This window comes from Labrenzia sp. R5_0 (assembly GCF_017743835.1).
Classification (GTDB): Bacteria; Pseudomonadota; Alphaproteobacteria; order Rhizobiales; family Stappiaceae; genus Roseibium; species Roseibium algicola.
In genome coordinates, this window is the sequence record NZ_JAGHRK010000007.1 from 1 (window position 1) to 230,686 (window position 230,686).

At 57.4% G+C, this 230,686-nt stretch carries 200 protein-coding genes and 5 tRNA genes; 146 read left to right on the top strand and 59 right to left on the bottom strand.

Annotated elements, in window-relative coordinates:
- Positions 1-150: 150 nt before the first annotated feature.
- Positions 151-1,950 (bottom strand): FlgO family outer membrane protein, encoded by a 1,800-nt coding sequence (locus J7447_RS26670; RefSeq protein WP_209171460.1) that lies wholly within the window; start codon positions 1,948-1,950, stop codon positions 151-153.
- Between the two features lie 774 nt (positions 1,951-2,724).
- Between J7447_RS26670 and J7447_RS26675 the strand changes: the two genes are divergently transcribed.
- From J7447_RS26675 to J7447_RS26685, 3 genes are read left to right on the top strand one after another with little or no spacing between them, the layout of a single operon-like run.
- Entirely contained in the window at positions 2,725-4,173 is a 1,449-nt protein-coding gene (locus J7447_RS26675; RefSeq protein WP_209171461.1) for a tyrosinase family protein, read from the top strand.
- Position 4,174: 1 nt separating this feature from the next.
- Entirely contained in the window at positions 4,175-4,999 is an 825-nt protein-coding gene (locus J7447_RS26680) for a DUF2182 domain-containing protein (RefSeq protein ID WP_209171462.1), read from the top strand.
- Positions 5,000-5,017: 18 nt separating this feature from the next.
- Complete coding sequence (locus J7447_RS26685) at positions 5,018-6,544, top strand: hypothetical protein (protein ID WP_209171463.1); 1,527 nt, start codon at positions 5,018-5,020, stop codon at positions 6,542-6,544.
- Here the strand turns inward: J7447_RS26685 and J7447_RS26690 are convergent, their stop codons facing one another.
- The 3 genes from J7447_RS26690 to J7447_RS26700 form a co-directional block, all read right to left on the bottom strand.
- Positions 6,545-7,030: a hypothetical protein gene (locus J7447_RS26690; protein ID WP_139314078.1), complete on the bottom strand. Its 486-nt coding sequence runs from the start codon at positions 7,028-7,030 to the stop codon at positions 6,545-6,547.
- Positions 7,031-7,441: 411 nt separating this feature from the next.
- Positions 7,442-8,023, bottom strand: coding sequence for a dienelactone hydrolase family protein (locus J7447_RS26695; protein ID WP_209171464.1), 582 nt, complete (start codon positions 8,021-8,023; stop codon positions 7,442-7,444).
- 323 nt (positions 8,024-8,346) lie between these two features.
- On the bottom strand, positions 8,347-9,882 hold the full coding sequence (locus J7447_RS26700) for an arylsulfatase (RefSeq protein WP_209171465.1): 1,536 nt from the start codon (positions 9,880-9,882) through the stop codon (positions 8,347-8,349).
- Between the two features lie 495 nt (positions 9,883-10,377).
- Between J7447_RS26700 and J7447_RS26705 the strand changes: the two genes are divergently transcribed.
- Complete coding sequence (locus J7447_RS26705; RefSeq protein ID WP_353653822.1) at positions 10,378-11,361, top strand: transporter; 984 nt, start codon at positions 10,378-10,380, stop codon at positions 11,359-11,361.
- A gap of 249 nt (positions 11,362-11,610) precedes the next feature.
- Here the strand turns inward: J7447_RS26705 and J7447_RS26710 are convergent, their stop codons facing one another.
- Entirely contained in the window at positions 11,611-15,294 is a 3,684-nt protein-coding gene (locus J7447_RS26710) for a vitamin B12-dependent ribonucleotide reductase (RefSeq protein ID WP_209171466.1), read from the bottom strand.
- 641 nt (positions 15,295-15,935) lie between these two features.
- Here J7447_RS26710 and J7447_RS26715 point away from each other — a divergent pair.
- The 3 genes from J7447_RS26715 (at position 15,936) to J7447_RS26725 (ending at position 18,539) form a co-directional block, all read left to right on the top strand.
- A complete protein-coding gene (locus tag J7447_RS26715) occupies positions 15,936-16,646 on the top strand; it encodes a response regulator (RefSeq protein ID WP_075282094.1) in 711 nt (236 codons plus the stop codon).
- A gap of 205 nt (positions 16,647-16,851) precedes the next feature.
- Positions 16,852-17,238 carry an NADH:ubiquinone oxidoreductase subunit NDUFA12 gene (locus J7447_RS26720; protein ID WP_168686741.1) on the top strand — a complete coding sequence of 129 codons (387 nt, stop codon included), beginning with the start codon at positions 16,852-16,854 and terminating at the stop codon, positions 17,236-17,238.
- 293 nt (positions 17,239-17,531) lie between these two features.
- Positions 17,532-18,539: a hypothetical protein gene (locus J7447_RS26725; RefSeq protein ID WP_209171467.1), complete on the top strand. Its 1,008-nt coding sequence runs from the start codon at positions 17,532-17,534 to the stop codon at positions 18,537-18,539.
- Between the two features lie 174 nt (positions 18,540-18,713).
- Here J7447_RS26725 and aat read toward each other — a convergent pair whose 3' ends face one another.
- The 5 genes from aat to J7447_RS26750 form a co-directional block, all read right to left on the bottom strand.
- The gene (gene aat / locus J7447_RS26730; RefSeq protein WP_022998396.1) at positions 18,714-19,394 is read right to left on the bottom strand and encodes a leucyl/phenylalanyl-tRNA--protein transferase; all 681 of its coding nucleotides are present in this window, start codon (positions 19,392-19,394) and stop codon (positions 18,714-18,716) included.
- Between the two features lie 141 nt (positions 19,395-19,535).
- Complete coding sequence (accC, locus tag J7447_RS26735) at positions 19,536-20,882, bottom strand: acetyl-CoA carboxylase biotin carboxylase subunit (RefSeq protein ID WP_022998397.1); 1,347 nt, start codon at positions 20,880-20,882, stop codon at positions 19,536-19,538.
- 15 nt (positions 20,883-20,897) lie between these two features.
- Positions 20,898-21,368 carry an acetyl-CoA carboxylase biotin carboxyl carrier protein gene (accB, locus tag J7447_RS26740; RefSeq protein WP_031268390.1) on the bottom strand — a complete coding sequence of 157 codons (471 nt, stop codon included), beginning with the start codon at positions 21,366-21,368 and terminating at the stop codon, positions 20,898-20,900.
- Positions 21,369-21,689: 321 nt separating this feature from the next.
- The gene (locus tag J7447_RS26745) at positions 21,690-22,493 is read right to left on the bottom strand and encodes a DsbA family protein (RefSeq protein WP_286189644.1); all 804 of its coding nucleotides are present in this window, start codon (positions 22,491-22,493) and stop codon (positions 21,690-21,692) included.
- Between the two features lie 58 nt (positions 22,494-22,551).
- Entirely contained in the window at positions 22,552-23,970 is a 1,419-nt protein-coding gene (locus tag J7447_RS26750; RefSeq protein WP_200863737.1) for a M48 family metalloprotease, read from the bottom strand.
- 257 nt (positions 23,971-24,227) lie between these two features.
- Between J7447_RS26750 and J7447_RS26755 the strand changes: the two genes are divergently transcribed.
- Positions 24,228-25,397: a pyridoxal phosphate-dependent aminotransferase gene (locus tag J7447_RS26755; RefSeq protein ID WP_209171468.1), complete on the top strand. Its 1,170-nt coding sequence runs from the start codon at positions 24,228-24,230 to the stop codon at positions 25,395-25,397.
- A 78-nt stretch (positions 25,398-25,475) separates the two neighbouring features.
- Here the strand turns inward: J7447_RS26755 and J7447_RS26760 are convergent, their stop codons facing one another.
- Positions 25,476-28,298 (bottom strand): ribonuclease E/G, encoded by a 2,823-nt coding sequence (locus tag J7447_RS26760; protein WP_209171469.1) that lies wholly within the window; start codon positions 28,296-28,298, stop codon positions 25,476-25,478.
- Between the two features lie 688 nt (positions 28,299-28,986).
- Between J7447_RS26760 and J7447_RS26765 the strand changes: the two genes are divergently transcribed.
- From J7447_RS26765 to prfB, 3 genes are all read left to right on the top strand, one after another.
- Complete coding sequence (locus J7447_RS26765) at positions 28,987-30,264, top strand: N-acetylmuramoyl-L-alanine amidase (protein ID WP_055656584.1); 1,278 nt, start codon at positions 28,987-28,989, stop codon at positions 30,262-30,264.
- Positions 30,265-30,452: 188 nt separating this feature from the next.
- Positions 30,453-32,924, top strand: a complete 2,472-nt coding sequence (locus J7447_RS26770; protein ID WP_035909305.1) for a penicillin-binding protein 1A — start codon at positions 30,453-30,455, stop codon at positions 32,922-32,924.
- A 160-nt stretch (positions 32,925-33,084) separates the two neighbouring features.
- Positions 33,085-34,216, top strand: a protein-coding gene (gene prfB, locus J7447_RS26775; protein ID WP_139314079.1) for a peptide chain release factor 2 whose coding sequence is annotated in 2 segments (ribosomal slippage) — positions 33,085-33,150 and positions 33,152-34,216 — 1,131 coding nt in all. Because the reading frame shifts where the segments join, the coding sequence is not laid out codon by codon here.
- A gap of 72 nt (positions 34,217-34,288) precedes the next feature.
- Here the strand turns inward: prfB and J7447_RS26780 are convergent.
- From J7447_RS26780 to bcp, 3 genes are all read right to left on the bottom strand, one after another.
- Positions 34,289-35,641, bottom strand: coding sequence for a M23 family metallopeptidase (locus J7447_RS26780; RefSeq protein ID WP_209171470.1), 1,353 nt, complete (start codon positions 35,639-35,641; stop codon positions 34,289-34,291).
- Positions 35,642-35,731: 90 nt separating this feature from the next.
- Positions 35,732-36,544 (bottom strand): ferritin-like domain-containing protein, encoded by an 813-nt coding sequence (locus tag J7447_RS26785; RefSeq protein ID WP_209010431.1) that lies wholly within the window; start codon positions 36,542-36,544, stop codon positions 35,732-35,734.
- Between the two features lie 56 nt (positions 36,545-36,600).
- Positions 36,601-37,068 carry a thioredoxin-dependent thiol peroxidase gene (bcp, locus tag J7447_RS26790; RefSeq protein WP_209171535.1) on the bottom strand — a complete coding sequence of 156 codons (468 nt, stop codon included), beginning with the start codon at positions 37,066-37,068 and terminating at the stop codon, positions 36,601-36,603.
- 245 nt (positions 37,069-37,313) lie between these two features.
- On the opposite strand from bcp, the gene J7447_RS26795 reads away from it, so the two are divergent.
- On the top strand, positions 37,314-40,559 hold the full coding sequence (locus tag J7447_RS26795) for an AsmA-like C-terminal domain-containing protein (RefSeq protein ID WP_209171471.1): 3,246 nt from the start codon (positions 37,314-37,316) through the stop codon (positions 40,557-40,559).
- 127 nt (positions 40,560-40,686) lie between these two features.
- Here J7447_RS26795 and tyrS read toward each other — a convergent pair whose 3' ends face one another.
- Both tyrS and J7447_RS26805 read right to left on the bottom strand, forming a co-directional pair.
- Positions 40,687-41,940, bottom strand: coding sequence for a tyrosine--tRNA ligase (gene tyrS / locus J7447_RS26800; protein ID WP_022998410.1), 1,254 nt, complete (start codon positions 41,938-41,940; stop codon positions 40,687-40,689).
- A 123-nt stretch (positions 41,941-42,063) separates the two neighbouring features.
- Positions 42,064-42,282, bottom strand: a complete 219-nt coding sequence (locus J7447_RS26805; protein ID WP_022998411.1) for a hypothetical protein — start codon at positions 42,280-42,282, stop codon at positions 42,064-42,066.
- A gap of 181 nt (positions 42,283-42,463) precedes the next feature.
- On the opposite strand from J7447_RS26805, the gene J7447_RS26810 reads away from it, so the two are divergent.
- Positions 42,464-42,736: a hypothetical protein gene (locus J7447_RS26810; RefSeq protein WP_031268405.1), complete on the top strand. Its 273-nt coding sequence runs from the start codon at positions 42,464-42,466 to the stop codon at positions 42,734-42,736.
- A 110-nt stretch (positions 42,737-42,846) separates the two neighbouring features.
- Positions 42,847-43,893 (top strand): P1 family peptidase, encoded by a 1,047-nt coding sequence (locus tag J7447_RS26815; RefSeq protein ID WP_209171472.1) that lies wholly within the window; start codon positions 42,847-42,849, stop codon positions 43,891-43,893.
- 167 nt (positions 43,894-44,060) lie between these two features.
- On the opposite strand, the gene glnA is transcribed toward J7447_RS26815, so the two are convergent.
- Together glnA and J7447_RS26825 are read right to left on the bottom strand one after the other, a co-directional pair.
- On the bottom strand, positions 44,061-45,470 hold the full coding sequence (glnA, locus tag J7447_RS26820) for a type I glutamate--ammonia ligase (protein ID WP_055656579.1): 1,410 nt from the start codon (positions 45,468-45,470) through the stop codon (positions 44,061-44,063).
- 127 nt (positions 45,471-45,597) lie between these two features.
- Entirely contained in the window at positions 45,598-45,936 is a 339-nt protein-coding gene (locus J7447_RS26825) for a P-II family nitrogen regulator (RefSeq protein ID WP_006934743.1), read from the bottom strand.
- Positions 45,937-46,402: 466 nt separating this feature from the next.
- Here J7447_RS26825 and J7447_RS26830 point away from each other — a divergent pair, with 466 nt between their 5' ends.
- The 11 genes from J7447_RS26830 (at position 46,403) to J7447_RS26880 (ending at position 59,675) form a co-directional block, all read left to right on the top strand.
- A complete protein-coding gene (locus J7447_RS26830; protein WP_031268407.1) occupies positions 46,403-46,564 on the top strand; it encodes a DUF1328 family protein in 162 nt (53 codons plus the stop codon).
- 69 nt (positions 46,565-46,633) lie between these two features.
- Entirely contained in the window at positions 46,634-47,680 is a 1,047-nt protein-coding gene (locus tag J7447_RS26835; protein ID WP_209171473.1) for a sensor histidine kinase, read from the top strand.
- Positions 47,681-47,914: 234 nt separating this feature from the next.
- Positions 47,915-49,534, top strand: coding sequence for a CHASE domain-containing protein (locus J7447_RS26840; protein WP_055654539.1), 1,620 nt, complete (start codon positions 47,915-47,917; stop codon positions 49,532-49,534).
- 75 nt (positions 49,535-49,609) lie between these two features.
- Positions 49,610-51,145 carry an NAD(P)H-hydrate dehydratase gene (locus J7447_RS26845; protein ID WP_209171474.1) on the top strand — a complete coding sequence of 512 codons (1,536 nt, stop codon included), beginning with the start codon at positions 49,610-49,612 and terminating at the stop codon, positions 51,143-51,145.
- Between the two features lie 91 nt (positions 51,146-51,236).
- A tRNA-Leu gene (locus tag J7447_RS26850) sits at positions 51,237-51,321 on the top strand.
- A 570-nt stretch (positions 51,322-51,891) separates the two neighbouring features.
- Entirely contained in the window at positions 51,892-53,241 is a 1,350-nt protein-coding gene (tig, locus tag J7447_RS26855; protein ID WP_209171475.1) for a trigger factor, read from the top strand.
- Between the two features lie 252 nt (positions 53,242-53,493).
- Positions 53,494-54,129 (top strand): ATP-dependent Clp protease proteolytic subunit, encoded by a 636-nt coding sequence (locus tag J7447_RS26860; protein WP_022998420.1) that lies wholly within the window; start codon positions 53,494-53,496, stop codon positions 54,127-54,129.
- A gap of 236 nt (positions 54,130-54,365) precedes the next feature.
- The gene (clpX, locus tag J7447_RS26865; protein ID WP_022998421.1) at positions 54,366-55,631 is read left to right on the top strand and encodes an ATP-dependent Clp protease ATP-binding subunit ClpX; all 1,266 of its coding nucleotides are present in this window, start codon (positions 54,366-54,368) and stop codon (positions 55,629-55,631) included.
- Between the two features lie 332 nt (positions 55,632-55,963).
- Positions 55,964-58,393, top strand: a complete 2,430-nt coding sequence (lon, locus tag J7447_RS26870) for an endopeptidase La (protein ID WP_031268409.1) — start codon at positions 55,964-55,966, stop codon at positions 58,391-58,393.
- A 187-nt stretch (positions 58,394-58,580) separates the two neighbouring features.
- Entirely contained in the window at positions 58,581-58,856 is a 276-nt protein-coding gene (locus J7447_RS26875; RefSeq protein ID WP_031268410.1) for an HU family DNA-binding protein, read from the top strand.
- 162 nt (positions 58,857-59,018) lie between these two features.
- Positions 59,019-59,675, top strand: coding sequence for a hypothetical protein (locus tag J7447_RS26880; protein ID WP_075282106.1), 657 nt, complete (start codon positions 59,019-59,021; stop codon positions 59,673-59,675).
- A gap of 2 nt (positions 59,676-59,677) precedes the next feature.
- On the opposite strand, the gene J7447_RS26885 is transcribed toward J7447_RS26880, so the two are convergent.
- Positions 59,678-61,042 carry an FAD-dependent oxidoreductase gene (locus J7447_RS26885; RefSeq protein ID WP_209171476.1) on the bottom strand — a complete coding sequence of 455 codons (1,365 nt, stop codon included), beginning with the start codon at positions 61,040-61,042 and terminating at the stop codon, positions 59,678-59,680.
- A gap of 146 nt (positions 61,043-61,188) precedes the next feature.
- On the opposite strand from J7447_RS26885, the gene J7447_RS26890 reads away from it, so the two are divergent.
- The 28 genes from J7447_RS26890 (at position 61,189) to dnaE (ending at position 91,548) form a co-directional block, all read left to right on the top strand.
- Positions 61,189-61,264, top strand: a tRNA-Val gene (locus J7447_RS26890).
- A gap of 268 nt (positions 61,265-61,532) precedes the next feature.
- Positions 61,533-63,191, top strand: coding sequence for a Na/Pi cotransporter family protein (locus J7447_RS26895; protein ID WP_209171477.1), 1,659 nt, complete (start codon positions 61,533-61,535; stop codon positions 63,189-63,191).
- A gap of 285 nt (positions 63,192-63,476) precedes the next feature.
- Positions 63,477-63,553 (top strand) — tRNA-Asp (locus tag J7447_RS26900).
- Positions 63,554-63,608: 55 nt separating this feature from the next.
- Positions 63,609-63,685: transfer RNA gene (locus J7447_RS26905), tRNA-Asp, on the top strand.
- Between the two features lie 510 nt (positions 63,686-64,195).
- Positions 64,196-64,561: an NADH-quinone oxidoreductase subunit A gene (locus J7447_RS26910; RefSeq protein WP_006934719.1), complete on the top strand. Its 366-nt coding sequence runs from the start codon at positions 64,196-64,198 to the stop codon at positions 64,559-64,561.
- Positions 64,552-65,130, top strand: a complete 579-nt coding sequence (locus J7447_RS26915) for an NADH-quinone oxidoreductase subunit B (RefSeq protein WP_006934718.1) — start codon at positions 64,552-64,554, stop codon at positions 65,128-65,130. The genes J7447_RS26910 and J7447_RS26915 overlap by 10 nt, the downstream gene beginning before the upstream one ends.
- Positions 65,131-65,311: 181 nt before the next feature.
- Positions 65,312-65,917, top strand: a complete 606-nt coding sequence (locus J7447_RS26920) for an NADH-quinone oxidoreductase subunit C (protein WP_022998427.1) — start codon at positions 65,312-65,314, stop codon at positions 65,915-65,917.
- Between the two features lie 14 nt (positions 65,918-65,931).
- Positions 65,932-66,375: a GFA family protein gene (locus J7447_RS26925; protein WP_209171478.1), complete on the top strand. Its 444-nt coding sequence runs from the start codon at positions 65,932-65,934 to the stop codon at positions 66,373-66,375.
- Complete coding sequence (locus tag J7447_RS26930) at positions 66,368-67,552, top strand: NADH-quinone oxidoreductase subunit D (protein ID WP_022998429.1); 1,185 nt, start codon at positions 66,368-66,370, stop codon at positions 67,550-67,552. The genes J7447_RS26925 and J7447_RS26930 overlap by 8 nt, the downstream gene beginning before the upstream one ends.
- An 81-nt stretch (positions 67,553-67,633) precedes the next feature.
- Complete coding sequence (locus J7447_RS26935) at positions 67,634-68,908, top strand: NADH-quinone oxidoreductase subunit E (protein WP_022998430.1); 1,275 nt, start codon at positions 67,634-67,636, stop codon at positions 68,906-68,908.
- 9 nt (positions 68,909-68,917) lie between these two features.
- Positions 68,918-70,219 (top strand): NADH-quinone oxidoreductase subunit NuoF, encoded by a 1,302-nt coding sequence (nuoF, locus tag J7447_RS26940; protein WP_022998431.1) that lies wholly within the window; start codon positions 68,918-68,920, stop codon positions 70,217-70,219.
- A 26-nt stretch (positions 70,220-70,245) separates the two neighbouring features.
- A complete protein-coding gene (gene nuoG, locus J7447_RS26945) occupies positions 70,246-72,309 on the top strand; it encodes an NADH-quinone oxidoreductase subunit NuoG (protein ID WP_209171479.1) in 2,064 nt (687 codons plus the stop codon).
- Positions 72,310-72,325: 16 nt separating this feature from the next.
- Positions 72,326-73,384 carry an NADH-quinone oxidoreductase subunit NuoH gene (gene nuoH, locus J7447_RS26950; RefSeq protein WP_031268412.1) on the top strand — a complete coding sequence of 353 codons (1,059 nt, stop codon included), beginning with the start codon at positions 72,326-72,328 and terminating at the stop codon, positions 73,382-73,384.
- Positions 73,381-73,617 carry a hypothetical protein gene (locus tag J7447_RS26955; protein WP_055654520.1) on the top strand — a complete coding sequence of 79 codons (237 nt, stop codon included), beginning with the start codon at positions 73,381-73,383 and terminating at the stop codon, positions 73,615-73,617. Before nuoH ends, J7447_RS26955 begins: the two co-directional genes overlap by 4 nt.
- Positions 73,618-73,637: 20 nt before the next feature.
- Positions 73,638-74,126 (top strand): NADH-quinone oxidoreductase subunit NuoI, encoded by a 489-nt coding sequence (gene nuoI / locus J7447_RS26960; protein ID WP_006934709.1) that lies wholly within the window; start codon positions 73,638-73,640, stop codon positions 74,124-74,126.
- 89 nt (positions 74,127-74,215) lie between these two features.
- Positions 74,216-74,830 (top strand): NADH-quinone oxidoreductase subunit J, encoded by a 615-nt coding sequence (locus J7447_RS26965; RefSeq protein WP_031268414.1) that lies wholly within the window; start codon positions 74,216-74,218, stop codon positions 74,828-74,830.
- A gap of 97 nt (positions 74,831-74,927) precedes the next feature.
- Positions 74,928-75,236, top strand: coding sequence for an NADH-quinone oxidoreductase subunit NuoK (gene nuoK / locus J7447_RS26970; protein ID WP_006934707.1), 309 nt, complete (start codon positions 74,928-74,930; stop codon positions 75,234-75,236).
- A gap of 6 nt (positions 75,237-75,242) precedes the next feature.
- Complete coding sequence (nuoL, locus tag J7447_RS26975) at positions 75,243-77,246, top strand: NADH-quinone oxidoreductase subunit L (RefSeq protein WP_209171480.1); 2,004 nt, start codon at positions 75,243-75,245, stop codon at positions 77,244-77,246.
- Entirely contained in the window at positions 77,246-78,772 is a 1,527-nt protein-coding gene (locus J7447_RS26980; protein ID WP_022998436.1) for an NADH-quinone oxidoreductase subunit M, read from the top strand. The genes nuoL and J7447_RS26980 overlap by 1 nt, the downstream gene beginning before the upstream one ends.
- Positions 78,773-78,794: 22 nt before the next feature.
- Entirely contained in the window at positions 78,795-80,234 is a 1,440-nt protein-coding gene (gene nuoN / locus J7447_RS26985; protein ID WP_022998437.1) for an NADH-quinone oxidoreductase subunit NuoN, read from the top strand.
- Between the two features lie 8 nt (positions 80,235-80,242).
- The gene (locus J7447_RS26990) at positions 80,243-81,016 is read left to right on the top strand and encodes a biotin--[acetyl-CoA-carboxylase] ligase (protein ID WP_209171481.1); all 774 of its coding nucleotides are present in this window, start codon (positions 80,243-80,245) and stop codon (positions 81,014-81,016) included.
- A 42-nt stretch (positions 81,017-81,058) separates the two neighbouring features.
- Complete coding sequence (locus tag J7447_RS26995) at positions 81,059-82,744, top strand: ribonuclease J (RefSeq protein ID WP_055654514.1); 1,686 nt, start codon at positions 81,059-81,061, stop codon at positions 82,742-82,744.
- Between the two features lie 44 nt (positions 82,745-82,788).
- Positions 82,789-83,193 carry a methylmalonyl-CoA epimerase gene (gene mce / locus J7447_RS27000; protein WP_006934701.1) on the top strand — a complete coding sequence of 135 codons (405 nt, stop codon included), beginning with the start codon at positions 82,789-82,791 and terminating at the stop codon, positions 83,191-83,193.
- Between the two features lie 3 nt (positions 83,194-83,196).
- Positions 83,197-83,487 carry a DUF1467 family protein gene (locus J7447_RS27005; RefSeq protein WP_022998440.1) on the top strand — a complete coding sequence of 97 codons (291 nt, stop codon included), beginning with the start codon at positions 83,197-83,199 and terminating at the stop codon, positions 83,485-83,487.
- 562 nt (positions 83,488-84,049) lie between these two features.
- Positions 84,050-85,378 (top strand): proline--tRNA ligase, encoded by a 1,329-nt coding sequence (gene proS, locus J7447_RS27010; protein ID WP_031268416.1) that lies wholly within the window; start codon positions 84,050-84,052, stop codon positions 85,376-85,378.
- Positions 85,379-85,502: 124 nt separating this feature from the next.
- Positions 85,503-86,807 carry a lipoprotein-releasing ABC transporter permease subunit gene (locus tag J7447_RS27015; protein ID WP_022998442.1) on the top strand — a complete coding sequence of 435 codons (1,305 nt, stop codon included), beginning with the start codon at positions 85,503-85,505 and terminating at the stop codon, positions 86,805-86,807.
- Positions 86,808-86,818: 11 nt separating this feature from the next.
- Entirely contained in the window at positions 86,819-87,535 is a 717-nt protein-coding gene (locus J7447_RS27020) for an ABC transporter ATP-binding protein (protein ID WP_022998443.1), read from the top strand.
- A 536-nt stretch (positions 87,536-88,071) separates the two neighbouring features.
- Positions 88,072-91,548 (top strand): DNA polymerase III subunit alpha, encoded by a 3,477-nt coding sequence (dnaE, locus tag J7447_RS27025; RefSeq protein WP_209171536.1) that lies wholly within the window; start codon positions 88,072-88,074, stop codon positions 91,546-91,548.
- Positions 91,549-91,631: 83 nt separating this feature from the next.
- On the opposite strand, the gene J7447_RS27030 is transcribed toward dnaE, so the two are convergent.
- A complete protein-coding gene (locus tag J7447_RS27030) occupies positions 91,632-92,546 on the bottom strand; it encodes a LysR family transcriptional regulator (protein WP_022998446.1) in 915 nt (304 codons plus the stop codon).
- Positions 92,547-92,669: 123 nt separating this feature from the next.
- Here J7447_RS27030 and J7447_RS27035 point away from each other — a divergent pair, with 123 nt between their 5' ends.
- The 5 genes from J7447_RS27035 to atzF are packed head-to-tail and all read left to right on the top strand — an operon-like array spanning position 92,670 to position 99,693.
- Positions 92,670-94,274 carry an ABC transporter substrate-binding protein gene (locus J7447_RS27035; RefSeq protein WP_168686760.1) on the top strand — a complete coding sequence of 535 codons (1,605 nt, stop codon included), beginning with the start codon at positions 92,670-92,672 and terminating at the stop codon, positions 94,272-94,274.
- Between the two features lie 3 nt (positions 94,275-94,277).
- Positions 94,278-95,303, top strand: a complete 1,026-nt coding sequence (locus J7447_RS27040) for an ABC transporter permease (RefSeq protein WP_209171482.1) — start codon at positions 94,278-94,280, stop codon at positions 95,301-95,303.
- Entirely contained in the window at positions 95,300-96,190 is an 891-nt protein-coding gene (locus J7447_RS27045) for an ABC transporter permease (protein ID WP_022998449.1), read from the top strand. Before J7447_RS27040 ends, J7447_RS27045 begins: the two co-directional genes overlap by 4 nt.
- Positions 96,191-96,201: 11 nt before the next feature.
- Positions 96,202-97,833 (top strand): ABC transporter ATP-binding protein, encoded by a 1,632-nt coding sequence (locus J7447_RS27050; protein WP_286189648.1) that lies wholly within the window; start codon positions 96,202-96,204, stop codon positions 97,831-97,833.
- Between the two features lie 21 nt (positions 97,834-97,854).
- Complete coding sequence (atzF, locus tag J7447_RS27055) at positions 97,855-99,693, top strand: allophanate hydrolase (protein ID WP_209171483.1); 1,839 nt, start codon at positions 97,855-97,857, stop codon at positions 99,691-99,693.
- Between the two features lie 19 nt (positions 99,694-99,712).
- Here the strand turns inward: atzF and J7447_RS27060 are convergent, their stop codons facing one another.
- The gene (locus J7447_RS27060) at positions 99,713-101,182 is read right to left on the bottom strand and encodes a PLP-dependent aminotransferase family protein (protein ID WP_209171484.1); all 1,470 of its coding nucleotides are present in this window, start codon (positions 101,180-101,182) and stop codon (positions 99,713-99,715) included.
- A gap of 105 nt (positions 101,183-101,287) precedes the next feature.
- Between J7447_RS27060 and J7447_RS27065 the strand changes: the two genes are divergently transcribed.
- Positions 101,288-101,650 (top strand): cupin domain-containing protein, encoded by a 363-nt coding sequence (locus tag J7447_RS27065; RefSeq protein WP_286189673.1) that lies wholly within the window; start codon positions 101,288-101,290, stop codon positions 101,648-101,650.
- Positions 101,651-101,717: 67 nt separating this feature from the next.
- Here the strand turns inward: J7447_RS27065 and J7447_RS27070 are convergent, their stop codons facing one another.
- Positions 101,718-102,119 (bottom strand): VOC family protein, encoded by a 402-nt coding sequence (locus J7447_RS27070; RefSeq protein WP_209171486.1) that lies wholly within the window; start codon positions 102,117-102,119, stop codon positions 101,718-101,720.
- Positions 102,120-102,440: 321 nt separating this feature from the next.
- Between J7447_RS27070 and rpsB the strand changes: the two genes are divergently transcribed.
- The 14 genes from rpsB (at position 102,441) to lpxB (ending at position 116,969) form a co-directional block, all read left to right on the top strand.
- A complete protein-coding gene (gene rpsB, locus J7447_RS27075) occupies positions 102,441-103,241 on the top strand; it encodes a 30S ribosomal protein S2 (RefSeq protein WP_031268422.1) in 801 nt (266 codons plus the stop codon).
- Between the two features lie 144 nt (positions 103,242-103,385).
- Complete coding sequence (gene tsf / locus J7447_RS27080) at positions 103,386-104,303, top strand: translation elongation factor Ts (RefSeq protein ID WP_209171487.1); 918 nt, start codon at positions 103,386-103,388, stop codon at positions 104,301-104,303.
- Between the two features lie 69 nt (positions 104,304-104,372).
- Positions 104,373-105,092, top strand: a complete 720-nt coding sequence (gene pyrH / locus J7447_RS27085; protein ID WP_022998459.1) for a UMP kinase — start codon at positions 104,373-104,375, stop codon at positions 105,090-105,092.
- Between the two features lie 111 nt (positions 105,093-105,203).
- The gene (gene frr / locus J7447_RS27090; RefSeq protein WP_022998460.1) at positions 105,204-105,767 is read left to right on the top strand and encodes a ribosome recycling factor; all 564 of its coding nucleotides are present in this window, start codon (positions 105,204-105,206) and stop codon (positions 105,765-105,767) included.
- Positions 105,768-105,798: 31 nt separating this feature from the next.
- Positions 105,799-106,566 (top strand): isoprenyl transferase, encoded by a 768-nt coding sequence (locus J7447_RS27095; protein WP_209171488.1) that lies wholly within the window; start codon positions 105,799-105,801, stop codon positions 106,564-106,566.
- 15 nt (positions 106,567-106,581) lie between these two features.
- A complete protein-coding gene (locus J7447_RS27100; protein WP_055654495.1) occupies positions 106,582-107,424 on the top strand; it encodes a phosphatidate cytidylyltransferase in 843 nt (280 codons plus the stop codon).
- A gap of 16 nt (positions 107,425-107,440) precedes the next feature.
- Complete coding sequence (locus J7447_RS27105) at positions 107,441-108,640, top strand: 1-deoxy-D-xylulose-5-phosphate reductoisomerase (RefSeq protein ID WP_209171489.1); 1,200 nt, start codon at positions 107,441-107,443, stop codon at positions 108,638-108,640.
- 112 nt (positions 108,641-108,752) lie between these two features.
- A complete protein-coding gene (rseP, locus tag J7447_RS27110) occupies positions 108,753-109,895 on the top strand; it encodes an RIP metalloprotease RseP (RefSeq protein ID WP_055654491.1) in 1,143 nt (380 codons plus the stop codon).
- 164 nt (positions 109,896-110,059) lie between these two features.
- Positions 110,060-112,441, top strand: a complete 2,382-nt coding sequence (gene bamA, locus J7447_RS27115; protein WP_031268423.1) for an outer membrane protein assembly factor BamA — start codon at positions 110,060-110,062, stop codon at positions 112,439-112,441.
- A gap of 79 nt (positions 112,442-112,520) precedes the next feature.
- Positions 112,521-113,558: a UDP-3-O-(3-hydroxymyristoyl)glucosamine N-acyltransferase gene (gene lpxD / locus J7447_RS27120; RefSeq protein ID WP_209171490.1), complete on the top strand. Its 1,038-nt coding sequence runs from the start codon at positions 112,521-112,523 to the stop codon at positions 113,556-113,558.
- A gap of 49 nt (positions 113,559-113,607) precedes the next feature.
- Positions 113,608-114,072, top strand: a complete 465-nt coding sequence (gene fabZ, locus J7447_RS27125; RefSeq protein WP_022998467.1) for a 3-hydroxyacyl-ACP dehydratase FabZ — start codon at positions 113,608-113,610, stop codon at positions 114,070-114,072.
- Positions 114,073-114,078: 6 nt separating this feature from the next.
- The gene (lpxA, locus tag J7447_RS27130; protein WP_031268426.1) at positions 114,079-114,876 is read left to right on the top strand and encodes an acyl-ACP--UDP-N-acetylglucosamine O-acyltransferase; all 798 of its coding nucleotides are present in this window, start codon (positions 114,079-114,081) and stop codon (positions 114,874-114,876) included.
- Positions 114,877-114,879: 3 nt separating this feature from the next.
- Positions 114,880-115,785, top strand: a complete 906-nt coding sequence (lpxI, locus tag J7447_RS27135; RefSeq protein ID WP_209171491.1) for a UDP-2,3-diacylglucosamine diphosphatase LpxI — start codon at positions 114,880-114,882, stop codon at positions 115,783-115,785.
- 11 nt (positions 115,786-115,796) lie between these two features.
- Positions 115,797-116,969, top strand: coding sequence for a lipid-A-disaccharide synthase (lpxB, locus tag J7447_RS27140; protein ID WP_286185405.1), 1,173 nt, complete (start codon positions 115,797-115,799; stop codon positions 116,967-116,969).
- Here lpxB and J7447_RS27145 read toward each other — a convergent pair.
- The 7 genes from J7447_RS27145 to gltX all read right to left on the bottom strand — a co-directional run bounded on the left by J7447_RS27145 (position 116,950) and on the right by gltX (position 125,256).
- On the bottom strand, positions 116,950-117,999 hold the full coding sequence (locus J7447_RS27145) for an aminotransferase class I/II-fold pyridoxal phosphate-dependent enzyme (protein ID WP_209171492.1): 1,050 nt from the start codon (positions 117,997-117,999) through the stop codon (positions 116,950-116,952). The genes lpxB and J7447_RS27145 overlap by 20 nt on opposite strands.
- Positions 117,974-118,306: a hypothetical protein gene (locus J7447_RS27150; protein WP_152506469.1), complete on the bottom strand. Its 333-nt coding sequence runs from the start codon at positions 118,304-118,306 to the stop codon at positions 117,974-117,976. The genes J7447_RS27145 and J7447_RS27150 overlap by 26 nt, the downstream gene beginning before the upstream one ends.
- Before the next feature lie 86 nt (positions 118,307-118,392).
- Complete coding sequence (locus J7447_RS27155; protein WP_156912487.1) at positions 118,393-118,554, bottom strand: hypothetical protein; 162 nt, start codon at positions 118,552-118,554, stop codon at positions 118,393-118,395.
- A 68-nt stretch (positions 118,555-118,622) separates the two neighbouring features.
- Complete coding sequence (locus tag J7447_RS27160; RefSeq protein ID WP_152506470.1) at positions 118,623-119,039, bottom strand: hypothetical protein; 417 nt, start codon at positions 119,037-119,039, stop codon at positions 118,623-118,625.
- A gap of 400 nt (positions 119,040-119,439) precedes the next feature.
- On the bottom strand, positions 119,440-121,866 hold the full coding sequence (locus tag J7447_RS27165) for a methyl-accepting chemotaxis protein (protein WP_209171493.1): 2,427 nt from the start codon (positions 121,864-121,866) through the stop codon (positions 119,440-119,442).
- A 436-nt stretch (positions 121,867-122,302) separates the two neighbouring features.
- Positions 122,303-123,595, bottom strand: a complete 1,293-nt coding sequence (gene gltA / locus J7447_RS27170) for a citrate synthase (protein WP_022998477.1) — start codon at positions 123,593-123,595, stop codon at positions 122,303-122,305.
- 236 nt (positions 123,596-123,831) lie between these two features.
- The gene (gene gltX / locus J7447_RS27175; RefSeq protein WP_209171494.1) at positions 123,832-125,256 is read right to left on the bottom strand and encodes a glutamate--tRNA ligase; all 1,425 of its coding nucleotides are present in this window, start codon (positions 125,254-125,256) and stop codon (positions 123,832-123,834) included.
- Positions 125,257-125,492: 236 nt separating this feature from the next.
- Between gltX and J7447_RS27180 the strand changes: the two genes are divergently transcribed.
- The gene (locus tag J7447_RS27180; RefSeq protein WP_353653824.1) at positions 125,493-127,796 is read left to right on the top strand and encodes a ComEC/Rec2 family competence protein; all 2,304 of its coding nucleotides are present in this window, start codon (positions 125,493-125,495) and stop codon (positions 127,794-127,796) included.
- A gap of 4 nt (positions 127,797-127,800) precedes the next feature.
- Here the strand turns inward: J7447_RS27180 and lexA are convergent, their stop codons facing one another.
- The 3 genes from lexA to J7447_RS27195 all read right to left on the bottom strand — a co-directional run bounded on the left by lexA (position 127,801) and on the right by J7447_RS27195 (position 131,109).
- Positions 127,801-128,511 carry a transcriptional repressor LexA gene (gene lexA, locus J7447_RS27185; protein ID WP_022998485.1) on the bottom strand — a complete coding sequence of 237 codons (711 nt, stop codon included), beginning with the start codon at positions 128,509-128,511 and terminating at the stop codon, positions 127,801-127,803.
- 121 nt (positions 128,512-128,632) lie between these two features.
- The gene (locus J7447_RS27190) at positions 128,633-129,436 is read right to left on the bottom strand and encodes a hypothetical protein (protein WP_209171496.1); all 804 of its coding nucleotides are present in this window, start codon (positions 129,434-129,436) and stop codon (positions 128,633-128,635) included.
- Positions 129,437-129,528: 92 nt separating this feature from the next.
- Positions 129,529-131,109, bottom strand: a complete 1,581-nt coding sequence (locus J7447_RS27195; protein WP_209171497.1) for an acyl-CoA synthetase — start codon at positions 131,107-131,109, stop codon at positions 129,529-129,531.
- 153 nt (positions 131,110-131,262) lie between these two features.
- Here J7447_RS27195 and J7447_RS27200 point away from each other — a divergent pair, with 153 nt between their 5' ends.
- Together J7447_RS27200 and fumC are read left to right on the top strand one after the other, a co-directional pair.
- Entirely contained in the window at positions 131,263-132,072 is an 810-nt protein-coding gene (locus tag J7447_RS27200; protein WP_286189655.1) for an alpha/beta hydrolase, read from the top strand.
- A gap of 21 nt (positions 132,073-132,093) precedes the next feature.
- Positions 132,094-133,479 carry a class II fumarate hydratase gene (gene fumC / locus J7447_RS27205; RefSeq protein WP_152506475.1) on the top strand — a complete coding sequence of 462 codons (1,386 nt, stop codon included), beginning with the start codon at positions 132,094-132,096 and terminating at the stop codon, positions 133,477-133,479.
- A gap of 59 nt (positions 133,480-133,538) precedes the next feature.
- Here the strand turns inward: fumC and J7447_RS27210 are convergent, their stop codons facing one another.
- The 4 genes from J7447_RS27210 to J7447_RS27225 all read right to left on the bottom strand — a co-directional run bounded on the left by J7447_RS27210 (position 133,539) and on the right by J7447_RS27225 (position 136,812).
- On the bottom strand, positions 133,539-134,690 hold the full coding sequence (locus J7447_RS27210; protein WP_209171498.1) for a fumarylacetoacetate hydrolase family protein: 1,152 nt from the start codon (positions 134,688-134,690) through the stop codon (positions 133,539-133,541).
- 196 nt (positions 134,691-134,886) lie between these two features.
- Positions 134,887-135,645, bottom strand: coding sequence for an FCD domain-containing protein (locus J7447_RS27215; RefSeq protein WP_022998491.1), 759 nt, complete (start codon positions 135,643-135,645; stop codon positions 134,887-134,889).
- Positions 135,646-135,888: 243 nt separating this feature from the next.
- Positions 135,889-136,257 (bottom strand): PilZ domain-containing protein, encoded by a 369-nt coding sequence (locus J7447_RS27220; protein ID WP_022998492.1) that lies wholly within the window; start codon positions 136,255-136,257, stop codon positions 135,889-135,891.
- 9 nt (positions 136,258-136,266) lie between these two features.
- The gene (locus J7447_RS27225; protein ID WP_209171499.1) at positions 136,267-136,812 is read right to left on the bottom strand and encodes a hypothetical protein; all 546 of its coding nucleotides are present in this window, start codon (positions 136,810-136,812) and stop codon (positions 136,267-136,269) included.
- Positions 136,813-137,005: 193 nt separating this feature from the next.
- Between J7447_RS27225 and flgB the strand changes: the two genes are divergently transcribed.
- The 31 genes from flgB (at position 137,006) to J7447_RS27380 (ending at position 162,600) form a co-directional block, all read left to right on the top strand.
- Entirely contained in the window at positions 137,006-137,386 is a 381-nt protein-coding gene (flgB, locus tag J7447_RS27230) for a flagellar basal body rod protein FlgB (protein ID WP_022998493.1), read from the top strand.
- A gap of 12 nt (positions 137,387-137,398) precedes the next feature.
- Positions 137,399-137,815, top strand: coding sequence for a flagellar basal body rod protein FlgC (gene flgC, locus J7447_RS27235; protein WP_022998494.1), 417 nt, complete (start codon positions 137,399-137,401; stop codon positions 137,813-137,815).
- Between the two features lie 2 nt (positions 137,816-137,817).
- Positions 137,818-138,150, top strand: coding sequence for a flagellar hook-basal body complex protein FliE (locus J7447_RS27240; protein ID WP_022998495.1), 333 nt, complete (start codon positions 137,818-137,820; stop codon positions 138,148-138,150).
- 48 nt (positions 138,151-138,198) lie between these two features.
- Positions 138,199-138,987, top strand: coding sequence for a flagellar basal-body rod protein FlgG (flgG, locus tag J7447_RS27245; RefSeq protein WP_022998496.1), 789 nt, complete (start codon positions 138,199-138,201; stop codon positions 138,985-138,987).
- A 13-nt stretch (positions 138,988-139,000) separates the two neighbouring features.
- On the top strand, positions 139,001-139,456 hold the full coding sequence (gene flgA, locus J7447_RS27250) for a flagellar basal body P-ring formation chaperone FlgA (RefSeq protein ID WP_055654468.1): 456 nt from the start codon (positions 139,001-139,003) through the stop codon (positions 139,454-139,456).
- 4 nt (positions 139,457-139,460) lie between these two features.
- The gene (flgI, locus tag J7447_RS27255) at positions 139,461-140,567 is read left to right on the top strand and encodes a flagellar basal body P-ring protein FlgI (protein ID WP_209171500.1); all 1,107 of its coding nucleotides are present in this window, start codon (positions 139,461-139,463) and stop codon (positions 140,565-140,567) included.
- Between the two features lie 194 nt (positions 140,568-140,761).
- Positions 140,762-141,304 (top strand): MotE family protein, encoded by a 543-nt coding sequence (locus J7447_RS27260; protein WP_055654463.1) that lies wholly within the window; start codon positions 140,762-140,764, stop codon positions 141,302-141,304.
- Positions 141,304-142,008, top strand: coding sequence for a flagellar basal body L-ring protein FlgH (flgH, locus tag J7447_RS27265; RefSeq protein ID WP_022998500.1), 705 nt, complete (start codon positions 141,304-141,306; stop codon positions 142,006-142,008). Before J7447_RS27260 ends, flgH begins: the two co-directional genes overlap by 1 nt.
- A gap of 30 nt (positions 142,009-142,038) precedes the next feature.
- On the top strand, positions 142,039-142,539 hold the full coding sequence (locus J7447_RS27270) for a flagellar basal body-associated FliL family protein (protein ID WP_022998501.1): 501 nt from the start codon (positions 142,039-142,041) through the stop codon (positions 142,537-142,539).
- Positions 142,536-143,279 carry a flagellar type III secretion system pore protein FliP gene (gene fliP, locus J7447_RS27275; protein WP_022998502.1) on the top strand — a complete coding sequence of 248 codons (744 nt, stop codon included), beginning with the start codon at positions 142,536-142,538 and terminating at the stop codon, positions 143,277-143,279. Before J7447_RS27270 ends, fliP begins: the two co-directional genes overlap by 4 nt.
- 310 nt (positions 143,280-143,589) lie before the next feature.
- Positions 143,590-144,492 carry a flagellin gene (locus J7447_RS27280; RefSeq protein WP_031268437.1) on the top strand — a complete coding sequence of 301 codons (903 nt, stop codon included), beginning with the start codon at positions 143,590-143,592 and terminating at the stop codon, positions 144,490-144,492.
- Positions 144,493-144,659: 167 nt separating this feature from the next.
- Positions 144,660-146,306, top strand: coding sequence for a flagellar basal-body MS-ring/collar protein FliF (gene fliF / locus J7447_RS27285; RefSeq protein WP_209171501.1), 1,647 nt, complete (start codon positions 144,660-144,662; stop codon positions 146,304-146,306).
- Positions 146,306-146,944, top strand: a complete 639-nt coding sequence (locus tag J7447_RS27290) for a hypothetical protein (RefSeq protein ID WP_209171502.1) — start codon at positions 146,306-146,308, stop codon at positions 146,942-146,944. The genes fliF and J7447_RS27290 overlap by 1 nt, the downstream gene beginning before the upstream one ends.
- Positions 146,944-148,440, top strand: a complete 1,497-nt coding sequence (locus J7447_RS27295; RefSeq protein ID WP_209171503.1) for a MotB family protein — start codon at positions 146,944-146,946, stop codon at positions 148,438-148,440. Before J7447_RS27290 ends, J7447_RS27295 begins: the two co-directional genes overlap by 1 nt.
- Positions 148,440-149,675 (top strand): chemotaxis protein, encoded by a 1,236-nt coding sequence (locus tag J7447_RS27300; RefSeq protein ID WP_209171504.1) that lies wholly within the window; start codon positions 148,440-148,442, stop codon positions 149,673-149,675. Before J7447_RS27295 ends, J7447_RS27300 begins: the two co-directional genes overlap by 1 nt.
- Positions 149,665-150,948, top strand: coding sequence for a flagellar hook-length control protein FliK (locus J7447_RS27305; protein ID WP_209171505.1), 1,284 nt, complete (start codon positions 149,665-149,667; stop codon positions 150,946-150,948). The genes J7447_RS27300 and J7447_RS27305 overlap by 11 nt, the downstream gene beginning before the upstream one ends.
- Positions 150,902-151,477, top strand: a complete 576-nt coding sequence (locus tag J7447_RS27310; protein WP_062488687.1) for a transglycosylase SLT domain-containing protein — start codon at positions 150,902-150,904, stop codon at positions 151,475-151,477. Before J7447_RS27305 ends, J7447_RS27310 begins: the two co-directional genes overlap by 47 nt.
- Positions 151,478-151,646: 169 nt before the next feature.
- On the top strand, positions 151,647-152,921 hold the full coding sequence (locus J7447_RS27315) for a flagellar hook protein FlgE (protein ID WP_168686783.1): 1,275 nt from the start codon (positions 151,647-151,649) through the stop codon (positions 152,919-152,921).
- 33 nt (positions 152,922-152,954) lie between these two features.
- Positions 152,955-154,445 carry a flagellar hook-associated protein FlgK gene (flgK, locus tag J7447_RS27320; protein ID WP_152506482.1) on the top strand — a complete coding sequence of 497 codons (1,491 nt, stop codon included), beginning with the start codon at positions 152,955-152,957 and terminating at the stop codon, positions 154,443-154,445.
- A gap of 5 nt (positions 154,446-154,450) precedes the next feature.
- Positions 154,451-155,497, top strand: coding sequence for a flagellar hook-associated family protein (locus tag J7447_RS27325; protein ID WP_022998512.1), 1,047 nt, complete (start codon positions 154,451-154,453; stop codon positions 155,495-155,497).
- A gap of 51 nt (positions 155,498-155,548) precedes the next feature.
- The gene (flaF, locus tag J7447_RS27330) at positions 155,549-155,899 is read left to right on the top strand and encodes a flagellar biosynthesis regulator FlaF (protein WP_022998513.1); all 351 of its coding nucleotides are present in this window, start codon (positions 155,549-155,551) and stop codon (positions 155,897-155,899) included.
- A gap of 4 nt (positions 155,900-155,903) precedes the next feature.
- Positions 155,904-156,377 (top strand): flagellar biosynthesis repressor FlbT, encoded by a 474-nt coding sequence (flbT, locus tag J7447_RS27335; protein WP_022998514.1) that lies wholly within the window; start codon positions 155,904-155,906, stop codon positions 156,375-156,377.
- A gap of 11 nt (positions 156,378-156,388) precedes the next feature.
- On the top strand, positions 156,389-156,784 hold the full coding sequence (gene flgD, locus J7447_RS27340) for a flagellar hook assembly protein FlgD (RefSeq protein ID WP_022998515.1): 396 nt from the start codon (positions 156,389-156,391) through the stop codon (positions 156,782-156,784).
- A gap of 14 nt (positions 156,785-156,798) precedes the next feature.
- Positions 156,799-157,065, top strand: a complete 267-nt coding sequence (fliQ, locus tag J7447_RS27345) for a flagellar biosynthesis protein FliQ (protein WP_022998516.1) — start codon at positions 156,799-156,801, stop codon at positions 157,063-157,065.
- Between the two features lie 385 nt (positions 157,066-157,450).
- Complete coding sequence (gene flhA / locus J7447_RS27350; RefSeq protein ID WP_055654445.1) at positions 157,451-159,541, top strand: flagellar biosynthesis protein FlhA; 2,091 nt, start codon at positions 157,451-157,453, stop codon at positions 159,539-159,541.
- Positions 159,538-160,314: a flagellar biosynthesis protein FliR gene (fliR, locus tag J7447_RS27355; RefSeq protein ID WP_022998518.1), complete on the top strand. Its 777-nt coding sequence runs from the start codon at positions 159,538-159,540 to the stop codon at positions 160,312-160,314. Before flhA ends, fliR begins: the two co-directional genes overlap by 4 nt.
- Before the next feature lie 30 nt (positions 160,315-160,344).
- Positions 160,345-160,725, top strand: a complete 381-nt coding sequence (locus J7447_RS27360; protein WP_209171506.1) for a hypothetical protein — start codon at positions 160,345-160,347, stop codon at positions 160,723-160,725.
- Between the two features lie 179 nt (positions 160,726-160,904).
- Positions 160,905-161,327 carry a rod-binding protein gene (locus J7447_RS27365; RefSeq protein ID WP_209171507.1) on the top strand — a complete coding sequence of 141 codons (423 nt, stop codon included), beginning with the start codon at positions 160,905-160,907 and terminating at the stop codon, positions 161,325-161,327.
- Positions 161,327-161,755, top strand: a complete 429-nt coding sequence (locus J7447_RS27370) for a hypothetical protein (protein WP_022998521.1) — start codon at positions 161,327-161,329, stop codon at positions 161,753-161,755. The genes J7447_RS27365 and J7447_RS27370 overlap by 1 nt, the downstream gene beginning before the upstream one ends.
- Positions 161,752-162,207, top strand: coding sequence for a hypothetical protein (locus J7447_RS27375; protein ID WP_055654441.1), 456 nt, complete (start codon positions 161,752-161,754; stop codon positions 162,205-162,207). The genes J7447_RS27370 and J7447_RS27375 overlap by 4 nt, the downstream gene beginning before the upstream one ends.
- Before the next feature lie 198 nt (positions 162,208-162,405).
- Positions 162,406-162,600: a hypothetical protein gene (locus J7447_RS27380; RefSeq protein ID WP_209171508.1), complete on the top strand. Its 195-nt coding sequence runs from the start codon at positions 162,406-162,408 to the stop codon at positions 162,598-162,600.
- Between the two features lie 67 nt (positions 162,601-162,667).
- Here the strand turns inward: J7447_RS27380 and J7447_RS27385 are convergent, their stop codons facing one another.
- The 8 genes from J7447_RS27385 to motA all read right to left on the bottom strand — a co-directional run bounded on the left by J7447_RS27385 (position 162,668) and on the right by motA (position 168,688).
- Positions 162,668-162,925, bottom strand: coding sequence for a hypothetical protein (locus J7447_RS27385; RefSeq protein ID WP_077292797.1), 258 nt, complete (start codon positions 162,923-162,925; stop codon positions 162,668-162,670).
- 229 nt (positions 162,926-163,154) lie between these two features.
- A complete protein-coding gene (locus J7447_RS27390; RefSeq protein ID WP_022998525.1) occupies positions 163,155-163,601 on the bottom strand; it encodes a hypothetical protein in 447 nt (148 codons plus the stop codon).
- Between the two features lie 25 nt (positions 163,602-163,626).
- The gene (flhB, locus tag J7447_RS27395; RefSeq protein WP_168686788.1) at positions 163,627-164,700 is read right to left on the bottom strand and encodes a flagellar biosynthesis protein FlhB; all 1,074 of its coding nucleotides are present in this window, start codon (positions 164,698-164,700) and stop codon (positions 163,627-163,629) included.
- A gap of 52 nt (positions 164,701-164,752) precedes the next feature.
- Complete coding sequence (locus J7447_RS27400; protein WP_022998527.1) at positions 164,753-165,817, bottom strand: flagellar motor switch protein FliG; 1,065 nt, start codon at positions 165,815-165,817, stop codon at positions 164,753-164,755.
- 69 nt (positions 165,818-165,886) lie between these two features.
- The gene (gene fliN, locus J7447_RS27405) at positions 165,887-166,279 is read right to left on the bottom strand and encodes a flagellar motor switch protein FliN (protein ID WP_022998528.1); all 393 of its coding nucleotides are present in this window, start codon (positions 166,277-166,279) and stop codon (positions 165,887-165,889) included.
- Positions 166,279-166,848 (bottom strand): hypothetical protein, encoded by a 570-nt coding sequence (locus J7447_RS27410; protein WP_075283157.1) that lies wholly within the window; start codon positions 166,846-166,848, stop codon positions 166,279-166,281. The genes fliN and J7447_RS27410 overlap by 1 nt, the downstream gene beginning before the upstream one ends.
- A complete protein-coding gene (locus J7447_RS27415) occupies positions 166,829-167,788 on the bottom strand; it encodes a FliM/FliN family flagellar motor switch protein (RefSeq protein ID WP_022998530.1) in 960 nt (319 codons plus the stop codon). Before J7447_RS27415 ends, J7447_RS27410 begins: the two co-directional genes overlap by 20 nt.
- 3 nt (positions 167,789-167,791) lie before the next feature.
- Positions 167,792-168,688: a flagellar motor stator protein MotA gene (gene motA, locus J7447_RS27420; protein ID WP_022998531.1), complete on the bottom strand. Its 897-nt coding sequence runs from the start codon at positions 168,686-168,688 to the stop codon at positions 167,792-167,794.
- A 185-nt stretch (positions 168,689-168,873) separates the two neighbouring features.
- Between motA and J7447_RS27425 the strand changes: the two genes are divergently transcribed.
- The 11 genes from J7447_RS27425 (at position 168,874) to J7447_RS27475 (ending at position 183,054) form a co-directional block, all read left to right on the top strand.
- Positions 168,874-169,662: a DUF1217 domain-containing protein gene (locus J7447_RS27425; RefSeq protein ID WP_022998532.1), complete on the top strand. Its 789-nt coding sequence runs from the start codon at positions 168,874-168,876 to the stop codon at positions 169,660-169,662.
- Between the two features lie 3 nt (positions 169,663-169,665).
- The gene (gene flgF, locus J7447_RS27430; RefSeq protein WP_209171509.1) at positions 169,666-170,397 is read left to right on the top strand and encodes a flagellar basal-body rod protein FlgF; all 732 of its coding nucleotides are present in this window, start codon (positions 169,666-169,668) and stop codon (positions 170,395-170,397) included.
- Positions 170,394-171,185 carry a hypothetical protein gene (locus tag J7447_RS27435; protein WP_209171510.1) on the top strand — a complete coding sequence of 264 codons (792 nt, stop codon included), beginning with the start codon at positions 170,394-170,396 and terminating at the stop codon, positions 171,183-171,185. Before flgF ends, J7447_RS27435 begins: the two co-directional genes overlap by 4 nt.
- Positions 171,154-172,500 carry a FliI/YscN family ATPase gene (locus J7447_RS27440; RefSeq protein WP_022998535.1) on the top strand — a complete coding sequence of 449 codons (1,347 nt, stop codon included), beginning with the start codon at positions 171,154-171,156 and terminating at the stop codon, positions 172,498-172,500. Before J7447_RS27435 ends, J7447_RS27440 begins: the two co-directional genes overlap by 32 nt.
- A gap of 328 nt (positions 172,501-172,828) precedes the next feature.
- Positions 172,829-173,605 (top strand): winged helix-turn-helix domain-containing protein, encoded by a 777-nt coding sequence (locus J7447_RS27445; protein ID WP_306354511.1) that lies wholly within the window; start codon positions 172,829-172,831, stop codon positions 173,603-173,605.
- Between the two features lie 442 nt (positions 173,606-174,047).
- Positions 174,048-175,649: a HAMP domain-containing sensor histidine kinase gene (locus J7447_RS27450; protein ID WP_208984173.1), complete on the top strand. Its 1,602-nt coding sequence runs from the start codon at positions 174,048-174,050 to the stop codon at positions 175,647-175,649.
- 7 nt (positions 175,650-175,656) lie between these two features.
- Positions 175,657-177,894, top strand: a complete 2,238-nt coding sequence (locus J7447_RS27455) for an EAL domain-containing protein (RefSeq protein WP_208993799.1) — start codon at positions 175,657-175,659, stop codon at positions 177,892-177,894.
- 280 nt (positions 177,895-178,174) lie between these two features.
- Positions 178,175-178,885, top strand: a complete 711-nt coding sequence (locus J7447_RS27460; protein WP_022998539.1) for a carbon monoxide dehydrogenase subunit G — start codon at positions 178,175-178,177, stop codon at positions 178,883-178,885.
- Between the two features lie 231 nt (positions 178,886-179,116).
- Complete coding sequence (locus tag J7447_RS27465) at positions 179,117-179,608, top strand: (2Fe-2S)-binding protein (protein ID WP_209171511.1); 492 nt, start codon at positions 179,117-179,119, stop codon at positions 179,606-179,608.
- A 216-nt stretch (positions 179,609-179,824) separates the two neighbouring features.
- Positions 179,825-182,185: a xanthine dehydrogenase family protein molybdopterin-binding subunit gene (locus J7447_RS27470; protein WP_022998541.1), complete on the top strand. Its 2,361-nt coding sequence runs from the start codon at positions 179,825-179,827 to the stop codon at positions 182,183-182,185.
- A 71-nt stretch (positions 182,186-182,256) separates the two neighbouring features.
- The gene (locus J7447_RS27475; RefSeq protein WP_022998542.1) at positions 182,257-183,054 is read left to right on the top strand and encodes a xanthine dehydrogenase family protein subunit M; all 798 of its coding nucleotides are present in this window, start codon (positions 182,257-182,259) and stop codon (positions 183,052-183,054) included.
- 133 nt (positions 183,055-183,187) lie between these two features.
- Here the strand turns inward: J7447_RS27475 and glp are convergent, their stop codons facing one another.
- Genes glp through J7447_RS27500 form a run of 5 tightly spaced genes read right to left on the bottom strand, consistent with a single transcriptional unit; the run spans position 183,188 to position 188,658 of the window.
- A complete protein-coding gene (glp, locus tag J7447_RS27480) occupies positions 183,188-184,393 on the bottom strand; it encodes a gephyrin-like molybdotransferase Glp (protein ID WP_209171512.1) in 1,206 nt (401 codons plus the stop codon).
- Positions 184,393-184,905 carry a cyclic pyranopterin monophosphate synthase MoaC gene (gene moaC, locus J7447_RS27485; RefSeq protein ID WP_055654413.1) on the bottom strand — a complete coding sequence of 171 codons (513 nt, stop codon included), beginning with the start codon at positions 184,903-184,905 and terminating at the stop codon, positions 184,393-184,395. Before moaC ends, glp begins: the two co-directional genes overlap by 1 nt.
- Before the next feature lie 6 nt (positions 184,906-184,911).
- Positions 184,912-185,724: an indole-3-glycerol phosphate synthase TrpC gene (gene trpC / locus J7447_RS27490; protein ID WP_209171513.1), complete on the bottom strand. Its 813-nt coding sequence runs from the start codon at positions 185,722-185,724 to the stop codon at positions 184,912-184,914.
- 3 nt (positions 185,725-185,727) lie between these two features.
- Entirely contained in the window at positions 185,728-186,741 is a 1,014-nt protein-coding gene (trpD, locus tag J7447_RS27495) for an anthranilate phosphoribosyltransferase (RefSeq protein ID WP_209171514.1), read from the bottom strand.
- Between the two features lie 24 nt (positions 186,742-186,765).
- Entirely contained in the window at positions 186,766-188,658 is a 1,893-nt protein-coding gene (locus tag J7447_RS27500) for a peptidylprolyl isomerase (protein ID WP_209171515.1), read from the bottom strand.
- 231 nt (positions 188,659-188,889) lie between these two features.
- On the opposite strand from J7447_RS27500, the gene tpiA reads away from it, so the two are divergent.
- The 6 genes from tpiA (at position 188,890) to J7447_RS27530 (ending at position 197,387) form a co-directional block, all read left to right on the top strand.
- Entirely contained in the window at positions 188,890-189,648 is a 759-nt protein-coding gene (gene tpiA / locus J7447_RS27505; protein WP_075283189.1) for a triose-phosphate isomerase, read from the top strand.
- A 125-nt stretch (positions 189,649-189,773) separates the two neighbouring features.
- Complete coding sequence (gene secG, locus J7447_RS27510; protein ID WP_022998549.1) at positions 189,774-190,157, top strand: preprotein translocase subunit SecG; 384 nt, start codon at positions 189,774-189,776, stop codon at positions 190,155-190,157.
- 133 nt (positions 190,158-190,290) lie between these two features.
- The gene (locus J7447_RS27515) at positions 190,291-191,919 is read left to right on the top strand and encodes a CTP synthase (RefSeq protein WP_152510718.1); all 1,629 of its coding nucleotides are present in this window, start codon (positions 190,291-190,293) and stop codon (positions 191,917-191,919) included.
- A 28-nt stretch (positions 191,920-191,947) separates the two neighbouring features.
- A complete protein-coding gene (locus J7447_RS27520) occupies positions 191,948-192,775 on the top strand; it encodes a VOC family protein (RefSeq protein WP_209171516.1) in 828 nt (275 codons plus the stop codon).
- 295 nt (positions 192,776-193,070) lie between these two features.
- Positions 193,071-194,231 (top strand): efflux RND transporter periplasmic adaptor subunit, encoded by a 1,161-nt coding sequence (locus J7447_RS27525; RefSeq protein WP_208984171.1) that lies wholly within the window; start codon positions 193,071-193,073, stop codon positions 194,229-194,231.
- The gene (locus J7447_RS27530) at positions 194,232-197,387 is read left to right on the top strand and encodes a multidrug efflux RND transporter permease subunit (protein WP_077292810.1); all 3,156 of its coding nucleotides are present in this window, start codon (positions 194,232-194,234) and stop codon (positions 197,385-197,387) included.
- Between the two features lie 238 nt (positions 197,388-197,625).
- Here J7447_RS27530 and J7447_RS27535 read toward each other — a convergent pair.
- A tRNA-Lys gene (locus J7447_RS27535) sits at positions 197,626-197,701 on the bottom strand.
- Positions 197,702-198,072: 371 nt separating this feature from the next.
- Between J7447_RS27535 and J7447_RS27540 the strand changes: the two genes are divergently transcribed.
- From J7447_RS27540 to J7447_RS27550, 3 genes are all read left to right on the top strand, one after another.
- Entirely contained in the window at positions 198,073-198,366 is a 294-nt protein-coding gene (locus J7447_RS27540) for a hypothetical protein (protein WP_031268452.1), read from the top strand.
- A 395-nt stretch (positions 198,367-198,761) separates the two neighbouring features.
- Positions 198,762-199,778 carry a TAXI family TRAP transporter solute-binding subunit gene (locus J7447_RS27545; protein ID WP_286189675.1) on the top strand — a complete coding sequence of 339 codons (1,017 nt, stop codon included), beginning with the start codon at positions 198,762-198,764 and terminating at the stop codon, positions 199,776-199,778.
- A gap of 126 nt (positions 199,779-199,904) precedes the next feature.
- Positions 199,905-200,645, top strand: a complete 741-nt coding sequence (locus J7447_RS27550; RefSeq protein WP_022998556.1) for a cytochrome c biogenesis protein CcdA — start codon at positions 199,905-199,907, stop codon at positions 200,643-200,645.
- A 70-nt stretch (positions 200,646-200,715) separates the two neighbouring features.
- Here the strand turns inward: J7447_RS27550 and J7447_RS27555 are convergent, their stop codons facing one another.
- Positions 200,716-201,879 carry a hypothetical protein gene (locus J7447_RS27555; protein ID WP_209171518.1) on the bottom strand — a complete coding sequence of 388 codons (1,164 nt, stop codon included), beginning with the start codon at positions 201,877-201,879 and terminating at the stop codon, positions 200,716-200,718.
- Between the two features lie 284 nt (positions 201,880-202,163).
- Here J7447_RS27555 and glmU point away from each other — a divergent pair, with 284 nt between their 5' ends.
- From glmU to J7447_RS27570, 3 genes are all read left to right on the top strand, one after another.
- On the top strand, positions 202,164-203,519 hold the full coding sequence (glmU, locus tag J7447_RS27560; protein WP_209171519.1) for a bifunctional UDP-N-acetylglucosamine diphosphorylase/glucosamine-1-phosphate N-acetyltransferase GlmU: 1,356 nt from the start codon (positions 202,164-202,166) through the stop codon (positions 203,517-203,519).
- A gap of 117 nt (positions 203,520-203,636) precedes the next feature.
- Positions 203,637-205,463 (top strand): glutamine--fructose-6-phosphate transaminase (isomerizing), encoded by a 1,827-nt coding sequence (gene glmS / locus J7447_RS27565; RefSeq protein WP_062488706.1) that lies wholly within the window; start codon positions 203,637-203,639, stop codon positions 205,461-205,463.
- A 3-nt stretch (positions 205,464-205,466) separates the two neighbouring features.
- Positions 205,467-205,907 (top strand): GNAT family acetyltransferase, encoded by a 441-nt coding sequence (locus tag J7447_RS27570; RefSeq protein WP_168686800.1) that lies wholly within the window; start codon positions 205,467-205,469, stop codon positions 205,905-205,907.
- A gap of 9 nt (positions 205,908-205,916) precedes the next feature.
- On the opposite strand, the gene J7447_RS27575 is transcribed toward J7447_RS27570, so the two are convergent.
- On the bottom strand, positions 205,917-206,336 hold the full coding sequence (locus J7447_RS27575; protein WP_062488708.1) for a YbaN family protein: 420 nt from the start codon (positions 206,334-206,336) through the stop codon (positions 205,917-205,919).
- Between the two features lie 122 nt (positions 206,337-206,458).
- Here J7447_RS27575 and J7447_RS27580 point away from each other — a divergent pair, with 122 nt between their 5' ends.
- Positions 206,459-207,196 (top strand): DUF502 domain-containing protein, encoded by a 738-nt coding sequence (locus J7447_RS27580; RefSeq protein WP_055654395.1) that lies wholly within the window; start codon positions 206,459-206,461, stop codon positions 207,194-207,196.
- 143 nt (positions 207,197-207,339) lie between these two features.
- Here the strand turns inward: J7447_RS27580 and recG are convergent, their stop codons facing one another.
- Positions 207,340-209,442 carry an ATP-dependent DNA helicase RecG gene (recG, locus tag J7447_RS27585; RefSeq protein ID WP_209171539.1) on the bottom strand — a complete coding sequence of 701 codons (2,103 nt, stop codon included), beginning with the start codon at positions 209,440-209,442 and terminating at the stop codon, positions 207,340-207,342.
- A 231-nt stretch (positions 209,443-209,673) separates the two neighbouring features.
- Between recG and J7447_RS27590 the strand changes: the two genes are divergently transcribed.
- A complete protein-coding gene (locus tag J7447_RS27590) occupies positions 209,674-209,991 on the top strand; it encodes a succinate dehydrogenase assembly factor 2 (RefSeq protein WP_077292816.1) in 318 nt (105 codons plus the stop codon).
- A 17-nt stretch (positions 209,992-210,008) separates the two neighbouring features.
- The gene (gene mfd, locus J7447_RS27595; protein WP_353653823.1) at positions 210,009-213,494 is read left to right on the top strand and encodes a transcription-repair coupling factor; all 3,486 of its coding nucleotides are present in this window, start codon (positions 210,009-210,011) and stop codon (positions 213,492-213,494) included.
- A 238-nt stretch (positions 213,495-213,732) separates the two neighbouring features.
- On the opposite strand, the gene J7447_RS27600 is transcribed toward mfd, so the two are convergent.
- The gene (locus J7447_RS27600) at positions 213,733-214,389 is read right to left on the bottom strand and encodes a protein-L-isoaspartate(D-aspartate) O-methyltransferase (RefSeq protein WP_209171520.1); all 657 of its coding nucleotides are present in this window, start codon (positions 214,387-214,389) and stop codon (positions 213,733-213,735) included.
- Positions 214,390-214,560: 171 nt separating this feature from the next.
- On the opposite strand from J7447_RS27600, the gene J7447_RS27605 reads away from it, so the two are divergent.
- The 10 genes from J7447_RS27605 (at position 214,561) to J7447_RS27650 (ending at position 223,030) form a co-directional block, all read left to right on the top strand.
- Positions 214,561-214,854, top strand: coding sequence for a septum formation initiator family protein (locus J7447_RS27605; protein ID WP_022998567.1), 294 nt, complete (start codon positions 214,561-214,563; stop codon positions 214,852-214,854).
- Between the two features lie 175 nt (positions 214,855-215,029).
- Entirely contained in the window at positions 215,030-216,079 is a 1,050-nt protein-coding gene (gene pdhA / locus J7447_RS27610) for a pyruvate dehydrogenase (acetyl-transferring) E1 component subunit alpha (RefSeq protein WP_022998568.1), read from the top strand.
- Between the two features lie 14 nt (positions 216,080-216,093).
- Positions 216,094-217,491 (top strand): pyruvate dehydrogenase complex E1 component subunit beta, encoded by a 1,398-nt coding sequence (locus tag J7447_RS27615; protein WP_022998569.1) that lies wholly within the window; start codon positions 216,094-216,096, stop codon positions 217,489-217,491.
- Positions 217,492-217,507: 16 nt separating this feature from the next.
- Positions 217,508-218,857 (top strand): pyruvate dehydrogenase complex dihydrolipoamide acetyltransferase, encoded by a 1,350-nt coding sequence (locus J7447_RS27620; protein ID WP_152506508.1) that lies wholly within the window; start codon positions 217,508-217,510, stop codon positions 218,855-218,857.
- A 72-nt stretch (positions 218,858-218,929) separates the two neighbouring features.
- Positions 218,930-220,378, top strand: a complete 1,449-nt coding sequence (gene lpdA / locus J7447_RS27625) for a dihydrolipoyl dehydrogenase (protein ID WP_062488712.1) — start codon at positions 218,930-218,932, stop codon at positions 220,376-220,378.
- A 181-nt stretch (positions 220,379-220,559) separates the two neighbouring features.
- A complete protein-coding gene (locus J7447_RS27630; RefSeq protein ID WP_022998572.1) occupies positions 220,560-220,808 on the top strand; it encodes a GlsB/YeaQ/YmgE family stress response membrane protein in 249 nt (82 codons plus the stop codon).
- A gap of 32 nt (positions 220,809-220,840) precedes the next feature.
- Complete coding sequence (locus J7447_RS27635; protein WP_022998573.1) at positions 220,841-221,080, top strand: GlsB/YeaQ/YmgE family stress response membrane protein; 240 nt, start codon at positions 220,841-220,843, stop codon at positions 221,078-221,080.
- A complete protein-coding gene (locus J7447_RS27640) occupies positions 221,077-221,517 on the top strand; it encodes a thioesterase family protein (protein ID WP_022998574.1) in 441 nt (146 codons plus the stop codon). The genes J7447_RS27635 and J7447_RS27640 overlap by 4 nt, the downstream gene beginning before the upstream one ends.
- Before the next feature lie 56 nt (positions 221,518-221,573).
- On the top strand, positions 221,574-222,548 hold the full coding sequence (gene lipA / locus J7447_RS27645; RefSeq protein WP_209171521.1) for a lipoyl synthase: 975 nt from the start codon (positions 221,574-221,576) through the stop codon (positions 222,546-222,548).
- A 29-nt stretch (positions 222,549-222,577) separates the two neighbouring features.
- Positions 222,578-223,030 carry a type II toxin-antitoxin system RatA family toxin gene (locus tag J7447_RS27650; RefSeq protein ID WP_023014591.1) on the top strand — a complete coding sequence of 151 codons (453 nt, stop codon included), beginning with the start codon at positions 222,578-222,580 and terminating at the stop codon, positions 223,028-223,030.
- Between the two features lie 18 nt (positions 223,031-223,048).
- On the opposite strand, the gene J7447_RS27655 is transcribed toward J7447_RS27650, so the two are convergent.
- The 5 genes from J7447_RS27655 to J7447_RS27675 form a co-directional block, all read right to left on the bottom strand.
- Entirely contained in the window at positions 223,049-223,483 is a 435-nt protein-coding gene (locus J7447_RS27655; RefSeq protein ID WP_022998577.1) for a hypothetical protein, read from the bottom strand.
- Between the two features lie 98 nt (positions 223,484-223,581).
- Positions 223,582-224,058, bottom strand: a complete 477-nt coding sequence (locus J7447_RS27660; RefSeq protein ID WP_022998578.1) for a hypothetical protein — start codon at positions 224,056-224,058, stop codon at positions 223,582-223,584.
- A 171-nt stretch (positions 224,059-224,229) separates the two neighbouring features.
- Positions 224,230-224,697, bottom strand: a complete 468-nt coding sequence (locus J7447_RS27665) for a hypothetical protein (protein WP_022998579.1) — start codon at positions 224,695-224,697, stop codon at positions 224,230-224,232.
- 104 nt (positions 224,698-224,801) lie between these two features.
- Positions 224,802-225,311 carry a CinA family protein gene (locus tag J7447_RS27670; protein ID WP_075283178.1) on the bottom strand — a complete coding sequence of 170 codons (510 nt, stop codon included), beginning with the start codon at positions 225,309-225,311 and terminating at the stop codon, positions 224,802-224,804.
- Positions 225,312-225,317: 6 nt separating this feature from the next.
- A complete protein-coding gene (locus tag J7447_RS27675; RefSeq protein ID WP_209171522.1) occupies positions 225,318-226,571 on the bottom strand; it encodes a bifunctional 2-C-methyl-D-erythritol 4-phosphate cytidylyltransferase/2-C-methyl-D-erythritol 2,4-cyclodiphosphate synthase in 1,254 nt (417 codons plus the stop codon).
- 170 nt (positions 226,572-226,741) lie between these two features.
- Between J7447_RS27675 and dusB the strand changes: the two genes are divergently transcribed.
- From dusB to ntrC, 3 genes are read left to right on the top strand one after another with little or no spacing between them, the layout of a single operon-like run.
- Positions 226,742-227,746 (top strand): tRNA dihydrouridine synthase DusB, encoded by a 1,005-nt coding sequence (gene dusB / locus J7447_RS27680; RefSeq protein ID WP_209171523.1) that lies wholly within the window; start codon positions 226,742-226,744, stop codon positions 227,744-227,746.
- A gap of 8 nt (positions 227,747-227,754) precedes the next feature.
- The gene (locus tag J7447_RS27685) at positions 227,755-228,894 is read left to right on the top strand and encodes a nitrogen regulation protein NR(II) (protein ID WP_035909465.1); all 1,140 of its coding nucleotides are present in this window, start codon (positions 227,755-227,757) and stop codon (positions 228,892-228,894) included.
- A gap of 2 nt (positions 228,895-228,896) precedes the next feature.
- Positions 228,897-230,336 (top strand): nitrogen regulation protein NR(I), encoded by a 1,440-nt coding sequence (ntrC, locus tag J7447_RS27690; RefSeq protein ID WP_022998584.1) that lies wholly within the window; start codon positions 228,897-228,899, stop codon positions 230,334-230,336.
- Positions 230,337-230,686: the final 350 nt, after the last annotated feature.

A 230,686-nucleotide genomic window follows, 5' to 3' on the forward strand; every position in this document is an offset into this window, starting at 1 on the left:
CCCAAACCCTCCGAACCCGCCAAATCCCCCGAAGCCGCCGAAGCCCCCAAATCCTCCAAAGCCCCCGAAGCCGCCTGCCGGATATGCTGTTTCCCTTGGTGTCATGACTAACTCTCCCTACCTTTTCGATTGGCCGGTTCCGCTCCATTCTCAGGGCGGCAGTCCGGCTTGCCTTAGGGTTTCGGCGAAGTCCTTCCCAACCTGAAACTGCGCACTTGGCGAATTCTTCAGCCAGCGGCTTACGGTCAGATCCGGCTGACGCTCGCGCAGTTCGCTGATGGTCTGAGCTGCCAGTTCGGTGTGTCCAAGACGCATTTCCGCGACAGCCTTGGCACGCAGCGTCGAGGTGTGCGCACGGTTGGAGCGAAGCGACTGGTTGGCGAACTCGAGAGCACGGTCATATTTTTCGGCCGTAACGCAGGCGGATGCCGCAAGCGACAGAAAAAAGTACCTGTAGGGATCGATGGGAGACAGGCGGAGGGCCAGTTCCGTGTCCTTGACAGCCTCCTCGCCAGCTCCCTTGAACGCGAAGAGAGTGCCGCGCAGCAGGCGGCCCATGGCGTAATTCGGATTGTACTCGAGGGCCATGTTGTAACGCTGTTCAGCTTCTTCGAGCTTGTGCGCGAGATTTGTGAGGGCAAATCCTTCGGACACAAGGGCCGTGACATTTGTCGGGTCGTGGTCGAGCGCGGTTTGCGTGCAGCTCAAGGCTAGGGATTTTTCGCGCTCTGGCGAATCCGTCCAACCCTGTTGAACCGCCAGAACGTGCCATTTTGCCTTCCATGCCAGGGCCATTGCGGGTTGGCGCGACGAACGGTGAATCAGTTCGTCAAGAAGTTCGGCGGCGTATTCGAAATGATGGCGCGAGAGCCTGTAGATCAGTCCGATCGCACTCATGAGAAGCGAATAGGCATCGAGTGTCTGCATCGGGCAGGACAGTGCCTGTTGCACCTCGCTCCGGAAGATTGCCGCGTGGCAATCCTTGGCGAACTGATACATGACGGATGAATCGCTAAGGAGGGTAGGAACCTCCTCGCTCAGGCGATCCGACCAGATCACGCGCCCGGTTTTTGCGTCGGCGAGTTCCGCGTCCAGAATTACGTGGTTCGCATCACCGCTATAGGTCCCCGACAGGACAAAATCCGCCTGAAGCGTCTCCGAGATCTTGGCAAGGGAGATGTTCCGCATGCGAAAACCTGTCGTCGACAGGCGGGAAATGACATTGAGTTCCGAGGACCGGGACAGTGCGACGATCAATTCCTCTGCGAGCACTTCACCGAGCACGTAATTGTCTCTTGATCTGCTGCGTGGCGTGAAGGGAATAACCGCGACGGTGGGGAACAGGTCTTCGAATTGCTGTAACGGAAAAATGCTCGGGTGGGTTCCCACGGGATGAACCCTGAAGGCCCGCACCGTCTCGGCGACATTCTTGAGGTGGCAATCACCAAGATCCTCGAATTCCGCGTCGAGTTCGCTTGCCAAGGCATCCCTGACCTCGGCGGAGGCAACAATCTCTCCGGGGCGGGCAAGTGACATGAGACGGGCGGCAATGTTGACGTGGCTGCCATAAATGTCGTCATCGCCGGTGGTGAGCACGTCGCCGGTGTCGATACCGATGCGAACCTGCAACCGGTTCACGGCAGGGAGTTGCTCGTTGATCTTTGCCAGTTCCGTAGTGAGACGCATTGCAAACCGGACTGCACTCGTTGCGTGCTCGATTTCAGCCAGAATGCCGTCGCCCAATGACTTCACGAGCCTGCCATCGTGTTCCGGCAGAAGGTCATCTTTCAGGTAGGCGACAAAGGAGAGCCAAGCTCCTATGGATGCATTGTCGGCGGTCGTAAACAGCCGCGCAGATCCAACTACGTCGGCAAAAAGTATTACTTTCTGCCGATTCTCCCATTTTTCGAATAGCCGTACGGGCTTTCGGTATTCAGCGGCTGCCTGCATGAATTCCCTCGTAGCGACAAAATCGCTCCACCTGAAAACAGTCTTAAATCAAATATTAGGCACCAATTTTTCGTAGAAATAATGAGGTAATTAACAATGATTGTTTCACATAGATAGATTTTCACACGCGTTTTCAAGCCGAGCTGCGCCATGGTCAGGCGAAATCGCTCCGTGTCCACTTGCGTTTCCGATAATAATTTTCTTTTTTCCGCTTCTAGATTGCCTTCAATCTAGTCATGTGTAAAGCAATACATTTATTACGCTAGGGAAGTTTTCCTTAAATATTTAGATTTGATTTTTTAGATGCGCACTTGCACGCGATCCTCAGGAAATAGGAGGGGGCGATGCGCTCTCGGTGCAATTGGCACTCGTGAAGCCTTCCGGCTGTCCTTTTCGGCTGTTTTCCTGATCCTGACAGGCTTGGTCCTTGCCTTTGTCGCCGCGCTCTCTTTCGTGGAGTGGCCGAAACCGGCACCTGCCGGTACCGGCGGAGGTCATTGATCCGTGTGGCCGGCTATCTTGCCAGTCGAAGTGATTTCGTCTTTGAACGCCGGGAAGAGGGGGATCTTGGAATATTGCAACTTTCAATACACGTAATGGTATTGCTGTCGCATTCCGTCAACCTAGGGCGTTACATCTTCGTTATTTCATGCTAACGTAGCTGCCTGTTTGAAAAACAGATTGATGCGCTTTTGATTTGCAGGCGCCGCAAGTAAATTTTCGCTTTTCAAAATTCAGATGACTGTTCTCTCGAGTTTTCAATGGGAGGAAATAATGGCAGGCATAAGAAAAGACATTGCCAAGCTCGGCGGGCCATGGTCCGACACGATGCTTTGGTATGCGCGAGCCGTTGGTGAACTGCGGTCGCGCCAGTTGCGTGATCGGACAAGCTGGCTCTACCTGGCAGCGATCCACGGCATCAATCCTCAAGGCTGGATTGACCAGAACATCATTTCACCGACCACGCCGGCACCAAACGCCGACGAGCAACGATTGATGTTCAACCAGTGTCAGCATGCGGGTTGGTTTTTCCTGCCCTGGCACAGGGGCTATCTGCATGCGTTCGAGGCAATCCTGGCAGACTGGATTGTCAGCCAGGGAGGTCCGACTACATGGGCATTGCCCTACTGGAATTATCTCAACGGGTCTGATCCAGCGTCGCGAGACTATCCGCAGGAGTTTCTGGACAGCACCATTCCGGGTGACAACACGCCGAACCCGTTGGCCAACGCGTTTCGTGGCCCTGCCGTGAAACTTGGTCCGCAGGCCTGGATCAATGTCGACATTTCGCTCGACGCGCAAACCACGCAGACCGTTTATACATCAATCCCCGGCACGCTTGGATATGGCGGTCCTATCAGCGGCTTCGACCAGCAGGGCAATGCCTATGGTGCGGTCGAAAGTGACCCGCACAATTTCGTGCATGTCATGGTGGGCGGCAACGTACCGCCCAGTCCGACCGGCTGGATGTACGATCCGGATTTTGCCGGTCTCGATCCGATCTTCTGGGTTCACCATTGCAACATCGACCGCTTGTGGGCGGCCTGGATGACCGGGGGAGGCAACTCCCAGGAAACCAGCCGACCCTGGCTCAACGGGCCGTTCCCGCGCCAGTTTGCGATGCCGGACGCACAGCAAAATATTTCCATTTTCACGCCGGAAGACACGCTGCCGGGCGCGGCTCTTGCGCCGGTCTATGATAATCTGATCGATGGAACGGGCATTACGCCCACCGTGGGGATTGCAATGGCCACCACACCGACAGGTCGGGGCACTTCGACACTCGTCGGGGCAAACGACGAGGTGCTGCAGGTTACCGCAAGTCCGGTAACGGCACGCGTGAAACTGGCAGCAGCGCCAGTTGCGGCCCTTGCTGCTGCAGCCCCGGCCGCAGCGGAGCGACTTTATCTCAACGTTGAAGGTGTCCGGGGAAATTCTCCGAGCGGTGTTCTTTCCGTTCGTGTTGTTGCGCCAGGCATACCGGATGCGGAAATCAACGAAACTCTGGTGTTCTTCGGCCTTGGAAAGGCCAGTTCAACCGACGGTTCGCACGCAGGCAACGGCCTGTCATCAACCGTGGAAATCACCGATAAGGTTGCGGCCATGCAGGCGCGTGCAGGTGCTGCAATCCAGGAGCTCGAAGTTAGCCTCGTTCAGCCAGAGGGAGCCTCGTCGGAAATTACCGTCGACCGGATCAGCATCTATCGTCTCAGGGTTAGATGACATGTCCCGGCTGGCAGCCTTTGCCGTGCAGACCAGTCGGGGCGCAATGCCCTGGCTGATTGCCTTGAGCGCGGGCAGCTACCTCCTGCTCGGTTTCGCACAACCTGCTTCGAACGTCGCGGCTCTTTGCGGGCGTCTGAATGTTGCGCAATCCTTTTTCCTGCCCGCACCGAACCTTCAATTCTCGCAGATCTTGCAAGCGGTAGCTGCGGACTGGATCCTGATGGTCGTGGCCATGATGACGCCGCTGGTTGCTGCCAATCTGTCTTATGTCGGCCGAGTGGTGCATGCGTCCCAAAGGGTGGCTGCAAGTATTGCCTTTCTGCTCGGTTATCTCTGCGTCTGGATCTTGTCGGGCCTGTTGGTTGTGCCACTGGCGTTTGTCCTGGCGCTTGCCGGCGCCTGGATCGACTTGTCGTTGGCGTTCGGTGTCGCTGTCGTTTGGAGCATGTCCCCGCTCGCCCAATGGGCCAGAAACAGGTGCCACGGTACCAGCCGGATGGCAGCTTTCGGACAGGAGGCACAGGCTGATGGTTGCTGGTTCGGTCTTCGAACCGGGGCGGCTTGTGTGTTTGCTTGCTGGCCCTGGATGCTTGTGCCTTTGCAGGTGGAGACCGGCCATATTGCCGTGATGGTGCTGACAGGTCTCTATCTTTTCGCCGACCGGATTGCACCGCCTGCCGCACCAGTCTGGCGCCTGCCTCCGGCACTGGAAACTGTTCTGGGGGTGTCGCTCCTGCCAGGAGGACGCGGACCAAACAGGCACAGTCTGCGCCACACCAAGCCGCTTGCTGCAACAAGCCAGCCCGTCCGGACACGCCATTGACGGTCATAGGAGGAAATCATGCCGATCAATTTCATTCCGAACGACCCGAGAGCCGGACACCCGCCTGCAGCCGTCATCGAGGCGCATGCTGAGCGGCCAGATGAACTGGCCCGGTATGTCTATCTGGGCTCCGTCCTGGAAGACACATATCCAACTGACAGCGACGGCTTTCTGTTCTGGCAATGCCGCGAGGCCGCTCTCAGAGCCATCGACCTTTGGGAGTTGATCGACGGGAGCACGCTGACCACGTGGCAAAACGGGAAAACCTTGCGGTTGAAACACAAGACACCGGGGCAGCCCCAACTCAATGCCTTTTACGACAGGCTTTCGCTCTCCTTTTTTCAGGTGGATGCTGCCGGGGGAGACAGTTACCGCTCGGGGGCAAGTACGGATGTTGTCGCACACGAGGCGGGTCATGCCTTTCTGGATGCAATTCGCCCGGATCTTTGGGGTGCTTTTCAGGCGGAGCCGGGTGCTTTTCACGAAGCCTTCGGAGACTGCATCGCAATTCTCGTCGCGCTTCAGGACGAGGCGACCCGCAAGGTGCTTGTGGATCAAGGTCTGTTGAGACAGAAGAACTTTGTAGAGTCCACTGCAGAGGATCTGTCCCACGGTATTGCCGTCCTGGTCGACGCAAATCACAATGCGGCGGTCCCTCGGCGCGCTCTCAACACACATCAATGGGTGATGCCGGCCTCCTTGCCGGTGTCAGGTGGCCCGGGCGTTCTGATCAACGAAGTACATTCGCTGGGCATGATTTTCAGCGGTTGTTTTTACGACACGCTGACGAACATCTATCAGTCGCGCGGTGTGGAGAGCGAAAAAGGATTGCTGGCGGCGGCAAGGACGGCGGGAGAGTTGCTGGTTGCTGCTGCGCGCACGGCGCCACTTAAACCTCGATTTTTCCAGGCTGTCGGCAACGCCATGCTGATTGCGGACGGAATGCGCAATGCCGGGGTCAATGCCCAGGCGATCCGGGACGGTTTCGGGGCCCATAATGTGCTGTTGAATGCCGAACAACTGACATCCCCCACCGTGGTTCTGGCTGGCCGGCCGCCTTCGGAAACCGTTCATTCCGTTCGTGATGTGCTGACACAGGCCTCCCGCCGCAGCCTGCTGGAAGTCACCGGAGATGATACGGATCAGCGGTTCTACGGCAGCCGGGTTCAGCTTGGCGACCAGTCGGTAGCAGCCGTTCGGCGGCGCCAGAAAGTCTCGCTCGCAGATGTCGCCAGCGATCTGGAAGGCGTCTATTGCTACGTTGAGGAAGACGTCCTCATCGGTGAGCAAAACGGGAATGCCGCCCTGCTGGGCGAAGTGGAAACAGTTCGGCAATCCGCTGTCGAGGCACAAAGCTTTGTCTTCAGCCTGCACGCCGCCGGTCAGATTTCCGAAGAGGCCCACAGCCAGGCGGGCGACGATACGATCGGTGCGGTGAGCCATGTGGTCAGTAACGTGGGGGAGGAGCGTCGATTGCTTCGAAAGCGTTTCAATTGCCGGTGTCACGCTCTTCCAGGTACGGCAAGGGCCTTCCTGTGTACTTGATCAGTTGAAGCCCCTTCGCCGAAGTATGCGCCTGCCGGTCTCATCAGTTTCGACATAGTGCGTCGGTTGACCGAGCAGTGGCGACGCCATGCCTTCAAGCTCTCCTGCTTCAGCTTGGCCTGTCTCACCTGGTGCCATCTCAAGCTGGCCATTGGCCCGCAGACTTTGAATGTAAGCCTTTGCCTCCTGGATCGTGTCTTCAGCAACCTCTTTGAATGCGACAGGGTGAGGGCTGTCGGGCTGTTCAATGACAAACGACGTGGGAAGGTTCAGGAACAGGCCGGAGAGAGCGCCAAGTGCGCTGTCTTCCACGGATATCAGGCAATGACCTTCTGCTTCGATCCGCTCCGGGCGGAACGAAACTTGCTGGAGGTCGACAACACCTTCCGCGGCTGCCAGAACCGGCAGCACCAGTTGCAGGTTCTCGGCCGCGTTTCTTCCGGTTTTCCGGGCAATCTTCAATAGCATTGCCGGCCAGCCAGACATTCCATCGGCGCCAGTCTCTTCCAGAAGTAGTTTCGGTAAACCTGGCGGGAGAGCGGCGTCCGTGCTGCCGGGACTGGTGTCCACCAAAACACATTCCGATGTGGGATCATTTACCGCGAAACGTTCCCGCAATTCTCCCAGGATTGTTGCGTCAACACCGGGTTTGTTCGTCTCAATGACCTGGGAGGAGCCAGCTGGAAGCTGTAGCTCTCTCAAGGTGGACAAGACTGCAGCTGCGTCATTTGACGAGCGAACAACCAGAGCGAAGGCAAGCGGAGCTCCCGTTTCACCTCTCATCTGGCCAATCGCATCCAGTGCCTCACAGACGAAGGGTCTGAGGGCGCCATGCGGGTCAAGAAGACTGTCCGGTGTCAAAAGCAGCAACCGCAGCAGTTTGGCCTCCTGGTTTCCTCAGACGCGTTGCAGGAATTCAATGACCCGCCGGGTGAGCAGGGCAGACGCTTCTGCATCAAACGATGGTAGCGAGCTGTCAGCGAAATAGTGCTCCTCTCCGGGATAGAGAAAAAGAGCCGCATCCTCTGCCGTTTCAACGATCTCGTGCGCGGCATCGATGTCACCTTCGCCGACGAAAAAAGGATCATTGTCCATAGCGTGGATTTGAACAGGGACGGCGTTAGGCCAGGGCCCAAAAGACCAGTCACCGCTGATCGGCAGGCAGGAGTGGAACAGCAAGGCAGCCCGTGCTCCAGGCCGGGTTTGAGCAAGCTTCTGCGCCGGCAAAACACCAAACGAGAAACCCGCGTAGACGAGATCGTGGGGGAGTTCGTCTGCCATGCGGACACCGCGTTCACGCATCTCGTCAAAGCCGGTTTCCTCGATGAAGGCGAGGCCCTTCTCGATGCTGTTGAACGTATTACCCTCGAACAAATCCGGCGTGTGCACTTTGTGGCCGGCCCGTCGCAGATTGTCTGCAAACTTCAGCATCCCGGAAGTCAAGCCAAGCGCATGGTGAAACAGCAGAACCTCAGACATCTGGCTCCTCCAGAAGTGGAAAATAGCACGCAGCAAGGCATCGTGTCATCGGTGGGCGCATGCAACGGCGCGACCCGTCTCCGGGGACGCCTGTACGTCGGACGGACTTCTGACTTTCCGAAGCTGAATGGCAGCGAAAGCGGTAACAGGCGGGACTGCGCGCGGGCAGGAAGGAGGTTGCGCGATCCCTGTTTTCCTTTCGGGGTGGCAGATCTCCCGGTGCTCTTCGCACGCCGCGCCTGTTGCCTCATAGTTTAGCCTCCCGGCCTTATTCGTCCGGAAGGCTGTATTGGTGGAATTGAAGATCTGCCGCTTGCTTAGGCTTACTGCGGTGGCGGCGCAGCGTTCATGATCCGCTTCGACATGTCCTCAACAGACGTGGAGAAACTGGCAATCCGCGGCGGGAATTCCTCGAAGGAGGCAACAAACTTGTTCACCAGGCCGAGTGCCGGACCGATGGCCCAGGACCTGTTCTCCTGCCATTCGTCAAATCCCCGGGCGTCGTGGAACCGTTCAAAGGGATCGAGATCGAGGCGCGTGATCAATGGGGAGGTCATTTCGTATTGGTTGCCGTTGAACCAACGGTCCTGACTGGTGAACAGGAACTTCCATTCCCCGAAGCGCAGGCCGTGGAAAGTGGTTTCAGTGAAATAGAAGAACTCCATCCGGTTGGAAGGCCCGGTTTGGGTCAGCAACGGGGTCTGGTCATAGCCGTCCAGATGAACCTTGAATATCTTGCCGCCAATGTCCGCACCTGCCAGCAACTGTTCCTTGATGTCGGGCTGACCCAGTTGAGACATGATGGTCGGGATCCAGTCCTCCATGGTCATAAGTTCGCCGGTGGTGGTTCCTGCCGGCGTTACTCCGGGCCAGCGCACTGCCATGGGCACCTTGAAGCCGCCTTCATAACCGCCCACGCCCTTTTCCCCCCGGAAAGGCTGGTTGCCGCCGTCGGGCCAGGAGTTGGACGCCGCACCGTTGTCGGTGGAGAACATCACCATCGTATTGTCGGCGACGCCAAGTTCGTCCAGCAGGTTCAGAAGCTCACCTACGTCGTCGTCCAGTTCCACCATGCCGTCGGCATAAACATTGCCAGTGCCGGTGATGCCGTCATAATGGTCGTTCAGGTTGGTGCGATAGTGCATGCGGGTGGTGTTGTGCCAGACGAAGAACGGCTCGTTGGCAGAGACAGCCTCCGTAATGAAGCGCTTGCTTTCTTCAAGCACGTCCTGGTCGAGGTTGCGCTGAATTTCCTGGCCGAAGGGCCCGAGATCCTCGATCTCCTGACCGCCATCTGCTTTTGCAAAGCTGTGAATGATGCCTCGCTGTGCCAGGTTCGCATCCTCGAAAGCCTGTGCCGGATAATCCACCTGCTCGACATATTCCCCGGCGTTCAGGTGGTAGAGGATCCCGAAGAATTCATCAAACCCGTGGTTGGTGGGTAGATGTTCGTCCCGGTCACCAAGATGGTTCTTTCCGAATTGTCCGGTGCGGTACCCCAGGGGCTTGAGCATTTCGGCCAGTGTCGGATCTTCGGACGAAAGACCTTGAGGCGCACCGGGGAGACCGACGGTGGACAGGCCGACCCTAAGCGGGTACTGGCCCGTGATGAAGGCCGCCCGGCCTGCGGTACAGGACGCCTGGGCATAATGGTCCATGAAGAGCATGCCTTCGTTTGCGATCCTGTCGATATTCGGCGTTTCGCCTGCCATCATGCCTCGATGGTATGCCGAGATGTTCCACATCCCGACGTCATCCCCCCAGATGACGAGAATATTTGGCTTGTCTGGTTCCTGGGCTGTGGCAGCTACCGGGGCCAGGCAGGCAGCAAGTGCTGCTGCCGCAATAAGTTTCAACATCACGCGGCTCCTTCACGAACGATAAGTCCATCAAACAGCCCAATGATCCCATACGTCAAATGGATTGCAAAAATGCCGTATGCAAACTTTGGGTGTGAGTTAATGCGAGTGTTCAAACAAGAAGGGTATATGCCACCGGAAAGTGAGCTGCTGATTTCGGGACATGGTGGCAATGACTTCCAAAGTTGCGCCGACCAGACAGATCAGTGAACGTTGACGATTTACCCCAAGCGAAGTCCAATTCGTTGCTGGATAATATCCCGGGAAAATTGCATACTGGAGCTTCGCTACCAAATTGAAGGTGCTCTTTTTCTTCGGGTGTTGGGAGCTCGAATTGAAAGGGTGGCCCTGCAGACTGGCGAGTATGAGAGTAGAGGACTGCCCTCATGCAAAAATCGGTCTTTCAAACGGGCGGTAGGTGCGCAAGCAAGTGGAAATCGACACACAGGGCCATGCAGCAAACCCGTAGCGACTTTTGAGGCAGGAGAGGCGGACGTGGGCGAGACCAGAACCAGCAAAGCACGCAGACACTCACTCACCTTGAAGGTGTCGCTGTTTGCACTGATGTGCCTTGCGGGCACACCGCAGCAGGCAAACTCGGCTGAAAGCGGTGTCGGTTTTTATCTGCTTGGGTCCAAGGGGCCATTTGCGGCGGTGCTGCCCGGGCCGGGTGTCTACTTTCAAAATGACGTCTATTTCTATTCAGGGTCTGCCGGGGCGAGCCGTGACCTGCCTGTTGGCGGCAGGATTATCGGCAATGTCGACGCGACCGCCTATATCGATCTCGCAACTGGCTTGTGGGTTGTGCCGACAAGCGTTCTTGGGGGCAGCCTTGCCCTGCAGGTGACGGTTCCCTGGGGTGGACAATCCGTCGATGCTTCACTTGATGCCGGCGGAATTCTCGGAGCGTCTGTCAGCGATACGGTGTTCACAATTGGTGACCCCGTGGTTGGCGCCTCGCTGGGCTGGCACAACGGCAATTGGCACTGGACGACGGGTTTCCTCGTCAACGTGCCGGTGGGGGACTACCAGAAAGGCGAGATTGCCAACGTTGCCTTCAACCGTTGGGGGCTCGACATTAACGGTGGCGTAACCTGGTTCGATCCCAAAAGCGGCTGGGAGGTTTCCGGTGTTGCCGGTTTCACTTTCAACGGCGAAAACCCGGCCACGAACTACACCACCGGAACGGAATTTCACTTCGAAGGGGCGCTCACCAAAACCTTTTCACCCCAGTTCTCGGCGGGGCTGGTCGGCTATTACTACGACCAGATTACAGCCGACAGCGGATCCGGCGCCAGGCTTGGCGATTTCGAGGGACGCGTTGCCGCTCTTGGTGGCACGGCCGGCTACAATTTCCAGCTTGGCCAGACACCGGTCTCGACACGCGTGAAGGTTTACCGGGAGTTCGCTGCGGAAAATCGTCTCGAAGGGACTTCGGCGTATCTCACCCTGACGATCCCGCTAAGCGTGAAACAGTAGATCGGGCATAGCCCAGTCAATTTGTGGTCAATGCGAAGTGGCAGCTTATTCGAAAGCCTGCGACTAGTCGCACAGTCAGGCTTAACAACCAAAACCCGCCCGATCGTTTCCGATAGGCGGGTTCTTTCGTCTGGGCGCCGGGAGCCGCGCTGTGGCCGGTGGGAACCGGCCTGGGCGAACTCCCGGCTAAGCTTTGTGTGCGATCGAATTCAGACTTCCGGCCGGTGTCGGCCAGAAGTCTGTTGATCGTCAGCTGCAGCCGCTGGTGGAGCCGCAGGTGTCGCACTTCAGGCAGGTGCCGTTGCGCACCATGGTGAAGTTGCCGCATTCCGAGCAGCTCTCGCCTTCGTAACCCTTCATTCGGGCCTGGGCGATCTGCTGAGCCGCGGTTTTCACCTGTGGGGCAGGGGCCGAGGTCACTTCGACAGCGGCAGCTGCTTCCGAGCCGCGGGCGAAAGCCGTTGCGACGGCGGAGGTCTGGGCGGCGATTGTTGTGCCCAGTTCCACTTTCACCGCTTCGGTGATCTCGCCGGAAGGCTCGTTGCCGGCGACGAGACGGAACCGCTCTGTCTGGCCGCGGACGAGGCCGTGGGAAACCACACCGCCTGAGCTACCCTTGTCCATGGTCTTGACCGCGCCAGCGCTGACCGGGCCGCTGAAGGCTTCCGGCGGGACGTGGGCAAGGTCGTGACGACCGAGATAGGATACTGCCAGTTCACGGAACACGTAGTCGAGGATCGACGTGGCGTTCTTGATCGCATCGTTGCCCTGGACCATGCCGGCCGGTTCGAACTTGGTGAAGGTGAACGCGTCGACATATTCCTCGAGCGGCACACCATATTGCAGACCAAGCGAAACCGAGATCGCGAAGTTGTTGATGAATGCCCGGAGAGCCGAACCTTCCTTGTTCATGTCGAGGAAGATTTCGCCAAGGCGGCCATCGTCATATTCGCCGGTGCGCAGGAAGATGGTGTGACCACCGATCTTTGCCTTCTGGGTGTAGCCCTTGCGGCGGGTCGGCAGTTTTTCCTGTTCGCGGACAACGCGTTCGACGATCCGCTCGACGATGCGTTCGGCAACCACTTCGGCCTTTGCAGCCATCGGCTTGGCGGCCAGAGCTTCGAGGGCCTCGTCCTCGTCTTCGTCCTCATCGGCCAGTAGCTGGGCGTTGAGCGGCTGGGACAGTTTGGAACCGTCGCGGTAAAGGGCATTCGCCTTGAGCGCGAGTTTCCAGGACAGCATGTAGGCTTCCTTGCAGTCCTCCACCGTCGCATCGTTCGGCATGTTGATCGTCTTGGAGATCGCGCCGGAGATGAACGGCTGGGCCGCTGCCATCATGCGGATGTGGCTTTCCACCGACAGGAAGCGTTTGCCGATACGGCCGCACGGGTTGGCGCAGTCGAAGACCGGATAATGCTCTTCCTTCAGGAACGGTGCCCCTTCCAGGGTCATCGCACCACACACGTGGGTGTTGGCGGCTTCGATGTCAGCCTTGGAGTAGCCGAGGAAAGTCAGGAGATCGAATTCCGGATCTTCCAGCTGCTCGTCGGTAACGCCGAGGGCCTTCATCTGCTCGTCGCCGAGGGTCCAGCGGTTGAAGACGAACTTGATGTCAAAGGCCGACTTCATGCCGTCCTTCAGCTTGGTCAGGCTCTCGTCGGTGAAACCCTTGGTCTTCAGCGCGGACGGGTTGACGCCCGGTGCCTGATCGATGGAACCATGGCCAACGGCGTAGGCTTCGATCTCGCCAATCTCGCTTTCGGTGTAACCGAGCTTGCGCAAGGCTTCTGGAACAGCGCGGTTGATGATCTTGAAGTAGCCGCCGCCGGCCAGCTTCTTGAACTTCACAAGCGCAAAGTCAGGCTCGATACCGGTGGTGTCGCAGTCCATGACCAGACCGATGGTGCCGGTCGGGGCAATAACGGTGGACTGGGCGTTGCGGTAGCCGTTCTTCTCGCCAAGCTCAAGGGCACGATCCCAGGCCTTCTTGGCCCGCTCGACGATCACCTGATCCGGGCAGGAAACATGGTCAAGAGCAACCGGAGCCGTGTTGAGGCCTTCGTAGCCGTCCGCTTCGCCGTAGGCGGCGCGGCGGTGGTTGCGCATGACACGCAGCATGTGGCTTGCGTTTTTCTTGTAGCCCGGGAAGGCGCCGAGTTCGCCAGCCATTTCAGCGGAAGTGGCATAGGCAACACCGGTCATGACCGCGGTGAGGGCGCCGCAAAGCGCGCGGCCTTCGTCGCTGTCGTACGGAATGCCGGAGGTCATCAGCAGGCCGCCGATGTTGGCATAGCCGAGACCGAGGGTGCGGAACTTGTAGGACAGTTCTGCAATTTCCTTGGACGGGAACTGAGCCATCAGCACCGAGACTTCCAGAACGATGGTCCACAGGCGGACGGCATGTTCGTAGTTGTCGATGTCGAAGGACCGGTCTTCCCGGCGGAACTGCATCAGGTTCAGGGACGCCAGGTTACAGGCCGTGTCGTCCAGGAACATGTATTCCGAGCAAGGGTTGGATGCGCGGATTTCGCCATCGGCAAGGCAGGTGTGCCAGTCGTTGATCGTGGTGTGGTACTGAAGGCCCGGATCAGCGGAAGCCCAGGCGGCATAGCCGATCTGTTCCCAAAGTTCCTTGGCCTTGACGGTCTTCAGAACGTCACCGGAGCGGCGGGCGGTCAGGTCCCAGGTGCTGTCGTCAACAACGGCGTTCAGGAAGCCGTCGGTCACACGCACCGAGTTGTTGGAGTTCTGTCCGGCAACCGTCAGATAGGCTTCGGAATCCCAGTCCGTGTTGAACGTCGGGAATTCGATCTTGGTGAAGCCCTGCTTTGCAAACTGGATGACGCGCTGGATGTAGTTTTCCGGCACCATCATCTTCTTGGCAGCACGGATCTCACGCTTCAGGGCCGGATTCTTGGCCGGATCGAAGCAGTCGCCATTGTCCGCCTCGCAGTTGACGCAGGCGCGCATGATTGCGCCGAGGTGCTTCTGGCAGATCTTGGAGCCGGTGACGAGCGCGGCCACCTTCTGCTCTTCCTTGACCTTCCAGTTGATGTATTCCTCGATATCCGGATGGTCGACATCGACAACGACCATCTTGGCCGCGCGGCGGGTGGTGCCGCCGGACTTGATCGCGCCGGCTGCCCGGTCGCCGATCTTCAGGAAGCTCATCAGGCCGGAGGACTTTCCACCACCGGACAGGCGCTCGCCTTCTGCACGCACGTGGGAGAAGTTGGAGCCGGTGCCGGAGCCGTATTTGAACAGGCGCGCTTCACGGACCCAAAGGTCCATGATGCCGCCTTCGTTCACCAGGTCGTCGCCGACGGACTGGATGAAGCAGGCATGCGGCTGCGGATGCTCATAGGCGCTCTTGGACTTGACGAACTTGCCGGTCTGGAAGTCGACATAGAAGTGACCCTGGCCCGGGCCGTCGATGCCGTAGGCCCAATGCAGGCCGGTGTTGAACCACTGCGGAGAGTTCGGCGCCACCTTCTGGGTCGCCAGCATGTAACGCAGTTCGTCGTAGAAAGCCTGAGCGTCGGATTCCTTGTCGAAATAGCCGCCCTTCCAGCCCCAGTAGGTCCAGGTTCCAGCTAGACGATCAAAGACCTGACGACCGTCAATTTCAGAGCCGTAGCGCTCGTCCTCGGGCAGGTCTGCCAGTGCGGCCTCATCGGCCTCATGGCGCCACAGCCAGGACGGAACGGTGTTTTCTTCTACGGCCTTCAGCTTGGCGGGCACGCCGGCCTTGCGGAAATACTTCTGCGCCAGAATGTCGGACGCGACCTGTGAAAACTGGGTCGGGACCTGAATGTTCTCAAGACGGAACACGATGGATCCATCAGGATTCCGGATTTCGCTGGTAGCGTTCCGGAAATCTACGCTGGCGTAAGGCGATTGACCTTCCTTGGTGTAGCGCCGCTCGATCCGCATCTTCTCAAGTCCCCTTTTAGATTACAGCCGGTTCCCCCGAACCGGGCTTGACCGCATTGCATCCGAACTGGCGTGGCCGCCTGCCTCTGTTCTCGAATGCCGCCCTGCAAGTTACAGGCTTCGAGCCTGTATGTAGCGTATCTTGTGTTTCTATCCACTATATATAGTGGTCATCAACAGGTTTGTCACGACATGCGCCTTGAAGTCGGCACAACAAAACCCGTCTCCCGGCTTTGGGGTCAAAGACCTGGAGCGGTACTCTTGGATACTGATGGTTTTGGATGACCGGAGCGCCCGGATAGGCACCCGACTACGCACATCGCAATGATGAGAAACTAATGTAAACGAATTCTTAAGGTCAAGGACCGAGTGACAACAGCTAGTGCCTGGATTGTGGGCAAACGCAAAATCTTGTGTGGTCGTGTGGATAATGGGGACCGGAGCGGGGACAGCGTTTTAGCAAGGGATTTAGCGCTTGCTTTCCCGGCGAAGGAGTGCCCGCCAGGAAGGCACAAGACCCTGTGGATGACGATAGACCGCATTTTATGAAAATTTGAAGAAAATGGCGGTGATCGATTTCAACCGGGTTTAAGCCGGGTCTGGTTTCATGATGGCGGGATAGGGAAAAAGGTCCGCAATTCATGAAACATCACGCCGCATTCGGACTAGCGATGGAGGACATCGATGCTGTCGTCGTCGAGGACAGCAAGCCGATGCAGACGATTCTCCGGTCGATATTGCTCAGCTTCAAGGTTGCGCGCGTGCGGGTGTTCGATTCGGTCGACGAAGCGCTCGAGGCAAGTCTCGCCGAACCACCCAACGTGATTCTCACCGACTGGCGCATGGCGCCGACATCCGGCTACCAGTTCCTGCGTCTGGTGCGGCATCGCCACATGGAGCCGCTTTGTTATGTGCCGATTCTCTTCATTACGGCACATGGCACGCGGCCGCTGGTCGACAAGGCCTTGCGGGCAGGTGCGCACCATGTGCTGGTCAAGCCGGTTTCGCCGTCGACGCTTTTCAAGCGCCTCAAGTGGCTTCTTGCAGACGACCGGCCGATGATCCTGGAGAACTCCGGCTTCTACAATATCTATGGCATTCAAAAGGCCATGGATGAACAGGCGGAAAAGATGCAGTCGCTTGCCGGAGCCCGGCTGCACCACCGCGTTGCCACGCAAAAGCGTGCGGAAGTGGAAGGAGCCGTTGAGGCGGCATTCGACTCCAAGGAAGAAGAGCCGGAAAAGGTCTTTGCCGGTGTAAAGAAGGAAGCGCCTCCCAAACAGCATTCCGCCGCTGCCAAACATATCCGCAATGCCGGCTTTGCACCCTTCAAGGGTTTGAAACTTCACTGAAGCAGCCTGTTTGTGACCACCTGGGTGCGGTGTGCACCGGGCGTGACTGCGGCAATCGGCCCGCAGGCGCAAAATCCCGTTCTTTTCTGGCTGCCAACTCTGGACAGATGCGGCCGTTGTCGCCATAGTCCGCGAAATTCCGTCCTGTCATGTTGGCGGGGCAACGGATGTTTCCGACTTGCAATCAAGGGACCTTCAAAGGGCCATGAAAACTCTGCTGCTAGAATTGTTCACCTGGTGGAACAGCCAGACAATGGGCACCCGCTTCTTTACGTGGCGCAAGGGTGAGTTTGTCGGTGAGGATGAGTTCGGTAACAAGTACTACAAGGAACGCGCGGGCAAGAAGCGCTGGGTGATCTATAACGGTCTTGCCGAAGCCTCTGCCATTCCCGCGGGTTGGCACGGCTGGATGCATCACCGCGTTGATACGCCGCCGTCCGAAGAAACCTATCACGCCAAACATTGGCAGCAGGGTCACAAGGTCAATCCGACGGGCACTCCGGCCGCTTACCGGCCGCACGGTTCCATCCTGACCCCGGAAAAACGCCCGGATGTGACCGGCGATTATGAAGCCTGGACCCCGGGCAGCTGATAACCGCGCATTGCGAAAATCATGAATGAAATAGCCCCGCAATTGCGGGGCTTTTTTGTTTCGGGCCAACCGGACTTTCAGCAACCTGAATGTTGTCTGAAGAAGTGACCTCAGATTATCCGCGCTCCAGGTGAGAAATTCAAAGGGGTATATGTAAATACATTTTACAATTCATAGTATATAATTTCAATTGTTTTTGTATCGAAAATATTTATTTGTGATTTGAGGCACATTACGCAAGGTAAAATAAGTTACAAGGAGAAGGATGTTAGTATTAGCTAAGGAGCAGACTAATGGACCAGGAATGGATGAAGCTCCAGGAGTTGAGCAACCGTCTTAACAATGTCTGCAAACCGGCCTGGGAAAATATTCTGATCAAGACAGGCAGCAGTTATGTAAACGCCGATGAGGCTGTTCGAAAGCTTTTGCCGAAAGGCTACGATACAGAGCCAGGCTGGGCCTGGACGGCGTTGAAGGCCACCATGAAAGGTCCCCTGGCTGCCGTGATCACCAATCCGGTGGCAGCAGGAATAGCGACTTTCTACATCATAGATGCCGTCAAGGGTGAAAAAGAACCGCTTCCGTCACCACCGCAGTTTGATACCGATCCGCAGAAATATCTTCAGTACATCAAGTTTCACTACAATCTGGTCTACATCAGCTCCACTCAGAAGATACTGAAAATGCAGGAAGCTGCGCGCACGGGCGGTTCGGTGAACATCGAACAGCTTCGCCGCTCGCTGGAGCGGTCTCCATTCGCGCATGTGCCGCGAGGCTACAAATCGTTCAAGCACGACAAACTGGAAGAAAACATCGAAGCCGGTTTGTGGGCGATATGGCTGACCAACCTGAGCAGCGATCACAAACTGGAACAGGTTTCCCGCGCGATGGGGGAGGATGACCGACATAATGCCAGCGGCGCGGCTCGAAAGTCCGACGGGAAATACTGTCACCACCTGTGGCAGAGACTGAAGGACCTTGGAGCGTTCGACCGGGCCTATTCGGGCGGCGTGAAGAAGCGTGACAATGCCAAATCTACCGATGGTTTCATGGGGAGCGGCACGCCATCTTACGAATATGAATTCTGGCTCAAGATAGCTCGGGATTTCTGGGCAAAAAATCAGTCACCGACGGAATTGTTTTATATCGCCTTGGAGGAACCGGCAGCCGAACTGGCTTTCCGGAACGCCATGAGGACGTTTGAATCGCAAGATTTTACGCACAGAATGAGCGCTTTCCTTTCGCCGTCCTGGTCGAAAATTCGCGATATAGTCGGCACCGGCAAAGGCGGAAAGAACTGAGCACGTTGCGCTGATTTATGAAGCCGGAGAAGGTTCTTTCGCCCATTGACAGAGAGAGACTGCTTGGCGACGACACGTCTGAAAGCCACGGCATTGCCGGAGCCGTTCCGGTCTGTTGTTGGCCTGGCTGTTCCTGCTTTGGTGGTGACGAACTAGGCTCGCAAGCAAGAAGACCTAGCGCTCGTACCAACTATCGAGCACCGCCAAAACCTCCTCACCACTGGCTTGAGGTGACAGGGCGTAGAAATCGGTTTCCAGCTTCAGGGCTTCGCTGAGCAGCTCGTTATAGGCAGCTTGAGGAACTTCCTCGGTGCCGAACTTGCTGAGGTGCTCGGTTACGAACTGAGTATCGAGCAGGGAATAGCCGCCGACGATCAGCCGGGCAACCAGATGCGCAAGGCACACCTTGGAAGCGTCGGTGCGGAAGGTGAACATGCTCTCGCCGAAAAAGGCGCCGTTCAGGCTGACACCGTAAAGCCCCCCGACAAGTTCGCCATCCTGCCAGGCTTCAATGGTGTGGCAATAGCCCATGTCGAAAAGCTCGCCGTAGAGACGCCTGATCTCCCGGTTGATCCAGGTTTTCTGGCGTCCGGGCATGGGCTCGGCACAGCCATCGATAACACCCTGAAAATCCGTGCTGACCCGCACCTCGAAAACGTCGTTGCGAATCGTCCGGCGCAGGCGGCGAGGCAGGTGAAAGTTGTTGAGGGGAAGGATGCCGCGACGCTCTGGCTCCAGCCAGAAGAGGCCGGGGTCGTCGGCAGATTCTGCCATCGGAAACAGGCCGCAGGCATAGGCTTTCAACAGCACCTGCGGTGTGATTTCCATGATGATGTCGTCTTTGTAACCAGCCATGAGGCCTCACTTACCAGACGGGATGGGCAGATCAGCAGGTGTCGACTTGAGCACCCAAAATCTGATCGGCCGGAGTGCCGGAGCACCTCATGCGCATTCCTTGGAACACGCGATGCTCCCGGCACTCGTCCCAGGATCCGGTCAGCTGGACTTCTTCGCCAGATATTGTTCCAGCCAGTGGATGTCGTACTGACCGTTCGCTATGTCCTGATTTTCCACCAGATCGCGGAAAAGCGGAATAGTCGACTTGATTTCGTCAACCACAAATTCGTCCAGGCAACGACGCAGACGCATCATGCATTCCACGCGGTTACGGCCATGAACGATCAGCTTGCCGATCAGACTGTCATAATAAGGCGGGATCTTGTAGCCCTGATAGACACCGCTGTCGACGCGAACACCCAGACCGCCCGGCGGGTGGTAGTAGGTGATTGTGCCCGGTGACGGCGTGAAGTTGACCGGATCTTCCGCGTTGATGCGGCATTCGATGGCGTGGCCTTCGAACGTGATGTCGTCCTGGGTCATATCCAGCGATCCACCTGCGGCGATGCGGATCTGCTCGTTGACGAGGTCGATGCCGGTGATCATCTCCGTAACAGGGTGTTCAACCTGCAGTCGGGTGTTCATTTCAATGAAATAGAACTCGCCGTTCTCATAGAGGAATTCCACCGTGCCAACGCCGCGATACTTCAGCTTGCGCATGGCAGCAGCGACGATCTCGCCGATTTCCTTGCGCTGGCTGGCATTGAGGCTCGGGGAGGGAGCTTCTTCGAGCACCTTCTGGTGGCGGCGCTGCAGCGAACAGTCGCGTTCACCGAGGTGAACCGCATTGCCCTTGCCATCACCCAGAACCTGGATCTCGATATGCCGAGGCTTGCCGAGGTATTTTTCCATGTAGAGCGCGTCGTCGCCGAAGGCAGCCTTTGCTTCGGAACGTGCCGTGGACAGGGCAGTATCGAGTTCGGCTTCGGTGCGGGCAACCTTCATGCCGCGGCCACCGCCACCTGCAGCTGCCTTTACCAGAACCGGGTAGCCGATCTCGCGGGCGATCGCGTGGGCGTCGTCACCAGCCGTCACGGCACCGTCGGAGCCAGGAACAACCGGGATGCCAAGGTCCTTGGCCGTCTGCTTGGCCTGGATCTTGTCACCCATGATGCGAATGTGTTCAGCGGTCGGACCGATGAATTCGATACCGTGTGCTTCAAGGATTTCCGCGAAACGGGCGTTTTCCGACAGGAAGCCGTAACCCGGGTGGACGGCATCCGCTCCGGTGATTTCACAAGCCGCAAGAAGCTGCGGGATGTTCAGGTAGCTGTCGCGCGCGGCAGGCGGGCCAATGCAGACGCTTTCGTCTGCCAGGCGCACATGCATCGCATCCGCATCAGCGGTGGAGTGAACCGCAACGGTGGAGATGCCGAGCTCTTTACAGGCGCGCAGGATGCGCAGGGCGATCTCGCCGCGGTTGGCAATGAGAATCTTGGAGAACATGGCCACAACGGCTCCTTATTCGACGATAATAAGCGGTTCGCCGAATTCCACCGGCTGAGCGTCGTCCACAAGGATCTGCTTGACGGTGCCCGCCTTGGTGGCAGGAATGTGGTTCATGGTTTTCATGGCTTCGATGATCAGGATCGTCTGACCTTCCACCACCTTGTCGCCAACCTGAATGAAGGCCGGTGCGCCCGGTTCGGCGGCGAGATAGGCCGTGCCGACCATTGGCGAGGTTACGGTCGTGCCGGCGTGGGCCGGTTCGGCGGCAGGCGCTGCTGCTGCCGGGGAAGCCGCTGCGGCCGGTGCTGTCGGTGCGGCCATCGGTGCTGCAACGTTTACCGGCGCGCTGATCGTCATTTGACGGGCCACGCGAATGCGCGTGTCACCCTGTTCCAGTTCGATTTCCGAGAGATTTGTCTCATCCAGGAGAACGGCGAGGTCCCGGATCAGGGCCGTGTCGAATTTCTTGTTATCATTACGCATCATGTTTGGCTCTCATACTCGGTCCGCAAGACACGCAGCTGGCCGGCTCGCCGGGCGACCGCTCCATACCGGGATGGGGTCAGACCCGAAATATCCAGCCCTGCAACTCGATCAGGGTCCGTAAGGCCGGGGCCGCAACCACGCTCTTGCTCCGCCGTTGTTGGGCGGACAAAGATCTTCGGCCCGTCTCTTCCTGGAGGCGAGCCACGCTTCTTATAGGGATTCAATTGGAACAGGAAAACCCCCGATTTCTCACTGACATGAGGAATGGGGGTTTCCAACAGGCAAGTGAACGCCGAAACACTGTTTCGGCTCACAGGTTCAGCAAGTGGTCTGGCCGCAATTCTGCAGCGCGTCGAGCTTCTGGCTCAGTTCCTCATAACCGACCGCGCCCATGACCACGTCGTTGCCGACCACATAGGACGGAGTGCCGGTCAAGCCGAGACGGTTGGCCAGGGAGTAGACTTCTTCAATCGTCTGGCCGGCTTCGTCCGTTTTCATGGACGCCAGGAGATCGTCTTCCGAAATGCCGACGGACGTCGCTGCGGCGAGGGCGCTGGCCCGGTTCGCCTGGCCGCGGCTCAGCAGCAGTTTTTCATGGAATTCGCCGTATTTCTCTGGCGCCACAGAGTTGACCGCGACAGCCACCTGGGCTGCTTCGACAGAGCCCTGGCCGAGAACCGGGAATTCCTTCAGGACGACTTTAAGGTCGGGGTTTTCATCGATCAGCTTGACCATGTCGCCGTGCGCGCGCTTGCAGTAGCCGCAATTATAATCGAAGAACTCGACCAGGGTGACAGACCCTTCCGGATTGCCCAGCACTACTTGCCGCGACGAATTGAAAAGAACGTCGGCGCTTTCGTTGAGGGCTTCTACGCGCGCAACTTCTGCAGCTTCCTTTTCACGGCGATCGAGTTCGGTCAGCGCTTCGGCAATCACTTCAGGATGCTCAAGCAGATATTCCCGCACGATTTTTTGAATCTCACCGCGGTTCAGATCCTGAGCGGCAACCGGGCCAGCCAGCAGGGTAAGTGCAAGCGCACAAGCCGACAGGACGCGCAGCAGCATCGGCGGGCAGAGCGACCCGGTCTTCAGGATCTGGATCTTCGGGGAAGTTTCGGTCATTCAAGGCTCCTCAGGTAACCGTCTTTCGTTCGAACGGCACCCATATGTGTCTGAGATATCAGCGGCCGTTGTTAGGCAGATTAGGTGGGTTGTACGCTACAATGTCGTCCGCTTGAAGCCATGCTGGCGTTCCTCTCTTCAAACTTTTTTGAGCACGCGCCGCGTAGCGTTTCGCAGCCTGGAAATCGCCACTCACCATCAGGCCTTTCGCAGTTGCCAAATCAGCTTCCGCACGCTCGCCCTGGCGGCCGTGGGCAATGGCCAGCTGACTGTAGGCAACGCCCGAGTTCTGGTCCCGCTGGATCGCCTCTTTCAAGATGCGTTCTGCCTCCGGCAGATTGGACTTGTCATTCGAAGCAACCAGCGCATACCCGAGCCAGGTGAGGAACTGCGGTTCGGTCGGTTTGAACGACAGAGCCTTGCGGAAGGGAGCGATCGCGCCTTTGGGATCGCCGCCTTCGATCAGGGCCTGCCCCTTGAGCTCGTAATAGTAGGGGTTGTTCGGCTGCGTGCGGATCAGGGCGTCTATCTCCTTGACCGCGCCTTTTCCCCGGCTCTTCATTGCGGCTATAGCGCGTGCGTATTGTGCCTGGGGGCTTTTGTCGCTGCGCGGATAGGCTCGCAACGTGGCGGACGGATGGCTGGTGAAGGCGAACAGTTTGGCCCGCACCATGTCGTGCCTGTATTGCAGTACATAGTCTTCCGGCTGGTTGAAGTATTTCGATTTCTGCGCGTCGGTCGCCAGACTGTTGTAGCGGTCCTGCGCCATCGGGTGGCTCTGTGCATAAGGGTCGGCGTATTTGCGGGTGAACATCTGCTGTTCCGACATGCGCTCGAAGGTCTTCAGCAGGCCGCGCGGGCTTTGTCCGGTGGCACTCAGGTATTTGAGTGCGGCCCGGTCGGCTGCGGCTTCTTCGCCGCGCTGATAGGACAGGAACGACCGCTGGCCGACGGATCCCGAGCCCATGATCACAGCGCCACCGCCCGAAGCAACCTCACCGGACCCGGAGGCCGCCCCGGCTGCCGCGGCCCCCGCACCGAGAATCATGCCGATGACAGAGATGATCTGGGCATTGGCGGCAGCGGCACGCAGGCGCACGAGATGACGACCGGCGATGTGGCCCGATTCATGGGCAATGACGCCAATCACTTCACCGGGTGTTTCCGATTCCATGATGACACCGATGTTGATGAACATCCTGCGGCTGTCGGGAACGAAAGCGTTGAAGCTCTTGTCGTTGACCAGAATGATTTCCGGTTCTGAATTGGAAATGCCGGCAGCCTTGAAGATCGGCGTCGCATAGTCCTTCAGAAGATGTTCCGTTTCTGCATCGCGCACGAGCGGCAGGCTGCGCCCCTGTGCCATCGCTGGTACCGAAACAAGAGGCAGGGCGAGGGCGCTTGCACAGGCAAGTGCGACCGCTTTACGCGCAAGGCTGCGAGGAAAATCGATTTTCAAAATGGCGGAACCAGGCACAGGTGCAAAACTCCAATCCGGACCGGAACGCTTTCCAGGCTCATCTTTGCTCAGATGTTATCCTGGGACATGGATGTGTGGCGAAGGTATGGAGGTCTGCGATGCGGGTCAAGGAAGCCGGCATGACAAAAAGGTAAGGTGCCGGGCCGTTGTCGTGCCAGAGCAGCCCGAAAGTTGCAACTGGCCGCACGCGTTGCATCGGATGGAAAAATCCGCGATAGGGTGAAGCCAGTTTCTCAGCCGGATTTTCAGGACACATGAACCAGCCTCTTTTTCAACCGTCTCGCCGCAGTGACGTTGCCCCCTTCATCGCAATGGATGTTCTTGCCGAAGCGGCACGTCTGGAAGCGCAGGGGCGCAAGATCATTCATATGGAAGTCGGACAGCCATCGGCCCCGGCGCCCAAGGCTGCGTTGGATATGGCGAGAAAAGCTCTGGATCATGGTCGTCTCGGCTACACCGAAGCGCTTGGCATCCGCCCGTTGCGCGAGGCATTGGCTGCGCATTATCGAACGACATATGGTGTCGACGTGCCTGTCGAGCGGATCATGGCAACCACGGGCTCATCCGCCGGTTTCAATCTCGCCTTCCTTGCCGCGTTTGATCCCGGGGACCGAATTGTCCTGACGGCTCCCGGTTATCCGGCCTATCGCAACATCCTGAAAGCCCTTGGTCTCGTTGCGGTCGAGATCGAAGTCGGGGAGGAAACCCGGTGGAGCCTGACGCCAGCGCATCTGGAAGAGGCTCAAAAAGACGGTCCTGTCAAAGGCGTCCTGGTTGCCAGTCCAGCCAATCCGACCGGAACGATGATGACGGCCGACGCGCTGGAAGACCTGATCCGCTATTGCGACGAGGCGGGCATATGGTTCATCTCGGATGAGATCTACCATGGGCTTTGCTACGACGGTGAAGAGAAGACCGCGCTGGAAACATCGCAGAATGTCATCATCGTCAACAGTTTCTCGAAATACTATTGCATGACCGGCTGGCGCATTGGCTGGCTGGTGTTGCCGGAGCAACTGGTGCGCCCAACAGAGCGAATTGCCCAGAGCCTCTATATTTCTCCGCCGGAGCTGTCCCAGATCGCTGCGGGAGCAGCACTCAACTCGGTGCAGGAACTGGAAGCGGTCAAGGCAGGGTATGCTGCCAACCGCGCGTTGCTTCTCGACGGGTTGCCGAAAATCGGTCTCGACAAGCTGTTGCCGGTAGATGGGGCCTTTTACATCTATGCAGATATAAGCCGGTTCAGCTCGGACAGTCTCGATTTCGCCAGGCGTATGCTGCACGAGGCAGGTGTCGCGGCAACGCCCGGTGTCGATTTCGATCCCGTGCACGGTCATGAGTTCTTGCGCTTTTCCTTTGCAGGTGCGCATGACGATATGAAGTTGGCGCTTGAGAAGCTCAGGGGTTTTCTCAAAACAGTCTGATCATCGATCGCATCGGACAACAAAAAAGGCGGCACACTGGCCGCCTTTTCCATTTCAAAGCTGGTTGATGTTGCCGGTTCAGAAGAAAGACCGGCCACGCTGCCACCAGCCGCCGCGTTTCGGCTTGTCTTCCTTGTCGTCGTCTCCAGATGTTTCGCTGGTTACGACAGGCTCGGCCGGCGCCTTGCGTGCAGGTGCTTCTTCTTCAGCATCGACGTCGGCTTCGCTGGCAATCGGCTGTTCGGAAGTCGGCGTTTCGACCACGATGGTGTCAGCTTCAGCCATCACCGGTGTCTCATCTGCCGCATCGGCCTCTACAGGAACGGCGGCACCGTCCTGCTGCGCAGTTTCTTCCGCAGGGCTTTCGCCGCTAGCGTCCGAAACCGTGTCGCCATCGACGGCCTTTGCCTCATCGGCCTGGGCACCATCTTGTGATGCGGCACCCGCAGCTTCTGTTTCCTGACCGCTTTCGGCGACGGCTACGGCTTCAGAACCGGTCTGATCGTCCTGCTGGTCTTCAGAGGAAGCGGCTTCCCGAGTTTCGTCATTGGTCTCGCGGTCGTTTTCAGCGCCACCTTCGGCCTGCATATCTTCACCGTTGCGACGGCCGCGGCGACCACCACGGCGTCCACGGCGGCGCTTGCGACGCGGTTCATCGTCACCGTCCTCATCACCACCGGAACGGGCTTCCTGCGGCTGCTCGTCATCGCCGTCGGCGTCGTCTGCCTCGGCGTTGACCTGACGCGATTCGCCATCGTCCTGCTGGTTATCGGAACCACCCCTCCGGCGCTTGCGCCGGCGGCGCCGGCGGCGGCCGTCATTGTCGTCTTCTTGGGCGAATTCCTCAATGTCCGGCTGTTCGGTGTCTTCGTCGATGATCTCGATCGTATCCGGCTGGACAATCGCAGGAACCGGCATCGGCACACGGTCGCGATCGACCGGTGCACCGCGCTCCAGAACGTAGAGCTGGCCATTGACCATGTCGTCCGCATGCACTTCGACATCGATGGCGAAGCGGGTTTCCAGATCGACCAGGTTCGAACGTTTCTGGTTGAGGATATAGAGCGCTACCTGCGTCGTGGTGCGAATGATCAGGTTGTGGGACGCGCCTTTCAGAAGGTTGTCCTCAACCGAACGCAGCACGTGCAGGGCAACGGATTCCACAGACCGGATCATGCCGGTGCCCTGGCAATGCGGGCAAGGCGTGGTCGAGCTTTCCAGAACGCCGGTGCGGATGCGCTGACGCGACATTTCCAGCAGGCCGAAGTGCGAGATCCGGCCAACCTGAATGCGGGCGCGGTCGTTCTTCAGACAATCCTTCAGCTTGCGTTCGACCGACCGATTGTTCTTTGACTCTTCCATGTCGATGAAGTCGATGACGATCAGGCCGGCAAGATCGCGCAGGCGTAGCTGTCGGGTCACTTCTTCCGCCGCTTCCAGGTTCGTCTGGAGCGCGGTGTCCTCGATATTGTGTTCGCGGGTTGACTTGCCGGAGTTCACGTCGATCGAGACCAGAGCTTCGGTCTGGTTGATGACGATATAACCACCGGACTTCAGCGTTACCTGCGGCGAGAACATTGCATCGAGCTGCGGTTCGACGCCGTAGCGGATAAACAGCGGCGAGGGGTCGCGGTAGGGCTGGACGTTCTTCGCATGGCTCGGCATGAGCATGCGCATGAAGTCCTTGGCCTCGCGGTAGCCTTCTTCGCCCGCAACAAGGACCTCGTTGATGTCCTTGTTGTAGAGGTCGCGGATCGATCGCTTGACCAGACTGCCTTCCTCATAGACGAGGCTTGGAGCACTGGATTTCAAGGTCAGCTCGCGAACGTTTTCCCAAAGCCGCATCAGGTATTCGAAGTCGCGCTTGATCTCGGCCTTCGTCCGGCTTGCACCGGCGGTGCGCAGGATCACGCCCATGCCTTCCGGCACATCCAGTTCGGAGGCGATCTTCTTCAGGCGCTTGCGGTCAGTCGGCTGGGTAATTTTGCGCGAAATGCCGCCGCCACGAGCGGTGTTCGGCATCAGCACGGAATAGCGGCCTGCGAGCGACAGGTAGGTCGTCAGTGCGGCGCCCTTGTTGCCGCGCTCTTCCTTGACCACCTGCACCAGAATGATCTGGCGGCGCTTGATGACTTCCTGAATCTTGTATTGCTTGCGCAGCGGGATAATGCGCTCAGGAACTTCTTCCATCGCATCTTCCGCGCCGACGGATTCGACGGCATCGACATCATTGTCGGCATCATCGTCATCATCGTTCTGACGCTGGCGGCGACGGCCGCGCCCGCGGCCACGCGAGCGAACCGGAGCCTCTTCTTCTTCGTCTGCTTCTTCCTCGGAAGAGGATGCTTCGTCTTCTTCTTCGTCGGAGGCGTCTTCGTCTGTGCTGCGCGCCGATACGCCTTCGCCATCCGTTTCGTCGGCAGAGGTCTCTTCGGAAACTGCGTCAGTATCTTCTGTGGCCTTTACGGCCTCTTCGTCGCCTTCTGCGGTGTCTTCGGAGGCATCCGCCTCAACCTTGTCGCTGGCAACGGTTTCAGCAGCCTCGTTTCGTGCTGCACGGGAGCGGCGGCGGCGCTTTGGTTTTTCTTCACCGTCCGAATCATCACGCTGTCTGTCGGCTGCTTCCGCAGCCAGAAGTGCTTCCCGGTCGGCAACAGGGATCTGATAGTAGTCAGGGTGAATTTCGCTGAAAGCGAGGAACCCGTGGCGATTTCCGCCATATTCGACGAATGCGGCCTGCAGGGACGGTTCGACCCGGGTTACCTTGGCAAGATATATGTTTCCGCGCAGTTGCTTCCGATTAGCTGCTTCAAAGTCGAATTCTTCAACCCGATTGCCACGCACGACGACGACCCGGGTCTCTTCCGGGTGGCCCGCGTCGATCAGCATTTTGTTTGCCATTATTGAACTTCTCCACGGCAGCACTCATGGGCGCATGTGCGAAACGCGCATCGCGCAGCAGGAGGATGTCTGCCGTATTTGTTTTGCTAAGATGAGAAAGAGCGTCTGCGCCCGGCGCGGTCGTATGATCAACGAAGGCAGCCGCTGAAGCGGTACCTTGCTGTATGTTGATCACCATGTGCATCGCGCGGGTCCTTCAGGCAACGCAGGCCCTTTAGTTAAGTCGTTGTACCTTCTGCCGGTATGCAGCCTGGCTTCGCCAATGGGCCTGCATCCGGTTCCGGAATGGGTCCGCTCCTAACGGCCGCCGAAAACCTCGCCGGGGAAACTGCCGTTTTGTAAGGGCAACACGTCGCGAGGCGGGGCGGTCTCAAAGAGGTGCCGATACCAGATCCACTGTCTTCCAGGGCTTGTCTTTAAGCGGCAGAACGGCCTCTGTTCTGTCGTTAGAAGGCCTGGGAATGCGATAGCGTTGTGGATAGACACCCATGTCAGCTATCTGGAAAGGTATCGGTTTCAAACCGAAATCCGTAAGGTACTTTTACGTTCCGTCGCAGCGCATTGCAAGCAATGTGAATTGGATATGGCATTTTCCTTGCGTGGCGGATGGCGTATGACAGGGCTGACGGGGGCTCAACACGCGAAGTTTTCGAGCGACATGGCCGAAATAATTGAGTTCAAGGACAGAATGAAACCGCAAGTAGACCAGGGACCGGGCACTGTTTTGAGACTGGCGACGTCTTTCGCAGTGGTTTTGAGCATCTGCGTTGCTGCGTTTGCCGGCCTGACTTGCGCCGCATCTGCCGAACCGGAAAAGGCCCGGGTAACCGGAGCGCGCGTGGCGGGAGACGAGGCGCGCACGCGATTCGTTCTGGATATGAACCGTCAGGTGACACCGACCATCTCCGGCCTTGCCAATCCGGCCCGGCTGATCATTGACCTTCCCGAAGTGACATTTTCGCTGCCGGCCGATTCTGGCGAGAGCGGGCGAGGGCTTGTCACCGACTGGCGCTTCGGCCTCTTTGCGGTTGGAAGATCCCGTGTGGTGATGGACCTGACGGGACCGGTGAAGGTCGACAAGACATTTTTCCTGCCGGCTGTCGATGACCAGCCTGCGCGGCTTGTTGTGGACCTTGTCAGCGCGACAGCCGACGAATTCGACACCTTTGTCGAGACTTCAAGGCCCAAGCGCGTCGTCGCCGGGAGTGATTCCGCACCGAAAAGTGACCGGTTGACCGCTCCAAAGAACAGAGACAAGCCGCTAATCGTCCTTGATCCGGGGCATGGCGGTATCGACACCGGGGCGACAGGCGTCCACGGAACTCTCGAAAAGGCGATCGTTCTCGACTTCGCTCAGCTGCTCAAGGAAAAGCTGGACGAAAGCGGGCTCTACAACGTTCAACTTACCCGGGATGATGACACATTCATCCCGCTGGGGCGCCGAGTTGAAATCGGTCATGAACTTGAAGCCGATCTCTTCGTCTCCATTCACGCCGATTCTGTCCGGCGCGGGCAGAAATTGGCGCGTGGCGCGACCGTCTACACAATTTCAGACAGGGCGTCGGACCAACTGGCCGAAGATCTGGCCCAATCGGAAAACATGTCGGACGTCATCGCCGGTGTGGATCTGACGGAAGAGCCAACAGAGGTGACAGATATCCTGATCGATCTTGCGCGACGCGAAACGAGGTCGTTTTCGGTCTATTTCGCCAGGTCGCTGGTGGACGAACTCAAAAGCGCTGTCCGGCTGATCAACAATCCGCATCGTTCTGCGGGTTTCCGGGTGTTGAAGGCCCATGATGTGCCCTCGGTGCTGGTCGAGCTCGGCTATCTCTCCAACGAACATGACGAGAAGCTTCTGATTTCCGACGAATGGCGTGAACGCATGGCGAATGCCATGACCGAGGCTGTTCACGGATTTTTCCGGCCGCGGCTTGCGCGGCAACAAGCAGCACCGTCACAGTAAAAATCCTTGCATTGCTTTCAAAATGGCAGGTTAGCACTGGCGATTGCCTCAGCATCGCCATATTGGTGCACGAGGAAGGCAGACAAGTTTGTGCGACTGTCGGCATCGGTGATGCTGAGCAAATGTTTCCGTGTTAAAAAGCTGGAAGCGCTAAGAACGGGGAAAGACGAGCCCGCGGTATGAAATTTTTGGTGAAGTTTTTTGGCTACCTGTTCGGAATCGGCGCGATCTTTGCGCTGCTGATTGCCGCCGGGGTCTGGATGTACCTGCAGGACCTGACGAAGGATCTGCCGGATTATACGGCCCTGAAGAACTATGAGCCACCGGTCATGACGCGTGTGCATGCCGCTGACGGTAGTCTTATGGCCGAATACGCGACTCAGAGGCGCATGTTCCTGCCGATCCAGGCAATCCCGGATCGCGTCAAGCAGGCGTTTGTCGCAGCCGAAGACAAGAATTTCTACACCCACATCGGTGTTGACCCGGAGGGCATCGCCCGTGCGGCGGTGCGTTTCATCCAGAACTATGGGTCCGGCCGTCGTCCGGAAGGTGCTTCGACCATCACGCAGCAGGTCGCAAAGAACTTCCTCTTGTCCGATCTCGTGAGCGAAGAGCGTGAACGCCGTTCCGCCGCGTATGAGCGCAAGGTGAAGGAAGCGGTCCTTTCCCTGCGCATCGAGCAGGCCTACACCAAGGACGAAATTCTCGAGCTTTATCTCAACGAGATCTATTTCGGCTTCGGGGCCTACGGCGTCGCAGCCGCTTCGCTGATCTATTTCGACAAGTCGGTTCACGAACTGTCGCTTGAAGAAATCGCCTATATGGCAGCGCTGCCGAAAGGTCCGAGCAACTATCATCCTTACAGGAAGACAGAGGCCGCCATTGCGCGCCGCAACTACGTGATCGATCGTATGATCGCAGATGGTTACGTAAGCGCCCAGGACGGCGAGGAAGCCAAACAGAAACCGATTGTCGTCAAGCCGCGTGAAACCGGATCTCGCCTGTTTGCCGCCGAGTACTTCACTGAAGAAGTCCGCCGCGAAGTGGCCGACATCTTCGGCGACAAGCGCCTGTACGAAGGCGGGCTTTCGGTGCGGTCGACGCTTGACCCAGAAATGCAGAAACTGGCCCGCAAGTCGTTGATGGACGGCTTGATTGCCTTCGACCACCAACGTGGCAGCTGGAATGGCCCTGTCGACAAGATCACCCTTGGTGCCGACTGGGGCATCGATCTGGCCAAGGTGGAAGCCCTGAGCGATCTGCCGGAGTGGAAGCTCGCAGTGGTTCTGGAAGCCGGCGGCGAAGAGGCCAAGATTGGCGTTCAGCCGGAACGGCAGGTCAGTGGCCAGCTTTCCGAAGAACGCAAGACCGGCCCGTTGTTCCTGAGCACCATGAAATGGGCCCGGGTCAAGGGCAGGGCACCGAGCGCCGTTTCCGATGTGCTGACGCCTGGCGATGTTGTTTATGTTCAGGAAAGCCCGGTTGCGCCGGGAACCTATGAACTTCGTCAGATCCCGAAGGTGTCGGGCGCTCTGGTGGCGATGGATCCCTATACCGGCCGTGTCCTTGCACTTGTCGGTGGTTTCAGCTTTGCACAGAGCGAATTCAACCGTGCAACGCAGGCCTACCGGCAGCCTGGATCGTCCTTCAAGCCATTCCTTTACGCTGCCGCTCTCGACAACGGTTACACGCCGTCTTCCGTGATCATGGACGCGCCTCTGGAAATCAGCCAGGGCCCGGGTCTCGGCACGTGGCGCCCGCAGAACTACGGCGGCAAATTCTACGGTCCGTCGACCCTGCGCACAGGTATCGAGCTGTCACGGAACGTCATGACTGTTCGGCTCGCTCAGGACATGGGCATGCCGCTGGTCGCAGAATATGCGAAGCGTTTCGGCATCTACGACAACATGCTTCCGGTTCTGTCCATGTCACTTGGTGCGGGGGAAACCACCGTGCTGCGGCTGACCACCGCTTATGCGACCATCGCAAATGGCGGCAGGAAAGTTCGACCGACGCTGATCGACCGTATTCAGGACCGTTACGGCCGTACCATCTACAAGCATGACAGCCGTATCTGTGACGGCTGTACGCAGGATGTGTGGGAAGGCCAGGACGAACCGACCCTGATCGACGACCGCGAGCAGGTGCTTGACCCGATGACTGCCTATCAAATCACATCGATGATGGAAGGCGTGGTTCAGCGCGGTACGGCAACGTCCGTTCGTGCGGTTGGTCGTCCGGTCGCCGGCAAGACAGGTACCACCAACGACGAAAAAGACGCCTGGTTCATGGGCTTTACGCCGGATCTTGCGGTCGGCGTGTTTGTGGGCTTCGACAATCCGAAACCGATGGGCCGCGGGGCAACCGGCGGTCAGGTGGCGGCGCCGATCTTCACCGAGTTCGTCAAGACTGCTCTGGCCGACAAGCCGCCGGTGGAATTCCGTGTACCCAAGGGTCTTCAGCTGATCCCGATCAACCGCCGCACCGGTCTTAGAACCGCTGCCGGTGATCCGGGTTCGATCCTGGAAGCCTTCAAGCCGGGTATGGCCCCGCCGGACAGTTACTCCGTCATCGGGTTCCAGGACACAATGGGAGTTCCGACTGCAGTTTCTCCGGAAGCGCAGCAGGCCGTTACGGTCGGCACAGGCGGTCTTTACTAACCCGCCTTGCCTAGCAGGGGCTGGCTGACTGTCAGGTCATCGCGAGATCCTTTTCGACGGTTTACAGCGAAGTCCTGCTTGGGTAATGTCCCGCTCCAATTCTCGGCCCGGTGCCTCTTGCAGGAGACCGGGCCGCTTCACATCAAAAGCGAGGTATCCGATGCGCGCCGAAATGGAAGCGATCGTCGATGAAATCAAGCAGGCCATAAGCCTGCTGAGGAGGCATCTTTGACTGGGATCAGGCCGTCGTCCGACTGGAAGAGCTGAACGCTCTTTCCGAAGATCCGAACCTCTGGAATGAGCCGTCCAAGGCCCAGAAGCTGATGCGCGAGCGTCAGCAGCTTGATGACAGCATTGGTGGCATCAAGTCGCTGGAGCAGGACCTTTCCGACAATATCGAACTGATTGAACTCGGCGAGATGGAAGACGACAAGTCCGTCATTACCGATGCCGAGGAAGCGCTTCGTGGTCTCAAAGGCAAGGTCAACCAGTTGCAGCTCAATTCGCTGCTGTCCGGTGAGGCCGATGCGAACGACACGTACCTGGAAATCAACTCCGGTGCCGGCGGCACCGAGAGCCAGGACTGGGCGTCCATGTTGCTTCGCATGTACCGCCGGTGGGCGGAAAAGCGGGGCTTCAAGGTCGAAGTGCTGGAATATCATGACGGTGAAGAAGCGGGCATCAAGTCTGCGACCTTGCTGATCAAGGGCGAGAATGCCTATGGCTGGCTTAAGACCGAATCGGGCGTGCATCGCCTCGTGCGGATTTCGCCCTATGACAGCAACGCCCGCCGCCACACCAGCTTCTCTAGTGCGTGGGTCTATCCGGTGATTGACGATTCCATCGAGATCGACATCAACGAGAGTGATTGCCGCATTGATACCTACCGCGCCTCCGGTGCAGGTGGTCAGCACGTCAACACGACCGACTCCGCCGTGCGTATCACGCACCAGCCAACCGGTATCGTGGTGCAGTGTCAGTCCGAGCGCTCACAGCACAAGAACCGGGCAACGGCCTGGTCGATGCTGAAGGCCCGCCTTTATGAAGCGGAGTTGAAGAAGCGCGAAGAAGCGGCCAACGCCGAAGCTGCCTCGAAAACCGACATCGGCTGGGGGCACCAGATCCGCTCCTACGTGCTTCAGCCCTATCAGTTGGTCAAGGATCTGCGCACGGGCGTTGAGAGCACGTCTCCGGGCGATGTTCTCGATGGCGATCTGGATGAATTCATGGAAGCTGCGCTGGCACAGCGCGTCTTTGGTGGAGATCCGGTCGAAGTCGCCGATATCGACTAAAGGCACAGTGGAAAATACAAATGAAAGCGGGGCCATTCGGCCCCGTTTTTTTGTTTCGGCCTTTTTCACTCTTCAAAGGTCGAGTGCCGAGAAGCGATCGCCTGCCGCCAGGAAAGCTGCCGGATTGCCGGGCTTGTCATGCCGGCGGATCTCGTAGTGGAGATGCGGACCAGTGGAGCGACCGGTGGAGCCGACATTGCCGACGAGGTCGCCCGCCAGAACATGGTCACCTTCCGATACCTGAATGCGGCTCATATGGGCATAGCGGGTGACGAACCCGTTCGCATGACGGATCTCCACCATCTTGCCGTAGCCACCATTACGTCCCGCGCTGATTATTGTGCCGGGTGCCGTTGCGAATACGCGTGCGCCGTAAGGGGCCTTGAAGTCGATGCCGGTGTGCATGGCCAGCCGACCCAGGAACGGATCAACCCGAGGACCGTAAGTGCTTGACACGGAGCCGTTCCGGACCGGCCGTTTGATCGGCAGACGCAGTGCGGTAAATTTCACGCGGCGCAGAGTGTCCAGGGCTGTGTTTGCACGGTCCAGGCGGTCTGGAAAGTTCTCGTCGTTGATCGGCTGGAACGGGCCGCCGAGGGAGGTCTTTTCACGCAGTGTGGCGTTGAGACCAGGCGTAATAGAGCGCGTGATGCGGAGGATGTCCTCAATACGGCCTTCCGTCGCGATGGTGATCGCATCGACGGCGGCCGTGCTTTCTTCGTCCATCATGGAGATGTCGGCCTTTACCGCGTCGAGGGCAGCCTGTTTCTCAGAGTTTTTTTTTACGTCGGCATCCGGCGTTGCGGTATCGGCAGCCGGCTGCTGCAGAATAGCCAGTGGATCGAAGGATCTTGTGGAGCCGTCGCGCAATCCCAAGGCCTTTACCGGTTCCTCGATCAACTCGCTTTCGCCGCCGATTGCAGACTTGTCGCTACCATCCAGAGAGGCGAGGTTGCGCTCGTCGAGTGAAGGTTTTTCCGGGGGCAGGGGCTTGTCGTTGCTGAGGTAGATACCGACGCTTTCCGCCCTGGCAACCAGGTCGGCCACGATGGCATGGCGCTGATTGAGGTCTTGCTGCCGGCGCAGAACGTCCATCACCTGGATCTCGACGGTTTCCCTGTCGACCATCTGGCGGCTCGTCAGATTTGCAATCTCGGTACGCAGGCGGTCGATGTGGTCCTGATACTCCAGCACCAGCTCGGTTCTTTCAGCGCTGGCCTCGGCCATCATGTCACTGCGCAGAGCGTAGTAGCCAATTGTGCCTGCAACCGCCAAGGTTGCCGTCACGCAGCCGATTGCACCGCAAATAAGATGAACCGGCCTTACACTGTACGTGGTCGTCTTCTCGCCCTTTTCCAGAACCGGATGATGTGGCTCTGTCCGGGGGGCTTGATAGGTCCGCGTCGATTCTTGGCGCTGTTGCATTGTCACTCAGTCACTGCCTGCATTCTGCAAAAGATCTGAGCCTGATTAGAATTTGGTAAGGTTAATAATTCGTCTTCACGGTTGTGAAATTTATCCGATGAGAGGCGCAAGAGGCTTGTAAAAACCGGGAGTTAGTCCGGCTTCGGACCGCGCACGATCGTTGAAGGGAGGTTTTAACGGACCCCTGAAGTGACGGCGCACGTAGGTGTGGAATGCCGACTCAGGCCTGATTCCCTGCCGGTCACACAGAAACCGGAACCACTTTGCGCCAAAGGCGACGTGGTTTTTCTCGTCTCGATAGATGATGTCGAGACATTTGGCGGTGTCTTCGTCATCGATTTCGCGGGCCTTTTCGATCATCGGTGGCGTGATGTCGAGGCCTCTTGCCTCGAGTACCAACGGGATGATGGCAAGGCGGGCGGCAAGGTCGTGTCCGGTGTCCTGCGCAGCCTGCCAGAGACCGTCGTGGGCAGGCAGGTCTCCGTAGGTGGCGTCCAGTTTCGCCAGGCGCTCCTGCAGCATGGCAAAATGCTTGGCTTCCTCAAGCCCGACCCGCACCCAGTCGTCATAGTAGGACCTGGGCAGCCTGACGTGCGCGAAGCGTCCGATCAGATCCCATGTCAGGTCCACTGCGTTGAGCTCGATGTGTGCCAGGGAGTGAATCAGGGCAAGGCGGCCCGCCTTGCCCTTCAAGCTGCGTTTTGGCATGTCTCGCGGTGCAAGCAGAACAGGTTTTTCCGGCCGGCCCGGCCGATCCGGCATCGCACCATCTCTCGAGGGAGATCCGAGAGCGAGTTCACGCTGAAACCAGGCCCTTGAGACAGCATAGGCAAGCCGCACTTTTTCGGCTGTATCGGAAGCGCACACGATCGCTCGCGCTCCGGCAACCAGAGTGTGCGGCAAGTTGTCCCTTCCGGTCACCACCCTGGCGCTGCCGGTTGCCGTTTCCAGTGGGGAACTCACAGGGCCCGCGCAGCCTCAAGAACGGCATCCGCGTGCCCTGGAACTTTCACCTTGCGCCAGACTTCGGCGATCTTGCCGTCTGCACCGACGAGAAAGGTGGTGCGTTCCACACCCATGTATTTCTTGCCGTACATGGATTTTTCCACCCAGACCCCATAGGCCTCCGCGACTTTCTTTTCCGTGTCCGCCCCCAGTCTGATCGCCAGATTGTGCTTGGCGATGAACTTGTCGTGTTTGGCGGCTGTGTCAGGCGAGAGCCCGATAATGGTCACGCCAAGTTTGGCAAATGCATCGGACTGTTCAGTGAAGGCAATAGCCTCCTTTGTGCAGCCCGGCGTGTCATCCTTGGGATAAAAATACACTACGACGGGTTTTCCTTTAAGGGCGCTCAGCGACACCCTGTTGCCGCCATCACCTTCCAGTTCGAAATCCGGTGCGACATCCCCGACGACCAATTCGCTCATCATGCCTTCCTTCTGTCAAAGTTTGTGCGTTAATGCCGGTTTCCGGCTGCGTCTACAATGGCTGCGGTCGCTTTTAGCAAAGCTTTCGCAGTATCATCAATCGCTCAGCGACTCGTCCGGAGCTGTAGTGAGGTAACCCGGCGCTTTGCTCCGAACCCGAACCCAAGCGCCTGTCTTACGCATGCAGGCGAAAGATTGGATTGACGTATTTGCCTAAAACCGGCGGATCTCAGGACACGGCCAAAGTGACGCCGAAAAAACGCAAGCGCTTGCGCTACGTCGTCGCCGCCGTTCTGGTTGGTCTTGTTGCCGGCATCGCCATTCTGTTTGCAACTGGGCCGGTGCACATTCCGCTTCTAGGCAGCCTGCTGGCCTATCAAGGTACCCGAGGGCAGGTTGAACTTTCCATTGGCAGTGCCAGTGTCGATTTTACTGCGCCGGACGGCATCAATATCCTGATTTCGGATGCCAGGGCGGAGATCGCCGGTGGGTCACCTGTAAGCATCAGTCTTCCTGAACTGACTGCGCCGCTGAACCGGGATGCACTGCTCTCCGGCAAGCTCCATTTTTCGTCTCTAATCCTGACAAGGCCCCATGTGCGGATTGTCCTGGCGGGCGGGCCGGCGAAGTTTCCGGAAATGGGGCCGCTCATGGAAGCCGTTGACAGGGTCAGCGATGTAGTGGACGACCAGTTTGCCCGCCGAGGCCTCAGCTTCGTCAAGATCCGTGACGCTTCTTTCGAGTTGGCCGGTTCCATTCCCAGACGATACCGAGGCATTGACGCGGACATCCTGCGTGACGACAACCGCTCGATACGGGCCTTCGCGCGAGTTGCCGGCAATATCTCCACCTGGAGACTGGAGCTGGCGCGCAACGCCCCGCCGGGTGCGAATGCCAAGAGCATCGGGGTCGTGGTCAACGGAATCACTCTTGCCGAACTGCTGGGGCCAAACGCGAAATCGGTGCAGGGCAAGGGGCTGGGACTTCCGGCCTCCGCCAAAATCGAGAGCAGACTGACAGGCGATGGCAAGTTCGTCTCCGCCAATGCGGTAGCACGTGTGCGCAACGGCTGGTTCCAGCTTGGCAAGACACTGGTCGCTTTTGACGATGCAGCACTGTCCCTGTTGTTTGAGGCGGGACAAGACGCAATTGAAATTACCAGTTCGCACGTCATTCGCGGCAATTCACGCATCTTCTTCACGGGGTCTGTTTCGCCGGTTGCTGGAGATAGTCCCGAGTGGCAGATCAAGCTGGATTCGGAATATCCGCAGTTCGGTTCAGCTGATGTTCCCGAAGAGCCGCATATGCTGGACGGAGTCCAGATTCGTGCGCGTTTCGATCCGCTTGAAAAACTGCTCTCCGTCGACCGCTTCACGGCTCGCTCGGGCAAGGCCGTCGTGCATGGTGTCGCCTCGCTGCAGATTACTCCGGAAGGACCTTATCTGGCGCTGGCCGCTGATGGGGAGTTGATACCGGTTGCAGTGGCAAAGCAGCTCTGGCCGATTACGCTTGTGCCGCCGGCGCGCCGCTGGATCATCGAGCGCCTGAAAGGCGGCTTGATCGAGACCGTTTCCTATACGGGCGCGCTCCGCCCTCCGGCATTTGATCCGCGGGATCCGGACCCGGGCTGGGCGGGGGACGACATGCGCCTGGACATGACGTTTTCCGATGGCGCAGTCACGCCTGTTGGGGACGTTCCGCAGATTGATGGCCTCGACGGTACGCTCACAATTGAAAACGAGACACTGACCGTGACCGCGACAGGCGGAACGGCGACGGCCGCAAGTGGTGGCGAGGTTACCCTGCCGGATGGTGTCTTCGCGATCCAGAACCTGCCTTTGCGGGACGGCAAGATGGCAAGCGTGAAGACCCGCATGGAGGGATCGGCGAGCGACCTCGGTGCGATGGTCAACAGTGCGCCTTTCCGCGTGCTGGACCGGGCTGATCTCAAGAATGATGGCGTCGAAGGGGCGGGAGAACTTGAAATCACGGCTTCGTTTCCCTTGGGCAATGAAATCGATCTTGCCGATATCGACTGGCAGGCGACAGGCCGTCTGACGAATTTCTCGGACAGCAATCCGATCATGGGGCACACGGTGCGCAAGTCGGATGTTGCGCTTGAGGCCAACAAGGATCAGGTCGCGATTACCGGCAAGGGGATACTCGACGGATTGCAGGCCGATATCGACCTTGTGGTGCCCTTGGGCGAATCCGGTGTTGCGGCACGACAGGATGTTGTTGTTGCGCTCAACGCGAAGCAGCTGAAAGAGAAGGGGGTGGATCTGACCGCCTTTCTCCAAGGCAACATGACGTTGAGCGTTGCAAAGGTCAGCGACGGACAGGAATTCGTCATCGACTTGAAACAGACGGATGTCCGGCTGCAGGCGCTCGGCTGGCAAAAAGCCAAGGGTGTTCCCGCAACGGCGTCTTTCAAGCTGGTTGAGACGGACACACAGCGCCGTGTGAAGGACTTCAAGCTGGTATCAGAGGGCGTCGATGTTGCCGGTTCGATGCAACTGTCGATGGCCGGCGATCTTGTCAGCGCATCGTTCAATACATTCAAGCTGCGTCCGGGCGACAATGTCGAAGTCGATATCCAGAAGGCGACGGACGGACGCTACGACATCATCTTCGCCGGATCTTCCTTTGACGGGCGCGGCCTGATCAAGAGCATGCGGAGCCCTGGTGGCAGCAAGGGAGCCGGTGATTTTTCGGGCGGTGCAAGAATTGCCGCCAATATTGATCGTGTTACCGGGTTCAATAATCAGGCGATCGAGAAATTCTCGGGCAAGATCGATACCGGTGCCAAGGGACTGGTCTCTGCGGACTTGAAGGGACTTGTGAACGGCCGTGCGAATTTCGAATTCACGGTGACGGACCAGGGCGGCACGCAGGCGGCAATTGGCCGTTTTGCAAACACAGGCGCAACACTGCGTTTTCTCGACCTCTACAAGCGTATGCGCGGTGGAACCGGGGTCCTGAATGTGGCGATGGCCGACGAGAACAGCTGGGTCGGCGATTTCAACGTGCGCTCACTGCGGATCACGGAAGATCCGGCCATTCAGCGTATTCGCGAGCAGAACCACTCCAATCGCATCCCGGACGGGCGTGCGATCAATACCAACGAAGCTGCGGACACCGCCAGTTTCGAAACTCTGGATATCAATTTCTCACGGGAAGGCGAATTGCTGACCATCAGTCGCGGGGCTCTCCAAGGCAACGCACTGGGAGGAACTGTCAGCGGCTCGGTGGACCTGTCGCAGCAGACGCTCAATCTTACCGGTACCTTCGTGCCGATCTACGCTCTCAATAATTTCTTCGCCAAGATCCCGCTGCTGGGCTTTGCGCTCGGCGGCAATTCCGGAGAAGGCCTGATCGGTGTGACCTATCGCTTGTCTGGTTCGGTGTCCGACCCGGTGCTCTCGGTCAACCCGATTTCGGCGATAGCGCCGGGCATTTTCCGCAAGATGTTCGAGTTTCAGGCGAACTGAGCAATCGCACCAGCCAATGTCTGGCGCACCAGGCTGCCGCCGAAGGCCTTTGTTCCTGTCACTCTTATTGCCGAACAAAAAAACCGGGCGGTGCCCGGCTTTTTTGTCAGTTCTGGAGTGCCTCTGCTCAGACCGGCTTCAGGAGCACGTGCTTTTTCTTGCCGAGCGACAGTTTGACGATGCCGTCGCCGGTCAGATCAGCAAGCGTGATCTGGCGCTTGTCGTCCTGCTCGCCCTTGTCGTTGATCTTGACCGCGCCACCCTTGATGTTGCGGCGGACGTCTCCATTCGAGGCGCACAGGCCCGCACTCACGAATGCGGATAGCACACCTATGCCGGCTTCCAGTTCGGCCTTGGCAATTTCTACCGTTGGCAGGCCTTCGGCGGATTGGCCTTCTTCAAATGCCTTGCGGGCGGTCTCGGCAGCAGCTTCAGCGTTTTCCCGTCCATGGATCAGGGCAGTCGCTTCCGTTGCTAGTATCTTCTTGGCCTCGTTGATCTCCGAGCCTTGCAGTGCCGCAAGACGGGCGATTTCGTCCATTGGAAGAACTGTGAAGAGCTTCATGAAACGCTCCACGTCGGCGTCTTCCGTGTTGCGCCAGTATTGCCAGTAGTCATAGGCGGAAAGCTGCTCTTCGTTGAGCCACACAGCGCCGGCGGCAGTCTTGCCCATCTTTGCACCCGACGACGTTGTCAGAAGCGGAGAGGTGAGGGCAAAGGCTTCGACTTCTGCCAGACGGCGAACGAGATCGGTGCCGGACAGGATGTTGCCCCACTGGTCGGATCCGCCCATCTGTAGCCGGCAACCGGTGCGACGGTAAATCTCCAGATAGTCGTAGCCCTGCAGGAGCATGTAGTTGAATTCGAGGAAGGACAGATGCTGTTCGCGTTCCAGACGCAGGCGCACGCTGTCGCGCTGGATCATCTGGTTGACCGAGAAGTGCCGGCCGATATCGCGAAGGAAGTCAACGTAATTGAGCTTCAGAAGCCAGTCCGCATTGTCCAGCATGATGGCGTCTGTCGGGCCGTCACCGAAGGTGAGAAGTTTCTCGAAGACCTTGCGGATGCCGGCCTTGTTGTCCTCGATCAGCTCTTCGGTGAGCATCTTGCGGGATTCGTCCTTGCCGGACGGATCACCGACGCGCGTGGTGCCGCCACCCATGAGGGCAATCGGCCGGTGGCCGGTTTTCTGGAACCAGTGCAGCATCATGATCGGGACGAGAGACCCGGCATGAAGGCTCGGTGCGGTGCAATCGAAACCAATGTAGGCCGTTACGGTTTCTTTCGCGCAAAGCTCGTCCAGGCCCTTCGGGTCCGAGATCTGATGAATGAAACCGCGTTCTGAAAGAACGTTTAGAAAGTCCGATTTGAACTCGCTCATAGTCGCCTGTCCGTCCGTCTTGTGTGCCTGCCGGCATTCCTGCGGTCGTGCTCTAGCGCGTGCCGCAGGACTTGTAAATTGCGCCTGCCGGAAAATCAGGACGCTGCAGCGCTCTGCCGTTGGTTAGTTGCCGACCTGGCCGTTGGCGCGCACCTTCACACAGACGAATTTCAATTCGCCCCCCTCCCAGGCAAGGCGCATGCCTTCCGACAGTGTCCGCGGAACGGCTTCGCTCAATGCAGCCTGACATTCCGCTTCATCCTGAAAAGTGCCTTCATCGGCGACCGGCCAGACATTGGGACCGCTCAAAAGCTGAATGGATACGGCCATAATCACCCACATGGATAACTCCTACTTTCTTGTGAGACCCCAGGTCCCCAACGTTTTCCCAACACGCCCCGTCACACACTAGCGAAAGTGACGCAGCGTGATCACAGTCACAGCCAACATAGCAGGCGGCGCCTACATTCAATTCATCAGCAGCGCAACGAAAGCCGCTGTTCAACAATTGAAAGGAGCCGTCATGTTTCGCAAGTTTGCAATAGCCGCCGTCGCAGTCGCCACCATGGCAACCGCTGCCGTCACCATTACCCCGAACGAAGCTCATGCCAAGAACCGTCATGGTGGCGCGATTGCTGCAGGTGCCATCATCGGCCTTGCTGCCGGCGCTATCATCGCCTCCCAGGCTCAGCCGCGCTACTACCAGCCGGTCCGTTGCCAGAACCGGCCCGTGACCCGGTGGAGCCCTTACCATGGTCGATATATCGTCGTCGGATACCAGCGCGTCTGTTACTGATCTCATCCACAGCACAAGCGAATGGCCTCCTTCGGGAGGCTTTTTCGTCTTGAGATTTGGTTGAACCTCCTTTTCAACACGGGACAGTGAAATTTTTCGTCCGGTGTTCCATGTCTTCCTTTCCCTCGCTCTCTCCCACTCGCGTTCATGGCCTCATATGCGGCACTCTGGAACCCGGCCCCCTGAATACCCTTGCGGACATCGATGGTATTGCGGTTGGGCACAGAACCGTGTGCGAGGGCGACCTCAGAACCGGTTTCACGGCAATCGTGCCGCACCCGGGCAATCTCTTTCGCGAGAAACTTCCTGCCGCCGTCGAGGTGATCAACGGCTTCGGAAAGAGTGCTGGTTTGATACAGGTCGATGAACTCGGGACGCTGGAAACGCCGATCCTTCTGACCAACACCTTTGGCGTTGGAACCGGTGTGAACGCGCTCATCCGCAGGGCAATTGCCGAAAATCCTGAAATAGGCCGTTCCACAGGCACCATCAATCCTGTGGTGATGGAGTGCAATGACGGCTACCTGAGCGATATTCAGGCAATGGCCTTGAGCGAAGCCGATGCGGAAGCGGCTCTGAAGGCTGCAGGTTCGACGGTGGAGCAGGGCAGTGTCGGGGCAGGGACGGGCATGAGCGCGTTCGGCTTCAAAGGCGGTATCGGTTCGGCCTCGCGCGTCTTTGAACTTGGAGGCCGTCAGCACAGACTTGCCGCCCTGGTGCTTGCCAATTTCGGTCGCCCCGGAGACCTTGTCCTGCCGGATGGACGCAGACCGCATCCCAAGGAGGCGCGCCATAGCGAAGAACGCGGTTCCGTCATCGTTGTTCTGGCGACTGATGTGCCTCTTGAAAGCCGGCAACTGAAACGCATTGCCCGCAGAGCCGGGGCGGGTTTGGCGCGGCTGGGTGCCTACTACGGCAATGGAAGCGGCGATATCGCACTTGCCTTTTCAACTGCCTGCAAGATTGCCCATTTCGAGGAGGGAGATTTCGTCGTTCGCGATATTCTCAAGGAAGACAAGATCGATGTCCTGTTTCAGGCAGCAGCTGAAACGACGCAGGAGGCTGTACTCAATGCGATGATCGCGTCTCCCGCCATGCGTGGGAGGGGGCGTAGCAAACGGCCGTCTCTTGCCGATTGGCTTGACGGACACGCCTAGGTCGCTCGCGATTTTCTCGTGCAGCTTGTCAGGCTGGCCAAGGCTGCTTGAGGAACCGTCGGTGGGAACCAACTCACTTTCGCGCTGAGACATGGAAAGCGGGTTGCTTGGAAAACAAAAAGGCCGGGCAAATGCCCGGCCTTTCCGCTTGTTTGAACCCGAAGGGATCAGACAGAGTAGTACATGTCGAATTCGACCGGGTGCGGGGTCATTTCGAAACGCTCGACTTCTTCCATCTTCAGTTCGATGTAAGCGTCGATCTGGTCGTCGTCGAACACGCCGCCGGCTTTCAGGAACTCACGGTCTGCATCGACTGCTTCCAGTGCTTCGCGCAGGGAGCCGCAAACGGTCGGGATTTCTGCAAGCTCTTCGGCCGGAAGGTCGTAGAGGTTCTTGTCCATCGCGTCGCCCGGGTGGATCTTGTTCTTGATCCCGTCGAGGCCGGCCATCAGCAGAGCGGAGAAGCAGAGGTACGGGTTCGCGGACGGATCCGGGAAGCGAACTTCAACGCGCTTAGCCTTCGGAGAAGCAGTGAACGGAATACGGCAGGAAGCCGAACGGTTACGCGAGGAATAGGCCAGCAGAACCGGTGCTTCGTAGCCCGGGACCAGACGCTTGTAAGAGTTGGTCGACGGGTTGGTGAAGGCGTTCAGGGCCTTGGCGTGCTTCAGGATACCACCGATGAAGTACAGGCAGCTTTCCGAAAGGTCGGCATACTGGTTGCCGGCAAAGGTCGGCTCGCCGTTGTTCCAGATGGACAGGTGGCAGTGCATGCCGGTGCCGTTGTCACCGAATACCGGCTTCGGCATGAAGGTGGACGTCTTGCCGTAAGCATGTGCGACCTGGTGGACGACATACTTGTACTTCTGCATGTTGTCGGCGCAACGGGTCAGGTGGTCGAACTTCATGCCGAGTTCGTGCTGTGCAGCAGCCACTTCGTGGTGATGCTTTTCTGTCGGAACGCCCATTTCGGCCATGACGGACAGCATTTCGGAACGGATGTCCTGTGCGCTGTCGATCGGCGGAACCGGGAAGTAGCCGCCCTTCGTGCGCGGACGGTGGCCCAGGTTGCCCGTTTCGTACTCGGAACCCATGTTGGACGGCAGTTCAGAGCTGTCGAGCATGAAGCCGGTGTTGTACGGGTCTGCAGTGAAGCGGACGTCGTCGAACATGAAGAATTCAGCTTCCGGGCCGACGAAAATGGTGTCGCCGAAGCCGCCGGACTTCACGTAGGCTTCTGCCTTCTTCGCGGTCATGCGCGGATCGCGGTTGTAGCCTTCACCGGTGACCGGGTCGACGATGTCGCAGAAGATCGCCATGGTGGACTGTGCGAAGAACGGGTCGATGTGTGCGGATTCCGGATCCAGGATCAGCATCATGTCGGACTCGTTGATGGCCTTCCAGCCTGCGATTGACGAACCGTCGAAAGCGACGCCTTCAGCGAACATGTCTTCGTCAACGAGTACTACGTCCATGGTGACGTGCTGCATTTTACCCTTAGGATCGGTAAAGCGCAGGTCGACGAATTTCACGTCTTTTTCCTGAATCTCCTTAAGGATTTCAGCGGCAGTGGTCATAATGTCCATCCCTTTAGTTTTTCATGTGAACGGTTGGGTACTGTTCCGGCCCGGCAGAGTGTCTTAAATTTGGCTCCGTTGCGTGGGACCGGAATTCGGATTGCCGGCGAATGCCGGAATGGGTGGGTCAGATAGCGTCTATGCCGGATTCACCGGTACGGATACGGACTGCTTCTTCGATATTTGAAACGAAAATCTTGCCGTCGCCAATGCGGCCTGTTTGCGCAGCGGATCTGATTGCGTCAACGGCTTTCTCGACCATGTCGTCGCCAAGTACAATTTCCACTTTCACCTTCGGCAGGAAATCCACGACATATTCAGCGCCGCGATAGAGTTCCGTGTGGCCTTTCTGACGGCCGAAGCCCTTGGCTTCCGTAACGGTGATGCCCTGGAGACCGACCTCTTGCAGAGCTTCTTTGACCTCGTCCAATTTGAAGGGTTTGATGATCGCTTCGATCTTTTTCATCACCTTGTGTCTCTCTCCACTTTTAAGGCCGGATAATTTCGGCGTGCCCTTTTCCGATCCTGCGGGACAAAACGACCCGGTCGGGCCCGGAAGGGACCGTTGCAAGCTATAAAGCACGATGTGTGCCAAACGGCCATGACAACCCGTAAATTTTACCCGCGCTGGGAAATCCGCCACTAAAAGCGGCAAATTCTATCAGCGGGGTGGTGGTCAGTCGCCTATCCCATTTGTCATATGATCACAAAATAAGCAAAGAGCCTAAAAAATAGGCTGAATTTTAGCAATCGGATGAGATTGCCCTGCTCAGTGGTTGCATGATTTTGCACAATCTCAAGTCAATCGACAGTTCCAGCCGGCGCTGCCGGGGGCGTTGCTCCGATGTACGGGCGGTTCCTGGCTGATTTCCGGAATGAGGAACCATCCCCGCCCTTACGCGTTGCAGAAGAACTGGAATATGGAGACGGCTATGCTTTTCTACGCTTTGGCTGTGGTGGCCATTGCTCTCGTCGCAGGTTTGTTCGGGTTTTTTGGAATGGCGGGCATGTCGGCTTCGATTGCACAAATCTTGATCGGGTTGTTCCTTGCAGTTTTTGTGCTTTCCCTGATTGCGGGCATGCTACGAAGGTAGCAACGAATATCCTGGACCCACGAAACGCCGTCGGGGTTCGCTTCTTTTGAGTTTAATGTGAGGTTATCCGTGCGCAGGCTCACATGGCACAACGCCAGCCAGTCTGATGAGCAGCTTCGAGAATATCTCATTCTCGCATTGCTTCGTTCGCGTGCCTGCGTCACCTTGCAGGACGACGCGCTTCAATACCTTTATATCGCGAACCTGCCTCACATATGGTCGGTGCCCGAGGGAGAGACCCCGAAGGACGAAACGGTCTTCGGTCATTCCGTGGGCAGGCAGCTCGATGACGCCAAGAAGACAGTGCTGGAGACGGGGCGTTCGGAGAAGCTCGAGGTGATGGCTGAAGGTGGCCACGTTTTCGAGATCCACATCGAAACGATTTTCGGTGATGAAGGCATCACCCAGGTGCTGACAACCGTTGTCGATGTTACGGAAAGCCGTCGACGAGAGCAGGCGCTCAAGGATTTGCTGCTGGAAGTCAGTCACAGATCGAAGAACCTTTTGGCTGTCATCCAAAGCCTGGCAGGCCAGTCCGCTCGCTACGCCGGGTCGCTCGAGCAGTTTCTTGCCGAGTTTCAGGGGCGGATCTTTTCCCTTTCAAATTCACAGGATCTTGTGACGGAAGCTGACTGGTTCGGTGTTCGCCTGTTCGATCTTGCCCGAGCTCAACGCGCGCTGTTTGATTCAAAGCGGGTCATTCCCATCTCCATGACGGGCGAAAACCCTTTGCTGACCCCCAATGCTGCGCTTTACATCGGCCTGGGCTTGCATGAATTGATCGCCGCAACACTGGACGTCGGCTGGGCTTCGACTGACCAGGGAATATTGCTCACCTGCAAATCGGTGATGAGGCAGGGCCGGTTGTGCCTCGTTCTCAACTGGAATGCAGGAGAGAGGGGCAGGTTAGACACCAAAAAGGCGCTTGCCGCAGGTGAAGCAGATGGTGACAGAACCGCATTTTCCGCCTTGCTGCTCGAAACCGTGCTGCCGCAATCCTTGAGCGGGTCTGCCGAATTGAGGATCTCCCCTGACGGAATAGATTACAGCATGGTGTTTCCGAAAACTGAGTACAACGTTCGGCGGGAAGTGGGTGAAGACCTGCTTCGGGCTTAACTTCTGCGTTCAAATTCTTCACTGCTTGCAGTAACTCATTCGGCTGGTCGACGGTTGTAGGCCGTTCTCGGAATGGTTGTTTTTAAATACTTCAATGAATATTGAAATTAACAAATGTTATGATGATATTTTGAAATTTGTTGTTGGTTCTACAAGTGATTTTTGTTGCTTGCATCGTGAAAACTTCCTAATTCTGTTGTCCCCATACCTTCTTCCCGGATCAGGCCCGCGGCGATGAAAAGACACATTCCCCTTCTTGTGTTCGTGATAAGTGCCGCTATCGGCCTGTCGCTGACCTACGTCATTCTGGACAGGGAGCGAGCGGTTGAACGGCGGGAATTCGAAATACTCGCAGAAGAGGCTGTCGACCGGATCCGCGGGCGCACCGAGCAGAACTTTTCTCTCATTGCTGCGACGCATTCGTTTTTCGAAGCGGATGGCGGAGCCATGTCGAGGGCCAAATTCCAGAGCTTTGCCCTTGGCCTGTTCCTGAAGGGGCATTTGTCCGGCATGCAGGGTATCGGCTTTGCCAAGCTGATGCAGACCGGCAGGGAAGATGAAGCAAGCCTGGCATTGCAGCAGAATTACGAACTGGAACGTCAGGTCTGGCCCGAGACGGACCAGGCGCATCGTACCCCCATCATACTTCTTGAGCCGCTGGACCTGCGAAACAAGGCTGCACTCGGCTTCGACATGTTCAGCGACGAAACCCGCCGCAAGGCCATGCTGGCGTCCGCAGACACCTTCACAGTCAAGGTATCAGCCCCTGTCATGCTGGTTCAGGAAATCACGGAGGAGAAGCAGACGGGGTTCCTGGCGTATCTCCCGCTGGCAAGTGAAGAGGAAGCTGCCGGAGAAAAACTGAATGGCGAAGAAAGCATCCAGGGCTTTGTCTATGCGCCTTTCCGTGCCGGGGACCTGCACAAGGCTGCCCTGACTTCTCCGACCCCGGTACCGGTTCTTGTCAACACGACCGACGTGACGGACGAGCAGCCGGAGCACCTGTACACCTCTGAAGACTATGAGGCGCGTGCCGCGGAAGCTGAAAATCTCGTGACACGGCAGATAGAAGTAGGTGGACGGATTTGGGAAATCTCCGTTATCGAAGCCGCTTCAAAGGACAACGCCTTTCTTTATTGGCGTACCTTCATGCTCGGGTCGATATCTCTGCTTTTCTCCGCTGCGCTCGCGGTTTCGATTCGCTCCCGCCTGCGGGCGAGAGAGGCCAATCAGCGCCTGAAGGAAATGTCTGAAAAGACGATCCAGGAAAAGGATCTGATGCTTCAGGAAATGAAGCACCGGATCAAGAATTCAATTGCCCGCATTCTCGCGATTGCTCGCCAGACCGCCGGTGCCTCCGAAAGCCTGGAGGAATTCAATGATTCGTTCAGCTCTCGCCTGCAGGCCATGGCGAATGCGCAGGATCTGTTGACCCGGTCCAGGTGGTCGAAGGCGGACTTGAAAGCATTGCTTCTTCAGGAACTGGAGCAGGTCTTTGGTGAGGGGGCAAAGGGCATCAAGCTTGCAGGCCCGGCCGTTCAACTGAACGAGACCGGCACCCATGCGCTTGGTCTGGTGTTTCACGAGCTTGCGACGAACGCGATGAAATATTCCGATGTCTTTGCTGATGACGGACGTTTCGAGGTTATCTGGAAGGTCTTGCCGGCCAAAAAAGGCAAGCAACTTGAGCTCGACTGGCTTGAGGAGACCGGAAAAGTGATTGAAGCTCCGAAGAACTTTGGCTTCGGCAGCAGGCTCATGGAAGCGCTGGTAGCTGGTGAGATGAATGGCAAGATCGATCGGCAGTTCACCGAGAAGGGTGTTGCCATCCGGATTTCCGTGCCTCTGGTCTGAGAATCGGCTGCTGGGTCATGATTAGCCCGAGTGCATTCTCAAGCGCCGTTTGAACATGGAAGGGACTGCCTAAAAATGAGCCAGCATGGCACGGCCCTGGATTATGTGTTGCTGACCCCGCAGGAGATGGCGAAAGCCGATCGACTGACCATTGAGGGGGGTGTTCCAGGTATCGAACTCATGGAGCGGGCCGGCCAGGCTGTGGCACGTGCTGCGGCGCGGATGGTTCCGGCTTCAGGTCGGATAGTCATTCTATGCGGTCCCGGCAACAACGGGGGTGACGGTTTCATTGCGGCGCGTTGTCTGGCGGCAGCCGGATACGGCGTTGATGTCAGGTTGCTCAAAGCGCCCGATTCTCTGAAGGGGGATGCGCTTGAAGCCTTTCGGCGCATGGGGCTTTCTTATGCACTTGCTGTTGAGGGCGATCATATCGCGAGCGATCTAGGCGCTTTATTGGATGGCGCCAATCTGATCGTGGATGCTCTCTTCGGGGCAGGGCTGGACCGCGCTTTAGGTGGTGCCGCCGAAGCTTTGGTGAAAGCTGTCAACAAGTGCGGCGCACCTGTTCTTGCGGTTGATCTTCCATCCGGAGTTCAAGGCGCAGACGGTGTTGTCTGTGGTGAGGCTATCAGTGCGCAAGAGACGGTCACGTTCTTTCGGCAAAAGCCGGGGCATTTGCTTTATCCCGGTCGTCAAGCCTGCGGCCGGGTTACAGTTGCGCAGATTGGCATCGATGTAACTGTTCTCGATCAAATCGTGCCCGATACTTTTATCAATGGGCCGGACCTCTGGCTTGACCATTGGCCTCAAGTCGCGCCGACCGGTCACAAGTATTCCAAGGGGCACGCGGTTGTCTTTGGCGGTCCGGTCACGGCAACCGGCGCTGCGCGGTTGTCGGCTGGCGCTGCGCTGCGGGCGGGGGCGGGGCTCGTAACATTGGCGTCACCGCCGGATGCGCTTCTGGTCAACGCAAGCCATCTGACGGCGGTAATGCTGAAGAAGATTGCCTCTGAAAACGGTATTCGCGATCTCTTGTCGGACAAGCGCCTCAACGCGGTACTGATCGGTCCGGGTTATGGTGTTGGTGAAAAGACCCGATCGGCGGTAGTGGAGATCCTGGACTGTAACCGGGCAAGCGTATTCGATGCCGATGGTCTGACGAGTTGCGCCGTTGATCGCGCTCCGTTTTTCGAAAGCATCAGGTCGCATAATGCGCCGGTCGTTCTGACGCCGCATGAGGGAGAGTTTGCTCGCCTTTTCCCGGAACTTGCAGGTAGCAAGCTGACCCGTGCCAGGGAGGCAGCACGAATGTCCGGTGCTGTCGTGATTCTGAAGGGGCCGGACAGCGTTGTCGCTGCGCCGGATGGGCGTGCGGCAATCAATTGCAACGCACCTTCATGGCTTGCAACGGCCGGGTCTGGTGATGTGCTTGCCGGAATTGTAGTTGGTCTGCTTGCGCAGGGTGTTTCCGGCTTCGAGGCGGCCGCAATGGCCGTCTGGCTACATGGCGAAGCTGGCCGGGAGGCCGGGCCGGGGCTGATCGCAGAAGATCTTGAGAGTGCCCTGAAACCCGCGCTTCGCGCACTTGTGGAGAAATCCGATTTACGGTGAGGCAGGGCACTGCTTTTTCCTTTGACGGGAAAATCAGCGATGCTATAGAGGCCCCGCTTCAATCGCAGGGTGGTTTGCCACTTGTTGCGACGCGGATGTGGTGAAATTGGTAGACACGCCAGATTTAGGTTCTGGTGCCGCAAGGCGTGGGGGTTCAAGTCCCTCCATCCGCACCATTCTTCAAAGTGAATTCCATCCTGTGCGCATTCGGCGCTTGTCGTTCGACGTTGCGCTTTTTGTCGAGAACCCTCGTATTTGGTCGCCGTTTTATAATCACCAAGTGTCAGGCCTGGTGGGGCACCGTTGACTGTGCGGAGTTGTTGCGCAGCGCAAATTTGCGTTCCGTGTGGCTTCAGCAGTGCGGGCCGGTCTGGTCAAGCTCTGGCCAAGCTCTGGTTTAGCGTGGTCTGGCATCATGCTGTCAACATCAGTGACGGGGAGCGGTTCTTTACTGCAGGCCGGCGAGGTTGGCGGAATTAGCTTCCGGCTCCTGGAAGAGACCAAATCACTTGGTCGAAAGAGCTGATTTTAGGCGATTTACGCCAGCAAAACCCCGCTCTCCCCTTGACACTTTCGGGCCTACGCAGTATCGCGCTCCCATCGTGCGTCTTGAAGTCTCTTCAAGGCGATGCATGGCCGTTTGAACGCTCCCGGCAAAAGGGGAGTGCAGGCGATGTGGCACACGGGATTTTAAAAACGAAACCTCCGGGGCGGATTGCCGCTCGGGACCGAGGACGACAAAACCCATGCAGGTAACCGAAACCCTCTCCGAGGGCCTCAAGCGTGAGCTGAAAATCGACATTCCGGCTGGTGATCTCGCCGCCAAGCTCGACGATTACATGGCCGACCTGAAATCCAAGGCCAACATCAAGGGCTTCCGCCCTGGCAAGGTTCCGCTCGCCCATCTGAAAAAGATGTATGGCCGTCAGGCCATGGCCGAGATCCTGTCGAACACCATCCAGGAAACCACCCAGAAGGCTGTTGAGGAGCGCTCCGAGCGCCCGGCTCTGACCCCGGAAATCGATCTGCCGGAAGAAGATGCTGAAAAGATCATGGCTGGCGACGCCGATCTTTCCTTCAAGATGACCTACGACATTCTGCCGAGCTTCGAGATCGTTGATTTCGCCGGTATCGAAATCGAGCGTCCGGTCGTTGAAATCGCTGAAGAAGAAGTCGACGAGCAAGTTTCCCAGATCGCCAAGAGCAACGCACCGTTCGATGCGAAAGACGGCGCGGCTGCAGACGGCGACCGCGTGACCATGTCCTACCTGGGCAAGATCGACGGCGAGCCTTTTGAGGGCGGTGCCGACGAGAACGGCATGCTGGTTCTGGGTTCCGGTCAGTTCATCCCGGGCTTCGAAGAGCAGCTTGTTGGCGTCAAGGCTGGCGACGAGAAGGTCATCGAAGTGTCCTTCCCGGAAGAATATCCGGCTGCACATCTGGCCGGCAAGGCTGCCACCTTCGACATCGTCGTCAAGGAAGTTGCCGCACCGGGTGAAGCCAAGGTCGACGACGAGTTCGCTAAGAACCTCGGCCTTGAGTCTCTCGACAAGCTGAAGGAAATCGTCCGCGGCCAGATCGAAGGCCAGTTCGGTCAGATGACCCGCCAGCGTGTGAAGCGTCAGCTGCTCGACAAGCTGGACGAGCACTATTCGTTCGATCTGCCGGAAAAACTGCTGAACTCCGAGTTCGATGTTGTCTGGCGCCAGGTCGAAGAAGACATGAAGCGCAACGAGAAGACCTTCGAAGACGAAGAGACCACGGAAGAAGAAGCGAAGGCGGAATACCGCAAGATCGCTGAGCGCCGTGTTCGTCTTGGCCTGGTTCTGTCCGAAATCGGTGAGCAGAACAACATCCAGGTGACCGACGAAGAACTGCAGCGCGCTCTTTACGACCGCGTCCGCCAGTTCCCGGGCCAGGAACAGCAGGTGTTCGAATTCTACAAGAACAACCAGCAGGCTCTGGCTTCACTGCGTGCGCCGATCTACGAAGAAAAGGTCGTCGACTTCATGCTGGAACTCGCCAAGGTGACCGACAAGACGGTGACCAAGGAAGAGCTGGAGAAGCTGGTCGCCGAGGAAGAAGACGAGGCTTAAGGTCAATCCGCTTTCGGGGGAAGGCTCTCGAAAGCGGCCAGATTGGCCGGTTGGTTTTCCCGTCTATCCCCAGATGTGGCCGCAGATTTAACCTTGCATTCACGCCGCATCTGTCATGACTTTGCGTTGAGGGCGACATCCCATATATACGGGGTGTCGCTTTTTTCGAGTCAGGCCCTGAATCGATGCGCTTCATGGCCTGTTTCCTGCCCGGAGACCCTCCGGGCAACATCTCAAGCATATGGATGAGGTATGAAGGATCCTGTCGATATCTACATGAACACTCTCGTGCCGATGGTTGTCGAGCAGACCAACCGGGGAGAGCGGGCCTTCGATATCTATTCGCGCCTGCTGAAGGAGCGCATCATCTTCCTGACCGGCCCGGTCGAGGATCACGTGGCAACCCTGGTAAGCGCACAGCTTCTGTATCTGGAAGCTGAAAACCCAACCAAAGAGATCGCGATCTACATCAATTCGCCGGGAGGTCTCGTGACCTCCGGTCTTGCGATCTATGACACGATGCAGTTCATCCGCCCGGCTGTGTCGACGCTCTGCATCGGCCAGGCAGCCTCCATGGGCTCGCTTCTGCTTGCCGCAGGCGAGAAAGACATGCGCTATATCCTGCCGAACGCGCGGGTCATGGTGCATCAGCCGTCCGGCGGGTTCCGCGGTCAGGCTGCCGACATCATGCTTCATGCACAGGAAATCCTGGCCATGAAGCGCCGGCTGAATGAAATCTACGTGAAGCACACCGGACGCACCCTCGACCAGGTCGAAGAGGCGCTGGAACGTGACAACTTCATGACCGCTGACAAAGCTAAGGAATTCGGGATCGTCGACAAGGTGATCACCGACCGCAACACGCTTGGCGGCGACGAAGAGAAGTGAGGGACTTACCCGGCTTTAATCATGGATTGAATTTCCACGCTTAAAGCCGGAAAATCCCCAGGTGATGCCGGGTTTTCATCTTCGCCTTAAACCTATATTGATTTTTAATGGCGAAGCATGATGACATTACATGGTGAGGTGGCGACTGTGCGCCGCTTCAGAACCGGTTCAGTCATAATTTGGCCGCAACCGGAGAGATAAGGGGAAACACTCCCCGTAAACGCGAGGTTGACTACATGACCAAGGCCAGCGGCAGCGATTCCAAGAATACGCTTTACTGCTCCTTCTGCGGCAAGAGCCAGCATGAGGTTCGCAAGCTGATCGCCGGCCCGACTGTTTTCATTTGCGATGAATGTGTCGAGCTGTGCATGGATATCATTCGCGAGGAGAACAAATCCTCGCTGGTGAAGTCACGGGACGGGATCCCGACCCCTCAGGAAATTCGCGACGTTCTGGATGACTATGTCATCGGGCAGGGCAGCGCGAAGAAGGTTCTATCGGTCGCCGTTCACAACCATTACAAGCGCCTCAATCACGCATCGAAAAACAACGATGTCGAGCTGGCGAAATCCAACATCCTTCTGGTCGGCCCGACCGGTTGCGGCAAGACCCTGCTTGCGCAGACCCTTGCCCGCATTCTGGACGTGCCTTTCACCATGGCTGATGCCACCACGCTGACCGAAGCCGGTTACGTGGGTGAGGACGTTGAAAACATCATTCTGAAGCTGCTGCAGTCCGCCGACTACAACGTCGAACGCGCGCAGCGCGGCATCGTATACATCGATGAGGTCGACAAGATCAGCCGCAAGGCCGACAACCCGTCGATCACCCGTGACGTTTCGGGCGAAGGTGTTCAGCAGGCACTTCTGAAGATCATGGAAGGCACCGTTGCTTCCGTGCCGCCCCAGGGTGGCCGCAAGCATCCGCAGCAGGAATTCCTGCAGGTGGACACGACCAACATCCTGTTCATCTGTGGCGGCGCCTTTGCGGGCCTCGACAAGATCATTTCCGATCGTGGCACGCAGACGTCCATCGGTTTCAAAGCGCAGGTCCATGCACCGGAAGATCGCCGGATTGGCGAACTCTTCTCGGTACTTGAGCCGGAAGATCTGCTCAAATTCGGCCTTATCCCCGAATTCGTCGGCCGTCTGCCGGTTATCGCGACCCTGGAAGACCTCGACGAGGAAGCCCTGGTTACGATCCTGACGGAGCCGAAGAACGCTCTGGTCAAGCAGTACCAGCGTCTTTTCGAAATGGAACAGGTGGAACTGTCCTTCCACGAGGAAGCCCTCAAGGCGATCGCTCGCCGGGCCATCGAACGCAAGACCGGTGCACGCGGCCTGCGTTCGATCCTCGAAGCCATCCTGCTCGATACGATGTACGAGCTGCCGGGCCTGAAGGGTGTCAAGGAAGTCGTGATCTCACCGGAAGTCGTGAAGGGCGAGGCACGCCCGCTCTATATTTACGAAGACCGGGAAGAAACGTCGGCTACCAGCGCCTGAGGCACTGAAGGCTGTTTCAAGAAACCGTGAATAAATGCCGCTCAACTTGAGCGGCATTTTGTTTTTGGGCGGTCATGCGCTTGTTCGGGGCCGTTTTCCACTGGTGCAATGAGTCGTCAACAGACAAGACTTGTGGGCAGCAACCGATTGCCTTGACACCGGCAGGTCTGGTGTCCACCTAATAGACCTAAGGACGGCTTATGCGGATTGTCGGCGCGCCCATCTGGGGTGCCGTGATCTGGCCTTCAGGACCTTCCGGTTCGGAGCCGTTTTCCAGTGTTTTGGCTGCCTTTTACCGAGTGGGGCCGGGACACGCTGAGAAAGGAAAAAAAATGAGCGACGCAGAAATTCGCGCCACAGATCAGGACAGCACGTCTGTCTACCCCGTCTTGCCCCTGCGCGACATCGTTGTCTTCCCGCATATGATCGTGCCGCTGTTTGTCGGCCGCGAGAAGTCAATCAAGGCGCTCGAAGAGGTGATGACCACCGACAAGCACATTCTTCTGGCAACTCAGATGAATGCAGCTGACGACGATCCCAAGCCAGACCAGATCTACAATGTCGGCACGCTTGCGACCGTGCTGCAGCTTCTCAAGCTGCCCGACAATACGGTCAAGGTTCTGGTGGAAGGCGGTGCCCGTGCACAGATCGGTGAATACACCGACCGTGCCGACTATTTCGAGGCCTCCGCAACGGTTCTGCCGGAGCGCGATGGCGAGAACATCGAAGTGGAAGCACTTGCGCGCTCGGTCGTGTCCGAGTTCGAGAACTACGTGAAACTGAACAAGAAGGTTTCGCCGGAAGTTCTGGGCGCGATCAACCAGATCGACGATTATTCCAAGCTCGCCGACACGGTAGCTTCCCATCTTGCGATCAAGATTCCGGAAAAGCAGGAAATCCTTGGCGTCGTTTCCGTCGCCGAGCGGCTTGAGCGCGTCCTGGGCATGATGGAGAGCGAAATCTCCGTCCTGCAGGTGGAAAAGCGCATCCGTTCCCGTGTCAAGCGGCAGATGGAGAAGACCCAGCGCGAGTACTATCTGAATGAGCAGATGAAGGCCATTCAGAAGGAGCTTGGCGACAGCGAGGACGGCCGCGACGAGGTTGCCGAACTCGAAGACAAGATCAAGAAGACCAAGCTGACCAAGGAAGCACGCGAGCGCGCTGCGGCCGAAATCAAGAAGCTGAAACAGATGAGCCCGATGTCCGCGGAAGCGACCGTCGTGCGGAACTATCTGGATTGGCTGATCGGCATTCCGTGGAACAAGAAGTCCAAGGTCAAGCACGACCTGGCCTTCTCCGAAAAGGTTCTCGACACCGACCACTATGGCCTTGAAAAGGTCAAGGAACGGATCGTGGAGTATCTGGCGGTCCAGAGCCGGGCCAACAAGTTGCGTGGTCCGATCCTGTGTCTCGTTGGTCCTCCAGGCGTCGGCAAGACTTCGCTCGGCAAGTCGATTGCGAAGGCGACCGGCCGTGAATTCGTACGCATGTCGCTCGGCGGTGTGCGGGATGAAGCGGAAATCCGTGGTCACCGCCGTACTTACATCGGCTCGATGCCCGGCAAGGTCATTCAGTCGATGAAGAAGGCCAAGAAGTCCAATCCGCTGTTCCTGCTCGATGAAATCGACAAGATGGGCATGGACTTCCGCGGCGACCCGTCATCGGCTCTGCTGGAAGTGCTGGATCCGGAACAGAATTCGTCCTTCATGGACCACTATCTGGAGGTTGAATACGACCTATCGGATGTGATGTTCGTGACCACGGCGAACACGCTGAACATTCCGGGACCGCTGATGGACCGTATGGAAGTGATCCGCATCGCCGGTTACACGGAAGAGGAAAAGGTGGAAATCTGCCGCCGTCACCTCATCCCGAAAGCCGAGAAGGATCATGGCCTGCGCGAAGGTGAGTTCACCATCGAGGATGAAGCGCTTCACTTCATCGTGCGCCGCTACACCCGCGAAGCCGGTGTGCGTAACCTTGAACGTGAAATGGCAACCCTGGCCCGCAAAGCGGTCAAGGACATCCTGATGAGCGACAAGGAAAGCATCACGGTGACCAGCGAGGTCGTCGAGAAATACCTTGGTGTGCCGCGGTATCGCTACGGCGAAGCTGAACTGGAAGACCAGGTCGGTGTGGTTACCGGCCTTGCCTGGACCGAAGTCGGTGGTGAGCTTCTCACCATCGAAGGCGTGATGATGCCCGGCAAGGGCAAGATGACCGTCACCGGCAACCTGAAGGACGTGATGAAGGAATCGATTTCTGCGGCGGCATCTTATGTCCGCTCGCGTGCGATCGATTACGGCATTGAACCACCGACCTTCGAAAAGAAGGACATTCACGTTCACGTTCCGGAAGGGGCTACCCCGAAGGATGGTCCGTCCGCAGGTATCGCGATGGCTACGGCTGTGATCTCGACCATGACCGGCATTCCGGTTCGCCGGGATGTTGCCATGACCGGTGAAATCACCCTGCGTGGTCGCATCCTGCCGATCGGTGGTCTGAAGGAGAAGTTGCTTGCTGCCCTTCGTGGCGGAATCAAGCTGGTTATGATCCCGGAAGACAACGCCAAGGATCTGGCGGATATCCCGGACTCGGTCAAGAACTCGCTTGAGATCATCCCGGTTTCGGGCATGGAAGAAGTGCTGAAAAACGCTCTTGTTCGCTTGCCGGAGGCTATCGAATGGGATGAGTCAGCTCACGAAGCAGCAACCAAGGCGCGAGAAAAGGACGATGACACCTCCGGTGTTCTTGCCCACTAATCGCGACATTGCAGCGCACAAATTGGAAAGCCCCGGGAAAACCGGGGCTTTTCTTTTGAATAATCGGTCAAAATGGCTGTTTTCTGCGAAAAAACCACTTGCGTTTCAGTTCAATTCAACCGAATTTCGCGCAACGGCGCTGACAGGAATCGTCGGCACTCTGCCGTTTCTTAGAAAGGTATCTGCTATGAATAAGAACGATCTGATCGCAGCTGTTGCAGAAAAGACCGGCCTCACCAAGGCGCAGGCAGGCGAAGCAGTTGACGCAACTTTCGAAGCTGTCACCTCTACGCTGAAGAGCGGCGACGAAGTCCGCATCATCGGCTTTGGTAACTTCACCGTTTCCGAACGTGCAGCAACCGAAGGCCGTAACCCGCGGACTGGCGAAACGATCCAGATCCCGGCTTCTAAGACGCCGAAGTTCAAGGCCGGCAAAGGCCTGAAGGACGCCGTGAACGCCTAATAGCGCTCACGAGCGATTTCTTCGCTCAACCCCGTATCCGGAAACGGATGCGGGGTTTTTCCTTGCCTGTTTTCTATTTTTGATTGAGCTCTGGCGAATTGCTATTCCCACATTATATTGCGTTTGTCGTGAGGTGATGCCAATTGCTCGACAGGAGTTGGAATGTCACTGCAAGCCTTGATCCGCAGGCGCCAACGGGCGCTATTTGATGCCTGGGTTCGTGACCCCCTGGTGCAGGTTCAGGTGGAACACCCCGAGGCACTTGGACGCCTCGTGTTCCTCGACGATTTCGACGAGAACGTCCAGACCGGAAAAGCCGGTAGAAGCAGCCTGAAGAACGTAGCAATCGTGCAGAAACCCGGAAACGCGGACGAAAATGCCAGCGTGTGGGTGAGGGCGGGTTATTCGTCCTATCAGAAAGCCTGGCTGCGCTTTGTCGAGCAGGTCTACGGCATCAAGGCCGCGCCGTCGGATCTTGCCGGGTACAATATCGACCACCTGCTCAACAAGGCGCGTAGTCCCAATAAAGCCGGGTTCATTCGCATCGAAGCCATCAACGATGCCGTTAATCAGGCGTGGGGCGGTTTGTTCGAGCGAGCAGCCAGCAATCCAGAATTCAGTGCCAATCAGAATCGCCTTCGCCGGACGATGTCCTGGATCATCGCCGCCAAGCTCATGGATCAGCCGCCGCCAAGAGGACCGAACGACCAGCAGGGGATTGCCCGTCTGGTGCAGTTCTTCAATCAGAACGGACTTGCCGCGGACAACCCGCAGCGCGGGCTCACCGACATGCTCCAATTCGCCTATAAGTTCCAATAGACTTAGCGGGCACTTGCGATCACGTCGCGTGCGGCGCGCTGGCCGGAAAGCCAGGCGCCGTGCACTGTTGCCGGATAGTCCTGGGAGGTGGCTTCTCCCGCAAAGAAGACCCTTCCATTGAGGTCGGCAGCCAGTGCTTTTCTTGCTCGCGGCTCCACCCCCACAGGCAGGAACGAGTAGGATCCTCGCGTTCGTTCGTTTTGCTGCCAGGCGGAACTTATGCTGGCGTCAGGCGGCGGTATGTCGCGGCCGAACATCGTCTGAAGCGCTTCGAAGGCCGCCTGTCTGCGATTCTCTTCACCAAGTTTCTCAAGGTTCTGAGCAAATTCGCCGACGTTCAGCGCACATAGAATCGGTTTTCCGGTCACGGGCGAAAGATTCGGCCAGTAGGCAAAAGTGCCGGGCTTGCCGGATATGCGACCGAAGTTGTGGACAGTTTCATCCCAGAAGGCTTCCGGGAACGAGAGATAGATTTTATCAAGCACGCCCATGCGCAAGGAACTGACGGCGTTGCGCTTGTTGTCAGGAAGACCAGGTGAAAAGACGATGTCGCCAGCCTTCAGGACACCCAGAGACACTGCGCAGATTGCAAAATCGGCCTCCAGTACACCGTTCTCAGTTCTTACCGAAACGCCCCTTTGGGAATGGTCGATTTGGTTCACGACGGTTTCGGTCTGGATGGACAATCCCTCCGCCACCCCAAATGCAATCTTGTCGTAGCCCTGCGGAAGCACGGCGTCGGGTCCCTCAAAGGCACCGCCTTCTTCAACGGCTGCAAGCGAAAGGTCGCTCACTGGCGCTGCAAATTCCTGCTCCAGCAGAATATGCGCCATGAAGCCGAGTTCAGCGTCAGTGAGGCTCGACAGGGCCCGTTGCCGGCGTATCTTTTCAATGGCATTGGCTGCCGATATCCGGGTGAGGGAGGTTTCAGTGTCGTCCAGAAAATCTTCCAGGGCGTTCGCGAAAGTCTCGAAACGTTCGACTGCTCTGCCACCGTTGCCGGTCAGGTCGAAGACCTCCTCGTTGTCGTAGTCCCACTCGAACATCGGCTGTGAGAAGCGCTGCGCGAGCGCTGTGATGGGGTTGGACCGTGTTCCATGGATCCAGCTTGCTCCAAGGTCGAGAGGCACCCCCAACGATCTGTCCGTATGCAGACGGCCGCCGATCCGGTTACCAGCCTCAAGCATGGTTACGGAGAAGCCTGCGTCTGCAAGTGTTCTTGCAGCCGCCAGACCGGCGATGCCGGCACCGACAACAACCACTCTCTGTCCGGCCACGGATTGTGATGAGCTTTTTCTGGCAGACAGCGGCAGGCCGGTGAGGGCAGCCAGAATTCCAGTCAGAAACAACCGGCGGGATGTCACCATGGGTGCGGCTTTCTCAAGCTTTTGAAGCGGTCAGTTTGCCGGTTTTCGGAGCCGTCATCCACAGGCTTTATCATTGAAACGGAAATCTGAGATTTTGCTCTTGCCAAGCAGCAAACGAGCCCCTAAAAGGCGTCTCACCTCGTTGAGGGCGATTAGCTCAGTTGGTAGAGCGCTTCGTTTACACCGAAGATGTCGGGAGTTCGAGTCTCTCATCGCCCACCATTCCCCTTATGAATTCCGTCACTTGTAACCAGGGTGCCTGCGCACCGGGGTGTTTTCTGCTGTTTGCTGCCGCTCTCACATTGTCCGGCGGTTCGCTGTTTCGGATATTCGCACAATTACAGTCATTTCGCTTTGCCGCTGTTGCTGGGTATCCCGGTGGCGGGTTGATTTCGTTTGGCCTTCGAATGGTGAGTTTTCTTTTTCCTTTTTGTCCGATAAACTTCTGCGGCTAAATAAAAAACTCGTTTAAAGGTAGCTACTTGGCAAGATGGGAATCCTAGTTTTCATCAAGATGTTCGGGGCAGTCATGCTGCTCCTTTACGCGGTTCGAATGGTTCGGACAGGCTTTGAAAGGGCAGCCGGGCCAACGTTAAGACGCGCCATCGGCAAGGCATCCTCCGGACCGGTTGCCGGCGCCTTGTCTGGGACTGCGGTTGCCATTTTGCTGCAAAGTGCGACAGCGGTTGCGATCCTGGCGGCGGGATTTGCGACATCCGGCTTCATTTCCACAGCTGCCGGACTGGCGGTTCTGCTGGGCGCCGATCTCGGGTCGGCGCTTGTCGTGCAGTTTCTGGTATTCGATCTCAGCTGGCTGGTGCCGTTGCTCCTGGGTGGAGGAGCGTGGCTGTTCCTGAAGCTCGACGCTCGGTCCGCGAAACAGGTCGGACGCATTCTTCTGGGAATCGCTTTCATCCTGATTGCGCTGCAAATGATCGGCGAAGCGACGACGCCGTTGAAGGAAGCGCGGTTCATGCCGCAGTTTGCCGGCTTCCTTGCGCAGGACACACCGACGGCGATGGCAGTTGGGGCGCTTCTGGCGTTTCTGGTGCATTCCAGCGTGGCGGCCGTGCTGATGATCGCAGCCTTGGTGCAAAAGACCGGCCTGCCGCACGAGGCTGCGATTCCACTCGTTCTGGGGGCGAACATTGGCGCCGGCATCGTTGCGCTCTGGCTGACACGCGGAATGGATCGCAAGGCCAAGCTTCTGCCGCTTGGCAATTTTCTCTTCAGGTCCACCGGTGCTGTGCTGGTCATGCTGGCGCTAAATTTCCAAGATCTGCCTCTGGCTTCGATCAGCAATGATCCGGCCCAGCAGATCGTTGCCGTTCATGTGCTTTTCAATCTCCTGCTTGTTCTCGTCTGCCTGCCACTGACAAGACCGGTTGCCTGGCTGGTTGAACGCCTGGTGCCGGACAGAGAGGAACAAGAAGAGGCAGACCGGCTGACTCCACAAAGCGCGCTGGACAAGCAACTGGTCGGCAATCCCAGACTTGCCCTGGCCAGTGCAACGCGTGAACTCCTGCGTATGGGAGAGCTGGTCGAGGTGATGGCAAGACCGGTTCTCATGATGCTGGAGAAGGGCAGTGAGCCGGAAATCAGGCGCTTGCAGCAGTTGGATAAGCAGGTCAATGCGATCCATTCCTCGGTGAAACTCTACATCGCAGAGGTGAATCGTGGGGAACTGACCGGCGAACAGGCTGAGCGCAGCATGGAACTGGTGGGGTTCGCGGTCAATCTGGAGCGCGCTGGAGACCTTGTGGCAAAGAACCTTCTCGAACTTGCGCTGGAGTTGCAGAAGAACAAGATCAGCTTTTCGCAGGAGGGGCTGAAGGAGCTGACCTGGATGCACGACCGTGTTCTGGCGAACATGGAGCTTGCCCTCAATGTGCTCGTTTCGGCGGACGTCGCGTCTGCGCGTGAGTTGATTGCAGAAAAGGACAAGATGCGCACCCTGGAACGCGAAAGTCATAACCGGCACCTGGAGCGGCTGAAATCGAAAACGCTTCAGAGCATGGAATCGAGCAACGCCCATCTGGAAGTCATGCGCAGCCTCAAGGAAATCAATTCGCTGTTCGCAGCTGCGGCGGTGCCTATTCTTGCCAGAGAAGGCCTGTTGCGCGATACGCGGCTGGTGCCTGCTGAATAAAACACGGCTGAAGAACGAGAATCTGCGTGGCTCAGGTCGTATTTATGAGCTGGCGAATGTGTTTGAGGCTAAGTCCATCGGAAAACAGTCCGTGGCAACGCGGATAATTCCGTTACGAAACAGGAAGTTATCCACATTGATCGGCAAGGCGGCTCTGGGGAAAACCCGCGATTGGGCGCTTCTTTGTCAAAAAACGGCAATTCGGACGGAATAGGGTGCTTGACTTCCCAAACCAGCCGCCGTACATCAGCGCCACTTCAGGGCGACAACGCGTCGCCTGACGAAGCGGGTGTAGCTCAGTTGGTTAGAGTGCCGGCCTGTCACGCCGGAGGTCGCGGGTTCGAGCCCCGTCACTCGCGCCACTTCCCATAGAAGTGCTTTGGTACTTTCGGGAATTGGCGCATATACCGTGAATGTGCGGGTGTAGCTCAGTTGGTTAGAGTGCCGGCCTGTCACGCCGGAGGTCGCGGGTTCGAGCCCCGTCACTCGCGCCACTCACGGTACCTCTTGTTTCCCCAGACTGTTCAATCGAAAACATCAAGCCTCGCGCAAAGCGAGCGCTTTGCCGCGCAGACAGGCAACCCCTTGGCATTGTCGCCAAGATGGCTATCATGCGTTCAAGGCAGGGGCGACGCAGTCCATTCAAATTTCAGCTCTTTTGGTGTTTGTCTGGCGTTTGCTTCGATTCTGCGAGGGGGGTGGAAAACGAACGCAGGTGCGGCATATTTCCTGAAGGGTTGTGCAAAGTTTTTGCCTTCCTGCAAACTGGCTGAAATTAAGGATTTGTCGGGGGTAGGTGCGAAACAGGTGCAAACATGGCAAGAGTTTGACCGCATGTGGGTCTTGCGTTGCACCAAGTCGTAAGCTAAGCGTGCGCTCGCATGTTGGTTTCATAACGCCGACGGGCACAGCGTGACCTGCCGGTATAATGAAGGCAACGGGGCGCGCAGCCCTGGCACCGGATCGCCTCCCGATCCGCCTCCATATGCAAGGACGCGAAAGACATGGAAGAACTCTTGCGGGAATATGTCCCGATCGTCGTGTTCATCGGCATTGCGCTGGTGATCGGCCTTGCGCTGCTGATTTCGCCTTTCATCCTGGCCTACAAGAATCCGGATCCGGAAAAGCTGTCGGCCTATGAGTGCGGCTTCAACGCTTTCGACGATGCACGCATGAAATTTGACGTGCGCTTTTATCTGGTCTCGATCCTCTTCATCATCTTCGACCTGGAAGTCGCGTTCCTGTTCCCCTGGGCAACCGTGTTCGGTGACCTGGGTTGGTACGGCTTCTGGTCCATGATGGTCTTCCTCGGTGTCCTGACCGTCGGCTTCATCTACGAATGGAAAAAGGGAGCGCTGGAATGGGATTGACCACGACCGAGCCGCTCGTTGCACCGCAGCCGCAAGGTATTATCGACCCGAATACGGGCAAGCCTGTCGGCGCGGATGACGCATTCTTCCTGGAAGTTAATAACGAGCTGGCAGACAAGGGCTTTCTCGTAACCTCCACCGACAACCTCATCCAGTGGGCTCGTACCGGCTCGCTGATGTGGATGACCTTCGGCCTGGCCTGCTGCGCCGTTGAAATGATGCAGATGTCGATGCCGCGCTATGACGCCGAGCGTTTCGGTTTCGCGCCGCGCGCTTCACCGCGCCAGTCGGACGTGATGATTGTTGCCGGCACGCTGACGAATAAAATGGCACCTGCGCTGCGCAAGGTCTACGACCAGATGCCTGAGCCGCGGTACGTCATTTCCATGGGGTCGTGTGCCAATGGTGGCGGCTACTACCACTATTCCTATTCTGTGGTGCGCGGTTGCGACCGCGTTGTGCCGGTCGATATCTACGTTCCAGGCTGTCCTCCGACAGCCGAGGCGCTGCTCTACGGCGTGTTGATGCTTCAAAAGAAGATCCGCCGCACGGGCACTATCGAAAGATAAGGATCTGCCGCCGAAGAGGCGGCGGATTTTTGAGGGAGTGGGCGCCTGGCGCCCGTTCAACTGACTCTCCGGGTCGCGTCCAGCGGGGCGCAACAAAGACCCGGCAAACTGGATCGATCGGCAGTCGGCACTCAATCGGAACCGGTTGAACGCTGCAGATCTACGAGTGAGGTCGAACACGATGGACGAGACGTTGAAGGAACTCGCTGAGCATATCGAGCTCGGTCTGGGTGAGTCCCTTGTGTCCTGGAAGGTCGAATACGGCGAGCTGACGCTGACCGTAAACGCGACCGACATTCTCGATGCGATCCGCTTTCTGCGCGACAACAGCTCGTGCAAGTTCGTCAATCTGACGGATATTTGCGGTGTGGATTACCCTTCGCGCGAGAAGCGCTTTGACGTTGTCTACCACTTCCTGTCTCCCGTTCAGAACCAGCGCGTTCGTGTGAAGGTCGCAACCGACGAAAATACGCCGGTTGCTTCTCTGACCCCGCTGTTTCCAGGTGCTGAATGGTTCGAGCGTGAAGCCTACGACATGTACGGCATTCTGTTCTCCGGCCATCCGGACCTGCGCCGCATCCTGACCGACTACGGTTTTGACGGATATCCGCTGCGCAAGGACTTCCCGGTTACGGGCTTTGTCGAAGTTCGTTATGACGACGAGAAGAAACGCGTTGTCTACGAACCGGTACGCCTGAACCAGGAAATGCGCTCCTTCGACTTCCTCTCGCCCTGGGAAGGCACGGACTACGTGCTGCCCGGTGACGAGAAGGCAACGACCAACTGAAGGGCGGGGCAGGGATGAGCGAACGGCTTTCAGGTGGGTGTCTTTGCGGCGAGGTGCGGTTTGCCGCAACGCCGGTAGACGGCGAAATGGGAGTCTGCCACTGCGCCATGTGCCGCCGCTGGACCGGTGGTACCTATATGGCTGTCAGCTGCGGATCGATGGACGGTCTGGATGTTCAAGGCAAGGATGCCCTCGGCGTCTACAAGTCATCCGACTACGGCGAACGGGTTTTCTGCAGCAAGTGCGGTTCCTCGCTGATGTGGCGAATGGCCGACGGCTCACACGTGAGCGTCTCCGCGCAAGCCTTTGACGATCCGTCCGTTTTCAAATTCACGTCCGAAATTTTCGTTGACGAACAGCCGGCAAACTACGCTTTCGCTAATGAAACCCGCAGAATGACCGGTCCCGAAGTCATCGCCTATTTCACGCAAAAAATGCAGGAACCTCAAAATGGCTGAGGCTCAGGTTCGTAACTTCAACATCAACTTCGGTCCGCAGCACCCGGCGGCGCACGGCGTGCTGCGCCTCGTGCTTGAGCTCGACGGCGAAGTGGTAACGCGTGTGGATCCGCACATCGGTCTGCTGCACCGTGGAACCGAAAAGCTGATCGAGCAGAAGACTTATCTGCAGGCTGTGCCTTACTTCGACCGCCTCGACTACGTGGCGCCGATGAACCAGGAACACGCTTTTGCGCTTGCAGTCGAGCGTATGCTTGGTGTGGAAGTGCCCAAGCGCGGCCAGCTGATCCGTGTCCTTTATTCGGAAATCGGTCGTCTGCTGTCTCATCTTCTGAACGTGACGACGCAGGCCATGGACGTGGGCGCGCTGACACCGCCGCTCTGGGGCTTTGAGCCCCGTGAAGAGCTGATGGTGTTCTACGAGCGTGCTTGCGGTGCCCGCATGCACGCAGCTTACGTTCGTCCGGGCGGTGTTCACCAGGATCTGTCTCGTGACCTGCTCGACGACATCTGGGACTTCTGTGATCCGTTCCTGCAGACGCTTGACGATATCGAAGGTCTCCTGACCGACAACCGTATTTTCAAGCAGCGCAACGTGGATATCGGCGTTGTCGACCTTGACGATGCCTGGGCCTGGGGCTTCTCCGGCGTGATGGTTCGTGGATCCGGTGCACCTTGGGATCTGCGCAAGTCGCAGCCTTACGAATGCTATTCCGAACTTGATTTCGATATTCCGATCGGCAAGAACGGCGACTGTTACGACCGCTACCTGATCCGAATGGAAGAAATGCGCCAGTCAGTCCGGATCATGAAGCAGTGCCTGGAAAAGCTGACGGTTGAAACCGGTCCGGTCTCGTCCATCGACGGCAAGATCGTGCCGCCGAAGCGCGGTGAAATGAAGCGTTCGATGGAAGCGCTCATCCACCACTTCAAGCTCTACACCGAAGGCTATCACGTCCCGGCTGGTGAAGTTTACGCAGCCGTCGAAGCACCCAAGGGTGAGTTCGGCGTCTATCTGGTCGCGGACGGTACCAACAAGCCGTACCGTTGCAAGATCAAGGCGCCTGGCTACAGCCACCTTCAGGCCATGGACTTCCTGTGCCGCGGGCACATGCTTGCCGACGTTTCGGCAGTGCTGGGGTCTCTGGACATCGTGTTCGGTGAGGTCGACCGCTGATGCGGACGGCACACAACCAATTTTCGACCCTGGCAGCCGCCCGTCCGGCTCCGGTCATTTTGACAGAACGGGGATAACACCATGGCAGTTCGCCGACTTGCCGCGGAACAACCAGAAAGCTTCGCGTTCACCGAGAAGAACCTCGACTGGGCAAAGAAGCTGATCGACCGTTATCCGGCAGGCCGTCAGGCCTCCGCGGTCATTCCGCTTTTGTGGCGTGCGCAGGAACAGAACGAAGGTTGGGTGAGTGAGCCGGCAATCCGCTATATCGCGGACCTGCTCGACATGCCGAAGATCCGCGTTCTGGAAGTGGCGACGTTCTACACCATGTTCCAGCTGCAGCCGGTCGGCAAGAAGGCCCATATTCAGGTTTGTGGCACGACGCCGTGTCAGCTGCGCGGGTCGGAAGACCTGATCAAGATCTGCAAGAGCCGCATTGCCAAGCACATGCACGAGATTTCCGAGGATGGCATGTTCTCCTGGGAAGAAGTCGAGTGTCTTGGCGCCTGCGTGAATGCGCCGATGGTACAGATCTTCAAGGATACCTATGAAGACCTCACGGAAGACAGCTTCAACCAGCTGATCGACGATATCGCCGCCGGCAAGGAAGTAACGCCGGGCCCGCAGAACGGTCGTCGTTTTGCAATGGCCGAAGGCGGTCAGACGTCACTCACTGAAATCGATGACAACACGAAGGGTGAGCTGCCGGTTCCCCACCTGGTCGACGGTTCGGAAAAGGCGTCGCATGCTTTTGCCGGCGCACCGATCAATGCAGGTGGCAACGACTATGATGGCGTGCCGACCCCTGCAGAAGATGCTGTTGCCAAGGTAAAGGCGGCGCATGCAGCCAAATCGGCCAAGGCAAGTGAAGCGCCAGCGGCAGCTGCGCCCAAGAAGGCTGAGGCAAAGGCTGAACCGGCCAAGAAAGCCAAGGCCGAAAAAGCAGCTACGCCTGCAGCGCGCAGTCAGAACAAGGGCAAGCCTGATTCCGACGACCGTGCCGAAGTCGAAGTTGCCCGCACAGCCGACACCAGTGGAAGCACCGACGGTCAGGAAAAAGAACCTGAACTTCTGAAGGAAGCGCGCGGCGGCAAGCCGGACGACCTGAAGAAGCTGAAGGGGGTCGGTCCGAAACTGGAAGCGACACTCAACGAACTCGGGTTTTTCCACTTCGATCAGGTGGCCTCATGGGGACCGCAGGAAGTTGCCTGGGTCGACAGCCGCCTGAAGTTCAAGGGCCGTATCGAACGTGATGGCTGGATTGAGCAGGCCAAGGTTCTGGCATCCGGCGGTGAAACAGATTTTTCCAAGCGCGTGGAAGCCGGTGAAGTGGCCTCCTCCAAGAGCGAAGACTAGGGGGAAGAGATGCTGAAGGATCAGGATCGGATCTTCACCAATATCTACGGTCTCCACGACTGGGGCCTGGAAGGCGCGAAGAAGCGCGGACAGTGGGACAATACCAAGGGCCTCATCGACAAGGGGCGCGACTGGATCATTCAGGAAATGAAGGATTCAGGTCTGCGTGGCCGCGGCGGTGCCGGTTTCCCGACCGGCCTGAAATGGTCGTTCATGCCCAAGGAATCCGATGGCCGCCCGGCATATCTCGTCGTCAACGCCGACGAATCCGAGCCGGGCACCTGCAAGGACCGCGAGATCCTGCGCCATGACCCGCACACGCTGGTCGAGGGGTGCCTTGTCGCCGGTTATGCGATGGGTGCCATTGCTGCCTACATCTATGTTCGTGGTGAATTCATCCGCGAGCGCGAGCGTTTGCAAGCTGCGATCGACCAGGCTTATGACGCCGGTCTGATCGGCAAGAACAACAAGAACGGTTACGACTTCGACATTTATGTCCACCATGGTGCCGGCGCTTACATCTGCGGCGAGGAAACCGCGCTGCTGGAAAGCCTGGAAGGCAAGAAGGGCCAGCCGCGGCTGAAGCCGCCATTCCCGGCAAACGTCGGCCTTTACGGGTGCCCGACCACGGTGAACAACGTTGAATCGATCGCGGTTGCTCCGACCATCCTGCGCCGCGGTGCTGCGTGGTTCTCGGCGCTCGGCCGTCCGAACAACACCGGCACCAAGCTTTTCTGTGTTTCCGGCCACGTCAACAAGCCGTCGACCTTCGAGGAAGAGCTGGGCATCCCGTTTGCCGAGATGATCGACAAGCATTGCGGCGGAATTCGCGGTGGCTGGGACAACCTTCTCGCGGTTATTCCAGGTGGTTCGTCTGTTCCGTGCCTCACGGCAGAGCAGATCAAGGACGCGCCGATGGATTTCGACACGCTGCGCGGTCTTGGCTCCGGCCTGGGGACTGCAGCCGTGATCGTGATGGACAAGTCGACGGATATCATCAAGGCCATCGCCCGCCTGTCCTACTTCTACAAGCACGAAAGCTGCGGACAGTGCACACCGTGCCGCGAAGGCACGGGCTGGATGTGGCGTGTGATGGAACGAATGGTCAAGGGCGAGTCCTCCTATGAGGAAATCGACATGCTGTTCAAGGTGACCAAGCAGGTCGAAGGCCACACGATTTGTGCACTCGGGGACGCGGCCGCCTGGCCGATCCAGGGTTTGATCAAGAATTTCCGGCCTGTTATCGAGCAACGCATCGATGACTATGTCGCCAAGTCGAAGTCTTCTTCGACCATGGTGGCGGCTGAGTAAGCGGAACGGGATTTGGAGAGCAACGGATGACGAAGCTCATCATCGACGGCAAGGAAGTGGATGTCCCGGCGGACTACACGCTGCTTCAGGCCTGTGAAGAGGCGGGCGCCGAGGTTCCGCGGTTTTGTTACCACGACCGGCTGTCTATCGCCGGCAACTGCCGCATGTGCCTGGTGGAAGTGAAGGGTGGACCGCCCAAGCCGACCGCCTCTTGTGCCATGGGCGTGAAAGACCTTCGTCCCGGCCCGAACGGCGAGCCGCCGGTGGTCGAGACCAAGTCCGAGATGGTTAAGAAGGCCCGCGAAGGCGTGATGGAGTTCCTGCTCATCAACCACCCGCTGGATTGCCCGATCTGCGACCAGGGCGGCGAGTGTGATCTGCAGGACCAGGCGATGGCCTATGGCGTCGACGGTTCCAGGTTCCACGAGAACAAGCGCGCCGTTGAGAACAAGGAAATCGGTCCGCTGATCAAGACGATCATGACCCGCTGCATTCACTGCACGCGTTGTGTGCGGTTCACCACGGAAGTGTGTGGTGTCACCGACATGGGTCTGGTCGGCCGTGGCGAAGATGCGGAAATCACCACCTATCTCGAAGCGGCCCTGTCGTCGGAAATGCAGGGCAACGTGGCAGATCTTTGCCCGGTTGGTGCCTTGACCCACAAGCCTTACGAATTCCACGCCCGTCCGTGGGAACTGACCAAGACCGAAAGCATCGACGTGATGGACGCGGTCGGTTCCGCGATCCGTGTCGACACGCGCGGCAAGGAAGTCATGCGGGTGATGCCGCGGCTCAACGAAGAGGTCAACGAGGAGTGGATTTCCGACAAGTCCCGTTACATCTGGGACGGTCTGAAGACCCAGCGCCTCGACCGGCCTTACGCCAAGAAGGACGGCAAGCTGCAGCCTGTTTCCTGGGGTGAAGCATTCCAGATCATCGCCGAAAAGGTAAAAGGCGCGAGCGCCGACAAAATCGGTGCTCTGGCTGGGCAGATGGCAGGCGTTGAGGAAATGTTCGCGCTGAAGGCGCTGATGGACAAACTCGGCGTTGCCAACATCGACAGCCGTTTCCCGGGGTCTCCGCTGCATCCGAAGAACGGCCGCGCAAGCTATCTCTTCAACAGCACGATCCAGGGCATTGAAGACGCTGACGCGATCATGCTGATCGGCACAAATCCGCGTCAGGAAGCTCCGGTTCTGAACGCTCGCATCCGCAAGCGTTGGGTCCAAGGCGACGTGACCATTGGCCTGATTGGTGAAAATGCTGACCTGACCTATCCGGTAACATATCTGGGTGCCGGTCCGGACAGCCTGAAGGAATTCGTGAACCACGCTCCGGCAAAGGTCGAACGCCCGATGTTCATCATCGGCCAAGGTGCGCTGAACCGTCCGGATGGGGCTGAAGTGCTCGCGACGCTTGCTGCAGCCGCCAAGGCGCTTGGTGTCGTCAAGGACGGCTGGAACGGTTTCAACATCCTGCACACCGAAGCGTCCCAGGTTGGTGCTCTCGATCTCGGTTTCGTACCGGGCGAGGGCGGCAAGGACACAGGCTCCATGCTGGAGCCGGGTGCACTTGACGTGCTGTTCCTGCTGGGTGTCGACGAAGTTGAAGTTCCGGAAGGCGCTTTCGTTGTCTACCAGGGAACGCATGGTGACCGCGGTGCGCACCGCGCCGACGTTATCCTGCCAGGCGCTGCCTATACGGAGAAATCCGCGATCTACGTCAACACCGAAGGTCGCGTCCAGATGGCCGACCGGGCCGCGTTCCCTCCGGGAGATGCCCGCGAAGACTGGGCGATACTTCGCGCATTGTCCGCGGTGCTTGGCCAGACGCTTGAGTTCAACTCTCTTGCCGAATTGCGCTCAAAGTTGTTCGAAGCTGTTCCGCACATGACGGGCATCGATGCGATCGAGGCAGGTGATGCTGGCGATATCGCCAAGCTTGGCAACGCCAAGGCCAAGATGGATAGCGCAGGCTTCGCCAACGTGATCCGCGACTTTTACCTGACCAACCCGATCGCTCGCGCGTCCAAGACGATGGCCGAGTGTTCGGCGCTCGCCAAGACGCGAGCGGCAGAAGCAGCAGAATAAGGGGTAGGGGACCGATATGGCTGAGTTCATGACGACCTACGGTTGGCCGTTCCTCTGGATGGCATTCCAGAGCATTCTGCTGATGGTCGTGCTTCTGGTGATTGTCGCCTACGTGCTTTACGCGGATCGCAAGATCTGGGCTGCCGTGCAGATTCGCCGCGGCCCGAACGTGGTTGGTCCCTGGGGCTTGCTGCAAAGTTTTGCCGATCTATTGAAGTTCGTTCTGAAAGAACCGGTGATCCCGTCTGGATCCAATAAGGTTCTGTTCCTGCTGGCTCCACTGGTATCCGTGCTTCTGGCGCTGGCGGCCTGGGCCGTTATTCCGGTTGCCGACGGCTGGGTGATTGCCAACATCAATCTCGGTGTGCTCTTCGTCTTCGCAGTGTCGTCGCTGGAAGTCTACGGTGTGATTATCGGTGGTTGGGCTTCCAACTCCAAGTACCCGTTCCTGTCGGCGCTGCGCTCGGCCGCTCAGATGGTCTCCTATGAGGTTTCCATCGGTTTCGTCATCGTGACAGTGCTGCTGTGTGCCGGCACCTTGAACCTGACCGGAATCGTGCAGGCACAGGAAACCGGCCTTGCCAACATGCTGGGTGTGCCGTGGCTGTCGTTCCTGAACTGGTACTGGCTGCCGCTGTTCCCGATGTTCGTGGTGTTCTTCATCTCGGCACTGGCTGAAACCAACCGTCCGCCGTTCGATCTTGCGGAAGCGGAATCGGAACTGGTTGCAGGCTTCATGGTGGAATACGGCTCAACCCCGTACATGATGTTCATGCTCGGTGAATATGTCGCCATCTGCCTGATGTGCGCGCTTATGAGCATCTTCTTCATGGGGGGATGGCTGCCGCCGTTCGATTTTGCACCGTTCACCTGGGTGCCGGGCATCGTATGGTTCCTGCTGAAGTGTTTCCTTGGCTTCTTCATGTTCGCCATGGTGAAGGCAATGGTTCCGCGTTACCGCTATGACCAACTGATGCGCCTGGGCTGGAAAGTGTTCCTGCCGCTGTCGCTGGCCATGGTCGTGGTCGTCGCCGCAGTCCTGATGATCATGGGCTGGGCACCGGGCGCAGCGTGACGATCTCGCTCGCCGGTGCAATCGGTGCCGCCGTCGGTCTTTATGTCGGCTGGCTCGATTGGAAGATCCTGAAGGGTATGCTTCAGGCGGCGGAGACGAAGAACAGACAAGCTGGCGGCGACGGTGGTGTCGCGGCCAGACACAAGGCGCTTCTGGGCGCACTGATTTTTGGAGTTCCGGTGTTCGGTTTCCCGATCATCGGCTATTGGGCCGCCAGTCAGCTGGCTGGTTGAGGAAAGAGAGGCTAAAAGCGATGGGACTTAGTCAAGCCGTCAAATCGCTGTTTCTGCAGGAGTTCGTGTCGGCCTTCGTTCTGGCGATGCGTTACTTCTTCAAGCCGAAACCAACGGTCAATTATCCGTTCGAGAAGGGCCCGGTGAGCCCGCGTTTCCGGGGTGAGCATGCCCTGCGCCGTTATCCGAACGGCGAAGAACGCTGCATTGCCTGCAAGCTGTGCGAAGCCATCTGCCCGGCACAGGCAATCACCATCGAGGCCGGACCGCGGCGCAACGACGGCACGCGCCGTACCACGCGCTACGACATCGATATGGTCAAATGCATCTATTGCGGCTTCTGTCAGGAAGCTTGCCCTGTGGATGCAATTGTCGAGGGCCCCAATTTCGAATTCGCCACGGAAACCCGCGAAGAGCTTTACTACGACAAGGAAAAGCTGCTTGCGAACGGCGACCGTTGGGAACGCGAAATTGCCCGTAACATTGAAATGGATGCTCCTTACCGTTAGGAGCATACCCAACAATGGTTTCCAGCTCGGCAATCCGGCCGGGCACCGCACTTCCGGCCGCAAGGCCACACGACAGGCAGGTCTTCGAAATGATCCTGAAAGCCCTCTTTTTCTACCTGTTTGCCGGCGTCACCCTGGCGTCAGCATTCATGGTGATCGCGTCGCGCAATCCGGTGACGTCGGTACTGTTCCTGATCCTGGCGTTTGTGAATTCCGCTGGTCTTTTCATTCTGCTGGGCGCCGAATACCTGGCCCTGCTGCTGGTGGTCGTCTATGTCGGCGCGGTGGCGGTGCTGTTCCTGTTCGTCGTCATGATGCTTGATGTGGACTTCGTCGAACTGCGACAGGGCTTCCTGCAGTATCTGCCGGTCGGCGCGCTGGTCGGCGTGATCCTGATGGTCGAGCTGCTGATGGGTCTGGGGGCCTGGATCATTGCACCGGGTGTTCTCGGGCATGGCGCAGAGCCGATGCCGGCACTTAGCGACGTGAGCAACATCCAGGCGATCGGGTCTGTGCTCTACACCAAATACATCTACTTCTTCCAGGTCGCTGGCCTGGTTCTTCTGGTGGCCATGATCGGGGCAATCGTCCTGACCCTGCGCCACAAGCCGAATGTCAAACGTCAAAGCATTCCGGACCAGGTTGCGCGAAACCGCGAAGCCTCAGTTGAGGTCCGCAAGGTGGAAACGGGCAAGGGTATCTGACGCAACCTGGTTGCGTTTTCGAGAAAGTCCGGGAACCGGCACGCTCCTCCGTGCTGTTTCCGGTTGGGGTAAACGAGGGGAGCACGGCGAGGCGCCCATGGAAATCGGTCTGTCGCACTATCTGTCGGTCGCGGCGATCCTGTTCACGATCGGGATCTTCGGGATCTTCCTGAACAGGAAAAACGTGATTGTTATCTTGATGTCTATCGAACTGCTGCTGCTGTCGGTGAACATCAACTTTGTCGCCTTTTCGTCGTTCCTCGGCGACATGATGGGCCAGATCTTCACCATGCTGGTTCTCACCGTGGCTGCCGCAGAGGCCGCCATCGGCCTTGCGATCCTGGTCGTCTTCCACCGGAACCGCGGCTCCATCGCCGTGGAAGACGTCAACGTGATGAAAGGGTAGGAGCTGATGTATTCCGCAATCCTGTTCCTGCCGCTGATCGGCTTCCTGATCGCCGGTCTTTTCGGCCGCGCCATCGGTGCCAAGGCCAGTGAATATATTACGAGTGGTCTCCTGATCCTCGCTGCGTTGCTGTCCTGGATCACTTTCTTCGGGTTCTGGCTCGGCGGCTCGGAAATGCAGATCGTCGATCTGTTCCGCTGGATCGATACCGGTGATCTGAAGGTGTCCTGGTCCATCAGGGTCGACACGCTGACCGCCGTGATGCTGATCGTCGTGACCACTGTGTCCGCGCTTGTGCATGTCTATTCCATCGGGTACATGCACCATGACCCGCATCGGCCGCGTTTCTTCGCCTATCTGTCGCTTTTCACCTTCGCGATGCTGTCGCTGGTGACGGCAGACAACCTTCTGCAGATGTTCTTCGGCTGGGAAGGTGTGGGCCTTGCCTCCTATCTTCTGATCGGCTTCTGGTATCAGAAACCGTCCGCAAATGCGGCCGCCATCAAGGCATTCGTCGTCAACCGCGTTGGTGACTTCGGATTTGCGCTCGGCATCTTCGGCGTCTTCTATCTGTTCCAGAGCATCGAGTTCACCACCATCTTCAACGACGCGCCGTCCTTCATCCAGGAGCACGGCGAGGTGATGACCTTCCTCGGCTACCATCTTGATCCGCATTCAGCGATGACGGTTGTCTGCCTGCTGCTGTTCATGGGGGCCATGGGCAAGTCGGCGCAGTTCCTGCTGCACACCTGGTTGCCGGACGCCATGGAAGGCCCGACACCCGTGTCCGCGCTTATCCATGCCGCGACGATGGTGACCGCCGGTGTCTTCATGGTGGCACGTCTGTCACCGTTGATGGAACTTTCGCACACCGCGCTGACGGTCATCGTGTTCTTTGGTGCAACGACGGCCTTCTTCGCCGCAACTGTCGGTCTGGTGCAGAACGACATCAAGCGCGTGATCGCCTATTCGACCTGTTCGCAGCTCGGGTACATGTTCGTTGCACTTGGCGTCGGCGCCTATTCGATCGGCATCTTCCACCTGTTCACCCACGCCTTCTTCAAGGCGCTGCTGTTCCTATGCGCCGGTTCGGTGATCCACGCCGTTTCCGACGAGCAGGACATGCGCAAGATGGGTGGTCTTCGGAAGCATATTCCGATTACCTACTGGACGATGATGATCGGAACGCTGGCCCTTACAGGTGTGGGTATTCCATTCACTCATATCGGTTTCGCCGGCTTCATTTCCAAGGATGCGATCATTGAGGCAGCCTTTGCCGGTTCCGTGGGTGAACACGCCAATCCGATGGCCCTCTACGGCTTCTGGATGACTGTTATCGCTGCTGCGCTGACGTCGTTCTATTCCTGGCGCCTGACGTTCATGACCTTCCACGGCAAGCCGCGTGCGCCTGTCGATGTGATGAAACATGTACATGAATCGCCACTGGTGATGACCGTGCCGCTGTTCATCCTGTCCATCGGCGCTGTGCTGGCGGGCATGGTCTTCTACGGTTCGTTCTACGGCGAAGGTTATGCAGAGTTCTGGAAGGGCGCACTGTTCAACAGTGAAACCAACCACATCCTGCATGCCATGCACGAAGTGCCTGGATGGGTGAAGGTGTCTCCGTTCGTCATGATGGTGCTCGGCTTCCTAGTTGCGTACCAGTTCTACATCCGCTCTCCGGAAATGCCGAAGCAGCTGGCCGAGCGCCATTCCGGCCTCTATCAGTTCCTGCTCAACAAGTGGTACTTCGACGAGCTTTATAACTTCATCTTTATCCGTCCTGCCATGTGGCTCGGCCGGGTCCTCTGGAAGAAGGGCGATGGCACCGTGATCGACGGGTATGGCCCGAACGGTGTTGCTTCCCGTGTTCAGAATGTGACCGCCTGGGTCGTCCGCTTGCAGACCGGATATCTCTATCACTATGCATTTGCGATGCTGATCGGTGTGGCTGCGCTTATCACCTGGTCGATGTTCACCGGTGCAGGCACCGGCGGGGGTGCACACTAATGATTGACTGGCCAATTCTGTCACTCACGACGTTCTTGCCGCTGCTGGGCGTGCTCTTCATTCTCCTGGTTCCGGGGAATGACGAGGGCAGCAAGAAGAACATCCGGATGGTCGCTCTTGTGACCACATCGGTGACCTTCCTTCTGTCGCTGTTCATCTGGGGCAATTTCGACTACGCCAACTCCGGCTTCCAGTTCGTGGAACACCGGGAATGGCTTGGAAGCAACATCAGCTACCGCATGGGCGTTGACGGTATTTCCGTCCTCTTCGTGATCCTTACGACCTTCCTGATGCCGTTCTGCATCCTGGCCTCCTGGGACAGCGTGCAGAAGCGGGTAAAGGAATACATGATTGCCTTCCTCGTTCTGGAAACGCTGATGATCGGCGTCTTCTGCGCGCTGGACCTGGTCGTGTTCTACGTGTTCTTCGAAGCTGGCCTCATTCCGATGTTCCTGATCATCGGTGTGTGGGGCGGGGCGCGCAGGGTCTATGCATCCTACAAGTTCTTCCTGTACACGCTGCTCGGCTCCGTGCTGATGCTGATCGCGATCATGGCGATGTACTGGAACGCAGGCACCACCAACATTGAAGCGCTCCTGGCGCATCAGTTCCCGGGCGGGATGCAAACATGGCTGTGGCTGGCCTTCTTCGCGAGCTTTGCCGTGAAGATGCCAATGTGGCCGGTGCATACCTGGTTGCCGGACGCACACGTGGAAGCACCGACCGCCGGTTCCGTCATTCTGGCGGGCGTGCTCCTGAAGCTCGGCGGCTACGGCTTCCTGCGCTTCTCCCTGCCGATGTTCCCGCTTGCATCCGACATGTTCGCGCCCTTCGTGTTCACATTGTCTGTGGTTGCGATCATCTACACGTCGCTGGTGGCGCTTGCTCAGGAAGACATCAAGAAGCTGATCGCCTATTCATCGGTCGCACACATGGGCTACGTGACCATGGGCATCTTCACGATGACGGAGCAGGGTGTGCAGGGTGGTATCTTCCAGATGCTTTCCCACGGCATTGTCTCCGGTGCGCTTTTCCTTTGTGTCGGCGTTATCTACGACCGGATGCATACCCGCGAGATCGCTGCCTATGGCGGTCTGGTCAACCGGATGCCGAAGTATGCGGTTGCGTTCCTGATTTTCACCATGGCCAACGTCGGCCTGCCAGGTACCTCCGGGTTCGTTGGGGAAATCCTGACGCTGATGGGGGCATTCCAGGTCAATTCGTGGGTGGCGTTCTTTGCTACCACCGGTGTGATCCTGTCCGCCGCCTATGCACTCTATCTCTATCGCCGCGTCGTCTTCGGCGCGCTGGAGAAGGAAAGCCTCAAGTCGATCCTCGACCTGAACCTCAGGGAAAAGGTTATCCTGATCCCCATGATCATCCTGACGATCTTCTTCGGCTTCTATCCGATGGCGATCCTGGATGTGACCCAGGGTGCGGTCGACAATCTCATCAATCAATACACCGCGGCGCTCGACGCGGCTGGCGTTGTCCAGCACGCAGCGTCTGCCGCGGCGGCCCACTAGGTTTCGAGGACGAGACAGAGCTATGTCTGAATTGACCCTATTGCCAGATCTCAAGCCGGTTCTGCCGGAGATCATCCTGGCCCTCGGAGCCATGGTGCTGCTGATGATCGGCGCCTTCGGCGGCAAGCGCGTCAGCTACGCCGTCTTCGGTGGAGCAATGGGCCTGCTCGGCGGTACCTTCTTGGTGCTTCTGTTCGTGCCGGCCTTTGGTGAAACGTTCGGCGGTTCGTTCGTTCTGGACGATTTCGCCTACTTGCTCAAACTGCTGGTGCTGGCAGGTTCGTTCTTTGCCATCGCCATGTCCTGGGCCTACGCCAAGAGCCAGTCCTTCGACCATTTCGAGTATCCGATCCTGATCGTTCTTGCGACACTCGGCATGATGCTGATGCTGTCGGCGAACGACATGATCGCACTTTATCTCGGCCTGGAACTGCAGAGCCTTTCGCTCTACGTCGTTGCCGCCATCAACCGGGACAGCGTGCGCTCGACCGAAGCCGGCCTGAAGTACTTCGTGCTGGGCGCGCTGTCGTCGGGCATGCTGCTCTATGGCATGTCGCTTGTTTACGGCTTCACCGGGCAGGTGGCCTTCGAGGGTATCGCGGAATCGCTTTCCCACGATGGCGCCTCCATCGGACTGGTGATCGGCCTGACCTTCATTCTTGCCGGTCTTGCCTTCAAGATTTCCGCCGTTCCGTTCCACATGTGGACGCCGGATGTCTATGAAGGGGCGCCAACCCCGGTTACCGCGTTCCTCGCCGCTGCACCGAAAGTTGCCGCTATGGGCATGCTGGTCCGGATCGTGATCGAGGCCTTCCAGCCGGTTACAAACGACTGGCAGCAGATCATCGTGTTCGTGTCGATCGCATCGATGGCACTCGGAGCCTTCGCGGCTATCGGTCAGCACAACCTGAAACGACTGATGGCCTATTCGTCCATCGGTCATATGGGCTACGCGCTGGTGGGCCTTGCTGCCGGCACCCAGACAGGTGTCGAAGGCGTCATTTTCTACATGATCGCCTACATGGGCATGACGCTTGGTGTCTTCGCCTGCATCCTGTCCATGCGCCGCAAGGATGGCATGGTCGAGGAGATCGGTGATCTGGCTGGGCTGTCCCAGACAAACCTGCCGATGGCAATCCTGCTGGGTCTGCTGATGTTCTCGCTCGCCGGTATTCCGCCGCTGGTCGGTTTCTTCGGCAAGTGGTACGTGTTCAGCGCGGCCGTCGAGGCTGGTCTCTTCCCGCTGGCCGTGATCGGCGTGGTCGCGTCGGTGGTAGGTGCCTATTATTACCTGCGGATCGTCAAGGTCATGTTCTTCGACGAACCTGTTGAGGGTTTCGAGGCCATGCCGATGGAGCTGCGCGTGGTACTGGGCCTGTCGAGTGTATTCGTGATCTTCTTCTGGCTGGCACCGGGACAGATCGTCAGCGCGGCCAGCTCTGCTGCCCAGTCGCTGTTCTGATTGATCGCATGACAAGTTATGGACATGAACGTCCGGCGCCAGGTGCGCCGGACTTTCGCTTTGTGGAGCTGGAAACTGTCGGCTCCACGAATTCGCTGTGTTTCGACAAGGCACGGCAAGGGGACGCCGGTCATCTGTGGATCAGGGCAGTCGAGCAGACCACAGGTCGTGGGCGCCGCGGGCGTGACTGGTCCTCACCGATAGGCAACATGTTCGCCAGCCTGCTTCTGATCGACCCAAAACCGGCTGAACGGATCGGCGAATTGCCGCTTGCTGCTGCCGTTGCATTGGCGGAAGCCGTTGACAAAGCCGCAGGTACACTGCAACTGGTAAGCCTGAAATGGCCAAACGACCTGCTTGTAGAGGGCTCGAAACTGTCCGGCATCCTGCTGGAGGCTGAAACGCTTAACGATGGCCGGCAGGCAGTTGTCCTTGGTTTCGGTGTCAATTGTGTTTCCCACCCGCCGTTGTCCTTGTATCAGGCGACGGATCTCAGGAGCCTGGGCTATCAGGTAACAGCTGAACGGTTGTTCGAATGTCTTGCGGAGACGCTGGCGGACAACCTGTCTCGCTGGCAGCAACCGGGCGGCTTTGAAGGAATTCGCCGAGCCTGGCTGAAACGGGCGGCACATCTGGGCAAAACCATAACGGTTCGGACTGCCCAGGAAGAAATTACCGGCACTTTTGCCGATTTGGACGCGCGCGGCCACCTGGTCCTGAAACAGGATGGTGGCGGTGAGCGAACGATTTATGCGGGTGATGTGTTTTTGCCTGGCGCTTGAGCGCCGGGCCGTTGCCCGATCTGACGTTTAAAGGAGCAATCCATGGCTTCGGCCAAGAAAAACAACAACAACAACGACATCGTGTTTCTGCCCCTGGGCGGGGTTGGCGAAATCGGCATGAACCTCGGTTTGTACGGCTATGGTCCGGAAGATGACCGGACATGGCTGATCGTCGACTGTGGTGTGAGTTTCGCCGGACCGGAACTTCCGGGCATCGATGTAGTCGTTCCGGACATCAAGTTCCTGGAAGATGAAGTCGACAATATCGCCGGCATGGTGATTACCCACGCACATGAAGACCATTACGGCGGGATCCTGCATCTGTGGCCCTTCCTGAAGGTACCGGTCTATGCAACGGCCTTCACTGCCGGTCTGCTCGCAGCCAAAACGGAAAGCGAGCCGGGAGCAGAAGAGGTTCCGGTGACGGTGGTGAAGCAGGGTGAGCGCCACAAGATTGGTCCGTTTGATGTCGAATTTGTTGCGATGGCGCACTCCATTCCGGAGCCCTGCGCGCTGGCGATCCGCACGCCTGCCGGCATGGTGCTGCATACCGGCGACTGGAAGATCGACAGGACGCCTGGCGTCGGCCTTCCCATTGATCTGGACCGGCTTGCCGAGCTCGGCCGGGAAGGGGTGATGGCGCTTGTCTGTGACAGTACCAATGCAATTCGTGACGGTGTCAGCCCCAGCGAGGCAGATGTTGCTGTCGAGCTGAAAAAAGTTATGGCAAAGGCCAGCAAGCGAATTGCGGTCACCACCTTTGCATCCAACGTCGCACGCATTCGGGCGATTGCGGAAGCAGCCGCCGCGAACGACCGCGACATGGTGATTGTCGGCCGCTCTATGCACCGGGTGATCGAGGTTGCCGGAGAGCTTGGCTATCTGGATGGACTGAAGCCGTTTCACGATGAAGAGGCCTATGGCTACCTGCCGCGGGAAAAGACCGTGCTTTTGTGCACGGGATCGCAAGGCGAAGCCCGCGCTGCCCTCGCCAGGATCGCAGCCGGCGACCATCGCAACATCGCGCTGTCAAAGGGCGATATGGTCATCTTTTCTTCGCGCACGATCCCCGGCAACGAGAAAGCCGTTGGTGAGGTACTGAACAACCTTGCCGACAAGGATGTCGACATCATCACCGACCGTGACGCCCTTGTGCATGTGTCCGGTCACCCGCGCAGGGGCGAGCTGGAGCAGCTTTACAAACTGGTCCAGCCGAAAGTCGTGCTTCCCGTCCACGGGGAACCGTTGCATCTTGCCGCCCACGCTGCGTTCGCAAAGGACCTCGGGGTGCCTGAAGTGGTGCGCGGCAAGAACGGGGACATTATCCGCCTGAGTGCGGGGCGTGCCGGCATCATCGACGAGGCGCCGTCAGGCATCCTGGTGAAAGACGGCGATATCCTGGACGATCCGGAAGTCACCGGCGTCAAGGAACGGCGCAAGCTTTCGTTTGCGGGCGCTGCGGTGATCGCGCTGGTGGTCAACCGATCCGGGGAGCTGCTGGACGACCCCAATGTTGTCCTGTTGGGCTTGCCGGACACGGATGATGAAGGTGATCCGATGGAGGATATCGTCATCAAGGCTGTCAGGGGCGCTGTTACCAGCATCCCGAAGAACCGGCGCAAGGACAAGGATCTGGTTGCGGAGGCTGCTCGCCGTGCAGCTCGGTCCGAGATCCTGAACGTCTGGGGCAAAAAGACGCTCTGCAAGGTGATGGTGACCCAACTATAGTCATCACGGCGGCCTGAGTGGCCGCTGACAGCGGAGGTTTGCAAATGATCGGACGGCTCAATCACGTCGCCATTGCGGTGTCGGATATCGAAGCAGCAACGGCAGTCTACCGGGACACTCTCGGTGCAGAGGTTTCAGCCAGGGAAGAGCAGCCGGATCACGGCGTCAGCACGGTGTTCATCAACTTGCCGAACACCAAGATCGAGCTGCTCGAGCCGCTTGGCGAGAATTCTCCCATTGCAAAGTTCCTGGAAAAGAATCCCTCAGGTGGCATTCACCACGTTTGCTACGAGGTCGATGACATCATTGCCGCGCGCGACAAGCTGCTGGCAGATGGGGCCCGGGTACTCGGCGACGGTGAACCGAAGATAGGGGCGCATGGCAAACCTGTGCTGTTCCTGCATCCCAAGGACTTTCTCGGTACCTTGACTGAACTGGAAGAGGCTTAATTTATGTCCATCGCGTTTGGCATGGCCATCTATTTCATGCTCTGGTGGATCATTCTGTTTGCCATTCTGCCGTTCGGCATGCGCCGGACGCAGGAGGAAGCAGGCGAGGTTGTACCAGGAACCGAGCCAAGCGCTCCCGAGCAGCCGCGATTCCGTCGGGTAATCATCCTGACCACCATCGTGACCACTGTGGTTTTTGCCGGATACCTCGGTATGCGCAACTCGGGATTCGGGTTGGACGACATTCCGTTCCTCAACCCGCCAACCGGCAGCTACAGTCACCCGTCCAACTGACGGGTGCGCCTCCCGGGGCATATTTGTTCGGATCCCACGACAAGTTCGCCCGGTTGCAAGAAAACTGACGCTATTCCGCAAAGAAAAAAAGGCAGAGCCAAGCTCTGCCTTTGTAAAGTTCCGCGTCTAAATTCGACCCTGTACCCTTACTGTCCGGTATTCCCGTACAGCTGGGCGGCTGCAAACCAAAAGGTGCGCCTGAGGGTCCTTCCTCCCAAGACTCAGACCGCGATGTCCTTGAGCCTCTTGGCATTTCTGCCAAGGCATCTTTTTGTTATGAAGATGGAAACTAGCGGATTGATTCAGCCTTGTCACCTATTTGTCGTGCACAGGCTATTTTTTTTGCTTGCCTATTTCCTTGGCGGCAATTGGTACTAAGACCTTAGTTCTGAAGCCGGCAAAAAATTAGGCGGCAAACTTAAGCAAATACCTGCATTTGCGCGCTATTTTGCCGTCATTTCTGTATAAGGCAGGCATGCCTGCGCAAAGGGCTTGTATTTGGTGGCTGCTTGCGCTTTGACTGCGCACAAAACAGGCGATGCCCAAGATTGAGAGAACATTCATGCGTCTTTCCCGTTACTTTCTGCCCATACTGAAAGAAACACCCAAGGAAGCGGAAATCGTGTCCCACCGGCTGATGCTGCGTGCCGGCATGATTCGTCAGCAGTCCGCCGGAATCTATTCCTGGTTGCCACTTGGGTTGAAGGTCCTGCGCAAGATCGAACGGATCGTGGAAGAAGAACAGGCAAGGGCAGGCGCGATCCAGTTGCTGATGCCGACGATCCAGTCAGCCGACCTGTGGCGTGAGAGTGGCCGGTATGATGCCTATGGCAAGGAGATGCTGCGTATCACCGACCGTCACGAGCGGGACATGCTGTTTGGGCCGACAAACGAGGAGATGATCACCGACATCTTCCGTGGCTACGTGCGATCCTACAAGGACCTGCCGCTGAACCTCTATCACATCCAGTGGAAGTTCCGTGACGAGGTGCGCCCGCGCTTTGGTGTCATGCGCGGCCGGGAGTTCCTGATGAAGGATGCCTATTCCTTCGATCTGGACAAGGAATCGGCCCGCCACGCCTATAACCGGATGTTTGTCGCCTACCTGCGCACCTTCGCGCGCATGGGGCTGAAGGCGATCCCGATGAAAGCCGACACCGGCCCGATCGGCGGCGACATGAGCCACGAGTTCATCATTCTTGCCGACACCGGCGAAAGCGAAGTGTTCTGCGACAAGTCGTTGTTGGAGCTGCCGACGCCTGCGGAAGATACGGACTTCTCCTCCGACCTGACGCCGATCGTGACCGAATGGACGACGCCCTACGCGGCAACGGACGAAATGCACGACGAAGCCGCCTTCGGTGCACTGGCTGAAGACACCCGAGTGTCGGCGCGTGGTATCGAAGTCGGTCATATCTTCTATTTCGGTACCAAGTACTCCGATGCGATGGGTGCCAAGGTTGCGACTGCAGAAGGCACGGAAGTGCCGGTCCACATGGGCTCCTACGGTGTCGGCGTTTCACGCCTTCTTGGCGCCTTGATCGAAGCCAATCATGATGAAAATGGAATCGTCTGGCCGAAATCCGTCGCGCCGTTCCATGTCGGGCTGGTCAATCTGAAGCCGGGTGACGAGCTGACGGATCCGGTGTGTGAAGATCTCTATGCCAAGTTTGAAGCTGCCGGCATCGAGGTTCTTTACGACGATACGGACACCCGGGCCGGTGCCAAGTTCGCGACGATGGATCTGATTGGCTTGCCGTTCCAGGTCGTTGCCGGGCCGCGTGGACTGAAAGACGGCTTGCTGGAAGTCAAGGACCGGGCAACTGGGGAAAAGGAAATGCTTTCTCCGGAAGCCACCTTGAACAAGCTGACGGCGGCATTGACGGACTAACCAAGTCCGGTGATCCTCTGTGTGGGGATTCGGTCGCGGCGTCTGCTGCGGCCAGCCGGCCTGCCGGAAATATTTCGGTAGGTGGGCTGTGCTGAATTTGGGGCTGTGCTGAACTGGATGGACAATGACAGCGGTAGATACGGCGGACATTGACGACGGTCGCAAACCGGCAGCCCCGACACGCGCCTTTTCCGCATTTGAATGGATGATTGCAGGGCGCTACCTGCGATCTAGGCGCCGCGAAACCTTCATATCCGTCATTGCAGGCTTTTCCTTTGCTGGCATCATGCTTGGCGTGGCAACGCTGATCATCGTGATGGCGGTGATGAACGGGTTCCGGACGGAGCTTCTCGGCAAGATCCTCGGTATCAACGGTCATATGCTGGTTCAGCCGATCGACCAGCCACTGACGGACTATGATGCGGTTTCCGCCCGGTTGCAGGGTGTGCCGGATGTGGTCAGTGCGATGCCTTTCGTGGAAGGCCAGGCGCTGGTTTCCGGACCTGCAGGGAATTTCGGAGCGCTCGTTCGCGGCCTTTACGAAAGCGATCTGCGCCGTGTGCCGCTTATCGCGAACAATGTGCGGGCCGGAACCCTTGACGGGTTCGACGAGGGCGAGGGGGTTGCCATCGGTTCACGCATGGCGCAACAGCTCGGCATCACCCTTGGTGACAATGTCACCATTATCTCACCGCGCGGTAGTGTGACCCCCATGGGCGTTACGCCGCGGTTGAAGGCCTATCCGGTCACCGCCATTTTCGAAATCGGCATGAGTGAATACGACGCGACCTTCCTGTTCATGCCACTGGAAGAGGCGCAGGCCTATTTCAACATGGATACCAAGGCGACCGGTATCGAAGTTTATGTAGCTGACCCCGACAGGGTCGGTATCATGAAGGACACGATCGAGGAGGCCGCGGATCGGCCGGCTTTCGTAACCGACTGGCGCCAGCGCAATGTCACCTTCTTTGCAGCCCTTGAGGTGGAGCGGAACGTGATGTTCATCATCCTGACGCTGATCGTCCTGGTTGCGGCGCTCAATATCGTTTCCGGCATGATCATGCTGGTGAAGGACAAGGGCAAGGACATCGCGATTTTGAGGACCATGGGCGCGACGCGTGGGTCGATTATGCGGATCTTCCTGATCACAGGCGCCAGTATCGGCTTCGTCGGTACATTCGCCGGCTTCTTCCTCGGACTTTTGGTCTGCCTGAACATCGAGAGCATCCGTCAATTCGTTTCCTGGCTTACCAGGACAGAACTGTTCGATCCGACGCTTTACTTTTTGTCACAGCTGCCCGCGGAGATTGACTCCGGAGAGACGATAACAGTGCTTGTCATGGCGCTTGCGTTGTCACTGCTGGCGACGGTCTATCCTGCGTGGCGGGCTGCGCGGCTCGATCCCGTTGAAGCCCTCAGATATGAATAGGGAGACGGGAGATGAACATGGCCGTTGACCCCAACCAGGCACCGGGACTGGCGCCCGCCGCCCTGCAATTGTCTGGCATTACCCGCAGTTTCGACGAGGGTAATCGCGAACTTCATATCCTGAACGGTGCCGATCTGCGCATCGAGGCCGGTGAGATGGTTGCCCTGGTGGCGCCTTCCGGAACCGGCAAATCGACCCTCTTGCATATTGCAGGTTTGCTGGAGCGCCCGGACGAGGGCGATGTCTTCCTGGGACCGGTCAACTGTTCGGATCTGTCTGATGATGAGCGCACGGCCATCCGGCGTAACGACATCGGGTTCGTCTATCAGTTTCATCACCTGCTGCCGGAGTTTACCGCGCAGGAAAACGTGATGATGCCACAGATGATCCGTGGCTTGCCGCGAAAGATGGCAGCGGAGAGAGCAGACGAACTTTTGAAATACATGCGTCTCGGTGAGCGTGGCAGCCATCGCCCTTCGGAGCTTTCCGGCGGGGAGCAGCAGCGCGTTGCCGTTGCCCGTGCAGTTGCGAATGCGCCTCGTATCCTTCTTCTGGATGAACCGACGGGAAATCTGGACCCCAACACTGCAGGCTATGTATTCGACGCCTTGCAGGCATTGGTGCGGGCGTCCGGTGTTGCGACGCTGTTCGCAACTCACAACCTGGAACTGGCGGGCCGGATGGACAGGGCAATAACGCTGTCCGAAGGCCTGGTCAGGGACCTCTAGGTTTTTCCAGTCAGACAAGCCAAGCCAAAAAATTGTTTCTACCCCATGTGAGCGGGCTCCTCAGGGCTACCGTTCTCCAGAAGAACAAAGCAAAAACCCTAAGTTTTCAGCAAATTTGATTTGCTTGATGACAAGGGGAACAAAAAGGGCTTGCAATAGGAACAAAAATGGAACATCATCCAGTTACGCAATTAGCAACGGTTGGAGGATGTGATGATCCATATCGCTCGTGATTTTGCCGCTTTCGGTGCAATGGTTTGCTTCTGCACGACGCTCGCCGTCTGGGGCGACGTGCTTCTGTCCGTCGGCTGATCAATCTCTGCTGAACGGTCGTTGTTTCGGCAAATGGTGCCAGTTCGTTTTTTGAGTTCCTGGACTCAGTCCGCTGCGGTGTGATGCGAAGTCAGGATTACAAAGAACAGCGGTAACAACTCCTTCGGCGTCTCGACACGCTATTCCGAACACGCTTCACTTGAGCGCTGATTCTGGAAGATGTTATGAGAGCCGCCATGTCTGCTACAGATCCCAATAATTCTCTGTCTTCCGGTTCGTCAGAAAATGCCGGCAGTGAGGCAAGCGGTCCCGGCTATGTTCACCTCCGGGTCCATTCGGCGTTGTCGCTTCTGGAAGGTGCGTTGCCGATCAAGAAGCTTCTCGACCTCGCCAAGGCCGATGACCAGCCGGCGCTGGCGATTGCCGATACCAACAATCTGTTTGGCGCGCAGGAATTTGCAACCAAAGCGTGGGGATCCGGAATTCAGCCGATTGCGGCGTGTCAGCTTTCCGTCTTTTTCGACGATGGACTTGAAAGCGGGCGGAGAGGGGAACCTGCGCTTTCGGACGTTGTTCTTCTCGCCATGACAGAAGCCGGTTACGGCAATCTGATGGAGCTGAGTTCTCGGGCCTTCCTCGACACGGAAACCGGTCTGAGGCCACACGTTTCCTCCGGGTATCTTCTATCAAAGTCCGAAGGCGTTATCATTCTGACCGGTGGTGTCGGAGGGCCGATCGGGGCAGCGCTCCTTGCCGGCCGCAAGGACCTCGCAAAAAGCCGGTTGCAAACATTGGCGGATCGTTTTCCCGGTCGTTGCTACGTGGAAATCCAGCGCCATGGCATGGAAGCCGAGCGCAAGACCGAAGACGCGTTTCTCGATCTGGCCTACGAATACGGGCTACCACTGGTCGCCACCAACGAAGCCTTCTTTCCCAAGCGCGAAGACTATGAAGCTCATGACGCGCTGATCTGCATCTCCGAGGGCAGGGTGCTGATCGAGGACGACCGCAGACGTCTGACACCGGAGCACTACTTCAAAAGCCGCGCGGAAATGTGCGCGCTCTTTGCGGATTTGCCGGAGGCGCTTGTCTCAACGGTAGAAATTGCCCGGCGCTGCAGCTTCCGCCCGTTGAAGCGCGCGCCGATCCTGCCCCGGTTTGCCGGTGCAGATGCGGATCCGGAAGAAGCGGAGAAGGCAGAGGCGGAAGAGTTGATCCGCCAGGCACGCGAAGGATTGCAGGCGCGCCTTGATGCGCATGGACTGGCGCCGGGTCTTGAGGAGAAGGACTACTGGGATCGTCTCGACTACGAGACCGGCATCATCGAGCGCATGAAGTTTCCCGGGTACTTCCTGATCGTTGCGGACTTCATCAAATGGGCGAAAGGGCAGGATATTCCGGTCGGCCCGGGTCGCGGGTCCGGTGCGGGGTCCCTGGTTGCCTGGTCGCTGACCATTACCGACCTCGATCCCATGCGGTTTTCGCTGCTGTTCGAACGCTTCCTCAATCCTGAACGCGTTTCGATGCCTGACTTCGATATCGACTTCTGCCAAACCCGGCGTGAAGAAGTGATCCGTTATGTTCAGGAAAAATATGGCCGGCAGCAGGTCGCGCAGATCATCACCTTCGGATCGCTTCAGGCCCGCGCCGTGCTGCGCGATGTCGGCCGCGTGCTGCAAATGCCTTATGGCCAGGTCGACCGGCTCTGCAAACTTGTCCCCGCCAACCCGGCAAATCCCGTAACGCTTGGTCAGGCGATCGAGGAAGAGCCACGCCTGCGCGAGGCAGCCAAGGAAGAGGAAATCGTCGAGCGGCTGCTGGGCATGGCTCAGAAGCTCGAAGGCCTTTACCGGCACGCTTCTACGCACGCTGCGGGCGTTGTCATCGGTGACAGGCCTCTGGAACAACTGGTTCCGCTCTATCGAGACCCGCGTTCCGACATGCCGGTTGCCCAGTTCAACATGAAGATGGTGGAAGACGCCGGACTTGTTAAGTTCGACTTCCTCGGCCTGAAGACACTGACGGTTATCGATACGGCGGTGAAGCTGATTGAACGGCGCGGTATCGATGTCGACGTCGCAGCCCTGCCGATCGACGACGAGAAAACCTACAAGCTGCTGGCGCGCGGCGAAACGTTCGGCGTGTTCCAGCTGGAAAGTCAGGGCATGCGCCGCGCGATTGCAGGCATGAAACCCGACCGGTTCGAAGACATCATTGCCCTTGTGGCTTTGTATCGTCCCGGACCGATGGAGAACATCCCGGTCTACAATGCGGTGAAGCACGGCGAACAGGACCCGGACTGCCTGCATCCCCTGCTTGAACCCATCCTGATGGAGACGAACGGCATTATCGTCTACCAGGAACAGGTGATGCAGATTGCGCAGGTTCTGTCCGGCTACTCTCTCGGTGAAGCTGACCTTCTGCGCCGCGCCATGGGTAAGAAGATTGCCGCGGAAATGGAAGTCCAGCGGGCGCGTTTTGTCGACGGCGCGGTGGAGCGTGGGATCAACAAGAGCCACGCCGGAACAATCTTCGATCTTGTGGCGAAGTTCGCCAACTACGGCTTCAACAAGTCGCACGCTGCGGCGTATGCACTGGTCTCCTATCATACGGCCTGGCTTAAGGCGAACCACCCGGTTGAGTTCATGGCCGCTTCCATGACACTGGATCTGGGCAATACGGAAAAACTGGGCGACTACCGTCAGGAATGTCGGCGCATGAAGATCGAGATCGAGCCGCCGTCAATCAACCGCGGGCAGGTCTATTTTGACGTTGCCGACGGCAAGATCCTTTACGCGATGGGCGCGATCAAGGGTGTCGGCGAGCAGGCGGTTGAACACATTGTTGAGGTTCGGGGCGACAAGCCTTTCAAGAGCCTTGGCGATTTTGCGCGTCGGATTTCACCCAAGGCCCTCAACAAGCGAACGCTTGAAAACCTGGTCGCAGCCGGAGCATTCGATGAGCTTGAGCCCAACCGGGCACGGGTTTTTGAAGGCCTCGACCGGATCATGGGCCTGGCTCAACGCACCGAGGAAAACAAGACGCTCGGCCAGGACGAGCTTTTTGGAGGCAGCGACAGCGAAGAACCCTTGCAGCTGGATGATGTCCATGGCTGGACAAACGAAGAGAAGCTGCAGCGGGAACACTCGGCGATCGGGTTTTACCTGTCAGCGCATCCGATCGACGAATACGCCTCCGTGCTGGAAAAGATGCGGGCACAGCCGTGGAGCCAGTTTTCGGAAGCGGTCAAGAAGGGGGCGTCTCACGGCCGGCTTGCCGGCACCGTTGTGTCCATGCAGGAACGCAAGACCAAGACCGGCAATCGCATGGGTATCGTTCGCCTGTCCGATGCTACGGGCCAGTATGAGGCGTTGCTCTTCCGTGAGAAACTCGAACAGTTCCGGGATGCCTTGCAGGCTGGACGTTCCGTTGTCGTGCTCGTCGGGGCTGACATGCGCGACGACGAGCCCTCCCTTCGAATCGAACAGGTTGATCCGATCGATCAGGTTGCAGCCCGTCTGCAGAAAAGCATGCGTGTCTTTGTTCGCGATGAACGTCCAATCCCGAGCCTTGCAAAGCAGTTGCAGGTGAGGGGTGAAGGTGACGTGACGGTGATTGTCCTTCTGGAAAACGGCGCACGGGAAGTGGAAGTCAAGCTCCCCGGCCGGTTCCGCCTGTCACCGGAAATTGCGGGCGCGCTCAAGGCAGTGCCAGGTGTAACGGACGTACAGGTGGCGTGAACATCCAGGGCGCCGACAATGCGATTTCACTGTGGGAGCGCTGGTGCGCCAGGGTTTCAATGGTCCTGAAAATGCTCGCTCTGTCAGTTGCCGATGCGGGCGCTGTGATAGTCCTTGAGCGCGGTGGCCAGCTGCAACGCAAAGCGCGCTGAAGCCACGGGAAGTGTTCGCCCGCGCATCTGGCCCAGAATTAGGTTCCCGGGTGGCAGGTCCTTGCTCGAGATCGGTTTGAAAACCAGCGAGCCGTCATCCTGCTCTCTGAGCCCCAGAGGGATCTGGAAGCCGATCAGTTTCTCACAGAGAACGTAGTGCCGGATCAGGTCGAAGCTTTCGGTTTCGACAGCGGGAGATACGCGGCGACTGCCACGCCGGGCAGCAAAGTCCAGCAGATGCCTGACGCCATATTTGGTTGTCGGTGCGACGTGGGGCACATCGAGACAATCCCGCAGGCGCACCTCCGCTTTTTTTGCCAGTGGATGGTCGCTTGCCATAACCGCATAAACCTCCTGCGGGATGACATGAAGCACCTCGAAATCCACCAGATAGACTGGCTCGAACACCAGTGCCAGGTCGCTGGAATAGGACACGAGTTCCTGCTCGGCCTGGGTTCTGTCCCTGACGTTGACCGAAAACGTGACGCCCGGATGATCACGCCGGTACCGGGCGATCTGCTCGGGCAGGAAATAAGGAACCATGGCCTGCGAGCAGGCGATGGAAACGTGCCCTCTGCGTTCTCCTGCAAGATCAGCGACCTGGCTCTGCACACGAGCAAGGTCTGAAAGGCTTGCGCGGTAGTGGTGGAGAAGAAGCTCTCCGGCAGGGTTGAGACGTACGCCCTTCGGTAGGCGCTCAAAGAGCTGTGCGCCAAACTCCTGCTCGAACCTTTGCACCCGGCGCGTAAGCGCCGAGGCGGTCAGGTTCATGTCTTCCGCCGCTTTTCTGATGGAGCCCGCTCGGGCGACAGCCTCAATGAGCTGAAACGTGTATAAGTGTCTCATTTCAATAGGCTTTGTTTATAGCGTTGCATTTTTTTCATCGCATCTGTGAATTTATAGCATTTTTCGGAAACAGAAAACACCTGCAAGCTTCGGAAAGCCAATCGCACAGCGGAGTTTCCGAACATGTCCCTACACCGACGCGAATTCCTCAAAGCCGGAGCTGCCGTCGTCGGCGCCCTCCCGTTTTCCCGGTCCCTGTCTGCCTTCGCCGCAAGCGATACTCTGGTGGCGGTGACCGGTCAGACCATCAACAGTCTGGATCTTCACCGTACCGGTACCAACAGGGCGAGCTATCAGGTTGCCATCAACAGTTATGACCGGTTGATTACGTTCGGCAGCAAGACCCTGGAAGATGGCAGCGTTTCCTTCGACTATTCGAAGCTGGAACCGGAACTCGCGGAAAGCTGGACAATTTCCGACGACGGTTTGACCATTACCTTCAAGCTGAAGCCGAACGCCGTTTTCTGGGACGGCAGCAAAGTGACCGCTGAGGATGTAAAATGGTCTTTCGACAGGGCAGTGTCAGTTGGCGGGTTCCCGAGCACGCAGATGAAAGCTGGCGGCCTTGTGCGGCCGGATCAGTTTGAAGCCGTCGATGAGGAAACCTTTGTCGTCAAGCTCGACAAGCCATCAAAGCTATCCTTGCCGGATCTGGCAGTTCCTGTGCCGTTCGTCATCAATTCGAAAGTCGCCAAGGAACATGCGACAGCCGATGATCCCTGGGCGACTGAGTATCTTCACACGACACCTGCCGGGTCCGGGGCCTACAAGGTTGCCCGTTGGGATTCCGGCCAGCAGATCGTTTACGAACGCTTTGACGAATGGGCTGGTGGACCTTTGCCCAAGGTTCGCAGAATCATTGTTCGAGAAGTGCCGAGTCCGGCAACCCGCCGCGCCCTGATCGAACGTGGTGATGTGCAGGTGTCCTTCGACATACCTGATAAGGATGCTGCTGAGCTCGCTGAAAAGGTGAAAGTGTATTCCACACCGATTGCCAACACCATGCATGTGGTTGGCCTGAATTACACTTTCGAACCTTTCCAGGATCCGAATGTGCGCAAGGCTATCGCCTACGCGATTCCCTATAAGGACATCTTCGATACCGCAGCTTACGGCCGCGGCGCACCGTTGTGGGGCGGTAGCGAGACCATTGAAGACACCTCCTGGCCACGCAAGTCGCCCTATAGCCATGACATGGAGAAAGCCAAGGAGTTGCTTGCAGCATCCGCCTATCCTGATGGCTTCGAAGTCCCTCTGTCGATCAGCACAGACCTTGCATCCTGGATGGAGCCAACTGCACTGCTGATCCAGGAAAGTCTCGGCAAACTCGGCATCAAGACGGAAATCGAGAAGATCCCCGGGGCAAACTGGCGCACGGCGGTGCTCGTGGAAAAGCGCTTGCCACTACATCTGGAAAACTTCGGCGGCTGGCTGGACACACCCGACTACTACTTCTTCTGGGCGTATCAGGAAGGCAACCTTTTCAATTCCTCGAATTATCGAAACGAGGAAATCGAGACCCTGACCTCGGAAACGCTTCACATGGCGCAGGACGATCCTGAGTACGCGCCGAAGATCAAGCGGATGTTCGAGATCGCGATGGAAGACCTGCCGAGGATTCCGCTTTATCAGCCGGCGCTCAACGTCGCGGTCAACAGTGCCGACGGTTACGAGTTCTGGTTCCACCGCCAGCTCGATGTCCGCTCTCTGACGAACGTGGAGAGCTAGGTCATGGCGCGTCGCAGCTCAGCTACGCTTAACCGCATTCTGCAGGCGATACCGGTTCTGATAGGCGTTGTGGTGATCAGCTTCATCCTCACCCGTGCCTTGCCCGGTGACCCAGCAGTGCAATTTGCCGGAGCTGCGGCAACGCCTGAATCCATCGAAGAGGTTCGACGGTCTCTGGGCCTCGACAAACCGTTGCCGGAGCAGTTCCTGATCTATGTAGGAGATCTGCTGCAGGGAGATCTGGGCCAGTCGGTTTCCACCGGCCGGCCCGTTGCGACGGAACTTGCGTCCCGACTGCCGGCCTCGCTCGAATTGACGCTGTCCGCCCTGATCCTGTCCTGCCTGATAGCCGTTCCACTCGGCGTTCTGGCAGCGACACGGCCGGGAACCTGGATTGACCAGCTATGCCGGATACTTGTCACCGCCGGCGTATCTCTGCCGACATTCTTCACTGGCATCGTTCTGATCTATGTTTTCTATTATCTCTTGGGCATCGCTCCGTCGCCCCTTGGCAGGCTCGATTTCATCTATCTTGATCCTCCCAGGATAACCGGGTTCTTCCTGATCGACGCTGCAATTGTCGGAGATTGGGAAACCTGGTTCGGGGCGCTGAAGCAGTTGGTCTTGCCGGCAACGACGCTAGCCCTCTTCACCCTTGCTCCGATCGCGCGCATGACGCGGGCGGCGATGCTGTCTGCATTGGCGGCCGACTATGTCAGAACCGCACGGGCAGCAGGCCTCGGGCCAGGGATGGTCCTCTACGGCTACGCTTTCCGCAACGCTCTGCTTCCGGTCGTGACCACGCTGGGTATGGTGTTTTCCTTTGTGCTTGGGGCGAATGTGCTGGTCGAGAAGGTCTTCGCCTGGCCAGGCATCGGATCCTATGCGGTCGAGGCGCTTGTGGTTTCCGATTACGCCGCGGTTCAGGGGTTCGTTCTGGCGATGGCATTGCTGTTCGTCATTCTCAACCTGTTGATCGATCTGTCCTATTCGCTGATTGATCCACGTTTCGGGACATCTTCGAAATGAGTGATACGACGTTGCCTCCAACCGTCGCGGAGCGGAAGACCGGCTCCGGTGCGCTGGCCCACACGATCTATGTCCTTCGGGAAAATCCGGTCACGGCACTGTCTTTCGCCATGTTCGCTTTTTTCATCGGATCAGCAGTGCTCGGACCTGCACTGGTTCCCTACGATCCGCTGCAGACGAATGCGGCAAATGCATTGCAGGCCCCCAGCTGGTCTCATTGGTTCGGAACCGACAATCTTGGCCGTGATGTCTTTTCAAGGGTGATCGTTGCAACGCGCCTTGATCTGATCATCTCGGTGTCCGCTGTCGCGCTTTCCTTCGTCATCGGTTCGGTCCTTGGTGCCGTGGCCGGTTACCGTGGAGGCTGGCTGGATGTCGTGCTCAACCGGTTTCTCGACACCATCATGGCCTTTCCATTGTTCGTGCTGGCCATGGGCATTGTGGCGGCGCTCGGGAATTCGATTTCCAACATCATTCTGGCCACTGCGATCATCAACATTCCGTTCTACGCCCGTCTTGTTCGTGCGGAGGTCAACATCCGGCGGGAAGCCGGCTTCACGCTTGCCGCAAAGCTTGCCGGCAATTCGGATACCAGGGTGCTCGCGTTTCACATATTCCCGAATGCCCTGCCGCCGATGATGGTGCAGGTCTCGCTCAATCTGGGGTGGGCCATTTTGAACGCGGCCGGATTGTCCTTTATCGGCCTTGGTGTTCGTCCGCCCACACCGGAGTGGGGCATCATGGTTGCTGAAGGCGCGAATTTCATCGTGTCCGGCGAGTGGTGGCTGGCGTTGTTTCCGGGGCTCTGGCTGATGCTGGCAGTCTTTACCTTCAACCTGATGGGAGACGGTCTTCGCGACATCGTCGACCCGCGTCGTCGGACCTGAGGAGCTTTGCCATGCTGACCATCAAGGATCTCAAAGTTGCCTTCAAGACGCGCCGCGGTGACGTTCAGGCCGTCAAGGGTATCAGCTTCGACCTGGCCAAGGGCGAACGTCTGGGCATAGTCGGGGAAAGCGGATCGGGAAAATCCGTTACATCTTATGCCCTGATGCGCATTCTGGACGCCGGTGGCCGGATAAAATCCGGTGAGGCGGTATATGACGGTATCGATCTCAAACAGGCGGCGGAGCGCGACATGCGTGAAATCCGCGGTCGGGAGATCTCGATGATCTTTCAGAACCCGCGTGCCGCACTCAATCCCATTCGGAAGGTTGGGCACCAGCTTGAGGACGTCCTTCGCCAGCATGGCCGGGCGACCAGGCAAAATGCGAAAGCAAAGGCAATCGAGGCACTGGAGGCGGTGAAGATCAACGAGGCTGCTGAGCGTTACGAAGCCTATCCCTTCGAGCTTTCAGGGGGCATGTGCCAGCGCGTCGTGATTGCCATTGCGCTTGCCTGTGACCCCAAGCTTCTCATCGCGGACGAGCCGACCACCGGCCTCGACATCACCACCCAAAAGGCCGTCATGGACCTTGTCGATGATCTTGTTCGGGCGCGCGAAATGTCGTCGATCCTGATTACGCACGATCTCGGCCTGGCGTCCGAATATTGCGACCGCATCGTCGTGATGAAGGACGGTGTCATTGTGGAGGAGGGCAGGCCGGCGGACCTGTTTTCAAACCCTCGACATGCCTATACCAGAAAACTGGTGGACGCGACGCCGCGGCGTGGAGCCAGCATTCGTTCATTGCTGCCGGAAGATCAACGCGCGCCGCTGGCCGCACGGACAATCGGCAATTCTCCGATGATGGAAGTCGTCAAGCTGACCAAGACCTACCAGGGCAAATCCGGTCCGGTGTACGCCGTCAAGGGCATCAGCTTCACCATTCGCGAAGGCGAAAGTGTCGGACTGGTCGGCGAATCCGGCTGCGGAAAATCCACCACGTCTTCCATGATCGTGCGGCTGCTTGATCCGACGTCAGGCCACCTGCTTTTCAGGGGCGAGGATATTGCCAAGCTCCCGTCGGAGAACTTCTCCCGGCATCCACTGCGGCAGAAAATCCAGATGGTTTTCCAGGATGCGACGGACAGTCTCAATCCCAGACATACCGCCCGTCAGTCGATAGCCGAACCCTTGAAGCGTTTGACAGGATTAAAAGGCGCCCACTTGGGCGAACGGGTGGAAGAGCTGGCCGCATTGACAGGCTTGCCGAGCCATCTTCTTGATCGGTTTCCGCACCAGCTGTCAGGGGGGCAGAAGGCGCGCGTCGGCATAGCCAGGGCAATCGCCCCGGATCCCGATCTCCTGATCCTTGATGAGCCGACTGCCGCTCTGGATGTTTCCATTCAGGCCGTTGTCCTGAACCTGCTTGCAGACCTACGGGCCCGGCTTGGCATGAGTTACCTTTTCGTCAGCCATGATCTCAATGTCGTGCGTCTGCTGTGCGACCATGTCGTCGTCATGAAGGGCGGCAAAGTTGTTGAGGCGGGAGCCGTCGAGACGGTCATGGATACGCCCCAGAACCCGTACACTCGCGAATTGCTTACGGCTGCGCCCCAGGCACCGGCGCGCAAAACCGCCGCCTAAGATATTTTGGAAGGACTAGACATGATCCGCGAACTTCCCTTCACGCTCGCCGGGCTCCGGCAGGCCTACGCCGAAGGCTTGTCTGTTGAGGCCGTGATCGAAGAAGCCTTCAGGCGGCTTGATGCCATCGGCGACCCGGGAATCTTCATTCACCAGGCACGAGAAACGGCACTTGCTGAGGCCCGTAGTCTAGGCAATCCCGATAACCGGCCTCTTTGGGGAATTCCCTATGTGGCCAAGGACAATATCGACGTGGCTGGCATGCCGACGACTGCAGCGTGCCCGGATTTCGAGTATTTCGCTGATAGCGATGCTTTTGTCGTTGGACGTCTTCGGCAAGCGGGTGCAATTTGTCTTGGCAAGACCAATCTCGATCAATTCGCGACTGGCCTCGTCGGAGTGAGAACGCCATACCCCGTGCCATTGAACGCGGTGGATCCGGAAATCGTTCCCGGTGGCTCTTCCTCAGGCTCGGCCGTTGCTGTTGCCCACGGGTTCGCGTGTTTCTCGCTGGGAACCGACACGGCAGGGTCCGGGCGTGTGCCGGCAGCCCTCAACGGCATTGTGGGGCTCAAACCAAGCCTGGGCGTTCTGTCCGGCTCAGGTCTGGTCCCTGCATGCCGGACCCTCGATACGATCTCGATTTTTGCCATGACCGTTGCGGATGCATGGGCCGTATTCGAGACTGCTGCAGGCTACGACCCGGCAGATGCCTATTCCAGGCAGCTGCCGGTCAAGCAATTGTCTGCCAGTCAGGGAGCTGTACGGATCGCGGTCCCTGACGATGCTTCACTGAAAACCTTCGGTGACATGGCTCAGGCGGACCATTTCAGGGTAACGATCGCATCGCTGCGCACGCAGGGGGCCGTTGTGCAGGAAATCGATTTTCAGCCGTTTTACGATGTCGCCAGCCTGCTCTACGAGGGGGCCTGGGTCGCGGAACGTACAGCTGCTGTCGGTAGTCGTCTGATTGATGCGCCGCAGACGCTTCATCCGACGACGCGCGCAATTATCGAACCGGGTCTTTCTTTGACCGCTGTCGACGCATTCCGTGGACTTTACAAGCTGCAGGACCTGCGCCGGATATGTGATGAGCTTTTGGCAGAGACCGACTTCCTCTGCGTTCCGACGATACCGACATTTGTCTCTGTAGAAGAAATTACCGCTGACCCCATTGGCCCGAATTCGGGCCTTGGCACCTACACGAATTTCGTCAACCTTCTCGATCTTTGCGGTATTGCCGTGCCAACAGGTTTGCGACAGGACGGCCGGCCTGGAAGCCTGACCGTTCTGGCCCGCTGCGGTCAGGATGCAGCCGCCGCCGCGCTTGCCGCTACAGTGGAAGCGGGGCCGCTTGGAGCAACGACCTGGGCTCGGCAGAAATCTGCGCTGACCACAAGCGAAATCGCTGCCGGTGAAATAGCTGTTGCGGTCTGCGGCGCCCACATGTCGGGACTGCCGCTAAACAAGGAGCTGATTTCTCACGGCGCACGCTTTGTAAAATCCAGCAAGACAGCACCGGAATACCGTTTCTTTGCGCTTGCAGGCGGGCCTCCGAAGCGGCCGGGCCTTGTGCAGGTTGGGGCCGGCTCGGGCGGATCAATCAATGTAGAGGTCTGGGCAATGCCGCTTGAGACCTTCGGCAGTTTCATGACGAGTATTCCGGCTCCGCTGTGCATCGGCACGGTCAAGCTGGAAGACGGAACCGACGTAAAGGGATTTTTGTGTGAAGGACATGCAGTTGAAGGGGCTGTTGAAATCACCGAACTGAGTTCCTGGCGAACCTATCTTTCGTCAGTGGTTGCTTCCGTTTCCCAGCCGGATGTCTCGGAGGAGAAGCTGACCGCGCATGCAAGCTGAACTTTTGACATACGAGGGTTCAGTCAGTGCGGGAAATTGAGGGTAGGCGGAATGTTTCTTCTGATTGCTGATTGCCAAGCTCTTCGCAGGCCAGCGTCCCCAGGCGGTGAATAGCGGATTCAAGCGTGTCCGACCAAACGTCGCCGCAACTGATGCGAAGGCAATGTGCATAAAGGCCTGAAGCGGTGAAAAGACTTCCAGGAGCAAAGCAGATATTTAGATTTAAGGCCTTGTAATAAAGCGCTGTTGTGTCGATGTTTTTGTCCATTTCTACCCACAAGACGAAACCGCCGTCCGGATGTGTGACCCTGGTACCCGCCGGAAAGGACTGTGCAATGGCCCGGCGTGCGCGCGCGACATTGGTTTCCATTCTCCGGGCCATGCGAGACACATGGCGCTCGAAGTCCCGGGATGACAGAAATTCAGCCAAAGCCAGTTGAGGTGCCAACGGGTTGCAGATTGAGGCGGAGAACTTGGCCTTGGTGATTTGGACAATGCGGCCGGGAGCGCGGATCCAGCCGGTTCGGTAGCCTGGGGCGAGGGTTTTCGAGAAAGAGCTGCAATAGAAGATCTCGGTCTCGTGCGGCAGACTGAAAAACGGTGCCGGACGGCATCCGCCAAACCCGAGGCCGCCGTAGGTATCATCTTCGATCAAGGGTGTCTTGTAACGGTCCAGCAACTTCAGGACAGAACGTTTCACAGGCTCCGGCATCATGGTGCCAAGTGGGTTGGTGAAGCTGGACGACAAGGCAACGGCAGTTACGGTTCCCGACTTCAGAGCCAGCTCGAGTGCGGACGGATCGATGCCGTCCCGCGAGGTTGGCAACTCCCAGGCCTTCAGTTTCAGGCGTTCGAGAACCTGCAGCAGTCCGAAATAGGCGGGCGATTCGACGGCAATCGTATCGCCCGGCTGTGTGAGCGTTTGAAGTGCGAGCCCTAAAGCTTCGGTGCAGCCACTCGTAATGACAATTTCTTCCTGGGAAACTGTGCTGCCATGCAGGCACATAAGCTTTGCGATTTCTCTCCTGAGTTCCGGTAAACCCTGAGCAGACCCATAGGCGTTGAGTTGCTGTCCTTTCGAGCGGAGGATGCGTGCCTGCAAGGCGTTCAGCGGCTCTGCGGCCAGCAGAGACGGGGCGGGAATGGCGCAGCCAAGCGGCACATATGCCGGGTTTGACGCATGTTCGAGCATCTCCAGGTAAGGAGCTTGAAACACGACACTGCGGCTGGTCTCCGGTGGCGTTGTTTTACTGGGCTCGATGAGCCTGTGGCTTGCTGGACGGGTGACGAAATAGCCGGACTTTGCCTGTGCCCGGATATAGCCTTTGTCTTCGAGATGGGCATAGGCCTGGTTGGCTGTCGACAGGCTAACGGAATAACCGCGCATGGTGCGCCGGAGGGAGGGGAACCTCTCCCCGGGCTTCAAGGTGCCATTGTCGATCAGCTGAGCCAGGGACTGGGCAACGGACTGGTATTTGAACGAAACCATTTCATCTGTATCTGTTCATTTTCGAGTTTTTGTATCTGTTTTGATTTTAGGAGAGATGTCAAACCGGGCCGGACATTTCATCAGTCAGGAGTGCCGGACATGGCAATGGAACATCCGATCCGTTTTACGGAAAAATTTGCAAGGCTCGAAGGGTTGTGGTCGCCGCGCGTCATTGCGGAAATGAACGATTACCAGTTCAAGATCGTCCGCATTCAAGGAGACTTCGTCTGGCATGATCATCCTGAAACGGATGAGACCTTCATCGTTCTCAAGGGCGAAATCCGCATCGATTTTCGTGATCGCGCCATTGTTCTGGGCGAGGGGGAAATGTACGTCGTGCCGAAGGGCGTCGAGCACAAGCCTTATGCGGACTCGGAAGCCGAGCTGCTGCTGATCGAGCCGCAGGGTATTCTCAATACCGGCCATGCGGGCGGAGACAGGACCCAGGAAAACGATCTCTGGATCTGACAAGGTTGTTCGGGCCGGGACTTTTGTGCGTTCCGGCCCGGCCGGCGAGTCGATACTCGGCGCGCTGTTACTGCCTTGCGGGCCAGATAAATTCGACGCGGATACCACCGGGTTCAGCCAGCATCATGTGCTTGCGTGGGCCTCCGCCGAGAGGCTCAGGCATAAATTCGATCTCGACTCCCGGCCAGGCCTTTACCTTTTCGGCAATTTCCAGCAGCTTTTCTTCGCTTGAGACTTCAAGGGCCAGATGGTGGAGGCCGATATTGGTTTTCCTGTCGAAGCCCGTCACAGGCCTTGTGCGGTCTGCCTGCCAGAGCGTCAGGCGGGCGGTACCGTCGGAAACGGTTGTTCGTGGGTAGTTGTCATCACGTGCCAGCAATTGCCAGCCGAGCAGCTCGGTGAAAAACGCGGTGGTCTGGTCCAGATCTCGGACTGTGAGGCCCAGGTGGTTGATGCCTTTGGTGGTCACGGTGGAGTGTCCTTGCTGTGGCGAGTTCAAAATAGGTATAAATGACATGATTGATCGTCAACACATGTCGCTGCTTATCAAGGTATCGAAACGTGAGCTTGCGCCAGGGCGGGAAAATTCGATTTTCAAACAGCGATTGGGTTGAAGAAAACCGGCCCTTGGGCCTTGAAATAAAATTTCTTCCCAACTATAAGGCGCGCATTCCACACGCAAGGGGCGGAAACCGAGCTTATCGGGGTCCTTCCGGTGGCCGAAGGGAAATCTCTCCGGTCCACATCCTCTTGCGGAGGTCAAACCGGAAAAACTCAGGAGATAAGGGCCATGTCTTTGCCCGATTTCACCATGCGTCAGCTGCTGGAAGCTGGCGTTCACTTTGGTCACCAGAAACACCGTTGGAACCCGCGCATGGGTCAGTACATCTTTGGTGTACGCAACGATGTTCACATCATGGACCTGTCCCAGACCGTTCCGCTTCTGCACCAGGCTCTGAAGGCCGTGTCCGACACGGTTGCCGGCGGTGGCCGCGTTCTGATCGTAGGTACCAAGCGCCAGGCACAGGAATCTGTCGCATCTGCAGCGCGCAACTCCGCTCAGTATTATGTCAACGCACGTTGGCTCGGCGGCATGCTGACGAACTGGAAGACCATCTCCCAGTCCATCCAGCGCCTGCGCAAGCTGGAAGAAACCCTGTCTTCCGACGCTGCCAACGCTCTGACCAAGAAAGAGCGTCTGTTCATGGACCGCGAGCGTGAAAAGCTCGAGCGGAACCTTGGCGGTATCAAGGACATGGGCGGTATTCCGGACCTGATTTTCGTGATCGACACCAACCGCGAAGCCATTGCCATCCAGGAAGCCCGCCGTCTGGGTATTCCGGTTGCCGCGATCCTCGATTCCAACTCCAATCCGGAAGGCATCACCTATCCGGTGCCGGGTAACGACGATGCCGGCCGCGCTCTGTCGCTGTACTGCGACCTGATCGCTCGTGCCGCCATCGACGGTATTTCCCGTGCACAGGGTGCTTCCGGCATGGACATCGGCGCTTCCGAAGAAGCTCCGGTTGAAGAAGTTCTTGCTGAGGCTTCTGAAGAAGCTCCGGCTGAAGCAGCAGCTGCCGAGGCTTAAGCCTCTCCTGCCGCGGTCTGCCGCGGCAGAATACTGTTGAAATTCGCAAGGCGGGCTGCATTTTGTTGCAGCCCCGTCATAAAGGCGCGGAAGGCCATGGGCTAAACCGTGTCTCATCTGAAACCCCCATGCACGAGGCAATCGATGAGCATTACCGCTGCGATGGTAAAAGAGCTCCGCGAGAAATCCGGCGCTGGCATGATGGACTGCAAGACCGCCCTGACTGAAGCAGGCGGTGATATGGAAGCAGCTGTTGACTGGCTGCGCACCAAAGGTCTGGCCAAGGCTGCCAAGAAGGCAGGCCGTGTGGCTGCTGAAGGTCTGGTCGGCGTTGCCGCCGATGGCAACAAGGCTGCCGTGATCGAGCTGAACTCCGAAACCGACTTCGTTGCACGCAACGAAGGGTTCCAGGAGCTGGTCTCCAATGTGGCCAAGGTAGCCGTCGGCACCGATGGTTCCGTTGAAGCCGTTTCCGCTGCAAACCTTGGCGGCAAGCCGGTTGCAGAAGCGATCACCGATGCGATCGCCACGATCGGTGAAAACATGACCCTGCGCCGCACTGCGGTTCTGGCCGTAAACGAAGGCGTTGTCGCGACCTACGTTCACAGTGCTGTTTCCGACGGTCTCGGCAAGATCGGCGTTCTGGTGGCTCTGGAATCCGCTGGTGACACGGACAAGCTGAATGGCCTTGGCCGTCAGATTGCCATGCACGTTGCTGCAACCAGCCCGCTGTCGCTGAACACCGAAGAACTGGATCCGACCGTTGTCGAACGTGAGAAGTCCGTCTTCTCCGAACAGGCACGCGAATCCGGCAAGCCGGAAAACATCATTGAAAAAATGGTGGAAGGCCGTTTGCGCAAATTCTACGAGGAAGTTACCCTCGTGAAGCAGGCCTTCGTGATCAACCCGGATCAGACGGTTGAGCAGGCCGTAGAGGCGCTCGCTAAAGAAATCGGCGCTGAAGTCAAACTTACCGGCTTTGTCCGCTTCGCAATCGGCGAAGGGATCGAGAAGGAAGAGCAGGACTTCGCCGCAGAGGTGGCAGCAGCCACCGGGCAGTAAGCTCAAGGAAAAGCGCCGGCAAGTCCGGCGCTTTTTTTTTAGAAAGACAATTTCAAAAAGGGTGCACCCATGACGAATTCCTTGCGCTGGAAACGGATCCTTCTGAAACTCTCCGGCGAGGCCCTGATGGGATCGCAGGCTTTTGGAATTGACCCGGCCATCGTGCAAAGGATCGCCAAGGAAATCGCCGACGCAGTGGCTCTTGGAGCTCAGGTCGGTGTTGTCGTCGGGGGAGGGAACATCTTCCGCGGTGTTGCAGTCGCCGCCAAGGGTGGTAACCGCGTCACGGGCGACCACATGGGCATGCTGGCCACCATCATGAACAGCCTGACGCTGGCGGATGCCCTGCGCCGCCTGAAGGTCAATGCCCGTGTTCTGTCCGCCGTATCTGTTCCCTCGATCTGTGAAACCTTTTCGCAGCGTGTCGCTGACCGCTATATGGAAGACGGCGATGTGATCGTCTTTGCAGGGGGCACCGGCAACCCGTTCTTCACCACGGACAGCGGTGCGGCTCTGCGGGCTGCAGAAATGAAGTGCGACGCCTTCCTGAAGGGAACACAGGTGGACGGCGTCTACTCCGAAGACCCCAAGGTCAACCCGAACGCGGAGCGCTATGACACCCTTGGTTATGACGAAATCATAACCCGCAACCTGAAAGTCATGGACACGACGGCCATTGCCCTGGCCCGTGACAATTCCATTCCCGTCATTGTGTTTTCCATTCACTCACCCGGCGCCCTCGTCAGTGTGCTTCAGGAAACCGGCACCTACACTGTCGTGGGTGACTGAAAGTTTTAAGAACCAATCCCGGTTCAAGCTCTTGTGTTTCGGTGCGTTTATGCCATGTTGGCGCGCGCCGAGACTCTATTAAGCCAAGCACAAAACAACAGTGAGGATAAAATGTCGGTAGAAGGTGTGGACCTTGATGATCTGAAGCGCCGCATGCAGGGAGCCTTGTCGGTTCTGAAAACGGAATTTGCCGGACTGCGTACCGGCCGCGCCTCTTCTTCCATGATGGATCCGATTACTGTTGATGCCTATGGCCAGTCCATGCCGATCAACCAGGTAGCCACCGTCTCCGTTCCCGAACCTCGCATGCTGGCTGTTCAGGTCTGGGACAAGAGCATGGTGTCGGCCGTTGAAAAGGCGATTCGAGAATCCAACCTTGGTTTGAACCCGGTTGTAGACGGCATGCTCCTGCGGCTGCCGATTCCCGAGCTGAACCAGGAACGCCGCCAGGAACTCATCAAGGTGGCCCACAAATACGCCGAACAGGCAAAAGTTGCGATCCGTCACGTCCGCCGCGATGGCATGGACGCTGCCAAGAAGGCCGAAAAAGACGGTGACATTTCCCAGGACGACAGCCGTGTCGCATCCGATGAAGTGCAGAAGCTGACCGACCAGATGATTGCTGAGGTCGACGGCATGCTGGAGAAAAAAGAGCAGGAAATTTCCCAGGTCTGATCGACCTGGGGAGTGTGAGTTGGGGGAGCACATGAGCGTCAGCCCGGACCGCAACCTGCATGCACCTGCTGCGGATGAAACCGGTGCGAAAATGCCCCGTCACGTTGCCTTCATCATGGATGGCAACGGGCGATGGGCAACTGCGCGCGGTTTGCCACGGACAGAGGGACATCGACAGGGGCTTGCCGCGCTGCGCAAGGTGATCCGCCATGCCGGCCGTGTCGGCATCGAAACCATCACGATCTACAGCTTCTCATCCGAAAACTGGAACCGGCCACAGGCTGAAGTTTCTTTCCTGATGGGGCTGCTGCGCCGTTTCGTGCAGCGCGATCTGAGCGAGCTTCACGAAGCCAATGTGCGTATCCGCATCATCGGCGGGCGCAGTGATCTGGAACCCGGGATTTTGGCGCTTCTGAAAGAAGCTGAAGACCTGACTTGTCACAACACCGGCCTGAACCTGGTCGTTGCGTTCAATTATGGTGCACGGTCGGAAATCGTGCGGGCGGCACAGGAACTGGCAGCAAAGGTTCAGGCTGGGGAAATGCAGCCGGCCGAGATAACCGAAGACGCGATCACGGCGGCGCTGGATACCTCCGGTTTGCCGGATCCCGATCTCATCATCCGCACCAGCGGAGAAATGCGTCTTTCCAATTTCCTGCTGTGGCAGGCCGCCTATTCCGAATTCTATTTCTGCGATCTTTACTGGCCGGACTTCGATGAGGCGGCCTTCGACAAGGCTTTGAGCTGTTTCTGCAGCCGTGAGCGCCGGTACGGCGGCCTTGACGCCAAGGCCAACTGACCCCCGGCTTGAGCAATGGCAGAACCACACCAGAACCCGAAAAAACTGTCCGACCTTCGCCTCAGGTTCATTTCGGCACTCGTTCTGGGGCCTCTTGTTCTTCTGATCACCTATCTTGGCAATCTGCCCTTTGCTGCGCTGACGCTGGTCGCGTCCGGACTGTTCCTGTGGGAGTGGTTCACGATCACCGGGACACAGGCAAAGTCACCCAGTTCACTCACCGGGTTTGCAACGCTGTTTGCCATCGGGGTGCTGACCGTAGCCGGACATCCTGACCTTGGTCTCGGGGCCATGGTTGCTGGTGCTTTCATCGCCTATGCGCTTGGTGGTTTCTCCAAGGCTGGACGATGGGCCATCGAAGGGATCCTCTACAGCGGGCTTGCACTGTTCTCGCTGCTTGTACTTCGTGAAGGAAGCAACGGGCTTCTGGTCGCGTTTTTCCTGCTGTTTGTTGTCTGGGCAACCGACATTTTCGCCTATTTTACCGGCCGTGCATTGGGTGGGCCCAAGCTCTGGCCACGTGTATCACCTAAAAAGACCTGGTCTGGTGCCATTGGCGGGCTGGTGCTCGCCACGGTTTTCGGCGCTGGCGTTGCTTTTGTCGCAAATGCGCAGGACCTGATGCTTTGGGCTTTGCTGGCGGCCGGGCTCTCGGTCGTCTCTCAGGCAGGGGACCTTCTGGAGTCTGCCATCAAGCGGCGGTTTGATGTCAAGGATTCCAGCAAACTGATCCCCGGGCATGGCGGCATCATGGACCGGATCGACGGTCTGGTGGCCGCAGCCATTTTCGCCGTGCTGATTGGCCTTGTCGCTGGCGGCAGCCTTGCAGACCCTATTGCCGGCCTCGGTCTGATTTGAATTTGGAGTAACAGGCATGGCAGCTGCCTCTGCAGCCCGCGACCCTGGCGCGAAAACCCGGATAACCGTTCTAGGGGCCACTGGGTCCATCGGCCAGAGCTTGGCGGATCTCATTCAAAGAAATCCGGACAGCTATGAAGTCGTCGCGCTGGTTGCGAACCGGAACGCCGCAGGCCTCGCCGACATGGCAAAAGCGCTAAAGACCGGTTCCGCGATCCTTGCCGAGGAAACCTGTTATCCGGAGCTCAAGGAGCGGCTTGCCGGCAGCGGCATTGCAACGGGAGCCGGTGAGGCTGCCGTTCTGGAAGCGGTCACGCAGGATACGGATATTGTCGTTGGTGCCATTGTAGGGTCAGCGGGATTGAAGCCGACCATGGCCGCGATCCGGCCAGGACGCCGCATTGCCCTTGCCAACAAGGAATGCCTGGTTTGTGCTGGGGATCTGTTCATGGCCAAGATCCGCGCGACCGAGGCGGAACTCCTGCCCGTCGACAGCGAGCACAATGCCATCTTTCAGGTTTTTGAAACCGACAAGGCCGACATGGTCGAGAAGGTTATACTGACGGCGTCGGGCGGACCGTTCAGGAGTGTCTCGAAAGCCGATATGGCACGGGTAACTCCGCAGCAAGCGCTCAAGCATCCCAACTGGGATATGGGCGCACGCATTACGATCGACAGCGCAACGATGATGAACAAGGGCTTCGAGGTTATCGAAGCGTCCCATCTTTTTCCGGTCGCCCACGATCAGCTTGGCGTGCTGGTCCATCCACAATCGACGGTTCACGGACTTGTGCAATACAAGGATGGGTCCCTGCTGGCTCAACTTGGCAGTCCGGACATGCGCACGCCGATCGCCCACTGCCTTGCCTTTCCCCGCAGGATGAACGTTCCGGTGAAACGTCTGGATCTGGCCGAACTCGGCACACTCACTTTTGAAGCCCCGGACCTCGAACGGTTCCCGGCGCTCCGTCTTGCACTGGAAGCCATGCGGGCAGGGGGAATGGCACCGGCTGTGCTTAACGCTGCAGATGAGGTTGCCGTGGACGCTTTTCTAAAGGGCCGGATCGGCTTCATGGACATTCCGGCTGCCATTGAAGAGGTGCTGGATGCAATGGGGGCAGGCGGCAAGCTGACGGACGCTGCCAGCGTCGAGGATGTTCTTGCCATCGACGCAGAAGCACGGCAGAAGACTGGTGAATGGATAAGAACACGGTAATCGGGGTGTTGAAGGCCCTGAATTTTTGGTCTCCCACCATTAACACGCCGTAATTTTCTTTTTAGTACAATCCTTCAAAACAATCCTAGCTGCGCAGGATCGGACATAGTTCATGGACCTTCTCGTTTCCGCCTATTCCCTGATAGTCGGCACAATCATTCCCTTTCTTTTTGTGCTTACAATCGTCGTCTTCTTCCATGAGCTCGGCCATTTCGCTGTGGCTCGTTGGTGCAACGTAAAGGTGGATGCTTTTTCCGTCGGCTTCGGGCGTGAGCTTTTCGGTTTTAATGACCGGAAGGGAACTCGTTGGAAACTCTGCTGGATTCCGCTTGGTGGCTACGTCAAGTTCGCCGGCGATGAAAATGCGGCAAGCGTTCCAAGCCGTGAGGCGATTGCGCAGATGAGCGAAGAGGACCGGAAAACGGCTTTCATCGCCAAACCGGTCTGGCAACGTATGGCCGTTGTGGCCGCGGGGCCCATCGCCAACTTCCTTCTCGCAATCGTGATCTTTACCGCTCTCTTCGTAACCTCCGGCAAACAGGGTTTCGAGCCTGTCGTCGAACAGGTTTTTGCCGGCGGTGCGGCTGAGCGCGACGGGCTTCTGGCTGGCGATATCGTGAAGGAAATTGACGGCAGGCCTATCCAGACGTTCGGCGAGATGCGTCAGATCGTCCTGATGAACGCCAACACGCCTCTCGTTTTCGAAGTCGAGCGGGGCGGGCAAGACGTCACTTTGACCGTTACGCCCGACGCGAAGGAGAAAGAAGTCTTTTTCGGTGAGAGGCAGGTGGCCGGTGATATCAGCCTTCGCGGCGTGTCCGATCCGTCTCATCTCATTCACATCAAATACGGGCTTGGCGAAGCAGCTCTTGAAGGGACTGCGGAAACCTGGCGCATCATCGAAAGCACGGTCAGCTATATCTGGGGTATCATTTCCCAGCGGCAGTCGGCTGACCAGCTTGGTGGTCCGATCCGCGTGGCCCAGATCTCCGGGCAGGTCGCAGATCTCGGGTTCCTTCCGCTCATTTCTCTGGCGGCCGTACTTTCTGTCAGTATCGGTCTGATCAACCTGGCGCCGGTGCCGATTCTCGACGGTGGACACCTCGTTTACTTCGCTGCAGAAGCCCTGCGTGGCAAACCGCTCAGCGAAAGGGTGCAGGACGTTGGTTTCCGGATCGGTCTGGGACTTGTTCTCATGCTGATGGTGTTCGTCACATGGAAGGATATCATGCGGCTCGTGGGAACCAATTCATGACACCCGTGACATTGACGCAACGTCTTCAGACTAAATCGCTTTCCGCCCGGAAGGGCGGTTGCGTTATCGGTAAAAACCTATAAAACACTCGTCGGTTCCGAGAATCTGCTGGGGTGAGTGCGGATTCTCGGGAGGGGTATTAAAAACAAAGGCATAGCGCAATAATGCAGCGATTGCAGAGACTTACACGGGCCGTACTGTTGGCGGTTGCCGTATTTTCGATCGGGACGGTTTTGCCGAAAGCTTTCGGGCCGGTGTCCCTGGTTTCACAGGCACAGGCGGCGGTGGCCAGAAGCATTGACGTGCGTGGCAATACCCGTGTCGAGGATGAAACCGTTGTCAGTTACATGACCATCGTTCCCGGACGCTCCTACAGCGCGTTCGATGTCGACGAGTCACTGAAGGCGCTCTACGCAACCGGCCTTTTTGCAACGGTCGACATCACCCCGCGTGGCAGCGTTGTCGTTGTGACGGTTACCGAGAACCCGATCATCAACAGGGTCTCTTTCGAAGGTAACCGCAAGATCAAGGACAGCGCGCTGGAAACCGCCGTACGGTCTCAGCCGCGCTCGATGCTGTCCCGTGCCAAGGTTCAGGCTGACGTCCAGAACATTCTTGAAGCTTATCGTCGCTCCGGTCGCTATGGCGCGTCCGTCGAGCCGCAGATCATCGATCGTGGTCAGAACCGTGTCGATCTCGTTTTCGAGATCAACGAAGGTGCGAAGACCGGCGTCGAGCGGATCAGCTTCATCGGCAACTCCGCATTCAGCGACGGCCGCCTGCGCGATGTCATCCGTACACGCGAAAGCGGCCTTCTGAGCTGGCTGCGCAGCACCGACACCTACGATCCGGACCGTTTGGCTGCGGACGAGGAGTTGCTGCGTCAGTACTACAACAAGAAGGGCTATGCGGACTTCCGTATCGTCTCCACCAGCGCAGACCTCGATCGCGAGCAGAACATCTTCTACGTGACCTTCACGGTGGAAGAGGGTGAGAAGTACGAGATTGGCGATGTCGAGATCGTTTCCACGATTGCCGACGTTGATCCGGAAGATCTTCGCCGCCTGATCCGTACCAAGAGTGGTCAGACCTTCAACTCGCTGCGCGTCGAACAGTCTGTCGAAGACATCACGCTTCGCGTGTCGGAAGAGGGTTATGCCTTTGCTCGTGTCCGTCCGCGTGGTGCTCGTGACTACGACAACAACACGATCTCCCTGATCTACTACATCGAAGAAGGTCCTCGCGCCTACATCGAGCGGATCAACGTGATCGGCAACGACCGTACCCGTGAGTATGTCATTCGCCGCGAGTTCGACATTGCTGAAGGCGATGCGTTCAACCGTGCGCTTGTCGACAAGGCGGAACGCCGTCTGCGCAATCTCGGTTTCTTCGAGAAGGTTTCCATCACGACGCAGCAGGGCAGTGCACCTGATCGCGTGGTCGTGAACGTTCGCGTCGAAGAAAAGCCGACTGGTGAAATCTCCTTCGGTGTCGGTTATTCGACGGTTGACGGTGTCATTGGTGACATTTCGCTGACCGAGAAGAACTTCCTGGGCCGTGGCCAGTTCGTGAAGCTCGCTGTTGGCGGCGGTACGGACACCCAGTCCTACGAGTTCCGTTTCGTTGAACCGTTCTTCATGGGACGCCGTGTTGCTCTTGATCTGGACCTCTATCGCAAGGTGGATGATGCCAACGACTACCGTTCCTTCGATCAGAAGAAGACCGGTGGCGGGTTCGGTTTCACTCTGCCGCTTCGGGAAGATGAGCTGACTGTCCGTCTGTTCTACAACATCTTCCAGGAGAAGAACTCCGATCCGGACAACAACTCGACCAACATCAACAACTGTGACACCGCAAGCCTTTCCCTGGCGGTCTGTGACTCCCTCGGCACCTACCTGACGTCTCTGGTTGGCTACGAGCTGCGTTACAACACGCTCGACCGGATCCTGGATCCCTCCGACGGCATCTATGCTTCCTTCGGTCAGGAAATTGCTGGTCTGGGTGGCGACAGCTTCTACATCAAGACCGAAGCTCAGGCTCGCGCCTACAAGGAAATCCTGGCTGACTACGGTCTGATCGGTAGCCTGTCGGTGCGTGGTGGTAACATCATGGCCCTTGGTGATGAGCGTCTGCGTGTGTCCGAACAGTTCATGCTTGGTGGCACTCTCGTTCGTGGCTTTGAGAACCAGGGTATCGGCCCGCGTGACGCAACGACCGAAGACGCTATCGGTGGTCGGTTCTACTTCGCGGCAACTGCCGAAACCCGGTTCCCGTTCCCGGTCATCCCGAAGGAATTCGGCCTGAGTGGTGCAGTGTTTGCCGATGCCGGTTCGCTGTGGGATGCAGACAGCAGCCTGGTGAACCTGGTGGAAACCAACGGTGGCCAGATCGACTCGAACGACTTCAACGTTCGTGCGTCGGTTGGTGCAGGTATCCGCTGGAACTCTCCGTTCGGACCTCTGCGGGCAGACTTTGCTTACCCGATCGTCAAAGACGACTCCGACAAAACGCAGATTTTCCGGTTGAGCGGCGGTACGCGCTTCTAAACTGCGGTCACATAGGATAAAAAACGGCCGCCGACACGTTCGGCGGCCGTTTTTGTTGGCTGGCAAGAAGGATAACATCATGTCCGAGCCAAAATTTTTTGAGTCTCCGGCTCCGGTCTCTCTTTCAGACATCGCAACGTGGGCGGAAGCTGAGATCGCTCGCGGCGAACCTACCCTGGAAATAACGGGTGTAGCGCCATTGGAAGATGCTTTGCCCGGTGCTCTGGTGTTCTTCGACAACACCGCTTACCTGAAGCAACTGGACGGGACCACGGCAGCTGCATGCCTGGTCAACCGGAAACACAAGGACAAGGTGCCGGAGGGCGTTGCTGTTCTTGTATGTTCAGATGCCTATCGCTCCTGGGCGAAGGTTCTCGCCAAACTTTATCCAGCAGCCATGGTACCGGTGGAACCTGGCGCCGCAGTCATTTCAGAACGGGCTGTAATCGATCCGGCTGCGTCACTGGAAGACAATGTCACGGTCGAACCTGGTGTCGTGATCGGTGCGGGGGCAGAGATTGGTGCGGGCACTGTGATCCGGGCCAACGCTGTCATCGGACAGGGTGTCAAGATTGGCCGGGACTGTGTGATCGGTTCGAATTGCACGGTTCAGCACACCGTGCTTGGCAACCGCGTCTATATGCATCCTGGCGTTTGCTGCGGCCAGGATGGCTTTGGCTATGCGATGGGGCCCATGGGGCATCTCAAGGTGCCCCAGGTTGGCCGCGTGATCATTCAGGATGACGTTGAAATCGGCGCCAACACCACCATCGATCGTGGCGCAAACCGGGATACCATCATCGGCGAAGGCACGAAGATCGATAACCAGGTTCAGATTGGCCACAATGTCGTGGTCGGACGTCACTGCGTGATCGTTTCTCAGGTCGGTCTTTCCGGAAGCTGCACGCTCGAGGACTTCGTCGCCATTGGCGGACAAACCGGTGTGCGTGGTCACGTAACGATCGGCATGGGGTCGCAGGTGGCCGCGGTAAGCGTAGTCAACGATGATTTGCCTGCCGGGGGACGCTACGGCGGCACGCCCGCAAAGCCGGTCAAACAGTGGTTCCGTGAAGTCGCTGCCGTCAGAAAGCTTGCAGAGCGTGGCGGCGGATCGTAAACGGAATACAAACAGGACTTTGCGGCGGTAATTCGCCAAGGGGTATTATATGGAAGACGCAGAAAACAAAACACTTGCCAGCGCAGACATCATGCGGATCATGAAGCTGCTGCCGCACAGGTATCCTTTTCTTCTGATCGACAAGATCATTGAGATGGATGGCGACAACAGCTGCATCGGCATCAAGAACGTCACCATCAACGAACCGCACTTCACCGGACATTTTCCGGAGCGGCCCGTTTTCCCGGGTGTTCTTCTGATCGAAGCCATGGCACAGACCGCCGGGGCCCTTTGCGTTCATGCCCGTGGTGACGATGCGCCGCCGCAGCTTGTCTATTTCATGACCATCGACAAGGCGAAGTTCCGCCGGCCTGTTGAGCCTGGTGATCAGGTTCATTTCCACGTCAAGAAGATCAAGCAACGCTCCAACATCTGGAAGTTCGACGCCGTTGCCAAGGTAGATGGCAACAAGGTCGCAGAAGCTGAAGTCAGCGCCATGCTGGTAGATGCGTGAGGAAATATGACTGACATACATCCAACGGCCATAGTCGAAGACGGGGCCGTAATCGGCGAGGGCGTTCGAATCGGGCCTTATTCTACAGTTGGCCCGAACGTGAAACTTGCTGACGGAGTTATCCTGGAGTCGCATGTCGTCGTCACGGGCCACACGAGTGTGGGTGCCAAAACGCATATCTTTCCCTTCGCCAGCATTGGTCACAAGCCACAAGATCTCAAGTTCGCGGGTGAAGTGAGCTTTCTGGAAATTGGCGCCAACAATCAGATTCGTGAACATGTCACCATGAGCCCCGGTACGGAAGGTGGCGGTGGCTATACCAGGGTCGGTGACAATTGCCTGTTCATGATGAGCTCGCATGTCGGCCACGATTGTCAGGTAGGCAATCACGCAATTCTGGCGAACAACGCCACGCTTGCAGGTCACGTCGAGCTTGACGACTTCGTCATTCTGGGCGGCTTGAGTGCGGTCCGGCAATGGTCTCGCGTTGGTACCGGTGCGATCGTCGGCGGAATGACCGGGGTCGAATTCGACGTCATTCCCTATGGTTCCGTGATCGGTGACCGCGCACGTCTTGCCGGTCTCAATCTGGTCGGTCTCAAGCGCAAGGGCTTGCCTCGGGAGCAGATCCACGCTTTGCGGGCAGCTTATCGCGCGCTGTTTGAGAGCACCGAAGGAACCTTGCGCAGCCGGGCGGAAGCTGTTGCTGCAGAAGGTGCCGATCAGCCCCTGGTCAAGACGGTTACCGACTTCATCCTTGAAAAGGAAGACCGCCGGTTCTGCACACCGCGCAGCGAAGACTGACGGATGAACGGGGCAGATACGGGACTGAAGCCACGCCTTGCCCTGATCGCGGGCAATGGCAGTCTGCCCTGTCAGATCGCTGAAGCGCTCAACAGCGCCGGACGTGAATTCAGGATTATCGCCATCAAAGGCGAGGCTGATGAACGCACGCGGGCGCAGGCCGATACTGAACTTGGCTGGGGTGAAATCGGCCGGCTTTACAAATTTCTGAAAAAGACCGGGTGCCGGGACGTGCTTCTGATCGGAGGTGTCTCCAAGCGCCCTGATTTCACGTCCATACTTGGCGATTTGGGTACCTTGAAGCGATTGCCGACGATTATCCGGGCACTGGCCGGCGGTGATGACAGTCTGTTGACCAAGGTGATCCGGCTGTTTGAAGTTGAGGGGTATCGCGTTGTGGGGATCAAGGATGTGGCGCCGCAACTGCTTGCCTCAAGTGGTGTGCTTGGCAAAGTTCAGCCGAACCAGGGAGACTGGCGGGACGCTGAGCTGGCCTTGCGGGCGACGGAAAAGCTCGGTGAACTCGATATCGGTCAGGCGGCGATTGCTGTTGGTGGGCGGGTTGTTGCGCTTGAGGGGGCAGAAGGGACCGACGCCATGCTGCAGCGCTGCGCGGAGCTCAAGCGTATTGGCAGGATCCGTTCCAAAGGCCGCGCGGGTGTCTTGGTAAAGACAGCAAAGCCGAACCAGGACTTGCGGGTGGATCTTCCAACCGTCGGCCCGATGACTATTGACCTCGCAGCTGCAGCAGGCCTTGCCGGCATTGCAGTTGAGGCGAGTGGCGCACTGATCGCGGAAAAGGAAGAGACGCTCAAGAAGGCGGATAATGCCGGCCTTTTTGTCATCGGTATAGAGCACGGCACCAGTTTCGGGGTCACCTCAAAGGGACAATCGGACGAGCGTTCGTGATGACAGGAAAAATGCCCACGATTTGCCTGGTTGCAGGCGAAGAATCTGGTGACCAGCTCGGGTCGGAATTGATGAAGGCGCTCAACGAACGGTTGGGCGTAGGTGTTCGTTACTGCGGTGTCGGCGGCGAACGGATGATGTCTCTGGGCCTCAAAAGCTTCTTTGACATGTCTGATGTTTCCGTCATGGGATTGACGGCAGTCCTCGCCAGATTGCCGTTGATCATCAGGCGGGTCTACCAGACCGTGGATGCCGTGGTTGCGGCCAATCCGGATATTCTGGTTATCGTTGACAGTCCGGACTTCACGCATAACGTTGCCAAGCGCGTGCGCAAGCGCGCGCCGCACATACCCATCGTCGGTTATGTTTCACCTTCTGTCTGGGCTTGGCGTCCAGGCCGGGCCCGCAAGATGAGCGTCTACGTCGACGACCTTCTGGCCTTGTTGCCGTTTGAACCTGATGTGCACCGCAAGCTCGGTGGCCCGCGCACCCATTACGTTGGCCATCCCTTGAGTGAAATCGCATCCGAACTGCGCCCCTCGGTTGGCGAAAGAGCGCCTGTAGAGGCAGACGAGAAGATCCTGCTTGTGCTGCCGGGGAGCCGGCGAAGCGAAATTGACAGGTTGCTAGGCGACTTCGCTAAGACTGTTGCGATCGTCAAAGAAAAGTTGCCCGGGCTCAAGGTTATTCTGCCGGCAGTCGCGCACCTTGAAGACAAGATCCGGCAGGATACGGCCCATTGGCCTGTTCCGGTCGAGATTGTGACCGGCCTGGACGCCAAGCGGGCGGCCTTCCGAAAGGCGCACGCAGCCTTGGCCGCGTCCGGCACTGTTTCACTTGAGTTGGCTCTATCAGGCGTTCCGATGGTCGTTGCCTACAAAGTCGACTGGTTTTTCAGACGGATGAAGGAACTCAACCGGGTCTTCAAATTCTCGAGCGTTGATTCCTTTGTCCTGCCAAACATCATCCTGGGAACAAAAGCCATCCCGGAGTTCCTTGATGAGGAAGTGCAGCCAAAGGTGCTGGCGAACCATCTCGTTGAGCTTCTGAACAGCGGTCCTGAACGCCAGAAACAGATCGAGCATCTGCAAAAGCTTGATGATGTCATGCGCTTGCCGGACGGGCATAGCCAGCGCGGGGCTGCGGCCGATGTCGTGCTTGCTGCTATGAAGACAGAATCCTGACGATGTCGTCGCCTCGCTCAAAAGCGGCGGGGAACAGTTTCACCACGTCTTCATAGCCGGGCAGCCGTTGATAGGCGAGTGCGGGTATTCCACTGTCATTCATCGTGCTGACGATTTCGCTGCAATCGCTGCGTCCGGTGCGTATCAGAAGAAAGTCACAACTGCCAGAAACCGGATGGCATCGGGTCTCCTGCGCGATCCTGCGTCCAGTGTCGTCGCGCATGCCTGCGAGACGGGCTGCCATGCGCCGGAGCTCATCGTATTTGCCGAACAAGCGTATCGCCATGGCTGCTTGAATGGCACTTATCATACTGCTCACGCGCGACTGGAGGAACTCCACGGCAGTTGTCTCGCAACAAAGCATGTAGCCAAGTCCTATGCCCGCGAGACCGCTCTTTGAGGTGCCGCGCAAAAGAACCAGGTTGGGATGCTTCTTCAAAAAGGCGAGGCGGTGTTCTGGGGCTTTTGAGAAAAGCACGTAAGCCTCGTCCAGGAGCACCAGTCCTTCTCTGGCACTCACCAGGCTCTCCAGTTCACAGGGTGAAAGATCCTGCGTGGTCGGATTGTTTGGGGCACTTAGCAGGACAGTGTGATGCGAAGGAGATTTCCTGATCAGCTCGTCCAGTGTCGGGAACTTCTCCTGTGCGATACCGAGTTTCATCAAGGTCTTGTCGAACAGGAAGAAATCCCTGTTCAAGGTCGACACTGGATGGTTCTCGGATCGGGTGATCAGAACCTGCTCCAGGAGCTGGATAATACTGTGGCCGAAGACAGCCGAGACACCATCCGAAAGTCCCAAGGCAGTGCGCGCTGCTCTCTCGGCTTTTTCCTGAAGGTCCGTTTCAATCCCGGTCAGTACGCCCGCGCTGGCAGCTTCGCCAATGTGGGCAGTTATTGCATGAATGTCAGCTTCGAAGGTTTTGGGCCACCTGAAAAGGTCCTGGCGCTCCTTCAGAAGATGATCCAGCCTGAAGGGCGCAGCAGTTCTCGGGTGTTTGAGACGGTTACTGGCTGGGCAAAACTGGTTCATGGTGCAGATATTGTCCGAAGACCGCTTCGCAGTCCTTGAAGTATTTTCGCGTGAAGAGGATGTGGGTGTGCCAGAAGATATCGACGACGTGGGTTGGCTGCAGGTGCACACTCGTGTCGGCGCCACATTGCATCTGGTCTCTGGCAGATTTGAGGAACGACCTGTAGGCCTCTTCAACCTTGCGGGCCGAGGAGACAGGCCAGTTGTATCCGCCGGCGGTATCCGAGGCAGTCAACTTGGTGATGATGCATTCCAGATCAAGCTCATCGACAGTATCGAAGCGCAAGGCAAATTCAGCTGACGGCATCGCATTCCCTTTCTCCTTGATGCCCGATTTCCGGGGCGAACGAAGGCTCACCTTTTCGCCCGGGAAACGGTTAAATGTTGGAAGGGTTACTTCTTTTCTGACGTTTTACGGTCGGCCGTTTCGACCTCGGCAGAGGGATCAATGTGTACAACGCAATGACCGCCGTAGCAGAGAGCCTTGCTGTCGGCCTGGTTGATGTCGTGCGGAAAACGATTTGCTTGTTGGTAGAGTTTCAAGAGATTTTTCATGTGATTTTCTCCCAATTCAATGAATGCGGAAACAAGAAGGAAATTATGGAAGTTTCGGCTTCGCCGGTTCAGGACGCTGACATATCAACGTGGCCGCGGCAGGTGCCATCCGAGAAAGTTCCACGGAACACCGGTTCGCCGGCCAGACCTGTCGCCCACAGCTCAGCTGAAACAGGGTCCGTTTCACCATCAAAGGACATCAGGTAGGTATTGTGAAACGAAACGACCCCCATGTTCTGAGAAACATCGTTGCTGACTACTTTGAAGGAGTGTCCGTTGTCCGTCACCCGGTGCTCGGCGCCTTTGTCAGATGCGCTTGTCTTGTAACCGGATCCATACCTTTTGGTGCACACCGACATGTCGCCGTCAGCTTCGACAGTTGTTATCTTGTCAAAGGAAAGACTTACGTCGGCTGCGATTGCTGGCAACCCGAAGAGGCTAATTGTTGCCGCAACTGTAAGTGATTTAATACTAAGAGCATTCATTATCTTCTCCCTTCATTTCAAAGAAACGAAATGACTAGAGGAGCGTATCAGTAATTTTTTTAAGTGATAACCGAATATAATTGGTGAATTTATACTAACTAACTTAAGGTGAATTTCTGCTTAATCGATGGTATTTTAACGAATATTGATTGGAATATTGTGAATATTCTTATCTTCTTCAAGTGATTGTTTTTACGCGAGAAAAACTCAGCTTTCGCTGAAATGGCAACTCTGTCGCGACGACATTTTCATGCTGAAAATTAAGACATGAAGCAATCGCGCCCCTGTTTGGGGCACGCTTTTGGAAGCTCCGATGAACCGGTGCAGGCCAGACAGACAAAAAAACCGGGTGCAGTTCGCCCCCGGTTTTTCCAAGTCTCGTGGGATCAGGTTGCTTCGTTCAGGCGTTGGCTACGTTGTCCAGGAAATGCCCGACTTCATTCTTCAGAATATCGGTTTTCTGCGACAATTCGCTTGAAGCGCCGAGAACCAGATTGGCGTTCTGACTGGTCTGGGCGACTGCCTGCGATAGATCCGACATGTTGGTCTTTACGGAACCTGTGCCCTCGGCAGCCCGCTGAACGTTGACCGAGATTTCGCTCGTTGCAGCACCTTGCTGTTCGACTGCCGCTGCAATGGTTGAGGTGTATTCGTTGACCTCTTCCATAGTCTGTGTGATCGCCTCAATTGCGACAACGGCGTCCTTGGTTGCATTCTGGATTTCGGAGATCTGCGAGCTGATTTCCTCGGTGGCCTTGGACGTCTGGGTTGCCAGTTCCTTCACTTCGGCGGCAACGACTGCAAAACCCTTGCCGGCCTCGCCGGCGCGTGCGGCTTCGATCGTTGCATTGAGGGCCAGGAGATTGGTCTGCTCTGCGATCGCCTGGATCAGGTTGACGACTTCGCCGATCTTGGTGGCTGCTGTCGAAAGGCTTTGAACCTTTTCGTTGGTGACCTGTGTGCCTTCGGTTGCCCGATCGACAACCTGCGTGGTCTGGTTCACCTGACGGGAGATTTCCTGAATAGAAGCGGCAAGCTCCTCTGCGGCGCTTGCAACCGTCTGAACGTTCTGTGTCGCTTCGTCGGTTACACCATAGGTGCTATCGGCAAGGCTGGAGTTCTGGCTGGCGATAGCGCTGAGATCCTGAGCGGTGCCATCAAGTGTCTGTGCCGTTTCTGCAACGGAGCCCAGGACTTCTGTCGCCTTCTCACGGAAACCGGAAATCAGAGCCTCAATGCGGGCTTGCCGCTCTGCACGCAGGTGCTGGTCTTGCTCTGTTTCCGACTGCAGGCGCAGTCGCTCAACAGCGTTGTCGCGGAAGACCTGCATGGTTCGGCTCATGTCGCCAATCTCGTCACCGCGCCCGATACCGTCGATCTCGACATCCGTGTCACCTTCCGCCAGGCGGGACATGGTTTCGGTGGTCCGGCGGAGAGGGCGTGTTACCGCGAAGTTGAGTGCGATAGCCATCCCAACGCCCGCCAGGATGGCTGTCAGAAGGGCGAGGCTGATAACGCCAAGTGCGCTGGTGCTGGAGGCTTGTGCAGCAGCGCTCTGATTGGTGGAGATGGTGGTGATTTGCGTTTGCACTGTCTGAGACAGTTCCGTCATGGTGTCGATCTGTTCGGCGAGCTGGAGCTGGTTTGAAGCCAGTTCAGAAAAACTCGCAGCGAAGCTGTCGATAGAGCTCTTCACAGCCGGGACGATGTCGGAGATCGCCGGGAAGTCCTTGGCGCTCGATTCGAGCCGGGACGCCAGTTTGTCGAGGCCCTCGATACCGGTCGTCACGGTATGCTGAGACGTGTCGCTCGGCGAAAGCATGAAGTAGAACGCGGCGGCCTTTACTGCGTTTGCGTCTGCCTCGATCTGCATCACCGTGTCCGCGACGCTGTCGACGACATAGAAACGCTGGTTGATCTGGTCAGCCTGTGCATAGACATTGTCGATGGCCACATTTGCCTGTGAACGGATTTCCTTCACATCGGAAACAAGCTGCTCGAACCCTGCCTTGGCAGCATCTGTCAGGTCGAAGATCGCAATGTAGTCCTTCGTCTCGGTCAGTTTGCCGAGTGTCTGCTCCAGTTCGGCCGTTTTGGCAGCAAGCTGCTGGAACTTGCCCGGGTCGACGCCGTCGAAACTGTTTGCTGCCATCTGCTTGGCAGAAGGCACAAGCAGGGCAACCCGATCCTTGATGTCCGAAAGCTGCTTGGCGTTGTTGGCTGCAGCGTTGAAAAGATTTTGAAGGGTAAGCGCCTCTTCCTGGAAACCGGCGGCCGCCTGGCCCACCTTGTTGGCGAGCACCAGCGTCTTGCGTGCGTTTGTCTCGTCCTGGCTGACGCCGTCTCGCGCCATCAGGGCCTTGCCGAGGATCTCTGAAGAGATCTTCTCAAGATTTTGCACAGCGCCATCAAGTTGCTGTTGCTTTGCGGTCTGTGTCTGCGTCAGGCCGACGACCTCTTCGAAAGCCTCACGGAATTGCTTTACAGCAGTAGCTGCTTCAGCGACGGGAACCTGAGCTTCGGGATCAGCCTTGAGCTGGTTCTGGAGCGTTTCAAGTTCGGCACTCAACACACCGATGTCGGAGATTGTTGCCTCAGCTGTCTGAAGGTCCTGTGAGGACAGGAAGCTTTCCTTCTTGCTTGCCAGGTTTTGCAACTGTGCAATGGCGGAAGTTGACTGTTTGGCAACCTCCATGCGCTCCGAGAGGGTCAAGACGCTGTATGCGCCAACACCACCCACAATGCCCGTAAGGGCAACAACGGCAGCAAAACTACCGCCGACTTTTACCCCAAACTTCAAGTCAGAAGCGAACTTCAGGAAACTCATGTTAACCCCTCGAAACCCCAGCGTGTTCAATGCGCGCTATTTGTTTGAAAGGGTAAGCAAAGATTCCTTATTATTCGTGAAAATTCTCTATTACGGGAATTTATGGTGTAATTACAACGATTAATTCTTTATCTCATATGTAAATGAGGAAAATTAGAGAAATATCATTTCGATTTTTAAAGGCGTGCTTTTTATTTTTTTGTTTCATTTTATTTTTCGGAAAATATTCGACATTTTCTATTCTCTTGAGTAATGGCAGGTGAATGCTTTTTTTCTTACCTCGATTGAGAAGGAAAAATATTTCTTGAATTTGTTTTGTTTCCGCTGGGTAATAAAATAAAGAAGACGCCCGGCAATAAAGCCGAGCGTCTTCCGTTTTGATATGCATTCAGCTGAAATGCTGCTGCAAATTTCAGGTGCTTGTCTGTGTGCGGCCTTAGCGGCGCTGGTCGATCGGCGTGTAGTCGCGCAGTTTCTCACCAGTGTAGAGCTGACGCGGACGGCCGATGCGCTGGGACGGATCTTCCACCATTTCCTTCCACTGGGCGATCCAGCCGACGGTACGGGCCAGAGCGAACAGAACGGTAAACATTGTGGTCGGGAAGCCAAGCGCGCGAAGCGTGATACCGGAATAGAAGTCGATATTCGGGTACAGCTTCTTCTCGACGAAATATTCGTCGTTGAGCGCGATTTTTTCCAGCTCCATGGCAACGTCCAGCAGCGGATCGTCCTTGATGCCAAGCTCGCCGAGAACTTCGTGCGTGGTCTTCTGCATGATGCGCGCACGCGGGTCGTAGTTCTTGTAGACGCGGTGACCAAAGCCCATCAGACGGAATGGGTCGTTCTTGTCCTTGGCACGAGCGACATATTCCGGAATGCGGTCTACGGAGCCGATTTCCGACAGCATGTTGAGCGCTGCTTCGTTGGCGCCGCCATGTGCCGGCCCCCAGAGGCAAGCGATACCGGCTGCGATACAGGCAAACGGATTTGCACCGGAAGAACCTGCCAGACGAACCGTGGAGGTCGATGCATTCTGCTCATGGTCGGCGTGAAGAATGAAGATGCGATCCATGGCGCGGGCCAGAACCGGGTTCACCTTGTATTCCTCGCAAGGGACCGCAAAGCACATATGCAGGAAGTTTGCCGCATAGCTCAGGTCGTTGCGCGGATAAACGAATGGCTGACCAACGTGGTACTTGTAAGCCATTGCGGCGATGGTCGGCATCTTCGCGATCATGCGCAGGGAGGCAACCATGCGCTGGTGCGGATCGGTGATGTCGGTCGAGTCGTGATAGAAGGCGGACAGCGCCCCAACCGTTCCGACCATGACTGCCATCGGATGGGCGTCGCGACGGAAACCGGAGAAGAAACGGTTCATCTGTTCGTGGATCATCGTGTGGTAGGTCACACGATTGACGAAGTCGTCCTTCTGGGTCTTTGTCGGCAGTTCGCCGTAGAGCAGAAGATAGCAGGACTCCAGGAAGTCGCCGTGGTCGGCGAGTTGCTCGATCGGGTACCCGCGGTAGAGCAGGGTGCCTTCGTCACCATCAATATAGGTGATCTTGGACTCGCAGGAGGCGGTGGAGGTGAAGCCCGGGTCGTAGGTGAACATGCCGGTGTCCTTGTACAAGGACGAGATGTTCACAACCGACGGTCCGATGGATCCGTCAAGAACGTCGAATGCGTGGTCGTTACCACCGACATTGAGCTTGGCGTTGTTGTCGGCCATTCAGAAACCCCTTTACGTTAAACGGATGTGCTGTCCTGGTTTGACCCTTCAGGCGATGGGTCCCGTTTCCGGTTGCCGGACCAGCACTGGAGACTTTTTCGCGTCTTGCGTAGCCCATTTACTGCACTGCCGCAAGCTGGCCGATATAACGCTTTGGTCAAAGACGGATTTCGCCAACCAGAGCGACTGCCGGAAGCTTGGCTTTTGCCTAAAAATGCATCCGGCAGTGCTTTGTCTCAGGCTGCCTGATCCTGAATTCTGGCAAGGGATTCTTCCCGGCCAAGAGCGATCAGGACGTCATAAATGCCGGGTGACGTGCCTCGGCCCGTCAGCGCGGCCCGTAGCGGCTGCGCCACCTTGCCCAGTTTCAATTCCTTGTCTTCCGCGTAGGCCTTTACAGCAGTTTCCAGCGGGTCCGCGCTCCAGTCAGAAGCGCTGGAAAGAACTTCGTGAAGATCCTTCAGGATCGCCCGGGCGTCGTCGTCCAGGATCTTCTGGGCCTTTTCGTCGGTGTCGAGCGGGCGCTGACGCCACAGATAGGAGGCGCTTTCCGTCAGTTCGACCAGGGTCTTGGCCCGTTCCTTCAGTCCGGGAAGTGCTGCAAGTGCGGTGTTCTCGTTGTCACCATCGGCAAGCCAGGCGAGAATCCGGTCGCCGCCTTCGGCGTGTGCGAGATAGACCTTCCAATGGCTCAGCAATTCGCCGTCATCGGTCGCGCGCATGTAATGACCGTTGAGGTTCTCAAGTTTCTTGAAATCGAAACGCGCAGCCGACTGGCCGACGGCGTCGAAACCGAACCACTTGATCATGTCTTCGAGCGAAATGATTTCCTCGTCACCATGGCTCCAGCCGAGACGTGCCAGATAATTCCGCATGGCCTGCGGCAGATAGCCCATCTCGCGATAGGCTTCGGCGCCGGTCGCACCGTGACGTTTGGAAAGTTTTGCGCCGTCCGGCCCGTGAATGAGCGGAATATGCGCCATTGCCGGCACATCCCATCCCAGAGCCTTGAAGATGAGCGTCTGGCGAGCTGCATTCGTCAAGTGATCGACGCCGCGGATGACGTGCGTGATGCCCATGTCGTGATCGTCCACCACAACAGCGTGCATATAAGTCGGCGTCCCGTCGGAGCGCATCAGTACGAAGTCATCAAGGTCCTTGTTCGGGATCACGACGCGACCCTGTACGAGATCGTCGACCACCGTCTCGCCTTCCTGAGGGGCCTTGATGCGGATGACTGGGTCAACGCCGGCCGGGGCTTCGGAGGCGTCTCGCTCGCGCCATGTCCCGTCATAGCGAGGCGGCTTGCCCTCGGCGCGGGCTTTCTCGCGCATGGCGTCGAGCTCTTCCGGGGTGCTGTAGCAGCGATAGGCGGTGCCGTTGGCCAGCATTTCCTCGACCACTTCCTTGTGGCGCTCAACACGGGAAAACTGGGAGATCGGGTCTCCGTCCCAGTCGAGCCCTAGCCAGGACAGGCCGTCAATCAATGCGTCCACCGCTTCCTGCGTGGAGCGAGCCCGGTCCGTATCTTCGATCCGCAGCAGCATCTTGCCGCCGTGATGACGCGCGAAGAGCCAGTTGAAGAGCGCGGTGCGGGCGCCGCCGATATGCAGGAACCCGGTCGGGGACGGGGCGAAGCGCGTGACGATGTTCTGTGCCATGGTGCTTTATGAAAGTCTCTGTCAGTATGACGGCGCGGAGCGCGCCGAATTGGTGGCGCGGTCTTAGCACAGGCTTTGGCGAGGCTAAATAGGGGCTCCGGCCATTTCTTGGACCAAAATGAGGAGCTGAAGTGACGTCACGGTCCGGTCCGCTCGATATTTCTGTCGGCCGGTCGCAAACGGCAACCCTTGATGTTGAGCGTGAGGATTTATCACCTGCCGTGCTCACGCCTGAAGTGCGTGAGAAACGGCGTTCAAGGCCAGCGGGCGCTGGTCACACTTATTCTGCTCACAATGCGTCAGCAGATCGTCTTTGGGATTCGCAAGGGCTGTTGTGGTGTGCCTTCGCGTTTGCTGCGGGAATTGGTGTTTACGTTTGGTTGCCTGAAGAACCTTCCTGGGTTCTGTTGGGAGTTCTGGTCGTGCTGGTAAGCGCGGTACTCTGGCGTGTGAAGCTGCGCGGCACGGTGGCGGTTTCCGTCGTTCTCTTCCTGGCATTCTTTGCCGGACTGGCAGCCTCCAGTCTTCGAACGGCATATGTTTCGGCGCCGCGCCTTGCCGAACAGATGAACGCGGATCTGGCTGGCTACATAGAAGAGATTGACAGCGGGGCAGCCGGTCACCGGATCGTGCTGGCCGTTTCCTCGGTCAATGGGCGTCCCGTCGAGGGGGGCGAGTTTCCTGCCAAGGTGCGCTTGCGCGTTCCGGCGGGAAGCGACATTGAAGTGGGGCGCACCGTGAGCGTCAGTGCGCGGCTGTTTCCCCCCGCGGGTCCCGTCTTTCCAGGAGGATACGATTATTCCTTCCGGGCCTTCTTTCAGCAGATAGGTGCGACGGGTTTCAGTTTCGGGTCTCCCGAGGTCATCGAGGCTGAGGAGGCTGGAAATGAATTTCGCCCAGCCGTTGCCGTTGCCAAGCTTCGAATAGACCTCGCGGAGCGTATCAGGGGCAATCTTTCGGAAGGGCCGGAAACCGCACTGATCGTTGCTCTTCTGGTTGGAGACCGCAGCGGAATAACCGAAGAGCAGGAAGAGATTTTGCGGGCCGCCGGACTGGCTCACATTCTTGCAATTTCCGGACTGCATATGGCGCTCTTTGCCGGCGGCGCCTATGGGGCGGTCTTGCTGCTCTTTTCCTTGGTGCCGATCCTGACGCTCAGGTGGCCGGTGCACAAATGGGCCGCGCTTTCAGCTCTTGGTGCTGCAGTTATTTATCTGCTTCTGTCCGGTGGTGCGGTTGCGACGCAACGATCGTTCCTGATGATTGCGATTGTCTTTGTCGGAATTCTGGTGGGGCGACGCGGCCTGACCCTGCGAAGCGTAGCGTTGGCTGGCCTTGTGCTCTTGCTGATTGCTCCTGAGCGGTTGTTTTTTCCCGGCTTCCAGATGTCCTTCGCTGCCGTGATCTGCCTGGTCGCCGTATATGACCTGTGGCGGCAGCGAGATCATTCCCTGTCATCTGGTGAAAGAGTGTCCGGATGGGGCATGGCGACTTGTCTTTACCTCGGCAAGTGGGTTGCAGGGTTGTTCGTCACCGCATTGGTCGCAGGGCTGGCGACCGGCATTATAGGAGCTCATCACTTCAGCCGCATCGCGCCCTATGGCTTAGTCGGCAACTTGCTGGGAATGCCGGTGTTTTCACTTGTTGTGATGCCGATGGGAGTACTTGCATTCGTTCTGATGCCCTTCGGCCTTGCAGTTCTCCCTCTGGCTGTCATGTCTTTCGGAGTTTCACTTCTGTTGAAGGTTGCCTCCTTTACTGCGGCCCTTGATGCCGGCAGCGGAACTTCCGGAAGGCTCGACGGGGCTGCTGCATTGCTGTTGCTATCAGCATTATTTGCCGGATTGTTGGTGCCTGGCAGAAAGCGTGTGCTCGCAGGAGTGCCTCTCGTCGCAGGAATATTGATTGTTCTCACCAGCCGGCCTCCGGATATCCAGATTGCTGCAAGCGGCTCTCGAATAGCTGCCCGCGATGAAACGGGAACTTTGCGTTACGCAGCTAGGGGGAGATCGTTTGCAAGTGATCTCTGGCTGCAGTCGGAAGGAGTGAGGAATGATGCGATCTTGTCGCGCAAGATAAAATCGCCTCAAAGAAATTGCGATGACGACGGTTGTGTCATCAGGGCGTACGTCAATTCTGAGGACGCAGAACGGTTGGATGGCAGGCAATCGTTTCTTGCAATCGCGCAGCCAAAGACATTTGAAGCGTTTCAGCTGGATTGCCGATATGCCGATTTGGTCGTGACCGATCTTGTCGCTCCGGAGAGCTGCGGTGCAGCCCTCGTTCTGGATCACGGTACGCGCACCGAACGTGGCGCCGTCTCCATCTGGCTATCGCCCGGTGATTTCAGCGAGGCCGCAAATGCTACGAGCGGTGCCAGTGCACCGGGCCATCCGCCAAACGAAAATCTGAAAATCGGGAAACTGAAGTTTGCCATCCCGGACCCACCGCGCCCCTGGCATCATCAGGGTACGGTAACGAGAGACAGCCTGCGTCTAGCCGAGCGCGCCTCGGTGGCCGAAGCGCGCGCAGAGGAGTGACTGGTCAATACTGACGAAACAGGGCAACGAGGCGGCCCTGAACACGAACGCGGCCGGGACCGAAGATCCTGGTTTCATATGCCGGGTTGGCTGCTTCAAGAGCGATGGAAGCGCCTTTCTTGCGCAGCCGTTTCAAGGTGGCTTCTTCATCGTCCACGAGTGCAACAACGATGTCGCCACTGTCGGCACTGTCGGTCCGGCGGATAAGAACGGTATCACCGTCCAGAATGCCGGCCTCAATCATGGAATCACCACGAACCTCCAGCGCGTAGTGTTCCCCGCGACCAAGCAGGTCCTGCGGCACTGTGATGGAGTGGCTGTGTGTTTGAATTGCCTCGATGGGCACGCCGGCGGCGATGCGGCCCATGACGGGGATTTCCGTAACACTGGACACCGGCACTGGTGCAGCTTTTTCCGGCTCCGGTTTGCCGAGTGAGCCTTCAATGACTTCAGGTGAGAAGCTGCCTCTTGGCCGTGGAGCGCCCAGGCCGGGTGCGATGGAGTCCGGAAGACGAACAACTTCCATGGCTCTGGCCCGGTTCGGCAGGCGCCGGATGAAGCCACGTTCTTCAAGCGCGGTGATCAGGCGGTGAATGCCGGACTTGGAGCGCAGGTCGAGCGCGTCCTTCATTTCGTCGAAAGACGGCGGCACACCGGTTTCTTTCAGTCTTTCGTGAATGAACATGAGCAGTTCGTACTGCTTGCGCGTCAGCATGTAGGCGTCCCCTGACCGAGAAAACATCTGGTACAAATCAAGAACATGGTACCTGTTCTCATTGTGTTCTGCAAGGGTAAATGTTCTCTTACTGTTCTTGGCTTCGAACAAGTTGCCGTATTCAATCCGTCTCCGATATTGGATTCAGGTCGTCCTTCGATCCGGTCAGGATCAGCAGTTCACAGGTGATCAAAGTCGGCGCGCCACCAGCGGTGAGAATGCCCCGATGCAGTCCACCTTCGAGATCAACGGCGCGGATTGGGACGCAAAGCTCTTGCTCCGGTTTCGCGCCAGCGTTTTCAGTCAGGAGTATCTCGGAGATCAGACCTGTCATCGGCTGGGCGTCGCGGAACGCTGCTCCGGCCAGACTGCCCAGTCCATAGACTTCGTAGGAGGGTGCTTTCAGCTCTTTTGCGAGTTCTTGGATGCTGTCCGTCAGGTCGGCAAACGGAGCGAGTGTGGTGATAAGCGCATTGTAGTCGGTTGTCCGTGACTGTTCGTCATCCTGTTGCACACGAAACAGCGTGAATTCGGTTTCCGGATCCAGCGATGCCACGAACGCTGCGCCTTGCAGGCCGTACCCTTTGATGGCCCCCTGATGCGCAACCTTCAGCGTATGCGGCAGTAAGTGGCCAAGGTGCTCGACTTCTTCCTCATGCCAATAAGCGTGTACATGAGCGAACCATTCACCATCTCGTATCCCGAGAATGGCAACTGCGGACTCAAGCGTTGCGCCTTTCGAGGAGTGCGTGTCGCTGTACCAGGCTGCATGTCGGTCATCGATTGCACAGGCAGGCATCACAAAGTCGAACGCTTCGAGCATCAGCCCGGAAAGATCGAGAACGGCGGAGCTCAGTCCTTGGTGCGTGGCGAAGCGGCCCAGCGTCTCCAGCAAGGGAGTTTGCTCTGCCAGGGAGATTTCCAATGGTTTCGCCAGACATCTGGCATGGGGGAGCCGATTGATGGCACAAGGGCCGGGATGACGAATGTCGGACAGAGATCTGGGGGCGGGCCGTCTCACAACAGGCCTTTCTCGGTCAAATGCTCCCGCACCAGTTTCTTGGTGATCTTGCCATAGGCACTTGTCGGCATTGCGGGAATGAAGAGATAACGTGCAGGCATCTTGTAGCGGGCGATCTTGCCATTCAGATAGTCGCTGAGTTCCTGAGGGTCAGGTGACTTGTCCGGGGCAGCCACACAAACGGCTAGGCCGACTTCGCCCCATTGCCTGTCCGGAATGCCGAGAATTGCGACCTCGGAAATATCCGGATGTGTAAGCAGCACTTCCTCGACTTCCTTCGGGTAGACGTTGGAGCCACCAGAAATGTACATGTCCGACGCTCGGCCTGTCAGGAAGAGGTAGCGCTGTTCATCCATGTGACCGATGTCTCCGGTGCGGAACCAGCCGTTCCGGAAAGACTTCTGGTTGGCGTCTTCGTCTTCCAGATAGCCAGCACAGACTGCCGAACCGATGACGCAGACTTCACCCGTTTCATTGGGGGGCAGGTGATTGCCTTCCTCGTCCTGGATCGAAACCTCTATACCTGTGCGCTCCGTACCGCAGGTGCCGCTGCGTGTCTCAGGTCCATCCTCCAGAAAATGATCCTGTGGCCGTAGCACGGTGATGTTTCCGGTGACCTCGCCAAGTCCGTAGTATTGAACCAGAACGTGCCCCAATTTCTGGAGTGCCAGCTTCTGGTCCTCCCTGTACATGGGAGCCCCCGCATATATGACGTGACGAAGGCTCGAGTGATCGTACTGATCAACAGAAGGGTCTTCCACCAGGCGTTTGACGATTGTGGGAACGGTGAAGAGATTGCTGACCTTGTGTTTTTCGATCAACTCGAATGCAGTCGAAGGATTGAAGCCACCTCCGGGCAGGAGAACATGTGTGGAACCAACTGATAGCTGGGCAATCAGTTGCAACCCTGCACCGTGTGACAATGGAGCTATGACCAGCGACGCATCGCGCTCCGTCGTCCCGGGCAACAGGTCTGCCATGTAGTTGACGCAAACGAATCCGATCTGCCCGTGACTGAGGACAACCGCCTTCGGGCGGCCGGTTGAGCCTGAGGTGAAGAACAGCCAACAGGGATCGTTATAGTCCACTGCCTCGTTCTGCAGGACCTGTCCCTGGTAACGAGAGAGGAGATCCTCATAGCTTGTGCCAAAGTCGCTGGCTCCAATTGTGATGCATCCTGTCAGCTGATTTCTTGCGTTTCGCACTGCATCGGCCTGAGCACCAAAATCAGCGTCACACAGGAAAACCTTCGCCTTCGCTTTTACCGCAGCATAGGCCGTTTCACCCGGAGCCTGTCTGAAATTGCAGGGAACCCAGATGGCTCCCAGACGAAATGCGGCCAACATGATCTCGATCATCTGATGCGAGTTCTGGGCCTGGACCAGCAAGCCGTCGCCCTTGGAAACGCCGAATTCCGATTGGAGACCCTTGGCAAGTGCGGAGACGCGCGAATCGATCTGTGACCAGCTCAAGGTGACCCCATCCTCGACAACCGCAGGCCCTGAGGGCCACCGGGCAGCGTTCCTGGACAGAAAATGCGCAAGATTGGCCACGCGATTGGAACAGCGCTCCACCATCTAAGTTTGCCTCCCGACTACTGGTTTTTTCAGACGTTAGGTTGATGGCAGTCCGTTTGACAAGTTGAGATTGGCATTCAGACCGTTCCGCTTTCTAGGTAAATCGTGCAAGTATGCCGCCGATCGGTTTCGACGTTTGCCTGAGGATTTCGAATGAGTGAGATGACGATTATTGATTGGGACGATGCCTATTCAAATGCTGCCTATATTCCAGGCGCTGACGATTTCATCGTGCGCTGGGCGCAGGATGCGGAAACCTTCCGGAAAAGCTGGGTCGAAAAGGATCTGGATGTCGTTTACGGGGAAGGGGACCGTCAGCGGTTCGATGTGTTTCGGCCACAGAGGAAGTCCAAGGGGCTCGTCGTGTTCGTGCACGGTGGTTACTGGCTGAGATTCGATAAAAGTTCCTGGTCGCATTTTTCTAGCGGCTGCCTGGCAAGAGGCTGGACGGTATGCATGCCGTCGTATGATCTGGCTCCTGATGCGCGGATCGCAGATATCACGCGGCAAATCTCTGTCGCGATTACGAAGGCGGCTGCTCGCGTCGGTGGCCCGATCCGTCTTGCCGGGCATTCCGCCGGTGGGCATCTGGTCACACGCATGATTAGCGAAGACAGCCGGTTGCCGAAAGACGTTCTGGATCGAATCGAGCGTGTTGTTTCCATCAGCGGTTTGCACGACCTTCGCCCGCTCAGAAACACGGTGATGAACAAGTCCTTCCAGATGAACGAAGACGATGCCATGGCCGAAAGTGCGGCATTGATGGTGCCCGCCGTTGACTGTCCGGTTGTCGCCTGGGTCGGTGGAGCGGAGCGTCCGGAGTTTCTAAGGCAATCGAAACTCCTTGCGGATGCCTGGCCAATGGCCACCTACAAGGAGGATCCCGGCCGCCATCATTTCGATGTCATAGACGGTTTGAAGGATCCCGATAGTGAACTGACGGAAACCTTGCTGGCCCCTTGAGCCACTTACGAGGAGGCGCACATGCGTACTGAAAGCGACAGCATCGGCGAAATAGACGTGCCGGAGGACAAATACTGGGGGGCACAGACACAGCGCTCCTTGAAGTATTTTTCCATCGGTAGCGACCTGATGCCGATAGAGCTTGTCCACGCTTATGGCGTTTTGAAGAAGGCAGCGGCCCTTGCAAACGAAGAGCTGGGGTTGCTGGATGCAGATCTTGCTCGGTTGATTGTCCAGGCTGCCGACGAAGTTATTGATGGAAAACTTGACGACCATTTTCCGTTGCACGTGTGGATGACCGGCAGCGGAACACAAACCAACATGAACGTGAACGAAGTGATCTCCAATCGCGCCATTGCCCTTGCCGGTGGTGTGCTGGGGTCAAAAGATCCGGTTCATCCGAACGATCACGTGAACCTGTCTCAATCGTCCAATGACAGCTTTCCCGCAGCGATGCACATGGCTGCTGCACTCCAGGTGACGCATCGCCTTTTGCCCGGCGTGCAGATGCTCCAAAAGAGCCTGCAAGACAAAGCCGACGCCTGGGACGACATCATAAAAATCGGCAGAACGCATATGCAGGACGCCACGCCTTTGACGCTTGGTCAGGAGTTTTCCGGTTATGCGGAAATGCTGCGTCAGGACATTGAGCGCATCAGTTTTGCCCTAAAGGATGTCTATGGACTGGCGCTGGGCGGAACTGCAGTCGGGACGGGCATCAATGCTCATCCCCTTTTTGCGGAGTTGTCTGCCACCCGGATCGCGGAACTGACGGACTTGCCGTTCTATACGGCTCCGAACAAGTTTGCGGTTCAGGGGGCGCATGATGCTCTTGTCATGTTGAGCGGAGCCTTGAAGACGCTTTCAGTGTCATTGTTCAAGATCGCAAACGATATCCGCCTCTTGTCCTGCGGGCCCCGCTGCGGTTTCTTTGAGCTGAAAATTCCGGCAAACGAGCCCGGCTCTTCGATCATGCCAGGCAAGGTCAACCCGACGCAGTGCGAGGCACTGGCGATGGTTGCGGCACAGGTGATGGGCAATGACGTCGTCGTCGGGATAGGTGGCGCCAGTGGCTACCTGGAGATGAATGTCTACAAGCCGCTGATGATCAATGCGATCCTGCAGTCGGTAAAGATCATGGGCGACGGTTGCACCAACTTCTCCCTATTCCTGGTGGAAGGCATGGAGCCGAACGAGAAGCGCATCAGGGAGTTTCTGGATCAATCCCTGATGCTGGTGACTGCGCTAAGTCCGGTGATCGGATATGACAAGGCCAGTCATGCCGCACACCATGCGTTTGAGCATGATCTGACCTTGAAGCAGGCGTGCCTTGACCTTGAATTCGTCAGTGCGGAGGAATTCGACCGGGTTGTTGATCCGGCGAAGATGGTCCAACCGTCGCTTTAGGTCGGCCGAAAGTTTCCTGATGAGCGCCTTCGTGACGCGCTGGGCAATTCGGCGTACGACTACAAGAGACCCCTTTGCGCGAGATTGCGCATGAGGGAGCTTATGCCGAATGTCCATTCCGGACATTCGGTCGAAAGCCGGACCGTGTTGCTCAATCGACCGAGGCCCGGACTTTCGATTGTAACGACGTCGCCCAGTTTGTGAGTGAAACCTTCTCCGGCAACGTCCCGGTCCTGCGTCGGTGCGAAGAGGGTACCGAGAAACAGCACGATCCCGTCGGGATACTGATGGTGGCGGCCCAGGGTTTGCCGGACCAGATCCACAGGGTCCCGACTGATTTCCTTCATCGAAGATCTCCCCTTCAGGATGAAGCCGTCCGTTCCCTCCACCGTCAGGTCCAGCTCTGCCAGTCGAACGTCATCCAATGAATATCCCTGGTCGAATAGTCGGATCATCGGTCCGATGGCACAGGATGCATTGTTGTCCTTTGCCTTGGACAAGAGCAGAGCCGAACGGCCCTCGACATCACGTAGATTGACATCGTTTCCTAGCGTCGCGCCAACAATCACACCCTTTGAGGAGACTGTTAGAACCACTTCCGGCTCTGGGTTGTTCCAGCTGGACACCGGGTGCAGTCCGACGTCGGCTCCGGTGCCGACGGAGGAAAGAACCTGCGCCTTGGAAAAGACCTCGGCATCCGGGCCGATGCCGACTTCCAGGTATTGGCTCCAGAGGCCCTCGGAGATAAGCGCTTGTTTGACCTTGGCGGCTTCTTCGGATCCGGCTCGCAGGTTCCGCAGGCTGTCGCCGATGGTTGCACCTACCCGTGCCCGGATGGCTTCGGCCTTTTGAGGATCTCCTGCCGCTTTCTCCTCGATCACGCGTTCGACCATGGAATTTGCGAAGGTCACGCCACATGCCTTCACTGCCTGTAGATCGCAGGGAGCCAGAAAATGCAGGTTGGCGATATCGCTGCAGGTACCAGCCGCGATTTCATCCAGAGTGCCAAGATCTTCTCCTTTAGCTGCGGCAACATAGGCAGCCGGTTCCGTTAGTTCGCAAATATCCCGAACGGTGGGGGCGGCTGCGGACGTGATGTCGAAAACGCGGTTTTCTCGCAGTGTGACGACGGCAGGACCCTTGACATCGGGTCGCCAGACACGGCCCAAAAATGTGCCGGAGGACAATTCGGTTTCTGAATAGAATTTCATGGCGTTCCCAGGTTGGCCGTTAGGCCATCATTGTTGGTTTTCCCTAGTCTGCTGGGAAAATTCTCAGTTGTCCAACAAATGTGGAAACGCAGGCGCCATTCCATAGGTGCGCTAGAGAGAGTGGGTATCTGGTCAGGAAATTACCGGTGTCTCTCTCTGTTTGCCAGACAGACCAACAGGTTTGCCGGCAACCAGGTCACTCCTGGAGGGTCGAAGCGACCAGCTTGTCCGCCATGGCCTTGTTTTGCACCAGCATGTCTTTCATGCGTCCACGTGCCAGTTCTGCGTCTCCGGAATCGATCGCTTCAGCAACGCCGACGTGATTGCGACGCGCAATCTTTTCTTCCGGAGGAGTTCGTTGTGAGGCGGCATAGGAAAAGAGCATGACCGCGTAGATCAGATTCTGGAGCTGGGAAAGCATCTGATTGCCACTGGCCTGCAGGATCGTGGCATGGAACATGTAGTCGGCGCCGATCATGCTTTCCTGACCATCCAGAGGATGGATGGCACGCGCGGCCGCAAGAATGGTGTCGCGTTGCTCCCGGCTTGCGTTGACGGCTGCCAGGGCGGCGGCCTCCGGCTCAAAAATCAGTCTGAGGTCAGTTGCTTCTGCATAGATTCTCGCAGTCTGCGGACTTCTTGGGTCATGCCAGCGAATGACGTCTGGATCGAGAAGGTTCCAGTCGTCAAAGGGGCAGACCCGAGACCCATATCTGCGTGCCGTTCGAACAAGCCCTTTGCCGCAAAGCACCTTGATGGCTTCTCGGACAACAGTTCGCGAAACACCGAGGCTGTCGACAAGTTCGTCCTCACGCGGAAGGATCGCGCCTGTCGGATATTCTCCCCGCGCAATCTTTCTACCGAGATGTTCGACCGTATCTTTGACTGCCCCCGTCGGCAGGGATGTAAGGACCTTGTCCGGAAGTTCGAAGAAATTACGCTTTTTATTATCCATTCAACAGACTCAGGCAGTCGGGTCTTTCCAATCGAACTTGATCGGCGAGACCGGCGTTGTGTCCTGCGCATGTTTTACAAGCGAATTTTATAAAATACTAGATTTAATGAGTTGCCACGACGTTTTGCAAAGCTAATACGTCGCTTCTGGAGTCTCTTTATGTCGCTGCTGTTTGAATTATTGACCATTCAGGCAAGGAAATGAATTCGCAGCTTTGAAATTTGTAGGACAATTACTCGGGGCCTAGCCATCCAGAGCATAAAGCCTTTGTGCAAGTTTTCTGACGCCGGTGTTCTTGAAGTGCCGGATACTTGCAGGTGGAACTAAATAGACAACTCCGGCGGCCAGTCCGTCGCGCCAGCGCAGCTGCACTTCGGCAACGGTTTTTGGGACGGCATCGAAGACATAGAACTCTTCCGGCAGGTCGGTAACCTCGTTCAGCACGAGACGGACACCTCCATCGGAAATGTCCCTGATCGTGCAATCGCAAATAAATTCATTGTCCAGACTTGCAAGTTTCGCGGGGCGCAATCTTGTGCGCTGGCGCGGATGCAGGCGACGCTGAATTGCTGCGGCAATGGAGTCCCGTTTCGAAGACAGAAATGAAAACATGGCACAACCTCAGTTGTTGGGTCTTGATGGGGCAAGCGGTCCAGCTGGTCTTAACGGCTCTGGTCTGCCGGAACCGGGGAGTGCGGGCCGATAGCTGGGATCTCCCAGCGTCGAGGGGCGGTGTGTGACTGGTGATTGTGCGTTCCGGCAAAGGCGATATGCAAGATCATACAAACCGCGCCAACCAGCCGGTGTACTGCCAAGGTTGTCCAGCACGGCAAGTGCACCGCCCGTCAATGCACCCCTGCGTGCTCCACTTGGGCCTTCCCAGGCGCCACCTGCAACGGCTCCCTCCATCGCGCCGTCGACGATCGGCATGTCCGATTGATCCGGGTTGATATGCGCATCTGCATAGGCTCTTGCGTAGGCATCGCAGTTTGTGGTCTGGGCTGAGGCTTCTGGAGCCAGGCAGGCAACTGAAGCAGCGATTGCAGCCTGCAGGAGCCCGGCCTTCGCGAGCTGGACACGGTGCATCGTGAAGGCGCGACATATGAATGGTTGGACCGAGGGTCTGGCTGCTTTCCTTGCGCGGGTCGGCGGCTGCAGACGTTTCATACGCTTCTCCCAAATACCGAAAACTGAAAGGGCAGGGTCGCCCGCACCGGTAATGCATGCACACCGAAGATTGCGTGAAACTTGCGTCGCAGGCGTCCGGGAAGGAACCCTGCCAAATCATCACGGTCGAACAGTTTCGGGCAAGCTTGGCTGACTATCCCTTGGGGCAACCTGAGCTGATAGGAGGTCTTCTATGGAACCTGTGTTCCTGACCAAACTCGTTTCGAATAGCAATGACTGGCTGTCCGTCCGCCAGGCGACCATTGCCGAAAACATTGCCAACGCCAATACGCCTGGCTTCCGCTCCAAGGACCTGGAACCGTTCACAACCGTGATCAGCAAAACCCAGCTTGCCATGACCGCAACCCATGACGGCCATCTTGGTCAGACCATGGAAGCCGCGCGCAAGTCCGATGTCGAAAAGGCGGACAGCTGGACGGTCACGCATTCCGGTAACTCCGTCAGCTTGGAACAGGAACTCATGAAGGCAGGAGAGGTCGCGCGCGATCATTCGTTGAACGCCAGTATCGCGAAGTCCTTTCACCGCATGTACCTCTCCACAGTGAAATCCTAAAGGAAAACAAGCATGTCTGATCCGCTTTCCGCAACCTTGCAGATTTCCGGCGCCGGTCTCAGAGCGCAGTCGGAGCGGTTGAGAGTTGTGTCCGAAAACCTCGCCAACGCCCGCTCTACCGGTGAAGCAGCCGGCGATGATCCCTATCGGCGCAAGACCATCACGTTCGAAAGTGAATTCAACCGCGCCGTCCAGGCCAACCTGGTGTCCGTGAAGGACATCGGCAAGGACAAAGCCGAGTTCGCGGTGGAATACGATCCCGGCCATCCGGCGGCGGACGAGAACGGCTACGTCAAGATGCCGAATGTCAACACGCTGCTTGAACTGGCCGATATGCGCGAAACCAACCGCTCTTACGAAGCCAATCTGAAAGTCATGACGCAGGCCCGCGAGATGGTCATGCGCAACATTGACCTGTTGAGGAACTGATCATGATCAATGAAATCTCCGCGCTGACATCGTCGACCGACGGCGTCCTGAAAGCAGCCTCCACCACCAGGTACACGGCGAGCACGCCGGATCTTGGCGGCACGGGCGCCGTGGGCGAAACCAGTTTCTCCGATGCGATGGCGAAAGTTTCGACCGATGCGATCGACAAGATCAAGCAAGGCGAGGCGGTATCGATTGCAGGTGTCGACGGACAGGCGTCGGTACAGCAGGTGGTCGAGGCCGTAATGGCTGCTGAATCGACCCTCCAGACCGCAATTGCCATCCGCGACAAGGTCGTGAGCGCCTATCAGGAAATCAGCCGCATGTCGATCTGATCGAAGGCTTGGCCTCGATAAGCGATTGTAATTACCAGGAGAAAATCCATGAAAGCCCTTGCTATCGCCGCGACCGGCATGAGCGCCCAGCAGACAAATGTCGAAGTGGTCGCCAACAACATCGCGAACATGAACACCACGTCCTTCAAACGTTCGCAGGCGGAATTCTCAGACCTTCTTTATCAGGCCGAGCGCCTGCAGGGCGTGCCGAACCGGGGTGGTGAAGATCCTGTACCGGAAGGTGCTCAGCTTGGTCTGGGCGTTCGTACCGCCGGGATCCGCAAACTCCATGCCCAAGGCTCGCTGACCAACACCGGCAACCAGTTCGATGTTGCGCTTGACGGGCGGGGATGGTTCGAAATTACTGGTCCTGATGACGAAACACTGTTTACCCGAGCCGGTTCGTTCAACAAGAATGCAGACGGCAGACTGGTGACCATTGACGGCTATGCCGTCGAACCGGCGATCATCATTCCGCAAGAAACCATTGAAGTTGTCGTCAATGAATCGGGTCAGGTCTATGCCAAGGTCGATGGCGAGATGACGCCTCGTGAACTCGGACAGCTGACGCTTTCCAATTTTGCCAACGATGTCGGTCTGGAACCAGTGGGTGGCAACCTTTTCCGTGAAACCGAGGCCTCTGGCACGCCTGTTACCGGTGTTGCGGGTGATCCGGGTTTCGGCGTGGTTCGCCAGGGATATCTGGAAAGCTCCAACGTTGATCCGGTAAAGGAAATCACTGCCTTGATCAGCGCTCAGCGCGGCTATGAAATGAACTCCAAGGTCATGAAAGCCGCCGACGAGATGGCCGGTACCGTCACCAACGGCATTCGCTAACAGGGAGAAGGTGATGACGATCCGATCCCTTTTCCTGGTGCTGGTCATGATCTTCAGCACCGGGGCAGCGAAAGCAGCCGGAGGCATAGATCTGCCGGTTCCGCGCCAGACAATACCGGCTGGAACCGAAATCACTCACCAGGATCTGATCGAACGATCGTTTCCAACGCGGACAGCGCAGCAATTCGCGGTGTCTACCAACAGGGGCCAACTGGTTGGCATGGTTGCGCGGCGTACGTTGCTTCCAGGACAGCCGGTACCGATCAATTCGGTCGAAAAGCCGGTCCTTGTTCGTCGTGGTGAGCCGGCGCGACTGGTTTTCCGTGAGCAGGGGCTGGTGATCATCATGCAGGTGGAAGCTCTTCAGAACGGCGGAGCCGGCAACTTCGTACGCGTACGCAATGTCGATAGCGGTCTGGTTGTTTCCGGGCGGGTTCAAGAAGACGGCACCATACGTGTGGAGAACTGATTTTATGACCCGGTTACTCGTTTTTGTTCTGGCTGCACTGTTGGCCTTGCCGGTGTCGGCAATGTCCATGGTGCGGATCAAGGACATCGCAAGTCTGCAAGGGGTGCGCGACAACCAGCTTGTCGGCTATGGCCTCGTTATCGGTCTGAAAGGATCCGGCGACACGTTGCGCAATTCCCCATTCACGGAGCAATCGCTGCAATCGATGCTCGACAGTCTCGGGGTGAACGTACGCGATGCGCGGCTGCGGACGCGTAACGTAGCGGCCGTTGTCGTGACCGCCGAAATGCCGTCTTTTATCGGTCAGGGATCGACGATCGACGTAAGTGTGTCCTCGCTTGGCGATGCGACGTCACTTGCCGGGGGTACTCTCATCGCGACCCCTTTGCTGGGAGCTGACGGGCAAATCTACGCGGTTGCGCAGGGCCCCGTTGCAGTATCAGGTTTCTCGGAGCTGGGGCAGGCGGAAAGCCTGACCCAGGGGATACCGACCGTCGGTCGGGTTCCAAACGGTGGTCTCATCGAAAGAGGTTTGCCGGCTAAATTTTCGCAAATACCCAACCTCGTTCTCGAACTTTCCAATCCGGATTTCCGCACCGCAGTGCGTATTGCCGATGCGATCAACCAGTTCACCAGGGAGCGATACGGCATCAAGGTGGCCAAGGAGCGAGACTATCGCACCGTGGTACTCACGCCTCCGCAAAACATCAGTGTCACGAGGTTCATCGCTGAAATCGAGGCTATTCGGGTGACGCCTGACCAGATTGCGAAGGTCGTGATCGATGAGCGAACAGGGACTGTGGTCATAGGCAAGGATGTGCAGATTTCGACCGTTGCGATTACCCATGGCAATCTGACGGTTCGTATATCGGAAGCACCCGAGGTTTCGCAGCCGTCGCCGTTTTCGCTGAATGGCCAGACAGTGGTCGTGCCACGAACATATGTCGATGCTCAGGAGAGCGGTGGTCAACTGGCTGTCGTCGGTGGAACGGACCTGCCCACACTGGTGCGGGGTCTCAACCGGATCGGTCTGCGGCCAACCGGTATCATCGCCATCCTTCAGGCGATCAAGACAGCCGGCGCGCTGCAGGCGGAACTCGTGGTGCAATAAGTCAGACCTGTTCCTAACCCAACAGGGAAACCAGCACTCATGTGGGCTGAAACCCTGAAGGGCGGGATGACGTCTCCTTCATGAGAGCAATTCTGAAACGCCGCTTTTTGAAGCGGCGTTTTTTTTGCGACAGCCTCACGCAAGCTCGATCTCCGATTGTGCGGTCAAAGAGGTTCTGCACAAGGGAAGGCCTTATGCCACGACATTTGGACCGCGGCCGCACATTCACGCTTCTGGTGCTTGCGGCAGTTTCGCTCACATTCGGCGGCCAGGCCATTGCCCAGGCGCCGCGCCAGAAGCCCCAGGCACGCGAAAGCGCGATTGCGCCCGTACCGCCACAGGACAGCGAGCTCTATTGCAAGAACATCGCCGAAGCGGCTTCGGATGCGCGCATTAAGTGGCAGACCTGGAAACTGATCAGCCTGGAGGCAAGTCTCCGGGACAGGATTGAAGAATTGCAGCGCAAAGAGCGCGAATTCGAAAAATGGGTCGAGCGGCGCGAAGACCTTCTCAACGAAGTCGAGGATCAGGTCGTCTCAATCATCGGGCGCATGCGTCCGGAAGCAGCTGCGGCGCAGCTGCAGACGACCGACGAGGAAGCCGCTGTTGGCGTTCTCCTGAAACTGAAGGCCCGTGTTGCCAGCAGCATTCTCGACGAGATGGAGCCTTCCCGTGCTGCCCAGTTGACCCAATCGATGATGGGCCTGACCCATCCCGAAATACAACGGAGTTTCTGATGCGCGCTTTTGTGATCTCCCTAGGAGCTGCGATGCTGACCGGCTGTGCCGGGCAGCTGGAAGACGTTGGCCGCGCACCGGAGATGTCTCCGGTTGGGTACGGCCTTGCCGTTCAACAGCCGGCAGCTTATCCGCTGAGTACTTTCGGGCAGGGCACGGTCAAGGACTACAACTCCTTGTGGGCCAGCGGTCGCGACAATTTCTTTGCAGACCCGCGTGCGAAGAAGGTCGGTGATGTGCTGACCGTGACCATCCAGATCAATGACCGCGCGAACATGGACAACAGTTCGGATCGCCGCCGCACTTCCGATATCGGCTGGGGTGGCACCATGGATTACGACTGGGATGGCATCGGGCATGGCGGCAGCGGCAATCTTGGCGTTGATTCCGGCTCCGGTTCCGCGGGTTCCGGCTCCATCGATCGGTCGGAAGAAATCCAGCTGTCCGTTGCGGCCGTGGTCACGGACCGCCTGCCGAACGGCAACCTGGTGATCTCCGGCTCGCAGGAAATGCGCGTCAACTTCGAGATGCGCATCCTGCAAATCGCCGGGATCGTGCGTCCGCGGGACATCCAGGCCAACAACACCATTCCTTACGACAAGATTGCCGAAGCGCGGGTCTCCTATGGTGGCCGCGGCAGGATCACCGAGGTTCAGCAACCGGCCTGGGGGCAGCAGATCTACGACATCGTGACGCCCTTCTGAGCCCTTCCTGAAAGTACCGGAAAGACCCAAATGCCTAATATCATTGAAGTTCCTTTTGAGGGGGCGCAGGAAAATCAGCGCAGCTCCGGTTTCGTCGCGGCGTTGGTGCTCCTGACGCTGATTGGCGGTGGCGCTGGAGCGGGCCTTGCAAAATATGTTGCTGACTACACGGAAGAGGAAGTTCATGGCCGGCTTCGCCAGCAACAGAGCTTCACCGAAACGCTGCCGTTTTCGCCTTCGACACGTCTGCAGACGCTTGAACCGCTCGTGACAAACCTGGCGTCGCCGCAAGACGCCTGGATCAGGTTGCAGGCTTCAATTCTTCTGGAAGACGATCCGGACGGTGATGTCGGTGTGCTCAAGAAAAAGGTCGAGGACGATTTTCTAGGCTACATGCGCACGCTTACGCTCTCTCATCTGGAAGGTGGTATCGGTTTGCAGCATCTTCGCGAAGATCTCACCGAGCGCGCTCAGACACGCACCAAAGGTCAGGTGAACGAAGTCATTCTGGAATCGGTGGTTATTCAATGAGCCGTCTTCTTGTTGCCGGCCTTGTACTGGTCGCGATGACGGGGGCTGCGGCTGCCCAGGTGCCGGATCTTTCTGCGTTGCTACCTGCAGGAGAGGGCAGTGCCAGCGGCCGTATCATCCAGATGATTGCACTCTTGACGGTGCTTTCTCTGGCTCCGGGCATCCTGATCATGGTGACAAGCTTCACCCGTTTCGTGATCGCTTTCTCGTTCCTGAGGTCCGGTATCGGTCTTCAAACAACACCGGGTAACCTGATCCTCATTTCGCTGGCCCTCTTCATGACTTTTTACGTCATGGCTCCAACCTTCGACAAAGCCTGGGAGCAGGGTGTTCAGCCTCTGATGAACAACGAGATCTCCGAGGAAGAGGCCTATGTGCGGATCACAACGCCCTTCCGGGACTTCATGCTCAGCCAGGTGCGCGAAGAAGATCTCGTTCTATTTGATGACCTTGCGGCCGGCCGCGTGACAGAAAACGAAGCGGCCTCTGCAGAGGAAGTTGAACTGCGTGTCTTGATCCCGGCTTTCATGATTTCCGAGTTGCGCCGGGGTTTCGAAATCGGATTTTTGATCGCGTTGCCTTTTCTCGTGATCGATATGATCGTTGCAACGATCACCATGTCCATGGGTATGATGATGTTGCCACCAACAGTCATATCGTTGCCTTTCAAGGCGTTGTTCTTTGTTTTGATCGACGGATGGAACCTTCTGGTCGGTAGTCTTGTGCGATCATTCTTGTAACCGACGGGGGCGTCGGGGCGCAAAAGGGCGGGGTCGAAAGGCTCCGCCTTTTTTTGTTTTTTTGCGATAAGATCGCGCGCGACTATATCTTTGGGTCCAAGATTAGGTCTTGGAGAAATTCGAAAAAGATCAAATTGCCCGTATCGACGTAAGCTTCACGCAAGATTGAGCCGCTAGGGTCATTTTCACAGCAGGTTGAACCCCAAACTACCCACGGTTCAAAAGCATGACGCTGCTCCTGTTGTGCCGGTGCAAACCCGGCATGTCCCAATCCAATCCAGTACACACTGACACATTGAAGGGACATATCATGTCTAGCTTGATGACGAACGCTTCCGCAATGACCGCTCTGCAGACTCTGCGGAACACCAGCGCCAACCTGGCAGAGACGCAGAACCGCATCTCCACCGGTTATCGCGTTGCCGGCGCGGAAGACAACGCTGCCTACTGGTCCATCGCAACCACCATGCGTTCTGACAACATGGCTCTTAGCGCCGTTGAAGACTCTCTGGGTCTGGGTGCTGCGACCGTCGACGTCATGTACACTGCTATGGACAGCACTGTTGATGTCATGAACGAAATCAAAGCCAAGCTTGTTGCTGCCCGTACTCCGGGTGTCGACCGCGGCAAGATCCAGTCCGACATCAACGAACTGCAGAACCAGCTTAAGTCGACTGCCGAATCCGCTGTTTTCAACGGTGAAAACTGGCTGTCTTCCGACGTGACCACCGTTACGTCGAAAGAAATCGTCAGCTCCTTCACCCGCGTCGGTGGTGCGGTTTCCGTTCTGACGACCACGGTTGATATCACCGCTACCCAGCTCTATGACACCACGGGTGGTGGTACCGGTATCCTCGATCGTGCTCTGACGAACGGTAACGTTGTCGACACCATCGACATCTCCGCTCTGACGGACAGCGCTGCCGACCTGACCACTCTGGAAGGCATGATCTCGGATGTCGACGAAGCTCTGGGCCTCATCACAGACTCCGCAACCCTGCTCGGTTCCACCAAGAAGCGCGTTGATCTGCAGAAGGACTTCGTGTCCGCTCTGATCGACTCGATCGACCGTGGTGTCGGCCAGCTCGTGGATGCTGACATGAACAAAGAATCGACCCGCCTCCAGGCTCTGCAGACTCAGCAGCAGCTCGGTATCCAGGCTCTGTCGATCGCCAACCAGGGTTCGCAGAACATTCTGTCCCTGTTCCGTTAATCCAACCAGTTTATCTGACCGGATTTCCAGGCAAGAGGACCGCGCCCTTCGGGGCGCGGTTTTTTTGTGTCCAGAATTTCCGTCTTCAGGCCCGGGTGACAGGCTCGCGCAAGGTCCAGTTCCGATAGTGGGTCAAACAGAACGTTACGTGCATGAAGGGGTTATGCATGCCGGGCCGTGAACACGCCGAAAAACTATGGGCAAACCTGATGGAACTGGGAGTGCGCAGACTTATCGCGCTCGCCTTGATCGGGCTCGCTACAATCGCGACCGTCGGCGCGGGAGCATATTACTTGAGCCGACCGGAACAGACCGTCCTCTATACGGGTCTCGACGGTGAAGACGTCACTCGCATCGGTTCCGCGCTGCGGGACGCCGGCATTCCTTTCGACATCAATTCGGAAGGCACCGCCGTCATGGTGAGCCATGCGCAGACAGCCAAGGCGCGCATGCTTCTGGCCGAAAAGGGTCTCCCGCGTGGAGCCAACTCCGGCTACGAGCTCTTCGACGAGTTGGGGTCGCTTGGGTTGACCTCCTTCATGCAGGAAGTGACACGGGTGCGAGCGCTTGAAGGTGAGCTTGCCCGAACCATCCAGCTCATGAAGGGGATCCGGGCAGCGCGCGTTCATATCGTGTTGCCAGAGAAAGGATCTTTCAGGCGCGATCAGCAGCCGCCGTCGGCATCTGTCGTCATCCGTTCCGATGTGCCAGACGATGTGCGAACCGCCGATGCCATCCGCCACCTGGTTGCAGCCGGTGTTCCGGGCATGCAAGCCGACAAGGTTACAGTGCTCGACACGTCCGGTGGTATCCTGGCTGCCGGCCAGGATCCGACCAAGGCCTCCGCAGGCCAGCTTGCCAGCCTTGAGACGGCTGTCAGCAGCCGGATCCAGGAAAACATTCGCAAGACCCTGACGCCATATCTTGGCCTGGACAACTTCGAGGTCAGTGTCGCCGCGGAACTGAACACGGACCGCAAGACGATTGCCGAGACGATTTTCGATCCGGACTCACGGACCGAGCGATCCATCCGGACCATTCGCGAAAACGAGAATGCTCAGAATTCCAGCGTCTCGGCACCGACAACGGTCGAGCAGAACCTTCCGGAAGAGGATGTGTCCGCAGACAACGGTGAGCGTTCCAGCGAAGAAAACGAGCGGCGCGAGGAAACCGTCAATTACGAGATCTCCTCCAAACGCATCGAGACGTCTCAGGATGGCTATCGTGTCGACCGTCTGTCCATTGCGGTTCTGGTTGATAAGTCCCGTCTTGCGCAGTCTCTTGGTGGCGAACCGACCCAGGCTCAACTGGATGAACAGCTGACGGAAATCGAAGCACTGGTTGCTTCTTCTGCGGGGATTGAAAAAGAACGGGGAGACCTGGTCAAGGTTGCTGTCGTCGACTTCATTGACGGCGGCCGGGCCATGGAGCCGATCCCGCCGATCAGCATCACCGAATATCTGATGCGCCAGTCCGGCAACATCATCAATGCGCTCGCAATCCTGACCGTGTCGATGCTGGTGATCTGGTTCGGTCTGCGGCCTGCCGTGGCTGCCCTGGTGCCGCAAATGGCCAAGCCGCAGGTCGAAATGGCCGAACTCGGAATGCTGCCGGAGACTGCGGAAGGGACTGCAGAAGCAGTCGACGGGGATCAGACCTTCCTGATGCCGCCGGATCATTCCGACATGCTGCAGGACCTCAACAGCCGGCGCAACAAGTCCGCGCTCCGGAAGCTGGAATCCTTGCTGGAGTTCAACGAGGAACAGTCTGCCGCGATCCTGCGCCAGTGGCTCTATGAATCGGAGCGCATCTAATGACCACCTCAATCGCTTCCCATATTCCCGTCCTGTCCGCCTCCAGATTCAAGTCCTTCGGTACATTCGACCCCGCTCTCGTGGACGTTCTGGAGCCTTGCGAGGAAGCTGTGCCCGAACCCAGCCTGGAAGAACAGCTTCAGGCCGAATACGAGCGCGGCCTGGCGGAAGGCAGTGACCGCACGATGGCTCATTTTCAGGCCATCCTGGAACAGGAGCGCGAGGAGCACGCAAGGCAGCTCAAAGACGAGCGTGACCGGTTCGACATGCGTGAATCGGCCAACGTGAGCGCCTCCATCGAAGGCTTCCTCAATGTTATGGAGCAGCGGATCTCCTATTCGCTTTCCAAGCTTCTTCAACCTTTCCTGACAGAGCAGATCGTCGACCAGCTGGTCGATGCCTTTGCCGGCAATCTTCGGCAACTGACCGAGGAAACGGAGGGCAAAATGATCAGGCTGCGCGGACCGGAAACTCTGGTCAGCCGAGTGCTGGAGCAGTTGCCGGCCTTGAGAGACCGGATCGACGTTCAGCATGCTGATCAGGTCGAACTGGTGGCTCTGCTTGACGAGACAACCATTGAAACACGGCTCGGACAATGGCTCGGCCAGCTTGAAGCCTTGAAAGGGGAGGCAGACTGATGTTGGACGGCGTCCCGAATGAAATCGTAATTGTCCGGCGCAAGAACAGCTGGGAAGACGATCAGCTGCCACATGGCGTCTGGAAGATTGCCTACGCGGATTTCATGACCGCATTGATGGCCTTTTTTCTGGTCATGTGGCTGATCAACGTGACCGACGACAGCGTGCGTCGCGGCGTTGCGCAGTATTTCAACCCGGTCAAACTTGCCTCCACGGCTCCGAACCGCAAGGGCCTGAACGATCCGGAAATCAACGGCGATACCAACGAAGCCGGCACCAAGCTTTTCACTGGCAAATTGGGTGGGTCTGATGCGCCGGTCGATCAGGATGAGAACTTCGGTGATGGCCTGGACAAGGGACATAGGCTGGAGGAGGTGGTCGAGACACCGGAGATGGGTGGGGCGCCGGCCTCTGGGCAGTTTACCCAGACCCATTCGGAATCGATCCTTTTCACCGATCCCTATGCCGTACTCGACACCCTTTCGCAGAAAATCCGTGTCGCCGATGTGCGGGAGGACAACCCAAAGGGTATCGGCACAGGTCTTCAGAAAAACGAAGGCGTTCAGGGTGGGCAGGCCTATCGGGATCCCTTTGATCCTATGTTCTGGCAGTTCCGTCCTGGCCGAGGTGTCGCCAGTGCCGAGGCAGCTCCTGACGTAAGTTTGCCGGGCGATGGTACCGCGCCTTCTACCCAGGCTCTGGCCGGCGAATTCGCCTTTGCTGCGCCGTTTGAAGATGGCACGCAACCTGAGACCGGCATTACCCGGCAAAACGGAAACGCTGCCCCTGGAAATGGGCCTAGCAACGGGGACTACATGGCGGAACAATCCGGAACGACGTCCTTTGAATTTGTCGGCAACGGCGCACTTCCCGACAACGGGGATACGACGGATCAGGTCGTCGCTCATGTGCTTGGCAAGTCGCTTGAGGCGTCTTCAACCGAGGTGATCGCTGAAGTCCAGACAGAAACGGTCATTGGTACCGGAGACGGTGGGGGCACCTACGAAGAAGACTTCACGGAAAGCAGCGCCGAGGTACTGGTCGCCCGTCTTTCGGAAGTCCTTGCCCAGACCGAGGGGACAGCTCTTGAGGAAACCGCCAGTCAGATTACGGTGACGAGAGAAGGTGAGGGAGCCTTGATCAGCCTTACCGACGACCAGAACTTCGGTATGTTCGCCATCGGGTCTGCCGAGCCGCGCCCGGAACTCGTCAAACTGCTTGAACGGATTGGCAAGGTGGTTGCCGAAACTCCGGGACAGATTGTCATCAAGGGCCATACGGACGCGCGCCCTTTCAAAAGCAAGACCTATGACAACTGGCGCTTGTCGTCGGCACGCGCCCACATGGCTCTCTACATGCTCACTCGCGGAGGTGTCGGCAAGGACAGGTTCAACCGGGTCGAAGGCTATGCCGATCAGGATCTGAAAGTTCCGTCCGATCCTCTTGCTGCCTCCAACAGGCGGATTGAGATCTACTTGCTGGAAGGGGCTCGGTAATGCGCTGCCTCTCCATCAGGATCCCTTGCTTCAAAGGTCTGCTCCTTGGCTTGATGGCGGCCGTCTTCTGGGTGTCGGCTGCCTGGGCGCAGCAGGTTGGCAAGCAGACTTCGGATCCGGAACCATTTGAAATGATCCGGTCGCTGCAGTCCTTGCAGGAGCAGATCGCACAGGGCAACAGCCATGCGATGCAGGCGCAGCGAGCCTTGCTGACAAAGATGGACGCAAGTTTCGTCGTGTTGCCAGCTGAGGCGTGGCAGGAACCACGCAACGCGCGGGCGGCCGTCATCCATCTTCTGAGTGGCGGACACCCAGACGTAATGCGGTATCTCTTGTCCCTCGATCCGGCACCCGCTGTCGACCGCAAACTCATGGAAGCGTCGCTTGCCTATGTCGAAGGCAGGGAAGAGGACATGATCGTTCTTCTGGCGGAGATCGATCCGCTGGAACTGCCGGCAAGCCTGGGGGGGCATGTCGCACTGGTAAAGGCTGCACCCTACATCCGCACGGATCCGGAAAAGGCGATGGAACTGCTTCAAGTCGCCAGCCTACTGATGCCTGGAACGCTCGTCGAGGAAGCTGCTCTTCGCCGGGAAGTCTTCGTCGCTGGGATGACCGGCAATGTCGATCGCTTTCGAGTTCTCAGCATCCGGTATCTTCGCCGGTTCCGCACGTCGGTTTACGCCGGTGATTTCCGCAGGCGATTTGCCCTGTCACTGGACACGCTCGGATTTGTCAAAAGCGAGGACAAGTTCGCGCTTCTGGATGACGTGCTGCACGAATTCGATGCCGACAGCAGGCGCGGTCTTTATCTTCGGCTGGCCCGTTCTGCCCTGCTGGCAGGCCATCTGAATGTCGCGCGAAAGGCAACGGGAGAAGCGCTGACGCTAACCGTCGACGGCACCAAGGAAAACGAAATCCTGAAGATCTACCTTGCGGCGACCCGTCTCGACCCGGAGTTCATTACAGCCAACCGTGACCTGTTGTGGTCGATCGACAAGTCGATACTGACTGCGCAGGACCTGGCGATGCTTGACGGCGTCTACACCGTGCTCAACTCGGTCCGGCATTTTCCGGAGCCGCCGCCCAACGTGATCGGCGAATTCAACGTCGCGACCAATATGGACGCTCCTGAAGATCAAAGCTGGGTCAGCGCGGACATGGAACTTGCGAATGTTCTGTTGCGCCGGACGGGAAAGTCCCTCGCTCAATTGGGAGAACAGGATGAGCGTTAACACTCAGGCATTCGTTCCGACTGCGCCGAAGTCCGGCAAGTCGACGGACGCTGGAACGGGCGAGCGCGGGCAAACCTCTTCCAAGGAAGCCGCGGCTGCATTCCAGGCCGTGATGCAGAACATGAAAAAAGGCGATGCTGCTGAAGATGCGGCAGGAAAACCCGGGTCTGAAACATCTGATCAGGCTGACGGGGCTACGGGTGACGCCAACGGCAAGACCGGTTCCGGCAAGGAGCAGGCGGCAGGTTCGGCGGCATTTTCGACCAGCAATCTTGTCGACGCCCTGCGTCAGGCTTCCCAGAACGCACTGTCACGCAAGGCGAAGGAGGGCGAAGGCCTGGATGGTGCGGCCGAGGGACAAACGGACCCGAAGGCAGAAACCATGTTGCAGAGTTCAGCAGCCCATGTGGGATTGTCGCTAAATGCGGTGCTGGCTGGAAAACCCGGGCAGGTTCCCTCGTCACAGGCCCAGCCTGGCGCGGCCCCTATGCCTTCGCTCCTGCAAGGGCAGGCCAACGGCATGCCGGTTGGCGATCCTGATGGACCTGGACAGACCGGAACTTCTTCGCTCTTCGCGCAGTTCGGCGTCGAACCGGAGACAATTTCCGACGGCGAAGGACGTGGCGCTATTGGCCGGTCCATGTTGCCGGACGAAGCGGCGGGCACCGTCAAGGTTCTGCGCCAGGAAACCCACTTTGCACCGAATATGCGGCTCTCCCCCGCGCAACAGGTAGGTGACCAGATCGCCGCTGCGGTCAAGGATATGGCTTCCAGCTCCGCATCACTTGACGGTGGCATATCTGCCAAGGCGGAAGGCCCTGTTCTGAAAACACTGGATATCCAGCTCACGCCACATGAGCTCGGCACCGTGAAAGTGTCTCTCAGGATGGTCGGTGATACAGTGGAAGTGTCGCTTGTAACAAGCAGGGCGCAAACTGCGGAACTCCTGAAGCAAGACCGGCAACTGCTCGATCAGATGCTCAGGGCGACCGGGGTCAAGGCTGATGCCATCTCGATCCAGGCCGGAGACGACCGGATCCAGGTCCAGGCGGGCAGCAACGCTTCAGGCCCTCAGGCCCAGAACCAGAATGGCGCTGGTGGCGGCAACCCGTTTGACGGCCAACCGCAGAGTTCCGGCAACGGTGCCGGGCAGCAGAATGGGCGACCGGGACAAAACTCCAGAGAAGACGCGTATCAGGCTTCTGAAACAACAAGAGGAACAGGTCATGAGGAAGGTTCTGACATCAGCCTTTCTGACGGCATCTATCTTTAGTGCTCTCGCCGTTAGCGTGCCTGCGGCTGCCGAGACCCAGAACGTTTGCGAACGCGAGATGATCTCGGCAGCGCGAAAATACAACGTGCCGCTCGGCGTGCTTTATGCGGTCGGGCTGACGGAAACCGGTCGGCGCAATTCGCTGTACCCCTATGCCCTCAATATCGAGGGAAAGTCCGTGTTTCCTCCCAGCCGGCAAGCCGCGAAGCAGGATGTGATTGATGCACAACAGCACGGCAAGAAGCTGATCGACATCGGCTGCATGCAGATCAACCATCATTACCACGGTGACCAGTTCCGTTCGGTGGATCAGATGCTGGAACCACGGGCAAATGTGCAATATGCGGCAAGGTTCCTGAAGGACCTGAGGCGGCGCCAGGGATCCTGGACGATGGCTGTTGCCCGCTATCATGCGGGTCCGAACAATGATCCCGCGCAAAAACGGTATGTCTGCACGGTGATCCGCAACATGGTTGCTTCCGGTTTTGGAAACTGGACACAGCAGTCAAAGCAATTCTGCGGCGCCTGATCTCTGAAATGCACCGGACAGCTTGCCCGGTGCTTTCGTTTTGTTTGATAGATAAATTTTTATATAATTAAGTATCTGAATGGAAAGAATAATTATTTTCTCGCAACAGCTTCGCGCAAGTTAGGTCGGTTTGACTGTCTCCAGTTGATTTGGACACAGGAGACCTGTCATGGGCCTTTTCGGAGTTATGCGAACCGGCGTTTCCGGCATGAACGCACAGTCGAGCAAGCTCGGCACAGTTGCCGAAAACATTATGAACTCGAGCACGACAGGCTATAAGCGGGCCCAGTCGGAATTTTCCTCACTGGTCGTTTCGCAAGGGGCTGGCTCGTTCAACTCCGGCGGCGTCGAAGCACACACCCAGTACCAGGTTTCCAAGCAAGGAAACATCAGCTTCACCACGTCGAAGCTTGATCTTGCGGTGGATGGCAACGGCTTCTTCGTTGTCGGCAACGAGGCAGGTGAAAGCTTTCTGACCCGCGCCGGTCACTTCGTTCCGGATGGAGATGGCTATCTCCTGAATACGGCCGGCTATTATCTCCAGGGCTATCCGATCACGGGCAACACCGCGCCAACAACCGTTGCCAACGGTCTTGGTGGTCTGGAGCGGATCAACATCACCCAGAACCAGCTGGAAGCCACTCCCACCAGCGAAGCGTTCCTGCGCGTGAACGTGAGTGAAGACGCGGCGATTGTACCGGCAGCGGATCTGCCGTCTGCCAACGCAGCAACCGCGAGCTATTCCCACAAGACGTCCATGATCGTGTACGATAACCTCGGCAACGAGGTGAAACTGGATGTCTATTACTCCAAGGTCACGGAAACGGCTGCAGACAGTGACTGGGAAGTCTCGATCTACAACGCGGCAGATGCCGCACCCGGCGGCGGGTTTCCCTATACCTCTCCGGCATTGAATACCCAGACGCTGACCTTCGACGTCACCACAGGCAATCTCACCGGTGCCAGTGCGACCGCAATCAATATCGCGGTTCCCAATGGTGGCACCTTCGACCTGGACCTTGATCAGTCGACCTACCTGAATGCCGATTTCACGGTCACCAACGTTGATGCGGACGGGAACGCGCCGAGTGCGGTGAAGAACGTTGAATTCTCTGACGACGGCACTCTGTTTGCCATCTACACCAACGGTGACCGTCGGGCGATATACAAGATCCCGCTGGCGGATGTACCGAGCCCGGACAGGCTCTCCAACAAATCCGGCAACGTCTACAGCACGTCCTTCGATTCCGGTGATGTCCGGGTCGGTTTCGCGGGCGAGGGCGGCCTTGGCAGCATCAAGGTTGGTGGTCTTGAGGACTCCAACGTCGATCTCGGCAACGAGCTCACCTCGATGATCGAATCCCAGCGCACCTACACGGCCAATTCCCAGGTGTTCAAGGCCGGTTCCGACCTGCTCGAGCAGCTCGTCAACCTGGTCCGCTAACACGGCTCACCCGCCAATCGGAAAGTTATTGTCATGAGTTTGTCTGTAGCCCTCAAAGTCGCCCAGTCCGCGCTGGCCGCAAGGCAGACAGAATCCTCCGTGGTTTCGCGAAACATTGCCGGGGCTCAAGACCCCGGCTACTCGCGCAAATCCGTTCTGTTGAGCCAGACCTACACCGACACCGGTCAGGCCGGCGGCCTCAAGGTCGACGGTATCGGCCGGGTGACGGACAGCGCGCTGTATTCGTCGCTCCTGTCCTCCACCTCCACTGGATCCTCCCAGGAAGCGGTCCTGGCGGGTCTTACCCGTCTCGCTGAAACCACAGGCGATACCCAGAACCACATGTCCGCTGCGGCAAAGCTCGGGGCGCTGAAGCTGTCGCTTCAAAACTATGCTTCCGATCCCAGCAACGCGATCCAGGCGCAGGACGTTCTGCAGGCCTCCAAGGACATGGTGCAAACGCTCCAGTCAGGAACGGCACTGGTGCAGGATGTGCGCACCAACGCGGATGCGGACATGGCGACCTCTGTGCGTGAGATCAACACGCTGTTGAAACAACTCGAAGATCTCAACTCGGTTATCGTGCGGGGAACGCAATCGGGGGCTGATGTCACCGATGCCCACGACAGCCGCGACCAGGTTCTGCTCAAGCTGTCCGAGGAAATCGGCATTACCACGCTGAACCGCAGCAATGGCGATATTGTGGTCTACACGGACAGCGGCGTGACGCTGTTTGAAACCAAGGCCAGAGCGGTCACCTTCGAGCCGACCATTGTTTATGGTGCTGCTACCACGGGTAATTCCGTGATGGTGGACGGCGTTCCCGTGGCGGGGCCGGGCGCTCTCATGGAGATCAAGTCCGGCAGGCTGCAAGGTCTTGCCGAACTGCGCGACGAAGTCGCGGTGACCTATCAGGGCCAGCTCGACGAAATCGCGCGTGGTCTGATCGAAGCCTTCGCCGAAAGCGATCAGAGCGGTGGCGGCAATCCGGATCAGGCTGGCCTGTTCACGTGGTCTGGTGCACCGGCGGTGCCGGCATCCGGCACCCATATCACCGGGCTTGCTGCGGAAATCGTCGTCAATGCCAACGCCGATCCGGATCAGGGCGGCGACCTGGACAGGTTGCGCGATGGCGGCATCTCCGATCCGTTCGATCCCAATTACAACTACAACCCGTCCGGCGCTGCCGGGTTCTCCGACCGTCTGCAGGAACTGGTTTCCGCCTTTGACAAGGACACCGTTTTCGACAGTGGCGTGGAACTCGATCCGACCGACACGTTGTCCGGCTTTGCCGCTTCATCCGTCAGCTGGCTGGAAGCCGGCCGAAAGACCATGACGAGCAATGTCGAGGTGCAGACCGTCATTCTCAGTCGGACGGCAGAAAACCTCAACAACAAGACAGGCGTCAACATCGACGAAGAAATGACGCTGCTACTGGAAATCGAGCGATCCTACTCAGCGGCGACACGGCTCATCAGCGCCGTCGACGGCATGCTGGAAGACCTTCTGGCTGCGGCGAGGTAACAGTTATGAAAACCACCTATATCTCCACGATCACACTCGCCGATGCGTCTCGCCGGCAGATCCAGAACCAGTCCAGCCTCGTGCAGAAGCTCAGCATCGAGCTGTCCTCTGGCCGCAAATACGACGTCGGCCTGGATCTTGGGACCAAGACCGGCGAAAGCGTGTCGCTTCGGTCCGAGTTTCATTTTCTCAATGGCATTATGGATACCAACGCGCTTACCGCGTCGCGGCTCGATGTCAGCCAGGCGGCAATGGGCGACATTCTGACGGATGCGCAGGACTTTCTGGCGACCCTTGTGGCCCTGCGTGAGAACAACGGCAGTTCGGACATCGTCAAGGCGGATGCCGTCGGCAATCTGGAGCTTCTGACGTCCCGTCTAAACACCCAGCTCAACGGCAATTTCGTCTTTGCCGGCATCAATACGGACCAGGAACCTTTCGCGGATTATTCCGATCCGACGTCTCCGAACAAATTGGCCGCCGATGCAGCGTTCATGACCGAGTTCGGGATGGCGCAATCCAACCCGGGCGTTTCGGGCATCACACCTGCGGCAATGTCCACTTATCTGAACGGTGCCTTCGAGACGATGTTCCAGAACCCGGCCTGGGGCACGTCCTGGTCGAGTGCGTCCAGCAACGTGATGGTCAGCCGTATTTCGGCGAGTGAAACGGTGTCCAGTTCCGTCAGCGCAAACGAGCAGGCCTTCAGAGACCTGGCCGCGGCCTACACGATGATGTCCGACCTCGGTAACGAGGACCTTGATCCCGAAACCTGGAAGGTGGTGGTCAACAAGGCGATCGAGAAGCTCGGCACCGGTATTGCCGATGTCACCAGCCAGATGGGCAAGCTCGGCAATGTGCAGGAGCAGGTCAAGCTAGCGAGTGAACGGTTGAAGGTTCAAACCGACATCCTGAACCGGCGCATCAACGACCTTGAAAACGTCAATCTGGAGGAAACGTCGGTGCGTCTCAACACGGCTCTGACACAGCTTGAGACCACCTATGCGGTCACGGCCCGCATGCAGGGTCTGAGCATTCTCAACTACCTGTGATCGTGGCCGAATGTCTGATTTTTCGTATCAAACCCAACCTTGAGAGGGCCCATGTACAATTTGTCTTACGCTGAGGTTATGGACGATCTTTGCTCTGACCAGCGGCTCAACGAACATGAGGCAATGTCGATCGTGATCGGCAAGCTCAACGTCGCCCAGGAGCGCGGCGTCAAGTCTCCCGAAGCCGTCGACGCGCTGTTCTACACACGGCGCCTGTGGAGCTACTTCCTGGAACACCTGGCGGACGACGCCAACGAATTGCCGATCGAAACGAGAGCCAATCTGATCTCTGTCGGCATCTGGGTCCTGAAAGAGGTCGAATCCTTGCGCCAGTGGGAGCAGGAGGACTTCTCCGACATCATCCAGATCAATTCCATCATCCGCGACAGCCTGGACGGTTAAACTCATGAAAATCGGTTTGAAAGCGGGCGAACGCCTGTTCATCAACGGTGCGGTGATCCGGGCCGAACGGAAAACCAACATCGAACTGCTGAATGATGCCGTATTCCTGCTGGAAGCCCATGTGCTTCAGCCAGAAGAGGCGACGACGCCGCTTCGCCAGCTCTACTTCATTCTCCAGACCATGATCATCGATCCGGCAGCCGCCGGTGCGGTTCAGGACATGTTCCATCTCGTGCTTGGTTCCGTGAAGTCGGCGTTCTCGAACAAGGAGGTGCTGATGCATCTCGACAAGGTTGAGGAGCTGGCAAAAACGGATCGGTGGTTCGAGGCAATGAAGGTTGTGCGTGCGCTCTATCCGCTGGAGGCAAGCCTGATGCTGGCCGAAAAGAACCGGCGCGCGCAGGAGACCCGGCAGACCGCGCCCCGGCCGGCGCCAAGAGAAAATTTTCAGTACGGCCCCAGGTTGGCCGTTGTTTAAGGAGTGATTAGATGACCAGTGTTGAAGGCGTCAGCGCCACCCAGGGTGCTGCCTCGACTGCATCCGCTCAGAAGCAGCTGACTGTCGACTACGACACCTTCCTGCATCTGATGATGGCTCAGATGCAGAACCAGGATCCGACCAATCCCATGGACGCGTCCGAACAGCTCGCGCAGCTCGCAAGCTTCAGCCAAGTTGAGCAGTCTATTCAGACGAACGCCAAGCTGGAAACGCTTCTGACCAACCTTTCGTTCGGTCAGGTAGATGATCTGATCGGGCGGACCGTGACCGACGCCAACGGCACGACGGGTGTCGTGGAAAAGGTTGAAGTCTATTCCGACGGCACCGTGCTCGCGCTCGACAACGGTCAGGGTGTTCTGCTTGGACCGGGTGTAACCATTTCCTGAGCGGATGGAATGACATGAATGAAGTTGATGCCCTGGACCTGGTCCGGACTGCAATCTGGACGATTCTCGTCGGATCTGCCCCCGCGATCGTACCGGCGATGATTGTCGGTATCGGAATTGCGTTGCTGCAGGCCCTGACCCAGGTTCAGGAAATCACTCTTACCTTCATTCCGAAGATCGTGGCGATCCTGGTCATGATCGTGGTCGCCGGACCTTTCATCGGCGGCCAGATATACTCGTTGACGACCCTGATCTACAATCGGATCGAAACGGGGTTCTAGCGACGGTCTGCAGGACTATTCTTGCATGGTTTCAGGTGCCGTCGTGCTCCTGAATTTATTTGTCGTCCTGGTTTGCAGCGATAGCTGTAAGCCAGGATCAGGTCCTTTGCGTTGTCGGCGAAACCTTTCACCTTGGCGCATGTCGCTAATGGATCCAGGCCTTTGCCGGGATGACAAGGTAGATGCGTTTCTTGCATCCATTTCTCCTTGAACCACGGCTTGCTTCAAGCGCGAAGGCCGCTCCCTTCAGAGCCTGGAGCGACCATCGTCGGTCAGAGCGCTCTAACTTTCCCGAACTTCCCTCCTGAAATCCTTCTTCAAAAAAGCCTCGCGCAAGCTTCAAGGGCGAGGTTGCCAGGTATCAGACCTGCAGCAGAGAGAAGGCATGACAGACACCTCCCTTTCGCCGGCTGCCGGCAATGCGCCGGACAGCCGCCGCGACGTCGGCTTTGCCATAGGCATCGTCCTAATCCTGGCCGTTCTTTTTCTGCCAATCCCGACATTCCTGATCGATATCGGCCTGGCCATGTCGATCGCACTGTCGGTGTTGATCCTGATGGTTTCGCTCTGGATCCAGCGCCCGCTCGATTTCTCGTCTTTCCCGACGATCCTGCTGATCGCCACCATGCTGCGGCTGTCGCTCAATATCTCGACAACGCGCATGATCCTTGCCAACGGCCACGAGGGGCTGAATGCGGCAGGCTATGTGATCAACGGCTTTTCGCAATTCGTGATGAGCGGTGACTTTGTCATCGGTCTGATTGTTTTTGCGATCCTGGTCATCGTCAACTTCATGGTCATCACCAAGGGCGCAACCCGTATTGCGGAAGTTGGCGCACGCTTCACTCTGGACGCGATCCCTGGCAAGCAGATGGCGATCGATGCGGATCTTTCCGCAGGCCTTATCGATGACAAGGAAGCACAGCGTCGGCGCAAGGAACTGGAAGAGGAAAGCTCCTTTTTCGGCGCCATGGATGGTGCCTCCAAATTCGTCCGCGGCGACGCGATTGCCGGCCTTATCATTACGGCTGTGAACATCCTTGGCGGCATCGTCATTGGCGTGACCCGCTATGACATGACGGTTTCCAACGCGGCAGACGTTTTCACCAAGCTCTCCGTCGGCGATGGCCTCGTCTCTCAGATCCCGGCGCTGATCGTTTCGCTGGCGGCTGGTCTGCTGGTATCCAAGGGCGGCACCAGAGGGTCGACCGACAAGGCTGTTCTCGGCCAGCTTGGCGGCTATCCGCGTGCCCTGTTCGTCGCAGCTATCCTGATGGCCATCTTCGCGTTGATGCCTGGTCTGCCCATGTTGCCGTTCCTGCTGCTGGCGATCCTGATGGGCTTTATCGGCTATGCCATTCCGAGGCGTTTGGCAGCGGCGAAAAAGGTCGAGGACGACAAGATACGCGCAGCGGAGGAACAGGCAAAGCTTGAGGAAAAGGACTCCGTCAAGGAAACGCTCAAGTCGGCTGAGGTCGAACTGGTGCTTGGCAAGCAGCTTTCCGCCGAGCTGCTGACGCGAACCGGTGAACTGTCTCGCCGCGTTGCCAAGATGCGCCGGAAGTTTGCCGAGCAGTATGGTTTTGTCGTGCCCGATATTCGGGTCACCGACAGTCTGACGCTTGATCCGAAGAGCTACCAGATCAAGATCCACGGCACCATCATTGCTTCGCAGCATCTGAAAGTGGGTGAACTGCTGGTCATTCCGAACAATGACGAAGCACTGCCGGTACCGGCTGACCAGACGCGTGAGCCTGCATTCGGGATGCCAGCCTACTGGGTGCCGCCTGCGTACAAGGACGAACTCAAGCGCCGCGGCATGACGCCGGCCGAGAACATCACGGTCATCCTCACGCATCTGAGCGAAGTGATCCGCAACAACCTGCCGCAGCTCTTGTCCTACAAGGATATGCGCAAGCTGTTCGACAGGCTGGACCCGGAGTACCAGAAGCTTCTCGACGATATCTGTCCGGCGCACACGTCTTTCTCCGGTCTGCAAGCGGTGCTCAAACTTCTGCTGGCGGAACGGGTTTCGATCCGGAATCTCAACCTGATCCTGGAAGCCGTTGCCGAGATCGTTCCACACGTCCGCAGATCGGAGCAGGTGGTGGAGCACGTTCGAATGCGCATCGCCCAGCAGATTTGCGGCGACCTTGCAGAAGGCGGCCCTCTGAAAGTGCTGCGTCTCGGAAACCGATGGGATCTAGCCTTCCACAATGCCCTGAAACGGGACGGGAAGGGCGACGTTATCGAGTTCGACATCGAGCCGCAACTGGTGGAGGAATTCGGCACGCAAATGTCCGACGCGGTCAAGAAACACATGAAGGACGGAAGCCGCTTCGCGGTGGTAGCGGCACCTGATGCCCGGCCATACGTACGCATGATCGTGGAGCGCATGTTCCCGACCTTGCCGGTCCTGTCGCATCTTGAAATCGCTCGCGGAGTGGATGTTTCCGCGCTCGGAAGCGTCTCGTGATTTCCGGCGGTCTCTTTTTCAGCACCTTCAGCTCCTCGCTGCTTCTGGCGGTCTTCCTGTTGTTCTGCCGGATAGGAGCGTGCCTGATGGTGATCCCGGGGTTCGGCAGCAACCGTGTGCCGGTGCATGTTCGCCTGTTCATCGCGCTTTCCGTCGCGTTGGCCTTGTCGCCTCTGTTGGCACCAGGCGTACAGGCGTCCTTGCCGGATGAGCAGCTCGGCACTGTTGCCGGCTTCATCGGGGCGGAGTTGCTGACCGGAGCCTTCATCGGTTTTCTGGGACGCATCTTTCTGGCGGCCCTGGAGACGCTGACGACGCTGGTGTCCATGGCAATCGGCCTGTCGAACATGCCGGGCATGCCGATCGATGGCGTGGATTCCCTGCCGCCTGTCGCAAACCTTTTCACGGTGACGGCAACGGCGATGGTCTTCATCACCAACCAGCATTGGGAAATTCTGCGCGGGCTTGCAGCTTCCTATGAAGCGATCCCGGTCGGGCAGCCGCTGGCGGCCGTGACAAGCCTGGAGCAGTTCGCCGAGCAGTTGGGCCGAACCTTCATCCTGGCATTGCGGGTGTGCAGCCCGTTCATCGTCTACACGGTTGTTGTGAACTTTGCCGTCGGCCTCGTCAACAAGCTGACACCGCAGATCCCGGTCTACTTCATCTCCATGCCGTTCGTGATCGCGGGTGGTCTCTACTTTCTTTATCTCGTCATCGCGGAGGCCATCATGATCTTCCTCGACGGCTACTTCACTTGGCTCCAGATAGGTTAGGCAATCCTGACCGTGAAAGGTTCCTGTTCCATGGCAAGAAAAAGTCAGGATATTGAACGTTTGTTCCGGATGCAGAAGCAGATATTCCTGTTTTCATCCTGGCTACTTCAGAAGCTTGACGCTCAGGTCTATCAGCTGAACGAAAAGGAAAGACGCATTCTGCTGGCCCTTTCGAATGGCGACCTGGCACAGCACGACAGGTTTATCGCCAACGCTGCCGAGCGGCTGAGACGCATCATCGAGGAGATGTCACGGCTCAGCGAAGCACGCGCAAAGGTGAACTCCGAATATGATCGCCAGCGGTTGATGCTGAAACTCATGGCTGAACGTCTCGCCAGGATGCGTGGGGAGGAACAGCGTGCTGAAGAAGAACGGGACCTGATGGATCTGCTCGACTGCAGATACGGGTGAAAGCCACTTGGCGTGAACGGGGCATATTCGTCGCCGTCCAGCAAGAAGACGCAAGCCTCCCGCAAGCTGCACAGGTTATTCCTGAGGATGCAAACAAGGTTCGGTTCAAGTGTATTGCTTGCCTTGCCCTGTCGCCTGCCGGGCCTTGTTTGCACCTTATGTTTTTCGAGGAGCCCAGCATGGCGATTTCGCCTCCTTCAGATCTGATCCTGGATGTGTCCAAGGCTGCCGATCCGGTGAACCTTGCTGACGCCACGAACCGTCTCAGGTCTATTTCCGCTGGTGGTTCGGGAGATGGCTTTGCACTTGCCTTTGCCGGTGCGACGAACCGGGCAGGAGCCACTGAAGGCAGTTTTCGAACCGCCAATTACGAAGGACCGTCCCAAAAATCTCCTGCGGAGAAATTCGAGGCGATGATCCTCAGCCAGTTCGTCGAAACAATGCTTCCGGATGACTCCGAAGCGGTCTTCGGGTCCGGAACCGCCGGGGAAATCTGGAAATCGATGCTTGCCGAACAGGTCGCAAACCAGCTTGCCGCCAGTGGCGGCGTCGGTATTGCCGGCCTGATTTCAGATACGCTTGAAAAGGGAGTTAAAGCCTGATGGACGCTGCCAACGATGTTGACTTTCAGGACGTTGCCGTGACCGATCTCGCACTTCAGGAATTCACCCCCGATCCGGTGCGGTCCATGCCGCTGGTGGTCGCCGTTCGCCGAGCAATCGGCGCTGTGCGCGAGGAAACCCGGGCGCTTCGTGCAAACCCGACAGCGGACCTGAAGATCTTCGAATACGGCAAGAGCCAGGCTTTGCTTGACCTGTCCAGGGCTCGGACACTCGTGCCGCCGGCGTTCTATTCCGAGGAGTTGCGCGAAGACATCGCCGAATTCAAGGAAGTGCTCGATGAGAATGTCGGCCTGTTGCAACTGCACATGAATGCGGTGACGGAAGTTGTCGGCATGATGTCCAGAACCATGATCGACTATGAATCCGACGGCACGTATCAGGCACCGTTTCCGGAGAGGGCTCGATGATCAAGACCATCGTTGCCGGCCTCTGGATGTCTGCCACCATGCTGGCGTCCGGTTACGGCACCACGCAGTATCTGGCAGCCCAGAAAAGGGTCGGCGACGATGAGCCGGCGTTTGTAGGGCTGGATTATGAGACAGTGAACCCGGTCAACGTGCCGATCCTGTTTGATGGCACGCTGCAGGGATATGTGGTGATCAAGATGGTTTTCACAGCGGATGGCGATACATTGCGCCGCCTGCCTGTGCCGCCACACCCTTTCCTGGTGGATGAAGCCTTCCGGGTACTTTATTCGGATGAAACCCTCGATTTCCGTAGCCTGGAACGTTACGACTTGGAGGCTTTCACCGAACGTCTCAAGAAAACCACCAACGCTCGTCTCGGCCGGCCTGTGGTGCACGACGTCCTGGTGGAGGAATTCAACTATTTCGACAAGGAAGACGTGATCACGCACTAGCTGCTGATCCTTGTCTTGTACTGAAAAACTTCTTCTGCCGCCTCCCAGGCAATTGGCGCCCAGTTTCGGCTGGGCGCTTTTTTTGATCCTCACCGCGGCCTGTTTGTGCTTGATGGAACAGGACTATTCGGAAAACCTACGGAATAGACCGAGCGCAGAGTGCGTGACTTTGCCTGGTACGGTTTGGAGGATAGGCTCATGAAGACGATACCGGTATCGAGCAGTCGTGGCTCAATCGATCTGACTTCCGATGATATCCAGGTTTTGGAAAACGCAGTTGAAATCCTGCTTTATTCCGATGTTGAAGACGGTGAGCAGGCGAGGGAAATGCGGCTAACCGGAAAAAGCCTGCACGAAATCATGGAGCGCTTGTCGACGCTTCTGGGAGAGTGAATTTGAGCGATGGCAGGTCAAAATAAATTCGTGGTGCTTGTTTCGCGGCATCTAGTGAATGCCGATTTCAGCCATCGGTATCGAAAATCGTGTCGATCGCCTGGAAGATGGTCTTGTAGACACCGATTTCGTCTTTGGCGAAATCTCCGTGAGGCACCGCTCTTTTTGCTTCGGCAATCAAGTCGGCCTTGATGGCTGCCAGATCCACTTGCGTGCCCATCGGCCGATTTGAGAGCTCCACGTGCAGGCGCTTGGCGATCCCGGCATAGGCGACGATTGCAGTCACCATGTGGGCGGGATCCTCCGGGATCTGGATTTTCTTCATACGCGCCGTTTCTCTGGTTTCAGTTGCAGGTAGTTTCAAGGTCCGAAAGACCCGAAACGCGCGGCAGGGCCAACAGCATATGGTGCTAGGCTGGCAGAATTGAAGCAAGTTGGGGAATTTCGGTAAGTTGCCGAGGCGTCAGGCGAAATAGCCGGCCGGCACATCGTTCGCATCTGTGCGGACGAGCTGCCTGACAAACCGAAAATTATTTGAGATGCCTGAAACGCAACTACCGCAATCGGGCGTCCTTCAGGGCCTCAAGCAGCAGTTCCGTTTCTTTCGCCTTGTTGCCACCGGCGTCCGGCACTTCGACATAGGAAACGTTGACTGCATTGTCCGGCCAGGCGAGGACTGCGGTAAAATAGATCCAGACACCCTTGTTGAAGAATTCCAGATCCAGGGAAATGCGCGGGGTGGTTTCCCACTCGACATCTGCCTGTGCGGCCATGGAATAGCGCAAGGAGCCTTCCTTGAAGAAGAGCTCGGCCGATGTCTTGATCAATTCATCGATATTGCCGTGCTGGTCTGTTCGTATGTAGGCGACGAAGTCGACCACATCGACGAGTTTCAGATCTTCGATAAATTCGGTCAGAGCAGAGGCAATTGCTTCCTGGCGCTGCCGGTCGCATTCCAGTGGCGACGGTTTCGTGCCGTTGCCTTCAGGCATATCGTGCATTCCCCGGACCTCCAAATACATTAAATTATACAGCAGTTTTGGTCTGGCGTGAGTACACGTAGCAAATGATTTCCGCAACTGCTCTGTAGAATTCCGGCGGGATCATCCTTTCAACTTCTGTAGCGGCGTAGAGGGACCGTGCGAGTTGCCGGTCCTCGATCACGGGAATATTGTTCGCCTCGGCGATCTCCCTGATCTTCAGCGCAATCAGATCCTGCCCTTTAGCTACAACAATCGGGGCAGGGTTTTGGTCCCCGTCGTAGCGCAAGGCAACAGCGAAGTGTGTCGGATTGGCAACAATGAGGGTTGCTTGCGGCACGGCTGACATCATGCGGTTTCGTGCCCGGTCGCGTGCGAGCGAGCGTTGCCGGGCCTTGACGATCGGGTCGCCTTCCATCTGCTTGTGCTCGTCCTTGATCTCCTGCTTGCTCATGCGCAGGTTCTTGCGCCAGTGCGAGCGGGACCAGAGAATGTCGACTGTAACCAGTAGAATGGTAACGATGCAGACGCCGGCGATCAGCTTCATCGATATCTGAAGGATCGCTTCGGGAAGTGCGCTTGGATCTGTGAACATGGCGTTGATCAGTTCCGCTTCATTCGCCCGGAACTGGCCATAGACGATGGCACTGACCGTGGAGAACTTGAAGACTGCCTTGAGGAACTCCACAAGGCCCTGGGCTCCGAATATGCGGCTCCAGCCCTTGGCCAGCGAGAGCTTGGAGGCATCCGGCTTGATGCGGTGAAAAACGATGCTGGGCGTGTTCTGCAAAAAAGCGGACGCAAGACCGGACGCGGCAAGCAGTGCGACAATCGGGGCGAGGAAGACCATGACCTCGATCGACACTGCATGGGAGAGCAGCAATGCGTCGGCGCTGTTTCCAAGATCCACTCCTCCCGAAAGGTCCAGAAGATGCGTCAGCGTTTGCACGAGCTGACTCGATGCCGATGTAACAACGAAACTGCCGATCAAGAGCGTCGCGATAAATGTTGCCAGAACGGGGGCTTCCCGTGAGACCGGGGTGTTGCCCTTTTCTATGGCATCGCTGATCTTTTTCTCGGTCGGTTCCTCTGTTTTTGAATCCTTGTCTTCTTCCGACATCCAGCCACCCGGTGTTCAGGCTCAGATCACGTCGAACCGCTTGCAAAGACGATCACGCAAAGAATGCGCCTTCGTCCTGCTTCGGATTCAGCTCGATTTCACCACGCGATGCCATTTCCAGCGCGAGGTTGGTGATCGCACTGCGGGCATCCAGTACGTCGCGCTGAGCGGCCGGTTCGCCGGCTGCCAGTTCGTGTTCGGCGATACGACGTGCGCGTGATGTCAGCGATGACAGGATCACTTCCCGGAACTGGGCATTGGTTCCCTTCAGGGCCAGCACGATCCGGTCCGTCGGGATCTGATCGAAAATCGCCATGCGGGTCCGGGCGTTGAGATTGGTGATGTCGTCGAAGGTAAAGAGCAGACCCTTCAGAAGTTCTGCGGTTTTCGGTTTCACCTCGTTCAGGTTCTCCAGAGCGTCTTCCATGTGCTCGCGGTCCATCTTGTTGAGAATGTCCGCCATGCGAGCATGGGAGTCGGCTTCCAGGGTGCCCGACAGGTTGAGCATGAAATCCTCATGCATGGTCTTTTCGACGTCGCGCATGATTTCCGGCACAACCGCCTTGATCGACAGCATGCGCCGGACAAGAGAGTTGCGCGTCTGGTTATTGATCTGGCCGAGAACCTTTGCTGCTGCACTCGGCTTTATTTTTGTCAGGATCAGCGCGGCGGTTTGCGGGTGTTCCTTCAGGAGATAGTTTGCGAACACCGTTTCGGAAACCGTGGTCAACCGGTCCCAGATAGACCGGTTGGAGTTGCCGAGCACGTCCGACATGATGTCTGCAAGCTGATCGTCCGGCAGGACACCTTCCAGCATTTTCTCCACTTCGTTGGCCGAACCATAAAGCGTCGTGCCATGAGAGAACTGCTCGATGAATTCCTCGGCCAGCCGATCAAGTTCTTCCGATGCTACCGTGCCGAGCTGAGCTGCCGAGACGGTGATCATCCGGATTTCTTCCTGATCGAAATGCCGGAGCAGTTTCTGCGAACTCGTCTTGCCCAGCGACAGCAGCAGAGCGGCCACGCGCTGTGTACCGTTCATTCGGCGGGCAGGCGGAGCTGGCGGCTTGGCCAGGTTTGCAGCGGTTGCTGCGGCGGCGTTGGCGGAATTCATCATTTTGTCACTTCAATCCTAAGGAGACAGCCTTGGGCAAACCGGAGAATGTGAGGCCGGAGAAATTCGACCTCAGATATCCATACCGCCGGCCTGGGCGCTCATGATCTCCGTCAGCGAAACGCCGAAGCGCGAGTTGTCGTCTTCCACGACCACTACTTCTCCGCGGGCGATGACACGGCCGTTGACCACGATGTCGATCGGTTCGCCGACACGATGATTGAGCGGAATGACCGCGCCGCGACCGAGTTTCAGGAGGTTGGAAACCAGCATGGTCGCAGATCCGAGAACCACCTGGATGTTCACGGGAATGCCGAGGATGGTGTCGAGATTTCGGTCGTCACCGATGGTATCGCCATTCTGGTTCTTTTCCGGCGATTCCACCTTGGCGAAACTCGCGGCATCGGCCGGGCGGGTTTTCGGGCCTTTTTCAGCGTCGATGTGATCGATGATTGTTTCGGACATTACATCTTATCCTTCTGGTTCATGGAGACCGTGCGGAACGGGCTTTGCAGCGAATTGTCGATACGGTGGACGCGCGTGGGTGCCTGTTGATGGACCTGGCCGCGATGAATGGTCGTTTCCTTGCGCCCGCCGGACTGAGCGGAACCGGCGGCGCCAGCTGCCTGCTCGCCTGCAGTGTCGTCGGCGAAGATGTCGATGTCGTCGCGAACGGGCGCAAAACGTTTCGGGTCATGCAGGACGGCGGTCGCCTTGGAGAGCTCCTTCAGCTCCGCGCGCAGCACGGACTGCTGGCGCTTTGCCTCACGAGTCAGACCGTCGATTTCCGCGATCAGCTCCCGAGCATCGTCCATCCGGTTACCGAGCGCATTGAGGATCTGTGCACCCTTGACGTTGATCTCCTGGATCGAGACTTCGATGCCGTCGAGCGCGAGGGCGGTCTGATCGAAGATACGCTGGTAGTCATCGTGGTAGCTGCCCAGTCGGCGCAGCTCCCGGTGCATGGAAAGCATCCGGACCGTGGTCGCGACAAGCGCGAGCAGGAGAACGCCATCAACGATTGCGGAGATCATCGAAAAGATCCTTTTCTTCCTCATGGATGAGCTCTTCGATCTGCAACGTGTAGGATCCGTTCAACTGTCCAAGCTGGCAGGTGAAGACGGGCTGGTCGTTGCAGGCGAGTGTGACCGGAGAGCGGGCTGTCGCCTGAAGTTCGATGACCTGTCCGACCCGGAGGTTTGCAAGGTCGCCGAGCGACATTTCACGTTCTTCGAGAATGGCTTCCAGCTTGACTTCGGTGCGCTGGATCTCGTTGTGGAAATGCTGGGTCCACTGTTTGTCGCGGCTCGACATCTCGCCGGACAGAACCTGGGAAAGGCGCTGCCGCAGCGGGTTCAGTGTCGAGTGCGGCATGACGATGAAAACTTCGCCGCCGCGCCCGATTGCCTGTTGCAGCAGGCGGGCCACCACGGCCGGGTTGTTCCGCCGGCCAACCACCGCAAAGTCCATGCGGCTTTCGATGCGCTCGATCTTCAGCGTTGTTTCGGCAATCGGGGCAAAGCTCTCGGCAAGTGCCTTGGCGGCTACCTCGAACATGGTGCGCGCGATTCGCGTTTCGATGTTCGAGAAGGGGCGTTCATCGTCGATGGGAGGCTCGGTCCCGTCAGCACCGAAGAGGACATCCACCAGTGTAAAGATGAAGTCCCGGTCGAAGCCGACGAGTACACGGGCATCCCATTCCGGAGAATAAAGCACGGCCACCAGAGCATTGGATTCGAACTCGTCGAGTACGTCGCCGATGCGGTTGTTTTCAACGTAGCTCACCGAAATGTAGGACGGTGAGGGGGACTTCTGGCGCATGGCGTCGGCCATCAGGCGAGCCATGCGGTCGAACACCACCGGAAGCATCGGCAGGCGGTCAACGGAAATTCCGGCGGCATCCAGCAGTCTGTCGGCGATCATCGCGCGTTCGGAGCTGGAAGCATTGGAGCTTGCGGTCGCTGCTTCGATCATGGCTTAGGCGGCTCCCTGCAGGTCCTGGACGTTATCGGCACCAGCGCCGCCAGCACTCATCGTCTCGTTTTCAACTTCGTCGATGGTTGGACGGTCGTAGTCGGAGATGGTCTTGCGGCCATGCTCCAGGGCGATCTGCGGATCGGCGCCGTTCATGAAGGCAAGCAGGGTCTGCTTGACGACGATGTAGGTACGAAGGCGGGACTCGCGGACGTTGCGGATCTTGGAGGCGATCGGGCCGAACAGCGAGTAGGAGAAGAAGATGCCGACAAACGTGCCCACGAGTGCCGCGCCAATCAGGCTGCCCAGCAGCTGAGGAGACTGGTCGATGGCGCCCATGGCCTTGATGACACCGAGTACGGCCGCGATGATGCCGATGGCAGGCAATGCGTCAGCGATGCTGCTCATGGCATGGTACGGCTTCATCTGGTCGCGATGGATGGTGTGAAGTTCTTCGTCGACCAGCGCTTCGATTTCGTGAGCGCGGGCATTTCCGACGATGATCAGTCGGAAATAGTCGCAGATGAAGGTTGTCAGACTGGCATTGCGCAGAACCGACGGATACTTCTGGAAAATTGGAGAAGTATTCGGGTCTTCAATGTGCGGCTCGACCTGGTTGCGGCCCTTGGCGCGAAGCTCACGCATCAGGCCGTAGAGAAGTGCCAGAACGTCGAGATATTCCCGCTTGTTGGGAACTGCGTTGCGCAGCGCATCCGACACGGCAACCAGGGTTCCCCTGATTACCTTCATTGGATTGGCAACGACAAAAGCACCGATAGCGACGCCAAGAATAATGACGAGCTCCCACGGCTGCCAGAGGACGGAGACCTTGCCTCCGAGTGCGGCAAAGCCGCCTATAAGGGACGCGCCTGCTATGATCAGGCCGATAAGAATAGTCACCTAACAGCTCCCAACTGGTGTGGATTGCAACTCTGATTGGGAGGACGCTAGCGGCCGAGACTTGCCTGAAGCTGACGCGCGAAAGCCTTCTGAAAATCATCTCCGGTCGTCAGCCTGGCGTAAGGTTTGCGAGTGAGTGTTCCCCGAAAGCCTGCCCGCCATGGGCCCGCAATGGGGATAGAACCATGATCAATACATTGAGCCAGGTTCAGCTGGTCAGAACCAATATGGAACGCTCGCTGAAGACGGTCGCCGCGGACCCTATGGTCGAACGTCAGACCGAATATTATCGCGAGAACATCCGCAATATTAAGTCCATCGACGAATTCCTGGCTGATGATCGCATCTTCAACTACGCAATGACTGCCATGGGTCTGGAGGACATGATCTACGCGAAGGCGTTCATTCGGAAAGTGCTGGAAGAAGGCACGGACGAACGTGGCGCTTTCGCCAATCAGCTGGCCGACACCAAGTACAAGAATTTTGCTGAAACCTTCAATTTCAAGCGGTATGGCGAAACGACGACTTCTTTTGCCCGGACGCAGGACGCGATTGTACAGAAGTATCATCGGCAGACACTGGAAGTGCGCGAGGGTGAACAAAATCAGGGTGTCCGTCTGGCACTCTATTTCGAACGCCGTGCGCCCGATATCACCAACGCGTACGATGTTCTGGCCGACCGCGCGCTTGCCGAGGCCGTTTATACTTCCCTTGGCCTGCCGCAAGAATTTGCGATGACCGACATCGACAAGCAGGCAGCCTATCTGGAAGAACGCCTGGATTTCAGCAAGTTCGGAGATGCGGACTACCTGGCGAAATTCCTCAACCGGTTTTCGGCTCTCTATGACCTTTCCAACGGCCCGTCCGGCAACATGTCGCCAACACTTGCTCTTTATGGCAACGGCCGAGGGGTTATCCAGATGGGCGAGGGACTGTTGGCAAGCATCCAGAATTTCCGCCTCGGAGGCTTTTGATCCATGGAATCCGCTCTTTATGTTGCGCTGTCTGCGCAGGTTGCACTTTCGAACCGACTGGAAACGGTTGCCAGAAACGTTGCCAACATGAACACAGCCGGTTACCGGGCAGACGAGGTCAAGTTCGCAGAGCTCGTCTCCAAGGCAGCTCAGGACAAGGTCAGTTTCTCCACCGGTGGCGAGAAATACATTTCCCGGCAGTACGGCAGTCTGAACAAGACCGACAATCCGCTTGATCTCGCAGTGGAAGGCGAAGCCTGGTTTGCAATCCGCGATGTCAACGGCAACTTGTCCTATACACGGGACGGGCGCTTGCAGATCGGCAATGACGGAACCTTGCGTACTTTGACCGGACAACAGATCCTGGGAGCAGGCGGGCAGCCGATTGCACTCGATCCGGATGCCGGGACACCCTTGATCACGCAGTCGGGTGAGATTTCCCAGGGCGACGTTGGAATTGTCGGCCAGGTCGGTTTGTTCCTGATCCCCGACGATGCCCAGCTCACGCGTGCTGAAAACTCGGCGGTCATTCCCGACAAGCCGGTTATTCCCGTGCAGACCTATGAGACAAACGGCGTTCGCCAGGGATATGTCGAAGGCTCGAATATCAATCCCGTCCGGGAAATGACCAAGATGATCATGATCTCGCGCGCCTTTGAGAGCGCGACGAAGATGATCGATACCAGTAATGAAAGCCAGGAGAAGGCCATTCGCGAACTGGGGGCAACCTCATGACGGCGGTGGATGCAACACAGGCGGTGGGCAAGCCGATGGACCTCAATGCTGTCATGGATGGTTCGCCCGTCAAGGCAGCGCGGCCCGGGGTTTCGCCCAAGGCTGAAAACTCTGCCTTCAGTTTCGGTGACTTCATCGACGTGATCAATCCCTTGCAGCATATTCCGGGGATTGCGGAACTCTATCGATCGGTAACGAACGACGAGATTTCCGACAACGCCCGCAAGGCCGGCAATGCTCTTTACGGCTTCGCACTCGGCGGGCCGGTCGGGCTGGGTGCCATGCTCGCCTATAACGAAGTCGGCGATCGCCTGAACAGCAGTCAAGAAAATGTCACGGCACAGCCCGTCGAAGTTGCGGAAGCGGCTCCTGCTGGCGAACCGGCGCCCACAAGCGATGTTCCTGTGCCAGTGCGCAAGCCTGGTGTTGAGCCAACCGCAACCGAAGCCGATAAGGCTGCTGGCACAGCCGTACTTGGTGAAACCGTGGCATCGGCTGGTCGCAAGGGCGCTCCGCCAACTGCTCTTGTCGATCTCATCAACAGCACTGGTGCGGCTCCCGGGCCGGATGGGGAAACAATGACATCACCCGACAAGTCTTCTTCGGGTAATGCCTCATCCGTTTCTTATCTCGACATGCCGGATAGTGCCACGCCATCGGGGCCGGTAATGCCCGACCAGCGGGGGCTTGACCGTCTCGCTTCGCACAAATCCAACCATCTGCCTCTCGATGTCTTGAAAGCTCTTCAGGAACGCCATGCCGAACGCTCCGTATCTGAACGCACTTGATCAAATCTCCGCGTCTTTGTCGGCCCTGGAAACTGAGATCGGGCCCGTCAAACTCAGCGGACGTGTGACCCAGGTTTCTTCCGAATCCATTCGCGTCTCCGGTCTTTCCCGCGTGGTTTGCCTGGGCGATCTGGTGCAGTTCGAGGGGCGCGCGGGCATCCGGCAGGGCGAGATCATCCGGCTCGACCAGAAGGACGTGGTAATCAAGCCATTGGAGCGCGTGACCGACATTGGCATCGGCAGCGTTGCTTCGGTCATGGGCGGACTTGCCATACATCCGGACATGAGCTGGCGCGGCCGGATCGTGAATGCGCTTGGTGAACCGATTGATGGGGCAGGGCCGCTTGCCCATGGTGTGGAAGCGTTTCTTCTTGACCGCGCACCGCCACCAGCAATGAACCGAAGCAAGATTTCCGAAGGCGTTCGAACCGGTGTGCGGGTGATCGATCTGTTCACACCACTGTGCGTCGGTCAGCGTGTTGGCGTTTTTGCGGGGTCCGGCGTTGGCAAATCCACACTTCTGGGCATGCTGGCCGGCTTTGGGGACTTTGACACGGTAGTGGTCGGTCTCGTCGGCGAACGCGGCCGCGAAGTGCGCGAGTTCATTGATGACATCCTGGGTGAGACCTTGGCGCATTCCGTTGTTGTCGCCTCGACTGGCGATGAAAGCGCGATGCAGCGCCGGCTTGCGCCCAAGACGGCCATGAGCGTTGCCGAGTACTTTCGTGCGCAAGGTCACAAGGTGCTGCTCATTCTGGATTCCGCCACCCGATTTGCCCATGCTGCACGGGACGTGGCTCTGGCGGCTGGAGAACCTCCTGTCGCCCGCGGGTTTCCGCCAAGCGTCTTTGCTGATCTTGCCCGCCTCATCGAACGCGCCGGACCCGGAAGCAGCGGCGAGGGCTCAATCACAGGGATCTTTTCCGTTCTTGTTGACGGTGACGACCACAACGATCCGGTTTCCGATGCCATTCGTGGTCTTCTGGATGGGCACATCGTACTGGATCGTCAGATTGCCGAGGCCGGCCACTATCCGCCAGTCAGCGTATTGAAATCCACCTCGCGGCTTGCCGACCGGGCCTGGACACAGGATCAGCAGGAACTGATCCATCGGATCAAGGGGCTGATATCCTACTATGAAGATACAAAGGATCTCCGCCTGATGGGCGGTTTCCAGACTGCGGGCGACGAAAAACTGGAAAAGGCCTGCAGACTTGTGCCCAAGATTTACGAAGCGCTGAGACAGCGCGCAGACCAGGTGGCACCGTCCGATCCCTTTGCAGACCTGGCCCAGGCTTTAGCTGCCGATACGTAAACCATTTTCCACATCTCTAGTATAAATACGAAATTGCCGCCTTGTCTGGCGGCGATTTTTGTATATATCAGTGTTACATCTTATTAAGGATTGCGGAAAAACGCGGTCCCCGGCATTTTAATAAATTTTTCTCTCAGTTTATTGGTAATGTCCGTGATTTTTTATTTAGTTTTCTATGTGGATATAAGAACTTCCCCCACTATAAATTCTGAAATAGTTGTCGAGTTAGGGAAGAAACGTTGACCTTGTGAAGCTCCAAAATTACGGATTCTACATTGGTAAAATCCAAGGGGCTGATATGTTCATAATCGTAGACTCAAGAGAGATAGTGACCGCAGGCTATGCCTCGGCATTCGACCGGGAAGGCTATGCCTCCCTGGAACTTCATCCATCGGAACTTCTTGACTGGCTGGAAATCACCTGTGCCCAGGATCTGGGCTCGGTTGACGCCATCCTTCTGGGAGAGTGTGAAGAAAGATGCGGCTACGTTGCATCGATCCGCAGCCGGTGTCCGGAAGCCCAGATCGTGGCTCTGGAAGATACCGCCAACCTTGAGAGCACGCTCGACCTGTTTTCCGCAGGTATGGACGATGTTCTGAAGAAGCCGGTTCATGTTCGGGAAATCATTGCCCGCGTCGGAGCTTTCCGCCGCCGGATCACTTCCCGGAACAATTCAGCAGGCACCGGTGCCATCGAAGTCTTCTTCGACGGTCGCGATCCAGTCGTCGGTGGGGACGTCATGGAACTGCCGCGCCGGGAACGCCGCATTCTTGAATATCTCGTCAAGAACAAGGGACGGCGTGTCACCAAGACACAGATCTTCAATGCTGTTTACGGCGTCATGAACGACGGCGTGGATGAATGTGTCGTGGAAAGCCACATCTCCAAGCTGCGCAAGAAATTGCGGAAAAAGCTTGGCTACGATGCAATCGAGTCGACGCGCTACATCGGCTACATGCTGAAAGACGCCACGGCCACCAAGCAGAAGGTTGCAGACACCCGGCGTCAGGTTCAGGCCTCGCCAGCAACCGCACACGCTGTAGAGGTTCCGGTTGACAGCCGCACCACCACCAACAAGCCGTTTTTGTCAGTGGTCAATGCCTGATCGGAATAAGCTCAGAATATGAAGACCTTGCAAGGAACAATAATTTGCAATGGCAACGATCGAGCGGACTGGTATGAAAGTTTTGCCGGGGACAATTGCATGATGCGATGCCGCTCTAATTCGTCGAATTCAGGTTTTTTGTAGATGCAAGACTATCTGTTTTGCTGTGGAAAGAAGGCTCTTTCAATTTACAATTGATTTTTATGGAAAATTTAGAAAACCTACCCAGAATATACGACACACTGACGCTCTAATCACATGATCTCCGCTGCGCGGCGCATTGATGGGGCGAGGGGCAATATAGATGTGTCTGTGAATCAAGTATTGAAGAGACGGTCCGCAAAGGCGGTTCGGTTTTCGTCCTTGACCGGAAGCCATTTAAATCGGCGTTCTGCCGGAGTTTTATGAGCTGGAACGGACACCGTGATTTGAGGTGGGCGTCTTGACACTGAACGGCAGTACGTCGTTGCCATATACTCCCAAGGAGATGGGCCGTTCCAGCCTGTCCCGGACATTCATTCTCTATACGCTCGGTCTTTTCGCTGTTCTTGGCGTCATATTCATCGGCATTCTCACGAAGATCACGTGGGACGCCTCTCACGCACGCGCCATTCGCGTGACCGAGGCCTTCTTTCAGGCAACCAAACGCCCGTTTGAACGCGCCATCTGGACAGTCAATGCGGACGCGACCCTGCAGCTCATCCGCGGGTTGGAAAGTCTCGAAGTTGTCGAGAAAGTCTGGGTTGAAACACCGGACACAGGCAATTTCGGTGAACCTGTTACCGGGCCGCGCGCTGCCGAAGCTCTCAGTTATACACTCAATTCGCCCAGCACCATCTTGCACAAGGATGCAATCGGGCAGGTGTTCATTCTCATCGACCGCAACACGATTTCCTATGAAATCGTTTCGACGGTCGGGTTCATCGTCACCGCGATCATCGTCTATCTGCTGTTGCTCGCCATCGTGATCAGAACAGTCTTTCGCCGTCTGATCGGTCAGCCGCTTTCGGCAATCGTGGAATACCTTTCCACGCCGCGCCTGATCGAAGATCCACCCAAGGCCGAACTGATGCCTGGCCGTGCGGACGAAATCGGTATTCTCGCCGCCAGTCTCCAGTCCATGGTTCAGCGCCGGCATCTGGATTTGCAGAAAATTCAAGAATACCAGACTAATCTCGAGGACTTGGTCGCCCACCGGACGGAGCAGCTTAAGTTGGTGCAGGAAGAGCTTATCCAGGCAGATAATCTGGCCGCGCTTGGCGCGCTGGTTGCCGGGGTTTCGCACGAGCTGAACACGCCTCTTGGAAACGCGTTGATGGCGGCCACGACCATCAAGGATTCAACCGGTTACTTGCGCACCGAACTTGAAGAGCAGAAACTGAGCAAGGAAGCCCTGGAAAACGAAGTCGAACGTATTTCCGATACCGCGCATATCATCGAGAAGACACTCGGCCGGGCCCGCGAGCTCGTCGGGAACTTTCGTCAGGTGGCTGTCGACAGGCAGAGCGAGAAGAAGCGGTCCTTCAATTTCGACCACATCATTCGTGAAACTCTTGCAACACTGCAGCCGACGCTCAAGAAAACGCCTTTCAAGGTCGAGCTTGATCTCCATGCGGACGAAATCATCGACAGCTATCCTGGCGCGGTCAGTCAGCTCGTTTCGAATTTTGTCGAAAACGCCATCAAGCACGGATACGAGGGGCGCAGCGAAGGTCTGATCAAGCTGTCTTCCCAGGTGGTTCACCCGAAGGACAAGAACCGAAACAATTCGAACGAACGCAAGATAATATTCAAATGCCAGGATTTCGGTGTAGGCATTCCGGAGAAGAATCTGAAAAAAGTATTCGAGCCGTTCTTCACGACGAAGTTCGGCAAAGGAGGATCCGGTTTAGGGATGGCGATTTGTTACCAGCTGGTCACCGAAGCCCTGAACGGAACCATCTCGGTGTCTTCCAGCGTCGGGTCGGGAACCGAATTCATTATCGAATTCCCCGCCATGGCCGCTCAGGATACCAGGAAGCCTCTCGGACAGAAGGTGCATTGAGATGGTGATGGACTTTCTTGCCCCCTCCGAGCCGGAAGTGAAGAAGATCACGAAGGCGCCCTGGAAAATCCTGATTGTCGATGACGATCCCGACGTACATGAAGTCACCAAGATCGCCGTTGGTGGATGCATCTTCGAAAATCGTCCGTTTGAACTTTTGCATGCTCTGTCGGCTCAGGAAGCCCGGCAGATCCTGTTGAAACACCCCGATATCGCGGTGGCGCTTGTCGATGTCGTCATGGAAAGCGATACGGCAGGTCTCGGGCTTGTGAGCTGGATCCGTTCCGAACTCGGCAATCATTTCACGAGGTTGATCCTGCGTACAGGTCAACCCGGGTATGCACCGCAGACCGACGTGATCATGAAATTCGACATCGACGGCTACACCGAAAAAGCCGAATTGTCGCGAACCAAGCTGATTACAGCCATCGTTACAGGTCTGCGCGGTTACAAGCTTGTCATGTCGCTTGAGACCAACCGCAAGAAGCTCAAACAGTTAAACGAGCATTTTGCAGCTATTGTCGAAAAGAACGCCCTGAGTGAATTTGCTGCAGCAGTCCTGAAGCATTTCACGGTTCTTGTCGGGCAACCTGTCGACAGCCTGTTGTGTGGTCTTGAGACGCTTCCCGACTACGGGTCCTTCGACAAGTCCAACGTCCGTGTGCTCGCGGCAACGGGAAATTTCGAGGACAAGATTGACCTGCCGGTGGACGTCATCAGTGACGATGCGATCCGCAATGCCGTGGCAAGATGTGTAGAGACACAGGCAACATGCGCGTCGCCCAAAGGGCTTGCTCTTCCGCTTGTCACTCGTAATGGCATGACAGGCGCGCTTTATCTCGGTATTTCCGAGGAGCTGCTGGAGGAGCTCGTCGGGTCGGAAGTCGTGCAGTTGTTTGTTTCCAACGTCGCGCTTGGCTACGAGAAGACCGGCCTTTTGGAGCATATTCGCAACCTTGCTTATGTCGATCGCGTGACCGGGTTGTCGACATTCTCCGGTTTCATCGAAACCTTTCAGCGCCACGCCGCCAACGGTGCCAAGCTGCTGGTCGTTCATTCCGACATCCAAAGGTTCCGTGTCATTGTCGACGGGATCGGCGACGAAAAGGCCGGCGCGGTCTTGAAACGGACCGGCCACCGCCTGTCGCAGACTTTCCCCGATGCGCTCACCATTGCCAGGAAGGAAAAGGACGAATTTCTGATCCTTCTGAAGGGCGGTGAAGAGAATACGATTCAGGATGTGGTTGCGCGGATCGAAGATGCTTTCCAGCAACCGATAACGCTCGAAGACAACCAGATTACCCTTCGACTGCGGCTGGGGTTTGCATCCACCGGCACCGAGACGCAGGGCGCAGAAGAACTCGTGCGTTTTGCCTCCATCGCCCTTAACGATGTGCGTCAGAAAGGGGTGACCAACCACGCGGTTTTTCATCCGCTGATGCAGGAGGCAGCCTTTGAGCGCCTGCGGCTTGCTTCACTGCTTACCGGTAGTTCCAACCAGACGAAGTTTTCGCTGAATTATCAGCCGATCATGCACGCCCGGGACGAGAGCCTTGCGTCCTTCGAGGCCCTGATGCGGTTCCGTACCCCGAGCGGAACGTTCCTGAATACCGCTCGGATGATCGAAGCTGCCGAAGCCAGTGGTCTTATTACCGAAATCGGCGCATGGATGTTCAAGACGTCCTTTACCGAGTTCAGCAGCTTGACCGGAATTTCCGATGACGTTCGGTTGAATGTGAACCTGTCTCCCAGGCAGGTTCAGGCAAACCGGATCTACAAGGACATCGAAGATGCTGTGACAGCCGCGGAATTGCCGCTGGATCGCCTGGTCTTCGAGGTGACCGAAGGGCTGTTTCTCAGCAACGATCAGGTGACCCTGGCCTTCCTGACGTGGCTGCGTGACAAGGGGGCGCGCGTCGTTATCGACGATTTCGGCACCGGGTATTCCTCGTTCAGTTATCTGCGCAAGCTGCCGGTTGACGGTATCAAGATCGACCGAAGCTTTATCATGAACATGGATCAGGATGCGGATGCGCTTGCTGTCGTGAAATCCATCATCGCCGTTGCGCAGGCGCTGGATCTGAACGTTACAGCAGAAGGTGTCGAGACTGTTGCCCAGAGAAATATCATGCAGGAGCTGCACTGCGACTACCTGCAAGGATATTTCTACGCCAAGCCTCTGGCGACCAATGACCTGTCCGGTTTCATCCAGAAGGCTGTCGAACCGGGCGTTGCCTTCGGATAAAACAGTTTATCCGTCCGTTTATCAAATTCTGGCCGGAACTGTCAGGACAGAAGTGCCTTTTTGGCGCATACTGCGACAGCTAGGTCATACGTTGAATTGAAGACATCGGACAGCCTGTCAAGGATTGCGTTCTGCAATTCTGTTCACATAAGCGATTGAAAATTTGTACGAAACACGCTCTCATGCGGGAAAACGTGTTTGCGGCGGACGCGTCAATCGCGTTGAATGTCGACTGAACCTTTGTAAATATGCGCAAAAGCGCAACTTGGGGAGAAAACATATGGACATGAGCGGCTCCCACCGGATTCCGGCCAAACGGGAAACCGTATGGCAAGCCTTGAACGATCCGGATGTCTTGCGGGCCTGCATCCCGGGCTGCGAAAGCCTCGAGAAGACCTCGGACACCGAAATGACCGCCGCGGTCACATCGAAAATCGGGCCTGTAAAAGCCAAATTCAAAGGGGAAGTGACCCTTGAGAACATCAATCCTCCGGAAAGCTACACGATCTCGGGAGAAGGCAAGGGCGGCGTCGCCGGGTTTGCCAAGGGGTCTGCGGATGTGAAGCTTACGGAGGAAGGTGACGAAACCATACTTTCCTACGAAGCCAAGGCGCAGGTCGGGGGCAAACTTGCCCAGCTCGGCAGCCGGCTGATCGATTCTACCGCCAAGAAAATGGCGGAAGACTTTTTCACGAAGTTCTCCGAGATGGTTGGTTCACCGGCAGGGCAGGACGAAACTGCGACCGCAGCTGGTGCCGATGACGATCTGGATCCCGGTGTGGCCGAGGAAGCCAAGCGGATCGCGATTGAAGATTCCCCTGGCGAAGTCATGCACGCAATTGAGGATGCGGAGCATGCAGTCGAGGAAAAGATCCACCAGGCGGAACAAAATATTGAAGCCGCTGCGGGACGCAACGTGTTCGGCGGCCCCATGGTCTGGGGTCTCGTGTTGCTCGCCGCCGTGATTGTCGTGCTTGCACTTGCAAGTTGACCGGGTAGGACAAATCTTGAAATGATCGGGCTCTGACAATTTAGGACGCGCCAGGGCCCCAGCACAAAACACGGTGACAAGCCGGGAAATTGGGTCAGTGACACGCAATCGAATTCGATTGTTTATTCGTACGCTGGTCTGGATCGGACATCAGAGGTCTTGCCTGTCATTTCATGCAGGTGGCCGGTTTGATCGCTCCGGTACAGGGAATTTCATGAGGGAGAGGAATTCATGTCGAAAGTATCGATGGTATTGAACGGCAAGACGGTTTCGGCTGATGTCGAAGACCGGACGCTGCTCGTATCGTTTATCCGGGACGTGCGCGGATTGACTGGTACGCACGTTGGCTGCGACACCTCGCAATGCGGTGCCTGCGTTGTGCATGTCGACGGCAAGGCCGTAAAGTCTTGCACCATGCTCGCAGCCCAGGCCGACGGCGCAGAAGTTGTAACACTTGAGGGGATCGGCACAGCCGACAACCTGCACCCCGTACAGGCAGCTTTCCGGGAACATCACGGGCTTCAGTGCGGCTTCTGTACCCCCGGCATGATCATGACCGCCGTGGACATGATCAATCGTCATGGTGCTGGAAATCTCGACGAGGCAACCATTCGCCACGAGCTGGAAGGCAATATCTGCCGCTGCACCGGCTACCACAATATCGTCAAGGCGATCAAAGCCGCCTCCGATCAAATGGCCGGTATGGCTCAGGCCGCCGAATAACGGCGTTGGCCTGAACTCCCAAAATTGATGCGCGAACACGTTCGCGCAGCAGGACAGCAAGACCGATCAATCGAATGAGATGCCGGGAGGAACAGGCATCTTCGTATTGACCGCCAGGTCTTGAGAGACAGTTGCCTTGATGGCAGCAGCCGGATTGTCCGGCGAGTGGAGGATGTCCGGTACTGGCGGAGCCGGCAGATATTCGGGAGAGAAGAAATGGCAGTTGAAGGGATTGGCGCCCGTGCCTTGCGCAAGGAAGACAAGCGCTTCATTACCGGCAAGGGCAAATACACCGACGATATGACCATGCCGGGCATGGGGTATGCTGCTTTCGTTCGCTCGCCGCACGCGCATGCAAAGGTCAAGGGGATCGATGCGAGCGCTGCTCTGGCAATGCCGGGTGTGGATGCGGTTCTTACCGGCGACCAACTGGTGGGCGATGGTATCGGCAACCTGATTTGTGGCTGGATGATCCATTCCAAGGATGGTTCGCCGATGAAGATGGGCGGTTGGCGCGCACTGGAACCGGAAATTGTCCGCCATGTCGGGCAGGCCGTTGCCGTGGTTGTGGCCGATACGCAGGCTCAGGCACGTGATGCCGCTGACGCGGTTGTGGTTGATTATGAGGAATTGCCTGCCGTTATCGATCCGCTTGCGGCACTCGAAGCAGGTGCCCCGCAGATTCACCCGGAAGCCGAAGGCAACCTGATCTACGATTGGGAAATTGGCGACGAAGGAGCCACAAACGCGGCCTTCGAAAAGGCTGCTCATGTCACGCGCATGGAGATCCACAACAACCGCCTCGTTCCGAACGCGATGGAGCCGCGCGCAGCTCTTGCAGGTTACGATGCCGCCGAGGAGCACTATACGCTTTACACCACTTCGCAGAATCCACATGTGGCTCGCCTGGTGTTGTCGGCCTTCTACAACGTTGCTCCTGAAAACAAGCTGCGTGTGATTGCGCCTGATGTCGGCGGTGGCTTTGGTTCCAAGATCTACATCTACCCGGAAGAAATGGTCTGCCTGTGGGCGTCCAAACGTGTCGGTCGTCCGGTCAAGTGGGTGTCTGACCGGACCGAAGCCTTCCTGACGGATGCACATGGCCGCGACCATCGCTCTGAAGCGGAACTCGCGCTTGACGCGGACAACAAGATCCTGGGCCTCAGGGTCAAGACGATCGCCAATCTCGGCGCCTACATGTCGTTGTTCTCGTCTTCCGTGCCGACGTATCTCTACGCTACGCTTCTTTCAGGTCAGTACGACATTCCGGCTATCCACGCCAACGTGAAGACGGTCTACACCAACACCACACCGGTGGACGCCTATCGGGGCGCAGGCCGGCCGGAGGCGACCTATCTTCTGGAGCGGATCATGGAAACGGCAGCCCGTGAAGTGGGCCTGTCGCCGGCAGAGTTCCGCCGCAAGAACTTCATCCGCACGTTCCCGCATCAGACACCGGTGATCATGTGCTACGACGCAGGTGATTATGATGCGACGCTGGATGCAGCCCTGAAGGCCGCGGACTACGACGGCTTTGCCGCCCGCAAGGCGGAAGCAGCTTCCCGCGGCAAGCTGCGTGGTATTGGTCTGTCCTGCTACATCGAGGCGTGCGGTATTGCACCGTCCGCCGCGGTCGGTTCACTTGGTGCTGGTGTCGGTCTTTGGGAATCTGCCGAAGTGCGTGTAAACCCTGTCGGATCGATCGAGGTTCTGACGGGGTCGCATAGCCATGGTCAGGGACACGAGACAACCTTTGCCCAGCTGATCAGCGAACGTTTTGGCCTGGATACCAATGCGGTGTCCATTGTTCATGGCGATACCGACAAGGTTCAGTTCGGTATGGGAACCTACGGCTCGCGCTCCGGTGCGGTCGGCATGTCGGCAATCGTCAAGGCGCTCGACAAGGTCGAAGCCAAGGCGAAGAAGATTGCTGCTCACCTGATGGAAGCCTCCGAAGGAGACATCCAGATCGAAGGCGGCGAATTGAAAGTAGCCGGTACCGACAAGAAGCTGACCTTCACCGAGGTGGCTCTCGCTGCCTACACGGCGCACAACCTGCCAGAAGGCATGGAGCCGGGCCTGAAGGAAGGTGCCTTCTACGATCCGACCAACTTCACCTTCCCGGCAGGTACCTATGTCTGCGAAGTCGAGGTGGATCCGGATACGGGCAAGACGGAAGTGGTCAACTTCGTCGCGGCTGACGACTTCGGCAACATCATCAACCCGATGATCGTGGAAGGTCAGGTGCATGGCGGTATTACGCAGGGCATTGGCCAGGCACTTCTGGAAAATGCGTCCTACGACGAAAACGGCCAGCTGCTGACGGCGTCCTACATGGATTACTGCATGCCGCGTGCCGATGATGTGCCGTCCTACAATCTGTCGACGCATGTCACGGCCTGCCCAGGCAACCCGCTTGGCATGAAAGGTTGCGGCGAAGCCGGGGCTATCGGATCTCCGCCGGCAGTTATCAATGCGATCACGGATGCGATCGGGGACAACAGCCTGTCGATGCCAGCCTCTCCTGAAAAGGTCTGGGCGCTTTACCATGCAGGTGTGAAGCAGGCGGCCGAATAACGCCACAACGGGATTTTCGGGCGGGGCAACCCGCCCGCCATTGCACAGTTCGAAATCCGGGGAGACCCAGCATGTATGAAACGACGTATCACAAGGCCGGATCGGTAGCGGAAGCTGCTTCACTAATGGCCAATGCCGATGACGGCAAATTCCTTGGTGGTGGCCAGACTTTGCTGCCAACCATGAAACAGCGGCTTGCAGCCCCCAGCGATCTGGTGGATGTCACCAAGATTGCGGACATGAAGGGGATCAGCGCAAACGGTGATGGTGTGACCATCGGCGCAGCAACGAGCCATTTCGAAGTCTCGACTTCGGATCTGGTGAAGCAGAAGCTTCCTGGACTGGCGTCACTCGCCGGTGGCATTGGTGACCCGGCGGTTCGTCATATGGGCACCATTGGCGGCTCGATTGCCAACAATGATCCTGCAGCCGACTATCCTGCTGCGCTGGTTGCGCTCGGTGCAACCGTTGTCACCAGCAAGCGGGAACTGGCAGCGGAAGAGTTCTTCACCGGCATGTTTGAAACCGCGCTTGATGAAGATGAAATCGTCGTCGCGGTCAAGTTTCCGGGTGCTGCGGCCAGTGCCTATGCCAAATACCCGAACCCGGCATCGCGTTATGCCATGGCCGGTGTCTTCGTTGCCAAAGGCAATGATGGCTCCGTAAAGGTTGCGGTAACCGGAGCAGGGCAGGGTGGCGTCTTCCGCATGTCCGCCATGGAAACGGCGCTTGCAAGTAATTTCTCAGCCGACGCCGTCGCCGGCATAGCACCCGACGCAGACGATCTTCTGTCAGACATTCACGGGTCTGCTGCTTATCGTGCGAACCTGGTTACCGTTATGGCAAAGCGCGCCGTCCAGAAGGCGTAACCGATCTCGTGCTGATTTAAGAATAAGAACCCGGCCGACACTCGGCCGGGTTTTGTTTTCCTGAGGGAGGAGTAGTCAGCTTCTCGATTGGGGCACGAGCGCAGACAGTCGCACTGCTGGCTGCCGCGTCACGTCAGAGTACCAGTATGGGCACTTCTGCTCCGGCTTCCAGCGCCGGTGCATGAGGTGGACGGACCACAAGTGCGCCGGATTTGGCGAGCAGGTTCAACATGGAACTGTCTTGCCGGGAAAACGGCGTTACGATCAGATCGCCGTGTTCCGAATTGGAAAGCGTTGCCCTGACGTAGTCCTGCCTGCGGTCGTTCTCGGGCAAGGGAGAAGCGAGTATGGCTCGTTGAGGTCCGGACTGTTCCGGCATCTGACCGAGCATTGCCTGCATGAGTGGCTTCAGAAACAGCAAGCCGCATATAAGGCTCGAGACGGGGTTTCCGGGCAGACCAAGAACCTTGGTGCCGCCAAGACGGCCTGCCATCAGCGGCTTGCCCGGACGCATTGCAATCCGCCAGAACGCCAGGTCCATGCCTTCCTGTCCAAGGACACTTTGAACAAGATCGTGGTCGCCGACCGAGGCCCCCCCAAGCGTGACGAGAATGTCGGCCTTCTCGGTAATCGCACGCCTAACGTGGTTCGCAAGTGCCACCGGTTCGTCGGGTGATATTCCAAGATCGAGTGGCTGACCGCCGCAATCTTCCACGAGTGCGGCGATACCTGCGTGGTTCGAGGCGATTATCTGATCAGGTCCCGGTTCCGTTCCTGGGCGAACGAGTTCATCCCCGGTTGCGAGTATCGCAACCTTCGGTCTGCGGTGCACCGGCAGAACCGCGTGGTTCATTGCAGCGGCAAGGGCGAGATGCCGGTAGGCAAGTTTGAGCGGCGGTTGCAGAAGCACATCACCTTCGGAAAAGTCCAGGCCGGCCGGACGGACGAATGCGCCCTTGGCCGGGTTCTCCAGAACGGTTATGCGCTCGCCTTCACGCTCAGCGTTTTCCTGGATCAGGATCGTGTCCGCACCGGCCGGCACAGGCGCACCGGTAAAGATCCTCACCGTTTCACCAGTGCCCACCGTTCCGGCAAAACCATGGCCGGCCGGTGCTTCGCCGACAACGGTCAAGGATGTTCGGGAAGCGGAAATATCTTCATGACGAATGGCGTAGCCGTCCATCGCAGACGCTGCGAAAGGCGGTTGGGTTCGGGTGGAAACAAGGGGGGCGGACAGATATCTGCCGTTGGCGCTCTCGAGCGGAACATATTCCGTTTCAAGAGGTTTTACGCCGGAAAGGAGCTTCGTCAGCGCTTCGTCGACAGGCATCAGGCTCATCAGGTGCCACCCAGGCTGCCGTCCTTGTCGAGTGTCCAATGGCCGGATTTGCCACCGGATTTTTCGACCAGACGGATATCTCCGATGACCATGCCCCGGTCTACTGCTTTCGCCATGTCGTAGATGGTCAGGCAGGCCAGCGAGCATGCGGTCAAGGCTTCCATCTCGACACCTGTCTGGCCGCTGACCTTGGTTGTCGCTGTCACTATGAGGCCGGGAAGATCATCATCGGTATCGATGTCGATGGACACCTTGGACAACATCAGTGGATGGCAGAGCGGTATCAGTTCGTGGGTTTTCTTGGCGGCCAGGATGCCGGCTATGCGTGCCGTGCCGATAACATCGCCTTTCTTGGCGTTACCGGACCGGATGAGATCCAGGGTTTCAGTCCGCATGGTGACGGTCCCGCGCGCCACGGCAATCCGATGCGTTACGGACTTCTCGGATACGTCCACCATGTTGGCAGACCCTGCCGCATCCAGATGGGTCAGTATGGCGTCCTTGTTGGCCATGTCCGCCTAAACCGCTTCGGAGAGGGCCGGACGGGCCAGGAGCGTTCTGGTAGCCGAGGCGACGTCTTCCTGACGCATCAGGCTTTCGCCGATCAAGAACGTTGAAATACCAACCTTGTTCATTCGGGATAGGTCGGCTGGGGTGAACAGGCCGCTTTCGCCGACGATGATTCTGTCGTCCGGAATGCGCGGTGCAAGCTCTTCGCTTGTTTCCAGCTTGGTCTCGAATGTCTTGAGATTGCGGTTGTTGATACCGAGCAGACAAGACGACAGCTTGAGCGCACGCTCCAGCTCATCAGCGTCATGTACCTCAAGCAAGACATCCATTCCGAGTTCGAACGCGGTGTCTTCCAATGCTTTGGCGGTGTCGTCATCAACAGCGGCCAGAATGATCAGGATGCAATCGCCCCCCCAGGCTCTGGCTTCATATACCTGGTAAGGATCGTAGAGGAAATCCTTGCGCAGCGCCGGAAGGGCAACAGCGTCACGTGCAGCAGCCAGAAATTCAGGCTTTCCCTGAAAAGAGGGCGTATCGGTCAGGACCGAAAGACAGGCTGCGCCACCTACTTCGTAAGCCTTAGCCAGGAGAGGTGGATTGAAATCTTCCCGAATGAGCCCTTTCGAAGGGCTGGCCTTCTTGATTTCCGCAATGAGAGCGTACTCACCGTTATTGTGTTTGGCTTCGATCGCCTTGAGAAACCCGCGTGGGGCACTCACGTCTTTGATGCGTGCCTTGAGTTCGTCGATCGAAACGGATGCCTTTGCAGCGATGATTTCCTCGCGCTTGTAGGCTTCGATTTTTTGAAGAATGTCTGCCATGTCTTACCCGTTCGATGCTGCGACAAGCTTTTCCAAGGTGTCGGCTGCGGATCCGCTGTCAATGGATTGCGCCGCCAACTCGACACCATCCTTCAAGGTTTCCACCTTGTCTGCAACCAGCAGAGAGGCAGCCGCATTGAACAGCACCACATCGCGATAGGCGTTCTTTGCTCCGGCGAGGACGTCGCGCAGGGCTTTCGCGTTTTCCGAGGGAAGTCCGCCCTTGAGATCTTTCGGATCGGAAACGGCAAGGCCGACATCTTCGGGTGAAATTTCAAACGAATGGATTGTCCCGTTCTTGAGTTCGGCAATAGCGGTTGGACCGGTTGTGGTTATTTCGTCCATTCCGTCGGACCCGTGAACGACCCAGGCCTTTTCGGACCCTAGCTCGCGAAGAGCTTCCGCAAGGGGCTCCACCCATTTGCGGGCAAATACACCAACCATCTGGCGCTTCACTCCTGCGGGATTGGTCAATGGGCCAAGCAGATTGAAGATTGTGCGCGTGCCGAGTTCCATGCGTGTTGGACCCACGTGCTTCATGGCAGCATGGTGCAGCGGAGCGAACATGAAACCGATACCCGCCCTGTTGATGCAATCGGATATCTTCCTGGCATCGATATCGATGTTGACGCCAAGTTCGGCGAGCGCTTCTGCAGCGCCCGACTTGGAAGACAATGACCTGTTGCCGTGTTTGGCGACCGGTACGCCGCTGCCGGCGACGACCAGGGCCGTGCACGTGGAAATATTGTAGCTGCCGGAATTGTCGCCACCCGTTCCCACTATATCCATCGCGTTGGCCGGGGCCCTCACGGGGATCATCTTGGACCGCATGGTCGCGACTGCACCCGTGACTTCGGCAATGCTTTCGCCGCGCACACGCAAGGCCATCAGAAACCCGCCAAGCTGCGATGGTGTTGCAGATCCCGACAGGATCACCTCAAAGGCTTCGCGGGCTTCTTCAGGGCTCAAGGCGTGACCGTCTGACACCTTGGCGATGAAGTCCTTGAATGTGCTCATGTCGTCATTCCACTTTCAAACGGATCAATTCCGGTCCAACCCGATCATCTGGGCGATACCGGCATTGTTTATCTCGACCCCTGCCTTGGTTTCCCGGTCGGAGATGAACTGGCCGAGCAGCGTGTCCTGAATTTGCTGGGAAAGCTGCTGACCCAGGGCCGCTACTTGCGGTGCGTCGCTCTGGAAGTCCGGTACGTTGGAACCGCTCACCTTAAGCACGATCCGACCGTTGCCATCGTTGGTTTCGGTGACCGCGCTTGTTCCAACGGGGCCGTCGAATACTGCCGAAACAGCTTCGCGGCCGAAATCCCCGGACGGCGTGTTGCGCTTCAGGTCAGTTGCGGATTTCACTTCCAGCCCGGTTTCTGCGGAAAGGGTGATGAACGGCGTGCCGCCCTCTGCCTTGGCCAATAGGTCTGCCGCAGTGTCGCTCAAGCGTTTGCCGAGTTCATCCTGCTTCCAGGCGGCAAGGACGTCTTCGCGAACTTCGTCGAGGGTGCGTTCGCGCGACGGAATAACCTTTGCAACGTCATACCAGAGAAAGCCTTGCTCACCGAGCTGAAGGACATCGTTTTCGATGCCGATGTCACTGTCGAACGCACCTGCTACAAGTCCCTCAGCATCAGGCAAGGTTACGGGTTTACCGTCTTCACCGTTTCCGGATGCATCAAAAGCTGGCGGAGTTTCTACAGTCAGGGAGAAACGCTCGCCGATTTCGTCCAGCGGAGCACCGCCTGCCCGGGCATCCTCGACTTCGTTAAGCAGATCCAGAATTTCCCGTTCCGCCTGTTCCTTTGCGAGGCTCTGGACGATCTCGTCCTTCACGTCTTCGAAAGGTTTGGTGCTTTCAGGAAGGATTTCTTCGACATTCAGAATGACAGTCGAGAACCTGCCTTCCACCGTACCGCTGGTCGCGCCTTCTTCCAGGCTGAAAGCGGCGTCGCCGATAGCTTCATCGAGAAAATCGGTCTTTGCCATGATGCCAAGGGCAACGTCGTTGTTGGCAAGGTTGCGTTCACTCATGAGTTCGTCAAAGGTCTTGCCGTTCGCGATTTCTTCGGCAGCTTCTTCCGCTGCCTGTTGAGACGGGAAGGACATCTGACGGATCTTGCGGCGTTCGGGCTGGAAGAAATCTTCCGACCGGCGCTCAAACTCAGCGCGAGCGTCTTCGTCGGAAATGTCATCCGGACGAGAGAGAGACGTCGGCGTGAGTGAGACGTATTTGATTTCACGGAACTCGGGTGCGCGGAAATTGTCCTTGTTCTCTTCGAAGTAGGTTGTCAGGACACCATCGGCCGGATCCTCGATGTCTCCGATGAATTCCGGTGTGACGACCAGGTAATCAACGCTTCGCGTTTCTCCCTGATAGGCGTCAAGAACTTCCAGATAGGCAATCGGAGCCTTCATGCTGCCGGCGAGGCCTTCTGCAAGCTGCGCACGCTCTGCAACCTTGCGGCGTTCGACGACATATTCGTCTTCCCGGTATCCGTTGGCCTGCAGAACCTGCTGTAGCCGGTTCTTGTCATACCTGCCACCCAGGCCCTGAAATGCAGGGTCACTCTGGATAATGGTCGCCAGGCGTTCGTCCGAAACACCGAGTTTCATGTTTTGAGCGGTGTTGTTCATGGCCGCTTCGGCCACAAGCTTGCCCAGGGTTTGCTGCGGAACACCGAGGGTCGCGCCTTCTGCAGGCGTCAGCGGCCGGCCGAACTGTTGAGCCAGCCGTCCGAGGTCCTGCCTGTAGGCCCGGTCAAAATCGAACAGGGAGACTTCCGTGTCACCGACCTTGGCGGCGGTGTTCTGGCCGACACCGGTCAAGAAACCGCTAATGCCCCACACGGCGAAGCTAAAGATCAACAGAGCAATAAACAGTTTGGCAACCCAGGTGCCAGCGCCCTTGCGCAGCGCGTCAAGCATGACGACTCCCGTATTCTTCTTCGTTCCGGCAGCCGGCGTCACCGGCTGAATTCAGGACCGGCCTTAGCCGGAGCGGGCGGATCATAAAGACGCCGCGCCGCCGCCGCAAGGCGGCCTTTTACAAACTTCGGAAGCGATTTGGGTTTTCCCGTCCTCAGGGTGATTGCAACGCGTGTGCGCTTCTGCTCTATAGGCGGCAAATCAAGGATCATGCCGCGGGAGAAACTGAACATGAGCGCAGCGATCAAGCCGTTGGTTGCCGGTAACTGGAAAATGAACGGTCTGAAGGCAAGCCAGGCTGAAGTCTACAAGATGATCGCCGGCATCAGTGACGATCTGGCGGATTCGGTCGATGCGATGATTTGTGCGCCTGCAACGCTGATCGCAGCAATTGCGGAAAAGGCTGGCAGCGGGGCTCTGTCTGTAGGTGGTCAGGATTGCCATACCGCTGTTTCTGGTGCTCACACCGGTGACATTTCTGCTGAAATGCTTGCAGATGCCGGCGCAAGGGCCGTCATCGTCGGTCATTCTGAACGCCGGACGGATCACGCTGAAAGCGATGTTGATGTCAATGAAAAGGCTCGGGCAGCCTGGAGAGCCGGCCTTGTGGCGATTGTGTGTGTCGGCGAGACAGAAGCCGAGCGCAAAGCAGGCCAGGCACTTGCTATTGTCGACCGCCAATTGAACGGATCGGTTCCGGATGGGGCGACTGCCGAAAACTGCGTGATTGCCTACGAGCCGGTCTGGGCGATCGGTACAGGTCTGACACCCACCGCAGGTGATGTTGAGGAAATGCACAAGGCAATGCGGGACAATCTTTCCGCAAGGTTCGGCGGGGAAGGAGCTTCCATGCGCCTTCTTTACGGCGGGTCTGTGAAACCGGGCAATGCGCGTGAACTGATGTCTGTTGCCAATGTCGACGGTGCCCTTGTTGGCGGTGCCAGTCTCAAGGCTGAAGATTTCCTCGGCATACTTGCTGCTTATTCCTGAAGACACCGAATATATTGTGCCCGGCCTTGAAGCTTCTGTGTCGAAGGCGCAATTGAAGGGTGGAAAGCTGGCGGCGTCTGGTGTAGAAGGCCGCCAATCTTGAATTCAATGAAGAATGGCGTTCGATGGAAACCGTAGTCATCGTAATCCACTTGATGGTCGTCCTGGCCCTGGTGCTTGTTGTCCTCCTGCAGCGTTCCGAAGGCGGCGCGCTTGGCATTGGCGGCGGAGGCGGTGGTCTGATGTCCAGTCGTGGGACTGCGAATATCCTGACGCGTGCAACTGCCGTTCTGGCGGTCGCTTTCTTCGCTACATCGCTGACGCTCAGCCTTATTGCAAAGAATCAGGACCGGCCCGGTTCGATTCTTGATGCTGTTCCGACAGCAACCCAGGAAGCGCCTGCCACGACGGACGGCACGACCGAAGGCGGTTCAGGCGGTGTTCTCGATTCGTTGAAACAGCTGAACCAACAGCAACCTTCCGGACCTCAGGTCCCGGCCGCCCAGTAAGGCGGCCGAACGGGTCTTCTGGCCCATTCACCCGACATATGCCCTGCGGCTTAACTCGCAGGGCATTTTTATGTGTTGAGAACGCAACTCCCGAGTGGCCAAGGCGCCCTCGGCAAGGATATGGTATTGGTCCATGGCGCGATATATTTTCATCACTGGCGGCGTGGTCTCCTCGCTTGGAAAAGGACTTGCTTCTGCAGCACTGGGCGCATTGCTCCAGGCTCGCGGTTACAAGGTCCGTCTCCGCAAACTCGATCCCTACCTGAACGTCGATCCGGGCACCATGAGCCCGTATCAGCATGGCGAATGCTTTGTGACCGACGATGGTGCGGAAACAGACCTCGATCTCGGCCACTACGAACGGTTCACCGGTCGTCCTGCGAACCAGCAGGACAACATCACCACCGGGCGGATCTATCAGGACATCATCGCCAAGGAGCGGCGCGGCGATTATCTGGGCGGAACCGTCCAGGTCATTCCGCACGTGACTGATGCGATCAAGAACTTCGTTCTGACCGGCAACGAGGACTACGATTTTGTTCTCGTCGAGATCGGCGGAACTGTGGGCGATATTGAAGGCCTGCCGTTCTTCGAGGCGATCCGCCAGCTTGGCAACGATCTTCCGCGAGGCGACGTCGTCTATGTGCATCTGACCCTGATGCCCTACATCCCAAGCGCCGGTGAAATGAAGACCAAACCGACGCAGCACTCTGTAAAGGAACTGCGGTCCATCGGTATTCAGCCGGATATCCTGATGATCCGTTGTGATCGCCCGATCCCGGAAACGGAAAAACGGAAGCTGTCGCTATTCTGTAACGTGCGCGAGAGCGCGGTCATTCCGGCCTACGACGTCAAGTCGATCTACGACGTGCCGGTCGCCTACCACAAGGAAGGGCTGGACGACGAAGTTCTGGCTGCTTTCGGCATCAAGGGCGCGCCTGCACCGGTGCTCGATCGCTGGAACGGCATTTCCGAGGCTGTTGCCAATCCGGAAGGCGAGGTCAAGATCGCGATTGTCGGCAAGTACACCGTTCTGAAGGATGCCTACAAGTCGCTGATCGAAGCATTGGTCCATGGCGGTATCGCCAACCGGGTCAAGGTGAACCTTGAATGGATCGAATCGGAGACCTTCGAAAAGGAGGACCCGAGCCCTTACCTGGAAGGTGTGCACGGAATTCTGGTTCCCGGTGGTTTTGGGGAACGGGGTGCCGAGGGCAAGATTGCTGCGGCACACTTCGCCCGGACGCGCAAAATCCCGTATTTCGGAATTTGCTTCGGCATGCAGATGGCGGTTCTGGAAGCAGCGCGCAATCTCGCCGGGATCGCCGAAGCCAATTCCACCGAATTTGGTCCAGCGAAGGAACCTGTTGTCGGCCTGATGACCGAGTGGACGAAAGGCAACCGCAAGGAAGTGCGCGACGCCGAAGGCGATCTGGGCGGTACGATGCGCCTCGGAGCCTATCCTGCTGCGCTCAAGGCCGGTTCCAAGATTGCTGAAATCTATGGAACGACCAGCATTTCGGAGCGTCATCGCCACCGGTATGAAGTCAACATCGGCTACCGCGATGAACTCGAGAAATGCGGACTGATTTTCGCCGGGACATCGCCAGACGGTGTTTTGCCGGAAACGGTCGAAATCGCGGATCATCCCTGGTTCGTCGGTGTTCAGTACCATCCGGAACTGAAGTCCCGTCCTTTCGATCCGCATCCGCTGTTTGCATCCTTCATAAGCGCAGCGATCCATCAGGGCCGTCTGGTCTGATCGGCCAAGGCGGGAAGGGGACAAGATAATGGTGCGCGGGCTCGATCACGTCGTTGTAGCGGTGAGGGATCTGGAGGCCGCGGGCCAGGTGTGGGCGGACCTTGGTTTCACGGTTACTCCTGAAAATCGCCATTCCTGGGGAACGGCCAACCGTTTGGTTCAGCTCGACGGTTTTTTCGTCGAGTTGTTGAGCGTTGCCGATCGGGATCTCATTTTCGAGGCTTCTGAAGAGGTTTTCTCGTTCGGAGCTTTCAACCGAGATTTTCTGTCCCGGCACGAAGGGGCCAGCATGCTGGTGCTGGACAGTTCCGATCCTGCGAAGGACAGGGACGATTTCAGCAAGGCTGGACTGAAACTCTACGAGCCGTTTTCCTTCGAGCGCACCGCCAATCTGGCGGATGGCGGCAAGGTGCAAGTTGCCTTCGACCTGACATTTGTCAGTGATGCACTTGCACCGGAGATCGGCTATTTCACCTGCAGGAATCGATTTCCCGAAAATTTCTGGAAAGAAGCCTTTCAGGATCATGCCAACGGCGCGTCAACGATAAAGACAGTCTATCTCGTTGCCGGCGATCCCTCGGATCATCACGAGTTTCTGGGTGGGTTCACGGGCCAACGCGAAATGCGCGCCACCAGTCTGGGTCTGGAGCTCAAGACTGCCCGTGGAACAATATCCGTGCTAACGCCATCTGCGTATGCGTCACTGGTCGGCATTGATGCAGCTGCGCAAATCGCCGGTTCCCTGCCGCAGATTGTTGCTCTGGAAATCGGCTGCAAAGGCCTGGATGAGCGCAAGATAGTGCCGGCAAGCCAGCTCAACGGGCTCACGCTGATCCTGTCGCCAGTTGTCTCGTAAATGAAATCCATTCTTTTTGAGAAGGCTTAGCCGGGAGACGTGTTCCGCCCACGGCTCTCTGGCTGGATTTGCTGCACTTTATCGCATTCAGAAAATTTGCCGACGCACAAACCATTAGGTGTGTTTCGTGATTGCCGTGTCGGGCAATGTATACGTGACTTTGAAAACGTTAAGGAATTTTTCCCGCCAAGACCACACGGCAAGGGCACTATTCACTTGTTGAATCAACCAGTCCTTTTATAGTGAACCCCAAATTATGCGCCTTGACCTGATGGTCGGACTGCGGAGTTCCCGAATGACTTTTTTGCCTTTTGCCTCTTTCCCTCGCAATTTTGCACTCGTTGCTGCAACCTCGGCGCTCTTGGCCGCGTGCTCCGACGACTCGCAAAAGGCCGCTCCGGCAGCGCCGCCACCATCGGTGACCGTCGCGAAGATTGCGTCCCAGGACATTCGCCAAAGCGCTCGTTTTGTCGGGCAGGTCGCTGCAATCGATCAGGTCGATCTCATGGCTCGCGTCAAAGGTTTCCTGGAAGAGAAAGCTGTGCCGGACGGCTCCGTCGTCAAGAAAAACGACCTGTTGTTCACGATTGAAAAAGCGCAGTATCAGGCCGCACTGACAAAGGCCAAGGCGGATCTTGCAAGCGCAAAGGCAGACGCTGCACTGAAGGCTGCTGACGAGAAGCGTGACAGGGACCTCCGAGACAAGGGGCATCTCTCCGAGGCTGCTTACGAAGCGACCTTGGCGCAAAAGCAACAGGCGGAAGCCTCTGTGGAGGCAGCGCAATCGTCTTTGCAGGAAGCGGAACTCAACCTCAGCTACACCGACATTTCGGCACCTTTCGACGGCCAGCTCGGCAAGACCACCTACAGCGTTGGCGAGGTCGTCGGACCCACGACGAATTCACTGGCCAGCTTGATCAGCCTTGCTCCTGTCTACGTCAATTTTTCCGTCAGCGAGGCGCAGTATCTCAACGCGGTCAAGACACACGGGATAAACCCTGCCGATATCCAGCCGGATGAGTCTCCAGACCTGAAACTGGTTCTGCCAAACGGGCAGGACTATAATGAAAAGGGCAAAATCGTCTTCATCGACAATCAGGTCGATACGGCGACAGGCACCATCTCCTTCCGCGGGCAATTCGACAACAAGGACATCCGCCTGATTTCCGGAACCTATGTGACGGTGGTTCTTGAAGCGCCGAAAACGGAAACGGCGCTGGTTGTGCCGCAGGCTGCCATTCAAAGGGACCAGGAAGGTGCGTTTGCACTGGCAATCACGTCGGACAAGAAGGTCGAACAGCGCTACGTGACTCTGGGTCAGCAGGAAGGCACGGATTTCGTCGTCTCTAAAGGCCTGAAGGAAGGTGACGAGGTCATCATCGAAGGGTTGCAGAAAGTGCGCCCCGGCGTTGTCGTGAACCCGGTACTTGCTTCCAAGCCGGCGGAGAAAAGCTAAATGTTTTCACGCTTTTTTATCTACCGGCCGAAATTCGCGCTGGTCATTTCCATTGTTATCACTATTGCCGGTGTGCTTGGGTATCTGTCGCTTCCGGTTGAACAGTTTCCGAATATCACCCCGCCGGTCGTAAACGTTACGGCGACGTATACCGGCGCCAATGCCGAAGTGCTGGAAGAAACTGTTGCAGCCCCAATCGAAGGGCAGGTCAACGGCGTCGACGACATGATCTACATGCAGTCGACCAGTAACGACAGCGGCAACTATTCGCTCAACGTTACCTTCGCTGTCGGAACAGACCCGGACATTGCCACGGTCAACACGCAGAACCGGGTCAGTCAGGCCAACAGCCAGCTGCCAAGCGATGTGACCAACAACGGTGTGACAGTGCAAAAAGCCAGCACGAACATGTTGCTGGTCATTACACTGTTTTCGCCAAACGGCAGTTACGATCCGGTCTTCCTGTCAAACTATGCCTCGATCAACCTGAAGGATGCACTTGCCCGTGTGCCTGGGGTTGGTCTGGCAGACGTCATGACCGACTTTTCCTACGGCATGCGCATCTGGCTTGATCCGGACAGGTTGACCAGCCTGGGCATGACGCCGACCGATTTCATCACCGCCGTACGTGACCAGAACATTCAGGTGGCTGCCGGTCAGATCGGCGCACCTCCGGTTCCGGACGGACAGCAGTTCCAGTACACGATCAAGGCAAAGGGCCGTCTGGCCTCACCGGAAGAATTTGAGCAGATCGTTCTGCGAACCGGTGCAGACGGCGCAGTCGTAACGATTGGCGATGTTGCCCGCGTCGAACTTGGCGCGCAGGTTTACAACGCCTCCGGCGAATACAACGGCAAGCCCTCCACGGTTCTGGCAATCTATCAGGCACCAGGTGCTAACGCGCTTCAGGTATCGGAAAACGTGCTGGCTCGCCTGGATGAACTGGCCAAGAACTTTCCGCCGGACATGCAGTACGGCGTTCCCTTCAACACCACGGATTTCGTTCAGGCTTCCCTCAACGACGTCATCACCACGCTTTTCCTGACCTTCCTTCTGGTGGTCTCGGTGGTGTTCATCTTCCTCGGGAACTGGCGAGCGACAATCATTCCGACTGTTGCCATTCCAGTGTCGCTGATCGGCACGTTTGCCGTGCTGCTGGCACTTGGCATGACGCTCAATACGATTTCGCTGTTCGCACTGGTGCTGGCTATTGGTATCGTTGTGGATGATGCCATCGTCGTCGTGGAAAACGTGGAACGCATCATTGCCGACGAAGGCTTGTCGCCGAAAGAAGCCACGACGAAAGCGATGGAACAGATCACCAGTCCGGTGATTGCCACGACGCTGGTGCTGCTGGCGGTGTTCGTTCCGACTATCTTCATGCCAGGCATTACCGGCCGTCTCTACTCGCAATTCGCAGTCACCATCTCGGTCTCTGTTTTGATTTCCTCGATCAACGCGCTGACGCTGTCTCCGGCTCTCTGTGGCCTGATCCTGAAAGCCCGTTCTGGCCCGCCGCGCGGGATCATGGGGTTGTTCGACCGTGGCATCACCTCGGTACGCAACGGATATACCGGTATTATTCGCCGCCTTGTTCGCTTCGCCGTGATAGGGCTTGCCGTTGTTGCCGGGGCGGTCGCCTTGATCGTGACACTCGGCGGATCACTGCCTCAGGGCTTTCTGCCTTCGGAAGACCAGGGCTACCTGATGGTCGACGTTCAGCTTCCCGATGGAGCGTCGTTGCAACGGACGGAGAACGTCACCAAGCAGGTGGTTGACCTGACTTCCAAAACGCCGGGTGTGGAAGACGTCGTCATCGTCAACGGCTACTCCATCCTGAACGGCGCAACGTCCTCGAATGCGGCACTGGTGATTGCGACCATGAAAAACTGGGAAGACCGTCAGGCTCCCGACCTTCGTATTGACGCGATCCTTGCAAAGTTCTGGGCGGAATTCTCGACTATTCCCGGTGCGAATATCATTGCCTTCAACCCCCCGCCGATTCCGGGCCTTGGCACGACCGGCGGTGTTCAGGTGATGCTGCAACAAACCGGTGGAGGTTCGCCGCAGGATTTGTCATCGGCACTTGGCTCGATGATTTATTCTGCCAACCAGAGTGCCGAAGTTGGGCGCGCCTACTCGACTTTCCGGGCCAATGTGCCTCAGGTCTTTATCGATCTTGATCGTGAAAAGGCCAAAACGCTCGGCATCAATGTGTCGGATGTGTTCACGACACTGCAGGCTTATCTGGGCTCGTACTATATCAACGACTTCAACATCTTCGGCCGGGTCTACAAGGTGATGATCCAGGCGGAAGGCAAGTTCCGCGATCGGGTGGAGGATATCGGTGCACTTTATGTGCGGTCGAGCGACGGCACCATGGTGCCCATGCGCAGCATTCTGACGACACAGAATGTCCTCGGTCCGCAGATTCTGACCCGCTACAACATGTTCCGTGCTGCTGCCGTGATGGCTGATCCGGCACCTGGAGCCTCAACAGGTGTGGTCATCAACGAAGTCAATGCCGCGGGGGCTGAAGCCCTTCCGGACGGGTATTCTCTCGAGTGGACAGGTACAGCGCTGCAGCAGCTCGGATCGGGGCAGATCGTTCTTTTCATCCTGCTTTTGTCAATCTTGTTCACGTATCTCTTCCTTGTCGCTCAGTATGAGAGCTGGACGATGCCGATTGCGATCTTGATGTCGGTGTCGTTTGCAATCCTCGGGGCGCTTGTTGCGGTCTTTGCGACTGGGGGGGATGTCAACCTCTACACACAGATCGGCATGATCATGCTTGTCGGGATGGGCGCCAAGAATGCCATCCTCATCGTGGAGTTTGCGATGGAGCAGAGGGCCGATGGCAAGTCGATCAAGGATGCAGCAGTAGAAGCGGCTCATCTTCGGTTCAGGGCGGTCATGATGACGGCCTTGTCGTTCTTGCTGGGCGTCGTGCCATTGATGACCGCATCAAGTGCTGGTGCGGCCAGTCAGAAGGCCATTGGCTTCGCGGTGTTCGGTGGCATGCTGTTTGCGACCTGCATCGGCATTCTCATGATCCCGATTCTTTATGTGAACATGCAGACCATGCGTGAAACCGTCAAAAGCTGGTTTGGCGGAAAAGGAAAAACCCAGACGGAACAGGAGCCTGTTGCGTCCTGACGTGAGAAAATTTTCAATACGCAAACGGTTTTGCGTTGTTTGAATCTTACTTAAGGTTAGTTTGGCCGGGCGATCCAGATGGGTTGTCCGGCTTTGCTTTTAGGTCAAATGCCAGCAAGCTCTCAAGTCTCGGGATCGCGAACTTGGATAGTGAAAACACAGATCTCGTCCACCGTGCGACGCGCAAGCGGTGGATACTACAAGCTTAAAATTTTTAAGGCTAAGCTTTTGGAAATATTGGTGAGCCGACAGGGGTTCGAACCCTGGACCTACTGATTAAAAGTCAGTTGCTCTACCAGCTGAGCTATCGGCTCTCACCAATTTCCGAAGCGGTTCAGTGCGTTGTTGCAGCGCCACCGCGTTGGTGGCGTGTGTTTAGGCCGACCTTGAGGACAATGCAAGAGGCAAAATCGATTTTTTCAACAGGGTAGCAAAAAACAGCGTTGTTCAGTGGTCACTGTTGAAAACACACAACCAAATTCGGGAAATGGTGAATTCTCGCACATGTTATTAGCAACAACGGTCCTTCGATTGATAGTATTATCAAGTACAGTAGATTTTACTCTTTTTAACTCTAGTTGCTAATTTTCGCTTCTAAGAAAATAACGATCATTCTCCTGCGAAAACTGTCAGGTAGCGCAATAAAGCTATGTGAGGTAACGTTATCAGGCACATGAGAGGTTACATGCACACAACGACAATCGACACCCACACGAGCTCCGTCGAGTTCGATTTCGTGAAAGGGCACATCGCTGCGACGATGACGCTGATTCACGGATTGATCGACCAGGGCTTGATCGACCGGGAACGGCTCGACCTGTTTTTCGCGTCGTTTATCGGAGACCTACCGCATAGCCGGGAAACGCTCGGCTTGCGTCTCATCCTTGACCAGTGGCGGCAGGGCCTTCGCGACGGTGATGCTGAAGAAGAGCTAAAGGGGAAGCTCTTTGAGGTAATCCGGGGAGGGCGAAACAACTGACGCTGTCTGGAGTATGGCCGGTCCAAGGGGTTGGGGACCGTGGCATATTCTCGTCCGTAGCATTTGTTCAATCGAAATTTGTTCTGATCAGAAATTTTTTCAAACTGTTTGCGCTATCGGTCCGGTCATGGGCTCGGTAACTTGTGATTGAACCTATCGTCCCGAACTGGTGTTGACGCGTCGCCTTTGCTATCCCTTCGACATTGCGTAAACTTGCGGGTGCCTCGGCAGCCAGATGTGCAGGAGTCGCACTGCAGCGCCTGATGCTGGGTTGTTGTGGTCGGTGTGTAGCCGAGATGTTGAAGGATACCGCCATATTTGTCGGCGGCAGAAGGGCGGAACATTTGGCAAAGTCTCTGGAGACCCTCGTAGCAGCGCAGTGCTTTACGCGCCAGTTGTCCGGTTCCAATACCGCATGCAGCCGTCTTACCGCCCTTCTGGGAGCGGGATTGTTGGTTATGAGCGGTGCAATCGCTGGCGTGCGTGCGGATGAACAGCATTTCATTACGATTGGCACCGGCGGCGTTACCGGCGTCTACTATCCGTCCGGCGGGGCGACTTGCAAGATCGTCAACATGACACGCGCCGACCACGGCGTTCGTTGCTCAGTCGAAACCACGCTGGGGTCAATTGCCAATATCGAAAAGATTCGTTCCGGTGAAATCGATTTTGGTTATGTGCAGTCCGACTGGCAGCATCACGCTTTTCTCGGGACCTCTGCCTTTGAAGAGGTCGGGCCGTTTGACGAGCTACGCTCCATCTTTTCACTTCATGCCGAAGTCGCAACGATCGTCGTTCGAGACGAATCTTCTTATCGGGTCTTCGATGATTTGAAAGAGGCAAAGATAAATATCGGCAGCAAGGGATCGGGATCCGCTGCTTCCTGGAACGCACTGATCAGCGGCCTTGGCTGGACGCAGAGTGATCAGGAAGGTCTTGAAGAGCTCAAGACATCGGAGCTGTCTGAAGCGCTTTGTTCAGGCAGAATTGATGCCTATTTCGAATTGATAGGTCATCCGGCTGCGTTGATCGAGGAAACTCAGGCTCGTTGCGATATTCGACTGATTGGCATCGATGGCAAGGCGGTTGATGAGCTTTTGACAGAAGTTCCCTACTACATGCCGGCCGACATCCCTGCGGGCCTTTATGGTCTTTCGCAGCCAGTGGATTCCTTCGGCGTTGTCGCGACCTTCGTAACGTCTGCGCGCATGCCGGAACCGATTGTGACAACACTCGTAGAAGCGGTTTTCGAAAATTTCGACAGCTTCAAGCGTCTGCATCCTGCACTTGGCCGCCTGACCGAAAATGACCTGGTTGCCTACGGGATGCCGGCGCCGCTACATCCTGGCGCATTGACCTATTTCCAGGAAAAAGGCCTAGTGCCCGCAACCGCACCGGCCAAGGCAAACTGACCGGTGTTCACAGCTCTCCAAATGGTGAGCACCTTGTGTCTTTGGTCAAAGCGGGGAAGCGGCTAATAAGGTCGCTCCGAGCCTCGCCGGATTGGCGGTGGGCTGCCTGAACAACCGGAATGTCGAATGATCCAGGAAGTCACCATCATAGGCGCCGCGCTTGCCGGTGTCCTATCTTTTGTCTCGCCTTGCGTTCTGCCGTTGGTGCCACCTTATCTGGGGTTCCTTGCGGGCGTTTCGCTGGAGCAACTATCAGGTGAAGCAGAAGACAGCACGGCCGCATCGCGTCGGGTGTTTCTGAGTGCCCTGTTCTTTGTGCTTGGTTTTTCAACCGTGTTCGTTTTGCTGGGGGCGACGGCCAGTTTTCTTGGCCAGTTCATTCGCGCCTATCTCGATTACCTGAGCTATATCGCCGGCGCCGCGATCATCGTTATGGGCCTGCATTTCCTTGGCGTGTTCCGCATAGGCCTGCTTTACAAGGAAGCGCGTGTTCACGTGGAGAAAAAGCCTGCGGGTCCGCTTGGCGCCTATGTCATCGGCCTTGCCTTCGGCTTTGGCTGGACACCTTGTGTCGGCCCAATACTAGCTGCCATTCTGTTTGTCGCTGGCGGAAAAGAAACGGTGGGGCAGGGAGCCTTGCTCTTGAGCGCCTATGCACTCGGCCTCGGTATCCCGTTCCTGATTGCAGCGCTTTTCGCTTCGCCGTTTCTCAAGTTCATGCGGCGGTTCCGCAAGCACATGGGTGTCGTCGAAAAGACCATGGGCGGCGTTCTCGTATTGACCGGGGTCATGTTCCTGACCGGGCAGATGGCGGTCTTGTCCTATTGGCTCCTGGAAACGTTCCCCGCGCTGCAGACCATCGGGTAAACGCAGCGCCAAGGTTCTTCGCCTTGGCGCATTGCATCGACCGACTGAAATCTAACGAGATTAGGTTGCCTTAAAACGCCGTGTCGCGAAATTCCGCCGCAGTCACGAGCGGGTCACCCGCGAACAGGGCCGGGTGACAGAGCTCAGTCACATCCAACAGGTGAAGACACGCAACGGCAGCGTCCGCCGCATTGGCAAACGGTCCGACCATCAAGGCAATACCGCCTTGAGGCGTATTTCGTTCCATCAGGAGCGGGCGAAGGTCACGCATGCGTTCCGCATTTTGATTCTTGAAATCGGCCCAGGCTTTTGCTGCTGCAGCAGTTGAGCTGTAGTGACCGATAATCGCCCCGAAATCGCTTCGCTTCAGTTTGCTGTCACCGCCACCGCGAAGCCGTCCGGCGGGACTGGAAGGCGTGATAACCGCAGGTCGACTTGTCGTCTGGGTAGGTGTTGCGTCGAACGGCTCCGGCGAGGGCGGTGTAGAAGGCGTATTGTCTTCAACAGCCAAGGGTATTGAACCTGTCGCTTGGGGTTCGCCACCTGGCGCGGGTAGATCTACCCTTGGCAGGTCGACTATCCGGACCGGTTCGGCAGGATTGAAACTTCGGGTAGGCGCGTCGACTGGAGCGGTTCCGGAATCGATGCTGACCATCCGGGGGGGCGCCTTGGGAACATCCAGGGCCGGCGTTGCAACCTGTTTCTTGGTGTCCGCCTGATCTGGTGCCGCAGAAGTCGTCTGGTTCAGCTTTGAAGCATCGCGTTTTGCTTTAGGCGACGCTACGGGGACGGGAAGTGGTTTTTCCAGTTTTTCCGTCACATCGGTGCGGACGATGCCCGGGCTCGGTTCCACTGGTTGACCGCTGTCTTTGCCAGTATTGTCCGCTTCAGAAAGCCTGGAAAAAGCAGCTTCCTTCTCCAGTGCTGCGATGCGGCGCGAATAAGCAAGATTTTGTTCGGCAAGTGCGCTAAGGCGTCGACGCAACCCGACGATTTCTTTCTGCAGCACCGCGATCTGGCTCTGGTCCAGGCCGGGAAGGGGGGCGTGATCGCTATCTTCCGGCAACTGCATGACTTCTATCGGCACCCCTCTGCCGGAAGGTGACGTGATGGAGGCAGTTGAACCCACGCTTCCGACCGGGGGCAGGGCTAATCCCGTCGGGAAATCGAACTTCGGTGTGAACTGGCCGTGGGCGTTGCTGAACTGATAGGAAGCAAGGCCGACAGTTCCCATGCAAACGGCCGCAAATGCCCAGGAAAGCAGGCCGACACGCGAAGGCGTGAACGTATCCCGGACAACGTCCCGAACAGATTTTTGTGCCTTCCGTTTTGCCAAAAGTCCTGCTTTCCGAGCCTGAAACCGAATCTCAAAGAAGATACCTCATCAGGTGTGCATTATGGTTAATGAAAAGCAAACCGAAGCACTCAGGAAGTCAGATCTTTCAATGTTCTGTGGATCGGGGCATATAGAGGCCGACTTGTGTGGGTGATGCCCGAAAAATTGACAGTGGACCTTTGATGACTTCCCGTTCTTGCCTTTCGATTGTTCTGGCCGCCGGACTTGGCACCCGGATGAAATCCAACCTGCCAAAGGTGATGCATGAGATCGGCGGACTGCCGTTGGTCGGGCATGTGGTAAAGGCCCTGAAACAGGCTGGCTCTGACCGAATTTCCGTCGTAACCGGCCCAGATATGCCCGAGCTTGAAAAGCTGGTTCAAAACCTTGCGCCGGAAGCACATTGTCATGTCCAGCACGAGAGGCTGGGTACGGCTCACGCAGCGCTTGCCGCCCGTTCTGCGCTGGCCTCGCCTTCAGACGATGTCCTGATCCTGTTCGGCGACACTCCACTGGTAACGGCAGACACGATCGGCAAAGTTCGACGGGCCTTGTCGGATGGCGCAGATCTGGCCGTGCTTGGGTTCGAAACCCAACAACCATTCGGCTATGGCCGGTTGCTGACCGATAACGGGCAACTGGTTGCCATTCGGGAAGAAAAGGACGCCTCGGACGCAGAACGGAGGATCACGTTCTGCAACTCCGGCATCATGGGTTTCTCGGGGCTGCATGCACTTTCTTTGTTGGATGCGATTGGCAATGCCAATGCCAAAAGCGAATTTTACCTGACGGACGCGGTTGAAATCTCCAACAGCAGGGGCTTGAAGGTTGTTGCGGTTTCGGGTTCGGAAGTCGAAACGCAAGGCATCAATACACGTGCCCAGCTGGCTGCCTGTGAAGAGGATTTCCAGGTTCGTATGCGTAATTTCGCTTTGGAAAACGGCTGCACATTGCTTGCGCCGCACACGGTTTATTTCTCGCATGATACCGTTCTGGAATCTGATGTGGTCGTAGAGCAGAATGTCGTCTTCGCCCCGGGGGTAAGGGTCGCAAGCGGAGCAAAGGTCCGCGCCTTCAGTCACCTTGAGGGAGCATCCGTTGGCAGGAACAGCGCTGTTGGCCCCTATGCCCGTCTGCGGCCAGGCACGGTTCTGGGGGCCGACACCCGTGTCGGTAACTTTGTCGAAGTCAAAAACACGACCTTCGAAGACGGTGCCAAGGCCAATCATCTCAGTTACATCGGCGATGCAAGTGTCGGTTCGAAGTCGAACATTGGTGCTGGCACGATTACCTGCAATTACGACGGCTACCTGAAACACCGGACAGAGATTGGAGCGGGCAGTTTTGTCGGTTCCAATTCCACGCTGGTGGCACCGGTCAGCCTTGGCAGCGGGACTTTTGTCGCTGCCGGAAGCGTGATCACCGATGATGTGGACCAGGATTCCATGGCATTTGGCCGCGCTCGGCAGATCGTCAAGGAAGGCAAGGCAAAACAGCTGCGGGAGCGGCTGAAGGCTGCCAAGGAAACCAAATCCTGACTTTCATACAATTCTCGACCCTTGTCATTTAATGAAACAGGGATTGATTTCTGGTTGGCAGGCGCTGTCGTCTAAAGCAGTGCGGTCCGTTGGATCCATTTTTAAAGGGCTTTTTGCATGTGTGGCATTGTTGGCGTGTTGGGAACGGTTGATGCGGCGCCGCGGATCGTGGATTCGTTGAAGCGGCTGGAATACCGGGGCTATGATTCTGCTGGCGTTGCCACATTGGTGGATGGTGCCATCGTGCGCCGCAGGGCGGAAGGCAAGCTGCGCAATCTTGAAGCTGTTCTCGAAAAGTCGCCCCTGACAGGCATCTCCGGGATCGGTCACACACGGTGGGCAACACACGGTGCACCAACTGTTGCCAATGCCCACCCGCACCAGGCCGGCTCGGTTGCCGTCGTTCATAATGGTATCATCGAAAACTATCTGGAACTGCGAGAGGAAATCGTCGCTGCCGGTGCCGTGCTGGATACCGAAACCGACACAGAAGTCGTGGCCCATCTGGTCAATCTGGCGATGGCCAAGGGACTTTCTCCTCGCGATGCTGTTGCACAGGTTCTGCCGCGCCTGAAGGGTGCTTTTGCATTGGCGATGCTGTTTTCCGGTGAGGAAGATCTTCTTATCGGTGCCCGCAAAGGATCGCCGCTTGCTGTCGGGCATGGAGACGGGGAAATGTTCTTCGGGTCCGATGCCATCGCCCTGTCGCCGTTTACCGACCGGATTACCTATCTTGATGAGGGCGATTGGGCTGTCATCACTAGGGCAGGTGTTGAGATTTTCGATCAGGCGAACCAGCCTGTCACGCGCCCGGAAGCAAGGTCGTCTGTCACCTCCAGTCTTATGGACAAAGGCAACTACAAGCATTTCATGGCCAAGGAAATCCACGAGCAGCCGGAAGTGCTGGGCCATACGCTGTCACGATATTTCGATTACACGACCAAGCGGGCCCGCGTGGAAGGGGCTGACCAACTCAAGTTCAAGGACCTGTCGCGTCTGATCATTACGGCCTGCGGGACAGCGTATCTTGCCGGTCTGGTGTCCAAATACTGGTTCGAGAAATACGCCCGTCTTCCCGTGGAGATCGATATCGCCAGCGAGTTCCGCTATCGCGAAACACCGGTGAGCGACAAGGACACGGCGCTGGTCATTTCCCAGTCTGGCGAAACTGCAGACACGCTCGCCTCACTGCGCTACTGCAAGACGAATGGTGCCACGATCGGCGCGATCGTCAATGTTCCGGAAAGCACGATAGCCCGGGAAGCCGACAGGGTTTTCCAGACAATTGCCGGACCTGAAATCGGCGTTGCCTCGACAAAGGCCTTCACGTGTCAGCTTGCGGTGCTCGCCGGTCTTGCCCTGCAGGCCGGACGGGAGCGCGGCGTGCTGACGCCGGAGCGGGAGCAGGAGCTTGTCGCGGAATTGATCGAAGTGCCGAGCCTCGCTCTCAAGGCCCTGGCCCGTGAAAGCGATATCGAGAAACTGGCGCATCCGCTCTCCAAGGCAAGCAATGCACTTTACCTCGGCCGGGCAACCAATTTCCCGCTTGCACTGGAAGGCGCGCTGAAGCTCAAGGAGCTCTCCTACATCCACGCAGAAGGCTACGCTGCCGGGGAACTCAAGCACGGTCCTATAGCCCTCATCGATGAAAACATGCCGGTTTTCGTGATCGCGCCCTTTGACGCGATTTACGAGAAAACCGTTTCCAACATGCAGGAAGTGGCCGCGCGCGGCGGACGGATCGTGCTCATCACAGACGAGCGCGGTGCGTCGGAGTGCGGCAATGCGGCCGAAAATACCGTCATTCTTCCCGACATGTCGGATATCGTTGCGCCGATCATCTACGCGCTGCCTGTTCAGCTCATTGCCTACCACACGGCTGTCTTCATGGGCACCGATGTCGATCAGCCGAGGAACCTGGCCAAATCCGTGACGGTTGAATAGTCCATGGACAGCACAAGCACGCAAGATCGGGTTTTGCCCTTCGAGGAGCGGTACAGGGCCGACGTCATTGCGCTCTGGGAGAAATGTGGCCTGACGCGCCCCTGGAATGATCCGGACAAGGACATCGACCGCAAGCAGACCGACGAAAACGGTGCCTTCTTCGTGCTTCTGCGCGGGGACAGGCTTATCGGGTCCGTCATGGCCGGGTATGACGGCCACCGCGGCTCGATCAACTATCTTTCAGTCGATCCCGAGTGCCAGACGGCGGGCCTTGGGAAAATGCTGATGAGCCGCTGCGAGGCATTCCTGGTTGCGAAGGGCTGTCCGAAGATCAACCTTATGGTACGTCAGGACAACGACAAGGTTCTGCGGTTTTACGAACAACTCGGATATGCGGAAGAAAGCGCTGTTTCCCTTGGGAAACGGCTTATTCCAGACATTTAGCCCGTCGACCTATGACGGATCCTTGCAACCGTCGGGAGGGGTGTTGCCCGGGCCCGATGGACGAGACAGGACGTAGGCTGCGCAGCCGATCATGAACAGTCCGACACCTATGGCAAGCCACAGGTCAGGATGGGCTGAAAGATAGAAGACGCAATATCCGAAGGTCATTCCGGAAATGGCGAAGATCTTTGCCTTCGGCGGGATCGCGCCATGTTCGCGCCAGGCAATCACTGGCGGCCCGAAGATAGGGTGGTTGAGGATGCGCGCCTCAAGTGCGGGAGAGGATCTGGCAAAACAGGCGGCGGCGAGGATGAAGAAGATCGTGCTCGGCAGAATGGGAAGGAACGCACCGACAATCCCGAGGCCGACACATCCGGTTCCCAGAAGTTTGAACGTGGTCCGCCGCAACACTGCCTCCAAATCCGGCATAATTTGAATACATCGCTGAAAAATAAATCAAGCGAAGGATACCGCACTGCGATAAAGATGCTTATCTAATTGCGGGTCAGTTGAAAAGACGAGCACACACAGGGAAGTTTCGGGTTTAACCCATGAGCCGACACAAACATAAAGCAGAAGACGCGCACAAGATAGGCCATCGGCCGGGTGCGGCAACACGTCTTCGCAACTACTTCCTGACAGGGCTGGTCATTGCTGGCCCGATCGGCATTACCCTGTGGTTGACCTGGACCTTCATCAAATGGGTGGACGGCTGGGTCAAGCCGTTTGTACCCAAGATCTACAATCCGGACACCTACCTGCCGTTTCCGATACCCGGTTTCGGGCTCATTGTTGCAGTGTTTGTCCTCACGGTCGTCGGCTTTCTTGCAGCAAACTTCCTTGGGCGCAGTCTTATCTCGGTTGGCGAAAAAATCGTCGGTCGCATGCCGCTCGTTCGTAACATTTACAGTGGCTTGAAGCAGATTTTTGAGACAGTGCTTGATCAGCGCGGAAGCAGCTTTACCACAGCGGCGCTGATCGAGTATCCACGCAGAGGTCTATGGGCGATTGTGTTCATCTCCACCGACACCAAGGGCGAAGTGGAGCGCCGGCTCAAGGACAAGGCCGATACACTTTCCGTATTCCTGCCGACGACGCCGAACCCGACGTCGGGTTTTTTGCTGTTTGTTCCGAAGGAAGATGTGATCGAACTGGACATGAGTGTCGAAGATGCCGCAAAGCTCGTGATCTCGGCTGGTCTGGTCAATCCGAAATATCCGGAAATTCTCGCAGACGATATTGTCGATCCGGCGCAGCTGGAGCGGGTGAGAAGCTCTGAAGACGCCTGAGTGCGTTAGCAAGCAATCTAATCCATTATTCGCTTTGCCCTACGTCGTCAGGCGTCCTTGCCGACTTACGTACGATTGGCTCAAATGGCTGCTGGTGTAGTCGTGCCGACACCTGGGTATTGACTTGCTGCTGTTCGAACTTGTCAGCCGGCCCTGAGGAGCCTGATCGCGGCATCGCGGCCGAACAGATACAAAAGACACCGCAGAGCTTCGCCGCGTTTGGTTTTCAGATCCGGATCCAGTTCAAGGATAAGTCTCGCGTCGTCGCGTGCAACTTCCATCAAATCGGCGTGTTCGTCGGCGCGTGCGATACGAAAACCTGGCGTGCCGGATTGTCGGGTGCCGAGAATTTCACCACCGCCGCGAAGCTTCAGATCTTCTTCCGCGATCAGGAAACCATCGTTGGTCTGGCGCATGATGTTGAGGCGTGCGCCGGCCGTTTCTCCAAGCGGTCCCTTGTAAAGAAGGACGCAGGACGAGGGCTTGTCACCGCGTCCGACACGGCCTCGCAGCTGGTGCAACTGCGCAAGGCCAAAGCGTTCGGCGTGTTCGATCACGATTATGGTGGCATCGGGCACATCGACGCCGACTTCAATAACGGTTGTTGCCACCAGCACCTTGGTTGCGCCGGACTTGAAGTCTGCCATTGCGGCATCCTTTTCGTCGGCGTTCATGCGGCCATGGACCAGAGAGACGCGTTGCCGAAGAGCATGTTCCAGAACCCGGTGACGCTCCTCAACGGCGGCCAGGTCGATCTTTTCGGATTCTTCCACCAGTGGACATACCCAATAAACCTTCTGGCCGTCGGCGACCGCTGCACCAACCCGGCCAATGATCTCGTCCAGGCGGTCCAGGGACACTGATACGGTGGTGATGGGCTTGCGGCCCGCGGGCTTGTCCGTCAGGCGAGACACGTCCATGTCGCCAAAGCCTGTCAGCACAAGCGTTCTCGGGATAGGGGTGGCGGTCATGACCAGAACATCGACGCCGTTGCCCTTGGCTGAGAGGGCGAGTCGTTGATGGACACCGAAGCGATGCTGCTCGTCTACGACGACCATGGCCAGATTGCGAAAGGTCACGGTTCCCTGGAAAAGGGCGTGGGTGCCGACCACGAGGTCGATCTCACCTGCGTCCAACTGTTCCTGTCGAAGGCGGCGTTCCTTCTGGCTGTCCTTTCCGGTCATCAGGGCAAGGCGAATGCCTGCTTTCTCGCACAGCGGCAACATCGACGCGTAGTGCTGGCGGGCGAGAATTTCCGTCGGTGCCATCAGGGCTCCTTGCGCACCGGTTTCTATCACCTGTGCCAGGGCGGCAAGTGCAACAACGGTCTTGCCGGCGCCGACATCGCCTTGCAGAAGCCGCAACATGCGCACCGGTTTGGCGAGGTCTCCATTTATTTCTTCGATCGCTTTTGCCTGACTGCCGGTCAATTGAAACGGCAGTGACGCTATCACCGCTTTTTGCAGTTCCCCTTTGGGGCTTCGCGATATTCCGCCAAGCGTACGCATGTGTGCCCGCACCATGGCAAGAGCCAACTGGCTGGCGAGCAGCTCATCATAGGCGAGCCGCTGCATGAAGGGGGAGGCGGGGTCGATGTCGTTGCGTTCATGCGGTGCATGCAGTGTCTTCAAGGCTTCTGCGAAGTCCGGCCAGCCAGTCTGGTGAAGATGGGCGTCATTCAGCCATTCCGGGAGGTGAGGCACACGGTCGACAGCCGCCCGCACAGCCTTTTGCAGGGTTTTGGAACTCAAACCGGCGGTTAACGGATAGACCGGTTCGATTGCCGGCATTTCTTCCGCTTCCTCAGGTTTCAGCGAATAGTCCGGGTGCACCATCTGAGGGCGCTCGTTGAACCATTCGACCTTGCCTGAAACGATTCTTCGTTCGCCTTCGGGAAAAGTTTTCTCCAGCCAGTCACGGCGCGGGTGAAAGAAGACAAAGGTGATCTGACCTGTCTCGTCGTAGGCGTTGATCCGGTAAGGTGCTTTCGAATGCCGGGGAGGCGCCATGTGCCGGCCGATGGTGACATCCAGTGTGACGATGTCGCCATTTTCCGAATAGGCGATGCCCGGACGGTGCCGCCGGTCTATAAGGCTATGAGGAATATGAAAAAGCAGATCAGCAACGGTCGCGTCACGGTCCGGCTGGCTGCCGACGAGGCCGGACACCAGCTTTTCGATCTTTGGTCCGATTCCAGGCAAAGTCGAAACCGGGGCAAACAGGGGATCGAGGACCGGCGGGCGCATGTTCGGCGTGTAAACCTTCGAGAGACGGCAGGGCATTCGGTATCACGAACCCCTGTTCTGCCACGAAGGCGGAGCGCTGCGCAACAAATAGAACATTCTGTGAACTGGGCGCTGACAAGCTCGTTCTCTGGCGCTATATAACCGACACGAAATCACTCGTCCGGCCGATATCGGCGAAAACAATACTGCCTTTGCCTAAAGGCCGGTCAGCTTCTCATAGGTCTGTTTCTCATGTCCGAAATGTCCGGCGCACACGTCGATACCAATGGTGGCGAACGGGATTCCCGGCGCAAGAAAATACTGTTTCGGTGCTGGCATCGGGGCATGAAGGAAATGGATCTGCTGTTGGGTGGATTCGCGGATGCCAAGATCGACAGCCTTACGGAAGAAGAACTCCTGGAACTCGAGCACTTGCTGACAGCGCATGACCAGGATCTGTACGCCTGGATGACAGGTCGCAAGCCCTTGCCGCAGGAGTGGGACGGTCCGCTTTACCGCCGCATCATTGCCTATCATGAAGCCGCCGGTCCGGCCGGGTTTGGCAGATAACAACAAGGACGCCAGCTGTGTTTGACAGCCTGCTGAAGGATCAGGCCAACGTGACGCTTGCCGGCGTTCCGGATGGGGCCGAAAGCTACGCTCTTGCAAGGCTGCTCGCCGAAACCCGGGCGCAGGGTCTTGCCCTGGTATTTGTCGCTCGCGACGCCACGCGCATGGCCATGGTCAGCGAAGCACTTCAGTTCTTCGATCCCGAGGTCGAAATCCTGCAGTTGCCCGCCTGGGATTGCCTGCCATACGACCGCGTTTCGCCCAACTCTGCGATCAGTGCACGCCGCTTGCTGGCGCTCGGCCAACTTGCGCGTGGCATGACGGACGGCAAGAAAACCGTACTGATGACAACGCTCAACGCGGCACTTCAGCGTGTTCCCGAGCGCTCTTTCATGGCCGACCAGACCTTCTCCATGGCACCGGGTAACCGGGTCGACATGGGAGCGATCTCCACATGGCTGGAGATGAACGGTTTTTCGCGAACTCCGACCGTTCGTGAAACCGGTGAATATGCTGTTCGGGGCGGTATTGTCGACCTCTTCGCGCCTGGAGCGGAGGAGCCCGTGCGGCTCGATTTCTTCGGCGATACCCTTGAATCGATCCGCTCATTCAACGCGGAAACACAGAGAACCTCCAAACAGCTGAAACGCCTTGACCTGGTTCCGATGAGCGAGGTCGTATTGTCCGAGGAAGCCATCTCCCGCTTCCGTCGTTCCTATCTTGCCAATTTTGGCGCAGCCAGCCGAGAAGACGTGCTCTATCAGTCGATCAGTGACGGTCGCCGATACGCAGGCATGGAGCATTGGCTGCCACTGTTCCACGACCGACTGGAAAGTCTGTTCGATTACATCGGCGATACGCCTGTCGTTCTGGACACCAGCATGAGTGACGCAGTCCGCGAACGCGTTGACCAGGTCACGGAATACTACCGCGCACGTCAGGAAGCGCGCGAAATGGGGACAAGCGCCGGAACGGTGCCTTACATGCCGGTGGAACCGGCCAGTCTCTATGTCACCGAAGAGGAATGGCGTGCAGCTGTCGCCGACCGCGCAAGCGCCGCACTTGATCCCTTTACGCCACCACCAGGCAGCGGCAAGACGATTGTCGAACTGGGTGGGCGTCAGGGCCGGAGTTTTGCTGCCGAAAGGGCAGCGGGCGACATCAACATTTTTGACGCGCTGACAACTCACGTGCGCCAACTGCAAAAGCAGGGCAAACGCACGGTGATTGCCTGCTGGTCGGAAGGTTCGCGCGACCGTCTCGGCCAGATTCTTGAAGACCATGGTCTTGGAGCGGTCAAGAATGCGGACACGCTGAAGGACATCGAGGAACTTCCCGCCAAGACGACCGCGCTGTGTGTACTGGGCATCGAGCATGGCTTTGAGCTCAATGACGTCGTCTTCATCGGCGAACAGGACATTCTCGGCGACAGGCTGGTTCGCAAGTCGCGTCGCAAGTCCAAAGGCGCCAACGTCATTACCGAAGCGACGGGCCTTTCGGAAGGCGATCTCGTCGTTCACGTGGACCACGGTATCGGCAGGTTCATCGGTCTGAAAACGATCGAAGCAGTCGGCGCGCCGCATGACTGCCTGGAACTTCAATATGCCGGTGGCGACAAACTCTATCTTCCGGTCGAAAACATCGAGCTCTTGTCCCGTTATGGCTCGGAAGACCAGGAAGCCCAGCTCGACAAGCTCGGTGGCGGTGCCTGGCAGGCACGAAAGGCCAAGCTCAAGAAGCGCATTCTGGAAATCGCCGACGGCCTGATCAAGACAGCAGCTCAACGCGCTCTCAAGACCGCGCCGGTGGTGGAAACACCGGAAGGCGTCTACGACGAGTTCGCGACGCGATTCCCCTACGAGGAAACAGACGATCAGCTTACGGCGATCGATGCGGTTTTCGACGATCTGTCTTCGGGGCGGCCGATGGATCGGCTGGTTTGCGGCGACGTTGGATTCGGCAAGACGGAAGTGGCACTTCGTGCAGCTTTCATTGCCGCCATGTCCGGGCGCCAGGTTGCGGTGGTGGTACCGACCACCCTTTTGGCCCGTCAACACTTCAAGACCTTCTCCGAGCGCTTTCATGGCTTGCCGATCAACGTAGCCCATGCATCCCGCCTGGTGCCCACCAAGCAACTGAGCCTGACCAAGAAAGGCATCACCGACGGATCAGTCGATATTGTCGTCGGCACCCATGCATTGCTGGGCAAGTCCATCGAATTCCGGGATCTCGGCCTTCTTATCATCGACGAGGAGCAGCATTTCGGGGTCAAGCACAAGGAGCGGCTGAAGGAGCTGAAATCGGACGTTCACGTGTTGACGCTATCGGCGACACCGATCCCGCGGACCTTGCAGCTTGCGCTGACCGGGGTACGCGAACTGTCGTTGATCGCAACGCCGCCGGTGGACCGGCTGGCAGTGCGCACGTTCGTTTCGCCGTTCGATCCGTTGGTGGTGCGAGAAGCCCTTCTGCGCGAGCATTACAGAGGCGGGCAGAGTTTCTATGTCTGTCCGCGCCTTGCCGACATTGCAGAGCGCCTCGAGTTCCTTGAAAATCAGGTGCCTGAACTGAAAGTTGCGGTTGCCCACGGCCAGATGCCTCCGGGGGAACTGGAAGACGTCATGAACGCCTTCTATGAGGGCAAGTACAACGTCCTGCTGTCGACAACGATCGTGGAATCCGGGCTGGATATTCCGACCGCGAACACGTTGATCGTGCACCGGGCGGATATGTTCGGCCTTGCACAGCTCTACCAGCTGCGCGGCCGTGTCGGCCGGTCCAAGACCCGCGCCTACGCACTCTTTACGGTTCCTGCGAACAAGACGTTGACGGCGACTGCCGAGCGCCGATTGAAAGTCCTCCAGTCTCTCGAAACGTTAGGGGCAGGCTTCCAGCTGGCCAGCCACGATCTCGACATTCGCGGGGCCGGGAACCTGCTTGGTGAAGAGCAGTCCGGGCATATCAAGGAAGTCGGATTTGAACTGTACCAGCAGATGCTGGAAGAGGCGGTTGCCCAGCTCAAGGATGGTGGCGCGGATTTTGGCGACGAGCAGTGGTCACCGCAAATCAACATCGGCACGCCTGTGCTTATCCCGGAAAACTACGTCGCCGACCTGCAACTGCGTCTGCAGCTTTACCGCCGTTTGGGCGATGTCACCGAGGCGGAGGAAATCGATTCCTTCGGCGCGGAACTGATCGACCGCTTTGGACCGTTGCCGGAAGAAGTGCAGCATCTCCTCAAGATCGTCTTCATCAAGGGGCTTTGTCGCAAGGCCAATGTCGAGAAGGTCGATGCCGGGCCGAAAGGGATCGTCATCACGTTCCGCAATAGCGAATTCTCCAATCCGGCCGGTCTGGTTTCCTACATTGCCGAGCAGGGTGTCCTTGCGAAGATCCGACCGGATCAGAAGGTGGTCCTGACGCGCGATTGGGATAAAACCGACGCACGTTTGAAAGGGACCGCAACGGTGCTGACCAAGTTGGCGCGCCTGGCGGCCGCCTGAGGCAGAGTTCGCCGGCTCGCTCATACGTGTGGAACGAGGGCGTGGACCCGAGCAGGGGCCAGCCTAAAATCGCACTGAAAGTGTGGTTATCCGGAGGACCGGGGAGTTCGCGATGGACGAGCTGGTGGCCCCAAGCCAGAGTAACTTCCTGTTTGACAGAGTTTTTCTGTAACAACGCTTGAACCAATAGAATGGGCCGCCGGGATACCTGATGTTGGTGGTTGACACCCGACAGGCATCAGCCTGCATCCGTCCATCCTTCGGCGCCTACCAGAGGTACGTAGGCGACGGCTCCGAGATTGTCTGTTTTGAACTCGGTTTCGGAAAGCCTTTCGATCCGGATGAGATCTTGCTGCCGCTTTGACCTGCCAACCGGAATCACCAGTCGACCGCCTACCTTGAGTTGCTTTTTGAGAGAATCGGGGACAGCCGGCGCTCCCGCCGCAACTGCGATGGCATCGAAAGGGGCTTCCGCCGGACAGCCAAGTGTTCCGTCGGCGCAAATAACCTCGACGTTCCTGCAACCTGCCTGTTCCAGATTTTCCCTGGAAAGGTTGACGAGCTCCTGAAGTCGATCGATCGAAATGACTTTGTGAGCGAGATTTCCAAGCACAGCAGCTGCGTAACCAGAACCTGCTCCGATCTCCAAAACCTTCGCGTTTTCGCTGATTTCAAGCAGTTCGCAAGTGAGAGCAACAACATAGGGCTGGGATATTGTCTGGCCATATCCGATGGACAAAGGCCCATCCCAGTAGGCTCGGTTTACCTGTCTCTCCGGAACAAAGATATGGCGCGGCACACTGGCCATGGCGGACAGAACCCGTTTATCGCTAATACCGCGCCTGTGCAGTTGCTGCTCAACCATTTCTTCGCGTGCGGTCGTCCACTGATCCATGGGCTGCTCTCGCCGGACACAAATTTACCGTGCATTTGATTGGCTGTCTCAAGACTCTATTAAACCTAAATCCGCATAGTGAGAGAACCAAGAGGCCAGTGTATCAGCGTTAAGGTCCAAAGAGTGCCCCGAGCAGCTACCCGTCAGCGAAAACAGTCATTTCTCCGTCGATTGATCACGCCTGCAATCGCCATTGCTGCGCTTGGTTATTTTGGCTTCCATGCGATGAGCGGTGAGCTCGGTATGGTTGGCCGAGCAATGATCGAGCGTCAGGTTTCCGAACTCGAAGGTGAATTGGCTGTCTTGACCGCCCAGCGTCAGGAGCTCGTCTCAAGGGTTAGTCTGCTTCGGCCGGAGAGCCTCGATCCTGATATGCTCGATGAGCGCGCAAGGCTTAATCTCAACCTGGTGCATCCTGACGAGCTGGTAGTTCTCAGGCCGGGCCACCGTTACAGCATGAACTGAATTTCAGTTGATTTTGCCGCATTAACAATAATCTGGTTAAATATAAAATTCTGTAGTATCAACAATACCTTGATGCTGTTGTTGCAGTGCGAGATGCGTGGATTGGATTGACAGACCCAACCGGATAAGTTGCTCCTACCTATCTTAGGGGAAACGTCACGCCGAGATGAGGGTTATGGCCACAGCATCAAAGACCACTTCCGCTAGCTCCAAGAGCACCAGCCGGACACGCAGCTCCGCCAAGAAGGCGCAGCCTGCGATCGCCGAGTTCGATAAGGACGAAGAACTTCACGCTTACCGCGAAATGCTTCTGATCCGACGTTTTGAGGAAAAAGCCGGGCAACTGTACGGCATGGGCCTCATCGGCGGGTTTTGTCATTTGTATATCGGACAGGAAGCTGTCGTCGTCGGTATGCAGATGGCCAAGAAAGACGGCGATCAGATGATCACCGGTTACCGGGATCATGGCCACATGCTGGCAATGGATCTCGATCCGAAAGGCGTGATGGCGGAACTGACCGGTCGTCGCGGTGGCTTGTCGAAAGGCAAGGGCGGCTCCATGCACATGTTCTCCAAGGAGAAGCATTTCTATGGCGGCCATGGCATCGTCGGTGCGCAGGTGTCGCTTGGCACCGGCCTCGGGTTCGCGAACAAATACCGTGAAAACGGCAACGTTGCGATGGCCTTCTTTGGTGACGGCGCGTCCAACCAGGGTCAGGTCTACGAGAGCTTCAACATGGCCGAGCTGTGGAAGCTTCCGGTCGTTTACGTGATCGAGAACAACAAGTACGGCATGGGCACCAGCGTTGCCCGCGCCTCCGCCACCACAGATCTTTCCCAACGCGGTGCTTCCTTCGGAATTCCGGGCAAGCAGGTCGACGGTATGGATGTGCGCGCAGTCAAGGCAGCCTCCGCTGAAGCTCTGGAATGGTGCCGTGAAGGCAAGGGGCCGTTCATTCTTGAAATGATCACCTATCGCTACCGCGGCCACTCGATGTCGGATCCGGCGAAATACCGCTCCAAGGACGAAGTCCAGAAGATGCGGACCGAACATGATCCGATCGAACAGGTGCGTGCGCGCCTCATGGACAAGGGTTGGGCATCCGAAGACGACCTCAAGGCAATCGACAAGGATGTGCGGGCCAGGGTCGCGGAAGCTGCCGAATTTGCACAGACGGATCCGGAACCGGATGTGTCTGAACTCTACACCGACATTCTGCTCTAAGGCCGGGGGACAACATGCCGATTGACATTTTGATGCCGGCGCTTTCGCCGACTATGGAAGAGGGCAAGCTCGCCAAGTGGCTGAAGGCCGAGGGCGACACCATCTCTGCAGGCGATGTGATCGCCGAAATCGAGACCGACAAGGCTACCATGGAAGTGGAAGCGGTTGATGAAGGCACGCTTGGAAAAATCCTGGTTGCCGAAGGAACCGACAACGTCAAGGTAAACGCGAAGATTGCGGTTCTGCTGGCCGAGGGCGAAGACGCCAGTGCCATCGACGCCGCAGCTTCCGCGCCAGCCGCCGCTGCGGCCCCTGAAGCCCCTGCGGCTGCAGAAGCCTCGAGCGCACCGGCTGTTGCCTCCGCTCCGACGCCTGCTGCTCCTGCGCCTGAAACTGCTGACGATCCGGAAATTCCGGCCGGTACGGCAATGAAGTCCTCCACCGTTCGCGAAGCTTTGCGGGATGCGATGGCAGAGGAAATGCGCCGTGATCCGGACGTCTTCATCATGGGTGAGGAGGTCGCGGAGTATCAGGGCGCCTACAAGATCACCCAGGGCCTGCTGGACGAGTTTTCCGCCAAGCGTGTCATCGATACGCCGATCACCGAGCACGGCTTCGCCGGTCTTGGCGTCGGGGCAGCGATGGCCGGTTTGAAGCCGATCGTCGAGTTCATGACCTTCAACTTCGCCATGCAGGCGATTGACCAGATCATCAACTCCGCCGCCAAGACGTTGTACATGTCCGGCGGTCAGATGGGTGCACCGATTGTCTTCCGTGGACCAAACGGTGCCGCGGCGCGAGTCGGTGCCCAGCATTCACAGGATTACGCTTCCTGGTACGCCCACGTGCCGGGCCTGAAGGTGGTCCAGCCGTATTCGGCTGCGGATGCAAAAGGTCTTCTGAAGGCAGCAATTCGCGACCCGAACCCGGTCATCTTCCTGGAAAACGAAATCCTCTACGGTCATTCCTTCGAAGTCCCGGACATGGACGATTTTGTTCTGCCGATCGGCAAGGCGAAGGTGGAACGCGGTGGAACGGACGTGACGCTGGTTTCCTGGGGCATCGGCATGACCTACACCATCAAGGCGGCTGAAGAGCTGGCCGGAATGGGGATCTCGGCCGAGGTCATCAACCTGCGCACCATTCGTCCGCTGGATATCGACACCGTGCTGGCGTCCGTCCGCAAAACAGGCCGGATCGTGACGATCGAAGAAGCCTTCCCGATGTGCTCCGTTTCATCGGAAATCGCCTACCAGGTTCAGGAAAAAGCGTTCGACTATCTCGACGCACCGATCCTGCGCGTGACCGGCAAGGACGTTCCCATGCCTTACGCTGCAAACCTGGAAAAGCTGGCTCTGCCGAATGTTGGTGAAGTCATCGATGCGGTCAAAGCCGTAACCTACACCGCCTGAGGCCAGGGAGACGGACATGCCAATCAATATTACCATGCCGGCCCTTTCTCCGACCATGGAGGAGGGCAACCTGGCCAAATGGCTGGTCAAGGAAGGCGATCAGGTTTCGGCCGGTGATGTAATCGCCGAGATTGAAACTGACAAGGCGACCATGGAAGTGGAAGCGGTTGACGAAGGCACGGTCGGCAAGATTGTTGTGCCTGCGGGAACCTCAGGTGTGAAGGTCAACGAACTGATCGCCGTACTTCTGGAAGACGGTGAAGATGCCAGTTCCATCGACACCTCCGGTGGATCTTCGGCACCTGCTTCTTCATCGGGAGGCGACAAGGCTCCGGCTGTGCCGGAAAGCTCGCCGGCGATTGAGGTCGGGGCAAAGGCGGCAACGGATCCGGTTCCGGCTCCCAAAGCCGCTGACGGAAACCGCATCTTTTCGTCCCCGCTGGCTCGCCGTCTGGCTCAGCTCAACGGTCTTGACCTGAAAGCACTTTCCGGTTCGGGTCCGCATGGCCGCATCGTCAAGCGCGACATCGAGGCAGCTCTTGCTGCAGGTACAGGCAAGGCAGCGCCCGCTGCTGCTGCTGCGGAAGCACCGAAGGCTGCCGCAGCACCGGCCATGGCAACCGGCCCGTCCGCGGATCAGGTTCTGAAACTGTTCGACAAGGACAGCTACGAACTCGTGCCGCATGACGGCATGCGCAAGACCATTGCCAAGCGTCTCACCGAGTCGAAGCAGACCATTCCGCACTTCTATGTGTCCGTGGACTGTGAACTCGACGCTCTCCTGGCTCTTCGGGCACAGCTCAACGATGCTGCCGCCAAGGACAAGGAAGGCAAGCCGGCCTACAAGCTTTCGGTCAACGACATGACCATCAAGGCTCTGGCTCTGGCTCTGCGCGATGTTCCTGATGCGAACGTATCGTGGACCGACGATAACATGGTCATGCACAAGCATGCCGATGTCGGTGTCGCCGTTTCCATCCCGGGTGGCCTGATCACGCCGATCATCCGCCGGGCGGAAGAAAAGCCTCTTTCCGTCATTTCCAACGAGATGAAGGATTACGGCAAGCGTGCGAAAGAACGGAAGCTGAAGCCCGAAGAGTACCAGGGTGGTACCACCGCGGTCTCCAACATGGGCATGATGGGCGTGAAGAACTTCTCGGCCGTCGTCAACCCGCCGCATGCGACCATTCTGGCCGTCGGCGCCGGCGAAAAACGCCCTGTCGTCAAGAACGGCGAACTGGCTGTTGCCACGGTGATGAGCGTGACGCTTTCGACCGACCACCGCTGCGTGGACGGTGCGCTTGGCGCCGAGCTTCTTGCCGCCTTCAAGGGCTACATCGAAAACCCGATGAGCATGCTTGTTTAAGCCTCATCTCCGGCGCGGCGGCAACGCCGCGCCGTTTTCAATCGATGACTTCATTCGCCGGGGAAATACACCATGGCTGATACCAATTACGACGTGATCATTATCGGCTCAGGGCCGGGTGGTTATGTGACCGCTATTCGTTCTGCCCAGCTGGGCTTCAAGACTGCGATCGTTGAACGCGAACACCTTGGCGGCATTTGCCTCAACTGGGGTTGCATTCCGACGAAGGCCCTCCTGCGTTCTGCAGAAATCCTGGACCATGCCAACCATGCCAAGAGCTTCGGGTTGACGCTGGAAGGCTCCATGAAGGCGGACGTCAAGGATGTCGTTGCGCGCTCGCGCGGCGTTTCCGCCCGACTGAACGGTGGCGTCGGTTTCCTCATGAAGAAGAACAAGATCGACGTGATCTGGGGTGAGGCCAAGCTCACCAAACCGGGCGAAGTCAAGGTCGGAAAATCTTCCAAACCTGTTGTCGAGCCGCAGAATCCGGTTCCGAAAGGCGTGAAGGGTGAAGGCACCTACACCGCCAAACATATCATCGTGGCAACTGGTGCGCGTCCGCGTGCTTTGCCTGGCATTGAACCGGACGGCAAGCTTATCTGGACTTATTTCGAGGCCATGAAACCGGCCAAGATGCCAAAGTCGCTGGTGGTCATGGGGTCAGGTGCGATCGGGATCGAATTCGCGTCTTTCTATCGATCCATGGGCGTCGACGTAACGGTTGTCGAGCTGATGGCCAACGTGATGCCGGTCGAGGACGAGGAAATCTCGAAATTCGCGCGCAAGGCTCTGGAGAAGCGCGGCCTGAAGATCATAACCGAAGCAAAGGTGACCAAGGTCGACAAGGCGGCAGATTCGATTACTGCCCACGTGGAGACCAAGGATGGCAAGGTCAGCCAGATTAAGGCTGATCACCTGATTTCCGCTGTCGGCGTTCAGGGCAACATCGAGAATATCGGTCTGGAAGCGCTCGGCGTGAAAACCGACCGAGGCTGTGTGGTCATTGATGAGTATGGGCGCACCAATGTGCCCGGCCTCTATGCCATTGGCGATGTCGCCGGTCCGCCAATGCTTGCCCACAAGGCTGAGCATGAAGGCGTGATTTGCATCGAGAAGATTGCAGGTGTGCCTGGCGTTCACGGGATGGATCATCGCAAGATTCCGGGCTGCACCTACTGTAACCCGCAGGTTGCCTCTGTTGGGCTGAGCGAAGCAAAGGCGAAGGAACAGGGCCGCGACATCCGCGTTGGCCGGTACATGTTCAACGCCAACGGCAAGGCCATCGCGCTCGGTGAAGACAACGGCATGATCAAGGTTATTTTTGACAAAAAGTCCGGCGAGCTTCTCGGTGCGCATATGTGCGGCGCAGAAGTGACCGAACTCATCCAGGGTTTTGTCGTCGCGATGAACCTCGAGACTACCGAAGAAGAGCTGATGCACACGATCTTCCCGCATCCGACCTTGTCGGAAATGATGAAGGAAGCTGTGCTGGACGCCTACGGCAAGGTGCTCAACGCCTGATCCCTTTTGGCCTCGGGGTAAAACTGCACCGAGGCCGCTTTCCATTTGCCGTACTCTGGATCTGCAAGCAGTGAAAGAAATGCGCAGACCTGAACGTTGATCAGGACATCAACGCTGGACGCTTTTTCTGAAACGGGTAACGTGAAACCGTCTGAGAAAAGGCTGAAAGGAGCCGTCAGTCATGGATGTAAAAGCAATTTTGATCTGGGTTGCAATCGGCATTATAGCCGGTTGGCTTGCAAGCGTCGTCGTTGGCGGCGGTGGTCTGATCCGTTACCTCGTCAGCGGTCTCATTGGCGCGTTTGTTGGTGGTTTCCTGTTCAAGCTCGCAGGTATCAACGTCAATCTGGGCAATGCCTACGTCAATGAAATCGTCGTGGCGGCCGTTGGAGCAATTGTCGTTGTGCTGCTTGCGCGACTGATCGCCTGACGAATTGAAATTTCTGGAAATAGGAGTCCGCGATGGGGTGGATCATCACAATCATCATCGGCCTCATTGCGGGCGCGGTTGCTCACCGGGTGCTGAACAGTCGCGGAGGTTTTCTTGGCAGCCTCGTTGTCGGCCTTGTCGGAGCGCTGGTTGGCGGTGAACTCGCATCGCTGCTCAACCTGCATGTGACAGGTGGTATTCTCGATCGTCTGATTATCGCGGTTCTGGGCTCTATCCTGTTCCTGTTCATCTGGAAGAAAATGTTCAAGTGAGCACAAATCCGGACGAATTCGAGAGCCTGGAGGCTTTTGTTCTCAGGACAGGCGACAAGCTTCGTTATGGTGATACGGACCGGCAGGGACACGTCAACAATGCCGTGTTCGCCACTTTTCTGGAAACCGGCCGTGTTGAATTGCTCTACAATGAAGCGCTGGCTGACCTAGGCGCAGCTTTTGTGATCGCGCGGCTGGAGCTGGATTTCCTGGCGGAAGTCAACTGGCCGGGCGAAGTGGAGATCGGCACAGCCGTGCTTGACGTTGGTCGCAGTTCGTTCAAGCTGTTCCAGAAGGTTTTTCAGGATGGAAAGCCGGTTGCGCAGGCGGTGACCGTCATCGTCCAGATGAGCGAGAGCACGCGAAAGTCTCAACCGCTGTCGGAACGTGCACGCGAGCGGCTTCAGGAACTGACCGGTCCTGCGCTAAGCACATAGCTGGCTCAACGCTAATCCGTCTTGACCTTTCACCGGAATAACGACACTTAAGGCCCATGGTTACGATCGTCGACACGCTCAATCGCCCGCAGCAACAATCCGAAGCGCGCCCGCGCCACCCGGAAAAGGCTCACCGTCCGGACAATCCGATACAGCGCAAGCCGCACTGGATCCGCGTCAAGGCACCGACTTCGCCGGTCTACCGCGAAACGCAGAATGTCGTGCGCGAGAACAATCTCGTTACGGTTTGCGAAGAGGCGGGATGCCCGAACATCGGTGAATGCTGGTCGAAGAAGCATGCCAGCTTCATGATCCTTGGTGATACCTGTACACGTGCCTGCGCCTTCTGCAACGTGCGCACGGGCATGCCAGGGCCAGTCGACCCGAAGGAAGCCCAGGGTGTTGCGGATGCCGTTGCCGCAATGGGGCTCGAGCACGTGGTGATTACCTCCGTCGACCGGGACGATCTGGACGATGGCGGTGCACAGCATTTCGCAGATGTGATCAATGCCATTCGCAAGACCGCGCCATCGACCACGATCGAGGTTCTGACGCCTGATTTCCTGCGTAAGGACGGTGCTCTGGAGATTGTCGTGGCGGCGAAGCCCGATGTCTTCAATCACAACCTTGAGACAGTGCCGTCGAAATATCTGACCGTTCGGCCCGGAGCGCGCTATTTCCATTCGATCCGCCTTCTTCAAAAGGTCAAGGAACTTGATCCGGAAATGTTCACCAAGTCCGGGATCATGGTCGGGTTGGGTGAAGTGCGCAACGAAGTGCTGCAGCTGATGGACGACCTCCGGGCCGCCGAAGTCGATTTCCTGACGGTCGGCCAGTATCTGCAACCTTCCAAGAAGCACCATCCGGTCGTTTCCTTCGTGACGCCGGAAGAGTTCAAAGGCTATGAGCGTATTGCTTACGCCAAAGGTTTCCTGAAGGTGTCGGCAAGCCCGTTGACGAGGTCGTCTCACCACGCCGGTGAAGATTTCGCGGATCTTCGCGCCGCGCGCAAGGCAAAGCTCGGCCACTAACGCCAAAGCAACAGGACACTGGACACCGTATGCCCAGTTTTTCATCCGACCACAAAGTCAACCACAAGGCGGACGAGATGTTCCGCCTTGTTGCCGACGTAGAGCGGTATCCCGAATTCGTGCCGTTGTGCCAGGATCTTCACGTGCGCGGTCGCAAGGAGCTGGATGGTGGACGGACGGTACTGGTGGCCGACATGACGGTTGCCTACAAGCTGTTCAAGGAAACCTTCACCAGCCGCGTTGAACTGCGCCCGCAGGACAGAACGATCCTGGTTGAGTACCTGGATGGCCCGTTCAAGCACCTGGAAAACAAGTGGACTTTCGAGGATGCAGGCGAGGGCAGCTGCAACGTCGGTTTCTATATATCCTACGAATTCCGCAGTCGGACGCTCGGTTCTCTCATGGGCGTCATGTTCGAAAAGGCCTTCCGAAAGTTTTCAAGCGCCTTCGAAGCTCGCGCGGACCAGGTTTACGGGACCTGATTAAGCAGACTTTTGGGCCTACTTGAACTGCTTGAAGGCGTCGCGAATGATGCGGATACGACTCGATTGCATGTCGAGGGGCTCTGCCTGGCGACGGATCTGCTCGATTTCCTTCTTCTTCAACCCGAGACTTTCGAGCGTTGCGAAGGATGTATAATCGGTACAGACGGGCGTGCGGCTGGAGCCGACATTCTCTTCGACCACGAGGTTTCTTCCGGCAGCAGCTTCTTCTTCCGTCCAGATCACGGTGTTCGAGGATACCCAGAAAGTGCGGTCGCAATATTGGGCCTGGTAGTAGCCCTCTTTCGGTTTTGTCAGAATTTCATGAAATCCGGTGAACGTACCGTTGGAATACTGGGACCTGATATAAAAGTCGCTCTGAGCGTGAGCTACGCCAGCAAAGGTAGTGCCAGCGGCCGTCAAAGCAGCGAAGAACGCGAGGGCGCGTTTCATGTCAGGGTCCTTTTTTCTGCGCGTTTATGTCACCTGTTCCTGTTGAAAGTCTAAGCTGACCAGCTTACCCGAGCCTTACCAGCCCGGTGCCGGCTTTTTTAGTTGCCGTGATATGACTTGGCAGCGTTGTCGCCGTCCGTTGTTTTGAACGCTTCGCGAATGACCGCGAAACGGTTTACCCGCTTTACCGACGACCCGTCATTTTGAACGACAAGTCTCGGATCATCCTGAACGCCGAGGTCTTCAAGCGTCACCTGTTCTTCAGGGTGATCGCAAATCGGCCGCCAGCCCTTGCCCCGATTGAACTCCACGCGAACCTTGTAATCCTGCTGCACTTCGAGCTGCGTCCAGGCAACTGTCGCATAGCGTACAAAGTAGGATCTGCCGCAATACTGAACTTCCACCAGCCCGTCCGCCATCCGGTCATAGATGCGGTGGGAGCCGCGGAACAGCTGATTGCCGTCGCGCGAAATAATGTAGGTGTCACCCGGTTTCGGCGTGTTGTTGCCGGCCTGCGCATTGGCGCACGCAAGGGCGAGGGCACTTCCTGCAAGAAGCGCACGTTGGATTAACATATCCCGATCCCTTTACCGCGAAATCATTTCGCGAGTTGGTTCCTGCTTACGGTGACCATACGGCAAGTGTTTGTAAAAGTGATTTCGTAAGGGAAATGAGTTTGATTAAAACTTTAAAAGCACTGATTTTGTTGATGAAATATCGAATATCTGTCCAGAAGCGACCGGTTTTTAGCGTGTGTGGTACGTGCTGTGGGCTTCTTCGGCGCTATTGCTCTGGAACATTGCGCCGATCGCAGAAAGCCTGCTTTGTGGGGCCGAAGTCTCATCTGGAGCGGCCAGAAGATCGTGCGCACTCATTGTGACGCCGATGTCCTCAAGACTGACCTGTCGCTCGGGATTGCCGCAGATCGGACGCCAGCCACGGCCAAAATTGAATTCCACCTGAACTTTGTTGCCGCGTTCGGTTTCCACTTGCGTCCAGGCGACCGAATGGCTGCGTACAAAATAGCTGCGCTGGCAATAAGAGACCTTTTTCAATCCGCGGGCGTTTTCCGTGAACAGCTTGTGACTGCCCACAAAGTGTCCGCTGCGATCGCGTGAAATCAGATAAAAATCGCCAGGCTGAGGTATGGCACCTGCAAAAGCGGTAGAGCCTGCGCACAAAAATGCAGCCAGAATGGTCGCTGGTTTAATCATAAAGGTTCTGATCTTGAGTTACGTTGAGGTCAAGTTGTCTGGAATATACATATGACCAAGCGGAAGCCCAGCGCGAACTCCCATGACCGTTAACGAGCATTTACTCAGGAAATTGCATTTAAAATCGATGTGAGGGCAGTTCTGACGGTGGCAAGCCGGATTGATTGCCGGCCGTTGTCTGCAAACCAGCAATGGAGATGATCCGTCGGGCGATCCTTTGCCGCAACGGCAATATGGACAGTGCCAACCGGCTTTTGAGGACTTCCGCCACCTGGTCCAGCGATACCCGTTACAGAAACTGCTACATCCGCATTGGATCGGGCGAGTGCTCCTTCTGCCATGGCAATCGCGACTTCCTTGCTGACGGCCCCATGCTTTTCGATAAGGTCTTTCGGAACGCCCAGCATTTCGTTCTTTGCTTCATTGGAGTAGGTCACAAACCCCCGGTCCACGGCGGCCGAAGATCCCGCGATCTCCGTAAGCGCACCGCAAATCAGGCCTCCGGTGCAAGATTCTGCCGTCGCTACCATTTTCTTGGCGGCAATGAGCCCGTCCAGCACAGCAATTGACAGAGGTGCAAGCTCTTCCAGGTTGTTCGGAGATGTCTCGGTCATGGATTTCTAGTCCTCGTCCTGAAAAGGAAGACGCACAGTCACACTGGCCAGGGCCGCGATACCTTCCTTGCGGCCTGTGAAACCGAGGCGCTCGGATGTCGTGGCCTTGACCGAGATCCTCGAAACAGGCACGGCGCAAATCCTGGCAATAGATGTGCGAATTGCCTCGCGGTGGGGCCCGATCTTCGGATCCTCACATACGATGGTGACGTCGACATGCGCCAGTCTTCCGCAACGTTCAGACAGGCGGCGCATGGCGTCGAGTTGAAACTGGTCAGAAGAGGCCCCTTTCCACTGCGGGTCGCTTGGAGGGAAATGCTGGCCGATATCGCCATCGCCAATGGCACCAAGCGTTGCGTCCGTAATAGCGTGCAGCACCACATCCGCGTCTGAGTGACCTTTGAGCTTGCTGGTGTGGGGAATGGCTACTCCGCCCAAAATGACGGCATCGCCATCTTCAAAGGCGTGAACGTCGTATCCGATCCCGGTTCTGACATCGGCAAGTTCTGAAAGCGGCAACGGGGAGGCGGGGGTAGTCGACATCAGTTGTAACTCGGCCTGTTGTTCTGCACGACGGAGGTCGGCGGCAGTTGTGATCTTGAATGCAGCGGGGTCGCCCTCCGTCAGGACAATGGTCATCCCGTCCCATTCCGCAAGGCCGGTGTCGTCAGTAAAATCGAGTTTTCCCGCTGCTACCGCCTTTTCGTGCGCCTTGAGTATGCGCTGCAAGGGAAAGGCCTGTGGCGTCTGCGCTGCCCAGAGCCCGGCTCTGTCAACGGTTTCCAGCGAACGACCCGATTGATCTGCTCTTTTTAACGTGTCGGCCACGGGCAGCGCGGCGAGAACGCCTTCGTTCCCTGCCTGTAGTTGCTCAAGCAATCTCTCTATCACGGCAGATGGGAGGAACGGCCGTGCTGCATCGTGGATCAAAACGTAATCAAATCCTTCAAGGGCGAGAGCCTTCAATCCTGCCAGGACCGATTGCTGCCTGGTCGCACCACCGTAGACTGCCGGTCCGATCTTGGACGCTGTTTCAGTGGAGGCCGCTTTTGCTGCTTCAGAGTAATGGTTCACGTCGTCAGGATGAATGACGGTTACGAGACGGTTGATCCGGGGGTGATTCCCGAGAGCATCCAGTGTATGGCTCAGCACAGGACGGCCAGCCATTGGCCTGTATTGCTTGGGTAACGCATTGTCGGAGCCCGCAAGACGGGTGCCACGCCCTGCGGCAACGACAAGGGCGGCAGCGGTTTTTGTCATTAACGGGCTCCTCGTGCTCTGCATCAAACCGTCAGCTTTGAACCGTCTTTACCTAGGAACCTGTTCGGACCGCAAATTTTGACTTGTTGCATTGCGAAACTTGTCTACAATATAGGCAATTATGAATCTGCACAGTCAATAAGCAGAAAAGAGACGCTGTGTCGCCGTCTATGAAAACACTCACGATTGGCCGGTATCAACTCGCAAACCCGGCCGTGCTCGCGCCGATGTCCGGCGTGACCGATCTCCCTTTCCGCCGGCTGGCTGCCAGATACGGCGCCGGCATGGTCGTCAGCGAAATGGTTGCGAGCAAATCTTTCGTCAAAGGCGACGCCGAAACGCAAATGCGTGCGGAGGCTCAGGACAAGGGGCTTCATGTCGTTCAGCTTGCAGGGCGAGAAGCGCGCTGGATGGGGGAGGCCGCCAAGGTTATCGCTGGTCTTGGTGCCGATGTAATCGATATCAACATGGGCTGTCCCGCAAAAAAGGTGACATCCGGATACTCCGGTTCCGCACTGATGCGGGATCTCGACCATGCCCTGACGCTGGTTGATGCGACGGTGGCAGCGGTCGATGTGCCCGTCACTTTGAAGATGCGCCTTGGCTGGGATGACAAGAACCTGAATGCACCGGAGCTGGCCCGACGTGCGGAAGCGGCCGGGGTGCAACTCATCACCGTTCACGGGCGCACCCGATGCCAATTCTACAAGGGCAAGGCCGACTGGCGTGCGATAGCAGCTGTCAAGGACGCTATTTCGGTTCCCCTGATTGCCAATGGGGATTGCAAGAGTGCTGAAGATGCCTTGCGTATGCTTGAGCTTTCCGGCGCGGACGGCGTTATGATCGGCAGGGGCGCATATGGACGTCCCTGGTTGCCGGGCCACATCGGACATTTTCTGGCAAGTGGCGAACAGCTCGACGCACCAACGGGAACAGAGCTGGCGGAGTTAGTGGCGGAGCACTACGAGGCCATCCTCAGCCACTACGGTGAGCGGCAGGGTGTTCGCATCGCGCGCAAGCATCTCGGTTGGTATCTGGACGAGACAACGTCTGCTGGCGCGGACGACATCCCTGGATCTGTCCGCAAGATCCTTATGACTTCCAATCAGCCGTCGGAGGTTATCCGCCTCGCAAGCGACTGGCTTTCTTCCTCGAACAAACGGACAGCAGCTTGAAGGACATCATGTCTCAGACAGGCCGTACGGCCGCGCTTGCCAGTGACGGGCCGACTATACTGGATGCCTTGCCACACCCGGTGCTTTTGGTTGCGCCGGACGGCGTGATTGAGTCCGCCAACATGGCCGCGGAAATTTTCATGCGGTCCAGTGTATCGGTGCTCCGTCGTCATCCAATCAGTGACTTTGTTCCTTTCGGGAGCCCCTTGCTGACCCTGATTGAGCAGGTGCGTGAACGCAGCGCGCCGGTCAACGAATACAAGGTCGACATCGGTTCTCCGCGTATCGGAGCTCCGAAGGTGGTCGATATCAACGCTGCGCCGGTATCGGAGCGGCCGGGGGCTGTGGTGTTGATGTTCCAGGAACGCACCATGGCGGAAAAGATCGACCGGCAGCTGACGTCCCGTGGAGCGGCCCGTACCGTGACGGGACTAGCTGCCATGTTGGCGCATGAGATCAAGAATCCGCTGTCAGGAATTCGCGGAGCCGCCCAGCTTATAGAGCAGTCGGTGCCAGCCGAAGACCGGGCGCTGACACGTCTGATCATGGATGAGACCGACAGGATCGTGAAGCTGGTCGACCGGATGGAAGTATTTTCGGACGAACGACCGATCGAAAGAGAGCCGGTCAATATCCACGTGGTTCTGGACCACGTGAAGCGCTTGTCGGATTCCGGCTTTGCCCGCGGCAAACGCATTGTGGAGATTTATGATCCGTCGTTGCCTCCGGTTTATGCCAACAAGGATCAGCTGATTCAGGTTTTCCTGAACCTGATCAAGAATGCCAGCGAAGCGATTGGCGATGATCCCGATGGTGAAATTCGCGTTTCGACGGCGTTTCGGCCCGGTGTGCGGCTGTCTGTTCCCGGTACCGACGAAAAGGTCAGCCTGCCGCTGGAGTTCTGTGTTCAGGACAATGGACCGGGCGTTCCGGAAGACCTTCTTCCGCATCTGTTTGAGCCGTTTATCACGACAAAGACCAATGGCTCAGGCCTTGGTCTGGCACTCGTTGCCAAGATCATTGGTGACCACGGCGGTGTCATCGAATGTGACAGCCAACGCCAGAAGACAGTTTTCCGCATTCTGATGCCCGCGTTCACGGGTGACAGCACAGCTTCGTCCGACCGGACCAGCAGAGGAACCGAGTAACCATGCCGACGGGCACGATTTTAGTTGCAGACGACGACGCAGCCATCCGCACAGTTCTCAACCAGGCCCTGTCCAGGGCAGGTTATACGGTGCGGCTGACTTCCAACGCCTCAACGCTCTGGAGATGGGTCTCATCCGGCGATGGCGATCTTGTGATCACCGACGTGGTCATGCCGGACGAAAATATCTTCGACGTGCTGCCACGCATGAAAAAGATGCGGCCGGAGTTGCCGGTTCTGGTCATGAGCGCACAGAACACCTTCATGACGGCCATAAAGGCCTCGGAGAAGGGGGCGTATGAATATCTGCCCAAGCCGTTCGACCTCAAGGAGCTGACCAGTATTGTTCAGCGCGCTCTGGAAGAACCGAAGAAGCGGCCGGCTGTCGATCTTGATGATGCGGGCGAGGGCATGCCACTTGTGGGGCGGTCTCCCGCCATGCAGGAGATCTACCGGGTTCTTGCACGGCTGATGCAGACCGATCTGACGGTGATGATCAACGGCGAATCCGGTACCGGCAAGGAACTTGTCGCAAGGGCGCTTCATGATTACGGCAAGCGGCGTAACGGACCGTTTGTTGCCATCAACATGGCGGCCATTCCACGAGACCTCATCGAAGCCGAGTTGTTCGGTCACGAGAAGGGTGCCTTTACCGGAGCACAGAACCGCAGCTCCGGTCGGTTTGAACAGGCAGATGGCGGCACATTGTTTCTGGACGAAATCGGCGACATGCCGATGGAAGCTCAAACCAGGTTGCTGCGCGTCTTGCAGCAGGGCGAATACACCACTGTCGGTGGTCGCACTCCGATCAAGACGGACGTCAGGATCATTGCTGCCACCAATAAGGATTTGCGGCACCTGATCAACCAGGGCCTTTTCCGCGAAGACCTTTATTTCCGGCTGAATGTGGTTCCAATCCGCCTGCCACCGTTGCGCGAGCGCGTGGAGGACATTCCCGATCTGGTGAGGCACTTCTTTACGCTCGTTGAAAAAGAGGGGCTGCCGGCAAAGCAGATCGACCAGGGAGCGCTCAATCTTCTGCGCCGGTATCGCTGGCCTGGAAACGTGCGCGAACTGGAGAACCTCGTTCGTCGTTTGGCTGCGCTGTATCCGCAGGACGTGATCAGCGAAAACCTGCTGGAGCAGGAGTTGAGTCAGCCTTCGGTCTCGCCGATGGAAGAGGAATCCCAGGAGACCGTCAATCTCGGTGGGTCGGTCGAGCGTTATCTTTCCGGCTATTTCGACACGTTCGGCGATGCCTTGCCGCCTCCCGGCCTCTATCACCGCATCCTGAGGGAGGTGGAGTACCCTCTGATCAGCGCAGCATTGGCGGCGACGCGTGGTAACCAGATCAAGGCGGCAGAGCTTCTCGGTGTCAACCGGAACACACTGCGCAAGAAGATCCGGGATCTCGACATCCAGGTGATGCGGTCTACCCGATAGTCTTTTCAGGACAGGGCGGCAAATTGATGCGGTCAGGCCGAAAGGTCTGGCCGCTTTTTTGTTCCAGTTGCAGGTTGTCGTGACGAGTGGTCTTGTGATTCACGGGGTGGGAAACCACGAGGAGATAATTTCGCCCTCAATATAAGCCTGGTTTCATTGGGTCATCTGAAGGAAAATTCCAATTACAGACGGGGCAGTCATTTTGTGAATGCTGCAAAAAAGAATAACGAATTCAGCAGTGTGCGATAAAGTGATCACCTGTCCACCGCAAATTTTCTGCGCCTCTTCTGGTCTGTCGCAATTTCGCAACATTGTGTGATAAGTTTGCCGCAAATACATCAAGACAGTCC

Excerpts from the sequence above, each read along its gene's own strand:
- J7447_RS26670 (WP_209171460.1), bottom strand. The coding sequence starts at position 1,950 with ATGCAGGCAGCCGCTGAATACCGAAAGCCCGTACGGCTATTCGAAAAA.
- J7447_RS26675 (WP_209171461.1), top strand. The coding sequence starts at position 2,725 with ATGGCAGGCATAAGAAAAGACATTGCCAAGCTCGGCGGGCCATGGTCC.
- J7447_RS26680 (WP_209171462.1), top strand. The coding sequence starts at position 4,175 with ATGTCCCGGCTGGCAGCCTTTGCCGTGCAGACCAGTCGGGGCGCAATG.
- J7447_RS26685 (WP_209171463.1), top strand. The coding sequence starts at position 5,018 with ATGCCGATCAATTTCATTCCGAACGACCCGAGAGCCGGACACCCGCCT.
- J7447_RS26690 (WP_139314078.1), bottom strand. The coding sequence starts at position 7,030 with ATGTCTGGCTGGCCGGCAATGCTATTGAAGATTGCCCGGAAAACCGGA.
- J7447_RS26695 (WP_209171464.1), bottom strand. The coding sequence starts at position 8,023 with ATGTCTGAGGTTCTGCTGTTTCACCATGCGCTTGGCTTGACTTCCGGG.
- J7447_RS26700 (WP_209171465.1), bottom strand. The coding sequence starts at position 9,882 with ATGTTGAAACTTATTGCGGCAGCAGCACTTGCTGCCTGCCTGGCCCCG.
- J7447_RS26710 (WP_209171466.1), bottom strand. The coding sequence starts at position 15,294 with ATGCGGATCGAGCGGCGCTACACCAAGGAAGGTCAATCGCCTTACGCC.
- J7447_RS26715 (WP_075282094.1), top strand. The coding sequence starts at position 15,936 with ATGAAACATCACGCCGCATTCGGACTAGCGATGGAGGACATCGATGCT.
- J7447_RS26720 (WP_168686741.1), top strand. The coding sequence starts at position 16,852 with ATGAAAACTCTGCTGCTAGAATTGTTCACCTGGTGGAACAGCCAGACA.
- J7447_RS26725 (WP_209171467.1), top strand. The coding sequence starts at position 17,532 with ATGGACCAGGAATGGATGAAGCTCCAGGAGTTGAGCAACCGTCTTAAC.
- aat (WP_022998396.1), bottom strand. The coding sequence starts at position 19,394 with ATGGCTGGTTACAAAGACGACATCATCATGGAAATCACACCGCAGGTG.
- accC (WP_022998397.1), bottom strand. The coding sequence starts at position 20,882 with ATGTTCTCCAAGATTCTCATTGCCAACCGCGGCGAGATCGCCCTGCGC.
- accB (WP_031268390.1), bottom strand. The coding sequence starts at position 21,368 with ATGCGTAATGATAACAAGAAATTCGACACGGCCCTGATCCGGGACCTC.
- J7447_RS26745 (WP_286189644.1), bottom strand. The coding sequence starts at position 22,493 with ATGACCGAAACTTCCCCGAAGATCCAGATCCTGAAGACCGGGTCGCTC.
- J7447_RS26755 (WP_209171468.1), top strand. The coding sequence starts at position 24,228 with ATGAACCAGCCTCTTTTTCAACCGTCTCGCCGCAGTGACGTTGCCCCC.
- J7447_RS26760 (WP_209171469.1), bottom strand. The coding sequence starts at position 28,298 with ATGGCAAACAAAATGCTGATCGACGCGGGCCACCCGGAAGAGACCCGG.
- J7447_RS26765 (WP_055656584.1), top strand. The coding sequence starts at position 28,987 with ATGAAACCGCAAGTAGACCAGGGACCGGGCACTGTTTTGAGACTGGCG.
- J7447_RS26780 (WP_209171470.1), bottom strand. The coding sequence starts at position 35,641 with ATGCAACAGCGCCAAGAATCGACGCGGACCTATCAAGCCCCCCGGACA.
- bcp (WP_209171535.1), bottom strand. The coding sequence starts at position 37,068 with ATGAGCGAATTGGTCGTCGGGGATGTCGCACCGGATTTCGAACTGGAA.
- tyrS (WP_022998410.1), bottom strand. The coding sequence starts at position 41,940 with ATGAGCGAGTTCAAATCGGACTTTCTAAACGTTCTTTCAGAACGCGGT.
- J7447_RS26805 (WP_022998411.1), bottom strand. The coding sequence starts at position 42,282 with ATGTGGGTGATTATGGCCGTATCCATTCAGCTTTTGAGCGGTCCCAAT.
- J7447_RS26810 (WP_031268405.1), top strand. The coding sequence starts at position 42,464 with ATGTTTCGCAAGTTTGCAATAGCCGCCGTCGCAGTCGCCACCATGGCA.
- J7447_RS26815 (WP_209171472.1), top strand. The coding sequence starts at position 42,847 with ATGTCTTCCTTTCCCTCGCTCTCTCCCACTCGCGTTCATGGCCTCATA.
- glnA (WP_055656579.1), bottom strand. The coding sequence starts at position 45,470 with ATGACCACTGCCGCTGAAATCCTTAAGGAGATTCAGGAAAAAGACGTG.
- J7447_RS26825 (WP_006934743.1), bottom strand. The coding sequence starts at position 45,936 with ATGAAAAAGATCGAAGCGATCATCAAACCCTTCAAATTGGACGAGGTC.
- J7447_RS26830 (WP_031268407.1), top strand. The coding sequence starts at position 46,403 with ATGCTTTTCTACGCTTTGGCTGTGGTGGCCATTGCTCTCGTCGCAGGT.
- J7447_RS26840 (WP_055654539.1), top strand. The coding sequence starts at position 47,915 with ATGAAAAGACACATTCCCCTTCTTGTGTTCGTGATAAGTGCCGCTATC.
- J7447_RS26845 (WP_209171474.1), top strand. The coding sequence starts at position 49,610 with ATGAGCCAGCATGGCACGGCCCTGGATTATGTGTTGCTGACCCCGCAG.
- tig (WP_209171475.1), top strand. The coding sequence starts at position 51,892 with ATGCAGGTAACCGAAACCCTCTCCGAGGGCCTCAAGCGTGAGCTGAAA.
- J7447_RS26860 (WP_022998420.1), top strand. The coding sequence starts at position 53,494 with ATGAAGGATCCTGTCGATATCTACATGAACACTCTCGTGCCGATGGTT.
- clpX (WP_022998421.1), top strand. The coding sequence starts at position 54,366 with ATGACCAAGGCCAGCGGCAGCGATTCCAAGAATACGCTTTACTGCTCC.
- lon (WP_031268409.1), top strand. The coding sequence starts at position 55,964 with ATGAGCGACGCAGAAATTCGCGCCACAGATCAGGACAGCACGTCTGTC.
- J7447_RS26875 (WP_031268410.1), top strand. The coding sequence starts at position 58,581 with ATGAATAAGAACGATCTGATCGCAGCTGTTGCAGAAAAGACCGGCCTC.
- J7447_RS26880 (WP_075282106.1), top strand. The coding sequence starts at position 59,019 with ATGTCACTGCAAGCCTTGATCCGCAGGCGCCAACGGGCGCTATTTGAT.
- J7447_RS26885 (WP_209171476.1), bottom strand. The coding sequence starts at position 61,042 with ATGGTGACATCCCGCCGGTTGTTTCTGACTGGAATTCTGGCTGCCCTC.
- J7447_RS26895 (WP_209171477.1), top strand. The coding sequence starts at position 61,533 with ATGGGAATCCTAGTTTTCATCAAGATGTTCGGGGCAGTCATGCTGCTC.
- J7447_RS26910 (WP_006934719.1), top strand. The coding sequence starts at position 64,196 with ATGGAAGAACTCTTGCGGGAATATGTCCCGATCGTCGTGTTCATCGGC.
- J7447_RS26915 (WP_006934718.1), top strand. The coding sequence starts at position 64,552 with ATGGGATTGACCACGACCGAGCCGCTCGTTGCACCGCAGCCGCAAGGT.
- J7447_RS26920 (WP_022998427.1), top strand. The coding sequence starts at position 65,312 with ATGGACGAGACGTTGAAGGAACTCGCTGAGCATATCGAGCTCGGTCTG.
- J7447_RS26925 (WP_209171478.1), top strand. The coding sequence starts at position 65,932 with ATGAGCGAACGGCTTTCAGGTGGGTGTCTTTGCGGCGAGGTGCGGTTT.
- J7447_RS26930 (WP_022998429.1), top strand. The coding sequence starts at position 66,368 with ATGGCTGAGGCTCAGGTTCGTAACTTCAACATCAACTTCGGTCCGCAG.
- J7447_RS26935 (WP_022998430.1), top strand. The coding sequence starts at position 67,634 with ATGGCAGTTCGCCGACTTGCCGCGGAACAACCAGAAAGCTTCGCGTTC.
- nuoF (WP_022998431.1), top strand. The coding sequence starts at position 68,918 with ATGCTGAAGGATCAGGATCGGATCTTCACCAATATCTACGGTCTCCAC.
- nuoG (WP_209171479.1), top strand. The coding sequence starts at position 70,246 with ATGACGAAGCTCATCATCGACGGCAAGGAAGTGGATGTCCCGGCGGAC.
- nuoH (WP_031268412.1), top strand. The coding sequence starts at position 72,326 with ATGGCTGAGTTCATGACGACCTACGGTTGGCCGTTCCTCTGGATGGCA.
- nuoI (WP_006934709.1), top strand. The coding sequence starts at position 73,638 with ATGGGACTTAGTCAAGCCGTCAAATCGCTGTTTCTGCAGGAGTTCGTG.
- J7447_RS26965 (WP_031268414.1), top strand. The coding sequence starts at position 74,216 with ATGATCCTGAAAGCCCTCTTTTTCTACCTGTTTGCCGGCGTCACCCTG.
- nuoK (WP_006934707.1), top strand. The coding sequence starts at position 74,928 with ATGGAAATCGGTCTGTCGCACTATCTGTCGGTCGCGGCGATCCTGTTC.
- nuoL (WP_209171480.1), top strand. The coding sequence starts at position 75,243 with ATGTATTCCGCAATCCTGTTCCTGCCGCTGATCGGCTTCCTGATCGCC.
- J7447_RS26980 (WP_022998436.1), top strand. The coding sequence starts at position 77,246 with ATGATTGACTGGCCAATTCTGTCACTCACGACGTTCTTGCCGCTGCTG.
- nuoN (WP_022998437.1), top strand. The coding sequence starts at position 78,795 with ATGTCTGAATTGACCCTATTGCCAGATCTCAAGCCGGTTCTGCCGGAG.
- J7447_RS26990 (WP_209171481.1), top strand. The coding sequence starts at position 80,243 with ATGACAAGTTATGGACATGAACGTCCGGCGCCAGGTGCGCCGGACTTT.
- J7447_RS26995 (WP_055654514.1), top strand. The coding sequence starts at position 81,059 with ATGGCTTCGGCCAAGAAAAACAACAACAACAACGACATCGTGTTTCTG.
- mce (WP_006934701.1), top strand. The coding sequence starts at position 82,789 with ATGATCGGACGGCTCAATCACGTCGCCATTGCGGTGTCGGATATCGAA.
- J7447_RS27005 (WP_022998440.1), top strand. The coding sequence starts at position 83,197 with ATGTCCATCGCGTTTGGCATGGCCATCTATTTCATGCTCTGGTGGATC.
- proS (WP_031268416.1), top strand. The coding sequence starts at position 84,050 with ATGCGTCTTTCCCGTTACTTTCTGCCCATACTGAAAGAAACACCCAAG.
- J7447_RS27015 (WP_022998442.1), top strand. The coding sequence starts at position 85,503 with ATGACAGCGGTAGATACGGCGGACATTGACGACGGTCGCAAACCGGCA.
- J7447_RS27020 (WP_022998443.1), top strand. The coding sequence starts at position 86,819 with ATGAACATGGCCGTTGACCCCAACCAGGCACCGGGACTGGCGCCCGCC.
- J7447_RS27030 (WP_022998446.1), bottom strand. The coding sequence starts at position 92,546 with ATGAGACACTTATACACGTTTCAGCTCATTGAGGCTGTCGCCCGAGCG.
- J7447_RS27035 (WP_168686760.1), top strand. The coding sequence starts at position 92,670 with ATGTCCCTACACCGACGCGAATTCCTCAAAGCCGGAGCTGCCGTCGTC.
- J7447_RS27040 (WP_209171482.1), top strand. The coding sequence starts at position 94,278 with ATGGCGCGTCGCAGCTCAGCTACGCTTAACCGCATTCTGCAGGCGATA.
- J7447_RS27045 (WP_022998449.1), top strand. The coding sequence starts at position 95,300 with ATGAGTGATACGACGTTGCCTCCAACCGTCGCGGAGCGGAAGACCGGC.
- J7447_RS27050 (WP_286189648.1), top strand. The coding sequence starts at position 96,202 with ATGCTGACCATCAAGGATCTCAAAGTTGCCTTCAAGACGCGCCGCGGT.
- atzF (WP_209171483.1), top strand. The coding sequence starts at position 97,855 with ATGATCCGCGAACTTCCCTTCACGCTCGCCGGGCTCCGGCAGGCCTAC.
- J7447_RS27060 (WP_209171484.1), bottom strand. The coding sequence starts at position 101,182 with ATGGTTTCGTTCAAATACCAGTCCGTTGCCCAGTCCCTGGCTCAGCTG.
- J7447_RS27065 (WP_286189673.1), top strand. The coding sequence starts at position 101,288 with ATGGAACATCCGATCCGTTTTACGGAAAAATTTGCAAGGCTCGAAGGG.
- rpsB (WP_031268422.1), top strand. The coding sequence starts at position 102,441 with ATGTCTTTGCCCGATTTCACCATGCGTCAGCTGCTGGAAGCTGGCGTT.
- tsf (WP_209171487.1), top strand. The coding sequence starts at position 103,386 with ATGAGCATTACCGCTGCGATGGTAAAAGAGCTCCGCGAGAAATCCGGC.
- pyrH (WP_022998459.1), top strand. The coding sequence starts at position 104,373 with ATGACGAATTCCTTGCGCTGGAAACGGATCCTTCTGAAACTCTCCGGC.
- frr (WP_022998460.1), top strand. The coding sequence starts at position 105,204 with ATGTCGGTAGAAGGTGTGGACCTTGATGATCTGAAGCGCCGCATGCAG.
- J7447_RS27095 (WP_209171488.1), top strand. The coding sequence starts at position 105,799 with ATGAGCGTCAGCCCGGACCGCAACCTGCATGCACCTGCTGCGGATGAA.
- J7447_RS27100 (WP_055654495.1), top strand. The coding sequence starts at position 106,582 with ATGGCAGAACCACACCAGAACCCGAAAAAACTGTCCGACCTTCGCCTC.
- J7447_RS27105 (WP_209171489.1), top strand. The coding sequence starts at position 107,441 with ATGGCAGCTGCCTCTGCAGCCCGCGACCCTGGCGCGAAAACCCGGATA.
- rseP (WP_055654491.1), top strand. The coding sequence starts at position 108,753 with ATGGACCTTCTCGTTTCCGCCTATTCCCTGATAGTCGGCACAATCATT.
- bamA (WP_031268423.1), top strand. The coding sequence starts at position 110,060 with ATGCAGCGATTGCAGAGACTTACACGGGCCGTACTGTTGGCGGTTGCC.
- lpxD (WP_209171490.1), top strand. The coding sequence starts at position 112,521 with ATGTCCGAGCCAAAATTTTTTGAGTCTCCGGCTCCGGTCTCTCTTTCA.
- fabZ (WP_022998467.1), top strand. The coding sequence starts at position 113,608 with ATGGAAGACGCAGAAAACAAAACACTTGCCAGCGCAGACATCATGCGG.
- lpxA (WP_031268426.1), top strand. The coding sequence starts at position 114,079 with ATGACTGACATACATCCAACGGCCATAGTCGAAGACGGGGCCGTAATC.
- lpxI (WP_209171491.1), top strand. The coding sequence starts at position 114,880 with ATGAACGGGGCAGATACGGGACTGAAGCCACGCCTTGCCCTGATCGCG.
- lpxB (WP_286185405.1), top strand. The coding sequence starts at position 115,797 with ATGCCCACGATTTGCCTGGTTGCAGGCGAAGAATCTGGTGACCAGCTC.
- J7447_RS27145 (WP_209171492.1), bottom strand. The coding sequence starts at position 117,999 with ATGAACCAGTTTTGCCCAGCCAGTAACCGTCTCAAACACCCGAGAACT.
- J7447_RS27150 (WP_152506469.1), bottom strand. The coding sequence starts at position 118,306 with ATGCCGTCAGCTGAATTTGCCTTGCGCTTCGATACTGTCGATGAGCTT.
- J7447_RS27155 (WP_156912487.1), bottom strand. The coding sequence starts at position 118,554 with ATGAAAAATCTCTTGAAACTCTACCAACAAGCAAATCGTTTTCCGCAC.
- J7447_RS27160 (WP_152506470.1), bottom strand. The coding sequence starts at position 119,039 with ATGAATGCTCTTAGTATTAAATCACTTACAGTTGCGGCAACAATTAGC.
- J7447_RS27165 (WP_209171493.1), bottom strand. The coding sequence starts at position 121,866 with ATGAGTTTCCTGAAGTTCGCTTCTGACTTGAAGTTTGGGGTAAAAGTC.
- gltA (WP_022998477.1), bottom strand. The coding sequence starts at position 123,595 with ATGGCCGACAACAACGCCAAGCTCAATGTCGGTGGTAACGACCACGCA.
- gltX (WP_209171494.1), bottom strand. The coding sequence starts at position 125,256 with ATGGCACAGAACATCGTCACGCGCTTCGCCCCGTCCCCGACCGGGTTC.
- lexA (WP_022998485.1), bottom strand. The coding sequence starts at position 128,511 with ATGCTGACGCGCAAGCAGTACGAACTGCTCATGTTCATTCACGAAAGA.
- J7447_RS27195 (WP_209171497.1), bottom strand. The coding sequence starts at position 131,109 with ATGGTGGAGCGCTGTTCCAATCGCGTGGCCAATCTTGCGCATTTTCTG.
- J7447_RS27200 (WP_286189655.1), top strand. The coding sequence starts at position 131,263 with ATGAGTGAGATGACGATTATTGATTGGGACGATGCCTATTCAAATGCT.
- fumC (WP_152506475.1), top strand. The coding sequence starts at position 132,094 with ATGCGTACTGAAAGCGACAGCATCGGCGAAATAGACGTGCCGGAGGAC.
- J7447_RS27210 (WP_209171498.1), bottom strand. The coding sequence starts at position 134,690 with ATGAAATTCTATTCAGAAACCGAATTGTCCTCCGGCACATTTTTGGGC.
- J7447_RS27215 (WP_022998491.1), bottom strand. The coding sequence starts at position 135,645 with ATGGATAATAAAAAGCGTAATTTCTTCGAACTTCCGGACAAGGTCCTT.
- J7447_RS27220 (WP_022998492.1), bottom strand. The coding sequence starts at position 136,257 with ATGTTTTCATTTCTGTCTTCGAAACGGGACTCCATTGCCGCAGCAATT.
- J7447_RS27225 (WP_209171499.1), bottom strand. The coding sequence starts at position 136,812 with ATGAAACGTCTGCAGCCGCCGACCCGCGCAAGGAAAGCAGCCAGACCC.
- flgB (WP_022998493.1), top strand. The coding sequence starts at position 137,006 with ATGGAACCTGTGTTCCTGACCAAACTCGTTTCGAATAGCAATGACTGG.
- flgC (WP_022998494.1), top strand. The coding sequence starts at position 137,399 with ATGTCTGATCCGCTTTCCGCAACCTTGCAGATTTCCGGCGCCGGTCTC.
- J7447_RS27240 (WP_022998495.1), top strand. The coding sequence starts at position 137,818 with ATGATCAATGAAATCTCCGCGCTGACATCGTCGACCGACGGCGTCCTG.
- flgG (WP_022998496.1), top strand. The coding sequence starts at position 138,199 with ATGAAAGCCCTTGCTATCGCCGCGACCGGCATGAGCGCCCAGCAGACA.
- flgA (WP_055654468.1), top strand. The coding sequence starts at position 139,001 with ATGACGATCCGATCCCTTTTCCTGGTGCTGGTCATGATCTTCAGCACC.
- flgI (WP_209171500.1), top strand. The coding sequence starts at position 139,461 with ATGACCCGGTTACTCGTTTTTGTTCTGGCTGCACTGTTGGCCTTGCCG.
- J7447_RS27260 (WP_055654463.1), top strand. The coding sequence starts at position 140,762 with ATGCCACGACATTTGGACCGCGGCCGCACATTCACGCTTCTGGTGCTT.
- flgH (WP_022998500.1), top strand. The coding sequence starts at position 141,304 with ATGCGCGCTTTTGTGATCTCCCTAGGAGCTGCGATGCTGACCGGCTGT.
- J7447_RS27270 (WP_022998501.1), top strand. The coding sequence starts at position 142,039 with ATGCCTAATATCATTGAAGTTCCTTTTGAGGGGGCGCAGGAAAATCAG.
- fliP (WP_022998502.1), top strand. The coding sequence starts at position 142,536 with ATGAGCCGTCTTCTTGTTGCCGGCCTTGTACTGGTCGCGATGACGGGG.
- J7447_RS27280 (WP_031268437.1), top strand. The coding sequence starts at position 143,590 with ATGTCTAGCTTGATGACGAACGCTTCCGCAATGACCGCTCTGCAGACT.
- fliF (WP_209171501.1), top strand. The coding sequence starts at position 144,660 with ATGCCGGGCCGTGAACACGCCGAAAAACTATGGGCAAACCTGATGGAA.
- J7447_RS27290 (WP_209171502.1), top strand. The coding sequence starts at position 146,306 with ATGACCACCTCAATCGCTTCCCATATTCCCGTCCTGTCCGCCTCCAGA.
- J7447_RS27295 (WP_209171503.1), top strand. The coding sequence starts at position 146,944 with ATGTTGGACGGCGTCCCGAATGAAATCGTAATTGTCCGGCGCAAGAAC.
- J7447_RS27300 (WP_209171504.1), top strand. The coding sequence starts at position 148,440 with ATGCGCTGCCTCTCCATCAGGATCCCTTGCTTCAAAGGTCTGCTCCTT.
- J7447_RS27305 (WP_209171505.1), top strand. The coding sequence starts at position 149,665 with ATGAGCGTTAACACTCAGGCATTCGTTCCGACTGCGCCGAAGTCCGGC.
- J7447_RS27310 (WP_062488687.1), top strand. The coding sequence starts at position 150,902 with ATGAGGAAGGTTCTGACATCAGCCTTTCTGACGGCATCTATCTTTAGT.
- J7447_RS27315 (WP_168686783.1), top strand. The coding sequence starts at position 151,647 with ATGGGCCTTTTCGGAGTTATGCGAACCGGCGTTTCCGGCATGAACGCA.
- flgK (WP_152506482.1), top strand. The coding sequence starts at position 152,955 with ATGAGTTTGTCTGTAGCCCTCAAAGTCGCCCAGTCCGCGCTGGCCGCA.
- J7447_RS27325 (WP_022998512.1), top strand. The coding sequence starts at position 154,451 with ATGAAAACCACCTATATCTCCACGATCACACTCGCCGATGCGTCTCGC.
- flaF (WP_022998513.1), top strand. The coding sequence starts at position 155,549 with ATGTACAATTTGTCTTACGCTGAGGTTATGGACGATCTTTGCTCTGAC.
- flbT (WP_022998514.1), top strand. The coding sequence starts at position 155,904 with ATGAAAATCGGTTTGAAAGCGGGCGAACGCCTGTTCATCAACGGTGCG.
- flgD (WP_022998515.1), top strand. The coding sequence starts at position 156,389 with ATGACCAGTGTTGAAGGCGTCAGCGCCACCCAGGGTGCTGCCTCGACT.
- fliQ (WP_022998516.1), top strand. The coding sequence starts at position 156,799 with ATGAATGAAGTTGATGCCCTGGACCTGGTCCGGACTGCAATCTGGACG.
- flhA (WP_055654445.1), top strand. The coding sequence starts at position 157,451 with ATGACAGACACCTCCCTTTCGCCGGCTGCCGGCAATGCGCCGGACAGC.
- J7447_RS27360 (WP_209171506.1), top strand. The coding sequence starts at position 160,345 with ATGGCAAGAAAAAGTCAGGATATTGAACGTTTGTTCCGGATGCAGAAG.
- J7447_RS27365 (WP_209171507.1), top strand. The coding sequence starts at position 160,905 with ATGGCGATTTCGCCTCCTTCAGATCTGATCCTGGATGTGTCCAAGGCT.
- J7447_RS27370 (WP_022998521.1), top strand. The coding sequence starts at position 161,327 with ATGGACGCTGCCAACGATGTTGACTTTCAGGACGTTGCCGTGACCGAT.
- J7447_RS27375 (WP_055654441.1), top strand. The coding sequence starts at position 161,752 with ATGATCAAGACCATCGTTGCCGGCCTCTGGATGTCTGCCACCATGCTG.
- J7447_RS27380 (WP_209171508.1), top strand. The coding sequence starts at position 162,406 with ATGAAGACGATACCGGTATCGAGCAGTCGTGGCTCAATCGATCTGACT.
- J7447_RS27385 (WP_077292797.1), bottom strand. The coding sequence starts at position 162,925 with ATGAAGAAAATCCAGATCCCGGAGGATCCCGCCCACATGGTGACTGCA.
- J7447_RS27390 (WP_022998525.1), bottom strand. The coding sequence starts at position 163,601 with ATGCACGATATGCCTGAAGGCAACGGCACGAAACCGTCGCCACTGGAA.
- flhB (WP_168686788.1), bottom strand. The coding sequence starts at position 164,700 with ATGTCGGAAGAAGACAAGGATTCAAAAACAGAGGAACCGACCGAGAAA.
- J7447_RS27400 (WP_022998527.1), bottom strand. The coding sequence starts at position 165,817 with ATGATGAATTCCGCCAACGCCGCCGCAGCAACCGCTGCAAACCTGGCC.
- fliN (WP_022998528.1), bottom strand. The coding sequence starts at position 166,279 with ATGTCCGAAACAATCATCGATCACATCGACGCTGAAAAAGGCCCGAAA.
- J7447_RS27410 (WP_075283157.1), bottom strand. The coding sequence starts at position 166,848 with ATGATCTCCGCAATCGTTGATGGCGTTCTCCTGCTCGCGCTTGTCGCG.
- J7447_RS27415 (WP_022998530.1), bottom strand. The coding sequence starts at position 167,788 with ATGATCGAAGCAGCGACCGCAAGCTCCAATGCTTCCAGCTCCGAACGC.
- J7447_RS27425 (WP_022998532.1), top strand. The coding sequence starts at position 168,874 with ATGATCAATACATTGAGCCAGGTTCAGCTGGTCAGAACCAATATGGAA.
- flgF (WP_209171509.1), top strand. The coding sequence starts at position 169,666 with ATGGAATCCGCTCTTTATGTTGCGCTGTCTGCGCAGGTTGCACTTTCG.
- J7447_RS27435 (WP_209171510.1), top strand. The coding sequence starts at position 170,394 with ATGACGGCGGTGGATGCAACACAGGCGGTGGGCAAGCCGATGGACCTC.
- J7447_RS27440 (WP_022998535.1), top strand. The coding sequence starts at position 171,154 with ATGCCGAACGCTCCGTATCTGAACGCACTTGATCAAATCTCCGCGTCT.
- J7447_RS27455 (WP_208993799.1), top strand. The coding sequence starts at position 175,657 with ATGGACTTTCTTGCCCCCTCCGAGCCGGAAGTGAAGAAGATCACGAAG.
- J7447_RS27460 (WP_022998539.1), top strand. The coding sequence starts at position 178,175 with ATGGACATGAGCGGCTCCCACCGGATTCCGGCCAAACGGGAAACCGTA.
- J7447_RS27465 (WP_209171511.1), top strand. The coding sequence starts at position 179,117 with ATGTCGAAAGTATCGATGGTATTGAACGGCAAGACGGTTTCGGCTGAT.
- J7447_RS27470 (WP_022998541.1), top strand. The coding sequence starts at position 179,825 with ATGGCAGTTGAAGGGATTGGCGCCCGTGCCTTGCGCAAGGAAGACAAG.
- J7447_RS27475 (WP_022998542.1), top strand. The coding sequence starts at position 182,257 with ATGTATGAAACGACGTATCACAAGGCCGGATCGGTAGCGGAAGCTGCT.
- glp (WP_209171512.1), bottom strand. The coding sequence starts at position 184,393 with ATGAGCCTGATGCCTGTCGACGAAGCGCTGACGAAGCTCCTTTCCGGC.
- moaC (WP_055654413.1), bottom strand. The coding sequence starts at position 184,905 with ATGGCCAACAAGGACGCCATACTGACCCATCTGGATGCGGCAGGGTCT.
- trpC (WP_209171513.1), bottom strand. The coding sequence starts at position 185,724 with ATGGCAGACATTCTTCAAAAAATCGAAGCCTACAAGCGCGAGGAAATC.
- trpD (WP_209171514.1), bottom strand. The coding sequence starts at position 186,741 with ATGAGCACATTCAAGGACTTCATCGCCAAGGTGTCAGACGGTCACGCC.
- J7447_RS27500 (WP_209171515.1), bottom strand. The coding sequence starts at position 188,658 with ATGCTTGACGCGCTGCGCAAGGGCGCTGGCACCTGGGTTGCCAAACTG.
- tpiA (WP_075283189.1), top strand. The coding sequence starts at position 188,890 with ATGAGCGCAGCGATCAAGCCGTTGGTTGCCGGTAACTGGAAAATGAAC.
- secG (WP_022998549.1), top strand. The coding sequence starts at position 189,774 with ATGGAAACCGTAGTCATCGTAATCCACTTGATGGTCGTCCTGGCCCTG.
- J7447_RS27515 (WP_152510718.1), top strand. The coding sequence starts at position 190,291 with ATGGCGCGATATATTTTCATCACTGGCGGCGTGGTCTCCTCGCTTGGA.
- J7447_RS27520 (WP_209171516.1), top strand. The coding sequence starts at position 191,948 with ATGGTGCGCGGGCTCGATCACGTCGTTGTAGCGGTGAGGGATCTGGAG.
- J7447_RS27525 (WP_208984171.1), top strand. The coding sequence starts at position 193,071 with ATGACTTTTTTGCCTTTTGCCTCTTTCCCTCGCAATTTTGCACTCGTT.
- J7447_RS27530 (WP_077292810.1), top strand. The coding sequence starts at position 194,232 with ATGTTTTCACGCTTTTTTATCTACCGGCCGAAATTCGCGCTGGTCATT.
- J7447_RS27540 (WP_031268452.1), top strand. The coding sequence starts at position 198,073 with ATGCACACAACGACAATCGACACCCACACGAGCTCCGTCGAGTTCGAT.
- J7447_RS27550 (WP_022998556.1), top strand. The coding sequence starts at position 199,905 with ATGATCCAGGAAGTCACCATCATAGGCGCCGCGCTTGCCGGTGTCCTA.
- J7447_RS27555 (WP_209171518.1), bottom strand. The coding sequence starts at position 201,879 with ATGGGAACTGTCGGCCTTGCTTCCTATCAGTTCAGCAACGCCCACGGC.
- glmU (WP_209171519.1), top strand. The coding sequence starts at position 202,164 with ATGACTTCCCGTTCTTGCCTTTCGATTGTTCTGGCCGCCGGACTTGGC.
- glmS (WP_062488706.1), top strand. The coding sequence starts at position 203,637 with ATGTGTGGCATTGTTGGCGTGTTGGGAACGGTTGATGCGGCGCCGCGG.
- J7447_RS27570 (WP_168686800.1), top strand. The coding sequence starts at position 205,467 with ATGGACAGCACAAGCACGCAAGATCGGGTTTTGCCCTTCGAGGAGCGG.
- J7447_RS27575 (WP_062488708.1), bottom strand. The coding sequence starts at position 206,336 with ATGCCGGATTTGGAGGCAGTGTTGCGGCGGACCACGTTCAAACTTCTG.
- J7447_RS27580 (WP_055654395.1), top strand. The coding sequence starts at position 206,459 with ATGAGCCGACACAAACATAAAGCAGAAGACGCGCACAAGATAGGCCAT.
- recG (WP_209171539.1), bottom strand. The coding sequence starts at position 209,442 with ATGCGCCCGCCGGTCCTCGATCCCCTGTTTGCCCCGGTTTCGACTTTG.
- J7447_RS27590 (WP_077292816.1), top strand. The coding sequence starts at position 209,674 with ATGTCCGAAATGTCCGGCGCACACGTCGATACCAATGGTGGCGAACGG.
- J7447_RS27600 (WP_209171520.1), bottom strand. The coding sequence starts at position 214,389 with ATGGATCAGTGGACGACCGCACGCGAAGAAATGGTTGAGCAGCAACTG.
- pdhA (WP_022998568.1), top strand. The coding sequence starts at position 215,030 with ATGGCCACAGCATCAAAGACCACTTCCGCTAGCTCCAAGAGCACCAGC.
- J7447_RS27615 (WP_022998569.1), top strand. The coding sequence starts at position 216,094 with ATGCCGATTGACATTTTGATGCCGGCGCTTTCGCCGACTATGGAAGAG.
- J7447_RS27620 (WP_152506508.1), top strand. The coding sequence starts at position 217,508 with ATGCCAATCAATATTACCATGCCGGCCCTTTCTCCGACCATGGAGGAG.
- lpdA (WP_062488712.1), top strand. The coding sequence starts at position 218,930 with ATGGCTGATACCAATTACGACGTGATCATTATCGGCTCAGGGCCGGGT.
- J7447_RS27630 (WP_022998572.1), top strand. The coding sequence starts at position 220,560 with ATGGATGTAAAAGCAATTTTGATCTGGGTTGCAATCGGCATTATAGCC.
- J7447_RS27635 (WP_022998573.1), top strand. The coding sequence starts at position 220,841 with ATGGGGTGGATCATCACAATCATCATCGGCCTCATTGCGGGCGCGGTT.
- lipA (WP_209171521.1), top strand. The coding sequence starts at position 221,574 with ATGGTTACGATCGTCGACACGCTCAATCGCCCGCAGCAACAATCCGAA.
- J7447_RS27650 (WP_023014591.1), top strand. The coding sequence starts at position 222,578 with ATGCCCAGTTTTTCATCCGACCACAAAGTCAACCACAAGGCGGACGAG.
- J7447_RS27655 (WP_022998577.1), bottom strand. The coding sequence starts at position 223,483 with ATGAAACGCGCCCTCGCGTTCTTCGCTGCTTTGACGGCCGCTGGCACT.
- J7447_RS27660 (WP_022998578.1), bottom strand. The coding sequence starts at position 224,058 with ATGTTAATCCAACGTGCGCTTCTTGCAGGAAGTGCCCTCGCCCTTGCG.
- J7447_RS27665 (WP_022998579.1), bottom strand. The coding sequence starts at position 224,697 with ATGATTAAACCAGCGACCATTCTGGCTGCATTTTTGTGCGCAGGCTCT.
- J7447_RS27670 (WP_075283178.1), bottom strand. The coding sequence starts at position 225,311 with ATGACCGAGACATCTCCGAACAACCTGGAAGAGCTTGCACCTCTGTCA.
- J7447_RS27675 (WP_209171522.1), bottom strand. The coding sequence starts at position 226,571 with ATGACAAAAACCGCTGCCGCCCTTGTCGTTGCCGCAGGGCGTGGCACC.
- dusB (WP_209171523.1), top strand. The coding sequence starts at position 226,742 with ATGAAAACACTCACGATTGGCCGGTATCAACTCGCAAACCCGGCCGTG.
- J7447_RS27685 (WP_035909465.1), top strand. The coding sequence starts at position 227,755 with ATGTCTCAGACAGGCCGTACGGCCGCGCTTGCCAGTGACGGGCCGACT.
- ntrC (WP_022998584.1), top strand. The coding sequence starts at position 228,897 with ATGCCGACGGGCACGATTTTAGTTGCAGACGACGACGCAGCCATCCGC.